Genomic DNA, 225,316 nt, shown 5'->3' with positions numbered 1-225,316 from the left:
GATCGGGCTGGACCTGCCGATCTACTGGGGCAACCGCAACTGGGCGCCGTACCTGACCGACACGATGCGCGAGATGGCCGCCGACGGCATCCGGCGTGCTGTGGTGATCGTCACCTCCGCCTACCCGTCGTACTCCGGCTGCCGGCAGTACCGGGAGAACCTCGAGGACGCCGCCCGCGAGGTCCCGGACGCGCCGCGGATCGACAAACTGCGGCACTACGCGAACCACCCCGGCTTCGTCGACGCGTTCGTCGAGTCGACCGCCGACGCGCTGGGCAAGCTCCCGGACGGCGCCGCGATCGCGTACGTCACGCACTCGATCCCGACCGCGATGAACGCGACCAGCGGCCCGGACGGCAACGGGTACGTCGACTGGCACCTGGACGTCGCCGCGTCGATCACCGCGGAGCTCGAGCGCCGCACCGGGCAGACCCGGCGGACCGATCTCGTCTACTGCTCGCGGTCCGGGCCGCCGCAGGTGCCGTGGCTGGAGCCGGACGTGAACGACCACCTGGAGGTGCTGGCGGCCGACGGTGTGCCCGGCGTGGCCGTCGTACCGATCGGGTTCGTCAGCGACCACATGGAGGTCATCTACGACCTCGACACCGAGGCCGCGGAGACCGCCGAGAAGCTCCGGCTGCCGATGGCGCGGGCCGCGACGCCGGGGACCGACGCGAGGTTCGTGACCATGCTCCGCGACCTCGTGCTCGAGCGGGCGGCCGCCGAGCGCGGCGAGGAACCGGCCCGGCCCTGCGTCGGCAAGCTCGGCCCGGGCTGGGACGACTGCCGCCACGACTGCTGTCCACCGCTCCGCCGACCTACCCCAGCGAAGGAAGCCGTATGACCTCCTCGGAAGAGCTGTTGAAGCTTGCGGTCGACGTGGCGGAGGAGGCGGCGCACCTGATCGTCGAACGCCGCCGCGGCACGATCACCGTCGCCGACACCAAGAGCACGGTGACCGACGTGGTCACCGCGGTCGACCGCGAGTCCGAGGAGCTGATCAGGGCCCGCATCCTGCAGGCGCGGCCGGACGACTCGTTCCTCGGCGAGGAGGGCGACGACGTGGTCGGCACCAGCGGGGTGCGCTGGGTGGTCGACCCGATCGACGGCACCGTCAACTACCTCTACGACCTCCCGACGTACGCCGTCTCGATCGCGGTGGAGTACGGCGGGGAGACCGTCGCCGGGGTGGTCGTGGACGCGCCGAAGGGTGAGGTGTTCACCGCGACGAAGGGCGGCGGGGCGTTCGCGGACGGCCGGCCGATCCGGGCGTCCGGCGCGACCGAGCTGAGCCAGGCACTGGTCGGGACCGGATTCGGGTACGACCCGGCCCGCCGGCAGGTGCAGGCCGAGGTGATCCAGCACCTGATCACCAAGGTCCGCGACATCCGCCGGATCGGGGTCGGCGCGATCGACCTGTGCTACGTCGCCTGCGGCCGGCTGGACGTGGTGTACGAGCGCGGCCTGAACCCGTGGGACTACGGCGCCGGGGCGCTGATCGCGGCCGAGGCCGGCGCCCGGATCGGCGGGCTGAACGGCGCGCCGGTATCGCCGGAGATGTCGATCGCGGCCACGCCGGCGCTGTTCGAGCCGTTCCACGCGTTACTCGCCGCAGCCGACCCGTTGCGCGCGTAGATGCCGAAGAATGCTCGTTTCTGCGCAGTAGTGCGCACTAACGAGCATTCTGCTGTTCGGTCCTGACATTTGTGGCGACACGCGGGCCACAGCATGGACCCAGTCGTGCATTGCGGACCTTTATAAGGCACAATCCCGTCCTCGGGAACGGTGTTTGCCGGTCCCGGCCTGGCTGTCAAGGGTTTCGGGGGACGAAAGTTCGGCGCGGTGCTCCGACGCGGAATTTCTCGGCCGCTCCACCCGTTCAAGGGCTCAGCAGGCAACACCACGGGTACGAAGAGGGCAGGGAAACACCATGGCGACTGATTACGACGCCCCGCGCAAGACGGACGAGGACGCTTCCGAAGAGTCGATCGAGGAGCTCAAGACTCGCCGCCACGACAAGAACTCCGGCAAGGTCGACGAGGACGAGGCCGAGGCCGCGGAGAGCTTCGAGCTGCCCGGCGCGGACCTGAGTCACGAGGAGCTGGCGGTCCGGGTCCTCCCGCGCCAGGCCGACGAGTTCACCTGTTCGAGCTGCTTCCTGGTTCACCACCGCAGCCAGCTCGCCGAAACGAAGAACGGGCAGCTGATCTGCCGCGACTGCGCAGCCTGACGCCGGCGCCCTACTTCGTCAACAACGCAGAACGGGACCGTCCACTTCGGTGGAACGGTCCCGTTGGCGTACCTGCTTCAGTCCTCTTTCTTGACCAGCCCGGTGTCGGTGCCCCTGATCAGGCGGCCGGCGACCGAGTCCTGGACGTACCCGGGCGGCGCGTGGCCCGTGCTCTTCAGGTAGTACGCGGCGGCGCGGCGCTCCGCGAACAGCTTCGCCGCTGCGGCGGCCGCGGCACTCGCGGCGGCCCAGCTCATGACCTCCAGGTACTCGCCCTGGCCGTCCTTCGGCGGCTTGCCGCCGGACCCCAGCTTCCAGGCCGTGCTGACCGCCTTGCTCGCGGCCAGGCCCACCACGATCGTGAAGGCGGCCTGCACCAGCTTCCAGCCGATCTTCGCTCCGACCACTGCATCCTCCTAGGGCAACTGCTGACAGTCAGGATCTTCCCACGCTGTGCCCGCTCAGGGCGGCAGCCAATCGGTCGGGGTGGCGGGTGCCGACCAGCCAGTACGGCGCCGGGTCGCCCGGATCGGTGATCTGCACCCGGACGGCGCCGCGAAGGTAGCTGCGCAGCACGAGGAACGCCTGCGGGTCGCAGTCCCGCCCGAACGCGTGCCGTGCGTCGTCGCCGGTCAGTGCCTCGACGGTGCCCAGGTACGCGCGGTCGATCTCGGCGCGCCCGGCCCGGAACCGCGTCTCGTCGACCTCGACGCGCGCCCCGCCGTACCGCAGGAACAGCGCCAGCAGCAGGATCGCGGCGAGCCCGCCGACGACGGCGCCGGCCGGCGTCCCGACGGGCACGGCGACGATGACGAACAGGGTGACCACGGCGGCCGCGGCGATGATCCACCACGACACCGGCACCCGCAGACTCTCGCGATACGTGCTTTGTTCCAGGCCCACAGGACCAGCCTGGCACGTGGACCGTCCGGCCCGCTCGATAGGGTCGCCTCTCGTGACCGAGGTACTGATCCAGCGACTCGACCCCGACCTGCCGCTCCCGTCGTACGCGCATCCCGGCGACGCCGGCGCGGACCTGGTGGCGGCCGCCGACCTCACCCTGAAGCCGGGGGAGCGCGGCCTGGTCGGCACCGGGATCGCCATCGCCCTGCAGGACGGGTACGCGGCGTTCGTGCATCCGCGCTCCGGACTGGCCGCCAAGCACGGCGTCTCGATCGTGAACGCGCCCGGCACCGTCGACGCCGGGTACCGCGGCGAGATCAAGATCAACCTGATCAACCTCGACCCTGCCGAAGAGGTGACGATCCGGCGCGGCGACCGGATCGCGCAGCTGGTGATCCAGCAGGTGGAGAAGGCGCGTTTCGTCGAGGTGAGCTCGCTGCCCGGCTCCGCGCGGGGTGACGGGGGACACGGGTCGACGGGCGGTTTCGGTGATGTGACACGCTGAGCAGGTGCATCCGTTGACCTGTCGGATGCGCGAGACTACGGCGGCCGTAAACAAACCAAGGAAGTAGGCAGCAGCGTGATCTTCCGCCGCAAGGGCAAGAACGACGAGCCCGAGACGAGCGAGACCCTCGAGGAGGCCGGTTCGGCGGACCCCCGCGCCGAGGGCCCGTTCGACTCGAGCGAGGTCGACGCCGCCGATCTGGAGGCGGAGGACCGGATCGACCTGGGTGCGCTGGTCGTCACCGGCATGCCCGGCATGGAGCTCGGCCTGCAGGTCGACGAGCAGAGCGGTGTCGTCCAGGCCGTGCTGCTGATGCTCGACGATTCCGCGCTGGAGCTGCGCGCGTTCGCCGCGCCGAAGACCACCGGCATCTGGGACGAGGTCCGCCAGGAGATCGCCGCCGAGGCCGCCCGGATGGGTGGTACGGCGACCGAGACCGACGGCCCGTTCGGCACCGAACTCGTGCTGGTCGTGCCGGTCGAGGACCCGGAAGGACAGGTGTTCAGCCAGACCTCCCGGGTGATCGGCGTGGACGGCCCGCGCTGGCTGCTCCGCGGCACGGTGCTCGGCCGCGCCGCCGTCGAGCCGGACGCCGCCGAGCCGATGGAGGCGACGCTGCGCAACGTCGTCGTGGTCCGCGGGAACGAGCCGATGGCGGTCCGCGAGTCGCTGCCGCTGCAGCTGCCGCCGGGTGCCCAGGCGAACGCGCCCGAAGAGGCCTGAGCGGACTACACTCGACGACATGGGTAGCAACAAACCCGCGGGGCTGTGGAAGCGCGCGTTCCGTGGGCTGGCCGGAGACCGCGACCAGCAGGACGCCGAGGTCCTCCAGGACTTCGCGCAGGACTGTGGCGCGCGGTCCATCACCGGCTGCCACGACCGTGAACTGGTCACGCTGTACGGCACGCTGCGCACCATCACGTTCAGCCCGCGCGGCGGCGTCCCGGCACTGGAGGGTGAGTTGTACGACGGCACCGGCACGGTGAAGCTGATCTGGCTCGGCCGCCGCAAGATCGGCGGCATCCACGCCGGCTCGGAGCTGATCGCCTCCGGCCGGATCGGCGTCGTCGACGGCGACCGGGTGATGTTCAACCCGCGCTACGAGCTGCGCCCTACGGCTGCTCATGGCTGAGCCGACGTCCCGCCGGGACCAGGTCGAGGACGATCTGCAGGAGAAGATGGTCGAGATCCTGAAGCCCGAGGTCGAGGCGGCCGCCACACAGGCCGCGCACGAGCAGCAGCCGCCGAAGTCCACCGACAAGGACTTCTTCCATGCGCTCGGTGGCTGGGGCGCGTTGCTCGACATCGGCCTGCCGTGGATCGCGTTCCTGGTCGCGTATGCGGCGACCGACCACAAGCTGCAGCTCTCGCTGATCATCGCGGTCGGCCTGGCCGCCGTGCTCGCGGTGGTGCGGCTGATCCGCCGGCAACCGCTGCGGAACGTGTTCGGCGGGTTCATCGGCGTACTGATCTCGGCCTGGGTCGCGAACCGGACCGGCAACGCGAAGGACTTCTATGTCCCGGGCCTGCTCACCAACCTCGGCTACGGCCTGCTGTACCTGATCACGGTCCTGATCCGCTGGCCGCTGTTCGGCGTCCTGTACGGCGTGATCACCCAGACCGGCACCGCCTGGCGCCGCGACCCCGACCTGCTCAAGGGCTTCTCCCGCGCCACGCTGGTCTTCGTGGGCCTGTTCGCGATCCGGCTGATCGTCCAGGTCCCGCTGTACTTCACCGGCAGCCTGAACGCCCTCGGCATCGCGAAGATCGGCCTCGGCCTGCCGTTCTACGCCCTGGCGATCTGGCTCGCGTACGCCGTACTCCGCGGCTCCATGCCCCCCGAGAAGTGGGCCGAGGCCCGCGACAGCATCACCCATCTGCTGCGGGGCAACAAGAAGTAGCCCGCTCCGAGAGGACCGCGGCAGCTGTCTGTTTGACGGCCTGCGGCCGGGGGCGAGTCAGCGGGTCTGGACGAACTTGAGTTGGTGGGACTCGGGGTCGCGGACCCAGGCGAACAGCAGGCGGCCGTCCGGGGAGTCGGTGGGTGGGACGACGGCGGTCGCACCGGCGGTGAGTGCCTCGGCGTACAGGGCGTGCACGTCGTCACACCAGAACACGATCTCCGTGGCGGGACGGTCGGCCGGTTCGACGCCGAGGTTGACGAGGTCGTTGGCGACCCGCGCCGACGTCAGCCCGATGCGGATGCCGGCCGCCTCGACCTCGACGTGCTGGACCGGGCCGGAGGCCGGTGCCCGGAAGGCTTCGTCCAGGCCGAGGTCGTTGTAGAAGGCAAGGCACCTGTCCACGTCGTCGCAGAACAGGTTGACCTGGAACTGCTGGATCCGCGGCAACTCGTCGGACTCCTTGTGGTGGTGGGGCGAGAGCACATCATCACCCATCTGCTGCGGGGGCAACAAGAAGTAGCCGCGGTGTCACAAGGATGACGTGGCGAGAACTGGCCACGGTTATCCGCTGAACGCTCCGCGTCCGGGTGCCTACGATTTCGCGACTTTGTCCGCATGAATCCTGTGAGGCACTCGTGACTCCACGCCTTGGCCGTGGGTCCGGACCGCTGGCTGCTTGCTTGGCAGCCGTCGTCCTGGCCACGACCTTGACCGGCGGCCCCGCCGCCGCTGCCCAGCCCGGCACCACTACAGCGCCAACCGAGCCCGCACCTGCCGGCAAGCCGGTGGCGGGAAGCGTCACCCTGGTCACCGGTGACAAGGTGACGCTGTCCGTCGGAGCCGACGGCAAGCAGAACGTGACCGTGACCGGCCCGGACGGGCGGCTCGCGGACAACGACGTCCACGTCGACGGCGGCGACACGTACGTGTATCCGCGCTCCGCCGCCCGCTACCTCGCCGCGAAGCTCCTCGACAACGACCTGTTCAACGTGACCAGGCTGGTGGCCGACGGGTACGGCGACCAGGTGCCGTTGATCGTCACCTACACCGACGCCGCCGCGGGTTCGCGGACCCAGCAGGTGCCGTCCGGTGCCCGCCGGCAGCGCACGCTGGACAGCATCCACGGCGCCGCGGTGGTCACCGACGGAACGGCCGGCTTCTGGCACTCGCTGACCGCGGGCCCGACCGCGCGGTCGCAGACGCCCGCGCTCGCCGGCGGTATCGCCAAGGTCTGGCTGGACGGCAAGGTCAACGCCGACCTCGCCGAGAGCACCGCGCAGATCGGCGCGCCCGAAGTCTGGCAGGGCGGCAACACCGGCCAGGGGGTCGACGTCGCGGTCCTGGACACCGGGGTCGACCTCGAGCATCCGGACCTGGACGATCGCGTCGCCGCCTCGGCCAGCTTCGTCCCCGGCGAGGACGTCACCGACCGGCAGGGCCACGGTACGCATGTTGCCTCGACCATCGCCGGCACCGGCGACGCCTCCGGCGGCGTGGAGCGCGGCGTCGCGCCCGGGGCCCGGTTGCACGTCGGCAAGGTGCTGAACAACGAGGGCGGCGGCCAGGAGTCCTGGATCATCGCCGGCATGGAGTGGGCCGCCCGCGACCAGCACGCCAAGGTGATCAGCATGAGCCTGGGTGGCAGTCCGACCGACGGCACGGACCCCATGAGCCAGGCGCTGAACACGCTCTCGGCCGAGACCGGCGCCCTCTTCACCGTTGCCGCCGGCAACGCCGGACCCGGGTTCTACACCGTCGGATCGCCGGGCGCCGCGGACGCCGCGCTGACGGTCGGTGCGGTCGACGGCGCCGACAGCCTGGCCGACTTCTCCAGTTGGGGGCCGCGTCTGGGTGACGGCGGACTGAAGCCCGAGATCACCGCGCCCGGCGTCGACGTGCTGGCGGCCCGCTCGCAGTACGCGGCCGAAGGCTCCGGGTACTACCAGGAGCTCAGCGGCACGTCGATGGCGACGCCGCACGTGGCGGGAGCCGCGGCCCTGCTGGCTGCACAGCACCCGGACTGGTCGGGTGTGCAGCTGAAGGACGCTCTGGTGAGCAACGCCAAGCCCACGCCGCAATACCTGCCGTACAAGGCCGGCAACGGTCGCCTCGACATTGCGGCGGCCACCAAGTCGCCCCTCTCCGCGACAGCCTCGGCCTACGCCGGGTACCACACCTGGCCGGTGCCGGCGGGAGACAAGGTGGTCAAGGAGGTCACCTACACGAACAACGGTGACACCGACGCCACCCTCGACCTCTCGACCCAGGTCGACGAGGCTCCGGCGGGCCTGTTCACGCTCTCGGCGTCGACGGTGACCGTGCCGGCGCACGGCCAGGCGAGCGTGACGCTCACCGCAACGGTCGACCTGCTACCGGTCGACAAGCAGCTGTCCGGCCGGCTCGTCGCGGTCGATGCCGTGAACCACCGCCAGCTCGGCACACTGATCGGGATCGGCCGGGAGGGCGAGCGCCATGAACTCACGCTGAACGCCAAGGACCGCTCCGGGCGCCCGCTCGCCGGCGACGCGATCCTGATCGGCCGGGGCAGCTACGGCCAGTTCACGGTCGGCGAGGAGGGTGTGCGGCTGCGACTCCCGGCCGGCGAGTACACGACCTGGCTGACCACCGACGTCGAAGGTACGCACGGGCCGAGCAGCAAGGGCCTCGCCGTCCTCAGCCTGGTCGACATCCACCTCGACCAGGACCGCACGGCGACGTACGACGCGCGCCAGGCTCGCGAACTGAAGAGCACAGCGCCGCAGGCCACCACACTCGGAGAGGTGCGGGTCAACGCGTACCGGGACTTCGGCCGGGACTTCTCGGTGGGTTCGTCGCGCTGGCCGGATGCGAGCTACGACAGCGCGTGGGTGCTGCCGACGCCGAAGGTGACCGACGGCGCGTTCGTGGCCGGCGCACGCTGGCGGCTCGAACAGCCCGCGCTGACACTCGGCTCGTACGACGACGTGCGGGTACGGCGACCTGCCACGCCGCTGCCGAAGGGCCGCCACGACCTGGAGGCTGTGTACGCCGGAGACGGGTCCGCGGCCGCGGCGCGTGGGGTGGACCGCCGGGGCAAGGCCGTGGTGGTTCGGCGCAACGACGCCGTCTCGTTGACGGACCAGGCGGCGGCAGCGGCCGCGGCCGGGGCGAAGCTGCTCGTGGTGGTGAACGACGGGGTCGGCAAGCTCGACCCGTGGGTGGACTCGATCTGGGCGCCGGCGCCGCCGCCGCTCACGATCGCGACGCTGACCCGGGACGAGGGGGAGCGCCTGATCACCGCGTTGCAGCAGGGCCGGCAGCACACGCTCACCGCCGACTCGAATCCGGTGACGGCCTACCAGTACGACCTGTCGCACTTCGCCGATCACGTCCCGGCAGATCCGGCGTACCGGCCGGGTCCGCGGGACCTCGCCCGCCTGGACGTTGCCTACCGCAACTTCCGCCCGGGCGACGGTGTCGAGAACCGGTACGACGTGTGGAACGGCGACTGGGAATCGAGTATGAACAGCTCGGGGATGCCGGTGGCCGCGGTACGGACCGACTGGGTGACCGCCGGGGTGAAGTACCAGGCCATGGCGCAGATCCTGCGCGAGGTCCAGCAGGTCGAGCCGGGCTGGACCAGTTATGGGGCGGGGAGCCGGACGCAGATCGAGTGGTTCGGGCCGATCCAGCGACCGTGGCTGGCGAAGGGCTATTCACCGGTCCGCAACGGTGACCAATTGACCGCGGTGTCGCCCGGCTGGGGCACCGGGCCGGTCATCGGCACCGCGCAGGGCAACTGGGACCTCACCCAGCAGCTCAGCCTGTACCAGGGCGGCCAGCTGGTGAAGCAGGAGCAGCGGGATCAGCTGACCGCGACGGGCCTGAGCCCCGACCGGCTGCCGTACCGGCTGGTCGCCGAGAACACCCGGGGTGCCTACCCGAACCCGTTCTCGACCTCGACCCGGACCGAGTGGGGATTCACCTCGGCCGCGTCCGGCGAGGCGGTCAGCGAGTCGCTGATCCAGCTGCACTACGCCGTCGACGTGGACGCCGACGGCCGGGCACGCCGTACGGCGGAACTCGGCGTCACACCACGGTGGTCCGAGTCGTCCTCGGTTCTCGGTGTGCGAAGGCCGACGGTCGACGTGTCGTACGACGACGGCAAGACCTGGCGGCACGCCGAGGTACGGCGTACCGGGGCCGGCTGGAGCACCCGGCTGGACGCGCCGCGGTCCGCACAGTTCGTGACGTTGCGGACGCGGGCCGATGACGGAGCGGGCCACACTGTCGACCAGGAGATCGTGCGGGCCTTCGGTTTGCGGTGATACGGGACGGGAGCCGGGCTCTGGCCCGGCTCCCGTTACTCCGCTTTGAGGTGGTGGTGGGGCGAGAGCATCGCCTCGAGCTGTTCCTCGGTTTCGTCGGCGGCGACGAAGAGGAGCTCGTCGTTGAGTTCGAGGGTGCCCTCGGGGTCGGGACGCAGCACGCGGCCCTCGCGGAGGATCACGACCAGCGCCGTGTCCAGCGGCCAGTCGACGTCGCCGACGCGCTGCCCGATCATCGGGGAGTCCTCGGGCAGGGTGAGCTCGACCAGGTTCGCGTCGCCCTGGCGGAAGGTGAACAGCCGGACCAGGTCGCCGACCGACACCGCCTCCTCGACCAGCGCGGACATGATCCGCGGCGTCGACACCGAGACGTCCACGCCCCAGGCCTCGTTGAACATCCACTCGTTCCGCGGGTGGTTGACCCGGGCAACGGTCCGCGGGACGCCGAACTCGGTCTTGGCGAGCAGCGAGACAACCAGGTTGACCTTGTCGTCACCGGTGCTGGCGATCGCCACCTGGCACCGCTGCAGCGCGGCCTCCTCGAGCGAGGACAGTTCGCAGGCGTCGGCGAGCAGCCACTCGGCGCGCGGCACGGACTCGGCCTTGATCGCGCGGGGGTCCTTGTCGATCAGCAGGACCTCGTGACCGTTCTCCAGCAGTTCGCCGGCGATCGAACGACCGACGTTGCCGGCACCGGCGATGGCTACCCGCATCACAGCTCCTCAGGCTTGGTGCCGAGTTGGGACTCGATCGCGGCGGCGTCCCGCTCGAGCATCACCACGTGGACCAGATCACCCTCCTGGATGACCGTGTCGGCCCGGGGCAGGAGTCCCTCGCCGAGCCGGGTCAGGAACGCGACCCGGGCGCCGGTGGCCTTCTCGATGTCGAAGGCGGCGCGGCCGATCCAGTCCGCGTGCACGTGGACCTCGGCCAGCCGGACGGTCCCGGACGGGTCCCGCCACTCCGGCTCGGAGCCCTCGGGCAGCAGCCGGCGCATCATCTGGTCGACGGTCCAGCGGACCGTGCCGACCGTGGGGATGCCGAGCCGCTGGTAGACCTCGGCGCGACCCGGGTCGTAGATGCGGGCCACCACGTTGCTGATCCCGAACGTCTCGCGGGCCACCCGGGCGGCCAGGATGTTCGAGTTGTCACCGTTCGAGACGGCCGCGAACGCCTCCGCGTCCTCGATCCCGGCCTCGATCAGGATCTCGCGGTCGAACCCCATGCCGACGATCGTCCGGCCGGTGAAGTTGGGGCTCAGCCGGCGGAACGCGTCGGCCGACTGGTCGATGATCGCGACCGTGTGGCTGCGCTTCTCCAGGCCGCGCGCGAGCGTCGACCCGACGCGGCCGCAGCCCATGATGACGACGTGCACTCGCTGATCACTCCTCGGCCACTGCGGGCCCCACTGGCTCGTTCGGCAGGGATAGACGCTACACCGGACCGGGCCTGCCTCTAACATCACCGGTGTGACTCCCGCTCTAGGCGATATCGGCAAACGGCTGCTGCTCGGTCGCAAACTGCGCAGCACCCAGCTGGGTGAGACCCTGCTGCCGAAGCGCATCGCCCTGCCCGTTTTCGCGAGCGACGCGTTGTCGTCGGTCGCGTACGCGCCGGATGAGATCTTCCTGACGCTGTCGATCGCCGGCCTGGCCGCGCTGACGATCTCGTGGAAGATCTCGCTCGCCGTCGCGGTGGTGCTGGTGGTGGTCGTGCTGTCCTACCGCCAGAACGTGCACGCCTACCCGTCCGGCGGCGGTGACTACGAGGTCGCCAACGTGAACCTCGGCCCGACCGCGGGCCTGACGGTCGCGAGCGCCCTGATGGTGGACTACGTCCTGACTGTGGCGGTGTCGATCTCGTCCGCCGCGCAGTACGCCGCCTCGGCGATCCCGGGGCTCGAGGGTCACCAGGCGACGGCGGCGGTGATCGCGGTGCTGTTCCTCACCACGATGAACCTGCGCGGGGTCCGCGAGTCGGGGGCGGCGTTCGCGATCCCGACGTACATCTTCATGTTCACCATTCTCGGGATGGCCGCCTGGGGCTTCGGCCGGCTGCTGTTCGGGACCCTGCCCGACGCGAGCAGTTCGACGCTCGACATCGCCGCCGAGAACCAGTTCGCGCACGGCGCCAGCGGCCTGGCGATGGCGTTCCTGATCCTGCGGGCGTTCTCGTCCGGGTGCGCGGCGCTGACCGGCGTCGAGGCGATCAGCAACGGCGTGCCGGCGTTCAAGAAGCCGAAGAGCCGGAACGCGGCGACCACGCTGGCCCTGCTCGGGTCGATCTCGATCGCGATGGTCGTCAGCGTGGTCGCGCTGGCCAACGTGATGAAGGTGCGGTTCGCCGAGGACCCGGCCACCCAGCTGGTGCGCGACGGCGTCCCGGTCGGGGAGGGCTACCACCAGGACCCGGTGATCGGCCAGCTCGCGAAGGGCATCTTCGACCACTTCTCACCCGGCTTCTACCTGGTCGCCGCGGCCACCGGCGTGATCCTGGTGCTGGCCGCGAACACCGCCTTCAACGGTTTCCCGGTGCTGGGCTCGATCCTGGCCCGCGACGGGTACCTGCCGCGGCAGCTGCACACCCGCGGCGACCGGCTGGCGTTCAGCAACGGCATCATCATCCTGGCGGGCTTCGCGATCGTGCTGATCGTCGCCTTCAACGCCGAGGTCACCCGGTTGATCCAGCTGTACATCGTCGGCGTGTTCGTATCCTTCACGGTCAGCCAGACCGGCATGGTCCGGCACTGGACCCGGCTGCTGCGCACCGAGCAGGACCCGGGCAAGCGGGCCCGGATGAAGCGGTCGCGGGTGATCAACGCGATCGGCCTGACCCTGACCGGCATCGTGCTGATCATCGTGCTGATCACGAAGTTCCTGCTCGGCGCGTACATCGCGATCATCGCGATGGCGGTGCTGTTCGTGCTGATGAAGGGCATCCACCGGCACTACGAGACGGTCCGCAAGCAGATGGCCGCCGAGGGCGACGAGCCGCTGATGCTGCCGTCGCGGGTGCACTCGATCGTGCTGGTCTCCAAGCTGCACAAGCCGACCCTGCGGGCGCTGGCGTTCGCGAAGGCGGCCCGGCCGTACCAGCTCGAGGCGGTCACCGTCGACGTCGACCGGGACGAGGCGGACGCGCTGCAGGCCGAGTGGGAGGCCCGCGGCATCCCGATCCCGCTGAAGCGGCTGGCCTCGCCGTACCGGGAGATCACCCGGCCGATCCTGCAGTACGTCCGCGACATCCGGCGGCAGTCGCCGCGGGACGTGGTGATGGTCTACATCCCGGAGTACGTCGTGGGGCACTGGTGGGAGCACATCCTGCACAACCAGAGCGCACTGCGGCTCAAGGGGCGGCTCTTGTTCACACCTGGTGTCATGGTTACGTCCGTTCCTTACCAGTTGCTCTCGTCGCAGGGGGCCGAGGAGCGGCAGGACCGGGTGGAACGGGTGGCCGGCCAGGTACGGCGCGGTGCCCGAAAGACGTCAGGAGATCGGTGACAGACGAGAACAGTCTGGTCGGGGCGGTAGTCGAGCTGGAGGTAGGGCCAGTCGCGCACGGGGGACACTGCGTCGCCCGGCACGAGGGGCAGGTGGTGTTCGTCCGGCACGCGCTGCCGGGGGAGCTGGTGCACGCCCGGATCACCGAGCAGACCGCGAAGTACCTGCGGGCCGACGCGGTCCAGGTGCTCACACCGTCCCCGCAGCGGATCGAGCCGCCCTGCCCCTACGCCGGGCCCGGGCGCTGCGGCGGCTGTGACTTCCAGCACGCCAACATCGTCGAGCAGCGCCGGCTGAAGGCCACGGTCGTGTCGGACACCCTGCGCCGGATCGGCGGGATCGACCGGACCGTGGTGATGGAGTCGCCGGGCGACGACGGGCTCGGATGGCGGACACGGATGCGGTACGCCGTGGTGGACGGGCGCCCCGGCATGTACGCGCACCGCTCGCACGACCTGGTGCCCATCGACCGGTGCCTGATCGCGCATCCGGGGACGCCGGACGTGCTGGGCTCGCGGTGGCCGGGCGTGTCGTCGGTCCAGGCGGTGGTGTCGTCCGAGGGGAAGACCGCCGTACTGACCGACCAGGACCCGGGGGAGCGGCTGGTCGAGGTGGTGCGCGGCCGGCGGTTCCTGGTGGAGGCCGGTGGCTTCTGGCAGGTCCACCCGGCGGCGCCGGAGACGCTGCTGGACGCCGTACTGAGCGGACTGGAGCCTGTCACCGGAGAGACCGCGCTGGACCTGTACTCGGGTGCTGGGCTGTTCGCGGCGTTCCTGGCCGAGGCCGGATGCCCGGTGCTCGCGATCGAGGGCGACAAGGACGCGGTCCGCAACGCCCGGCGGAACCTGCACGACCTCGACGGCGTGACGCTGGAGAACGGCGACGTCGACCGGGTCCTGAACGCGGCCGCCGGTCAGGGCCTCGAACACGTCGACCTGGTCGTCCTCGATCCGCCCCGCACCGGCGCCGGCAAGGACGTCGTACGGCGGATCGCGGCGCTCGGGCCCCGCCGGGTGGCGTACGTCGCGTGCGACCCCGCGGCGCTGGCCCGGGACCTGAAGACGTTCGGGCGGCTCGGGTACGGGATCGCGTCGCTGCGCGCCTTCGACCTGTTCGGGATGACCCACCACATCGAGTGCGTCGCCATCCTCGAGCCTGTGGACAGTGAAGTGGTCAGCTCGGGAGGGCTCGGGTAGCGTCAGGGCCTGGATTCCACCTGCGCTTGGAGACCTGATGCCGCTCGTTGACCTGGACGACCCGGAGGAGTTGCGCGCCCGCTGGTCCGCGCTCGCCGCGGTCGCCCACGCCACGGGCTTCGACCGCCGGTGGTATGCGGACGCCGACGGGTATCACCACCAGGACGAGAGCGCGTCGGAGCTGCGGATGGTGCGGCTCGAGGACGGGCGGGCGGTGCTGTGGGGATTCCACACGCAGCACAGCCGGACCGCCGGCGAGGACCTGCTGGCCGGGTCCCCGGACTGGATCGGGCAGCCCGAGGTGCGGCAGCGGCAGACCGCGGGCGAGCTCGGATTCGTGTACGGCGCTTTCAACGGGAGCTGGGCCCGCGCGTCGTACCCGGGCGATCCGTGGGAGCCGGTCGAGGACGGGTTCGCGCCGATCGGGCAGTGGATCACCTCCGACGAGGCCACCGCCGACATGATGGCCGAGTGGGTCGCGGAGTGGTCCGACTACCTCGGCGGCCTCGACGAGCTGCGTCCGTTCGGCATGGAGCTGATCCGGACCGCGGCCGGCCCGGGGATCTCGGCGCCCGCGCTCGCGGCGTACTTCAGCCATTTCAAGATCGACCCGCGGTCGCCGCTCCAGCCCGACCTGCCCGCCGGCGTCGCCGCCGCGCAGGACTTCACCGGGAACGTTGCAGAACAGGCAATTTTCACCGCGGACCCTGACACGGCCGAGGTCTCGGTCGTTGAAGATGCCGTGATCGGAGACAACCCGCAGGCCGACGACGAGGAGTCGTTCGTCGTCCCGCCCGGCATCAGCCCCTTCACCGGCCAGCCGATCGCCGACCCCCCGCCGTACCAGCCCTCGGCCGACCTCGGCGAGCCCGACGACACCGGCGGCTCGAGAAAACAAGGCTGGCTGCGACGCCGCAAGCAGGACGTGGCCGAGGACGAGCCCGCGTACGAGCAGCCGGCGCCCGGGACGTACCTGCCCGAGAACGTGTCCGGCCCCGGCCTACCGACACCGGCCTACAACCCGACCCTTCCGTCCTCCGAGCCGCCACGCGTCGGCGGCGGGGTGTACGAAGGCGACGACTTCTACAACAGCCTCTTCGCCGACGCCCCCTCGGGCGCCGCCGCCACTGCCGCGGACCAGGACTGGGAAACCGCCGAACAACAATCCTGGTCCGACCAAGAGGCAACCAGCGAATACCAGCCCTTCCCCGACCCCGAACCCGCCTGGACCGGCCCCGCCTGGATCAACGGCCAATGGGTCGAAGACCCCACCGCCGCGGCACCGCCCGCTGTGGCGGACTCCCCGTTCGCCCCTAACGCCACTGACGTCGAAGACGACGACGCCCCCACGGCCGAAATAGAAGCCGTACTCGACCCGGCCGACGCCACAGCCGAGTCCCGCGCCGACGACGCCGAAGCCCACAACTCGGCCCTGCCACAGGCCCGCACGCCGGCGTACGAGAACCCCCAGCCCCACGAACCCACGTCGGCCGGGGAATCGACCCGCGACCCTAACGGCGCTCCGGCTGCCGATGCAGCCCGGACCCCCACCGCCGCCCCGGCCCACGACACGGCTGGAAACGCCGCCCCGGCTCACGGTGCAGCAGGGAGCGCTGCCTCGGCCCACGACATGGCTGGGCACACCGCCCCGGCTCACGACGCAGGAGGGGGTGCTGCCTCGGCCAACTACGTGCCTGGGGACGCTGCCTCGGCCAACTACGCGGCTGGGGACGCTGCCTCGGCCAACCCTGTGCCTGGGGGCGCCGCCTCGGCCAACTACACGGCTGGCGACGCCGCCTCGGCTCACGATGCCGGCTGGGCTCGCAACGCCGCGGCTGCCCACGACGCTCCGGTCCACAACACGGTCTGGGGCAACGACGCCGGCGCTGACGACGAGGAGGAGTTGGCCTCCTTCACGGGCCCATCTCCCTTCGCCCCGGTCGCGCACAGCGAGCCCGGCCCCACGCCCCAGCCGACAACTCTCGCCGACGCCGACGACCAGACCGCCGAAATCCCCGCAATCCTGGACGACGCCGAACCAAGCACCCCGTCTGCCCCCGCCCAAGCGTCCGACCTCCGCACCCCAGCCCAGCCCGACGGCGCACCAAGCGGGCCTCCGCACCCCGCCGACGCACAGGCTTCCGCGCCGGGGGAGGCGCCCGAGGTCTCCGGGCACCACGACGTACGAGCGTCTGCGCCGGCCAGCCGCCTACCCGACGATGTCCCGCAGAGCTCCGACGTACGCCGCCCCGCACCGATCGGCGACGTACGACGTGAGGCCGCCCGGCCCGCCGACGAGGCACCAGGTGAAGCTTCCCGGACCGCTGACGTACAGGCGTCGGCACCGACGGGCAACGTACTGGGCGGCGCTGCGCGGACCGAGGACGTACAAGCGTCTGCCCCTGTCGAGGAGCGACCAGGTGAGGCTCCGCCAGCCTCCGCCGCACGGGCATCTGCGCCGACTGACGACGTACTGGGCGGGGCTGGGCGGGCCGAGGACACACGGGCGTCTGCGCCCGCCGAGGAGCCACCGGGTGAGGCTGCGCGAGCCTCCGACGTACGGGCGTCGGCGCCGACCGGCGACGTACTGGACGGGGTGGCGCGGACCGAGGACGTACGGGCGTCTGCGCCTGCCGAGAAGCCACCGGGTGAGGCTCCGCGAGCCACCGACCTTCGCACGCCGACCGGTGACGTACCGGGCCGGGCTGCGCGGACCGGCGACGTGCGGGCGTCTGCGCCTGTTGGGGACGCACCGGGAGAGGTTGAGCGAGCCTCTGACCTTCGCACGCCGACCGGCGACGTACCGGGCCGGGCTGCGCGGACCGGCGACGTACTGGGCCGGGCTGGGCGGACCGAGGACGGGCGGGCATCCGCGCCTGCCAAGGACGCATCGGGAGAGGTTGAGCGAGCCTCTGACCTTCGCACGCCGACCGGCGGCGTACCGGATGAGGTTGGCCGGGCCGCCGACGCACGGCGTGCCGCGGCGAGCTCCGACGTACCCGAGGAGCGGTCGGCTGCCGACGAATGGGCGTCTCATCCGGGTCATGAGGTTGAGGAGCCTGCTCGTCGCGACGAGCAGTCGCGGTACGAGGAGTTCGACGGCGCAGACGAGGTCTTCGGGAGGTCTGATGCCTCGGAGGTTGAAGCTCAAGTAGAGCCTCACCCTCAACCGCAGCCCTGGCCGCAACCACAACCCGAGCCGTGGCCGCAGCCCGAACCACACCCCGCCCCCTGGCCCCAGCCCTCCCCACCCGCACCAGAACCAGGCCCGATCCCCGGCCCGTCACCAGAACCAACCCCCGGCCCCGGGCCGTACCCGGGTCCCACGCCCACCCCAGGCCCCACGCCCGAGCCGACCCCACGCCCGGGCCCTTCGCCGTACCCCGGCCCGTCTCCCGAGCCGACGCCGATCCCGGACCCGGAGCCCGAACCCGCCCCGGAGCCCCTGCCCGAGCCGGAGCCACAGCCGTTCCCCCAGCCATACCCCCAGCCGGATCCGGAACCCATGCCGGAACCCGAGCCCGAACCACAACCCGAGCCGGAGCCGGAGCCCGCCCCCGAGCCGGAAGCGGCACCCGAGCAGGCTCCCGAGCGCCACGTGGCTCGCGGACCGGCCCCACAGTCCTGGCTCGAGCCACACGCCGACCCGACCCACGTCCCAAGCCCACAGCCGAGCTCGACTCCCGAGCGGCCGGCTGCTGAGGCAGGGTCCGTTGGCGGGCATGACCGGCAGTCCTGGGGTCAGCCGCACACTGACCCGGAGCAGTTCCCCGGCTCGCAGGCCCAGTCGGCGTCCGCGCGGCCGGCTGCTGAGGCACGTCCCGTTCGTGGGTCTGAGCTGCAGGCTTGGCCGGGGGCGGATGTCGACGCTGCGCAGGGCTCGCCGCCAGGGACGCACGGTGAGGCGGGGCCTTGGGCGGTCGGTGGTGGGGCGGGGGCCTGGGCGGTCGGCGGCGACCTCGACGATGACACGCCTACGGGGGCTGTGCCGGTCGTGGAGGATGACGAGCCGACCGGTGTGATGGCTGCGGTCGGGTTCGTCGATGAGCTGGACTTGCCCGAGGACCCCAAAGATCGTCCGAGCAGCGCGGCAGCCGCCATGGTCGTGCCTGGGCTGGGGTTGATCGGAGGCGGCGGACCCCGAGTGGTGCCTCCCGCGGGGTCGATCGAGGAGGCTATGCGGGCCGAAGTCGAACGCCCCCGGCCTCGGCCCGAGGAGTCGGCGGCAGTGCAGGCATTGCATGACTGGTGCCGGGCGCGGACGGCGATCGTGCCGTCGGGGTTCACCATTCAGGTGCAGGTGCTGGATCCGGGCGCCCCGTCGTACCGGTTCGACCTGGAGCCACCGGAGGTCGACGACCCGGAGTTCGCGGCGGACAAGCTCAGCGGGCTCCTCGGCGATCTGTGGCTGACCGAGGCACAGAGCGAGCAGGGCGGCTGGTTGTTCGCACGGATCGACGCGGCCGGCCGGACGCTGCGGATCGACCGGTGGTACGACCAGGTGCCCGACTGGTGGGACAACCCGGTGGAGGAGCGGCTCGACGTCGACGGGCTGGTCCGCCGGCTGTACGACCGCGGCCCCGAGTGGCAGCCGTCGTACCTGGAGAAGCTGTACACGAGCGCGAGATAGCGTTGGCGCCATGCTTCTCAGGATCTTCACCGAACCTCAGCAGGGCGCCTCGTACGACGACCTTCTCGCGGTCGCCCGCAAGACGGAGGAGAACGGCTTCGACGCGTTCTTCCGCTCCGACCACTACCTCGTCATGGGCGACAACGACGGCCTCCCGGGCCCGACCGACTCGTGGATCACGCTGGCCGGCCTGGCCCGTGAGACGCAGCGGATCAAGCTCGGCACGCTGGTCAGCTCGGCCACCTTCCGCAACCCCGGCGTGCTCGCGATCTCGGTCGCGCAGGTCGACCAGATGAGCGGCGGCCGCGCCGAGCTCGGCCTCGGCGCGGGCTGGTACGAAGCCGAGCACAAGGCGTACGGCCTCGACTTCCCGGACACCCCCGGCCGCTTCGACCTCCTGACCGAGCAGCTCGAGCTGATCACCGGTCTGTGGGACACGCCCGTGGGGGAGAAGTACGACTTCCAGGGCGAGCACTACCAGATCAGCGACTCCCCAGCGCTGCCGAAGCCGGTGCAGCAGCCGCACCCGCCGATCATCGTCGGTGGCGCGGGCAAGAAGCGAACGCCGGAGCTCGCCGCGAAGTACGCCGCCGAGTTCAACGCCGGCTTCCGCAGCGTCGAGGAGACCGCAACGCTGTTCAAGCGCGTCCAGGCCGTCTGTACTGCGATCGGCCGCGACCCGAAGACGCTCGCCCTCTCCACGGCCCACACGGTCATCGTCGGCAAGGACGACGCCGAGGTGAAGCAGCGCGCTGAGGCGATCGGCCGCGAGCCGCACCCCGAGAAGGACATCGCCGGTACGCCGGCCCAGGTGGTGGACCGTCTCGGTCAGTACGCCGCCGCGGGATCGGACCGTCAGTACGTCCAGATCCTGGATCTGCAGGACCTAGACCACCTCGACCTGATCGCTTCGGACGTGCTCCCGCAGGTCTCCTGAGCCGAAGCTGAGGCCGGAAGCAGCTACCTGGGACCTGCTGTGTCAGGTCCCAGGTTCCCAATTCAGGTCCCAGGTTCCCAATTCAGGTCCCAGGTCTTCCGGCGCGGGGCAAGGGCGCGCAGGGGCCGGGGCGGTGGAAGTTGGCTCGATGGCGTGTATCTTGATGTCGAGAGAGTTTGCGGCGCGAGGTTAGGTGAACCTGACCTCGCGGCCGGGCAACGCGCTCGGCAGGATGGGGCGCAGCGGACACGGAGCGGACAAGAGGAGCGGGTTGATGGCGAGCGTCGACAGCTTCGGTGCCAAAGGTGCACTCGAGGTCAACGGACAGTCGTACGAGATCTTCAGGTTGGCGGGCATCGAGGGTGCGGACACGCTGCCGTACTCGCTGAAGGTCCTGCTGGAGAACCTGCTGCGCACCGAGGACGGCGCGAACATCACCGCCGAGCACATCAACAAGCTCGGCAACTGGGACCAGAACGCGGCCCCGGACACCGAGATCCAGTTCACCCCGGCGCGGGTGATCATGCAGGACTTCACCGGCGTCCCGTGTGTGGTCGACCTGGCCACGATGCGCGAGGCGGTCGGCGAGCTCGGCGGTGACCCGACCAAGATCAACCCGCTGGCGCCGGCCGAGCTGGTCATCGACCACTCGGTCATCATCGACGTGTTCGGTACGCCGGACGCGTTCGAGCGCAACGTCGAGTTCGAGTACGGGCGGAACCGCGAGCGGTACCAGTTCCTGCGCTGGGGCCAGACCGCGTTCGACGAGTTCAAGGTCGTCCCGCCGGGCACCGGCATCGTGCACCAGGTGAACATCGAGCACCTGGCCCGCACGGTGATGGTCCGCAACGGCCAGGCGTACCCGGACACCTGCGTCGGCACCGACAGCCACACCACGATGGTGAACGGCCTCGGTGTCCTCGGCTGGGGCGTCGGCGGTATCGAGGCCGAGGCCGCGATGCTCGGCCAGCCGGTGTCGATGCTGATCCCGAAGGTGGTCGGCTTCAAGCTCACCGGCGCGGTCCCGGCCGGCGCGACCGCGACCGACGTCGTGCTGACGATCACCCAGATGCTGCGCAAGCACGGCGTGGTCGGCAAGTTCGTCGAGTTCTACGGCGACGGTGTCGCGGCGGTCCCGCTGGCGAACCGCGCCACGATCGGCAACATGAGCCCGGAGTTCGGCTCCACCTGCGCGATCTTCCCGATCGACGATGTCACGCTGGACTACCTGCGGCTGACCGGTCGCTCCGACGACGACGTCGCGCTCGTCGAGGCGTATGCGAAGGAGCAGGGCCTCTGGCACAACCCGGCTGTCGAGCCGCGGTTCTCCGAGTACCTCGAGCTCGACCTGTCGACCGTCGTACCGTCGATCGCCGGGCCGAAGCGGCCGCAGGACCGGATCGAGCTGAGCAAGGCCAAGGAGGCGTTCCGCGGCGTGCTGCCGGACTACGCCGCCGAGGAGAAGGACGTCGACCCGTCCGAGACCGGCAGCTTCCCGGCCAGCGACGCGCCGAACGGCCACGGCAACGTCGACGACAGCCCGCACGAGGTGCACGCCTCCAAGGACCGTCCGTCGAAGAAGACGACGGTCTCGCTGGAGGGCCAGGAGATCGAGCTCGACCACGGCCACGTCGTGATCGCCTCCATCACCTCCTGCACCAACACGTCGAACCCGTCGGTCATGCTCGCCGCCGCGCTGCTCGCGAAGAACGCGGTCGACAAGGGCCTCGCGTCCAAGCCGTGGGTGAAGACCTCGCTCGCGCCCGGCTCGAAGGTCGTCACCGACTATTACGAGAAGGCCGGCGTGACGCCGTACCTGGAGAAGCTCGGCTTCCACCTGGTCGGCTACGGCTGCACCACCTGCATCGGCAACTCCGGCCCGCTGCCCGAGGCGATCTCGGCCGGCGTCCAGGAGGCCGACCTGGCCGTCGTCTCGGTGCTGTCCGGCAACCGGAACTTCGAGGGCCGGATCAACCCGGACGTGAAGATGAACTACCTGGCCAGCCCGCCGCTGGTGATCGCCTACGCGCTCGCCGGCACCATGGACTTCGACTTCGAGACCGATGCCCTGGGCAAGGACACCGACGGCAACGACGTCTTCCTGAAGGACATCTGGCCGAGCGCCGACGAGGTCGAGGCCACCATCGCGAACTCGATCAACAAGGAGATGTTCGCGAAGGACTACGCCGACGTGTTCGCCGGTGACGAGCGCTGGCAGTCGCTGCCGACGCCGGAGGGCAAGACGTTCGCGTGGGACGCCGAGTCGACCTACGTGCGCAAGCCTCCGTACTTCGAGGGCATGGCGAAGGAGCCGGCGCCGGTCACCGACATCGCCGGCGCCCGCGTGCTGGCCAAGCTGGGCGACTCGGTCACCACCGACCACATCTCGCCGGCCGGCTCGATCAAGGCCGACAGCCCGGCCGGCAAGTACCTGGCCGAGCACGGTGTGGACCGCAAGGACTTCAACTCGTACGGTTCCCGCCGGGGCAACCACGAGGTGATGATCCGCGGCACGTTCGCGAACATCCGGCTGCGCAACCAGATCGCACCGGGCACGGAGGGCGGCTTCACCCGCGACTTCACCAAGGACGACGCGCCGGTCACCACGATCTACGACGCCGCGCAGGCGTACGCCGAGACCGGCACCCCGCTGGTGATCCTGGCCGGCAAGGAGTACGGCTCGGGCTCGTCCCGCGACTGGGCCGCGAAGGGTACGGCGCTGCTCGGCGCGAAGGCGGTCATCACCGAGTCGTTCGAGCGCATCCACCGGTCGAACCTGATCGGCATGGGCGTCCTCCCGCTGCAGTACCCGGAGGGCGAGACCGCGGAGTCCCTCGGCCTGACCGGCGAGGAAACCTTCGACATCACCGGCGTCACCGCCCTGAACGACGGCGCGATCCCGCGCACGGTCCACGTCAAGGCCACGTCGCCCGACGGCGCAGTCAAGGAGTTCGACGCGGTAGTCCGCATCGACACCCCCGGCGAAGCCGACTACTACCGCAACGGCGGCATCCTCCAGTACGTCCTGCGCTCCCTGATCGCAGGCTGACCCCCAGAGCCGGGGCGGCCCCCACAACCGCCCCGGCCACCGGTTGGTCCTCGTGACCGTCCGGCCGTCGGTTGATTCTCGTGACCGCCGTGGCCACCGTTCGGCCCTCGCGACCGCCTGGCCGTCGGTTGGTTCTCGTCACTGCCTTGGCCACTGCCCGGTCCTCGTGACCACCCCGGTGATCGGTCGGTTCTCATGCCTGCCTCGGCCGTCGGCTGGTTCTCGTGACCACCCTGCCCACCGCCCGGCCCTCGTGACCCCACCTGCTACCGGTCGAGCTGGGCGCCTTTTGTGCTGCGGTTCTGTGCCGCGGCCGCGCCGACGTCCGAGCGCTGCGTGCCGCCGGGCGGTGCCTGAGCAGCAAGCACCTCAGCCGGATTCAGCTCCCGAGAGCGCCCAGGCCCCTCGACAAGGCTGCCCCCGTCCTGCCCGCCTCCCGCCTTCCCACCCACGTCCGTCCCGGCCCGGGGTTGCCTGGCCTGATCCTGCCGCGCTCGGTCCTGCGTGGTTCGGTTGGGCGCGGTCTCGTACTTGCCGGCTATTTCCTTTCCGGCGGCGACCACTCGGGTGGCTGTGTCTCGGCCGATGGCGTGGCCCCAGTGTGTCGCTGCGTCGACGGTGCTGATCGTTGCCGCTCGTAGGCTCGTCAGGCGCGACCACTCGTGTGCCGCATCGCGGCTGAGTGCGCCGTACACCGCGACGGCGCGTTCCGTGTCGAGCTCCGACGTCGCCCCGGGGTGCTGGTGCTCCGCCACCAGCGCGGCGGCGAGGCTCCAGCGGGAGCCCTTGGGCTGGGTCACCAGCATGTCGACCAGCTCGTCGCGCCCGCCGCCACAGTGCGCGTGCACCTCGTCGACGAAGCCCCTGACCGCGGCCGTAGCCGTCACCGACGTCGGCGTCAGCCGGAACGGCGTCACCATGCCCGCCGACAGACCATGCCCGCCCAGGGCGGCAGCCTCGGGCGGGTCCTCGACGTACACATGTCCCAGTCCGTTCTCAGCCAGCACCTGCTCGGCGATCTCGTAGGTGCGTTGCTCGCACAGCGCCTGGTCGAGCCCTCGCGCGCTGGGCGCCAGTACGTCGTTCAACGCCTGACCCGGCTTGGCCTCGACCGGGCGCAGCGCGGGTTCGCTGCTCTGACGCAACGCCTCGTAGATGACGTTGTACGCCGCATCGCGCGCGGCCCGCGGGTACCACCAGCGCGCGTCCGCCCCGCCGGACGCCCGGACGAGCGGCGCGATGACGTTCCGGGTGTGCAGCCGGATCGTCCCGTCGAGATCCGAGCGGCTGCGTTGCCGGGAGAGCGTCGGCAGGACGCCGATCGCACCGTTCCAGCGCTGCGACGCGGTGCCGCCGACCCGCCGGTGCGCGGCCTGGATCAGCCCCGCGATCGTGCGGTACTCGTCGGAGGACGGATCGAGCAGACCGTCGGGCATGCGGCCACCTTTCGGAGCGGGACGAACTCCAGAGCCTAGTAACGGGCGAGCTCACCGGAACTGTCGGCGGTTCGCGGTTAACTGTCCTCATGGCCGAGAGGGAGTCGCCGCGGGACGTCGTACGGGCGGCGTGCGCGACGTACGGCGAGGACACCGTGATCGACTGGTGCGTCGCGTTCCTCACCGGGGAGATCCCGGGGGAGGCGGCGTACGGCGAGGAGCTGCCGAAGCTCGTCGCGATCACCGGGGCGGACAACCCGGGTGGGTGGAAGGCGCCGGTCGATCCGGTGAACTACTACTGGATCCGGGTCTGGGCGGCGCGGGCGTTCCTGTATGTGTGGCGGGACGACGTGGTCGACGCGCTGCGGACGGCGGCGAACGATCCCGCGTGGCGGGTCCGCGAGCACGTCGCCAGAATCACCGCACAACGCGAACTCGGCCAGCTCGTCGACGCACTGCTGCCAATGCTCGACCACGAACTGCCCCGAGTGCGCGCGGCCGCCGTACGGGCAGTCGGCGCTGCGGGGGAGTTCGAACATGCCGACGCGATCCGCCCACTCGCAGACGACCCCGACCAAACCGTCCGCGCCGCCGTCGAGCGCGCACTCACCAACCTGGAGGAGCGCCTTGACCGGCCAGTCCACTGACCACGCCAACCAGAAGGCTGGTCTTCGGCCGGCCGGAGCGCTGTCCGCACACACTTGGGAGACTTGGAGGAGCGCCTTGACCGACCAGTTCACCGACCAACGCGGCCCGAAGGCTGGTCCTCGGCCGGCCGCAGCGCTGTCCGCGCGCGCTTGCGAGACTGGAGGAGCGCCTTGACCGATCGGTCTACTGACCAAGCCGGCCTGGAGGGTGGGCCTCGGTCGGGAGGGTTGTCCGCTCGGCGTGCGACGGTGGGTGACGGGGAGGCTGTCGGTGAGATCCATGCCGCGTCGTGGGGTGCGGCGTATGCGCCGCTCTTCGCCGAGGATGTAGCGCGGGAAGGGATCGAGAGCCGGCTGACGAGGTGGCACGCCCGGCTCGCGGCCGGGGATGGGCTCGTCATGCTCGGGTTCGTCGGCGACCGGCCGCTGGCCATGTCCTGGTCGGGCCCGTCCCACAGCCGTCCCGGCCTGGCGGAGATCCACAGCTTCTACACACACCCTGACGCGTGGGGGAGTGGTGTGTCGGCTGCCCTGATGGACGCCACCCTGCGAGAGCTAACCGGCCACGAGGGTGTTCACCTCTGGACGCTTCGCGACACCCCGCAGTCCCGCCGCTTCTACACCAAGTGCGGCTTCGCCGAGACCGGCGCCACCCAGTCCCGGGACTTCGGCGACGGCAACCCGCTCCCACAGGTCGAGTACGAGCTAGTCCTCCAGAGCGGCCCGTAGCTTCCCGGCGTACTCCTCGGCCTCGGCGGTGTCGGCGTATTTCGTGCGTGGCCAGAAGAAGCCGCGCAGGCCGTCGCCCTTGGTGCGCGGTACGACGTGGACGTGCAGGTGCGGCACCGACTGTGACACCACGTTGTTCACGGCAACGAACGATCCCTGCGCGTCGAACGCGGTCCGGACGGCGGTCGCGACCGAGCGGGCCGCGCCGAAGAGCGGGACCATCACCTCGTCGGACATCTCCACCATCGTCGGCACATGGGTCCGCGGCACGATCAGCGTGTGCCCCTTGAACACCGGCCGGATGTCGAGGAACCCCACGACATCCGGTGTGTCGAGCACGATCTGCGCGGGTGTCGTCCCGGCGATGATGGAGCAGAAAAGACAGTCCGCCATCTCGTCAACCTAGCTTCTCGTCGACGAAACACCAGCGCCAGGTCTCGCCCGGCTCGAAGCTGCGCATCACCGGGTGCCGGGTCTCCTCGTGGTGCTTGGCGGCGTGCTTCATCACCGACGAGTCACAGCACCCGACGTGACCGCAGCCCAGGCACAGCCGCAGGTGGACCCACGAGCCGCCGTCGGCCAGGCACTCCTCGCAACCCTCCGGGGTGTTCGGTGTGACCACGACCGGCGCCTGCTCGAGGTGCTCGCACGCCCCGCCCGGCGACGTCTTCGGCTTCAGGTCCTCCGACCTCCCGCCGACGTCGTCGTCCTCGTCGCGATCCAGGATCGACTCCTCGATGTCGAGCACGTTCTGGGCCCGCTGCAGCACCTCGTCCGCGACCAGCCCGGCGTCGCGGACCTTCAGGATGTGTGCGCGCTCGGCCTCCAGCATCGCGATCCGCAGCCGCCGGTACGCCTCGCTCGGCGTCTCGTACTCGGTCTCGGGCCGCCCGAGCCGCTCCCACGCGGCCTGCGCCCGAGCCTCGCCCCGCTGGCGCAGTACGTCGAGCACCGACGGCGGGTCCGACGGCGTCGAGATCTCGTCGAGCTTCTCGATCGCGGCCCGATGAGCCCCCTGCAGTACGGCGGCCTCCTGCAGCGCGTCCTCCGCCGGGTCCGGGCCCGGCAGGCGCAGGCGGCGGACCAGCCAGGGCAGCGTCGAGCCCTGGACGAGCAGCGTGCCGGCGGTGACGGCCAGGGCGATGAACACGAGCACCTCCCGGTGCGGCGTGCTCTCGGGCAGCGTGAAGACCGCGGCCAGCGTGACCACGCCGCGCATCCCCGCCCACGACACCACGATCAGCGCGTTGCGCGACACCGGTCCGGGACGGGACGGCCCCAGGAAGCGCCGGGACAGCAGCGTCGTCGGGATGATCCAGATCGGCCGCAGCAGCACCACCGCGACGAAGACCGCGACCGTCGTGGTCGCGATCAGCCACGTCGGCAGCGGGCTTTCGGTCAGGTCGTCGAGGATCCACCGGGTCTGCAGCCCGATCAGCAGGAACACCGTGTTCTCGAGCAGGAACTGGAAGGTGCGCCAGTTGGTCCGCTCCGACATCCGGGACTTCGCCGACTGGATGATCGGCGCCTTGTGGCCGAGCAGCAGGCCGGTGACGACGACCGCGAGCACACCGGACGCGTGCACGTAGTGGTTCTCGGCCGCGATGTAGGCGATGAACGGCGCGGTCAGGCTGAGCGTGGTGTCCAGCACCGGATCGGTGAACCGCCGCCGGATCTTGGCCAGCACGAACGCCACCGCGACGCCGATCACCACACCGCCGCCGGCCGCGCGCAGGAAGTCCAGGCTGACGTCCCACACGGTCGGCGCCACCAGGGCGGCCGCGATCGCGGTGCGCAGGCACACCAGCGCGGTGGCGTCGTTCATCAGGCTCTCGCCCTCGAGGATCGTCACGACCCGGCGGGGGAGGCCGACGCGCTTGGCGATCGCGGTCGCGGCGACCGCGTCCGGCGGGGCCACGACGGCGCCGATCGCGAACGCTGCCCAGAACGGCAACGGCTCCTGGCCGATCGACTCCGCGACCACGCCGAGCAGCCACCAGGCGACCACGCCGACGCCGAGCGCGGTGAACGCGACCAGCCCGACGGACAGCAGCCCGATCGAGCGCCGGTGCTTGGTGAAGTCGACCAGGCTGGTCTTGATCGCGGCCGAGTAGAGCAACGGCGGCAGGAATCCCACCAGGACGACCTCGGGCTCGAGCTCGACGCGGGGGATGAACGGCAGGTACGACGCGGCGATCCCGACGACCACCAGCAGCAGGGGAGCCGAGATCCCTATCCGTCGCGCCAGTGCGGCACCGGCCGCGACGACGGCGACGAGGGCCACGACCTCGATCGCGATATGCACGCGCACAGTGTCGCAGCGCGCGCCGGATTCCACCCAGTTTCCACCCGGTTTCGACCCGACGGTTCGCCCACGGCTGACACCCGGGACTGGTCAGCTCCCGCCCGGTCCTCTAGCGTGTGCGAAGCGGGATTCACCGATCACTGGGAGTGACTGATGCGTCGGGTGCCTTGGCTGGTCGGTGTGGTCGTCGCTCTGCTGTGCACCTCGATCGTTCCCGCCGCGGCGGCGAGCACGGTCACCAACGGCTGCGTCGCGTCGGTGCCGGAGCCCGGCACGACGACGCCCGTACGGATCTGTTACTCGCTGTTCAGACCGGCGACCGCCTCGAAGCAGCACACCGTGCCGCTGATCTTCCACAGCCATGGCTGGGGCGGCAGCCGCGCCACGGACCCGAACGCGTTCAAGGCGTGGCTCGACGCAGGGTTCGGTGTGCTCAGCTTCGACCAGCGCAGCTTCGGCCAGAGCAGCGGCGTCGCGCATGTGATGAACCCGGACTACGAGGGCCGCGACGTGGTGAAGCTCGTCGACCTGGTCGCGGGGCTGGACTGGGTGACGCAGCAGCGTCCCGGTGACCCGCTGATCGGCGCCATCGGCGGGTCGTACGGCGGCGGGTACCAGTTCGCGGGCGCCTTCACCGAGCTGCGCGACCGCGGCCGGACCCGGTTCGACGCGCTCGCACCGGAGATCACCTGGTGGGACCTCAAGCAGAGCCTCGCGCCGCTGGAGGCTGCCCGGACGATGTGGCTGTCGATCCTGTTCGCGGGCGGCGGGACGCATCTGCCGCCGGCGGTGTCGAAGGCGTTCGTCGCGTTGATCGCCACCGGCGCGTGGCCCGCGGGCCAGGCCGGGCGTGATCTCGACGCGTTCTTCGCGCACAACGGACCGGCCTGGCATGTTCAGCAGGGACGCAGGCTCGACATCCCGGTGCTGTTCGGCCAGGGCATCTCCGACAACCTGTTCAACCTCAACCAGGGCCTCGCGAACTTCGACCGCGCGCTGACGGCTCGCGCCCGGGCCGAGTCGATCTTCGTCGGGTACAACGGCGGCCACACGCTGCCCAGCGTCGTGCCGCCCGGCTACGCGACCGCCGGCGACCCGTGCTCGGTCGCGCTCGGATCGCCGACGTTCTCCAGCCTCTCGATCCGCTTCATGCGGCTGCGGCTCCTGCACCAGGCGACCGGGCTGACCGGCTTCGGCACCTACCACCTGTCGACCGCCGCCGGACGTTGCCTCACGCAACGGAACCTGACGGTGAACAAGCGCTACCCGCTCGGCAAGATCGTCGCGCCGACCGGCGCCGGGCTCCCCGTCAGCCTGCCGATCGCGAAGGGCCCGATCACGATCGCCGGCACGCCCACGCTGACCGCCGACGTGTACACGGTGATCCCGCGATCGGTGGCGTACTTCGCCCTCAGCGTCGGCACGAGCCCGCTCACCGCGAAGGTCGTGCAGAACAACACCATGCCGCTCCGCGAGCAGACCACCGCCCGCGGCGTACGGCGCACGATCGAACTCCCCGCCGTCGCCGTCGACGTCCCGCCCGGCCAGAACCTGTACCTCACCGTCGCCCCGATCGCCGACATGTACGCCGGCCAACGCGGCCCGCTCCCCGGTGTGATGATGCTCAAGAACGGCACGCTGAAGGTTCATGTAGCCCGGTAGCTCTGACGCGGTGGCGGCACCGCGTCAGAGTCGTGGCGGGTCCGTGTCAGGGCGCCCGGCGAATCTTCTCGGCATGAACGAAACCACGCTCACCAAGCCCCGTCCGAAGTTCGTCGAGACCCTGCTCGCCGACAAGCACTCGATCCCTCTGTCCATCGCCTTGCATCTGGTGCCTGGCGCCCTGATCGTCGCGGTCTACGCCTTCGTCGCGGCGCCGCTCGTCCGGGCGATCGAGTACCCGCCGTTCCTCGCCTGGGCGATCGCCTTGGCGGTAGTGCTCTTCCCGGTCCTGCTGGGCCTGTCCTGGCTCGGCAAGCAGGTCACCGGCCGCTACTGCCTGCGGGGCGGCGCACTGAGATACCTCGACCGCCCCGTCCCGCGCGGCAAGGTCACCGCGTTGATCATCTTCTGCCTACTGTGGATGACCGTCGTGTCGCTCTCGCTGACGCCACTCGACAATGTCCTGTACGACCACGTGTTCTCGTGGATCAACTACGCCGGCACCGGCGACAGCGCCACGTCGTACCTGAACGGATACTCGCAGCAGAAGCTGCTGACCACCCTGCTGATCTGCGGCCCGTTCACCGGCTGGTTCCTGCCGCTCATCGAGGAGTACTACTTCCGCGGATTCCTGCTGCCCCGCCTGTCGCAGCTGCGCGGCTGGGCCCCGATCTTCAACGTGTTCTTCTTCTCGGTGTACCACTTCTGGGCCCCGTGGACGGTGCTGTCCAAGCTCGTCTTCCTCTATCCGGGCGTCCACCTGGCCTGGAAGAAGCGCGACATCCGCATCTCGATCGGTATGCACCCCGGCTCGGCACTGCTGCTGACCGTCATCGGCGTCATCGCGGTGGCAATGGGCCGCACCTCGCTCTAACGCGGCAGCGCGACGACCCCGGCTATCTGATCTTGTCGAGGTGGGACTTGTAGACGGTGAGGAACGGCTCGTCGGTGGCTACGGCCTGCACCAGCCAGTCGCAGGTCTGGCGGGCGGTGGCGATGACGTCCGGCGGGTACGCGTACTTGATCTGGTGTTCGGCGAACTCGTCCTCGTCGTCGATGAAGACCGTTCCGTCGCGGCGCTTGATGACGTCCAGGTCGAGGTCGATCATCGTCACCAGGTCGTCGGAGAACTCGACCGGTGTGGTGATGTCGGCGTAGATCTCGGTGTAGCGCGGCTCGTCGTTGAAGATCGCGGTGAACCACTGGTCCCGCGGGAACAGCTGCACGTGGGCCTGTTCCTGCGTCACCGTCAGCTCGTCGCCGCGCTGCGACACCGACCCCGCCGGCGCGCCGAGCCACACGCCGTACTCGTCCTCGCCCAGATAGCGCATCCACTGATGCCAGTGCAGCTTCTCGTCGTACTTGCGATAGACCACCCGAACATCACGCATAACTCACAACCTATCGGCCGCGGGGTCAGCGGCGGTTGATCTGGGCGGTGATCGTGGGGTCGGTGATCGCGGTGTCGTTCGCGAGCAGGAAAGCCTTGCTGAGCACCAGGCTGAGGACGGGATCGTCGTCGAAGGGCAGGAACAGCTTCTGCGCCTGGCCGTCGCGGGCGGCCACGATGCACAGGTACTGGTCGTTCGGCGCCATCAGGATGTTGCCGCTGCCCAGGTGGATCCGGTACGTGCGAAGGTCGCCGCGCACGATCAGATACCGGTCCTCGAACCAGCACCGGTCGGCGATCGCGAGCCGCGGGACGAGCTGCTCCAGCACCTCGCGGCGGATCTCGCCGGCCGCGGACAGCTCACCGAAGCCGTACGTGTGCCAGTACGTGTCGAACCGGCGCTCGGTCCCGCGGTCGAGCCACTCCGGATCGGCGCCGATCGAGGTCACCCCGACGAACAGGTCCACGTCGCGCAGCGCCTCGGTGAGGACCAGCGGTGGAACCGAGGCCAGCTCGACCGACTCGTCACTGCGTACGTCGACGAACCGCACCTGGTCGCTCGTGCAGTACGGATAGAGGTCGGTCGCGCCCGGCTGCAGGTCGTGGATCGGGTCGAAGTAGAACTCGGCGCGGATCCCGGCCGCGTCGAACGTCCGCCGCGCGACGCCGTTGTCGATACCGTCGTCCCACCACGCGACCGCGACCGGGGCCCATCCGCGCCCCTTCATCAGCGCCCGGGCCTGGACCTGCCCGAAGACGTGGCCGGCGAAGCGGTTCGAGTACACGCGGGTCTGTTCCTCCGCGGGCGTGAGCACGTACAGCTCCCGGAACGCCTGCTTGAACGGCTGGACGACCTGCTGCTCGAGCAACTGCCGCCGCCACGCCCGTACGTCGTCCGCGGCAGCGTGGATCGGATGCCAGAGGCGTACTTCGGCGTCCGGCGGGATCTCGACCTGCTGACCCGAGTTGGTGACCGCGGTCGCGCCGTCGAGCGGGATGCCGACGATGCTCGATCCTTGCGGCGTGCTGAAGACCCAGACCAGCGTGCGGGTCAGGCGCCCGGTGATCGGGTGGTCCAGGTACCAGGTGCGCCAGTCGTCGAGTGGCCAGGCGCGGTCGGCGGCCATCAGGCCGTCCAGCCGCACGCGTTCGCCGGCGATCGTCTTCCGGATCGCCTTGAGCTGGTCCCGGAGCGTGGCGAGCTTGTCGGCATCGGCCAGCTTCACGTCCGGCGGTACGGACTTCCGTGGTTTGTCGTTCTCGTCGACGTAGACGAGTGACGCCGTTCGTCCGTCGACGACGATCTCGGCGGATCCCCGCGACAACGGCGTCCGGCGCTCGCCGTCGAGATCGTGGGTCTCGACAGCGCGTTCGAGCAGCTGGTCGCGGGTCATTCCCTGCGCGGAGGCCAGCGCGTCGACGGCCTTGCGGATCTGCTTCAGCAGTGTCCCGTGCCGTACGGAACGCTCCAGCGCGAGCAGCTCGGTGATCGACGCCGGGGCGCCGATGTCGGCCATCGCCTGCGCCGAGGCGTTGGCGAGCCGGAGGCTGCGGGGATGGCCGAACTGCCCTCCGATGACAGTCACCGTCTTGAGCGCGAGCCGCCGCAGTCGCGGTAGAAGCGCCGGATCGCCCAGCAGCCCCGCGAGCGCGACAGCCCCGCAGAGGAAGGACTCGTTGCCGTTGTTGACATACCTGTAATGCTCGGCGTCGTCCGCGTCGAGCGCCGCATCGAGGAGCGCGCCGACAAGACTCGCGGGCCCGCCCAGCCGGCCGATCACGCGCGCGGCCTCGGTGAGCCACTTCTTGGACGGGCGTCCGCTGTCGGGATAGGCCGCGAGGAGGTCGATCGCCGCGTCCAGCGCTTCGAGCGGCCCGTCAGCCGTTTCGAACGCGACGCGCAGCCGAGGACCGGCGTCGTCGGCATCGTCGATCAGATCGACGCGGAGCCCCTCGTCAGGTCCCGCGAGCTTCCTCAACCTGGTCGCGGTCGGGGCGTCCTGGACCTCGTCGGCCGCGAGCGCGAGCAGCGGCTTCAACCGCTCCTGCTCCGCGCCGGACAGCTCGGCGTACGCCTGCTCGATCTGACGGCTCACCCCGCGCAGCGCCCAGCTGCTCCACCAGGCTTCGGGCTGCTCGCGCTCGCCGGGCCGCAGGTCCAGCAACCGCTCGATGTGCTCCGCCGACAACCGGACGCGCTTGCGTGCGATCACCGACATGAGCTGGGCGCAGTGATGACTGTCGATGCGGTCCGGGATGGTCAGGATGCACTCCCGCCGCAGTGTCTCCGGGGCCTGCAGGATCGTCTGGACCTGCGGCAGCGCGCGGGCGTCGCCGTCGCTCGTCCATGACCGGCTGCCCAGCGCCCGCAGCGCAGCGGCCACGAGCGCAGCGGCCTCGGTCTCGCCCGCCACGCTCAGCCACCGACCAGTTGAACCAGGCGGACGAAGCGGATGTCCGAGTCCGCGGTCAGCTCGAGCTCCTCGTCGAGCTCGGTCACCTGCCGGTCGTCGACGAGGACGAAGAACCCGTTGCGCCCGAACGCCTCGATCGCCCGATCGGCCTGCCGCTCCCAGTCGAGCTGCCGCTGCCGAGGCACCCGGAACCCGTCCTCCGCCGGCGACCCGCCCTCGGGCATCACCAGCCCTCTGAAGATCGGCTGCGGCGCGGCGTTGAACCGCGCCACCTCGTCCCGGACCCGCGTCCGGACGAGATCGCGCAGCGTCGACCTGCTCGAGACCCCCTCCAGCAGGGTTGTCGCCCCGACCCGTCCCGCCCCCGACACGTCAATGATCGTCACCGTGATCCCCACCGCCGCAGCATATTCATCCACCGGCTCCCCACCGCCCCGAGCAGCACTGCAACTTCCTGCAATTTCGCGGTCAGCAGTGGACCGGTCGCCGACCGCGACGGAGCATGGGGTGATGCCGGCCCCAGGCCGACATCGTGATCGGCCTTCGAGGGCTCAGGGGGGCTCCTAGCCCCCGAGGGCCGATCACCTTCACCGGCCCGGCCGCCTCAGCCACCTCAGCCTGCCGACAGGGCGCGGACCTGCTCCAGGTACGGCTTGTAGGCCGTCAGGAAGGGTTCGGTGGTGGTGATGGTGGCGGCGAGGTGGGTGCAGGTGGCCTGGGCGGTGGCGATGATCTGGGGTGGATAGTTGTAGCGGATCTGGTGTTCGTGGAACTCGTCCTCGTCCATCACGTGCACGGTGCCGTCGCGGAGCAGGCGGATGTCGAGGTCCAGGTCGACGGCGGTGACCGAGTCGACGCCGAACTCGGCGGGCATGGTGATGTCGCAGTAGATCGCGGTCCGGTGCGGGGTGTCGTTGAACAGGGCGCTCCACCATTCGCCGTGCGGGAACAGGCGGACGCGGTGGTGGTCGATCGTCTGCCAGCGGCCGTCCGCGCGCTGGCCCTGCGTCCCGGGGACGGAGCCGACCCAGAGGCCGTGCTCGTCCTCGCCGAGCCGGATGGCCTCGACCAGACGATGCGGCTGCCCGTCGTACTTCCGGAACAACGTCGTCACCATCTCCACCCGATCACCCTAGGTGAGACGGGCCGCACCTCCGAACCAGGCACACCCGGGCGGCGTCCTGAAGTGTGAGATTGCCCGGGACCGGGGAACGGTGGCGTGGAACGCGGTTGCCGAGTTCGGATTCCGGGCGCGGGGTGCATAGACTCAAGCATTCGAGGACGACCTGCGGGAGGAGCTCGATGCGCGTGCTGGAGACGCTGGGAGGGCCGGCCGACCTGAAGAAGCTGACCGGACAGCAGTTGACTGATCTGGCGGCGGAGATCCGGGACGTGCTGGTCGAGACCGTGTCCCGGACCGGCGGTCACCTCGGCCCGAACCTCGGCATGGTCGAGATCACGCTGGCGATGCACCGCGTGTTCGACTCGCCGCGGGACCGCCTGGTCTACGACACCGGCCACCAGACGTATGTGCACAAGCTGCTCACCGGCCGCGCCGGCGAGTTCGGCACGCTGCGTCAGCAGGGCGGCCTGTCCGGGTATCCGAGCCACGCCGAGTCCGAGCACGACGTGGTCGAGAACAGCCACGCCTCGACCGCCCTCTCGTACGCCGACGGCCTCGCCAAGGCGTACCGCCTGCGCAAGGAGGACCGGTACGTCGTGGCGCTGATCGGCGACGGCGGCCTGACCGGCGGGATGGCCTGGGAGGCGCTGAACAACATCGCCGCCGCCAAGGACCTGAAGCTCGTCATCATCGTCAACGACAACGGCCGGTCGTACAGCCCGACCGTCGGCGGCCTGGCGACGCACCTGACCAGCCTGCGCACTAACCCGCGGTACGAGAAGGTCCTCGACCTGATCAAGAAGAACCTCGGCCGCACGCCGTACGTCGGCCCTCCCATGTACGAGGTGCTGCACGGCGTCAAGAAGGGCCTGAAGGACCTGCTGGCCCCGCAGGGCATGTTCGAGGACCTCGGCCTGAAGTACGTCGGCCCCGTCGACGGGCACGACCGGCAGGCGCTCGAGGACGCGCTGCGCAACGCCAAGTCCTTCGGCGGCCCGGTGATCGTGCACGCGGTCACCAAGAAGGGCTACGGGTACGCCGCCGCCGAGCAGGACGAGGAGGACAACTTCCACCAGATCCGCCCGGCGAACAAGCCGCGCGGCTGGACCGACGTGTTCTCCGACGAGCTGGTGAAGATCGGCCACCGCCGCCCGGACGTGGTCGCGATCACCGCCGCGATGCTGCACCCGACCGGTCTGGCGGCGTTCGCCGACGAGTTCCCGGACCGCACGTTCGACGTCGGCATCGCCGAGCAGCACGCGGTGACCAGCGCGGCCGGCCTGGCGATGGGCGGCCTGCACCCGGTCGTCGGTCTGTACGCGACCTTCCTGAACCGGGCGTTCGACCAGCTGCTGCTCGACGTCGCGCTGCACAAGTGCGGTGTCACGTTCGTGCTCGACCGGGCCGGTGTCACCGGTGACGACGGCGCGAGCCACAACGGCATGTGGGACATGTCGATCCTGCAGGTCGTCCCCGGCCTGCGGCTGGCCGCGCCGCGTGACGGCAAGCGCGTCCAGGAGCTCCTCAACGAGGCCGTCGACGTCGACGACGCCCCGACCGTCCTGCGGTACGCGAAGGGCGAGGTGTTCCCGGACATCGAGGCGATCGACAAGATCGGGCAGCTCGACGTCCTGAGCCGCACCGGCCGCAACACCGCCAAGGACGTGCTGCTGGTCGGGATCGGCGCCATGGCCGCGACCGCGATGGACGTGGCGCAGCGGCTCGAGGCGCACGGCTTCGGGGTGACCGTGGTCGACCCGCGCTGGGTGAAGCCGGTGCCGCCGGAGCTGGTCGAGCTGGCCGAGGACTTCGAGCTGGTCGCCACGATCGAGGACAACGGCCGCGCCGGCGGCTGCGGGACGATGATCGCCCAGGCGCTGCGCGACGGGGGAGTCCAGACCCCGCTGCGTGACTTCGGCATCCCGCAGCAGTTCCTCGACCACGCCAAGCGGGCCGCCGTACTGCAGGAGATCGGGCTCACCGGCCAGGAAGTGGCCCGGGAGATCACCGAGCAGCTCACGCGGCAGCACGGCCACGCGCTCAACGAGCCGGATCCGGCCGGCGGCCGTCCGGGTAACGCCTAACGGACCATGGCCGAGCCAGGGCGGCACAGCAGACACGCCGCCACGCGCCGCCGATCGCGGGCCTGGCCGCTGTTGCTGTCGCTCGTCCTGGTGGCGGTCGCGGTGGCCGGCGGCCTTGCCTTGCACCGATCGAGCCAGGACGGCGACGGCACCGCGGACTCGGCCACCAGCACGCCCACGGTCGACCAGGCCGCGCGGGCAGCGGCCGTCGACGCGGTCCTGAAGCGCCGTTCGCAGGCCGTGCTGACCGGCAACGAGCAGGCGTTCGTCGCCGACGTCGATCCCGGCGACAAGCGCCTCGTGGCGAGCCAGCGCACACTGTTCGCGAACCTTCGCGAGTTCGGCTTCGCGAAGCTCACGTACCAGCAGCTCGCCCAGCAGTACGACGACAGCATCGCGCAGAAGTACGGCCCGTCGACGTACCTGGTCGCCGTCGCGATGACCTACCAGATCCGCGCCATCGACCTGGTCCCGGTGCGCGCGATGCTCGGCTACACGTTCACCCAGCGGGCGAACGGCGCTTGGGTGCTCGTCTCGGACTCCGACCTGGACCAGCGCCTGCCCCGCGGCTCGCACCAGGAGGCGTGGGACTTCGGCCCGATCCTGGTCAAGCGTGCGGCCCGCGTCCTCGTGGTCGTCGAGAAGGGCCAGCAGGCCCTCGCGGACAAGCTGGTCGCGATGTCGGGCAGCGCCGTGCAGGCCGTCTCGAAGAACTGGCCCGGCGGCTGGAACGGCTCGGGCGTGGTGATCGCGCTCGACGACAAGATCGTCCGGGGCGCCGACTACACGCAGCCGAAGAACGCCGAGGACGCGCTGGCGATGGCCACCTGGGTGTACCGCACGCTGCCCGGCGAGGTGACCGGCGAGGGGCAGCGCGCCGACTCGTACGTCGTGGTGAACCCGCACAACCGCGCCAAGGTGGACGCCCGCACGCTGGCCCACGAGTTCACCCACGTCGCCACCGCGCCGTACGGCCCGTATGCGCCGCGCTGGATGGTCGAGGGCGCCGCGACGTACGTCGAGTTCCTGCCGATGGACGGGCAGAAGAACCTGGCGATCCCGGAGTACAAGCAGGACGTGCGGACGAAGTACCTCGCGAAGGCGAAGAGCCTGCCGACCGACGACACGTTCTTCGCCCGGGCCGACAGCTCGTACCCGTTGTCTTGGCTGGCGCTGGACTATCTGTTCACCCGGTTCGGCGGCGTCGAGGTCGGCACGCTGTACCGCGAACTGGCCGCGCTCGGGTCGACCCAGAAGGACCGCGACCGGATCATGCTGGAGCACGTCGGGATGACCGAGGCGGGACTTTTCCGCGCCTTGAAGGCTGCCGCGGCAGCGTAACCGGCGGCGGTCGAGTAGGGTAGCCCGGCTGCGACCACCCGGGTACTCGGAGGGAACGACCCGAAGTGAGTGCGACGACGCCCAAGTCCGGTCCGCCAGGACCCCGCCGCTGGCTGGGTCTGCTGGTGGCGGTTGCCCTGGTGTCGGGCGGCGTCGTGTACACCGTTGAACAGCGCGAGCAGGACGCCCGCGACCGGGTCACCGCCACCCGCATCGCGACCCCGGCGCCGCCGAAGTCCACCAAGCCGTCCCGGGTCGCCGCAGCGGTCGCCGCCCGCCGGGTCGCCGTCGACACCATCCTGCTGCGCCGCGCGCAAGCTGTGCAGGCCGGCAACGAGGCCCTGTTCCTGGCCGATGTCGACCCGGCCAACAAGAAGCTCCGCGCCGAGCAGAAGATCCTGTTCGCGAACCTGGTCGAGATGGGCTTCACCGAGATCGGCTACAGCCAGGCGGAGGAGCGGTTCAACCCGTCGGTGCTCAAGGCCCACGGCAGTACGACGTACCTGGTCCGGATCCTGATGCGCTACCAGATCCCCAAGGTCGACTTCACGCCGGTCACGACCGAGCTCGGCTACACGTTCGTCGCCCGCGGCGGCCGCTGGCTGATCACCGCCGACGACGAGCTCGACGCCGACCTCGGGCCGGGCGCGCACCGGGAGGCCTGGGACCTCGGCCGGATCGAGGTCCAGCGCGGGGCACGCGTCCTGGTGGTCGTCGAGAAGGGCGACACGGAGCGCGGCCGGGCGATCGTCGCCGAGGCGACCGAGGGCCTCGGCGAGGTGGCGGCGTACTGGCCGCTGCGGTGGAGCGGCTCGGTGTTCGTGATCGCGCTCGACGAGACCGAGGTCCGCGACGCCAGGTTCGCCGACGAGGACATCGAGTCCGCGGCCAGCACCGGTACGACGTTCTCGTCGCTGCCCGGCCAGGAGACCGCCGACGGTACGGTCGCCGGCGGGTACATCGTGATCAACCCGAACGAACGCGACCGCGTCGACGAGATCCTGCTGTCGCACGAGATCACCCACGTCGCGACCGCGGATCTCGGCGGGTACGAACCGCTGTGGCTGGCCGAGGGCGCAGCGGAGTACGTCTCCTGGAGCGGTATCGAGGCGGTCAGCGGCGCCGGCGAGGTCGGCAAGTGGGAGCAGGAGGTCGTCGACGAGGCGCTGCCGCAGCTGAGCTCGCTGCCCAGCGACGCCGGCTTCTACCAGAACTCCGCCGACGTGTACGGCGTGAGCTGGCTGGCGGTCCGCTACCTGGTCGGGCGGATCGGTCTAGCCAAGGTCGAGGAACTGTACGAGGACATGGCGCGCAACGGCACCGACCAGGCCGCCCGCGACCGCATCCTGCTGAGCCGCACCGGACTCACCGAGGCGACGCTGTGGACGTCGCTGACAACATACGAGCCACAACGCTGAGTGGCGGTTTGACCTCGCGGTGTCAGAGGAGCAGTCTCGGATGGTTCCGTCCATCTCGAGGAGGCGCAGATGAGTCTTGTCCGGAAGAAGACGATCGAGCAGTCGATCGCCGATACCGACGAGCCGGAGTACCAGCTCAAGAAACGCCTCACCGCGGTCGACCTGACCGTCTTCGGCATCGGTGTCATCATCGGCGCCGGCATCTTCACCCTGACCGGCCGCGCGGCCAAACTGTACGCCGGACCGGGCATCGCACTGTCCTTCGTGCTGGCCGCGGTCTGCTGCGCGCTGGCCGCGCTGTGCTACGCGGAGTTCTCGTCCACCGTGCCGGTGTCGGGATCGGCGTACACGTTCTCGTACTTCTCCCTCGGTGAGATCTTCGCCTGGATCATCGGCTGGGACCTGCTGCTCGAGTTGATGCTCGGGGCAAGCGTCGTGGCGCAGGGCTGGTCGACGTACGCCGCCTTGTTCCTCGACCAGATCGGGTTGGGCTGGCCGTCGTCGATCGGGCCGGACAGCAACGTCAACGTGCTGGCGATCTTGCTGGTCCTGGTGCTGGCGACACTCGCGACGATCGGCATCAAGGAATCACTGCGGGTCAACCTGGTGCTGGTCGCGATCAAGCTGTTCGTGGTGCTGTTCGTGATCGTCGCCGGACTGTTCTACATCAAGGGCTCGAACCTGTCGCCGTTCATCCCGCCGAGCGTGCCGGCCGAGAGCGGCGAGGTCACGATCACCACGCCGCTGTTCCAGGCGCTGTTCGGGTTCACGCCGTCGACGTTCGGTGTGATGGGTCTGGTGTCGGGCGCGTCGCTGGTGTTCTTCGCATTCATCGGGTTCGACGTGGTCGCGACCACCGCCGAGGAGGCGCGGAACCCGCAGCGCGACCTGCCCCGCGGCATCATCGGGTCGCTGGCCATCTGCACGGTGCTGTACGTGCTGGTCTGCATCGTGATCACCGGCATGGTGAAGTACACCGACATCAGCGGTGAGGCCGCGCTCGCCGAGGCGTTCCGGGCCGTCGGCCGGGGCGGTTTCGCGACGCTGATCTCGGCCGGTGCGGTGGCCGGTCTGACCACCGTCGTCCTGACGCTGATGATCGGCGCCGCCCGCGTCGTGTTCGCGATGAGCCGCGACCACCTGATGCCCCGGCAGCTCGGCAAGACGCACGCCAAGTGGGGTACGCCGTACCGCCTGACGATCGGCATCGGCGTCGTCGTCGCGATCGTGGCCGGGGTGACCCCGATCGGCAAGCTCGAGGAGATGGTGAACATCGGCACGCTGGCCGCGTTCACCCTGGTGTCGATCGCGGTGCCGCTGCTGCGCCGGAGCCGCCCCGACATCCAGCGCTCGTTCCGGGTCCCGGGCAGCCCGGTGATCCCGATCCTCGCGGCGCTGATCTGCCTCTACCTGATGCTGAACCTGTCGCTGGAGACCTGGCTGCGGTTCGCGATCTGGATGGTGCTCGGCTTCGTGGTCTACGCCGCCTACGGCTACCGCAAGAGCCGGGTCGGGCTGGAGCAGCGCACCGGTGAGGTGCAGAAAGCCTGAACAACTCCCTCGGACAGTCGGCTAGGATCAGCCGACTGTCCGAGGGGGGCACCGATGAAACACCCGAAACGCCTGTTCGCGGGCGTTGCCGCGCTGGCGCTGACCGCGTCCGGCGCGGTCGTCGCCGTCCGGGCGCTGGACGGCGACGTCCCGGCCGGCGCGGTCCTGGCGAAGGCCGGCACTCCGAGCAAGACGCCCGGCGAGCTCAGCTCGACCCAGGAGGCCGCGCGGAAAAAGGCGGTCGACGCGGTACTCACCCGACGCGCCACGGCCGTGCGGACAGGCGATCTGAAGGGCTTCCTGGCCGCGGTCGACCCGAAACAGGCCGAGCTGGTCGCGCGCCAGCGGTTGCTGTTCACGAACCTGCGGAAGTTCGGGTTCGCGACGCTGGCGTACTTCACCGCCGACACGCTCCCGGACGCGCCCGCGCTGGTCGAGAAGTTCGGACCGACGGCGTTCTCGACGCGGGTGATCATGCGCTACCAGATCGGCGGGCTGGACCCGCGGCCGGTGCAGACCGACCTCGGGTACACGTTCGTGCCGCGCGGCGGGGCCTGGGTGCTGGTCGACGACAGCGGGTACGACGAGAACCTGACCGAGGCCGGGCACCGGCAGCCGTGGGACTTCGAGGAGGTCCAGCTCGTCCGCCGCGGCAAGGTCGTCGTGGTCGTGGACAAACGTGAGGCGGCGCTCGGCAAGAAGGTCGCGCAGGCCGCGGACCAGGCCGTGAAGTCGGTGCGCAGGCACTGGAAGCGACCGTGGAACGGCGCCGTGCTGGTCGTCGCGATGCCGCAGGTGCGGGTGATGTCGACGCTCTGGACAGCCGGTAGCGGCGACGGCTGGACGATCGCCGCGAAGGCCGTGACGCTGTTCGAGGGGGAGCAGATGGGCAAGCCCGTCGGGCGGCCGATCGGCAGCCGGATCGTGGTCAACCCGGCGTTGCGCAAGCGGCTCGACAAGGACCTGCTCGTGCACGAGATGACGCACGTGGCGACGGCGACTCTCGGGATGAAGACGCCGATCTGGGCGGTGGAAGGGCTGGCGGAGTACGTCCGCTGCCGCTCGATCGAGGACGACCCGCACTGGTCGGTCGACCCGTACCGCAAGCGGGTGCGGACGAAGTACCTGCCGAAGCTGAAGACCCTCCCCAACGAGGCGACCTTCGACGGCGACGCGGACCTGGCCTACGGCAGCAGCTGGTGGATCGTCGAATACCTCGCCGACAAACTGGGCGAGAAGAAGCTCGCCACCCTGTACGCCGACCTCTCCACCCAAGGCGAGCCAGCCCTCCAGAAAGACACCGGCATGACCCCCGCCCAACTAACAGCCGCAGCCAAGAAATTCAAAGGCTGACCCGCCGGTGCCGGCAAGAGAGGAAAGATGCGGGGAGTAAGAACGAGAAACAAAAGAACGACATAAGAGCAAGACAGAACAAAGAGAAAACGAGAGTGGGAGTTGGGTGCGCGGCCGGGTTCGGTGGGCCGCTGACAGTCTGCGCGTAGGAGTAGGCCACCTCCCAGACTCCTGCGCGAGGCGGTAGAGCGTGGCGTCCACGGGGCGGGCCAACACGCGGTAGCGGAACACCGCCGCGAGGGCGACGAACAACAGCAGGAGGACGATCCCGCCGAAGACGTCGGCCCAGCTCGCGGAGGCGGCGTACATCCCGGGCGCGACGACGACTGTCACGAACGCTGTCCCCAAGACGATCTCCCGTCCCGAGCCCCAGCGCACCAGGGAGTGGAGCAGGATCACCATCATGGAGTAGAGACCGAGGTCTCCGGCATGCGCAGTCAGCTGGAAGACCGAGAGCAGCCCGGCGACGCTCCACTCGATCAGGGCAGGTATCACCGCCACGGCGAGCACCGTCACAAGGGGTCGCCGGGCCAAGTCCGGCCGAATGATGCCCTCGACCAAGGCGGCGGCCGCGAACACGCCCACGAGCAGCCAGTCGAGACGACCGATGGGTGGGCGTCAGCCGGGCGCGGCTCATGCCAGATGGAGCGCCGGACAGTGTCCACGGCTCCAGCCTGGAGATCGGCGCCCTGCGGCGTACCCACCGAAAGGACGAGAGACGGACCATGCCATCGGCCGGGTGACCTCCGGCCTCCGGGCCGATGTGCCCGCGGCAGGGCTCAGCGATCGTGGGACGCACCGATCCTCACCACATACGGAGCCCACGATGAGCACACGCCAACCCACCACAACCCTGGAAGACCAGCCGATCCCAGTGCGGGCCAAGCTCGCCGCAGCGTGGACAAGCTTCATGTTCCTGTACGCCTACGTGGACATTCTCAACTTCTTCACGCCCGGCGTCATCGAAGACATCCTCGACGGCAGGGTCTTCGAGTTCGACCTCTCGCAGACCTTCTCGACCACGGCGCTGACCCTGGTGGCCATCCCGATCCTCATGGTCGTCCTGTCGATGACGCTGCCCGCCAGGGTGAACCGCATCGCGAACCTCGTCGTGGCCTCGCTCTACGTCCCCGTCACGGCGTTCAACATGGTGGGCGAGTCCTGGCGGTTCTTCTACGGCCTCGGCGTCGCGCTGGAACTGATCCTTCTCGCCCTCATCCTGCGGTACGCCTGGACCTGGCCCCGCACCGCACCGTCGGCGACCATGGCGACCAGCCCGGACCGTGGAACCGTTCGCGCCCAGCAGCAAGCGTGAACCGACGAGCAGGCCCGTTCTGTTCTTGCTCTTGTGCCGATTGTTTGGTGCTGCTGGGGGACGGAGCGGGCTTCCGGCTCCGTACCGCCCCCCAGCAGGTCGGGTTAGGACAGGCCGGCGACGCCGCGGGGGAGGAAGCGGGTGCCGTTGACCTTCTCGGCGATGCCGGTGCGGTCCAGGCACGGCGTGATGCCGCCGAGGTGGAAGGGCCAGCCGGCGCCGAGGAGCAGGCACAGGTCGATGTCCTGGGCCTCGGCGACCACGCCCTCGTCGAGCATGATCCTGATCTCCTCGGCGAGCGCGGTCAGCACCCGGGTGCGCAGCTCGTCGGGCGTGGACGGCTTGTCGCCGACGGTCACCAGCGCCTCGACCTCTGGGTCGACGACCGGCTTGCCCTCGGGCCACACGTAGAACGAGCTCTTGCCGGCGGCAACGACCTTGGCCAGGTTCGTCGATACCGCGAACCGCTCCGGGTACGCCCGGTTCATCGTCTCCGCGACGTGCAGCGCGACCGGCAGCCCGACCAGCTGCAGCAGGACGAACGGCGGCATCGGCAGCCCGAGCGACCCCAGCGCCTTGTCGGCCTCGAGGATCGGCGTCCCTTCGTCGACCGCCGCGCTGACCTCACCGAGGAACCGCGTCAGCAGCCGGTTCACCACGAACGCCGGCGCGTCCTTCACCAGCACACAGGACTTCTTCAGCTGCTTGCCGACCGCGAACGCCGTCGCCAGCGACGCGTCGTCGGTCTTGTCCGCGCGGATGATCTCCAGCAGCGGCAGGACCGCCACCGGGTTGAAGAAGTGGAACCCGACGACCCGCTCCGGGTGCTCCAGGTCCGCGGCCATCTCGGTCACCGGCAACGACGACGTGTTGGTCGCCAGGATCGCGTCCGGCCGGACGATCTTCTCCAGGTCGGCGAAGATCGTCTTCTTCAGCTGCAGCTCCTCGAACACGGCCTCGATGACGAAGTCGGCGTCCGCGAACACGCTCCGGTCGACCGACCCGGTGACCAGTGCCTTCAGCTGGTTCGCCTTGTCCGGGCGCACCCGGCCCTTCGCGAGCAGCTTGTCGATCTCACCGTGCACGTACCCGACGCCGCGGTCCACCCGCTCCTGGTCGAGGTCGGTCAGTACGACGGGAACCTCGAGCCGTCGCGCGAACAGCAGCGCCAGCTGACCCGCCATCAGACCCGCGCCGACCACGCCGACCTTCGTCACCGGACGGGCCAGCGACTTGTCCGGCGCCCCGGCCGGCCGCTTGGCCCGCTTGTTCACCAGGTCGAACGCGTACAGCCCGCTGCGCAGCTCCTCGCTCATGATCAGGTCGGCGAGCGCCTCGTCCTCGGCCGCGAACCCACGGTCCCGGTCGTTGTCGCGAGCGGCCGCGATCAGCTCGAGCGCCCGGTACGGCGCCGGCGCCGCACCACTGACCTTGACGTCGGCGAAGGCCTTGCCCCGGGCGACGGCAGCGTCCCACGCGTCGCCCCGGTCGACCGCGGGCCGCTCGACGGCAACAGCGCCGGTGAGGACGTTCGACGCCCACAGCAGCGACTGCTCGAGGAAGTCCGCCGACTCCAGCAGGACGTCGCCGATACCGAGCTTCACCGCCTCCGGCCCGCTGAGCATCTTGTTCTGGTTGAGGGCGTTCTCGACGACGACCTTCACCGCGTTGTCCGCGCCGATCAGGTTCGGCAGCAGGAAGTTGCCGCCCCAGCCCGGGATCAGCCCGAGGAAGACCTCCGGCGTGGACAGCATCCCGGCGGCCGTCGAAACGGTCCGGTACGTGGCGTGCAGTGCGACCTCGAGCCCGCCGCCGAGTGCGACGCCGTTCACGAACGCGAACGACGGCTTGCCGCCGTCGACCAGCTTCCGCATCACGCCGTGCCCGATCCTGCCGAGCGCGAGCGCCTGCTCCCGGTCGGTCAGCTTCGGTACGCCGGTCAGGTCGGCGCCCGCGGCCAGGATGAACGGCTTGCCGGTGACACCGATCGCGACGATCTCGTCCCGCGCCAGCGCCGCGTCCAGGGCAGCGTTCAACGACCCCAGGCCCTTGGGCCCGAAGGTGTTCGGCTTGGTGTGGTCGTGCCCGTTGTCCAGCGTGATGAGCGCCATCGTGCCGGCCTTGTTCGGCAGTACGACGTCCCGCGAGTGCGCCAGCGTGACGACCTCGTCGGTGGACAGCGCCGACGCGCTGTCGATCAGTTCCTGCAAGCTCATGCCGCAGCACCTTCCCAGTTCGGGTTCTCCCAGATGACCGTGCCGCCCATGCCGAGGCCGACGCACATGGTGGTGAGGCCGTAGCGGACCTCGGGGCGCTGCTCGAACTGCTTGGCCAGCTGGTTCATCAGCCGGACCCCGGACGACGCCAGCGGGTGCCCGAAGGCGATCGCGCCGCCGTACGGGTTGACCCGCGGGTCGTCGTCGGCGATGCCGTAGTGCTCCAGGAACGCCAGCACCTGGACCGCGAACGCCTCGTTGACCTCGAAGGCCTGGATGTCGTCGATGGTCAGTCCGGCGAGCCGGAGCGCCTTCTCGGTGGCCGGGATCGGGCCCTCGCCCATCACCTCGGGCTCGACACCCGCGAACGCGTACGAGACCAGCTTCATCTTCGGGGTCAGCCCGAGCTCCGCGGCCGCCTCGGCCGACGTCAGCACACACGCGGTCGCGCCGTCGTTGATACCGGCGGAGTTGCCCGCGGTCACCCGGCCGTGCGGGCGGAACGGGGTCTTCAGCCCGGCGAGGTCCTCGGCGGTCGTGCCCGGCCGCATCGGCTCGTCGGTGGTGGCGTAGCCCCAGCCCTGCTCGGCGGACCGGGTCGCGACCGGCACCAGGTCCGGCTGGATCAGGTCGTTCGCGTAGGCCTTGGCGGCCTTCTCCTGCGACGCCACGGCGTACGCGTCGGCGCGCTCCTTGGAGATCCCCGGGTACCGGTCGTGCAGGTTCTCGGCGGTGGAGCCCATCACCAGCGCGGAAGTGTCGACGAGCTTCTCGGCGATGATCCGCGGGTTCGGGTCGACGCCCTCGCCCATCGGGTGCCGGCCCATGTGCTCGACACCGCCGGCCACGACCACGTCGTACGCACCGAACGCGATGCCGGCGGCGGTGGTGGTGACGGCGGTCATCGCGCCGGCGCACATCCGGTCGATGGCGTAGCCGGGGGTGGTGTTCGGCAGGCCGGCCAGCAGCGCGGCGGTCCGGCCGATGGTCAGGCCCTGGTCGCCGATCTGGGTGGTGGCCGCGATCGCGACCTCGTCCACCCGCTCCGGGGGGAGACCCGGGTTGCGCCGCAGCAGCTCCCGGATGCACTTGATCACCAGGTCGTCGGCGCGGGTCTCGGCGTACTGGCCCTTGGCCTTGCCGAACGGGGTGCGAACGCCGTCGACGTACACGACATCGCGGATCTCACGGGGCACGAGGGCCCTCCTCTGGGGGTCGGGAAAGCTACCCCGATGCTACCCATGAGTAACAGAACCGCCAAAGTAGCCGCGCGTGTGGGCCCGCTCACAGAGCCGTGACCCGTGGAAATGCGGCGCGAATGAGCGCATGCTGGTGGTCAAGGTCCGCGTTACTGGAGTTGTTCCATGAACAATCTTGATCTGTCCGTGCCGGTCCTGAGCCGGGGGAAACATCGCAACCCACGCAAGGGTGCCTGCTTCATGGAGTTCGCGTCCTACCTGGCCGGTGAGCCGTGGTCGGACCACCCGTCGTGCACACATCCGCTGCTGGCGGGTGTGGCACGCGACGTCAACGACTGCACCACGGACGCCGGGCGGTCCCGCCTGGCGCCGCTGATCCCGTCGGTGATCGGGCTGACACCGGACGACCCGCATGTCGTGGCGCGGGTGACCGCACGCTGCATCCAGCACGCGCTGCCGGTCGTCTCGCAGGAGCGGCAGTACATCCTGGCCGTCGCGCTGCTGGTGGGGGAGAAGCAACTCGCCGCACTCGACGGCAGGCCGCTCGACGACGTCGAGCCGGACTCGCGCGCCGTCCTGGAGGCGGTGCCGTCGGCGACCAAGTGGGCCCGGTCCTTCACGGCCCGCGCGCGCCGTGCGACACCGGACTTCGCCCGCCGGACGGCGCCCCGCGCGGTCTCGTGCGCGGTCGAGGGCATCTCCCAGGCCTGCGTGCAGGATCCGGACGACCGGCTCTACAAGCTGCTCGTCGACGCGATCGCGGAGACGAAGGCGTGGATGCCGGCACCCGCACCGAAGCCGGTTACTCCTGAGGTCGTACGCTTCACAGTGTGACGTCGGAGATACCGGTCCACGAGTGGGGATCCGCCGATTCCGAAGCACCTGGGGTCCTGCTGCTGCAGGAGATCTTCGGCGTTTCGGACTACATCAAGCACCGTGCGGCGGATCTGCACGCCCTCGGGTACTACGTGCTGGCGCCCGAGGTCTACTGGCGCCTTGACGACACCGACCTGGACGAGTCCTCGCCGGACCTGCTGCCGCGGGCGATGGGTATCGTCGGTCGGCTCGACTGGGACCAGGCGGTCGAGGACTCGGTCGCGGTGCTGGAGCGCCTGCGGGCGCGCGGCCGGGGTACGGCGGTCGTCGGCTTCTGCTTCGGGGGCGGGCTGGGCTTCAACGTGGCCGCCGTGTCGTCGCCGGACGTGCTGGTCAGCTACTACGGCTCGGCCCTGCCCGGCTTGCTCGACCTGGTGCCAAAGGTGCGCGCCGCGAGCCTGCACCACTTCGGCAACGCCGACGCGTACCTGGACGTCGACGCGGTCGTGCCCGCGCTGGGCGACGTCGAGATCCACCGGTACGACGGTGCCGGTCACGCGTTCGACAACCCACTGCCGATGTTCCACCACGCCGGAGCGTCCGCGCTGGCCTGGCGCCGTACCGAAGACTTTCTTGCCCGTCACCTCCCAACCTCCCAAGGATGAGCATGAGCCTGTACGACATTCCGCTGACCACCCTGTCCGGTGCGCCGACCTCGCTCGGCGACTACAAGGGCAAGGCCGTGCTGGTCGTGAACGTGGCGTCGAAGTGCGGCCTGACGCCGCAGTACGAGGGCCTGGAGAACCTGCAGAAGAAGTACGCGTCCCGCGGCTTCACCGTGCTCGGGGCTCCGTGCAACCAGTTCGGCGGGCAGGAGCCCGGGTCGGCCGAGGAGATCGAGACCTTCTGCTCGACGACGTACGGCGTCACGTTCCCGCTGCTGGACAAGCTCGAGGTGAACGGCGAGCACCGGCACCCGCTCTACACCGAACTCACCCAGACCCCCGACGCCGACGGCGAAGCCGGCGACATCCAGTGGAACTTCGAGAAGTTCCTCCTCACCCCCGAGGGCACCGTAGCCGCCCGCTTCCGCCCCCGCACCGAGCCGGAGTCCGACGAGATCACCACCGCCATCGAGGCACAACTCCCGGCCTGAACCCCATCAGCATCCCCGCCGCGCGGCCGCGGCGGGGATTTCTGTTTCGGCCGGGTGGCTAGTCGAGGGTTGCGGCTTCGGAGGCCATTGCGTCGGTGAGGACCTCCGCGGTCAGGGCGATCTGCCAGGCGCGGGCGTGGTGGTCGCGGAGGAAGGTCGTGACGACGTCGAGGTTCACGTCCTTGGGCGGGGACCAGGCCAGGCGGCGGATCGTGTCCGGGGCGAGCAGGTTCTCGGTGGGGAGGCGGTGCGCCTCGGCGATCTCGGCGACCGCGGCGCGGGCCGCCGACAACCGCGCTGCCGCATCGGGGTCGCGGTCGGCCCAGGCGCGGGCCGGCGGCGGGCCGTCGTACCGCGGGCCCTGCTTGGGGAGCTCGGAGTCGGGGAGCCGGCGGGCGTGGTCGACCGCCTCCCACCAGGTCCGCATGTGACGATGCGCGCCGCGGCCCTTGAAGGCGGTCAGCCGCTGGAGCGTGTCCCGGTCGGTCGGCATCGCGGACGCCGCCTCGACGATCGCCGCGTCCGGCAGCACCCGGCCGGGGGAGATGTCGGCGGACTCGGCGATCTGGTCCCGGGCCTCCCACAGCGCCCGCACCACGGCCAGGCTGCGGCGGTTCCGGACCCGGTGCATCCCGGACGTACGGCGCCACGGGTCCGGCTTCGGCTCCCGCGGCGGGGCGTCGAGGATCGCGGCGAACTCCTGCGCCGCCCAATCCCACTTGCCCTCCCGGTGCAGCTCCTGCTCGATCGCGTTCCGCAGCTCGATCAGCATCTCGACATCCAGCGCGGCGTACACCAGCCAGGGCGCCGGCAGTGGCCGCGTCGACCAGTCGGCGGCCGAGTGCTCCTTGCGCATCCGGTAGCCGAGCACCTCGCTCACGAGCGAGGCGAGCCCGACCTTCGGGTACCCGAGCAGCCGGCCGGCCAGCTCGGTGTCGAACACCTTGCGCGGCACCATCCCGACCTCGGCCAGGCAGGCGAGGTCCTGGTTCGCGGCGTGGATGATCCACTCGGCGTCGACGATCGCGTCGCCGAGCGCCGACAGGTCCCCGAACGGGATCGGGTCGACGAGCGCGGAGCCGGCGCCCTCACGGCGCAGCTGGACGAGGTACGCACGGTGCGAGTACCGGTAGCCGGAGGCGCGCTCGGCGTCGACGGCGACCGGGCCGCTGCCGGACCGGAACGCCTCGATGGTCCCGGTCAGCGCGGAATCGGTGTCGACGACGTCGGAGAGCCCGTCCCTCAGCTCCAGGAGGGGCAGATGTGCGGTCGGGTCGTCCGGGACGGACGGCTGTCGGGTCTCGGCTGGGCTCATCGGCCCCGCTGTCCGCGCCGGGTCGGCATCGCGACCACGCCCGGCGGAACGGGCGGCAGTCCGGCCGCCGTACACAGCACCTCGCCCCACGCCTCGGCGTGCCGGGTCACGTCCACGAGTCCACCGGGGCCGGGCACGGGGCTCCAGGACGCGCGGATCTCGATCTCCGCCGTCGCGTCGTCGTCGGCCATGCCGCCGAAGCTTTCCGATACCACCCTGGTGACGGTACCGCTCGGGGCGAGGAAGTCGGCACCCCGGTCCGCCAGAGCCTCCATCAGCCAGGTCCAGCCCACGCCGCCGAGCAGCGCGTCGGTCACCATTTCCGGTTCGACGGCGGCGCGCACGTACGCGACACAGCGGAAGGTCGACTGCCAGGCGTCGTTCCCGGCCGGGTCGTAGAGGATGACCAGACGGCCGGTGGCGACATCGTCACCGTCGACCGTCACGTCGGCGCTGACCGCCGCCGCATGCGGTGCGATCCGCTGCGGTGCGGGCATCTCCTCGACGAAAACCTCGGGCCGGAACCGGGCACCTCGTAACTGCGAGACTGCCTCGGTGAACTCCGCGGGTGGCGCGTCGACCTGCTTGCGGGCACCCATATCGGCAGCCTACGACCGATTACTCACCGCCGCGCGTCAAGACGCGCCGGTAACGCGCTGTCAGGGCGGTCGGGAGCGCGTGGGATCATCGCTGTGTGACGCGACCCTCCGCTCTGGACGATTCCGCCTATCTGCTCGCTGCCCGGGGTGAGCGGGTGCCGCACACGCCGGTGTGGTTCATGCGGCAGGCCGGCCGGGCGCTGCCCGAGTACCGCGCGGTGCGGGAGGGCATCTCGATGCTCGAGTCCTGCCTGCGGCCCGACCTCGTCGTCGAGATAACGCTGCAGCCGGTCCGCCGTTACGGCGTCGACGCGGCGATCTTCTACTCCGACATCGTCGCCCCGCTGAAGTTCGCCGGGTACGACATCGAGATCAAGCCCGGTATCGGCCCGGTGGTGGCGGACCCGATCCGGGACGCCGCCGGTGTCGCCGCGGTCCGCCCGGTCACCCCGGCCGACGTGCCGTTCACCACCGAGGCCATCCAGCAGCTCGTCTCCGAGCTCGGCGGCACGCCGCTGATCGGGTTCGCCGGCGCCCCGTTCACGGTCGCGTCGTACCTGGTCGAGGGCGGGCCGAGCAAGGACTTCGCGAAGACCAAGGCGATGATGCACGGCGACCCGGAGCTGTGGCACACGCTGGCCGACCGGCTCGCCGACGTCGCGATCGCGTACCTGTCGGTCCAGGTGGAGGCGGGCGCGTCGGCGGTCCAGCTGTTCGACTCCTGGGCCGGCGGGTTGTCGCCGCGGGACTACGAGCGGTTCGTGCTGCCGCATTCGGCGAAGGTGTTCGACGCGATCGCGGCGTACGGCGTCCCGCGGGTGCATTTCGGCGTGAACACCGGCGAGTTGCTCGGTCTGATGAGCAACGCCGGCGCGGATGTCGTCGGCGTCGACTGGCGGGTCCCGCTGGACGAGGCGGTCCGCCGGGTCACCGCGGCCGGTGGCGCCCCGAAGCCGGTCCAGGGCAACCTCGACCCGGCCCTGCTGTTCGCCGGCTGGGACGCGATCCAGCCCGAGATCGACCGGATCCTCGCCGAGGGCAAGGCCGCGCCCGGCCACATCTTCAACCTCGGCCACGGCGTCCCGCCGGACGCGGATCCCGAGGTGCTGCGCCGGATCACCGAGTACGTGCAGACCGTGTCGGCCCATGTACCTGCCTGACCACGGGGTCACCGTGGAGCCGCTGCGTGCGGACCACGCGGACGCCGTCCTCGCCTTCGAGCGGGAGAACCGGGCGTACTTCGCCGCGTGGATCTGGGACCGCGGCGACGAGTTCTTCGCCGAGTTCGAGACCCGCCTCGCCGCGCTGCTCGCCGAGCAGGAGGCCGGGATCTGCCGCTTCCACGTGCTGGTCGACGGCGACGGCGCCGTGGTCGGCCGGGTGAATCTGATCGACCTGGAGAACGGATCGGCCGAGCTGGGCTACCGGATCGCGGAGAAGTGGGCGGGCAAGGGGCTGGCGACGGCCGCCGTGCGGGCGGTGATCGAGCTCGCACCGGCCTACGGGCTGACCGCGCTGCGGGCCGGGGCGTCGAACCACAACGCCGCCTCGCAGGCGGTGCTGACGCGTACGGGCTTCCGGGCGGTCGGGAGCAGCAGCACCGATCTCGGGCCGGGAACGACGTACGAATTGAGCTTGGAGGGCGTGTGAGCCGGGTTGTCGTGGTGGGCGGCGGGATCAGTGGGCTCGCGGCGGCGCACGCGCTGGCGACCGGGCCGAACCCGCCGCGGATCACGGTGCTCGAAGGCTCGCCCCGGCTCGGCGGGAAGCTGGCCGGCGACGCGATCGAAGGCGTCCCGGTCGACCTCGGCGCCGAATCCGTGCTGGCGCGGCGCCCGGAGGCGGTCGACCTGATCCGGGCCGTCGGCCTCGGGGACGACCTCGTACATCCGGCGACGACCTCGGCCGGGTTGTGGGTCGGCGACCGGATCCGGGCGATCCCGCCGACCGTGATGGGTGTCCCGGTGGACCCGGCGGCGACCGCCGACGTCCTCGGGGCCGCGGCCGCCGAGCAGGTCGCGCACGAGGCCGAGCTGCCGGCTCCCGCGCTGACCGAGGACGTGGCGATCGGGCGGTTCGTCGCCGAGCGGATGGGCTCCGCGGTGACCGACAAGCTGATCGACCCGCTGCTCGGCGGGGTGTACGCCGGGAAGGCCGAGGAGATCTCGCTCGCCGCCGCCGTCCCGGACCTGTACGCGAGGCTGCGGACCGCGCCGAGCCTGCTCGCCGCCACGGCCGAGCTGCGCGCACTGGGCCAGCAGCGGGCCGGCCAGCCGGTGTTCGCGGGCCTCGTCGGCGGCGTCAACCGCCTGATCGGCGCCCTCGAGCAGGACCTGCTCGCCCGCGGCGTCGAGATCCGCACCAAGCTCGCCGTCCGCCGGATCTCGCGGATCGCCGACGGGTTCGAGCTGGAGGCGGGGCCGGTGCCCGCGCCGACGCTGCTCACCGCGGACGCGGTCGTGATCGCCGTACCGGCTGCTCCCGCCTGGCGGATGCTGGCGGCGCTGGCGCCCGCGGCGTCGGCCGAGCTGGCGACGATCGAGTACGCGAGCATGGCGATCGTCACGCTCGCCGTGCGCAAGCGCGACTGGCCGGCCGGCGCGACCGGGTCCGGGTTCCTCGTCCCGTCCGTGGAGGACCGGACGATCAAGGCCTCGACGTACTCGCACGCCAAGTGGGCCTGGTCGGCGGAGGCCGGGGGAGAGCTCGCCGTACTGCGCGCCTCGGTCGGCCGCCTCGGCGAGGAGTACGTGCTGCAGCGCTCCGACGAGGAGCTGGTCCAGCTCGCGGCGTCCGACCTGAAGCAGGCGATCGGGCTCGACGCGCCCGTCGTCGGCGCGCTGGTGACACGCTGGGGCGGCGGCCTCCCGCAGTACGCCGTGGGGCACCTGGAGCGGGTCGACCGCGTCGAGGCCGCGGTGGCCGGCGTCCCGGGGCTGGCGGTGTGTGGGGCGGCGTACCGAGGGGTCGGCATCGCCGCGTGTGTGGCATCGGGTGGCAAGGCGGCCACCCGGGTGCGGGAGCACCTGGACGCATTGGAGACAATGACATCGTGGAAACCGTGACTGGTAAGCCGAAAGCCCGCGAGCTCAACAACGTCATCCGCTACACGCTGTGGTCGGTGTTCAAGGTCGAGACACCGCTCGGTGACGCCGACCGCGACGAGCTGACCGCCGAGCTCGACGACCTGATCGGGAAGCTGGCGGCCGACGACGTGGTGATCCGCGGGATCTACGACGTCGAGGGCTTCCGGGCGGACGCGGACTTCATGGTCTGGTGGCACGCGCCGTCGTCCGACGCGCTGCAGCAGGCGTACCACGCGCTGCGCCGGTCGCGGCTCGGGCGGCACCTGGTCCCGGTCTGGTCGCAGTTCGCGCTGCACCGGCCGGCCGAGTTCAACAAGAGCCACATCCCGGCCTTCCTCGCCGACGAGGAGCCCCGGCCGTACGTCTGCGTGTACCCGTTCGTGCGGTCCTACGAGTGGTACCTGCTGCCCGACGAGGAGCGCCGCGCGATGCTCGCCGAGCACGGCAAGATGGCGCGCGGCTACCCGGACGTGCGGGCCAACACCGTGGCGTCGTTCGCGCTCGGCGACTACGAGTGGATGCTGGCCTTCGAGGCCGACGAGCTGCACCGCATCGTCGACCTGATGCGCGACCTGCGGGCGTCGACGGCACGCCGGCACGTCCGCGAGGAGGTCCCGTTCTTCACCGGCAAGCGGACCGAGCTCGGCGACCTGGTCGCCAACCTGGTCTAGGCGTGCACCGCAAGGCGTTCCCGGTGCTCTACGTCACCGACGTACGCCGGGCCGTCGCGTTCTACACGCTTCTCGGCTACGAGCCGACGTACCAGTTCCCGCTCGAGGGCGACCCGCACTACGTCGGCCTCGAGCGCGGCGACTCGTCGCTCGGCCTGTCCGACGCCAACTGGCCCGAGGCCCAGCTCGGCATCACGGTCGGGACGGCGCCGCGCTTCGAGCTGTTCGTGTACGTCGACGACGTCGAGGCCGAGGTGGAACGCTTCCGGGAGGCCGGCCACCCGGTCCTGCAGGAGCCGGCCACGATGCCGTGGGGCGAGCGCCAGGCGTACCTCGCCGACCCGGACGGCAACCCGGTCGCACTCGCGATGCCGATCTGAGGCCGATCTGAGGCCGATCTGAGGCCGGTCTAGGTGCCCGGCTTCTGCAGCAGGTAGTCCTCGGCGCGCATCGACGTGGGCGGCCGGACGTCGGACGGGATCAGCTCGCGCAGGTCCCGCTCGGTGAGCTTGTCGGGGTCGCTCGCGGACAGCCGGGTCGCCTGGTTGGAGACGGCCTCCTCGAGCACGTTCCGGATGAAACGGCCGTTACCGAAGCTGTGGCCGCGCGGCGCCGGCGGGATGACGGTGCGGACCTTGTCCAGCACCTCCTCGCCGTAGATCATGCCCTTCTGCCGCGCCTGCAGCTCGAAGATCGCGACCAGCTGGTCGGTGTCGTACTCGCTGAACGACAGCAGCTTCGGGAACCGCGACTGCAGACCGGTGTTCGACTCCATGAACCGCTGCATCTCGCGGTGGTACCCGGCGACGATCACGATGCAGTCGTTGCGGTGGTCCTCCATCATCTTCAGGATCGTCGAGACCGCTTCCAGGCCGTAGTCGCCGGGCGTGTTCTCCGGCGTCAGGCTGTACGCCTCGTCGATGAACAGCACGCCGCCGAGCGCCTCACGGAACTTGGCCGCGGTCATCGGCGCCGTCGAACCGACCGCCGCGCCGACCAGGTCGGAGCGGTCGACCTCGATCACGTGGCCCTTCTCCAGCACGCCGAGCTGGTGGTAGATCCGGCTCAGCAGCCGGGCGATCGTCGTCTTCGCCGTACCGGGCTTCCCGACGAACACCATGTGCCGGGCCCGCTCGTGACTCGGCAGGCCGAGCTCGGTGCGGCGCAGGTTCGTCTTCACCTCGGCGACCATCCGGCGCACCGCGTCCTTGACCGACTCCAGCCCGATCAGCGAGTCGAGCTCGGCCAGCGGGTCGTCGCTGAAGTCGACGACCTCGGGCAGCGGGTCGTCGAGGGTGCCGTCGCCGCCCGTGCGGGCCTTCGGCTCCTCCTCGTCGTCCTTGACCGTCTTCCAGGCGGCCGACAGCGACGCCTCCTGATCGGCGGCGGCCGCGTTCTCGATGATGCTCCAGCGCTCGCGGTCGAGCATCCGGAACAGCGTGGTCAGGTCGGGAACCTCGGTCTCGGGCCACGGGCCCTTGCCCAGCACGCCGGACAGGTGGACGCCGACGCGCGCGGCGGCAGCGCCCCAGGACCGGGCCAGCACCGACTGCCCGCTGCGGATCGCGCGGGACATCCACTGGTTCACATGGCCGTGCCAGGTCGTCAGCGTGAAGGCCGAGTGGATCTCCTCGAGCGACTTGTGCACGTCGATCGCGGCGTCGCCGAGGATGTTCGCGACCGACTGCGGGATCCCGCGCAGGCCGCTGGCCAGGATCAGCTCGGCCAGCACCTGGGCGAAGTCGCCGGCGTACTCGTCCGGGCTCACCATCAGCATCCGGGCGTGCGTGTCGCGCACCGAGTTCAGCGAGTACCGCAGGGCGGCGGTGGGGCCGGCCAGCTCCGGGAGGACCGCGCGCTCGGAGTCCTTCAGCGCTTCGGTCCGCCAGTACTTCGCGATCTCGTCGTACTCACCGGTGACGTGCAGTTCGGTCAGCTCGCGGTCGGCCAGGACCCGGTCGAACGCCGCGGTCAGGGCCGTGGCGCGGGCCGCCATCGGGGGAGCGTCGACGAACAGCGCGGCGACGTTGCGGGACAGCTGGAGGGCGTGTTTGCGGCCGTTCTCGCGGAAGCCGCGGGCGCCGGCGATCGCCTGCAGGTGCCAGTCCGTCGGCGCCACGTAGATGACGTGGCCGTTGCCGCCCAGCCGCGACGACGGCCGGTAGAACTCGCGGGTCAGCTCGGTCGGCAGGTCGGCGTACTCACCGTGCAGGACCGGGATCCAGCCGGTCAGCAGCGGCGCCGCCTGGTGGGTGAACCAGACCGCCGCCGGCGTGCCCTTCACGAAGTCCGGGAACGCCTCCGGCCGCAACGGCCGCAACGCCTCGGGATCGTCGGCCCAGGCCTTCAGCTGCGCCCGCACCTGGGCCAGCCACGCGCCCGGCACCTCCCACGGCTCCTCCGCCGCCAGCACATCGAGAACCCGCGGTCTACGGACGTCGTCAGCCACCGATTTCCTTCCCCAGCCTCCACCAGCCGACCCAGTCTAGGACCCGACCGGCCGAACGGAGCGCAGGTCAGGCCGGGGTGAGGGTCAGGCTGATGCTGTTGATGCAGTAGCGCAGGTCGGTCGGTGTGCCGTAGCCCTCGCCCTCGAAGACGTGGCCGAGGTGGGAGCCGCAGTTGGCGCAGCGGACCTCGACGCGCTTCATGCCGAGGGTGCTGTCCTCGATGTACTCGACGCGGTCCTCGGCCAGCGGGGCGAAGAACGACGGCCAGCCGCAGTGCGAGTCGAACTTGGTCTCGCTCCGGAAGAGCTCGGCGTCACAGGCGCGGCACTTGTAGACGCCGACCGTCTTGGTGTCGGTGTACTCGCCCACGAACGGCCGCTCGGTGCCGGCCTTGCGCAGCACGTGGAACTCGGCGGGGGACAGCTGCGCCTTCCACTCCGCGTCGGACTTCTGTACGGCGTACTGCTTGGTCGAATCAGTCACACCTCAAGTATCGGCGCCCGGGCAAGGAAAACCCCGCCCGGGCCCCGACACGTAAGACGCCCGAAATCACCGCACCCAGGACGGCAGCGGGATCAGTTTCACCACCTGCGGGTCGTGGTCGGAGATCTGGTCCGGGAACTCCGCGTTCATGTGCACGACGTCGTACGCCGCGGCCGGGCGCAGGTTCTGCGAGATCAGGATCTGGTCCAGGATCTGGCTGTTGCCCTCGAACACGTAGCTGTACCGCTCCGGCAGCGGCAGGGTCCGCGGCAGGTCGATCAGCGCGGTCCTGCCCGAGCCGACCAGGATGTCCGCGGTCTCGGACCAGTCGAAGTCGTTCAGGTCACCGAGGACGACGACGTTCGCGCCCTTGTCCGCGGCCAGGATCTGGTCCACGAACCCGCGGACCGCCGCGGCCTGCTGGTGGCGCTTGTCCGCGGTCACCTGGACCGGCGGCTGGAACCGGCCCCACAGCGGGTTGTCGCCGCCCTTGGAGCTGAAGTGGTTCACGACCACGAACACGGTCTGCCCGTGCCACTTGAACTCGCCCGCGAGCGGCACCCGGGTGGCGGCCCAGGCCGGGTTCGCCGGGTCGACGCGGCCCGGCGACGAGCTCAGGTGCGGCCGCCCGGCGGCGTCGGTGACGATCGTGGTGGCGACCGTCGAGCCGCCGCCCGGCCGGTCCACGAACTTCAGCGGCTTGTCCGTCCGGTAGAGGAAGGCGACCCGGATGTTGCCGCCCGGCTCACCGCCCTCGGCGTTGTTCACCGGGTCGATCTGCTTCCACGCGTACTGCGGGCCGCCCGCCTTCACGATCGCCGCGGCCAGCAGGCCGAGCGTCTTGTCGGCGCTCGTCGTGCCGGAGTTCACCGCACCGTCGTCGTCCTGCACCTCCTCGAGGCCGAGGATGTCCGGCGAGGCGAGGTTGTGGACGACGGCCTGCGCGAGCCCGTCGAACTTGGCGTCACCGTCGGACGGGTCCAGGTTCTCGACATTGAACGTCGCCACCGACAGCTGCACCGGCGAGGAGGCCTTCGTCGTCTCCCGCTTCACCCCGCCGTCGACCACGGTCGGGGTCGTGGTCGGCAGCAGCTTGAAGTTGCCGAACGAGTAGTCCAGGACACCCGTCACCACGCCGGCCAGCGTGTCGCCGGTCTTGGCGTCCGGGATCGGCGTGAGTACGTCGTCCAGCAACACCCGCTCCGGGTTGCTGTCGGTCTTCTGCAGCAGGATGCCGCCGCGCACCGTGCGCACGCCCGCACCGGCCGGTACGACGGACAGCTCGCGGAACGAGCTGGTCGGCCCGGTGACCTGCGGCTGGTTGATGCCCAGCCACATGCCCTCCAGCGACTCCCAGAAGTCCAGACCGTCGGTGGCCGGGTCGAAGGCGGTGCTCGTCGTCTCGACGTCGCCGGACGCGTCGTCCTCGATCACGGTCGACGGCGGCACCCTGCCACCCTGGCCGACGATCGTCGGCGCCGGGACCGCGGCGGTGCCCGTCACGGTGACCTTCGCGTTGGTCAGCTCGGTGGTCGTCAGGTTCGTCGTACCGCCGGAGCCGCCCGGGCGGAACTCGGCGACCGAGCCCTCGACCGTGACCGCGTCGCCCACGGAGACCGTCGGCGCGGAGCTGGTGAACACGAACAGGCCCTCGCTGGTGGCCGGGTCGGCGTCCGGCTGCGGGTCCTGGAACCAGAACCCGTTGCTGCCCTTCACCGTCACCACACCGGTGACGTCGGCGACCTTCTTGCCCTCCAGCGGGGAGCGGTGCGCGGCGCCCTGGATGTCGTGGATCTTGGCGTCGACCGGCGGCTCGGCGGGACCACCGGTGAGCGTGCCCGGCGACGGGTTGCCCGCGGCGAAGTCGGCGCTGTTGTTGTCGGTGTCGACCTTCGGGTCGACCCGGGCGGCCGAGGTGGTGTTCGACAGGCCCGGCGCCGGCGCGGTCTCGGAGTCGGTCGCGGTGCCGTAGCCGACGTAGTCCTTGACGCCAGGGTCCGCGTGGCAGGTGCTGCCGCAGGCCAGCGCGGTCTGGTTGGTGACCAGCGCGATCTTGCCGGTGGAAGCGGACATCGGGATCGTGCCCGTGACGTTCGGGGTCGGCATGGGCGCCCCGTTGGTGCCGCCGCCCTCCTGGACGAGGTAGGCGGCGCCCGGCGCGATGCTGCCGGTCAGCTTGGTGACCTGCCACGACGAGCCGGCCGAGGACGCGTACTGGATCGACCAGCCGCTCACGTCGACCGGGGCCGAGCTGTTGTTGGTCAGCTCCACGAAGTCGTTCGTGTACGGCGCACCGCTGTTACCGCCACCGCCGTACACCTCGGTGACGACCACATCGGTCGAAGCGGCCTGCGCGGGCGCGGCGAGGATCGCCACCGCCACCCCGGAGGCAAGAAGACTGGTCGTGACCACGAGGGCGCCCAGGCGGCGCCGTGGTCGGTACAGGGCAGACATGGCCCGGATTCTCACACCGGGACGCGGTCGTTCCAAGGTCCAACACGTGAACACGTGCCGAAGGCAGGGGTGATCATGCACCTGATCATGTCCGCAGCCCCAGCAGCCGGAACACCTCCACCGGCTCCTCCTTGCCTTTCAGCGTCACCAGTCCGAGGGACTCGGTGCGGGCCTGCGGCAGGAGTGCCTTCGTCGCCGCCCCGATCGCGACGGCCCCGCCCGGTGCCTTGCCCTCGATCCGCGAGGCGACGTTGACCGTGTCGCCGATGACCGTGTGGGTCCGGCCGCCCTCCGTGCCGAGCAGGCTGACGGAGGCGATCCCGGTGTTGACGCCCACCCGGAACTGTGGCCAGTTCGGGTGCGACGCCCGGACGGCGGTGGCCGCCTCCTGCAGCGCCAGGCCGGCCTCGGCCGCCCGCTGTGCGTGGTCCGGCTGGTCGCCGCGCTTGTTGAAGGTGACCATCAGCGCGTCCCCGATGATCCGGTCCACGTCGCCGCCGTGCCGCCGGACCACCTCCGGTACGACGACCTCGAAGTACGTGTTGAGCATCGCGGTGACCTCGGCCGGCTGGTGCCGCTCGGAGAACGCGGTGAACCCCTGGAGGTCGGCGAACAACACGCTCAGTTCGCGCTGACCGGACACGGTGTCCGCCTGGTAGAGGTCGGCGAACCGCTCCTCGTACCACTGGATCCGGACGCCGGCGACGACCAGCAGGAACGCGCTGAGCAGCAGCACGTGCCACTCCCACCACGACAGCGCCCAGTTGCGCGCGAACACCAGCGCGACCATCGCCTCGGCGAGCAGCACGAACGCGGAGATCATCGACAGCAGCATCAACGAGGGCCGCGCCCACCACGTCCGCAGGTACCGGGCCGCGGCGACGCCGTACAGCACGATGGTGGGCACCGCGAGCACCGCGAGGATGCCGTCGGCAACCTCAGGAACGGCCCTCGCGTCCAGCGGCCACAACCGCAGCACCGAGGCCAACGCCCACAACGCCATCAGCACGAGCAGAGCGGCCCGCAGCCTTCGCCCCCACACGATGCCGGAAACCGTCAGGCTCGACAGGAACGCGAACACCGACGCGATCGCCACGCCCACGGGTGTGGCGAGCGTGAAGCCGGCGTTCGGTGTTTCCAGCAGCACCTTCGGCGTCGCGAGTGCATGCAGTCCGAGGAACCCGGCGGCCGACAGGAACGCCAGCGACACGAACAGCACCCGCGCGTCACCCCGCCGGATGGCGGCCGCACCGGTCGTGTAGGCGAGCACGGCGCTGAGCGCGGCGGTCAGCAGCACCAGCCAGAAGTGCGCGGGGTGATGCTCGAAGTGCACGTCGAGTCGAGGCTTCTGCAGCAGCAGCACCAGACCCGCGAGCGGAATCAGCAGGACCAGCGCGGTCACGCCGACCATGGCCGGCGTGTAGACGAACCGACGTTCAGGCATCCGAGCGAACCTTGAGATGGGTGTGGATCTGCGAGACCACCACCGATCCCTCACCGACCGCGGACGCCACCCGCTTCACCGACGCGGCCCGCACGTCCCCGACCGCGAACAGGCCGGGCAGCGTCGTCTCGTAGGGCTGCGGCGGCCGGTCCTCGCGCCACCGCGGATCCGCCGCGGCGTCGGACCCGGTCAGCACGAAGCCGTGCGGATCCCGGCCCACGTCCTCCGGCAGCCACTCGGTCCCGGGGACCGCGCCGATCATCACGAACAGCCCGTCGACCGGGACCGTTTCCTCGTCACCGGTCTGCCGGTCCCGCAGGACGACCTCCTGCAGCCGGCCCTCGCCACCGCCGCCCGTCACCTCGCTCGATGCCCGCACGGTGACGTTGTCCGCGGCGTCGATCGCGTCGATGAGGTACTGCGACATGCTCGCGGACAGGTCCTTGCCACGGATCACCAGCAGCACCCGGCGGCAGTACCGAGCCAGGTGCAGGACCGCCTGCCCGGCCGAGTTCCCACCGCCCACCACGCACGCGTCCCGGTCCTTCAACCCGTGCGCCTCCGAGACGCTCGCGCCGTAGTACACCCCGGCTCCGACCAGCTTCTCCAGCGACGGTACGCCGAGGCGCCGGTAGGACACGCCGCTGGCCAGGACCACGGCCCGCGCCGTGACCTCGCCCACTTCGCCGATGGTGGCGACGAACACGTCACCGCGCTTCTCCAGCCGCTCCACCGTGCGCATCAGCAGGAAGTGCGCCCCGAACACCCACGCCTGCTGGTAGCCGCGCTGGGCCAGCTCCGAGCCGCGGATGCCCCGCGAGAATCCCAGGTAGTTGCGGATCAGCGAACTGGTGCCGGCCTGCCCGCCGATCGACTCACGCTCGACCACCAGCGTCCGCAGCCCCTCCGACGACCCGTAGACGGCCGCCGCCAACCCACCCGGTCCGGCCCCGACGACCAGCAGGTCGAACGACCGCTCCTCGTCCGGCGCGAGCGTGGTCGGGACGCCCCACGCCTCGGCGATCTCCACGTCGGTCGGATCGTGCAGCACCGGACCGCCCACCGCCGGCATCCACACCAGCACACCGTCGCCGGGATCCGGCTCGCCGATGAACTCCAGCGCGTCGTTCGCGAGCGCCGAGCCGCTCTCCCGGAACGCGCTCGGGATCCCGTTGCGGGCCAGCAGGCTGCGGATCGCCTGACCGCGGACCGAGTTCGCGGCCGCGATCACGACCACCTCGCGCCAGTTGGCGACCTCGTACCGCGACCATTCCTGGACGAACTCCGCCACCGTCCGGTGGAACAGCTCGTCGTGCGCGATCCACGGCTTCAGCACGTAGTAGTTGATGTCGCCGACCGACATCGCGGACAGGATCGCCGACGCCGTCGTCCGCTCCGCCCAGGCGCCCCACTCGATCAGCAGCGCCCGGCGGGCGTCGGGGTGCAGCGTCCGCGAGGCCGCGAGGATCTCGGCCCGCTCGTCGTCGGGCAGCGCATGGTCGACCATCACGACGGCGACCCGCTGCTCCCAGTCGTGCGCCCGTCGCAGACAGTCGAGCGCGGCGGCCGTCGTCACCTCGCCGCGGACCCGGAAGTCCGCGCCGAACCCACGATCCAGCTCTGTCTCGCACCGCTCCAGACGCTCCGGGTCAGCGTCGACGACGAGCAGTACCGGCCGCGCGGTCCGAAGCCGCGGCCCCTCCCCGGGGTCCCCACCCATGGTTGTGACGGTAGGTCCGCACAAACCGGGTCGCAATAGACAAAGCGTTTGTTCGCCGGGTCCTGTCCGCCCCAGTGGGACAGGACCCGGCGAAACCTTCAGTACCTCAGTTGACGCTGACGCCGGACCAGGCGGCGGCGACGGCGGCCCGCTCCGGGCTGCTGGCGCCATACAGGTCCGTGGCCGCGTTCAGCGTCGCGGTCCGGGCCTGGGCGTACGTCGTACCGCTGGTCATGTACGTCGACAGCGCGCGGTACCAGATCTTGCCGAGCTTGTCCCGGCCGATACCGGTCAGCGTGCTGCCGTTGCAGGTCGACGCGTTGTGCGGCAGCCCGCCGATCGTCTTCGCGCCGGTGCCCTCCGCGAGCAGGTAGGCGAAGTGGTTCGCCACGCCCGAGGAGTAATGCACGTCGAGGTTGCCGACACCCGACGACCAGCAGTCGGCGGAGTTGCCGTCCTTGCTCGGCTTGTCCATGAACCGCAGCGCCGGGCGGTCCTTCATGATCTCCTCGCCGATGTAGTAGTCACCGGGGTCGGAGGCGTTGTTGGAGTAGAACTCGACCAGGGTGCCGAAGATGTCGCTGGTGGCCTCGTTCAGGCCGCCGGACTCGCCGGAGTAGGTCAGGTTCGCGGTGTGCTCGGTGACGCCGTGGGACATCTCGTGGCCGGCCACATCGATCGACACCAGCGGACCCGCGACGACGTTGTCGCCGTCGCCGTACGTCATCTGCTTGCCGTCCCAGAACGCGTTCACGTAGTTCGAGCCGTAGTGCACGCGGCTCGGGACGCCCTTGCCGTCGCCGAAGATGCCGTTGCGGCCGTGGACGTTCTTGTAGTAGTCGAACGTCGTCGCGGCGCCGTAGTGCGCGTCGACCGCCGCCGTGGCGCGGTCGGAGTTGACCCCGGTGCCCCAGTGGTTGTCGGCGTCGGTGAACCGGGTCGGGGCCGTGCAGCCGAACCCGAACAGCTGGCACAGCAGCGAGTCGGTCTTGTTGTTCGCGTCGGCGGTGTAGCCGCCGCCGCGGGTGGCGTCGGTCAGCGTGTAGCCGCCGGTCGCCGTCGACGTCTGCAGCGGCACGGTCCCGCTGTAGAGGCTCTTGCCGTCACCGGTCGCGGTCTCGATGTGCTGCTCGCTCACGAGCTTCGCGCCGGTCAAGGCGTCGACGGTCGTGGTGACCCGGCTCGGCGTACCGTCGGCCTGGGTGCCGACCGCCGTGACCAGGTAGGCCAGCCGTGGCGCACCCTTGCGGGCCTCGATCACCAGACTCGGTTTGCCGTCGGCCTTGAGGCCCTTGGTGACGGCCTTCGCGGTCGCGGTCGCGCTGCCGAGCTTCGGCGTCCGGGCGACGTTCGCGCTCCTGCTCAGCGACAGGCTGGCGCCCTCGAAGGCGCCGTCCTTCGACTGGTGGACGACGACGTCGCCGCCGAGCACCGGAAGGCCGCCGATCGTGCGGTCCATCCGGACGTGGCTGGAGCCGTCCTTGTCGACGATCACGTCCTTGACCACGAACGCGTCGGCCGGGGTGGCCCGCAGCGCGGTCAGGTTGCCGCTGATCGCCTCCTTGGCCTTGGCGACGGCCGCGGCAGGGCTGGGGACAGGGGATGCCGTCGGCGCTCCGGTTGCTGTGGTGGCGCTGGTCAGTCCGAGGGCGGTGGTGGTCGCCACTGCAGTCGCAGCGGCGAACAGGGCGGATCTGTTCATCCTCGCGCTCCTTGTCAGGTGTCCCGGAGGCCTCACGCCCCAGGAACGAGGTGCAGGAACGTTACCGCCCGGTCACCTACCGTGGCCAGAGGTCGAGAAAAGTTGCCTTTCCCGTGCGCCCCACGGAAATCCCGGCCGATTTGTCCGGCCGGGGCGATACGGTCGCGGCATGGCGAAGAGCACACCGGTGATGCTCACCGTGGGGGGCCGCGAGGTCCGGGTGTCCAGTCCCGAGCGGGTGGTCTACGAGGCGACCGAGTGGGCGCCGGAGGTCACCAAGCTCCAGGTCTGTGAGTACTTCATCAGCGTCGCTCCCGCGTTCATGCACGCGTCGGGCGACCGCCCCGTCGCGCTCGAGCGCTGGCCCGGTGGCTGGCGCGAGGGCATGAAGCTGTCGGTGGACACGACCGGCCGGCAGACGGGTGACGGCTTCTACTCCAAGCGCCTCCCGAAGGGCGCGCCGGACTGGCTCGAGACCTGCAGGGTCCTGACGCCGAACGGGCGCCCGATCGACGAGCTGTGCCTGAGCGAGCCCGCCGCGGCCGTCTGGGCGGCGCAGATGGGCACGCTGACCTTCCACCCGTGGGCCGTCCGCAGCCGCGACCTGGAGCACCCCGACGAGCTGCGCATCGACCTCGATCCGCAGCCGGGCGCGACCTTCGCCGACGCCCGCCGGGTGGCCGGCGTCGCCCGGGAGCTGCTGGAGGAGCTGGGGCTGCGCGGGTACGCGAAGACCAGCGGCAACCGCGGTATCCACATCTACGTGCGGATCCGGCCGGAGTGGAGCTTCGACGAGGTCCGGCACGCCGCGATCGGTCTCGGACGCGAGCTCGAGCGCCGCGACGACGGCGTCACCACCGCCTGGTGGAAGGAGGAGCGCGGCGAGGCCTCGATCTTCCTGGACTTCAACCAGAACCTCCGCGACCGCACCGTCGCGGGCGCCTGGTCGCTCCGGCCGCGCCCGGGCGCCCCGGTCAGTACGCCGATGACGTGGGAGCGGCTCGCCGAGACCGACGATCCGCGCGCGTTCAACCTGCACACCGTCCCGGACTACCTCGCCGACGGCGACCCGTGGGCCGGTATGGACGAGACGGCCTACCCGCTGGACGCGCTGCTGCGGCTGTGGGAGGAGCTCCCCGGCGGTGAGCTGAACTTCCCGCCCGACTACCCGAAGATGCCGGGGGAGCCGCCGCGGGTCCAGCCGAGCAAGAAGGTCGCCGAGCACTGGGACGAGCAGGGCAACCGCATCGTCGCGGACTGACACTTCGCGGGGCCGTCTCGTCGGGTGGGTGTCAACATGCTCATTCACGAGGAGAAACCCGTTATGGATGCTCGTCTGGACCTGTTCACCAACCCGGTCCTCGGCAAGTTCATCAAGCACCTCAACACCGCGGCCCGCGGCGCGCTGGACGCCGGCGTACCGCTGGCCACGCTCGAGCTGGTCGAGCTGCGGGTCAGTCAGATCAACGGCTGCGCGTACTGCGTCGACATGCACTCGAAGGATCTCGCGCACCACGGCGAGACCACGGTCCGGATCAACCTGGTCGCGACGTGGCGCGAGGCCACCGTCTACACCGAGGCCGAACGCGCCGCGCTGGCCCTGGCCGAGGCCGGCACCCGGATCGCCGACGCCGCCGGCGGAGTGCCCGACGACGTGTGGCTGAACGCCGCCAAGCACTACGACGAGGAGCAGCTGGGCGCGCTGGTCGCGGCGATCGCCGGGATCAACACCTGGAACCGCCTCAACGTCATCACCCAGCAACCCGCGGGCGACTACGTCCCGGGCCAGTGGGGCTGACCCGGGCTGAGCTCAGATCGTGCGGAGGGCGCCGCCGTCGATCGGGATGATGGCGCCCGTCACGTACGACGCGGCGGGGGACAGGACGAACGCGGCGACCCGGCCGAACTCGTCGGGGGAGCCGTAGCGGCGCAGCGGGATGGTCTTCTCCGAGGCGCGCCGGGCGGCGTCGGGGTCGCCGGACTTGCCGTCCAGCTCCTTCAGCCGGTCGGTGGCGATCCGGCCCGGCATCAGCCCGTTCACCCGGATCCCGTTCGGCCCGAGCTCGTCGGCGAGTGTCTTCGCCACCATGGCGAGCCCGGGCCGCAGGCCGTTCGAGATCGCCAGCCCGTTGATCGGGGACTTCACCGACGACGACAGCACGAACGCGATCGAGGTGTCCTCCGCGCCGGCCCGGGCGACCGCGCGAGCGATCCGCAGCCCGCCGAGGAACACGCTGTCGAACGCCGCCCGCCAGTCCTCCTCGTCGGTGTCCAGCGCCGTCCCGGCGCGCGGACCGCCGACGCTGATCAGCGCACCGTGCAGCGCGCCCCACTTGGCGATCGCGGTCGCGGCCAGCCGCTCCGCGCTCTCCGGGTCCGCGTTGTCGACGGGGATCCCGACGACGTTCTCGCCGAGCTCGGCGGCAGCCCGGGCGATCGATTCCTCGTTGCGGCTGGAGATCACCAGCCGGGCGCCCTCGGCGGCCAGCGCCTTCGCGGTGGCGAAGCCGAGCCCGGCGCTGGCGCCGGTGACGATGTAGGTGCGGTCGCGCAGTCCAAGGTCCACAGCACCATCCTGCCGCACCGCCCCGGGCCGCGCACCTCGACCGTTCGGGGCCGACAGCAAACAGCGCGCTAGTCGCCGTGCTTCACGGGTTCCGGGGTTTCGTTGCGCACAGCAACGACGGGCTCCGCGGGCCCGGGACCGCGGACCTGCTGCCGGGAGAAGTACACCAGTCCGCCGATCGCCAGCATCGCGAAGAAGAACCATTGCAACGCGTAGAAGAAGTGCGGCCCGTCGTCGATCTCCGGGCCCGGGAACCCGCTGAACGCCGGATCGTTGGCCGGCTGCTGCTTATCGATCGTCAGGTACCCGTCGTACAGGTCGATCCCGAGCACCTTCGCGTAGTCGGGCCCGTTGATCAGTCGCGCCGTCCCGTCGTCGGGGGTGCCGCCGTTCGTGCGGCCGCCGCGCTCGCTGCGCTGCAGGCGGCCGGTGACGGTCACCTCACCGGCCGGTACGGCGGGAACGTGCAGCGGCATCAGCTCCGAGCTCTGCCGGGCCAGGAACCCGCGGTCGACCAGCACCGCCTTGCCGTCGGCGAGGACCAGCGGCGTGACGATCTCGAAACCGGGCTTGTCCTGCACGTTGCGGTACTTCAGCACGACCTGCTTCGACGCGTCGTAGCGCCCGGTGACGACCGCGGTCCGCCACGCGTGCTGGTCGCCGACGACTCCCGGCGGCCCGAGGATCTGGTCGATCGGCGCCGCGGGCGCGGCCAGGTTGGTGCGGGTCACCTCGTTGCGCGCCTTGCGTTCGTCGAGGCGGTGCAGCTGCCAGCGACCGAGCTGCACACACACGCCGGCGAGGACGAGCACGCCGAGTGCGGCGGCGATCCAGCGGACGTTCATCAAGCGACCCACGTCTCGAACTTAAGCCATGCCCTGAAACGATCGGCGCCCGGCACGTACGCTGGGGGCGTGACAGCGACCCAGGAAGTGACGCGAACAGGTCTGGCGGACCGGTACGGCCGGGTCGCGACCGACCTGCGCGTCTCCCTCACGGACCGGTGCAACCTGCGCTGCACGTACTGCATGCCGGAAGAGGGCCTGGACTGGCTCGCGAAACCCGAGCTGCTCACCGACGACGAGATCGTCCGCCTGGTGTCGATCGCGGTCACCCACCTGGGCGTGCACGAGATCCGCTTCACCGGCGGCGAGCCGCTGCTGCGCCGCGGCCTGGTGGACATCGTCGCCCGGACGACGCAGCTCAGCCCGCGTCCCGAGGTGTCGCTGACCACGAACGGGATCGGCCTCGCCCGCCAGGCGACGGCGTTGAAGGAAGCCGGTCTGGACCGGGTGAACGTGAGCCTCGACACGGTCGACGCGGAGACGTTCAGGAAGCTGACCCGGCGCGACCGGTTGAAGGACGTCCTCGCCGGGCTGCAGGCCGCGCACGACGCCGGCCTGACGCCGGTGAAGGTGAATGCGGTCCTCATGCGCGGCGTGAACGACGCAGATGCGCCGCAATTGCTGGAGTTCTGCCTCGAACGCGGCTACGAACTGCGCTTCATCGAGCAGATGCCGCTGGACGCCCAGCACGGCTGGGACCGGACGACGATGATCACCGCGGACGAGATCCTCGGCATGCTCACCGAGCGGTTCCACCTGACGCCGGTCGACGCGTCGAAGCGCGGCAGTGCGCCGGCCGAGACGTTCCTGGTCGAGGGCGGGCCGCGGACCGTCGGCATCATCGCCTCGGTGACGCGCCCGTTCTGCGGCGACTGCGACCGGGTCCGGCTGACCGCCGACGGCCAGGTCCGGGACTGTTTGTTCGCGCGCACCGAGTCCGACCTGCGGACCGCGTTGCGGGCCGGCGCCGACGACGCGGAACTGGCCGATCGCTGGCGGCGTGCGATGCTCGGCAAACTGCCGGGTCACGGCATCAACGACCCGAGCTTCCTGCAACCCGCGCGGCCGATGTCCGCGATCGGCGGTTGACGGTCATACCGGCCCAATCCGGAAATGTGCTTTTTCGGTACCACGCATTCACGCGGTGAATGGCTCGACCTCGCGCAGGAATGACCGGCGCCCGAGGAAGTCGGACAAGCTGTCCTTGTGTTCGTCACACGCCAGCCAGGTCTTGCGCCGGTCGGGAGTGTGGATCTTCGGGTTGTTCCACAGCAAGGCCCAGGTGGCCGGCTTGCCGCAGCCCTTGGCGGAGCAGACCGCAGGTGTGCCTTCTTCAGTCATCCGCGGGTGCCATTCCTCTGCATTCCTGATGTCTCAATAATCAATAGCCTGGGCAAAATGAAGCGACGTCGGACAGCCACGGGGGGAGCCGTCCGACGCCGCATCAAGTCCCTGAATTTCACTGCTGAACTTCAGAGCACGCGGGAGATTCTGACACGGATCACTCCAAGTTTTCCAGTCCCGGCCGAGATCACTTTTCGGTGTCGGCCGGACGGTCCCCGGAAGGGTCGCTGCGGGGGTCGGAGGAAGGGTCGTCGTCGGCCGGTACGACGACTGTCGGACGCTCCCCGATCGCGGGTCTGGCGGGCGCCACGTACGGGTCGGCGCCGGCCTGGGTCGCGGACCGATGGGCGTTGGCCAGCACCACCGCGAAGTACGGCAGCGCGATCGCGCCGACGACGAACAGCCACCGCCACGGCGACGGCGTGACGACGGCCAGCACGAAGCAGACGATGCGGATCGACATCATCCACGCGTAGCGCACGATCCGGCTGTCCAGGTCCTCGGACCGGCCGGGCTGCGCACTGGTCACCGAGATGACGGTCGCGTCGCTCCGCTCATGGCGTTTCGACATCTATCCTCCTCACAAACAACGGTACGCCGCGCCGGCCGCCCGGGCGCAGCCAGGCTGGAGAGAGGTTCGTCATGACCGATCGCACCTACCGGGTCACCGAGATCGTCGGCACCTCGAAAGAGGGCCTCAACCAGGCGATCACCAACGGGATCACGCGCGCCGGAGAGACGCTGCGGCACCTCGACTGGTTCGAGGTGACCGACATCCGCGGCCACCTCGCCGACAACCGCATCGACCACTACCAGGTGACGATGAAGGTCGGCTTCCGGCTCGAAGGCTCCTGACAGGTCCGGCAGAGTCGGGAGCACCCGCCCCGGTGGGATAGCGTTCCTCCGTCCGGCGATGTGAGGAGGGCTTGTGGGTAGGTCAGTGTTGGTGACCGGCGGTAGCCGAGGGATCGGGCTGGCGATCGCGACCGCGTTCAAGGACGCGGGCGACCAGGTCGCTGTCACGTACAACACCAGCCCGCCGCCGGAGGGTTTCCTCGGGGTCAAGTGCGACATCACCGACCAGGAGCAGGTCGACGCCGCGTTCGACACGATCGCGGAGCAGCACGGGCCGGTCGAGGTGCTGGTGGCCAACGCCGGCATCACCCGCGACACGCTGCTGCTGCGGATGTCCGACGACGACTGGGACGCGGTCCTGCAGACCAACCTGACCGGCTCGTTCCGGGTGGCCCGCCGGGCCGCGAAGGGCATGCTGCGGCTGCGCAAGGGCCGGATCGTGTTCATCTCCTCGGTGGTCGGCCTGCTCGGCTCGCCCGGCCAGGTGAACTACGCGGCCAGCAAGTCCGGCCTGATCGGCATGGCCCGCTCGATCGCCCGCGAGCTGGGCAGCCGCGGCATCACCGCGAACGTGGTCGCCCCCGGCTTCGTCGAGACCGACATGACCGCGGTCCTGCCGGAGGAGACCCAGAAGCAGTACCTGGGCCAGATCCCGCTCGGCCGGTTCGGCCTGACCGAAGAGATCGCGAACGCGGTCCGCTGGCTGGCGTCGGAGGAGGCCGGCTACATCACCGGCGCGGTGATCCCGGTCGACGGCGGCATCGGGATGGGCAACTGATGGGCATCCTGGACGGCAAGCGGATCCTGGTCGCCGGCGTCACCCTCGACTCGTCGATCGGTTTCGCCACGGCCAAGGTGGCCCAGGAGCAGGGCGCCACCGTCCTGATCTCGAACTTCGGCCGCGCCCTGAGCATCACCAAGCGGATCGCGAAACGGCTGCCGACCGAGCCGCCGGTGCTGGAGCTCGACGTCACGAACGCGGAGCATCTGGCCGCGCTGCCGGACGCCGTCCGCGAGCACGTCGACGGGCTCGACGGTGTCGTGCACTCGATCGCGTACGGCAACCCGGAGACGATCCTCGGCGGGAAGTTCCTGGACGGCCCGTGGGATGACGTGGCGCAGGCCGTGCACGTCTCGGCGTACAGCCTGAAGGCGCTCGCGGTCACCTGCGCGCCGTTGATGAGCCGCGGCGGCAGCGTGGTCGGGATGACCTTCGACGCGACCGTGGCCTGGCCCGGGTACGACTGGATGGGCGTGGCCAAGGCCGCCCTCGAGTCCACCAACCGCTACCTGGCCCGCGACCTCGGCGCCCAGGGCATCCGCTGCAACCTGGTCTCGGCCGGTCCGCTCAAGACCCTGGCCGCGAAGGCGATCCCCGGCTTCGAGAAGTTCGAGGAGCCGTGGCTGGACCGGGCCCCGCTGGGCTGGGACCCGTCCGATCTCGAGCCCACCGGGCGGACCATCGTCGCCCTGCTCAGTGACTTCTTCCCCGCGACGACCGGCGAGATCGTGCACGTCGACGGCGGCTACCACGCGATGGGAGCGTAGTGGCGACTTCCCTGGTGGAGCTCCGCGTTCTCGACGGCGCCAACCTCTACTTCAGCCGGGCCGCGGTCAAGCTCACGCTCGACGTGTCGGCGATCGCGGACGCCCCGGCGCCTGCGGCCAAGGCGTACGCGCAGGCGATCGGGCTCGGCGCCACCCGTCCGGGCCGGATCGGCTCCGGCTTCCGGCAGCGGTTCGCGATCCGGGTCGCCGGTCACATCGTCCGGCGGATCGCCCGCGAGGCCGGGATCGGCCGGATCGGTGTCCGGGTCCGCCCCGAGGCCGACGTACGGCGGCTCGTGGTGGCCTTCCCGTGGGCGCACGAGGGTCGCGCCCGGGCGCTCGGCGCGGCGATCGTCGAGGTGCTGGACGCGTTCGGCTCTGATCACACCGACGACTTGGCCGAGCTGATCGCTACCGTCGGTGAGCGGGTCCGGGACGAGCCGCCGGGCAACCCGCCGCCGACCCTGCGGCCGAAGGTGCCGGTCGTCGCGGTGACCGGGACGAACGGCAAGACCACGACGTCGCGGATGATCGCGCACATCGGGCGGGCCGCCGGGCTGCACGTCGGCTGGTCGAGCACCGACGGCGTGTACTTCGACGGCGAGCTGGTGAAGTACGGCGACTTCTCCGGGCCGAGCGGTGCGGGCCAGGTGCTGTCGCAGCCGGGGATCCAGCTCGCGGTCACCGAGACGGCCCGCGGCGGGATCCTGCGCCGCGGTATCGGCGTCGCGTACAACGACGTGTCGGTGGTGACCAACGTCACGGCGGACCACCTCGGCCTGGGCGGGATCGACACCGTCGACCAGCTCGCCGAGGTGAAGGCCGTGATCACCCAGATCACCCGGCCGCGCGGCTGGTGCGTGGTGAACGGCGACGACCCGCGGACGTTCGCGATGCGGCTCGGCTCGCCGGCCAAGTGCTGGGTCTTCTCCCGGGACCCCGACTCGCCGTCGATCCGGACGGTGCTCGACGAGGGCGGCCGGGCGACGACCGTGCTGGACGGGTTCGTCACGGTGCTCGACAACGCCCGCGACCCGGAGCCGCTGCTCAAGGTCGTCGACGTACCGATGACGCTGTCCGGGCTGTCGCACTACAACGTGGAGAACACGCTGGCCGCGGCATCGGCGGCGCTCGGACTCGGACTGCCGCGGGCGGCGGTGATCGAGGGGCTGAGCACCTTCGCCCCGAACGAGAACAACCCGGGCCGGATGAACATGTACTCGCTGCGCGGCTTCACCGTCGTCATCGACCTGGCGCACAACGAGGCCGGCCTGGAGGCCCTGCTCGAGATCATGAACGGCGTCCGGCCGCCGGGTGGTCGGCTGATGCTCGCGCTCGGCTCGCCCGGGGACCGGGCCGACGACATGGTCGCCGCGCTCGGCGCGATGGGTGCGCGGGCCACCGACCGGGTCGCGATCGGCCACAAGAGCGACTACCTGCGCGGACGGCCGCCGGAAGAGCTCGAGGCGGTGTTCCGGGAGGGGGCGGCCTCGGTCGGCGTGACCGACGTGCCGGCGTTCCCGACCGAGCTGGCGGCGGCGCAGGCGCTGGTCGCCGAGGCGGGTCCGGGCGACGTGGTCGCGGTGATGTCTCTGCAGCATCGGGCGAGTCTTGACGACTGGTTGCGGTCCGAGGGGGCTACTGTCGACACACCGGAGACCTTGAAGAGCAAGGTCGAAAGAGCCCAGCACTAAGCCCCGCCACCGCCCGTGCCGGGGTGGAAACGGGGTTGTGATGCGCTACCTGTGGTCGATCCCGGCCGCGGTGGTCGCCTGGTTCGTGGGCGGCTTCTCCGCGACCTACCTGAAAGGCCTGCCGGAGGGTACGACGTCGTTCGTGCCGCCGCGGATCGACCTGGTGGTGCTCGGCGGCTTCGCCGGCGGGGTGCTGGCCGGGTTGCTGATCGGGCGGATCCGGATCACCGTGCCGGTGGTGCTGGTCGTTGCCGCGGGCCTGTGGTGGCTGACCGGGAACTCGTCCGGCGACCGCGACCTGCTGATCACGTTGCTGGTGGCAAGCGCTCTCGGCGGGTTCTTCGGGGCCGTCGGCGCCCGGAGCTCGGTGGTGGCGGCGTTCGCGCTGGCGCTGCCGGTGGCGTGGAGCGCGCTGCGCCCGGCCGAGCAGCTGACCGAATGGCAGTGGCAATGGCAGCTGAACGGGCTGCTGGTCGGCGCCGGGCTCGCCGTCCTGCTCTACATCGCGTGCTGGAAACGCGGCTGGCGGTCGGTGGGGTCCTGGATCCCGCTGACCGGGTTCTACCTGGTGTGCTTCGGCATCGTGGCGTCGGTCCGGCTGATCAGCCGGTCGACCGGGAAGCCGATGGACGCGGTCGGTGACGCGTCGACCGAGACGTTCTTCCAGTCGTTCGAGCCGCTGCTGCGTGAGTACTGGCCGTGGCTGGGGGTCGGCGTGCTGCTCGCGATCCCGATGGTGGCGCTCAAACTCCGCGCCCTGCCGCCGCCACCACCGCCTCCGGACCCGTACGCCGACCGGTCCAACGACGCCATCCTGTCCGACGACCTCGACTGGATCGACCAGGAAGAGCCACGGCGCCGCCTGCTCGCCCGCCGGCGGGCCGCGGTCGAGGGGTCTCTGGACGAGAGCTCGACCGTCGGCTGACGGCGGGCTAGGCAGTGAGCGGGGTGACCTCGGTGACCTCGGATGCGGCCGCGTCGACGACCAGCGCGAAGAAGCGGAGTCGGTTGCTGTTCGGCGTACCGACCGCGTCGGTGTCGTAGGTCTTGCCGCCGGCCGTGATCCGGACCTTGCGTGCGTCGGCGGGGACCGCGCCCATGACCAGCGTCAGCCGCAGCGGGGACGAGAGGTTCGGGATCACCGCCGGGATCGCCCGGTACTGCGCGCGCTGCTGCCCGTTCGGGTCGAAGCACACGTCGGCACCGCCGAAGCTCTTCGCCGGTCCTTCGTCGGTGACGACGAGACAGCCGGACCTCGCGTACGACGCGACCGCCCAGCTCTCGTTCGGGACGCTGCCCCGGGCGACGTAGAAGGCCGGCGCGTACTTGAGCGAGTCCGGCTGGGTGGTGAACGCCGGCTCTTCGGACCAGGGCGTCGGCAGCGGGGTGTACCTGAAGTCGAGATGCTGGGTCTGCATCGCCCGCGTGGGGACCGGCGATGTCGTAGTAGCGACGCCCGGCTCCGCGGACCTGAAGGACCCGAGCGTCGCGCTCGCCACCACGACGACCGCGGCCACCGCCGCCGCGGAGATCGCCGCGGCGGCCGTACGGCGACGTACCTGGCGGCGCTTGATCCGCAGCCGCACCGGCGAGGCCGGGTCGGTGGGTTCGGGGTGCTCGGCCGTGAGCAGGGCCAGCTTGGCGCCCAGGTCCTCGGGCCGCCGGTTCGGGTCGTCGGTCATGGGTTCGCCTTTCCGGCCAGGTCGGCCAGCTCGTCCGGGGTGACGAACGTGATGTCGACGCGGAGCGTCTCCAGGCCCCGCCTGGTGTGCTGTTTGACGGCTCCGACCGAGCATCCAAGCAGGTCGGCGACAACGCGCTCGGGGAGGTCCTCGGCGTACCGGAGATAGACCGCGGCGCGTTGGCGCGGGCTGAGGCGTGCCATGGCCTGGCGGAGGGCGAGGCGTTCCTCGACCTGCGTGGTGCCGGCCTCGACGGTGGCTTCCGGTGGCGTGTCGGTCGGGTGTTCGCCGAGCCAGCGGCGGCGCCGTCCGGACAGGAAAGTGCTGGTGACGATCTTGCGCAGGTAGGCCTCGGGACTGCCCTTCCGCAGCTTCCGCCAGTGGAACCAGAGCTTGGTGAACGCCTCCTGCGCCAGGTCCTCGGCCTTCTGGTGGTCGAGGGTGAGGGCGTACGCGAGCCGCGCGGTCGCGCTCCACCGCGCGCGCACGAACTCGTCGAAGTCGTCCTCGGATGTCATCCCCACACCCCTACAACGCTCTGAGCAGCGTCGCAGGGTGACAGGTCAGCTGAGAAGTTTCTGGCCGAGCCATTCGCCGGGCTGGAAACCGGGTGGGAGGGCGAAGACGGCGGAGCCGACGGTCGTGGTCCACTCGTTGAGGGCGTCGACGGCGTCCAGCCGGCTCAGGAGGGGGAGGAACTGGCCGGCGATGTCGGCCTGGTGGCTGAGGAAGATCAGGCCGGACTCGCGGGTCGCGCCGGTGTCGTGGACGTAGTTGAGGCCCTTGCGGAAGATGCGGCGGCCGTCGTTCTCGGAGTGGTGGGAGAGCCGGGCGTGCGCGTTCTGCGCGATCACCGGGCGGCCGTCGGCGTCGCGGGCCTCGAGGTCGAGTTCGTCGTGCTCGGCGGTGCCGGTGAGCGGTGCGCCGGTGGAGAGTTTGCGGCCGACGGCGCGTTCCTGCTCGGAGCGGGTCAGCTCGTCCCAGGTGTCGAGGTTCATCCGGATGCGCCGTACGACGAGCGTCGTGCCCCCGCGGAACCAGTCGGGGCCGTCGGCCGACCAGACGGTCCGGTCGAACTCCGGCGTACCGAAGGCGGGGTTGCCGGTGCCGTCGACCTGGCCGAAGAGGTTGCGGCCGGTCACTGGCTCGCCGTCCGGGCCGGTGCCGTCCCAGAAGCCGGTCTGCCGCCAGAGCGGGGTCGCGAACGGCTTCGCGTCGGCGATCAACCGCCGTACGGCGTGCACCACGCTGACCGTGTCGTCCGCGCCGACCATCACCAGCAGGTCACCGCCCGACCAGCCGGCTTCCAGCCGGTCGTGCCGCATGACCGGAAGATCGTCCAGCCCCGGCGGCCGCCGGCCGGTCACGTCGAACATCCGCGGCCCGAAGCCGACCGTGACCGTCAGCCGCTTGTTCGCCACGGCCAACTCCGGCGCCGTGTCACCGGGCGCCGGCCGCCCGTCCGCCAGCGCGACGACATCGCTCGTCCACAGCCGCATCAACCGCCCCAGCCCGGACCGATCCGTGGCCAGCTTGAATGCCACCAGCTCGGCCGAGGCCGGCGCGGCCATCGCGATCCCGGCCTGATGCACGCCGTACGGCGAGACACTCCGCACCGGAGGTCCAACCGACGTCTCCTTGCCAAAGGCAACGGCGGTAACGGTTCCTGCGACCGCAGCACCAGCGGCCGCCGCACCTGCCAAGCCGAACATCTGCCGACGTGTCGGCCGCCGCCCGGCCTCCGGAGGTGCGCCCAGCGGGCGGGCGTCTTCGGTCGTCACTTGCTACTGGGGGTCGGGTGGTAGTGCTCTTCTTCCTCGGTGAAGGCCTTCACCGGGACCTTGAGGTCGTGGGTCGTGTTGTCCGAGAACTTCAGCGTCAGCGGGACCTCGTCGCCGGGCTTCAGGGGCTGCTTGAGTGCCATCAGCATGATGTGGTCGCCGCCGGGGGAGAGGTGCGCGTGGGAGCCGGCCGGGACGGTGACGCCGCCGGTCTTCGCGCGCATCACCATCTTGCCGTCCTGCGTCGCCATCTCGTGCAGCTGCACGACCCCGGCCACCGGAGAAGTTGCCGAGGTCAACTTCACGTCGGTGCTGCCGGGATTGGTCAGCGCCATGAACGCGGCCGTCATCGTGGTGTCCTTCGCGCCCGTCGTCGCCCGCACCCACGCGTCCTCGACGAGCACGCCCGGCGCACCGACCGCGGCCTCCGGCGTCGCCGTCGATCCGCAACCGCTCAGCAGGAAAGGCACCAGCAACAGCAGCAACTTCGTCTTCACGCAACAGCCAACGAGACTTGCCCTAGGCAAGTTCCCGGGCCGGGTCCTCGGTGATCTCCTCGTCGGGCTGGACGAAGTCGGGGTCACCGCCCTCGTCACCGGACCGGGCCCCGGCCTGGGCGAGGTGTGACACCGATTCGAGCTCCGCCAGGACCGACTGGTGCTGATCGACGCACAGCACCACGAGATCACCCGGGTTCGACCGCTCGAGCGCGAACCGCACCGCCTCGAGCTCGTCCAGTACGACGTCGACCCGCCGGCACCGCGCGCCGTTGTCCATCGCGGCCCGCACGCCGGCCGTCACCAGCTCCGCCGACTCGCCGCGCTTGCGGCCGCGCAGCCGGGCGTCCTCGCGGACCACGACCACGTCGAAGTGCTGGGCGGCGACCTCGCCGAGCTCGCGGATGTCGTCGTCGCGACGGTCGCCCGCGGTCGCGATCACACCGATCCGCGACGGCCGCCCGACCTCGGACGACGCACTCAGGCTCTCGCCGAGCCGGTCGACGAAGTCACCGAGCATCCGCATCGCCGGCGCGTTGTGGCAGTAGTCGACGATCACGCTGCGCCCGTCGACGTCGATCTCGTTCAGCCGGCCCGGCGACAGGTAGTACGACGTGTTGAACGTCCGCAGGCCCTGCCGGATGTCGTGCAACGGCGCACCCGCCGCGAACGCCGCCGCCGCGGCTGCCATCGCGTTCTGCACGTTCATCATCGCCCGCCCGCCGAACGTTGCCGGCAGCAAATGGGTCCAGGCGAGCTGCATCGACCGGCGGCCGTGCTTGACCACGATCATGTCGCCGAGGTCCGACCGCTCCAGCACCACGGCGCGCCCGCCCCGGCGGCAGTGCCCCTCGATGTAGTCGCGGATCTCGCTGCCCTGCTCGGCCATGCTGAACCACACGACCTGCCCCGAGCACTTGCGCCGCATCTTCCGCACCAGTGGGTCGTCGGCGTTCAGGACGGCGTACCCGGTCCGCGGCACCGCCTCGACCAGCACGGCCTTCACGTCGGCCAGCTGCTCGAGCGTCTCGATGCCGCGCAGCCCGAGGTGGTCGGGCTGGACGTTCAGCACGACGGCCACGTCGTTGCGCTCGTACCCCAGTCCCTCGCGCAGGATCCCGCCGCGCGCCACCTCGAAGACCGCGAAGTCGACCCGCGGGTTCTGCAGCACCATCCGCGCGGACTTCGGGCCGGACGCGTCCTGCCGGATCACCAGCCGCTCGTCGATCACGATGCCGTCGGTCGAGGTCATCCCGACCTTGCGGCCCATGCCCTTGAAGACGTGGCTGATCATCCGCGACGTGGTGGTCTTCCCGTTCGTCCCGGTGACCGCGACGATCGGGATCCGGCTGACCGCGCCGGGCGGGAACAGCATGTCCACCACCGGCTTGGCGATGTACTGCGGCTCGCCGACCGTCGGGTTGGTGTGCATCCGGAACCCGGGCGCCGCGTTCACCTCGCAGATCGCGCCGCCGGTCTCGCGGACCGGCTGGGTGATGTCGGGGCAGATGAAGTCGATCCCGGCGATGTCGAGCCCGATCATCCGGGCCGCCTCCTCGGCGATCTCGACGTTCTCCGGGTGCGCCTCCCAGGTCCGGTCGATCGAGATCCCACCGGTGGACATGTTGCCGGTGAGCGTCAGCTTCACCATCGCGTCCTCGGGCGGTACGTCGTCCAGCTCGAAGCCCTGGTCGCGGACCAGCTGGCGGGCGGCGTTGTTGATCGTGATCCGGGTGAGGATCTTCTCGTGCCCGACACCGCGCCGCGGGTCGGCGTTGGTGATGTCGACCAGCTCGGCCACGGTGTGGATACCGTCGCCGACGACGTGCGCGGGCACGCGTTCGGCGATCGCCTCCATCCGGCCGTTGATGATCAGACAGCGGTAGTCCTTGCCGGTGACGAAGTTCTCCACGATCACGTACCCGCGCCGGGACTGCTCGGCCGCGATCGGGAACGCCTCGCGGAGCGCGTCCGCGTCCTGCAGGTTCAGGCAGACGCCGCGGCCGTGGTTGCCGTCGAGCGGCTTGCACACCACCGGGTACCCGATCTTGTGCGCGACCGAGACCGCTTCCTCGACCGTGCGCACCGACTCCGACCGCGGCACCGGCAGACCGGCCGAGGCGAGCAGCCGGGTGGTCAGGTCCTTGTCGCCGGCGACGTCGACCGCGATCGAGCCGGTCTCGGACGTCATCGTGGCCCGGATCCGCTTCGCGTGCACGCCCTGCCCGAGCTGCACCAGGCTCGCCTTGTTGAGCCGGATCCACGGGATGTCCCGGGACACCGCCTCGTCCACGATCGCCTGCGTGGACGGGCCGAACGCGGTCCGCTCGGCCTGCTTGATGAACTTCTCCAGCTCGGTCGTGAAGTCGAACGCCGGGTCCGGCTGGACCAGGTTGTTCACGAACCGTACGGCGAGTTCACCCGCGGCGAGCCCGACCGCTTCGTCGGCGTACGCGTAGGTGATGTTGTAGATGCCGGGGGAGCCCTTCACCTGCCGGGTCTTGCCGCGGCGCATGTCGTGGCCGGCTTCCTGCTGGAGCTGGAGCGAGACGTGCTCGGCGATGTGGCCGAGCCAGGTGCCCTCGTACAGCCGCTCGATGAAGCCGCCCTTGCGGCCGCGCGAGCAGTGGTGCTGGTCGAGCCGGGGCAGGTCGGCGAGCAGCCGCTCGGTGAAGCCGGGGATGGTGTTCGACGGGAAGTTCTCCAGCGAGCCCAGGTCCACGACCAGGTGGATCGCGGGGTCGTAGCTCCAGACGTTGGGGCCGCGGTACACGCGGGTCTCGATGATCTTCAGGTCAGGGGCGGGCGTGCCGTGCGTCTCGGTCATTCGGGGGTCACTGTTCTGGGAGCGTGCGGTCGGGGGACTCGGAGTCGGCGCCTGCCGTGATCGGCTCGGTCGCCTCCGGTCTGGATTCCCCGGCCGCGGCAGATTTATTCGCCCGGCGGCCCGCGCGCCGCTTCCGCTCCGCGTAGTACGCCGGTGACACCCCCTCCGCGGCGATCTCCTTCGCGAGCTTGCGCAGGTCGGCCTCGGCGGCCGCGAGTTCGGCGTACTCCGACGCGGCCGGCTGCGGACCGTACGACAGCAGGACCCGGTTCTGCAGGTCGAACGTCGCGGTCGCCGGCAGCACGTGCAGGACCACGCCGGACGCCAGGATCGGCTCGGACCGCTTGGCGTTGTGGGCGTTGGAGGTGATCCGGGTGCCGTCGAAGATCGTCACCGCGCCGCGGCCGACGACCTCCAGGTGGCTGCCGCGGACGACCGCCGCGGTGTCCTCGTCGACGCCGATCCCGAGCAGGCCGGGGGACTGCGCGACGAGCGACAGCAGCCGGCCGTACCGGTTGCGCTGCGCGAAGTGCTGGTCGACGATCGCGCCCTGGACCAGGCCGAGACCGCCGGACAGCTGGCTCATCCGCTGCCGCGGGGTGGCGCCGGAGCGGCCGAACGCGATCATGTGCTCGGCCAGGATGCTCGCGCCCGCCGACGTCCCGCCGACGGCCGCGCCGCGCGCGTGGGCGGCGGTCACCGCGCGGCCGAACGCCGTACCGGTGACGACGCCCGCGAGCTTGAGCTGGTTGCCGCCGGTCATGAAGATGCCGGTCGCGTCGTTCAGCGGGGCGATGAAGGCCGGGTCGTCGGCGTCCTCCCGGTTCTCCGGGCGGACGCCGACCACGCTCTCGGCGCCGAGGGCCGCGAACAGCGCGCGGTACACGTCGACGACGTCGGGCCCCAGTGCGGACGCGGTGGGCACCACCACGATCCGCGCCGTGGACCCGCCCGCCGCGTCGACGAACTCCTGCAGCACCGTCCGCTTCTTCAGCTTGTCCTCGGCGCCGCCGATGGCGAACAGGGCACCCGGCCCACCCTGCAGTTCTGACATAAGCCGAAGAATAGGTGCTAGATCCCTCAGTGGCCGAACGTGAACCAGTTGAGGTTGACGTAGTCGGCCGGCTGGCCGCTGGTGAAGGTGATGTAGACGTCGTGTGTGCCGGTCACGGACGCCATGTTGGCGGGGACGGTTCGCCACGACTGCCAGCCGCCGGTGTTGGCGATCGCGAAGCTGCCGATCGGCGCGTTGCTGCGGCTGTCCAGCCGGACCTCGACGAGCCCGCTGACGCCGCCCGCGGCGCCGGACGCGACCCGCGCCACGAACTGTGTCGCCGCCGTGCTGCCGAAGTTGATCCCGCGGTACAGCGCCCAGTCGCCGTTGCCGATCTGCTTCAGGTTCTGGCCGCCGCCGGTGTCGGTCGTGGTCTCCAGGCCCATGCCCGACTGCTGCGTGTACGACTCGGCCTGCAGGGTGCTGTACGCCGAGGAGCCGCCCGGCGGCGTCGTCGGGGGAGTCGTCGGGGGAGTCGTCGTGCCGCCGCCCTTCGCGGTCACCGCGACGTAGTCGACGACCATCGGCCGGTCCGGGACGGTCGAGGCGCGCGGCGTCGGCCCGTTCAGCGCGTCCGGGAACGCGCCGCCGATCGCGACGTTCAGCAGCACGAAGTAGCCGGCGTGCGAGGTCATGTTCGACCAGGTGTCGGCCGGGAACTGGCTCTGGCTGAGCGAGTGGAACTGCTGGCCGTCGACGGACCAGCGCAACTGGTTCGGCGAGACCGACGTGTCCCATTCGAACCGGTACGTGTGGAACGCGGACTGGCAGGTGGAGCCCGGGCAGGCGCGGCTGGCGCCGAGGCCGGTGGTCTCGTTGCACGGGCCGCCGGGGTTCACGCCGCAGTGCAGCACGCCCCAGACCGAGTTGATCCCGTTGACGTTCTCCATGATGTCGAACTCGCCGATGCCCGGCCAGTTCCAGTAGTTCCCGCGGTACGGCGACCCGAGCGCCCAGAACGCCGGCCAGTACCCGAGCGCGGCGTCGCCGGTGACGTTCGGCATCTGGATCCGGCTCTCGATCGCGAGGATCCCGCCGGACGGCGGCTTGAAGTCGCCGCGCTGGGACTCGATCCGCGCCGACGTCCAGTTGCCGGCCGCGTCCCGGCGCGGCGTGATCCGCAGGTTGCCGGCGCCGTCCAGCGAGACGTTGTTCGGGCTGTTGGTGTAGTTCTGGATCTCGCCGGTACCCCAGTTCCCGGGGCCGCCCGGGTAGCCGTGGCCGGTGTCGATGATCCAGTTGGAGCCCGACGGCAGACTGCCGCTGGGCCCGTTGAAGTCGTCACTCCACACCGTGCTCCAGCCGGCGGGCGGAGTCGGGACGTCGGCCTCCGCGGCGCCGCCGATCGCGAGCACGGCGATCAGCGGGGCGAGCAGTGGGACGGCCAGGGCGAGTGCGAGGGGGCGGATACGCATGTCGACCTCCAGGGGCGGTGGATGAGGTCAATGTGAGCGCTCTCACGGTGGTGTGTCAACAGCTCGGAGCGCCGTACGGCAAACCGTCGTGCTGCGGCGGACGGACATGCCGAGGCGCTGGTACATCGCCAGGGCCCCGGTCCCGGAGTGTGTCCAGAGCGTCAGCGTCTGCTTGCCCTGCTGCCCGGCGCCCAGTGCGGCGTACGTGAGCAGCGCCCGGGCGAGGCCTTGGCCGCGGAAGTCCCGCCGTACGGCGACCTGGTCGACGTAGCCGTCGGGGGAGTCCGGGAGTTCGAGGCTGATGACGGCCCCGACGATCTCGTCGCCGGCGACCGCGACCGGTGACAGCTCGGGGTCGAAGCTGGAGCGCTCGATGCTTGTCCCGGCCCACTCGTCGTACTCGTGCCGCCGCGGCTGCCACTCGTCGAACGCGTCCTGGACGACCTGGTGAACCACGCGCGCGTCACCCGGCGCGAACGGCCGCAGCGTGACGCCTTCGGGAAGGACCGGTGCGTCGCCGGTCACGGGCCGTTCGAGTAGCCAGTTGGTCGCGAGGACCTCGTACCCGCGGGCCCGGAGCAGGCCGGTGCCGGCCTTGTCCGCGTCGTCGACCGTCTGCGCCAGCCAGTCGCTGCCGTGTTCGCGGGCGCGGCCCTCCGCCCAGTCGAGCAGCTCGGTCCCGAGGCCACGACCGACGTACGACGGATGCACGTCGATCTGCGCTCGGCGCCCGCCGTGGACCCAGGCCCAGCCGGCGAGTTCCCCGTCCGGTGCCTCGATCACCCGGGTGTCGAGATCGAGGTCGATGAGCGGGCGCCGCAGGTCGGCGGCGATCGCGTCCGGGACCCGATCGGTCTGTCCGTGCCAGAGCTGCTCGGCGGCGGCGATCAGCCGGTGGATCGCATCTGCGTCGTCAAGGGTGGCGGGTCGGCGGGTGAGGTCCATACCGCCGATCCTGCCGTATCGGCGCGGTCAGGCCGGGGTGTCGGCGTCCGCCGCCTCGACCTCTTCGCGGGTGATGCCGAGCAGGTAGAGGATCGTGTCCAGGTACGGAACGCTCAGGTGCGTGTCGGCGGCCGCGCGGACCACCGGCTTGGCGTTGAACGCGACGCCGAGACCGGCAGCGGCCAGCATGTCGAGGTCGTTGGCGCCGTCGCCGATCGCGACCGTCTGCGTCAGCGGCGTACCGGACCGCTCGGCGAACCGGCGCAGCGCGGTGGCCTTGCCGGGCCGGTCGACGATCTCGCCGACGACACGGCCGGTCAGCCTGCCGTCGACGATCTCCAGCTCGTTGGCCATCGCGTAGTCGATGCCGAGCTCGGCGGCCAGCTTGTCGGTGATCTGGCTGAACCCGCCGCTGACGATCGCGAACTGGTACCCGAGCCGCTTCAGCGTCCGGACCAGCGTGCGCGCGCCGGGAGCCAGCTCGATCGCGGCGTACACCTCGTCGAGGGCGCTCGCGGGCAGCCCTTCGAGCGCCGCGACCCGGTGCCGCAACGAGTCGGCGAAGTCCAGCTCGCCACGCATCGCCTGCTCGGTGACGGCGGCGACCTCGGCGAGCCGCCCGGCGTGCGCGGCGAGCATCTCGATGACCTCGCCCTGGATCAGGGTCGAGTCGACGTCCATCACGATCAGCCGCTTGGCCCGCCGGTACAGCCCGCCGTCCTGGACGGCGATGTCGAGCCCCTGCCGGACGCCTTCCTGGGCGAGCACGGTCCGCAGCGCGTCCGGATCGGCGCCGGAGACGGCGAACTCCATCGCGGTCACCGGGTAGCGCGCCATCCGGCTGATCCGGTCGATGTTCGCGCCGGTGTCGGCGATCCGGCCGGCGACCGCGGCCAGCCCGGCGGCCGACAGCGGATGGCCGATCACGGTCACCTGGCTGCGGCCCTGGCGCCGCGGCTCGTTGTCGCCGACGCCCTTCTTCACCGAGATGTCGACGTCGAGGACGTTCGCGAGCGCCTTCAGCTCGTCCTTCAGGTCCTTGTGGTCACGCGGCGCGGTGAGCAGCACACCGAGGATCAGCCGGCCGCGGAGGACGACCTGCTCGGCGTCGATCACGTCCAGCCCGCGGGTCGCGAGCGTGGCCAGCACGGCGGACGTCAGCCCCGGCCGGTCGGTCCCCGTCAACGTCACCAGCAACGTCGGCCGGTCGGCCGCCGCCTTCTCAACCTCACCCAGATCAGTCATCTCACCCGAACGCTACCCACATGAGATGACCGTCCGGTGTCCGGTCCACATCCCAGGCGCGAACGGGGAACGCCCTCAGGCGTGCACGGGTGGTGCGCAGGCGGCCACCAACGCCCGCCGGGCCGCGGCCGCCAGCTCGAGCAGCGCCCGCCGCCGGGCGTCGGCCTCGGCGCCCGTCACCGCCGCGCCGTCGTCCTCGAGCGCCGCGTCCGCGATCGCGAGGCAGCGCCGCGCCGTCGCGGCCGCCTTCACCGCACGCGGTTCGTAGCCCGGAGCAAGGTCGTCGCCCTTCCCGCGCCCGATCTTGCGGATGTCGATCAGCGCGTCCGCGACCTCCGGCTTCCACCGCGCCACGTCCAGCGCGGCCAGCGACTCGGCCGCGTCGATCAGCGCCATCCGCAGACCGCGATCCGCCTCACCGAAGTCCGCGGGCAGCGGCGATGCCGCCGGCAGCACGGTCCACTGCACCGCGGGCCCGACGTACGACGGCACCAGCCCGAGCTCCGGCCCGGTGAGGACGACGGCCTCGCCGGTCTCCAGCGCGGCCTCGTTGAAGGGCGGCGGCCCGGCCAGGCCGATCGGGTCACCGGGGATCGGCAGGGCGAGATGCGCCTGCGTCGTCCCCGCGGCGCGCAACAGGTTCAGCGCGACCGGCAGCGTGGCCGGCTCGGGGTGGCCGGCGAGGCCGGCCACGTGGTGACCGACGTCGTCACCGAGGATCTTCTGCGCGGCGGTGTCGGGATCGCAGGCACCGGTCAGCATCGCGTTCGTCCACACGGTGAACCGAACCGAGGCGGAGGTCGTCAGCACGCCCGCAAGTCTCGCACCACCCGGCAACCGATCGGCAAGGGCGACCCCTTAGGTTTTGAGCATGACTGCAGTGGTGGAGCTGGCCGGGGTGACGATCGTCCGCGGTGACTCGCGGCTGGTCGACGGGATCGACTGGACGATCGACGAGGCCGACCGGTGGGTGGTGATCGGGCCGAACGGCGCCGGTAAGACGACCCTGCTGCAGGTGCTGGCCGCACAGCTGCACCCGACGTCCGGTGTGGCCGGCCTGCTCGGTGAGGTGCTGGGCGCGGTCGACGTCTTCGAGCTGCGGCCGCGGATCGGCCTGACCAGCGCCGCGCTCGCGGACCGGTTGCCGAAGGGCGAGCGGGTGTCCGACGTCGTGGTCTCGGCGTCGTACGCCGTGCTCGGCCGCTGGATCGAGGAGTACGACGAGCTGGATCACGAGCGGGCCGCGGCGCTGCTGACCGAGCTGGGGATCGGGCACCTCGCCGACCGGACGTTCGGCACGCTGTCCGAGGGGGAGCGGAAGCGGGTGCAGATCGCCCGGGCGCTGATGACCGACCCCGAGCTGATGCTGATGGACGAGCCCGCGGCCGGTCTCGACCTGACCGGGCGCGAGCAGCTGGTCCGCTCGCTGAGTGCGATCGCGACCGCGGTCGGCGCGCCCGCGATGGTGCTGGTCACCCACCACGTCGAGGAGATCCCGCCCGGCTTCACCCACGCCCTGCTGCTCAAGCAGGGCCGCATCGTCGCCGCCGGCCCGATGGACGAGGCCCTCACCGCCGAGAACCTCAGCGAGACCTTCGACCTCGCCCTGACCCTCAAGCAGGAGGACGGCCGCTACACCGCCCGCGCCCTCTGACGCCGGATCCCGGCGGGCCGGTGACGCGTCGAAACACCTGCTGGGTGCCCCCGACGTGGATAGGCTTGGGAAATGATGGATTGGCTGCGGGACAACATGTGGGCGGCGTGGCTGACGATCGCCGCCGTCCTCGGTCTGGCCGAGCTGGCCTCGCTCGACTTCACGCTGCTGATGCTGGCCGCCGGTGCGCTCACCGCGGCCGGCGTGGCGGCGTTCTTCCCGGGCCTGCTCTGGCTGCAGATCGTCGTCGGCCTGATCACCGCGGCCGCGATGCTCGCCGCGATCCGGCCGATGATCGTCCGGAAGATCCATCACGGCCAGGAACTGAAGACCGGCTCGGCGCACGTGATCGGCCGCACCGGGACCGTGGTCAAGGAGATCCACCCCGACGGCGGCGGTTCGATCCGGCTCGGCGGCGAGCTCTGGACGGCCCGGCCGTACGACGAGGTGTCGACGATCGCGCCGGGGACCCGCGTCGAGGTGATGTCGATCGACGGCGCGACCGCGGTCGTCTACCCGGTCGGCGAACCGCTGCACCACCAGCTCGACAGCACCGAGCCGCCGACGCCGAACGATCCGCCGCAGACCTGACGTGGAGTGGTCCGCTGCGCGCAGTACTGTCGGAGACAGGCGGCAGTACCTCCCGACGCGCCGGGAACCGGCACGCCGGATGGCCCGTCCATACGGAAGACTGTCCGTCCTGAGCGTTCTGTCGAGTGGAGGGTCGAGTGACCGCGTTCCTCGTAGTGCTGGCATTGGTCGCCTTGTTGGTGATCGTCACACTCATCAAGTCCGTCCGGGTGGTGCAGCAGCAGACCGTCGGCATCGTCGAACGGTTCGGTAAGTTCAAGACCGGCCTGCAGCCGGGTCTGAACCTGCTGACCCCGTTCGTCGACAAGGTCCGCTACACCATCGACATGCGCGAGCAGGTGGTCGCGTTCCCGCCGCAGGGCGTCATCACCGAGGACAACCTGATGGTGTCGATCGACTCCGTCATCTACTTCCAGGTCAACGACCCGGTGCGGGCGACGTACGAGATCTCCAACTACATCCAGGCGATCGAGCAGCTGACCATGACGACGCTGCGCAACATCATCGGCGGCATGGACCTGGAGCAGACGCTGACGTCGCGCGAGGAGATCAACGAGAAGCTGCGCTACGTGCTGGACGAGGCGACCGGCAAGTGGGGTATCCGGGTCAACCGGGTCGAGCTGCGCTCGATCGACCCGCCGCCGTCGATCCAGGACTCGATGGAGAAGCAGATGCGCGCCGACCGCGACAAGCGCGCCGCGATCCTCACCGCGGAAGGTATGCGGCAGTCGGCCGTGCTGTCCGCCGAGGGTCAGAAGCAGTCCGCGATCCTCACCGCCGAAGGTGACAAGCAGTCCCGCATCCTGCGCGCCGAGGCCGAGCGGCAGGCCCGGATCCTGAAGGCACAGGGTGAGGCGCAGGCCATCACCACGGTCTTCAACGCGATCCACGCGGGCAAGCCGGACCAGGGTCTGCTCGCGTACCAGTACCTGCAGATGCTGCCGTCGATCGCCCAGGGCGACGCGAACAAGCTGTGGATCGTGCCGAGCGAGATCGGCGACGCGCTCAAGGGTCTCGGCAGCGCGGTCGGCCAGGTGGCCGGTATCGCGCAGCAGGCCGAGGGCAACTGGGAGGCGCCGCAGCTGCAGAACGGCGAGGTGCCCGAGCTCGACGCCGCCGGTGTCGGCAACGGCAGCGGAGGATCCGCGGTGGCGGAGGCCGACAACGCCGTCCGCGAGGCGATCGCGGCCGCCGAGTCCGCGGCGGTGAGCAGCCGCACCCAGGCCGCGCCGTCGACCCCGGCCGTCCCGCCGCCGGCTCCCACCCAGGACCTGCCGCCGCAGGCTCCGCCGGCCGCCGAGCCGCCGCAGCGCTGAACCACCACGAAGCCCTCCCGGACACAGTGATCCGGGAGGGCTTCGTGCTGCTCAACGGCTGGACAGATCTGCACCTGAGCGGTCAGGTGCGTAGAGTTCTTCAGCGATGACATGGTTCGAGGCGGTGTTCGTCCTGCTGGCGGGGATGGGCGCGGGAACGATCAACGCCGTGGTGGGGTCGGGCACGCTGCTCACCTTCCCCGCGTTGCTTGCCGTCGGCATCCCTCCGGTGCTGGCGAACGTCAGCAACACGGTCGGCCTGGCGCCCGGTACGGCGGCGGGCGCGATCGGCTATCGCCGTGAGCTCCAAGGGCAGCGCGGGCGGATGCTCCGGCTGGTGCCGGCCTCGCTCGCGGGCGGCATCGTCGGGGCAGTGCTGTTGCTCACCCTGCCCGACTCCGCGTTCCACGCCGTCGTGCCGGTGCTGATCCTGCTCGGCTGCCTGCTGGTCGCGTTCCAGCCGTGGCTGTCGAAGTGGATCAGCGCGCCGTCGCACCTGCACCGCGGCGCGTGGTGGGTGATCCCGGCGGTCTTCGCGACCGGCGTGTACGGCGGGTACTTCGGCGCCGCGCAAGGCGTGCTGCTGATGGCGATCCTGGGCCTCGGCCTGGACTCGAACCTGCAGCGGATGAACGGCCTGAAGAACGTCCTGGCCACGGTCGTGAACACCGTCGCCGCGATCCTGTTCGTGATCGTCTCCGACGTCGACTGGCTCGCCGCCGCCCTGATCGCGGGCGGGTCCACCGTCGGCGGCTTCATCGGCGCCCGCTACGGCCGCCGGCTGCCGCCGATCGCGCTGCGGGCGCTGATCGTCTGCATCGGCGTCCTCGCCATCGTCACGATGGTGTTCTGAGCCCCGCCAGCAGCAGGTCGAGGCCGTAGTCGAACTGCTCGTCACCGCCCGTGGTGCGCGCCAGCTCGGGGGCGAGCTCGACGACCGAGGGGAAGTCGCGCGCCGAGAGAGACTCCATGGTCGCTCGCAGCCGGCGCCACGCCTCGGGGTCCCGGCGCTCGGCGGCCATCTGGATCTCCCAGCTGGTGGCGCCCAGGACGTAGGTGAAGAGGGTGGTGTGCGTGCGGGCGGCCGTCTCCGCGTCGAAACCGGCGGAGCGCAGGACGCCGAGCAGCCCCTCGGCGACCCGGGCCGTCTCGTGCCCGCTCAACGGCCGGCTCGCGAGTAGTTGCGCGAGGCAAGGATGCTGCAGCATCAGCAGCCGCAGCGACCGGCACACCGCCCGCACCTGGTCCGGCCACGCGACCTCCGGCGGCACGTCGGGCAGCAGCCCCATCAGGTGATCGCGGACCGCGTCGTACAGATCGTCCTTGTTCCGGAAGTAGGTGTAGAGCGCCATCGGGCCGACGCCCAGCTCGGCGGCGACTCCGCGCAGGCTGAACGCGTCGGTGCCCTTGGCCTCCATCAGCTCGAGCGCGGTCCGCACGATCAGGTCGGCGCTCAGGGTGTTGCGTGGCGTCCGCGCCATGTGACCCATCTCCCTCCGATGCTCCTAACGTACAGTGTATAGTACGGTGTATGCGAGCCATTCAGATCACCGAGTTCGGCGGGCCAGAGGTCCTGAAGGTCAGCGATGTCGCGGAGCCGGTCGCCGGCGACGGGCAGGTCCTGATCACGGTCGACCGCGCCGGCATCAACTACGCGGACACCCACCAGGTCGAGAACAGCTACCTGTCGAAGACCGAGTTGCCGCTGATCCCGGGCGGTGAGGTCGTCGGGCACACGGCCGACGGTCGCCGGGTGGTCGCGCTGGTCGGTTCCGGTGGGTACGCCGAGAAGGCGGTGGCGCACGCGCCGTACGCGTGGGACGTGCCGGAGGGCGTGACCGACGGTCAGGCACTCGCCCTCGTCCTACAGGGCACGACTGCGTGGCACCTGCTGAAGACGTCCACGCACCTGCAGCCGGGGGAGTCCGTCCTCGTGCACGCCGGTGCCGGTGGCGTCGGCTCACTCGCCGTCCAGCTCGCGAAGCTGTGGGGCGCCGGCCGGGTGATCGCGACCGCCTCGACCGAGGAGAAGCGCAAGCAGGTCCTCGAGCTCGGCGCCGACGCCGCGATCGACGGCACGCCGGAAGGGCTGAAGGACCGTGTCCTCGAGGCGAACGGCGGCAAGCCCGTCGACATCGTGCTCGAGATGGTCGGCGGCCCGACCTTCGACGAGTCGTTCGCCGCGCTGGCCCGCTTCGGCCGCCTGGTCACCTTCGGTGCCGCGTCCCGGCAGCCGGCCGCGCAGATCGACCCGAGCCGGCTGATGAAGGGCTCGAAGACGATCGCCGGTTTCTGGCTGGCGGACTGCTTCGCGAAGCCGCAGCTGCTCGGCGGCCCGCTGACCGAGTTGTTCGACCTGACCGCGGCCGGTGAGCTGCGCCCGATCGTCGGCGGCGAGTACGCGCTGTCCGACGTCGCCACCGCCCATGAAGACATGCGAGCTCGCCGGACCGTCGGCAAGCTCCTGCTCGACCCCACCCGCTGAATCCGATACGGAGATCACCAGCTATGACAATCGCTGTCGAGAAGGTTCTGTACACCGCCCGCGCCACCGCCGACGGCGGCCGTGACGGCAAGGTCGCCACCGACGACGGCAAGCTCGACGTCGTGGTCGCGCCGCCGGCCGAGATGGGTGGCACCGGCAACGGCACCAACCCCGAGCAGTTGTTCGCGGCCGGCTACGCGGCCTGCTTCCACAGCGCGCTGAAGGTCGTCGCGCGCAAGGCCCGTCTGGACGTTGACGGCTCGACCGTCACCGCCGAGGTCGGCATCGGCCCGATCAACGGCGGCGCCGGCTACGGCCTCGAGGTCGCGCTGGTCGTCGGCCTGCCCGGGCTCGACACCGCGGCCGCCGAGGACCTGGTCGCGAAGGCACACCAGGTCTGCCCGTACTCCAATGCCACCCGCGGCAACATCAAGGTCGACCTGAAGGTCGCCTGAGCTACATCCGCGCGAGGGCCTGCAGCAGCAGGCCCTCCGTGGAGGACACCGGGGCCGCGGAGATCGTCAGCCCTTCCATGATCGCGACGTACTCGTCGACCTCTTCGATCTTGTCCAGGTACATCGCGCTGGCCGCGTGCTCGATGTAGACGATGTCCGGCAGGTCGCCGTCCGCGAACCGCAGCAGGCTGAACGCGCCGCCGGCGCCGGGGTACCCGACGCTGCTGAACGGCATCACCTGCAGGGTGATGTTCGGCTGCTGCGACCACTTCAGCAGATGCTCGATCTGGGCCCGCATGACGTCCTCGCCGCCGACCGGCCGGTGCAGCACCGACTCGTCGATGACGACCCAGATCCGGGCCGGGTTCGGCCGGGTCAGGATCTGTTGCCGGGTCACCCGCAGCTCGACCCGCTGGTCGACCTCCTGGTGCGGCAGGAACGACTTGCCCATCTGGACGACGGCGCGCGCGTACTCCTCGGTCTGCAGCAGGCCCGGGACGAACATCACCTCGTACGTCCGGATCAGCGTCGCGGCGACCTCGAGCCCGACGTAGTTCGCGAACCAGCTCGGCATCACGTCGCCGTACCGGGACCACCAGCCCGGGTTGTTCGCCGCCCGGGCCAGCTCCATCAACCGGAACCGCTCCTGCTCGTCGGCCATCCCGTACAGCTCGAGCAGGTCGCTGACGTCGCGCTCCTTGAAGCCGACGCGGCCGAGTTCCATCCGGCTGACCTTGGACTCCGAGGCCCGGATCTGCCAGCCCGCGTCGGCGCGACTGATCCCGGCGGACTCACGCATCCGCCGCAACTGCCCGCCGAGCATGATCCGGAGTGCCGTCGGCCCACCGTCGCCGCCACTCACCGTCTGCTCACTCACCCTGACCCACGCCCAGCCACGCACCCATTCCAGCGGGTGATGCTACCGGCTGTCCACAGGTATCGCCCGGGCGACTTTCCGGCGGCCGAGATCTTTGACCAGGAAACGGGCGTCCCGGTCCACGCCCTGGATGGCCGCGGACGCGATCGCGTACTGGAAGTCGAGCCCGAGGAAGTACAGCCCGGGCACGTCGGTGGACACGCCGCGCTCGTGCCGCGGCCGGCCGGCGTCGTCGAACACCGGCAGGTCGATCCACCCGTGGTCCGGATCCGACCCGGTGGACCAGACCACTGTGCGGACGTCGTCGAGGACGTCGCCGTCGGCGGTCACCGGCTTGCCGTCGCGGACCCCCGCGATGCGAGCGATCCGCTCGATCCCGGCCGCGTCGAGGTGCTCGAGCTTGTTGCGGGTCAGCGGCAGCCCGTTGTGCAGCGCGTTCGCGATCGCCTTGCGGCCCATCGGCGTACCGCGGGTGAGCACGTACTTGAACAGGAACATCACGATCGGCGTGAAGAAGTGGCCCGCCGCGGAGTCGATGTCGACCGGCACTTGGCCCGGGTGCCGCCCGGCGAGCAGCGTGCGGTGCGTCTTCACGGCCTCCAGCGCGATATCGGTCCCGGAGTTGGCCGCACCAACGACCAGTACGGTTCCGTCCGCGAGCTGCGACGGATTCCGGTACTCCAGCGAGTGCAGCTGCTCGATCGACGGGTCGAGCTGATCCGCGAACGACGGCCACCGCGGCACACTGTGCATCCCGGCTGCCACCACGACGTTGTCCGCCCGCCAGTCGCCGGCCGTCGTCTCGACCAGGAAGCCCTCGGCGTCCCGAGACACGCGCGTCACCCGTACGCCGGTCCGCACGGGCAGCTTGTGATGGACGGCGTACTGCTCGAGGTAGTCGGCCATCTCGTCGCGGCTCGGGCAGTCCCGCGTCCCGATCCGCAGCCCCGGGAGGCTCGCGTACCGCGGCAGGCTGAAGAGCCGCAGCGAGTCGTACCGTTCCCGCCAGCAGTCGCCGACGCGTTCGTGGCCGTCGAGCACGACGAAGTCCTCGCGGTCCTTGTGCAGGTAGTACCCGATCGCCAGCCCGGCCTGTCCCGCGCCGATCACCACTGTTCCGACCCTGTCCATAACCCTCAAGTTAGGGCGGCGGGGCGGACCCGTACATCAACCGACCACGCCAATCCCGCGGACGGCGAGTGGTCATTTCTACCCAACCAGCCCGTGCTCGTAGGCGTACGCCGTCGCCGCGGCCCGGCTGTTCACACCGAGCTTGGCGAAGATGTTGCTGACGTGACGGGCGACCGTTCGCTCGCTGAGGAACAGCTGATCGGCGACGGCCCGGTTGGTGGCGCCGGTCGCCAGCAGACGCAGTACTTCGAGCTCGCGGGGACTGAGCCCGCTGCTGCGGCCGGGCTCCAGCGCGGCGAGCTCGACCGTCGCACCGAGCCGCTCGAACACGGCTCGCGCGCTGTCGATCTCCATCTGCTCCGCGTCGAGGTCGCCGAGTGCTCGGCACGCCTGGGCGACGAGGAGCCGGGTCTGCGCACCCTGGTACGGCATCTCGAGCCGCTGCCACAACGACCAAGCCCGCCGCAACGACGGGATCGCGCCTTTCGGGTCGCCGCACGCGACCCGCACCGCGCCCTCGGAGTACGCCGCGAGCGCCTGCAGGTACGGCGAGTCCGCGCGGGCCAGCTCGTTCAGCTCGGCGGCCGACTTGCGCGCCGTCTCACGGTCCCCGCAGGTGATGGCCAGCTCGGTCCGCGCGGCGAGCAGCATCGGACGGGCCGCCGAGAAGGCGTCCTCGGCCAGCGCGCGCTCGAGCCCGGCGACGGCCACGTCGAGCCGGCCCTGGGCGGCCCGCAGCCGCGCCAGCCCCGGTTGCACGTCCGTCCCGTCCGCGGCCGCGGCGACGTACGCGCGCTCGGCGGCGGCGTACTGCCCGCGCTGCCGCTCCACCTCGGCCAGCTGGTACCAGGCGGAGCCGACCGCGCCGGCCGGCAACCGACGGCAGGCGTCCGCGGCGGCGTCGGCCGCATCGGACCAGGCCCCGCGGTACTGCAGGATCTGCGCGCGGTGCACCAGGCAGGTCCCGCGGTACGGCACGAGGCCTGGCTGCTGATCGCACCAGCCGGTGAGTGCCTGCGTCCACTCCTGGGCGCGACGGATGTCGTAGAGGCTCATGCACAGCGCGATCACCGAGCAGTAGGCCATTCCGGCGACCTCGGGGCGGACCTGACTGGCGGTGACGTGCACCATCGCCTCGTCCAGCGCCTTGAGCGCCTCGGCGCCGCGGCCGAGCATGGTCAGGCAGTTCCCGCGGCCGAGGGCGGCCAGCACGATCGCGTCCGGCTCGGTCGCCCAGCCCATGTTCTGCTCGAACAGGGGAAGGGCCGCGGCCGCGTCACCGGAGTTCATCCGCAGCGCCGCGTCGGCCATGGCGACCAGCCCGGCGAGCTGCGGGTCGTCCTCGGGTACCAGCCGCTCGATCCGCGCCTGCCATCCCGCCGCCCGGGCGAGTTCGCCGTGCTGCTGCAGGTGGAACCCGAGCCAGAACCCGCTCCGGATCGCGGCCACCACGTCGCCGCGGGCCAGGTGTTCCTCGTAGGCCCGCTCCCGGTACGCCGCGACCTCGGCGTCGCGGCCGAGCACGAAGGCGGCGACCGCGAGCCGGTCGAGGTCCGCGGGCGGCAGCGGCGCATGCCGGCCGGCCGCCGTCAGTTCGGCGTACTCGGCGGGCCAGTCGTGCTGCTGCATCCGCGCTCCGGATCAGTGCTGCGCGAGGTCCAGCACCGCCGCGGTCGGCAGCGTGGCCAGCTCCGCGCCGTCGACGAGGATCTTCGAGCCGCGGATCCCGCTGCCGATCACCACCGGCCCGGCCTTGACGACCGCCTCGTCGACGAGCACCGGCCAGTCCGCGGGCAGCCCGATCGGCGTGATGCCGCCGTGCTCCATGCCGGTGCGGCCGACCGCGTCGTCCTGCGTGGCGAACGAGATCTTCCGGACGCCGAGGTGCTTGCGGATCACGCCGTTCACGTCGGCGCGGTCCGTGGCCAGCACCAGCACCGCGGCGTACGACTCCTCGCCGGCCCGCTTGCCGAGCACGACCACACAGTTCGCCGAGGCGGCCATCGGTACGTCGTACTCCGCGCAGAAGGCCGCGGTGTCGGCGAGGCCGGGGTCGATCGCGGCCGCGTAGGCCGGCAGGTCACCGAGCGCGTCGCGCACCGGGGCCGCCAGCAGCTCCGGCACGTCGGCCGCGGGCTGCCACTCCAGCTTGCCCATCACCGGTGCGGTCATTCCTGCGCCGCCTTCACCAGGTCGGCGTACTCGGTGTGCTCGGCGAGGAAGTCCTGGTAGAAGGGGCAGGCGGGCTTCACCTGGAGCCCGAGCGCGCGGGCGTCGTCGAGGGACTTGGTGGCGATCGTGCCGGCCACGCCGCGGCCGCGGAACTCCGGCAGCGTCTCGGCGTGGATGAAGGTGATGCTGCCCGGGTGCAACCGGTAGTCGACGAAGCCCATCAGCGTGCCTTCGGCGTCGTGTGCCTCGTAGCGGCTGCGGTCTTTGGCGTCCACCACCGTGATGTCGTTCTCCATGCCCGCAACTCTAGGCCCTGTGCGGTGATGGTCACCCAGCGTTTGAGGATCGTGACTCCCGGGGTACCGGCCCGTGGGCTTTCGTCAACCACGGGCCGGGAGGAGCTGGGATGAGCGAGCACGCGTTGGAGCACGGGAAGGCGATACCTAGTCTGGTGCCGGCCCGGATGGACCGGCTGCCCTGGACCCGGTTCCACTGGATGATCGTCGTCGGCCTGGGCGTCTCCTGGATCCTCGACGGCCTCGAGATCCAGCTCGTCTCCCTGGTCGGGAACGTGCTGAAGGAGCCCGAGACGCTGCATCTGACCACCTCCGAGGTCGGTCTGATGGCGTCGGTCTACCTGGGCGGTGAGGTGGTCGGCGCGCTGTTGTTCGGCCGGTTGACCGACCGGCTGGGCCGCCGCAGCCTGTTCATCGTCACGCTGCTCGTCTACCTGATCGCCTCCGGCGCGGCCGGCCTGTCCTGGAACCTCGGGTCGCTGCTGGTCTTCCGGTTCATCGCCGGCATGGGCATCGGCGGTGAGTACGCCGCGATCAACTCCGCGATCGACGAGCTGATCCCGTCGCGCTACCGCGGCCGCGTCGACATCGGCGTGAACGGCACCTACTGGGCCGGCGCGCTGATCGGGTCGGCGGTCGGCCTGGTGTTCCTGAACACCGACATCATTCCGGTCGAGTGGGGCTGGCGGCTGTGCTTCCTGATCGGCCCGGTGATGGGGCTCGTCATCATCTACCTGCGCCGGCACATCCCGGAGAGCCCGCGCTGGCTGATGACGCACGGCCGGGTCGAGGAGGCCGAGCGAACCGTCGACGGCATCGAGGCGAAGGTCCGGGAGCAGGGTGGTGAGCTGCGCGAGGTCCGCGACGACGAGGCGATCGAGGTCGTCGACTACCCGCCGGTGACGTACCGCGAGATCGCCCGGGTGATGCTGCGCGACTACCGCAGCCGCTCGTTCCTCGGCTTCTCGATGATGGTCACCCAGGCGTTCCTCTACAACGCGATCTTCTTCACCTACGCGCTGGTGCTGAAGTCGTACTTCGGCCTGAACGACTCCAGCGTCGCGCTGTACTTCTTCCCGTTCGCGATCGGCAACCTGGCCGGGCCGCTGCTGCTCGGGCGCCTGTTCGACACCATCGGCCGCCGGAAGATGATTCTCGGCACCTACACGCTGTCGGCCGTCGTGCTGTTCTTCACCGCGCTGCTGTTCAACGCCGGTGCCCTGAACGCCGCGTCGCTGACCGGGCTGTGGTGTGTGGTGTTCTTCTTCGCGTCGGCCGGCGCGTCGTCGGCGTACCTGACGGTCAGCGAGATCTTCCCGATCGAGCTGCGCGGCCAGGCGATCTCGTTCTTCTTCGCGATCTCGCAGCTGACCGGCGGTGTGATCGCGCCGTTCCTGTTCGCCTCGCTGATCGGTGAGGGCGACCACCCGGCGCGCGGCCCGCTGACCGTCGGCTACATCATCGGCGCGGCCGTGATGCTGATCGGCGGCCTGATCGCCTGGTTCTTCGGCGTGGACGCGGAGGGCAAGTCGCTCGAGAACATCGCCACGCCGCTCTCGTCGAGGACCGGAGCCACCCGCTTCCAGGGCACGACGCCCCGAATCCCGAGCACCGACCGGCGGTCAGAACCCGAACCCTAAGATGACGTCGTGGGTTCGCTGCTGATCGCCGGGACGACGTCCGACGCCGGGAAGACGACCGTCGTCACAGGGCTGTGCCGGTGGCTGGCGCGCCAGGGCGTGCGGGTCGCGCCGTACAAGGCGCAGAACATGTCGAACAACTCGATGGTCTGCGGCGACGGCACCGAGATCGGCCGCGCGCAGTGGATCCAGGCCGTCGCCGCCGGCGCCGAACCCGAGGCGGCGATGAACCCGGTGCTGCTCAAGCCGGGCAGCGACCGGCGCAGCCATGTGGTCCTGATGGGTCAGCCGTGGGGCGAGCTGTCCGCGCGCGGGTTCCTGACCGAGCGGGCGGAGCTGGCGAAGGCGGCGTTCGCGGCGTACGACGACCTGGCGTCGCGCTACGACGTGGTGATCAGCGAGGGTGCGGGCAGCCCGGCCGAGATCAACCTGCGGCAGTCCGACTACGTGAACATGGGGCTCGCGCAGCACACGCGCGCGCCGGTCGTCGTGGTCGGCGACATCGACCGCGGGGGAGTGTTCGCGTCGATGTTCGGCACGGTCGCGTTGCTCGACGCGGCCGACCAGGCGCTGATCAGCGGGTTCCTGGTGAACAAGTTCCGCGGCGACGTGTCGCTCCTGCAGCCGGGCATCGACATGCTGACCTCCGTCACCGGCCGCCCGACGTACGGCGTGCTGCCGTGGCTGCCCGAGCTGTGGCTGGACTCCGAGGACGCGCTGGACATCCCGGTCCGGCGGACCTCGCCGGGCGACCTGCTGACGATCGCGGTGGTGCGGTTCCCGCGGATCAGCAACTTCACCGACCTCGACGCGCTGGCGGTGGAGCCGACCAACAGCGTGTTCTTCACCACGAGTCCCGCCGAGGTCCGCGACGCCGATCTGGTCGTCCTCCCGGGCTCACGCGCCACGGTCGCCGACCTTGCCTGGCTCCGCGCACAGGGCCTGGCCGACGCGATCACGGCCCGGGCCGGCGCGGGTCGCCCGGTCCTGGGGATCTGTGGCGGGTACCAACTGCTCGGGGCCTCCGTGTCCGATCCGTACGCGGTCGAGACCGGTGGTGATCACCCCGGTCTGGGGTTGTTGCCGGTCGCAACCGTGTTCGGGCGGGAGAAGGTGCTGGCGCGACCGGCGCCGACGGCGTACGAGATCCACCACGGCGTGGTGACGGTGACGGGGGAGGCCGGCGAGTTCCCGGGCGGCTGCCGGTCCGGGAACGTGTGGGGCACGATCTGGCACGGGCTGCTCGACGACGACACCGCGCGGCATGCCTTCCTGCGGGAGGTCGCGGAGCAGACCGGCAAGCCCGCGCCGGACGGCTCGGTGTCGTTCGCCGGGCTGCGCGAGGAGCGGCTGGACCGGCTGGCCGACATGATCGACGAGTACGCCGACACCGCCGCCTTGCTGCGCCTGATCGAGAACGGCGCGCCCGCTGTCCCCTTCGTCCCACCAGGAGCGCCATGAAGTCCCACCTGCAGCAGTACCTCCAGGAGACCCGCGCGCTGCTGCTCGCGAAGCTCGACGGGATCAGCGAGTACGACCGCCGCCGCCCGCTCGTCCCGTCCGGGACGAACCTGCTCGGTCTGGTCAAGCATCTGGTCGGGATCGAGTACGTCTACCTCGGCACCAGCGTCGGCCGCCCACCGGCCGAAGCGCTGCCCTGGGAGGCCGACGGGTCGGTGTGGGAGGGCGCCGACATGTGGGCGAAGCCGGACGAGTCGACGGAGTACATCACCGGCCTGTACCGCGAGGCCTGCGCGCACAGCGACCGGTCGATCGCCGAGCTCGACCTGGACCACCCCGCCGAGGTGCCGCACTGGGCCGAGGGCCAACGCGGTACGACGTTCGGCGCGCTGCTGGTCCGGGTCGTCGACGAGACGGCGCACCACGCCGGGCACGCCGACATCGTCCGCGAACTGATCGACGGACAGGGCGGCAAGGATGCCGGCCTGCTCGACGAGGCGGCCTGGTCGGAGTTCTACGCGAAGATCCAGCGCGCGGCGGAGACGTTCCTGCGTGGATGACTTCGAGCGCGTGCGCGGGCGGTTGTTCGGGATCGCGTACCGGATGACCGGTACCGCGACCGACGCGGAGGAGATCCTCCAGGACGCCTGGCTGCGCTGGCAGGACGTCGACCGTTCCTCGGTGCGGGACCCGGACGCGTACCTGGCCAAGGTCGTCACCAACCTGTCCATCCGGCAGCTGACGTCGGCACGCGCACGGCGGGAGACGTACGTCGGGGAGTGGTTGCCGGAGCCGGTGCTGACCGGGCGGACCGAGTTCGACGCGCTCGGACCGCTGGACGTCGTCGCGGAGCGCGAATCGGTGTCGTTCGCCTTGTTGTTGCTGCTCGAACGGCTGACGCCGGCCGAGCGGGCGGCGTACGTGCTGCACGAGGCGTTCGCGTACGGGTACCGCGACGTGGCCGAGCTGATCGGGACGTCCGAGGCGAACGCACGGCAGTTGGCGTCGCGGGCCGGCAAGAAGCTGGCCGCCGACAGGCCGCGGGAGCAGCCGGTCGACCGGGCGGGGTGGCGGAAGCTGGTCGAGCGGTTCATCGCGGCCGCCCGGCTGGGCGAGATCGAGGAACTCGAGCAGCTGCTCGCCGCGGATGTGGTGTCCCGCGCCGACAGCGGCGGCAAGGTCTCCGCGGCCCGTAACGTCGTCGTCGGCCGCAACCGGGTCGCCCGGTACGTGGCGGGGGCACTGCAACGCTTCGGCGCCGGCATCGAGGCGTACCTGGCGGAGGCGAACGGCGAGCCGGCACTGGTTGCCGTCGGCCCCGACGGCGTGATGGCGATCTGCTTCGTCGGCACCGGTCCGGACGGGCTGACGAGCCTCGAATTCGTGATGAACCCCGACAAGCTCGCTTTCGCCGCCGCGCAGTTGTCACAGATCGGGAGCCTGCCGGATCAGAGCTGGTGAACGAAAGGAAACCAGCGCTATGAGCTCACTTCTTGTCACCGGCGGGACCGGCACCCTGGGCCGGCCCACCGTGACCCGGCTGGTCGCGGACGGCCACGAGGTTCGCGTGCTCAGCCGGAAACCCGGCCCCGACCGCGTCGTCGCCGACCTCACCACCGGTGCCGGCGTCGCCGCGGCGGTCGAGGGATCCGACGTCGTCGTCCACCTCGCCACCAGCCAGGGCCGCCGCGACGTCGAGCAGATCCGCAACCTCCTGGACGCTGCCAAGGGCGTCCAGCACCTGATCTTCGTATCGATCGCCGGGATCGACCGCATCCCGCTCGCGTACTACCGGTACAAGCTCGAATCCGAGCGTCTGGTCGCCGCGTCGGGCGTGCCGTACACCGTCCTGCGGGCGACCCAGTTCCACAACCTCGTCGACCGGGTCTTCAGCGCGCAGCGCTTCTCGCCGGTGCTTTTGGCCCCGACCATCACCCTGCAGCCGATCTCGGTCGACGAAGTCGCCGTCCGGCTCGCCGAACTCGTGGCCGCGCCGCCGGTCGACGGTCACGCCGCCGACATCGCCGGCCCGGAACGGCTGCCGGCGCGAGAACTGGCCCGGCAATGGAAGCAGGCTCGCCCGTCTCGGCGTCCCGTGCTGCCGGTGCGGGTTCCGGGGAAGACGTTCCGCGCGTTCGCCGCCGGCGCTGCCACGGTCGACGGCCCGGCGTACGGGCGGATCACGTTCGCGGAGTACCTGCGATGAGGGCGTACGTCCGCGCGGTGCTGATCACCTTCGCCGCGGTCCAGCTGGTCCTCGGGGTGTGGCTGACGCTCGTGCCGAAGACGTTCTACGACCATGTCCCGACGGTCGACTGGGACCCGCCGTACGCCGAACACGCGTTCCGCGACTTCGGCGCCGCGTCGCTCGGCCTGGCTGTCGTCCTGATCGCCGCGGCGGTCCGCCTGGACAGATTCCTCGCGACGCTGGCGCTGGTGGCCTACCTCGCGTTCTCGATCCCGCACACGGTCTTCCACCTCGGCCACCTCGAACCCGACCACCTCGGCTGGTCGATCGTGCTCGCGGTGTCGGTAGGGCTGATGGTCGTGCTGCCCCTGACCGCGCTGGCCGGGACGCGCAGGATGACTTGACGACTGTGACAGTGGGACTGTCACAATAGCCCGCATGGGTCCACTCGAGGGCGTGAAAGTGGTCGAACTGGCCGGTCTCGGCCCGGCGCCGTTCGCGTGCATGATGCTCGCCGAGCTCGGCGCCGAGGTGCTCCGCATCGACCGGCCCGGCGGCGGGCCGTCGATGGGACCGCCGGAGCTGGACCTGGTCAACCGCGGCCGTCGCAGCGCGGCGCTGGACCTGAAGCAGCCGGCCGCGGTCGACGTCGTCCGGCGGCTGGTCGCGCAGGCCGACGTACTGGTCGAGGGGTTTCGGCCTGGAGTCGCCGAGCGGCTCGGGCTGGGGCCGGCGGACTGTCACGCGATCAACCCCAGGCTGGTCTACGGGCGGATGACCGGGTGGGGCCAGGACGGCCCGCTGGCGCAGACGGCGGGGCACGACATCGACTACCTCGCGGTCTCCGGCGCGCTGCACCTGATCGGTCGCGCCGGTGGACCGCCGCAGGTCCCGGCGAACCTGCTCGGCGACTTCGCGGGCGGTTCGCTGTACCTGGTGATCGGCGTCCTCGCGGCGCTGCACAGCGGACAGGGGCAGGTCGTCGACGCGGCGATCGTGGACGGCTCGGCGCACCTGACCACGATGATGCTGGGGGCGCTCGCGGCCGGTTCCTGGCAGCAGGAGCGGGGGACGAACCTGCTCGACACCGGTGCGCCGTTCTACGACGTGTACGAGACCGCCGACGGCAAGCATGTCGCGGTCGGGGCGCTGGAGCCGCAGTTCTACGCCGAACTCGTCGGCAAGCTCGGCCTCGACGCGCCGGACCGCAACGACCCGGCGCAGTGGCCGGAGCTGCGCAAGGTCCTCGCCGAGACGTTCCGGCAGCGGACCCAGGCGGAATGGACCGCGGTCTTCGACGGCTCCGACGCGTGCGTCGCGCCGGTCCTCCCGCTCGGCGGCGACCATCCGCATCTGGTTGCCCGCGGCACCTTTGTGGACCACGACGGCGTCCGGCAGGCGGCTCCCGCGCCGCGCTTCGACCGGACGCCGACCAGCCTCGGCCGGCCGCCCGCGCGGCCGGGGGAGCACACCCGGGAGGCGCTGGCCGACTGGGGCATCACCGACCTCGACGACCTGCTGGAGTCCGGCGCCGCCGTCCAGTCCTGAAAGGAACCCGCCCGTGGAACGTCAGCTCTTCGACGCCGATCACGATGCCTTCCGCGAGACCGTCCGGTCGTTCTGCGACAAGGAGATCGTGCCGCACCACGACAGCTGGGAGGAGGCCGGGATCGTGCCGCGCGAGCTCTGGGCCGCGGCCGGTGACGCCGGGCTGCTCGGCTTCATGATGCCCGAGGAGTACGGCGGGGGCGGGGTGCGGGACTTCCGGTTCAACGCCGTGCTGATCGAGGAGCTGACCAGGGTCCGCGCGAGCGGGGTCGGGTTCACGATCCACACCGACATCAACTCGGCGTACCTGCTGGACTATGCGACCGACGAGCAGAAGGCGCGCTGGCTACCGGCGTTCTGCTCGGGGGAGACGATCACCGCGATCGCGATGACCGAGCCCGGCGCAGGCAGCGACCTGCAGGGCATCGGCACCACTGCGCGGCGCGACGGCGACCACTACGTGCTGAACGGGCAGAAGACCTTCATCTCGAACGGCATCCTCGCCGACCTGGTGATCGTGGTCGCCAAGACCGACCCGGACGCCGGGGCGCAGGGGATCTCGCTGATCGTCGCCGAGCGCGGGATGGCGGGGTTCTCGCGGGGCCGGAACCTGGACAAGATCGGCCTGAAGGCGCAGGACACCGCCGAACTGTTCTTCGACAACGTCCGGGTGCCGGCCGCGAACCTGCTCGGCGAGGAGGGCAAAGGCTTCGTCTACCTGATGGAGAAGCTGCCGCAGGAGCGGCTCACCATCGCCGTCGTCGCCGCCGCGGCCTGCGAGAACATGCTCGACGAGACACTGCGCTACGTCAAAGACCGCAAGGCCTTCGGCCGCCCGATCGGCTCCTTCCAGAACAGCCGCTTCGTCCTGGCCGAACTAGCCACCGAGACGAAGATCGCCCGGGTATTCGTCGACCGCTGCATCCAGGAACTCAACGCCGGCACCCTCACCGTGGCCGAGGCCGCGATGGCCAAGTGGTGGACCACCGAACTCCAGAAGAAAGTCGTCGACCGCTGCCTCCAACTCCACGGCGGCTACGGCTTCATGACCGAATACCCCATCGCCAAGGCCTACCTGGACACCCGAATCCAAACCATCTACGGCGGCACCACAGAAATAATGAAAGAAATCATCGGCCGAACCATGGGAATATGAGAGACGAGGAAGGAAAGAGAACAAAGAACAGAGAAATGAAAAGATATAGAATGGCTGAGTGCGTGGTTGGGTGAGCCTGTAGCTGCGGTCCGGCATGTTCGAGGCACTCGGAGAGCGAAGTGAGGTCATACCGCTCGGCAGTTGAAGGCGGTGCTGGGCGAGTGCGCACTCCGGAATCACCTTGTCTGGCTTGAGTTCGTGATCCGAACAGGCTCCCGGTGACAGAAGGTGGCTTATGGGGAGAGGGTGATTCTGCCTTCTACGACGTCGTTGGCTACCTCGGTGAGGCGGCGGTTGGTGGAGCGGGCGTGGGTGCGGAGGAGGGCGAAGGCTCGGTCGACGGTGACCGAGAGGCTGTGGCTGAGGAAACCTTTGGCCTGTTCGATCAGGATTCTGCTGTTGAGGGCCGTCTGCAATTGTTCGGTGATGATTTCCTGGCGGGCGAGAGCGCGCTGGTGCACGATGCCGATGGTTGCCGCGTCGGCCAGTGCCTGGCCCAGGAGGATGGTGTCCGGGGTCAGCGGGCCGGGCTGTCTGCTGAGCAGGTTGACCGCGCCCAGCGTCGTGTCGCGCAGCCGCATCGGCAGCGCCTGGACCGACACATAGCCGGCGTCGACGGCCGCCGCCGTGAACTCGGGCCACGGGCTGGAGCCGTCGCGCAGGTCGGCGTACTGCGCCGGTTGCCCGGTCGTGAACGCGTCGAGGCAGGGCCCCTCGAGGTTCTGCAGCTGGCCGAGCTCGATCAGCCGCGCTTCCTCGCTGGACGCGGCCACCAGGTTCAGGGCGCCGAAGTGGTCGACGAGCAGGATGCCGCACGCCGACACGTCCAGCAGTTCGCTGCACCGGTCCGCGAGCCGGTCGAGGAACTCGATGATGTCGAAGTCGGCGACGAGGGTGTCGGACAGCTCGATGAATACGTCGCGCACTCTCCTGTCAGTTGCGCTCATGAGTCCTCCTGCTGGTCCGCATGCTGTGAATCCGTCTCCTTCGTTCCAGGCGTGGTGTGATCGATCTCGAAGCGCAGCTCGCCCGCCATGACCGCGCCGGCGACTTCTTGTAAGGACAGGCCGGTGCTGTACGCGTGAGCGCGCAGCCGCGCGAGCGCGTCGGTGACGCTGATGCCGAGCTGCGCCGCGACCGCGCCGGTCGCCTGATGCACCTCGGCACGCCGGGCGCTGAAGGCCGCCGAGACGACCTGCTCCAGGTCGGTACCGGCCCCGACCCGGTCGTCGAGGGCCAGGACCAGTACGGCGTCGGCGTACACCAACGCGTCCTGGAGCAGTTCCCCGGGCAGCGGACCGCGCTCGCGACGGTACACCGTGAGGACCCCGATCCGGGCCGCGCCGACGCCGATCGGGAACGCGAAGGCCGCGCCGATGCCGCGCTCGGTGGCGGCTGCGGTGAACGCGGGCCAGCGTCGCCCGGCGCCGAGGCCGGCGAGGTCGGAGGCGAGCACCGGCACTCCGCGGCGCAATGCCTCGCTGCTCGGGCCCTCGCCCAGCGTGAACTGCACCTCGTCGAGCTCGGTCGCCTCCGGGCCGCTCGCCAGCAGCGGTTCCCAGGTGCCGCCGTCGCGCGTCATCGCGAACCCCGCGCCGACGGCCGACAGCGCCTCGGCGCACGCGCGGACGGCGTGCCGCAGCGTCGGCGGCGTGCTCTCGGCGCGCGCGGAGGACCTGATCGACCCCCACACCCTCGCGCTGCGATCCAGATCCACGCATCCCGTCCAAGTTCGCGCCGCCGCCGGGCGGATGCTCCACTCTAGCGGCCGGATGATGATCTGGTGACTCATAGCGACACCGGCCCTGAAGGGCTGTGTGGAGTGCACCGGTACCCACTCCGGTGCCTGTCACTCGTCTGCCGGGCCGACGCCGTACGATGCGCTCATCAGTGTGTTCCCGAGCGGTGGCTCCAGTGGCGCACCGAGGGAGGGGATCGGCATGGACATCGTGTCACCAGGTTTCACCGGTCGGCGCGGGGGCGGGACGGATCTACCGCCGGGGCAGTACCTGACACGGGACTTCCCGGTGCTGTCGGCCGGCCCGACGCCGCACATCCTGACCGAGCACTGGGAGTTCACGGTCACCACGGAGAGCGGCGAGAAGTACAAGTGGGACTGGGCGGCGCTGATGGCGTTGCCGGCCGAGGAGATCACCAAGGACATCCACTGTGTGACCCGGTGGTCCAAGTTGCAGACGACCTGGAAGGGCGTCTCGCTCGACACGCTGCTCGCGGACGTCGAGACCGGCGCGGACTTCGCGATGGCGCACAGCTACGGCGGCTACACCACGAACGTGCCACTCGACGACCTGCTCGACGGGCAGTCCTGGATCGCGTACGAGTACGACGGGGAGCCGCTCGACCCCGAGCACGGCGGCCCCGCGCGACTGCTCGTCCCGCACCTGTACTTCTGGAAGAGTGCCAAGTGGGTCCGCGGCCTGGTGCTGTCCGACACCGAGGACCTCGGCTTCTGGGAGACCGCCGGCTATCACGAGTACGGAGACCCATGGAAAGAACAGCGATACGCCGGCGACTGATGTGGCAGATCGCCACGGTCGCCGAGGTGCGGCGTGAGACCGAGACCGCTCGTACGATCGTGCTGGACGTGCCGGACTGGCCCGGGCACCTCGCGGGGCAGCACCTCGACGTCCGGCTGACCGCGCCGGACGGGTACCGCGCCTCCCGGTCGTACTCGATCGCGTCGGCGTGGGACTCCTCGACGATCGAGTTGACCGTCGAGCAGGTGCCCGACGGCGAGGTGTCGCCCTACCTGGTCGAGGTCCTGAAGGCCGGGGACCCGCTGGAGATCCGCGGCCCGGTCGGCGGGTGGTTCGTGTGGAAGCCCGAGCAGGAAGGGCCGGTGCAGCTGATCGGCGGGGGATCGGGCGTCGTGCCGTTGCGGGCGATGCTGCGCGCGTCGGCAGGCTCCGGGACCCCGATGCGGCTGCTGTACTCCGTACGGCGGCCGGAGTCGGTGATCTACGTGCAGGACCTGAAGGAGCTGGCCGCGTCGGACGACGTCGACGTCCGGCTGGTGTACACCCGCGAGGCGCCGGCGGGGGAGCCGCGGGTCGGGCGGATCGACGCGGAGCTGATCGAGCAGTACGCGTTCGCGCCCACCGACGGTGCGACGACGTACGTGTGCGGCCCGACGCCGTTCGTGGAGACGGTGGCGGATCTGCTGGTGGCGGCCGGTCACGACCCGGCCCGAGTCAGAACGGAGCGTTTCGGATGAGTCAAGCCAACTACCTGGACGGCAACGCGGCCGCCGGGGCCCTCAGTGAAGTGTTCGCCGTGGACCTGACCGCCGCGACCGGCCGGTGCAACGGCTGCGGCCAGGTCGCCGTCTTCGCCGAGTCCCGGCTGTACGTCGACGCGCCCGGCATGGTTGCCCGCTGCAACGGCTGCGAGTCCGTCCTGCTCCGCGTCGTCACGACTCCCGACAACACCTACCTGGACCTCCGGGGTCTGACTTACCTTCGCGTCCCGAACTCGTGATCGCCCGCCGCGTCGTGGTCCACGGCCAGGTCCAGGGCGTGTTCTTCCGCGCCAGTTGCCGTCACGCGGCGCAGGAGGCGGGCGTGGCCGGATGGGTGCGCAACCGTCCGGACGGCTCGGTCGAGGCGCTCTTCGAAGGCCCCGACGACAGCGTCCGGCGGATGGTGGAGTGGGCCCACCACGGTCCGCCGCACGCGGCGGTGGACCGGGTCGACGTGAGCGACGACGTACCGACCGGGACGGCCGGTTTCGCGATCACCTACTAGCGCGCTTGTGCTGGGTGCGGCGGATGGTGTCGCGCTGGGTTTCGCCGACGGCGCGTTCGTAGGCGAGGACCAGGCCCTGGATCGTGACGGGCTTGAACCGCTCGACGAGTTGCTGGATGTGCTCCGGCGGGCCGCCGGAGTCGCGGTAGTGCGGCCAGACCTTGGTGCGGAACACCTCGGTCAGTTCCTCCGCGATCGCGCGGCCGTGCTCGGTGAAGATCCGGCCGGCGGCCAGCACCGCGTCGACCGGCAGGTCCAGGTCGAGCAGCTCGACGCCGAGGCTCAGGTGCGCGGTCGCGACCTGGAACACGTCCTCGTCCGGGGTCGGCTCGACCACCCCGAGCGCGACCAGCATCTCGATGTCGTCGTCGCTCAGCTCCCGTCCGGTCCGCCGGACCAGCGCCGCGCGGTCGAGCGTTTCCGGCAGGTCCCGCATCCACGGCGTCAGCAGTGTGCGGTGCAGGGCGATGTCCTGCGGGGTCGCGTCGGACGGGATCCGGTCCAGGTAGCCCTCGATCGCCTGCAGGGTGAACCCGTGCGCCTGCAGCTCACGCACCAGGTCGAGCCGCGCGATGTGCTCCGGGCCGTAGTACCCCACCCGCCCGCGCCGGATCGGCGGCGGGATCAGCCCCCGCCCCGCGTAGAACCGCAACGTGCGCACCGTCATCCCGACCCGCGACGACAACTCGTCGACCGTCAGGGTCGCGCCTTCGAATGATGCAGCCCCCGCCACTTCCGACATGGCGGAGATCATAACGAGTCGCCCTTGACCATCGTGACAGCGCTACTGTCACAATCAGTTGTATGACCAGCGAAGCCTTCCTGTACGACGCGATCCGGACACCGCGCGGCAAGGGCAAGCCCACCGGCGCGCTGCACGAGGTCAAGCCGATCCAGCTGATCACGGGACTGCTGACCGAGCTGCGCAGCCGGCATCCCGGCCTGGATCCGGCCGCAATCGACGACGTCGTGCTCGGCGTCGTCACCCCGATCGGCGACCAGGGCATGGACATCGCGCGGACCGCCGTCCTGATGGCCGGCTACCCCGAGACGACCGGTGGCGTGCAGCTGAACCGCTTCTGCGCCTCCGGCCTGGAAGCCGTCAACCAGGCCGCGCAGCGGGTCCGGTCGGGGTGGGAGGACTTCATCCTGGCCGGCGGCGTCGAGTCGATGTCGCGGGTGAAGATGGGCTCCGACGGCGGCGCCTGGGCGATGGACCCGGAGACTGCGCTCGAGACCGGCTTCATCCCGCAGGGCATCAGCGCGGACCTGATCGCCACCATCGACGGCTTCTCGCGCACCGACGTCGACACGTACGCCGCGGAGTCGCACGCGCGGGCCGCCAAGGCGTGGGCCAACGGGTACTTCGCGCGCTCCGTCGTACCGGTGGTGGATCGCAACGGACTGCGGATCCTCGACCACGACCAGCTGGTCCGGCCCGGGACGTCGGTCGAGACACTGGCCGGCCTGCCGCTGTCGTTCGCGGCGATCGGGGAGCACGGCGGGTTCGACTCCGTCGCGCTGGAGAAGTACCTGGCCGTCGAGCGGATCTCCCATGTGCACCATGCGGGCAACTCGTCCGGCATCGTCGACGGTGCGGCCCTGGTTGCTGTTGGCAACGAGAAGGCCGGCGAGGCGCTCGGTCGGGCGCCGCGCGGCCGGGTGGTCGCGACCGGCGTCAGCGGTGCGGATCCGACCATCATGCTGACCGGCCCGGCGCCGGCCGCGCGGAAGGCGCTGGCCCGCGCCGGTCTGGACGTGAGCGACATCGACCTGTTCGAGATGAACGAGGCGTTCGCGGCCGCGGTCATGCACTTCATGAAGGATCTCGGCGTACCGCACGAGAAGGTGAACGTGAACGGCGGTGCGATCGCGCTCGGCCACCCGCTCGGTGCCACCGGCGCGATGCTGATCGGAACCCTGCTGGACGAGCTGGAGCGGCGCGAGCTCCGCTACGGTCTGGCCACCCTGTGCGTCGGCGGCGGGATGGGCGTCGCGACGATCATCGAAAGGATCGCCGCATGATCGAGTGGAAGAACGACGCCGGGGTGGTCACGCTCACGCTGAACGATCCCGCCGCGTCCGCGAACACCATGAACGACGCGTACGTCGAGGCGATGGGCCGGACCGTCGAGCGACTGGTGGCCGAGAAGGCGCTGCTCAAGGGCGTGATCGTCACCTCGGCGAAGTCGACGTTCTTCGCCGGCGGCAACCTGCAGATGCTGTCGCGGATCCAGCCGTCGGACGCTGCCCAGGTCTTCGAGACCGTCGAGCTGGTCAAGCAGCAGCTGCGCACCCTCGAGACCCTGGGCGTCCCGGTCGTTGCTGCGATCAACGGGTCCGCGCTCGGCGGCGGTCTGGAGATCGCGCTCGCCTGCCACCACCGGATCGTTGCCGACGACAACCGGATCGAGCTCGGCGTCCCCGAGGTGACACTCGGCCTGCTGCCCGGCGGCGGGGGAGTGACCCGTACCGTCCGGATGCTGGGTCTCCAGGACGCGCTGATGAAGGTGCTGCTGCAGGGGCAGCGGATGAAGCCCGCGCACGCGCTGTCGGTCGGCATCGTCGACGAGGTCGTACCGGCCGGCGACCTGCTCGACGCGGCCCGCCGCTGGATCACGACGTACTCGCATGAGTTGCAGGGCGACGCGAAGCAGCCCTGGGACCGCGACGGGTACAAGATCCCGGGCGGGACGCCGTCGTCGCCGAAGCTGGCCGCGTTCCTGCCGGCGTTCCCGGCGAACCTGCGCAAGCAGCTCAAGGGTGCGCCGTACCCGGCGCCGCGGGCGATCATGAGCGCCGCGGTCGAGGGCAGCCAGGTCGATTTCGGGACCGCCTCGCGGATCGAGTCGCGGTACTTCGTGTCGCTGGCGACCGGGCAGATCGCCAAGAACATGATCCAGGCGTTCTTCTTCGACCTGCAGGCGATCAACGCCGGCGGGTCGCGGCCTGCCGACGTTCCGAAGTATTCCGCGCGCAAGGTCGGGGTGCTCGGCGCCGGGATGATGGGCGCGGGAATCGCTTATGTGTGCGCGAAGGCCGGAATCGATGTCGTGCTCAAAGATGTTTCGTTGGAGGCTGCTGCGCGCGGAAAAGAGTATTCCGAGAAGTTGCTCGCGAAACAGGTCGCCAAGGGCCGGACGACCGCCGCCGACGTGGAGGCGTTCCTGGGCCGGATCACGCCGACCGGCGACCCGAACGACCTGGCCGGGTGCGACCTGGTGATCGAGGCCGTGTTCGAGGACGGCGGGCTCAAGCAGAAGGTGTTCGCGGAGATCGCCGGCGTGGTCGAGCCCGACGCGCTGCTCTGCTCGAACACCTCCACGCTGCCGATCACCGCGCTCGCCGACGGCGTCGACCGGCCGGACGACTTCATCGGCATGCACTTCTTCTCGCCGGTCGACCGGATGCCGCTGGTCGAGCTGATCGTGGGCGCGAAGACGTCCGACCGGGCGATCGCGCGGGCCTACGACGTCGTCCGGCAGATCCGGAAGACGCCGATCGTGGTCAACGACAGCCGTGGGTTCTTCACCTCGCGGGTCTTCGGCACGCTGGTGATGGAAGGCGCCGCGATGGTCGCCGAGGGTGTCGACCCGGTCACGATCGAGCGCGCCGCGACCCTGGCCGGGTTCCCGGCGCCGCCGCTGGCCATGCTCGACGAGGTCACGCTGACCCTGCCGCAGAAGATCCGGGACGCCGCGCGGGCGGCCGGTGACAGCGCCGGGGCGTTCGACGACCACCCCGGGATGGCGGTTGCCGACCGGCTCGTCAACGAGTTCGGCCGCAAGGGCAAGGCGGCCGGTGCCGGGTTCTACGACTACCCGGCCGACGGCCCCAAGCGGTTGTGGCCCGGGTTGTGGGAGCACTTCGCCCGGCCTGCCGACGTACCGCTGGTCGATCTCCAGGAGCGGATGCTGTTCGCGATGGCGCTGGAGACCGTCAAATGCCTGGACGAGGGCGTGCTGCGGTCCGTGCCGGACGCCAACATCGGGTCGATCTTCGGGATCGGGTTCCCGCCGCTGCACGGCGGCGCGCTGCAGTACGTGAACGCCTACGGCCTGTCCGCCTTCGCGGAGCGGGCCCGCGAGCTCGCGGCGACGTACGGCGCTCGCTTCGAGCCGCCGGCCCGGCTGGTTCGGATGTCCGCCGCCGGTGAGATGTTTACGTGATCACGGCCTGACAACATTCCACAGTTTCGAACAATCGAGAGCGCGTCCGGTCTTGCGCCGGGCGCGCTTTTGAGACATTGTGCTGGCACTTCTACAACGATTGACCTGTAGTACGGTGTGCGAAAATCGGAGATGCTTAACATCGTTAAGTAACTCGGAACCGCTGGCGTCGTACCCCTGCGACGTCGCTCCCGGGAAGGTGGAATTCATGCCTGCTCATGTTCCGAACGCCGGTCTGACCCGGCGGGATCTGCTCAAGCGGACCGGCGGTCTGGCCGCCCTCGCCGCACTGACCGCTGCCTGTGGCGGGAATACCGGCCGGCCGTCCTCCTCCGGTGGCGGGGACGGCGGCGCCAAGGTGAACCTGTCGCAGTGGTACCACCAGTACGGCGAGACCGGGACGCAGCAGGCGGCGCTGAAGTACGCCAAGGCCTACACCGACGCGAACGTCGCCGTGCAGTGGACCCCGGGCGACTACGCCGCCAAGCTGTCCTCCGGGCTGCTGTCCAGCAAGGGCCCGGACGTGTTCGAGAGCCAGTTCAACATCGGCATGGTGAAGAGCAACCAGGTCGTGGCGCTCGACGACATCATGGCCGACGTCAAGGACGACTTCCTGCCCGGTGACCTGGCCACGAACACCATCGACGGCAAGATCTACGGCGTCCGGATGATCATCGACCCGCAGGTCATCTACTACCGCAAGTCGATGCTCGACAAGGCCGGCATCAAGCCGCCGGAGACGATCGACGACCTGATCGCCGCGTCCAAGGAACTGACCACGAACAAGGTCAAGGGCATCTTCGTCGGCAACGACGGCGGTAACGCCATGGGCGGTCCGGCGCTCTGGTCGTCCGGTGGCGAGTACCTGACCGACGACAACAAGCCGGGCTTCACCAACGACCGCGCGGCCCAGGCGTTCGGCAAGCTGCACGAGCTCTACGCGAGCAAGAGCATCCTGCTCGGCGCGCCCACGGACTGGTGGGACCCGACCGCGATCAACCAGGGCCTGGTCGCCATGCAGTGGATCGGCATGTGGGCCGTGCCGGGCATGCAGAAGGCACTCGGCGACGACCTCGGCGTGATCCCGTTCCCGAAGCTCGACGCGGAGAGCAAGCCGGCCGTGTACTCCGGCGGCTGGACCCAGTTCGTGTCCGCCAAGAGCGCCAACGTCGACGCGGCGAAGAAGTTCGTCAAGTGGCTGTGGCTCGACAAGTCGGAGTACCAGGAGGACTGGTCGCTCAACTACGGCTTCCACATCCCGCCGCGCAAGAGCCTGGCCGCCAAGGCGTCCAAGCTGCAGAGCGGTGTCGCGGCCGACACGGTCAAGCTGAACCAGGACTACGGCCACACCGACAACCCGGCGTGGACCCCGAAGATGGGTACGGCGTTCACCGACCTGCTCACCAACGTGATCAAGAAGGGAGCCGACCCAGCTGCGGAGATCGCCAAAGCCGAGAAGACCGTCAACGCCGAGCTGCAGCGGTTGTTCGGATGAGCGCTCCGGCCAAGACGTCCGCGGATCCCGCTGTTTCTGGTGAGCAGCGGGAAACGCGCAAGCGCCGGCACAAGGGCATCGCCGGGAACACCCTCTGGTTCTGGTTGTTCGTCGGCCCGTTCGTGATCGGGCTGCTGATCTTCTCGTACCTGCCGATCCTCTGGAGCCTGGTCCTCAGCTTCTTCGAGGCGTACAACACCGCGACCCCGTCGAAGTTCGTCGGGCTGCGCAACTACGTCGACATGCTGACCGACCACAACTTCCTGTCCAGCCTGGGCACGTTCACGATCTTCGCGGTGTTCATCGTGCCGCTGACGTTCGCGCTCTCGCTGGCGCTGGCGTTGCTGGTCAACCAGGTGAAGATCGCGCGGGCGTTCTTCCGGTCGGTGTTCTTCCTGCCGACCGCGTGCTCGTACGTCGTCGCGTCGCTGATCTGGAAGCTGTCGATCTTCAACGGCGTCCGGTTCGGCCTCGCGAACACCGTGCTGGGCTGGTTCGGCATCGACAACATCGCCTGGCTGTCGACCGTCGACCCGCCCTGGTACTGGATCCCGCTGGTGACGGTGCGGCTGTGGCTGCAGCTCGGCTTCTACATGATCCTGTTCATCGCCGGCCTGCAGCGGATCTCGCCGACGCTGTACGAGGCGGCGTACGTCGACGGGGCGAAGCCCGGGTGGCAGGTGTTCCGCTACATCACGCTGCCGCAGCTGCGGGCGACGTCGGTCGCCGTACTGATCCTGAACCTGATCGCGGCGTACCAGGCGTTCGACGAGTTCTACAACCTGGTCGGCAACGTGAACTACGCGCGGCCGCCGCTGGTCTACCTGTACGGCATCTCGCTCGGGTCCATCCAGGACCTCGGGCACGGATCGGCCGGCGCGCTGATCCTGGCGGTGATCATCATGCTCGTGACGCTGCTGCAGAACCGGATCTTCGGCTTCGGAAAGGCGGGCGACTGATGGCGGTCTCCGAACGTACGACGGGCACCCCGCAGCCGATCGGGTTCAGCCGCAGCGGCATGGGCATCGTCGGGATGGTGCTGCGCTGGATGGCGCTGTTCATCGCGGTCGTGCTGTTCCTGATCCCGTTCTACCTGATCCTGCGCAACGCGCTGTCCACCGAACAGGACATCACCGCGCCCGACTGGACGTTGTTCCCCTCGCACCTGCAGTGGAGCAACATCAGTGAGCTGTTCAACGACACCACGGTGCCGATGGCGCGGGCGCTGTACAACTCCGCCGTGGTCGCGATCCTCGGCACCGGCGGACAGTTGCTGCTGGCATCGATGGCGGGCTACGGGCTGGCGCGGATCCCGTACCGGCACGCGGACAAGGTCTTCTACGCGATCGTCGCCACGCTGATGATCCCGGGCGCGGTGACGTTCATCCCGTCGTTCATCGTGGTGTCGTCGCTCGGGTGGGTCTCGTCGCTGCGCGGCCTGATCATCCCGACGCTGTTCAGCGGGTTCGCGGCATTCCTTTTCCGGCAGTATTTCCTCGGATTTCCGCGAGAGCTCGAGGAGGCGGCCCGGGTCGACGGGGCCGGGTACTTCGGGGTGTTCTGGCGGATCGTCGTACCGAACTCGCTGCCGTTCTTCGCGGCGATCGCGGCGATCACGTTCATCGGCAACTGGAACTCGTTCTTGTGGCCGCTGGTGATCGGCCAGGACTCCTCGTCGTGGACCATCCAGGTGGCGATGTCGACGTTCATCACCGCCCAGACGATCAACATCCACGAGCTGTTCATGGCCGTCGCCGTCTCCATCCTCCCGCTGGTCCTGATCTTCGCCTTCCTCCAGCGCTACCTCATCCAGGGCGTAACCCAGTCCGGCATCAAGGACTGACCCCAATCCGGCGGGGAGTCCACCAGGCTCCCCGCCACCCCTCCCACCCCAGCCGCAACAAACACCGCCCAACGGACACCGCTTCGCGGCGACTGTCCTATTGCCGCCTTCGGCGGGCGCGTGGTTTGTGGCTCGGCTGGATGCGGCGGGCGGAGCAGTTGTCGCTGGCTGTGCCGGGTGAGCCGATCGGTCGCGGCTTGGCAGCTGAGTTGCAGCCGCCTCCGGCGGCCTCTGGTGTGGGTGGGTTGGTCGACCCCAATCGGTCACCGCTTCGCGGCGACTGTGTTGTTGCCGCTTCGGCGGGTGCGTGCTTGTGGCTCGGCTGGACTTGGTTGGTGCAGCGGCCGTCGCTTGCTGCGCCGGTGAGGCGGATTGGTGACGGCTCGGCGGCTGAGTTGAAGCCGCCTCGGGCGGGCTGTGGTGTGGGTGGGTTGGTCCGCCCCGAGCAGTCACCGCTTCGCGGCGGCTGTCTTATCGCGCCTTCGGCGGGCGCGTGATCTGTGGGCGTGGTGGATTGGTTGGTGCAGCAGGTGTCGCTGGCCGTGCCGGGTGGCGCAAGTCGATCACCGCCCGGCGGCTGAGCGGTAGCCGCCTTCGGCGGGCTGTGGTGTGGGTGGGCTGGCCGGCCGTGATCGGTCACCGCTTCGCGATGGCTGTCTTATCGCGCCTTCGGCGGGCGCGTGATCTGTGGGCGTGGTGGATTGGTTGGTGTAGCAGGTGTCGCTGGCCGTGCCGGGTGGCGCAAGTCGATCACCGCCCGGCGGCTGAGCGGTAGCCGCCTTCGGCGGGCTGTGGTGTGGGTGGGTTGGCCGGCCGTGATCGGTCACCGCTTCGTGGTGGCTGTCTTAGCGCGCCTTCGGCGGGCCTGATCTGTGGGCGTGGGGGGATTGGTTGGTGCGGCAGGTGTCGTTGGTTGTGTCGGGTGACGCAAGTCGGTCATCGCCCGGTGGCTGAGCGGTAGAGGCCGGCTGGCGTCTGCAGTTCGACAGTACGTATACGCCCACGGCGTGGTCGCCGGGCGGGTGCGCACGCTGGACGGGTGCGTCGGTCGGTGGACACCTCCTGTCGAGCTGCCGTGCTAGCGGCGTGTGCGGGGGAGCGTCAGATGACTGATCTGAGCGAGGTTGGTGGGTGAACCGGCGGTTTGGGTGCCGATCCGTCGGATCGCCGCGACGCTGGACCAAAGCTCTGTGCGAGATCTTCGCACCTGAATTTCGAGCGCCTCGAAGGCGCTCCTCGGACGGAGAGGTGAGCGATCGGACCCGCCTATGGTCGGGTGGTTGTGGGGGAGCGGTCGGCCAGTTTTAGCCAGATGACTCCGGTGATGATGACCGCTAGCCAGAGGGCTTTGCGAGCGGTGAGGGATTCGTCGAAGAAGACTGGGCCTAGGAGGGCGGCTCCGGCGGCTCCGATGCCGGCCCAGATGGCGTAGCCGATGCTGACCTCGATGGTGCGTAAGGCTCGGCTCAGGGCCCAGAGGGTGAGTAGGAAGAAGACGACTGCTACGGCCGACCAAGACCAGATGGTGAAGCCTTGGCTGCCGGCGACCGAGAGGGCGTAGCCGATTTCGAAGGCTCCGGCCAGTAGCAGTGTGAGCCAAGCGCGGGATGAATGTGACACGGGAGTGCTCCTCAGGCCGTGAGTTGGAGGCCGGCTACTCCGGCGATGACGAGTGCGATGCCGATGGCTTTGCGCCAGGTGAGGCGCTGGCCGAAGACCAGCGCGCCGAGCAGGGTGATGCCGACCCCGGCCAGGGACGTCCACAGCGCGTACCCGACGCCGACGTCGAAGGTGAGCAGCGCGCGGCTGAGGAAGTACGTCCCCAGACCGCCGGTGACGAGCGTCGCGGCGGTCCAGCCGCGGTGGGTGAAGCCTTGTGCCTTGCCGGCGGAGATCGCCACGGCGATCTCGAAGACGACGGCGATGGCGAGGTAGAGCCAGTGCATGAAGGTTCCTTCCGGGAGAGTCCGACCTCCCGAGGGTGAAACTTCACATTGGTGTCAGGTGCAACACTGGGTCCATGCGGATCGGAGAACTCGCGCAGGCCAGCGGCGTGAGCACGCGCTCGTTGAGGTACTACGAGGAGCAGGGCCTGATCCGCTCGAGCCGCACACCCGGCGGCTGGCGCGACTTCGACGGCTCGATGGTCGAGCGTGTCGTGATGATCCAGCACCTGTACGCGGCCGGCCTGAGCAGCGCAATCATCGGCGAGCTCCTGCCGTGCCTGGAGGCGCCGCCCGAGGAGCGCACCGGCGTGCTGGAGGAGTTGCTGGCCCAGGAGGTTCGGCGGCTCGAGTCCAAGCGCCGCGAGATCGACCGCGAACTCGACGTACTCGAAACCCTGCGCCACGAGACCGCGGCGCCGACCACATCCCACTGAGTCTGCAGCTCAGACAGGTCGGCGGGTCCAGAAAAGCGCGTGACCCGAGCTCCCCTCGGGCACGAACGTTTCGCTGTCGATGGTGAAACCCGCGTCCGTGAGCCAGTCGCGATAGGTGGCGGCGTCGGCGTGGCTCCACCACATAGCTGCCCCACCGTCGAGCCAGTTGTCGTCGGTACCGGTCCAGGCCGTGTGGCCAGTCGTGCAGACGAACCTGCCGCCGGGCCGGAGCCAGTTCGCGACCCGTGCGAGAAGCTGTGGCTGCTCGTCGAGCGGCATGTGGATCAGCGCGTAGAGCGAAACGACGGCGTCGAACGATTCGGGTGGGAACTCGACCGCCATCACGTCGGCGTTGACGAATTCGCCGTCGGGGACGAGGTCGCGGGCGCGGCTGATCTGGACTTCGCTGATGTCGACGCCGACGACGTGGTGCCCTGCGGCGGTGAGCGCCCGGGCGAACGGAACGCCGCTGCCGCACCCCAGGTCCAGGATCCGGCTGCCGGGCTCTAGCTGAGCGATCAGTGGCTGGATCCATTCGCCGTACTTCGAGTCGGCGCCGGTCGCTTCGTCGTACCTGCGTGACAGCGCGTCGTACCCGCGCCGCACCACCTGCTTCGGGTCGTCCACCCCGGCCAAGCTACTTGCCGAGCAGGTCCTGGCGGGTGGCGCGCTGCCCAAGGATTGCGGCGCGGTTGGTGGCAGAGGCGCTGAGGGTTCGGTTGCGTGAGGCCGGAGAGAGATGGTCGACGTAGACCGTGCCGGCGAGGTGCTGGGTTTCGTGGATGAGGCAGCGGGCGAAGTAGCCGGCGGACTCCAGCGTGAACGGGCGGCCCTCGATGTCGTACGCGTGCAGCGTCGCGCGGGCCGGGCGGTCCAGGGCGGCGTTGGCGCCGGGGACGGACAAACAGCCTTCGGTGCCGGACTGCGTGCCGACCAGGGCGGCTAAGGTTTCGATCCGCGGGTTGAACGCGTGCCCGACGTGGCGGTCGCCGTACTCGTCGGTGAGGTCGTAGACGAACAGTTGCGCGTCGACGTCGACCTGGTTCGCGGCGAGGCCGCAGCCCTCCGCGATCCACATGGTCGTGAACAGGTCGTCGATCAGCGCACGCCAGCGCGCGGCGCCGTACTCGGTCACCGGGCGGCACGGGCGGTGCAGGATCTCCTCGCCGTACTCCGTGATGCGCAGCGGCGTGCCGCGCCGTACTTCGTCGGTGAGCTCGGGCAGGCGACGGCTCGGGCGGCCCAGGACGTACGTCGGCATGCAAAGACCCTACTCTGCAAAGTCCAGGCTTTGCAAAGCCCAACGCTAGGATGCGGAAATGGAACGCAGTACGCCGAACCGCCGCGCCGTCGTCCGCGCCCATCCGCTGCGGGAGGCGCTGCTGACGCTGATCGACCGGGACGGGACGACCACCTCGACGATCGCCGCTCGCGAGCTGGGGGAGAGCACCGGCTCCTGCTCGTTCCACCTGCGCCGGCTGGAGGCGCTCGGGGTGATCGAGCCGGAGCCGGGCGCGGCGGGCCGGGTGAAGCCGTGGCGGCGGGTGCGGACCGAGCCGGCGGCGCTCAACCGCGAGCTCGAGGACACCGCGTACGCGAGCTGGTTGGCCGCGAAGACCTCCGACGACGAGGACTTCGCGTTCAGCGAGGTCGTCACCCTGGCCGACGGCGAACTCGCCGAGCTCCGCGCCCGCCTGCACCGCGTCCTCCGCGACTTCACCACCGCCGAGCCGACCACCGAACCCACCACCGAACCCGCCACCGAACCCACCGCAGGCACCCCCACCGCGGTCATCATCCGCGCGTTCCCCCTCCACGAGGGGCCCTAACGACAGTACGTATACGTGTAGTAGACCCACCGACCACGCTCAAACGCACCGGCACGGGGCGCCGAATCGGCCACACCTCCTGTCGTCAAGGCCGAACCGGCCCCGAGACCGTCAGCCGGTGACCCTCGGGCAGGACGAGGGTGAAGGTACGCCGGTACCACGGCGTGTCCTCGGGCGGCGTCGAATCGACGAGGCCCGCGGCCCGCGCGGCGTCGTGGATCGGATCGACCAGTACGCCGACGTCGACGGTCACCGTGGCCGGGGAGACGCCTCCGCTCGCCCGCCGTATCTCGAGACCGCTCTGCCCGTTCCACTCGGTGAATCCGAGCTGCACGAAATCATCGAGCTCGAACCGGACCTGCACTCCGAGCAGCTCGCACAGAAGCCGAGCTGTGCCAGGAACGTCGTTCACGAACAGCACCGGTGCCACGCCGAACGTCACCAGATCCGTCAGCTCGGCGGCACGCGCCATCACGACCGACTGAGCGATCTCGCCGTAGTGCGTGCGCGGCAACCGGCCGACCAGGTCGAGACCGGCGTGCCGCGCGACGGCGATCGAGCGCAGGTTGCGCGAGTCGATCCACGCCTCGATCCCGGTGATCGACGGCTGCCGCAACAAATGGTCGACGACGACACGCGCGGCCTCGGTCATCAGGCCGGCGCCCCAGTGCTCCCGCCTCAGGTACCAGCTGATGCCCCGGATCGAGCTGCCCTGGTCCGAGAACACCCCGATCAGACCCGCGGCGTCCTCGTCCGGGCGCACCCGCAGCACCCACGTCCACCCGCCGTTGTCCCCGAACTCCTGCGTCAGCCGCTCCCGCGACTGCTCCACCGACCCGGTCGGGGCCATGTACCCGCCGCGCGCCCACGCCGGATCCGAGAACATCGCGTGCAGGGCGCCGAGGTCGCGCTCGAGGTCGAACGCCACCAGGTCGAGTCGGGCCGTCTTCAGCATGGCGCTCCGGAGAAGTAGGTCATCGGCTGGCGTGTTTTGTGTCTACGGTCGGGTCTATGCGGATTGTGACGCGGGAGCGGGCCATCGCCTACCGGCTGCACGTCAATCACCTCGTCGATCGGCTGCCGCCCGGATCCCACGCGGAGGCGGCGTACATCGGGTTGCAGGACACCGCGCCGCGCGACGCGTTGCTGGGGCTGCACGCCCGGATGGCGGGGTGTGCCACGGCGGATTGGGAGCATCCGTCGTTGATCCAGACGTACAGCCCGCGGGCGGCCGTGTATGTCCTGCCGACACGGGACTTCGGCGTGTTCACGCTCGGACGGATGCCGCTGGATTCGCGGCGGATCGACGGCGTCGCGGAGCAGGTGTGCCGGACGTTGGGTGGGCGGGAACGGCGCGGGGCAGGGATCGCTGGACTGCGCGAGGCGTGTGCGAGTGGACGGATCGCGGTCAGGTGGGACACGTCGTCGCTGTGGGCCCGAGAAGTGCCGCGACCGGAGATCGACGTCGCCGAGGCGCGGCTGGAGCTGTGCCGGCGGCATGTTCAGTGCTTCGGGCCCACGTCGTCGAAGGTGTTCGCGTGGTGGTCCGGGTTGTCGCCGGCCGACGCGCGGGTGGTGTGGGACCAGCTGGCCGGCGAGCTCGTCGAGGTGAACTTCGACGGCGTATCGGGGTGGGTGCTCCGGGCCGACGAGGATCGTTTGTGGTCGGCGGAGGCGCCGCGGGGCGTGCGGCTGCTGGTGGCGCCCGATCTGCGACTGTTCGGCCGGGACCGTGACGGCAGGTTCATCGCGCCTGGTCTGCGGGCGTTGACGGCCGCTGCTGATTCCTTCCACCCGAACGGGCTGCTCGTGGACGGGCGGATCGTCGGCGCGTGGGGCCGCAAGGGCGGTCACGTCGAGGTGGTCTTGTCGGAGAAGCTCAGCAGGCCGCAGTACGACGCCTTGTGCGCGGAGGTCGAAACCCTGCCGCTGCAGGAGCCCCGGCTCTCAGTCAAGTGAGTCGAGAGGTTTCCGGTCGTTGCGGAACGTGGTGCGGAGGCGGTCGACGTCGACCTCGGGCAGGTGGCGTTCGACGAGGTCGTACGTTTCCTCGACGAGGTCGCGAAGGATCTGCGCGCCGATCGGGGCGGGCTCGGTGAAGACCGCACGGACGCGCGCGGCGAGCGACGGCGGCGCCAGCGGCAGGTCGCGTTCCATCGTGTCGAGGCGTTTGAACGCCAGGATGTGACCGCTGTACCGGCCGTTCACCGCGTGCAGCACGGTCAGGAACTGGCCCGTGATCCGGACGAACTCGCGGGAGATCAGCAGCGGGTTCTCGCGCTCGATCAGCATCTGCAGGCGCCAGAACTTCTCGATGTTCCCGTCGTGCCGCACGACGGCGACCGCCAGCTCGCGTGGGTACGTCGCCACGCGTGCCTTCCAGCGGGCCACGAGCTCCGGCCGCGCGCCGATCACCTCGGAGGCGTCGACGACCCCTTGTGCCAGCTGCATCGTCGCGCCGTCCGGCCGGCCGGAGACCAGCAGCTCGTCCAGGGCGCTGTCGACCGACTCCGACAATGTGTGCGAGACCTCGAGCATCAGACCGTCGAGGTCGACCTGGTCGTCCCAGGGAGGCGGGCCCGCGACGTTGAGCAACCGGATCTCAGCGCCGGGGACCGCTCGACGCTCGGCGGTGGTGGGTTGCCGTTGCCAGAACACGCCGATCTCGACATCCGACCAGCGATCCGCGTCGCCGCGGGCGGTCGACCCGCCCAGCATGACGGCGTCGACGCCGTCGATCGCGGCGTACCGGTCGAGGACCGGCCGCACCACTTTCCTGCGCCAGCGTGCCGCGTCGGTCACCATCACCGCAGTGAATCACGCGAGCGGGTGACGCGATCGGCAACAATCGGCACATGCCAGTTCCCACCTGCCCCTGCGGACAAGACCTGTTGTACGACGCCTGCTGCGGCCGGCTCCATCGCGGCGAGGCGACGGCGACCACGGCGGAGGAGCTGATGAGGTCCAGGTACGCCGCCTTCGTGATGCACGACGCGGCGTACCTGCGGAAGACCTGGTCCCTCACCACCCGCCCGGCCCGCATCGACTTCACCCCCGGCCAGAAGTGGACCGGCCTGGAGATCGTGACCACGACCGGCGGCAGCCCCTTCCACACCGAAGGCACCGTCGAGTTCCGCGCCCACTACACCAGGAACGGCCGTCCCGGCGTCCAGCAGGAGAACAGCACCTTCACCCGCGAAGCCGGCCAGTGGGTGTACGTCGAGGCGCTCTGAGCGCTACTCCGCGATCTGGTAGGTCGGGGTGAGGACGGCGCGGGCCAGGGTGTGGAAGGCGAGGTTGAAGGCGACGAAGGCGGGGGTGGCCTCGGGGTCGACGTCGAGGGCTTCCACGTCGATGGCGTGGACGACAAAGTAGTAGCGGTGCACCTGGTCGCCGGCCGGCGGAGCGGCGCCGCCGAAGTTCTTGGTGCCGAAGTCGTTGCGGACGTGGAAGGCGCCGTTGTCCAGGCGCTCGGTCGTGCCCGCGCCGGTCGGCAGCTCGGTGACGGTCGCCGGGAGGTTGACCAGGGTCCAGTGCCAGAAACCGGAGACGATCGGCGCGTCGGGGTCGAAGCAGGTCACCACGAACGCCTTGGTCTCGGCCGGGAACCCGGACCAGCTGAGCTGCGGCGACGTGTTGCCGCCCGCGAACGCCTGGTCGTCGGACAGCGGCTTGCCGTCGGCGACATCGGTGCTGGTGACGGTGAACGACCCGACCTCCGGGAGGAGTTTGTACGGGTCCGGTGCGACGGGGCGATCTAGCGACATCTGTAAACCCTCCAGCAGCTCGCGATGTGTGGTGATTCCGACACTACTGTCCACATCCCGCCGGTCCGCCCCGGGGCACACACTCGGAGATGCGAAGATCGGGAGCGGTGCACAAGGAACGGCACACGGGAACGGACGGAGGACCTGGTGGACGAGTACCTGGAGCGGATCGCTCCGGCTGATCAGGCGGCGATGCGGGCGGCCGCGGAGCGGCACGCGCGGCTGACCAAACCGGCCGGCTCCCTCGGCGTCCTCGAGGACCTGTCCGTGAAGGTGGCCGGAATGACCGGCGCGCAGACACTGCCGGCCCCGGCCGTCGTCACGGTGTTCGCCGCCGACCACGGCGTCCATGCGCAGAACGTCTCTCCGTGGCCACAGGAAGTGACCGCCGCGATGCTGGCCAACTTCGCCGCCGGCGGAGCCGCGGTGAACGCGTTCGCCAAGAACAACGGCGTCGACGTCCGCGTGGTCGACGTCGGCGTCGCCACCCCGGTCGAGCAGCTGGACATCGTGCACGCGAAGGTCCGCCCGGGCACCCGCGATCTCGCGCGCACGGACGCGCTGACCGAGGACGAGGCGCGCGCGGCGGTCGCCGTCGGGTTCGACCTGGCCGACCAGCTGGTCCGGGAGGGGTACCGCTGCCTGCTCACCGGTGACATGGGCATCGCCAACACCACCGCGTCCGCCGCGCTGATCGCGACCTTCACCGGCGCGACCGCCGACGCCGTCACGGGCCGCGGCACCGGTATCGACGACGCGGCGCTCGCGCACAAGACGACGGTCGTGCGGGACGCGCTCGCGCTGCACGCCGTGCCGGCGACCGAGCCCCTCAAGGCGCTGCAGGCGTACGGCGGCCTGGAGCACGCCGCTCTCGCCGGGTACATCCTCGGCGCGGCGGCCAACAAGGTCCCGGTGATCCTGGACGGCGTGATCGCCGGTGCGGCCGCGCTGGTGGCGCAGGCGTTCCACCCGGCGGTGATCGACTACTGCGTCGCCGGGCACCGGTCGGCGGAGCCCGGCCACGCGGTCGCGCTCAAGCAGCTCGGGCTGCAGCCGCTGGTCGACCTGGACCTGCGGCTCGGCGAGGGGACCGGCGCGGTGCTCGCGTACCCGATCTTGACGTGCGCCGTGCGGGCGCTCGCCGAGATGGCCACGTTCGAGGACGCGGGGATCACTTCGTGACGAACCAGTACCTGTCCGGGCTCGTCCTCGAGGGGCGGCGCGTGGTCGTCGTCGGCGGCGGCGGTGTCGCCCAGCGGCGGCTGCCGCGGCTGCTCGAGTCCGGGGCGCGGATCGACCTCATCTCGCCGGCCATCACGCCGACGATCGAGGGGCTGCTCGGCAACCCGTCACTGTCCTGGATCGAGCGCGGGTACGCCGCGGGCGACCTGGACGGGGCCTGGTACGTCGTGGTCGCGACCGACGACGCCGCGGTCAACGACCAGGTGTCCGCGGAGGCGGAGGAACGACGGGTCTTCTGCGTGCGGTCCGACGACCGGTCCCGCGCGACGGCGTGGACGCCCGCGTCCGGGCAGCACGACAACGTGACGATCGGCGTGCTCGGCGGCGGCGATCACCGCCGGTCGGCCGCCGTACGGGACGCGATCCTGGAGGGGCTGCGGATCGGTGAGCTGGCGGCGCGGGACGTCGACCGGCGGCCGGGTGTGTACCTCGTCGGCGGCGGACCGGGCGACCCGGATCTGATCACCGTGCGCGGACGGCGGCTGCTGGCCGAGGCGGACGTGGTCGTCGCGGACCGGCTGGCGCCGCAGCAGTTGCTGGACGAGCTGCACCCCGACGTCGAGCTGTTCGACGCGGCGAAGCTGCCGCGCGGGCGCGCCGCGGGGCAGGAGGAGATCAACCGGATCCTGGTCGACCGCGGGCTGCAGGGCAAGGTGGTCGTCCGGCTGAAGGGCGGGGACCCGTATGTCTTCGGCCGCGGCTTCGAGGAGGCGCTCGCGTGCGCGGCGGCCGGGGTGCCGTGGACCGTGGTGCCGGGGATCACGAGCTCGATCTCGGTGCCGGCGGTGTCGGGGATCCCGGTCACGCACCGCGGGGTGACACATGAGTTCACGGTCGTGTCGGGGCACATTCCGCCGTCGCACCCGGACTCGCTGGTCAACTGGGACGCGCTCGCCCAGCTGCACGGCACGCTCGTCCTGCTGATGGCAGTCGAGAACCTGCCCGCCATCGCCGCCCGGCTGATCGAGGCCGGCCGCCCGGCCGGCACCCCTGCGGCGGCAATTGCCGACGGCACCCTTCCTGGCCAGCGAATGGTCACGTCCGACCTGGCCGGCATCGCCCGGGCGATGGCGGACGAGGGCGTCGGCGCCCCCGCGATCGTTGTCATCGGCAACGTAGTGGACGTCGCAGCCCAAGGCCGAGACGTGCCGAGCGCGGCGCGCCCTGCCGGCGGCGCCGAGCAGGAACCAACCAGTGGTGAGGGTGCTGGGGTGGTGGGGTAGGGGTGACGCTGGTCCCGGTTGAGGATGCGGCGGATGGGCGGCTGGCGGATTACGTCAAGTTGCGGGAGGTGAGTCTGCGGCGGCTGCTCGAGGAGGAGCACGGGCTGTTCATCGCCGAGGGGGACAAGGTCATCCGACGCGCCGCCGACGCCGGGTACGAGCCGCGGTCGTTCCTGCTCGCGCCGCGCTGGCTGGATTCGTTGCGGGACGTGCTGGAGCAATGGCCGGACACGCCGGTGTACGTCGTCTCGGAGGAACTGGCCGAGCAGGTCACCGGGTTCCACGTGCATCGCGGCGCGCTGGCGTCGTACAAGCGGCGGGCCGCCGTACCGCTGGCCGAGCTGCTGACCGGGGACGTACGGCGGATCGCGATCTTCGACGACATTGTTGACCACACCAACGTCGGCGCCGGGTTCAGGGCCGCGGCGGCGCTCGGTGTCGGGCTGGTGCTGGTGACGCCGACCTGCGCCGACCCGCTGTACCGGCGCTCGATCAAGGTGTCGATGGGCACGGTCTTCCAGGTCCCGTGGACCCGGCTGCAGAGCTGGCCGGGCGACCTGCACGAGTTGCAGGACCACGGGTACGTCGCCGCGGCGATGGCGCTCACCGACGACTCGATCACCCTCGACGAGCTCGCCGACCGCAAGGACGACAAGCTCGCCCTCATCTTCGGCACCGAGGGCCACGGCCTCAAACCGCACGTCCTGCGCCAGGCCGACCTCACCGTCAGGATCCCGATGGCCGGCGGCGTCGACTCCCTCAACGTCGCCTCCTCGGCCGCAGTCGCGTTCTACGCAACCCGTCGCTGACCAGGAGCCGCATCGTAGGCTGACCCCATGAAGGCGGTCGGTGAGCTCGGGGCGTTCCTTCGCGCCGAGCGGGCCCGGGTCGATCCGTCGGCCGTCGGGCTACCTGCGGGCGGTGATCGGCGCGTCGCCGGGTTGCGGCGCGAGGAGGTCGCCGTACTGGCTGTCGTCAGCGCCGACTACTACACGCGGCTCGAGCAAGGACGTGAGCGCAATCCGTCCGCGCAGGTCCTCAACGGGATCGCCGACGCGCTGCGGCTCGAATCCGATGCGCGCGCCTACTTGTTCCGGCTCGCCGGGATGGCGCCGACGCCGGCACTCGGCACCGCACGGGACCAGGTTCATCCGGCGCTGCTGCAGGTGCTGGACAACTTCCCGCGCGCGGCGGCCTACGTCCTGAATCCGGCGTACGACGTCCTCGCGACGAACACGGTCGCGCACGGTCTGCTGGCCCCGTTCGGGATGACGAACATGCTGCGGATGATGTTCGAGCATCCCAAGGCACGAGAGATCTTCGGCGACTGGGAGACGGTCGTACGCCGGGCCGTGTATGCCGTCCGGTTCAACGCGGCGACGTACCCGGACGACCCGCGGATCAAGGCCCTGGTGGCGGACCTGCTCCCGCGTTCGCCCGAGTTCCGCGCGCTCTGGGAGGACCGGACGGCGCGGGGATTCAGTCGCGCGTACAAGATCTTCCACCACCCGGAGGCCGGTCGGATCGAGCTCACGTACCAGACCTTCGACGTCCGCGCGGCGCCGGGACAGCAGTTGCTTGTCGGTACGGCGGAGCCCGGCAGCGGGAGTGCGGAGGCGCTGGCCCGGCTGGGCTGAGCTGCCTGGGTGCGGCGCACCCAGGAAGACGCGACCTTCCCGGCCACGGGCGTCCCGATCGACGCTGTCCGTATGACAACCTTGAAGTACTCGACGTACGTCGCACCTTCCAAGCCGGCCGTCTCCGACGATCTACCGCCGGGGGAGGTGCAGCGGATGTGGTCGCCGACCGCGGCCACGCTGATCTCCGGCGACCACGACGCCGTCCTGGTCGACCCGTTGATGACGCAGGCCGAAGGCGAGGACCTGGCCGGTTGGATCACCGCCACCGGGAAGAACCTCACGGCGATCTTCGTGACGCACAGCCACGGCGACCACTTCTTCGGCGCCGCGCCGGTTCTCGACCGCTTCCCGGAGGCTCGGCTCGTTGCGCTGCCTGCCGTCGTCGAGGGGATGCGCCAGCAGCTCACGCCGCCGTGGCTGGACGGATTCTGGCGGGCGCGGTTCCCAGGTCAGCTGCCCGAGCGCCTGATCGTCGCCGAGCCGCTGGACGGTGCCTTCACGCTGGAAGGCGAGGAGCTGACCGCCATGGATCTCGGTCACACGGACACCGACGGCAGTTCGGCGCTGTACGTCCCGTCGATCGGGCTGGTTGTCGCGGGCGACGCCGTGTACGACGAAGTCCAGCTCTACCTGGCGGAATCAGCCGACGGCGGCCTCGACCACTGGCTGACCGCGCTCGACAGGCTCGAGGCCCTGCAGCCGGTCGCCGTCGTCTCCGGACACCGCCAGGCCGACGCCTCCGACGATCCGCGGTACATCGACGAAACGCGCCGCTACCTCAACACCTTCGCCCGCGCCGCGGCCGGAACCAGCACGGCGCTCGACCTCTACAACGCGGTACTCGAAAGCTACCCCGACCGGCTCAACCGCGGTGTGCTGTGGAATTCCGCGCGTGCTCTCAAAAGCAGTTGACCGCGGTGATGACATGGTCCTGTGCCGAAAGTAGTGCTGATCACCGGGATGCAGGCCGCCGGGAAGTCCACGGTTGCGCCGTTGCTCGCTGCGCGGATGGGGCCGCCGGCCGCGACGCTCGATGGTGATGTGTTCTATCGCGGCGTGGTCGCCGGGGCCGAGGTGATGACGCCCGAGCCGTCGGCGGAGGCCTTGCGGCAGCTCCAGGTGCGGTACGACGCCAGCGCGCTGGTGGCGCAGCACTACGCGGACAACGGCTTCGACTTCGTCTGCAGCGACATCATCCTGGGCGAGGACGTCGCGCGGTGGTTCGCCAGGCTGCACGACGTGGAGAAGTACCTCGTCGTCCTGGTCCCGTCGGTCGAGTCGATCGTGCGGCGTGAGCTCGGCCGCGGCGGCGGGAACTCGTACCGCGACTGGCAGGGGCCGGGCGACGCGCTGGAGGACGCCGTACGGGCGCTCCAGGCCGACCTCGACCTCATCCCGCGCCGGGGCCTGTGGCTGGATACCACCGACCAGACGCCGGCCGAAACCGTGGACGCGATCGACCTGGAGAAGGCCCGCTGGTAGCTCAGGTGGCGGGAGTGTCCTCGTGGTCGTGGTCGACCATCGGGGAGATGGGCCAGTCCGACGGGTAGTCGGGGGCGAACTCCTCGGCCTCGGCGAACAGGCGCTTGCGGTACTTGCGGGACAGCCGGTCGCCGAAGACGGTGCCCTGGGTGTGGTCGGTCTCGTGCTGCAGGCAGCGGGCGAGCAGGCCGGTGCCTTCGTAGGTGACCGGCTGATTGTTCTGGTCGACACCGGTGACCCGGGCGAAGTCGGGGCGGGCGCACTTGGTGAACGCGCCCGGCAGGGACAGACAGCCCTCGTCGCCCTCGTCGAGGTTGCGGTCCTTGCCCTCCGGAAGCTCCAGCGTCGGGTTGCACACGACGCCCTGCAGATACTTGCCGTCCTTGTCCGGGCAGTCGAAGACGAACAGCTGCAGGTCCACGCCGACCTGGTTCGCGGCGAGGCCGACTCCCTCGGCGGCGCGCATCGTCGCGACCATGTCGGCGACCAGCGTCTGCAGCTCGTCCCCGAAATCGGTGACCGGCTGATTGACCCGGTGCATGACGTCCTCACCCCAGCGGGTGATGGGCCGCACCGAACCGTTCCCAGGCAACGTAGACATGCGGGAAAGTCTAGACAGCCGGGTAGCCGCGATCGCGGCCACCCGGCTCAGGTGTTACTTGGCGTTGACCTCGTCGCGCCACGAGACCCACTCGCGGAGCAGGCCGAGGTCGTAGTCGGGGCCGGACGACGAGACCGTGAACAGCCGGGTGCCGACGTCGAGCAGCGACTTGCCGATGTCCTCGGGGGACTTGTCGCCGACGCCCGCAGAGCGCTCGATCTCGCCCGGGTCGCGGCCGATCGTGCGGCAGTGCTCGTCCAGCACGGCGTGCTTGTGCGCGAGCGTCTCGGCATCGCCGAAGCCGTGCCAGATGTTCGCGTGCTTGGCGACCAGCTTCAGCGTCTTCTTCTCGCCGCCGCCGCCGATCAGTACCGGGATGTCCCGGGTCGGCTTCGGGTTGAGCTTCTCCCAGCGCTGCTCGATCCGCGGCAGCGCCTCGCCGAGGGCGTCCAGCCGGCCGCCCGCGGTCCCGAACTCGTAGCCGTACTCGTCGTAGTCCTTCTCGAACCAGCCGGAGCCGATGCCGAAGATCAGCCGGCCGTCGCTGATGTGGTCGACCGTGCGCGCCATGTCGGCGAGCAGGTCGGGGTTGCGGTAGGAGTTGCAGGTCACCAGCGCACCGAACTCGACCCGCTCGGTCGCCTCGGCCCAGGCGGCCAGCATGGTCCAGCACTCGAAGTGCAGGCCCTCGGGCTCACCGCTGAGCGGGTAGAAGTGGTCCCAGTTGAACACCACGTCGACGCCGATCTCCTCGGCCGCCGCCACGGTGCGCCGGATGTCGGCGTACTGGGCGTGCTGGGGCTGGACCTGCAGACCGATCCGGGCGGGGAAGGCGCCGTACGGACGGTCGGTGGAATCGGAAGCAGTCATACCCGAATCCTATCCCGCTTTGCGGAGGACCCTCCGGATAGGTGTCACCGGCTGAAGTACGCCGCCAGGTGGCCGAGCATCGTCGCGACGCCGGGCCGGATCGGAACCTGCTGCTCGTCGGTCAGGCCGACGCTGCGGTAGTCGAGGCGGGTGCGGCCGTCGGGAAGTGCGCTGAGGTCGACGGTGATCTCTTCGGCCGGGTCGTCGAAGTGCAGGACCAGGTGGTGCGGGAGGTCCAGTTCGCCGAAGCGGAGCGTGAACGGGACCTCGGCCTCCGGTCCGACGAACACGGCCGAGATCAGCCCGCCGGGACGGACGTCGAGCGTGACCCGGTCGGACGGGGTGCTGAAGCCTTCGGCGACGAACCAGGCGGCGAACGGCTCGGGCTCGGTGAACGCGCGGACGACCTCGGCGGGCGGGGCGTCGACGACCTGCTGCAGGGTGAACATGACGGGAACCTCCATCGGGATCGGGCTGACTCCAGCACTGTCCCGCGGGGCGCTTACGGTTTGTTTTCGGTCGGCAGCCGGTCGGCGTAAACGGCGGCCCAGTCGCCCAGCGCGCGGATCGGCACCAGCAGGTCGGTGCCGGCGGCGGTCAGCGAGTACTCGACCCGCGGCGGCGCCTCGGCGTACCGGCGGCGCTCGACGAGACCGTTGTGCTCGAGGCGGCGGAGGGTCTCGGTGAGGACCTTCTGACTGATGCCGCCGATCTGCTCACGAAGCTTGCCGGGACGTGCGGGGCCGTCGGCGAGCGAGTACAGCACGACCATCGGCCAGCGTCCGCTGATCAGGTCGGCGGCGACGCGCGCCTGGCAGTCGGCGAAGAATCTCACGCCTCCATTGTGCGCGGGTCGATGGACACCACCAGGTGCGTATCGAACTGTCTACCGTCGGCGGCATGCGAATAGGAACACTGGGCAACGGATTGATGGCCGAGGCGCTCGCCTCTGGCTGGGTCGCGGCCGGGCACGACGTGATGGTCGGTGGCCGCTCTGCCGAGCGGGCCGCGGCGGTGGCCGGGCGGGTCGGTGCTGCCGCCGGGTCGTTCGCGGAGGCGGCGGTGTACGGCGAGGTGGTGCTGCTGGCTGTGCCGGCGGAGGTGGCGGTTTCGGTCGCCGGTGTGGTTCCGGAGGGGAAGACGCTGATCGATTGCAGCAATGCCCTGGATCACCGGGATTTCACGTTGGCGCAGGACTCGGTCGCCGAGTCGATCGGCGCCGCGGTGGCGCCGGGGGTGCGGGTCGTGAAGGCATTCAACCTGGCGGCCGACGCGGTGTGGCGGAACCCGCCCGCCGGGCTCGGGGTGCCGCTGTGCGGCGACGACGGCGTGGAACAGGTGGCGGAGCTGGTACGGGATCTGGGGTGTACGCCGGTGGCCGCGGGCGGGCTGCGGCACGCCAAGTTGCTGGAGGCAACGGCGGCGCTGGCGATCGGGATCTGGGTGCGCGGGGGAGACGTGCGCGGCATGTTCCCGCCGCTAGCGGACGCTTTCGGTACGGTCCTGCCTGGCGAGTCGTAGGCTCCAGGCGGGGAACAGCAGGTACGTGCCGGCCCAGCTGAGCCCGGCGACGAAGGTCCAGGCCGGGGCGGTGCTCATGTCGTCGATCCCCAGCAGGATGCCTGGTACGCCGACCAGGCCGAGCATCATCACCGCACCGGCGATCACGCCCGCGCGCCGCAGCCGTCCACGCAGGAGGCGGCTGGTGGCGACCAGCCAGACCCCGATCAGGCCGAACCCGAAACCCGACCACAGACCGGCCAGGTAGAACCCGGTCACATCGCTCACGACGAGCACCGTGCCGACAACCGTCAGAACCGCGCCCACGGCGACAACTCCAAGCAACAGCCGACGCCTGCCCAAGCGCCACGCCAGGGCGAAGCTCAGCAGGCCGAAGAGTGCGTTGCCGAGGTCGTTGAGGAGGCCGAAGGGGGCTGCGCCGGCGTAGAGCAGGATCAGGCAGGCGCAGGTGGTGAGGCCCACGATGCCGTGGAGCCTCGCCAGCGCCGGCAGGCTCGGATCAGTGCTCACCCTTGGATGATCGCGCGAAAAGCTCGTTCAGGTCAGCCTGCGGGATCTGGCCGGCGGCGAAGGTGATGGTGCCGTGGGTGGCCAGTTCCTCGGCGCTGCGCCGGATGAAGCCGAGGGCGGCGCGCGCGATGCTGCCGCCGAGGCTGATCCGGGTGACGCCGGCCGACTGCAGGTCGGGGACCGTCAAGGCCGACGTCCCCAGGCCGAGCACGACGTTCAGCGGGCCGTCGATCTCGGTGACCAGCGTGCGGATCGCGTCGAGGTCGTTGACCCCCGGGACGTACAGGCAGTCGGCGCCGGCCGCGTGGAAGCGGTTCGCGCGGTCGATCGAATCGGCCAGCGACGTCGGCGTCCGCAGCAGTTGCCCGTCGGTCCGCGCGGTGAGCACGAAGTCCGGCCCGGCCGCCTCGCGCGCCGCGACGATGCGCTCGACGGCGAGCCCGGCGTCGTACAGCTCGCGCCCGTCGTAGTCCTCGATGTTCCCGCCGGCCAGCCCGGCCTCCCGGGCCAGCGTGATCGTCTCCGCGACCCGCGCCGGCTCCGCGCCGTACCCGTCCTCGAGGTCCCCGTTCACCGGAACGGCGCTCGCGGCCGTGATCTCGCGGACCCGCTCGAACATCTGCTCCCGCGACACCGCCGGCGCGCCGTCCGGCAGCGTGTGGTCGCCCTTCGCCAGCGAGAACGCGATCCCCGCGCTGGTGGTCGCGATCGCCGGGAACCCGGCGGCCGTGAGCAGCACCGCGCTGCCCGCGTCCCAGGCGTTCGGCATCACGAACTTCCCGGTGTGCAACTCACGGAACGTCGTCATGGCCCCGAGTCTGTCACTTCGACGCTTCGGCGCCTGCCGAACTCAGCCCAGCGTCTTGACCATCCGGGCGACCGCGGCCCGCGCCTTCGGTCCGTTGACCAGATCGGGATCGCCCTCGGTGCCCTTGGTGTTCCAGTACAGGTAGAAGGCCGGCCGGGAGCCCGCGGGCAGATCGTCGAGGTACGTGCTTTCGCGGTCGATCTCGTTCGCGCGTGCCTGGTCGCTCTTCGTCCGCTTGAACCCGCGCTCGGTCAGTCCCCACTTGGACGCCGCGCCGGGTGTCTTCTGCACGACCTCGCGATACCACCGCACATGCCCGTCCCACTGGAAGGCCATCGCCGAGTAGCCGACCTTCACCTGCGGGTTGGCCGCCTTCATCACGTCCCGGACGCGCTTGAAGGCCTTCGCGAACGTCGGCCCGTCCATGTCGTTCTCCGGCTCGTGGTACCAGATGAAGTACGTGTCGGGCCGGTCCTTCAGCCACACCGCGAGGTCCCGCAGGCGGCCGTCGTACTGGCCGGCGCCGGTGGCCTTCGGCGCGGTCTTGATGCTCACGAACGGGATCAGCCCGGCGTCTGACGTGGCAACAAAAACGGTGGCGGCGAGCAGGATGCTCGCCGCCACCGCGATGGCCACCCGTGAGCCGATCACGCGTTCGGGATCTTCCCGGCCGCGGCCTCGTCGAGCAGCCACAGCGTGCGGTTGCGGCCCTTCGGGCGGGCCGCCGGGACGTCACCCTCGCTCAGCGCCTTCGCGACCGCCTCGGCCTTGTCCTCGCCGGAGACGACGAACCAGACCTCACGGGCGTTGTTCAGCTGCGGCAAGGTCAGCGACACCCTGGTCGGCGGCGGCTTCGGCGAGTCGTGGACCGCGACCGCGGCCACGTCCGTCACCCCCAGCTGCGGATACCCCGGGAACAGCGACGCCACATGCCCGTCAGGGCCGACGCCCAGCATCAGTACGTCGAACGTCGGCGAACCGGCCGCGGCCAGCTCCTCGGCGTACGCCGCAGCTGCCGCCTCGGCACCCTGCCCGCTGTCGGCCGGCATCGGATGAACCCGCGCCGGATCGACGTCCAGCGCCGACAGGAAGGCGTCCCGCGCCTGTGTCTCGTTCCGCTCGGGATCGCCGGACGGCAGGAACCGCTCGTCACCCCACCAGAACTCGACCCGTCGCCAGTCGACCTCGACCCGCGCCGGCGACTCCGCGACCGCCTGGTACACCGCCGCGGCGACCCGGCCGCCGGTGAGCACGACCTGCGCGACCGCACCGGTGCTCTGGGCGTCCACGAGCGCCGTGAGGAAGCGGGAGGCCACCGAGAACGCCAGGTCCCCGGCGTCGGAGTGGATCAGCAGTTCCGGATCGACAGTCATCGCTTCGCCGCCTTCTTGGCAACCGCCTTCTTGGCAACCGTCTTCTTCGCAACGGTCTTCTTCGCGGCCGACTTCTGCGCGGCGGTCTTCTTCACCAGCTCCGGCTTCTTGGCGGCCACGACCTTCTTGCCGGCCGCGGTGACCTTCGCCGCGGTGGACTTCCGCGCCGTGTCCCCGACCTTCTTCGCGTCGTCCGGCAGCGCGTCCCGCTCGACCATGGTCGCGAGCGTCCTGGCGTAGACGTCGTCGGGATCGAGCCGGCGCAGTTCCTCGCTCAGCAGCTCCGACGTCGTACGCCGCTTCAGCGCCACCGGGCGGTCCGGCTGCCCCGGCACGCTGAACGTCGCGATCGCACCGTCCGGCCGGGTCAGCGCGATCGGCCCGGACGGCGTGAACAGCCGCACGGCGGTCACGCCCGGTCCGCGCGAGTTGCGCTGCTCCACCGGCACCTTCAGCCGCGACTGCAGCCACGCGGCCATCAGGTCCGCGCTGGGGTTGCCCTTGGCCGCAGCGACCTCGGCCCCGGTCACCTTCGTCGGGTACTGGTCGAGGGCGGCCGCCATCAGCGCACGCCACGGCGTCAGCCGCGTCCACGCGAAGTCGGTGTCGCCCGGTGCGTATCCCTCGGCGCGCGCGTTGTAGTCCACGGACGCCCGGCGGGTCGCCGCCGCGTCGGTCACCCGGCGCCGGCCCAGCCGGCCCAGCGGGTCCTCCGCGGGGACCCGCGGCCCGCCGCCCGGCCACCAGACGATGACGGGGGAGTCGGGCAGCAGCAGCGGCGTGATCACGGACTCCGGCACCTTCGCCAGCTCACCATGCAGCCGGAGCAGCACTGCCTCGCCGGGGATGCCCTCGCCGACCCGCACCTCCGCGTCCAGCCCGGACGCGCCGCGCCCGGGCCGCAGGATCGCGACCAGGACCCGGGACGGGTGTTCGCGGCCGGCCTCGTTCGCGGCCTTCATCGCGTCGTGGTGGGACGCCTCGTCGACGACCACCACGATCGTGCCGACCATGCCCATGGCCGGCGAGCCGGCGTTCCGCCGGGCCTTCAGCAGCGCCGACGCGATCTCGCTCGACGTGGTGTCGGTCAGGTCGATGATCATGGCCGCCTCCAGGCACGTCCGTCGCGGGCGAGCATCTCGTGCGCCGAGTCCGGGCCCCAGCCGCCGGACGCGTACTGCTCCGGCTTGCCGTGCCGCTCCCAGTAGCCGAGCACCGGGTCGAGGATCTTCCAGCCCAGCTCGACCTCGGTGTGCTGCGGGAACAGCGGCGGATCACCGAGCAGGACGTCGAGGATCAGCCGCTCGTACGCCTCCGGCGAGGACTCGGTGAACGAACCGCCGTACGCGAAGTCCATGTTCACGTCGCGGATCTCCATCGACGTGCCGGGCACCTTGGCGCCGAAGCGGACCGTGATGCCCTCGTCCGGCTGGATCCGCAGGACCAGCGCGTTCTGGCCGAGCTCCTCGGTCTCGGTCTTGGTGAAGGGCAGGTGCGGCGCGCGCTTGAACATCACCGCGACCTCGGTGACCCGCCGGCCGAGCCGCTTGCCGGTCCGCAGGTAGAACGGGACGCCGGCCCAGCGGCGGGTGTCGACGTCGACCCGGAGCGCGGCGAACGTCTCGGTCGCCGACGATGCGGGGATGCCGTCCTCCTGCAGGTAGCCCTTGACCTTCGAGCCGCCGGCCCAGCCCGCCGCGTACTGCCCGCGGGCGCTGTGCAGGTCCAGCCGCTCGGGCAGCTGGACGGCGTTCAGGACCTTCTTCTTCTCCTGGCGCAGCGACCAGGCGTCGAAGCTGACCGGCTCCTCCATCGCGACCAGCGCGAGCAGCTGGAGCAGGTGGTTCTGGATCACGTCCCGCGCGGCGCCGATGCCGTCGTAGTACCCGGCGCGGCCGCCGATGCCGATGTCCTCGGCCATCGTGATCTGGACGTGGTCGACGTAGTTGCTGTTCCAGATCGGCTCGAACATCGCGTTCGCGAACCGCAGCGCGAGGATGTTCTGGACCGTCTCCTTGCCCAGGTAGTGGTCGATCCGGAACACCGCCTCGGGCGGGAACACCGACTCGACCACGCGGTTCAGCTCGCGGGCGCTCTGCAGGTCGTGACCGAACGGCTTCTCGATCACCACCCGCCGCCACGAGCCGGGGTGCTCGTCGGTCAGCCCGTGCTCGGACAGCTGCCGGACCACCTCCGGGAACAGCCCCGGCGGGATCGACAGGTAGAACGCGTGGTTGCCGCCGGTCCCGCGGGTGACGTCGAGCTCGTCGACGGTCTCCCGCAGCCGCTTGAACGCCTCGTCGTCGGTCAGGTCACCCGGCACGAACCGGAAGCCCTCGGAGAGCTGCTGCCAGACCTCCTCGCGGAAGGGGGTCCGGGCGTGTTCCTTCACCGAGTCGTGCACGATCTGGGCGAAGTCCTGGTTCGTGTAGTCCCGGCGGGCGAACCCGACCAGGGCGAAACCCGGGGGCAGCAGCCCCCGGTTCGCCAGGTCGTAGACCGCCGGCATCAGCTTCTTGCGGGCCAGGTCGCCGGTGACGCCGAAGATCACCAGGCTGCACGGCCCGGCGATCCTCGGCAGCCGCCGGTCCTGCGGTTCGCGTAGCGGGTTCACCGGACCTGTCGGCTCTTCGTCGAGCTCAGCGGTCATGACCGCGTTCCTCCGAGGTGTCGTCGTGCGAGAACGGGTTACTTGAACAGGGACAACAGTTGCTGGATGCCGGCCGCCACGTCCGTGAGCTGCAGCCGCAGCACCGGACGCCCGCGCTCCGCCAGGACGTTCGCGTCACCGGCGGCCTGCGCCGAGATCAGCGTGCCGAAGGTGAACGGACGGTCCGGGATCTCGACGTCGGTCGGGTGTGCCCCGCTGATCTGCAGGTACACGCCTTCCGGGTGGCCGCCCTTGTGGTACTGACCGGTCGAGTGCAGGAACCGCGGACCCCAGCCGAAGGTCACCGGCCGGCCCGTTCTGGTCGCCAGCGCCGGCCGGACCGCGAGCAGATCGGCGTCCCGCTCGGAGTCCAGGTACGCCATAACGGCGACGTAGCCCTTGTCGTCGAGCTTGCCGAGCAGCGCGTCCACCGCACCCTGCAGCGAGTCGACGCCGTCCAGCAGGCCCTCGGAACCGCGGACCTCGACAGCGCCCTCGGTGAAGGCCGCCGCCTCCGGCTCGGGCTGCGCGTCCAGGAGGCCGCGGGCCGCCTTCTTCGCGCTCTCGACGTCCGGCTGGTCGAACGGGTTGATGCCGAGCAGGTAGCCGGCCACCGCCGTCGCCATCTCCCAGAGCAGGAACTGGCCGCCGAGCGAGCCCGACGTCAGCGCCGTCGGCACACCGCTCGTCGCCTTCTCCGCCAGCAAGGCGTTGGTCAGGTCGGCAGCCTCGCTGGTCAGCTCGGGCGCGGTCACCTCGACCGCGACCGGGAGGACGCCGGTGCCGTTCTTGCCGGTGCTCTCCGCGATCAGCTGCTCGGCCCAGTCCGGGAACCCGACGATCTCGGAGCCGTCGGCCGTGATGATCGCCTTGTCCCGCCCGGCGCTGGCCGCGAGCACGGCACCCAGCCACAGGGCCGGGTTGTCCGTGGAGTCGGCCTGCAGCGCCGGCGCGGCCTCGGCGGCCTGGTCCAGCAGCTCGGCGATGTCCGCACCGGCCAGACCGGACGGCACCAGGCCGAACGCCGTCAGCGCGCTGTACCGGCCGCCGACGTTCGGGTCGGCGAGGAACGTCTTGCGGTAGCCCTCGTCCGCCGACAGCTTCTCGAACGGCGAGCCGGGGTCGGTGACGACGACGATCCGCGACGCCGCGTCGATCCCGGCGTCGGCGAACGCCTTGGCGAACGTCCGCCGGTGGCTGTCGGTCTCGACCGTGCCGCCGGACTTGCTGGACACCACGATCACGGTCTTCGACAGGTCGCCGTCCAGCGCGCGCTTGACCACGCTCGGGTCGGTGGAGTCGAGGACGACGAGCTCCACGCCCGCCGTCCGGGTGATGACCTCCGGCGCCAGCGACGAGCCGCCCATACCGGACAGCACGATCCGGTCCAGGCCCTCGGACCGCAGGTCGGCCTGCAGCGCCTCGATCTCGGCGAGCAGCGGGCGCGACGTGTCGTGCAGGTCGACCCAGCCGAGCCGGATCGAGGCCTCGGACTCGGCCTCCGGGCCCCAGATCGTCGCGTCCTTCGCGGCGATCCGGGAGGCGATCTTCTCGGCCACGAGCTTGTCGACGACCTCGGCCCAGTCGCCGTTCTGCGTCGTCACCTTGGGAGTGGTCACTTGGCGGCCGCCTTCAGCGCCGCCGCGACGGTGTCCTGCAGCTCCGACCAGGACGCGTCGAACTTCGCGACACCCTCGTCCTCGAGCAGCTGCACGACCTCGTCGTACGAGATGCCCAGCCGCTCCAGGTCGTCGATCACCTTGCGGTCGCCCGCGTAGTCGCCACGGACCGTGTCACCGGAGAACTCGCTGTGCTCCTCGACCGCCTTGATCGTTGCCTCGGGCATCGTGTTCACGACACCGCGGGTGACCAGGTTGTCGACGTACAGCGTGGGGGAGTACGACGGGTCCTTGGTGCCCGTCGACGCCCACAGCGGCCGCTGCGGCTTCGCGCCGGCGGTCTCCAGCTCGCGCCAGCGGTCGGTGTCGAAGATCTCCTCGTACGCCTCGAAGGCGAGCCGGGCGTTGGCGATCGCGGCCTTGCCCTTCAGTGCCTTCGCCTCGTCCGTGCCGATGGCCTCGAGCCGCTTGTCGACCTCGGTGTCCACGCGGCTGACGAAGAACGACGCGACGCTGGCCATCTTGGTGACGTCGACACCGTTCTCGACGGCCTGCTCGAGGCCGCTCAGGAACGCGTCGGCGACGGCCTTGTAGCGCTCGAGCGAGAAGATCAGCGTCACGTTCACGCTGATCCCGGCGGCCAGCGCCTGGGTGATCGCCGGCAGGCCGGCCTTGGTCGCCGGGATCTTCACGAAGACGTTCTCGCGGCCGACGATGTCCCACAGCTGCTTGGCCTGCTCGACGGTCTTCGCGGTGTCGTGGGCGAGCGTCGGCTCGACCTCGATCGACACCCGGCCGTCCTGGCCCTCGGTGTCGTCGTACAGCGGCTTGAACAGGTCGGCGGCGTCCCGGACGTCGTCGGTGGTGATCACCCGGATCGCCTCGTCGACCGAGATCCCCTGCGCGGCCAGCCGCTCGACCGTCGCGGCGTACGCGTCGGCGTCGGAGATGGCCTTGGCGAAGATCGTCGGGTTCGTGGTCACGCCGACCACGTGCTTGTCCTCGATCAGCGCCTGCAGGCTGCCGCTGGCCAGCCGCTCACGGGACAGGTCGTCGAGCCAGATGGAGACACCCGCGTCGGCGAGTGCTTTCAAGCGATCGTTCATGGTTCCGATGCCTTCTTCCGGAATGTTCTGTTGTGGGTGTCTTCAGTTGGCTTCGCTCGTGTCGGCCGGCCCGACCGGACCGGCGGCCGCGCGCCCGGGCGGTACCCCCGGGCCGCTGACCTTCGAGGCCGCGGCGATGCTGTCCCGGGCGGCCTGGACGACGGCGTCGGTGGTGATGCCGAACTCGTCGTACAGCGTCTGGTACGCCGCCGACGCGCCGTAGTGCTCCAGGCTCACGCACCGGCCGGAGTCGCCGACGATGTCGTGCCAGCTCTGCGCGATCCCGGCCTCGACCGAGACCCGGGCCCGGACGTCGGCCGGGATGACGGACTCGCGGTAGGCGTCGTCCTGCTCGTCGAACCACTCGCGGGACACCATCGAGACCACGCGGGCCTTGACGCCCTCCTCGGCCAGGACCTTGCGGGCCTCGACCGCGATCTGCAGCTCCGAGCCGGTGCCGATCAGCACCACGTCCGGCGTGCCTTCGGTGTCGAGCAGCACGTACCCGCCCCTGTGCACGTTCTCGGTGGTGGCGAAGCCGTCGGTGCCGCGCGGGAACGTCGGGACGTTCTGCCGGGTCAGCGCCAGGCCGGCCGGGCGGTCGGTGTGCTCGAGGATGGTCGCCCACGCGGCGGCCGTCTCGTTCGCGTCACCGGGCCGGACGACGTCCAGGCCGGGGATCGCGCGCAGCGCCGACAGGTGCTCGATCGGCTGGTGCGTCGGGCCGTCCTCGCCGAGACCGATCGAGTCGTGCGTCCACACGTACGTGACCGGGAGCTGCATCAGCGCGGCCAGCCGCACCGACGGGCGCATGTAGTCGGAGAAGACCAGGAACGTCCCGCCGTACGGACGGGTCAGGCCGTGCAGCGCGATGCCGTTCAGCACCGAGCCCATGGCGTGCTCGCGGATGCCGAAGTGCAGGACCCGGCCATACTCGTCGCCGGAGAACTCCTTGGTCGAGTACTCCGCCGGGATGAAGGAGGGCTGGCCCTTCGGGGTGGTGTTGTTCGAGCCCGCCAGGTCGGCCGAACCGCCCCACAGCTCGGGCAGCTCCGGCGCGAGCTTGGTCAGCACGTCACCGGAGGCGGCGCGGGTCGCGACACCCTTGGCGTCGGCGTCCCAGCTCGGCAGCGCGTCCTTCCAGCCGGCCGGTAGCTCCCGCTTCGAGAGCCGGTCGAGCAGCGCGGCGCGCTCGGCGTTCGCGGCCTTCCACTCGTCGAACTTCGCGGTCCACTCGGCCTCCAGGGCCTTGCCGCGCTCCTGCGCCTGGCGGGTGTGCGCGAGCACGTCGTCGGCGACCTGGAACGTCTGCTCCGGGTCCCAGCCGAGGACCTTCTTGGTCGCGGCCACCTCGTCGGCGCCCAGCGCCGAGCCGTGGATCTTGCCGGTGTTCTGCTTGTTCGGGGCTGGCCAGCCGATGATCGTGTGCAACCGGATGAAGCTCGGCTTGTCGGTGACCGCCTTGGCCGCCTCCAGCGCGTCGTACAGCGCCTGGACGTCCTCCTCGTATCCCGTCCCGCCCTGGGTCCAGTCGACGTCCTGGACGTGCCAGCCGTACGCCGCGTAGCGGGCCGCGACGTCCTCGGACAGCGCGATGTCGGTGTTGTCCTCGATGGAGATCTTGTTCGCGTCGTAGATCACCGTCAGGTTGCCGAGCTTCTGCGTGCCGGCCAGCGACGACGCCTCGGACGCGACACCTTCCTCGATGTCACCGTCGGACGCGATCACGTACACCTGGTGGTCGAACAGGCCTTCGCCCTTCGGGGCGTCCGGCTCGAGCAGACCGCGCTCCCGGCGGGCCGCCATCGCCATGCCGACCGCGTTGCCGATGCCCTGGCCGAGCGGTCCGGTGGTCGTCTCCACACCGGGGGTGTGCCGGTACTCAGGGTGGCCGGGTGTCCTGCTGCCCCAGGTCCGCAGCGACTTCAGGTCGTCCAGCTCGAGGCCGAACCCGGCCAGGTAGAGCTGGATGTACAGGGTCAGGCTGGAGTGCCCCGCGGACAGCACGAACCGGTCGCGGCCGGCCCAGTGGGGGTCGGCCGGGTTGTGCCGCATGACCTTCTGGAACAGCAGGTACGCCGCCGGCGCCAGGCTCATCGCCGTACCGGGATGTCCGTTCCCTACCTTCTCGACCGCGTCCATCGCGAGCACCCGCACGGTGTCGACCGCGCGCTGGTCGAGCTCGGTCCATTCAAGCTTCGGGCTGGTCTTCTCCGTCACGCCGGCGGCGCTCCTCTCGATGGAAACCTTCTGAGTACAGGATGAGCCTACTGTGATGAACTCCTGCCCCTGCACACTGCTCAACTGAGTGTCAACTGTCCGGCAACTCTTCCTGTTCCCCGACCGGTCACGCCGGATCGGAGGGGGGTGCGAGGACCCTCCTACGGGGCGTCGTAGACTGCTGAATCGTCAGCGCCGGAGTTCCGGCGTCAACCCAGATTGTTCGAGGTGTTCGTGACGGCCGTCGACCCGCGTCCCGCCGCGACGACGTCGTACCCGACGCCGCTGCCGGACGCTACCGCTGTATCAGCTGCAACGGTGCGTCCGTCGGTGCGCGACGTGGTGAAGGCGTACGTCGGTCTGACCAAGCCGCGCATCATCGAGCTGCTGCTGATCACCACCGTGCCGGTGATGTTCCTGGCGGCCGGCGGTGTGCCCGGTCTGCAGGTGGTGGTCGCCACCCTGATCGGCGGCATCCTCGCCTCCGGCAGCGCGAACACCATCAACTGCGTGCTGGACCGCGACATCGACGAGCAGATGCGCCGCACCCGGCGCCGCCCGCTGCCGCGGCACGCCGTCAGCCCGCGCTCGGCGACCACCTTCGGCGTCGTGCTCGGCGTGCTGGCCACCCTCGAGCTCGGCTTCTTCGTGAACTGGCTCTCGTCCGGCCTGGCGCTGGCGGCGAACCTGTTCTACGTCTTCGGCTACACCATGGTGCTGAAGCGCCGCACCGTGCAGAACATCGTCTGGGGCGGGATCGCCGGCTGCTTCCCGACCCTGATCGGCTGGACCGCGGTCACCGGCGAGCTGGCCTGGACCCCGGTCGTGCTGTTCCTGGTGGTGTTCTTCTGGACACCGCCGCACACCTGGTCGCTCGCGATGCGTTACCGCGAGGACTACGCGTCGGTGGACGTGCCGATGCTGCCCGTGGTCGCCACCCCGATCGCCACCGCGCGGCAGATCATGGCCTACTCGGTCGTCATGGTGATCACGTCGCTCGCGCTCTGGCCGATCGCCGACACCGGCTTCGTGTATCCGCTGGCCGCGGTCGTGCTCGGTTTCGTGTTCCTCCGCGAGGCGCGCCGGTTGTTGCTCCGGGCCCACACCGGCGCGGACGGCGCCGCGCTGCGGCCGATGCGGCTGTTCCACTTCTCGAACATCTACCTGGCGCTGCTGTTCATCGCCGCGGCGATCGATCCGCTTCTGCACTGATCCGTGGACTGATCGGTGCACTGAGCGTCGTCCCGCGGCTGCGGGGAGTTTTCCCCGTTGACCTGATCGTGATCTGATGTTGCGATGGGGTCCTGCCTGTGGAGGGGGATCCACGCCTGGGGAGGCGCTGCAGCAGGGGGATCTATGGGGGTACGAGCACGTATTGCCGCACTCGCGGCACTCGCGCTGGCAGGATCGGTTCTGGTCGCGGGGCAGGCGGAGGCCGGGGGCAACCACTCCTCGAGCCTGAAGCCGGTGGCAACAGGTCTGGACGGGCCGCGCGGCGTGTCGACGTACAAGGACCTGGTCATCTACAGCGTGACCGACGGTTCGGTGTACGCGACGAACGGCAAGAAGACCTGGAAGCTCGGCCAGGTTCCGGGTGGGTTCGCCCCGGCGATCGACACCGACCGGTGGGGCCGGACGTACGCGCTGACGGGCGGCGGCGGTCCGGAGGGCGCCATCCCGCCAGGCGGCGCGACGCTGTACCGCCTCCGGCCGGGCAAGTCGCCGGTCGTCGTGGCCGACATCGGGAAGTACCAGATGCACGATCCGGACCCGTACAACCTGGCCGACCCACCGACGGAGTCGAACCCGTTCGGCGTCGCGGCGCTGCGGGACGGCACGGTTCTGGTGGCCGATGCGGCCGGCAACGACCTTCTCCGGGTGTGGCCGAACGGCCACATCAAGACCGTCGCCCGGCTGAAGCCGCGCGTCGTGAAGACGCCGGCCGGCCTCGGACCGGACGCGCCGCCGGCCGGCACGCTGCTCCCGGCCGAGGCCGTCGCCACGTCGGTGACCGTCGGCTCGGACGGCTACTGGTACGTCGGCGAGCTCCGCGGCTTCCCGGCGACGCCGGGGACGTCGGAGATCTGGCGGATCAAGCCGGGCTCGGTGGGTGCGGTCTGTGACCCGGCCAAGCCGAACAAGGGCAACTGCAAGCGGTACGCCGACGGTTACACGTCGATCGTCGACCTGGCCGGCGGTCCGCACGGCACGCTGGCGGTCGTCCAGTTGGCCCGGGAGAGCTGGCTCAAGTTCGAGATGGGCGGCTCGACCATCGGTTCGCTGTACCTGCAGTACCCGGGTAAGGGGCATCGCGCCGGCTTCAAGCGGGAACTGGTGCGTGGTCAGCTCAACCTGCCGGGTGGCACGGCCTTCAACCGGTGGGGCGGTCTGTACGTCGCCGGACCGGTCTTCGGGCCGGGTGCGGTGTACAGGGTCAAGTACTGAGTCAAGTACTGACTGAGGCTGTGAGACGCGCGGGACGCCCGTCAGGTGGCGGGTGTCCCGCGTTCGCCGTACACGGCGGTGACGAGGGCGATCAGCAGCCCGGCCAGGAACATGTGGACGAGTACGACGGGCCAGGGCAGGCCGGTGAAGTACTGCGTGAAGCCGACAGCGCCCTGGAGCAGTTCGACGGCCAGCAGCCACGCGGCCAGCTTGCGGAGCGTGCGCGAGGTCGCCGTCACCCGGGTCGCGATCACCAGCGCGACCGAGATCCCGAGCAGGCCGAAGACGACGTCGGCGTGCAGCTGGCTGACCAGCTCCGGGTCGAACCCGTTGCGGCCGGTCTCCGGGTCGCCCGAGTGCGGACCGGCGCCGGTGACAATGGTGCCGAGAGCAACGGACAGCCAGACCGCTACCACACAGGCGGTGGCGAGCGCGCGGACCACCGGGGGAGTGTGCGGGTACGGACTGGTCCGCGACCGGCGCACCATCGAGACCGTCAACGTGATGATGATCGGCGAGACCAGGAAGTGCGCCGAGACGATCCACGGGTTCAGGCCGGTCAGCACGCTGATGCCGCCGATCACGCCCTGCAGCGGGACCCCGAGGGCGGCCGCGGTCGCCAGCCGGCGCAGGTCCCGCCGGACCGGGCGGTAGCGCATCACGACCAGCCAGGTGAGGATCGCGACGATCGCGACGACGAAGCCGAGCATCCGGTTGGTGAACTCGATCGCGCCGTGCACACCCAGTGCCGCGTGCGGGACGTACGAGTCATCGGTGCAGGACGGCCAGGTCGGGCAGCCGAGCCCCGAACCGGTGAGCCGGACCAGTCCGCCGGTGACCACGATGCCGATGTTCACCACCACCGACGCCCAGCCCCAGCGCCGGACCACGTCCAGGCTCGGCTCGGGCACCAGGCGCCAGAATCCGCGCACTGGCTCGGTCTCTCGGGGCGGGGTCTCCGTCGTCATCACCGGCACACTCTAAAGGTCAGTCCCATTTGAAGGTTTTCGAGACCAGGTATCCGAGGACGGCGGCCCACAGCGCCAGCGACAGCGCGGCCGCCCACGGGATGACGCCCTCGACGGTCGAGTTCGCGATGCCGTTGGCCAGCGCGGCGCTCGGCAGCAGCCGGACGATGCCCTGCATGCCTTCGGGGTACTCGCTGACCGGCGTCATGATCGCGCCACCGACCAGCAACAGCAGGTAGAGCAGGTTCGCCGCGGCGAGCGTGGCTTCGGCCCGCAGGACGCCGGCCATCAGCAGACCGAGGGACGCGAACGCCGCCGTACCGCACAGGATGGTGAGGATCACACCGAAGACGGCCGCGAACCCGCCGACGGGTTTCCAGCCGAGCGCGAACCCGGCACCGATCAGGACGGCGAGCTGGATCAGCTGGACGATCAGGACCGCGCCGATCTTCCCGGCCAGCAGCCCGGTGCGGGACAGCGGAGAGGCGCCGAGGCGTTTGATCACGCCGTACCGGCGCTCGAAGCCGGTCGCGATCGCCAGCGAGGTGAACGACGACGACAGGACCGCGAGCGCGAGGACGCGCGGGACGGCCTCGTCGATCGGGCGGCCGCTGCCGAGCGGCAGCCGCTCGCCCAGCCCGGTGCCGCCGAGCAGCAGGAGCAGGCCGAGCGGGATCACCAGGGCGAGGAGCAGTTGCTCCCCGTTGCGGACGAGCAGCTTGAACTCCATCCGCGTGTGCGCGACCACTTTCCGTGGCCAGGGCGCGCTCCCGGGCATCGGGGCATAGGTGGTGGTCATCGGCGGTCCGGCTTGGTGAGCTCGAGGAAGACGTCCTCGAGGGATTTGGTGTGGTGCTGGGTGAGTGAGTCCGGGGTGCCGGAGGCGATCACCTTGCCGGCCGACACCACGTGCACCTGGTCGGACAGCTGCTCGGCCTCGTCCATCGCGTGCGTGGTCAGCACCACCGTGACGCCGTCGTCGCGCAGGTCGCGGATCAGCTGCCAGATCTCCCGGCGGCCGTGCGGGTCCAGCCCGGTGGTCGGCTCGTCGAGGAACGCGATCTCCGGCCGCCCCACGATCGCCAGCGCGAACGACAGCCGCTGCTTCTGCCCGCCCGAGAGCCGGCGGTACGGCGTGCGCCCGCAGCTGCCCAGGTCCAGGCGCTCCACGAGCGCGGGGATGTCGAGCGGGTGCGTGTGCAGCGTCGCGACGTACCTGAGCATCTCGACGGCGCGGACGCCCGACCAGGCGCCGCCCTCCTGGAGCATCACGCCGATCTTCGGCATCAGCTCGTCATGGTCGGCGAGCGGGTCCAGGCCGAGGACCCGGACGCTGCCCGAGTCCGGGCGCCGGAAGCCCTCGCACGTCTCCACGGTCGTGGTCTTGCCGGCACCGTTCGGGCCGAGCACGGCCGTCACCGCGCCGGCGGCTACGGTGAGACTGAGGCCGTCGACCGCGGTCTTCTCGCCGTACCGCACGACGAGGTTGTCGATCTCTACCGCGACTGGCACAAACGGCAGCATAGAGAACGGGCCGACGTGACCTCGCTCACGCCTACCCCCGGTGCCCCGCGTGAGCGCGGGAAACGGTTAGGTGAACCTTATTTGAAGGCCCCGGGGAATTACGCGACACTGATGTTGTGAAAAATCCTGCGACCACCGGAGCCGTCAGCGGCGCCGCGCGGGACGAGTCCACCCGGGACCGGGTCGCACGCTCGATCCTGACCAACGGCCCGTCCAGCGCCGCGGTGCTGGCCGAGCGGCTCGAACTCACCCCGGCGGCGGTCCGCCGGCACCTGGACCACCTGCTCGACGAGGGCCTGGTGGAATCCCGCGAGGAGCGGGTCTACGGCCCGCGCGGCCGCGGCCGCCCCGCGAAGGTGTTCGTGCTGACCGACACCGGCAGGCATGCCTTCCACCAGGCGTACGACGACCTGGCGGCCACCGCGATGCGGTTCATCGCCGACGCGGGCGGTGACGACGCGATCACGGAGTTCGCCCGGCGCCGCGTCGCCGAGGTGGAGGAGCGGTACCGGGAGCTGCTCGCGCAGGCTCCCGAGAACAAGAAGGCGGAGGTGCTCGCCCAGGCCCTGACGGCCGACGGGTACGCCGCCTCCACGGCGGAGGCGGGCCACGGCGCCCAGCTCTGCCAGCACCACTGCCCGGTCGCGCACGTGGCCGAGCAGTTCCCCCAGCTGTGCGAGGCCGAGACCGAGGTGTTCTCGAGACTCCTCGGCAAGCACGTGCAGCGCCTGGCCACCATCGCCCACGGCGACGGTGTCTGTACGACTCATATACCAGCAGGGCATATCCCGGGTCCTGCCCCTGTGACCCCTGGCAAGCTAACCGACGGCGAATCTGCGAGGACTACGCGATGACGCAAACCGCTCACCCCGAACTGGAAGGCCTCGGCAACTACCAGTACGGCTGGTCCGACTCCGACGCCGCCGGCGCGGTCGCTCAGCGCGGCTTGAGCGAGGACGTGGTGAGAGGCATCTCCACCCTCAAGAACGAGCCGGACTGGATGCTCGACCTGCGCCTGAAGGGCCTGAAGCTCTTCGGCCGCAAGCCGATGCCGTCCTGGGGTGCCGACCTGTCGGGAATCGACTTCGACAACATCAAGTACTTCGTCCGGTCCACCGAGAAGCAGGCCACCAGCTGGGAGGACCTGCCGCCGGACATCAAGAACACCTACGACAAGCTCGGCATCCCGGAGGCGGAGAAGCAGCGCCTGGTCGCCGGTGTCGCGGCGCAGTACGAGTCCGAGGTCGTCTACCACCAGATCCGTGAGGACCTGGAGGAGCAGGGTGTCATCTTCCTGGACACCGACACCGGCCTGAAGGAGCACCCGGAGCTCTTCAAGGAGTACTTCGGCTCGGTGATCCCGGTCGGCGACAACAAGTTCGCGTCGCTGAACACCGCGGTCTGGTCCGGCGGCTCGTTCATCTACGTCCCCAAGGGCGTCAAGGTGGACATCCCGCTGCAGGCCTACTTCCGGATCAACACCGAGAACATGGGCCAGTTCGAGCGGACGCTGATCATCGTCGACGAGGGTGCCTACGTGCACTACGTCGAGGGCTGCACGGCGCCGATCTACAAGTCCGACTCGCTGCACTCGGCGGTCGTCGAGATCATCGTGAAGAAGGGCGCCCGCTGCCGCTACACGACGATCCAGAACTGGTCGAACAACGTCTACAACCTGGTCACCAAGCGCGCCACCTGCGAGGAGGGCGCGACCATGGAGTGGATCGACGGCAACATCGGCTCCAAGGTGACGATGAAGTACCCGGCCGTTTACCTGATGGGCGAGCACGCCAAGGGCGAGACCCTGTCGGTCGCGTTCGCCGGCGAGGGCCAGCACCAGGACGCCGGCTCCAAGATGGTGCACAACGCGCCGTACACCTCCAGCTCGATCGTCTCGAAGTCGGTGGCCCGCGGCGGCGGCCGGACGTCGTACCGCGGTCTGGTCGAGGTGGCGCCGGGCTCGCACCACAGCAAGTCCACGGTGCGCTGTGACGCGCTGCTGGTCGACACCATCAGCCGTTCGGACACCTACCCGTACGTCGACGTCCGCGAGGACGACGTGGCGATGGGGCACGAGGCGACCGTGTCCAAGGTCAGCGACGACCAGCTCTTCTACCTGATGAGCCGGGGCATGGCCGAGGACGAGGCGATGGCGATGATCGTCCGCGGCTTCATCGAGCCGATCGCCCGCGAGCTCCCGATGGAGTACGCGCTGGAACTGAACCGACTGATCGAGCTGCAGATGGAAGGGGCCGTCGGCTGATGTCGACCTCTGAAACGCTTGTTGCTACCGGCAACAAGGCACACTCGCACGGGCCGGGTTCGCCGGTCCCGCTCCAGGCGCGCAGCGAGCGGCCGACGTCGTACGACGTGGCCGACTTCGCGGTGCCGAACGGGCGCGAGGAGGAGTGGCGCTTCACCCCGGTCAAGCAGCTGAAGGCCCTGTTCGAGGACGCGGCCGGCACCGAGACCCCGAAGATCGACGCCTCCGGTCCGGAGGGCGTGGTGATCGAGACGGTCGCCGCCGACGCGGTGCAGGTCGGTACGCCGCAGGACCGGTCCGCCGCGGTCGCCTGGAACCAGGCGCCCGGGGCGCTGGCGGTCCGGATCCCGGTCGAGGCCGAGCTGACCGAGCCGGTGCACGTGAACGTCGCGAGCCTCGGCGGCCGCGGCTTCAGCCACCTGATCGTCGAGGCCGGCCGGCACAGCAAGTCGATCGTGATCATCGACCACACCGGCGCCGGCGAGCTGAGCGGGAACGTCGAGATCAAGGTCGGCGACGGCGCGGACCTGCGGGTCGTCTCGATCCAGCAGGGCGACCACGAGTCGATCCACCTCGGCCAGCACGACGCGCTGGTCGGCCGGGACGCGCGGCTGCACCACGTCGCGGTCACCCTGGGCGGCAAGATCGTCCGGATCGGCACCAACGTCCGGTACGCCGGACCGGGTGGCGACGCCGAACTCGTCGGCGTGTACTTCGCCGAGTCCGGGCAGCACCACGAGCACCGGCTGTTCGTCGACCACGAGGCCACGCACTGCAAGAGCAACGTGCTCTACAAGGGCGCGCTGGCCGGCGACAACGCCCGGTCGGTGTGGATCGGCGATGTGCTGATCCGGGCCGCGGCCGAGGGCACCGACACCTTCGAGCTGAACCGGAACCTGGTGCTCACCGACGGCGCCCGCGCCGACTCGGTGCCGAACCTGGAGATCGAGACCGGCGAGATCGAGGGCGCCGGGCACGCGTCCGCGACCGGCCGCTTCGACGACGAGCAGCTGTTCTACCTGCAGGCTCGCGGCATCCCCGAGGACGCGGCGCGGCGGCTGGTGGTGGCCGGCTTCTTCAACGACATCATCGGCAAGATCGGCGTCGGTGAGGTCAGCGACCACCTGCACGACGTGATCGAGGAGAAGCTCGCGCGCACCGCGGAGCTGAGCGAGACGGCCAAGGCGGCCATCGGCCAATGAGCGACACGTTCGAGCGCGCCTGCGCCGTTGCCGACGTCCCCGACGAGGGTGTGATCCCGGTCGAGGTCGGCGGAGTCGAGGTGGCGGTCGTGAAGAGCGAAGGACAGTACTTCGCGGTGCGGGACGAGTGCTCGCACGCGCAGATCCAGCTGTCCGAGGGTGACGTCGGCGAGTGCGAGATCGAGTGCTGGCTGCACGGGTCCCGCTTCGACCTGCGCACCGGCGAGCCGACCAGCCTGCCGGCCTACGACCCGGTGCCGATCTACCCCGTGCGCCTCGACGGCGACGACGTGCTCGTCGACGTGAAGAACCCCCTGAACCAGGCATCCCTGTAAAGCAACGGAGACAGAGACTAACCATGGCGACACTCGAGATTCGCGACCTGCAGGTGTCGGTCGACACCGAGGCCGGCCCGAAGCAGATCCTGCGCGGCGTCGACCTGACCATCGCCGGCGGCCAGACGCACGCGATCATGGGCCCGAACGGCTCCGGCAAGTCGACGCTGGCGTACTCGATCGCCGGGCACCCGAAGTACAACATCACCGGCGGCACCGTGACGCTGGACGGCGAGGACGTGCTGGACATGTCCGTCGACGAGCGCGCCCGGGCCGGCCTGTTCCTGGCGATGCAGTACCCGGTCGAGGTGCCGGGGGTGTCGGTGGCGAACTTCCTGCGCACCGCGAAGACCGCGATCGACGGCGAGGCGCCGAAGCTGCGCACCTGGGTCAAGGACGTGAACACCGCGCTCGGCGACCTGCAGATGGACCCCGAGTTCGCGCAGCGCAACGTCAACGAGGGCTTCTCCGGCGGTGAGAAGAAGCGGCACGAGATCGTCCAGCTGGAGCTGCTGAACCCGAAGATCGCGATCCTCGACGAGACCGACTCCGGCCTCGACATCGACGCGCTGAAGATCGTCTCCGAGGGCGTCAACCGGTTCGCCGGCCAGGGCGACAAGGGCATCCTGCTGATCACCCACTACACGCGGATCCTGCGCTACATCAAGCCGGACTTCGTGCACGTCTTCGTCGACGGCCGCGTCGCCGAGGAGGGCGGCCCGGAGCTGGCCGAGGAGCTGGAAGCCAACGGGTACGAGCGCTTCGTGAAGGCAGGCGCGTCCAAGTGACCGACGCCCGGACGTTCAGCAGTCCCTTGGACCTGCAATCGGTCCGGGCGGACTTCCCTATCCTGTCGCGGGAGCTCGCCGGCGGGTTCCCGCTGGTCTACCTCGACTCGGCGAACTCCTCGCAGAAGCCGCGCCAGGTCGTGCAGGCTCTTGAGGATCACTATCTCGAGCACAACGCCAACGTCGCCCGCGCCATGCACCAGCTCGGTGCCGAGGCGACCGCGGCGTACGAGGGCGGCCGGGACAAGGTGGCCGCGTTCATCGGCGCGCCGAACCGGGACGAGATCGTCTTCACCAAGAACGCCTCCGAGGCGCTCAACCTGGCCGCGCACACGCTCGGCGCGTCGCTGAAGCCGGGCGATGTCGTGGTGATCTCAGAGATGGAGCACCACAGCAACATCGTCCCGTGGCAGCTCGCCTGCGAGCGCACCGGCGCGACGCTGAAGTGGTTCGGCGTGACCGAGGACGGCCGGCTCGACCTCAGCAACATCGAGGAGCTGCTGACCGAGAACACCAAGGTCGTCTCGCTGACCTGGGTGTCGAACGCGCTCGGCACGATCAACCCGATCACCGAGATCGCGGCCAAGGCGCACGCGGTCGGCGCGACAGTGGTCGTCGACGCCTCGCAGGCCGTCCCGCAGTTCCCGGTCGACGTCTCCACGCTGGGCGCGGACATCCTGGTCTTCACCGGTCACAAGGTGGTCGGCCCGACCGGGATCGGCGTGCTCTGGGGGCGGTACGAACTGCTCGCCGAGCTGCCGCCGTTCCTCGGCGGGGGCGAGATGATCGAGGTCGTCCGGATGACCGGCTCGACGTACGCTCCGCCGCCGGCCCGGTTCGAGGCCGGTACGCCGCCGATCGCGCAGGCCGTCGGCCTCGGTGCGGCCGTCGACTACCTGTCCGGGATCGGCATGGACAAGATCGCCGCGCACGAGCACGCGATCGTCGAGTACGCGCTGGAGGGGCTGAAGACGGTCCCTGGCCTGACGCTGCTCGGGCCGACCGACGCGAAGGACCACGGCGGCGCGATCAGCTTCGCGCTGGACGGCGTGCACCCGCACGACGTGTCGACCGTCCTGGACACCCGGGGCATCGCGGTCCGGGCCGGGCACCACTGCGCACGGCCGGTGCACGAGCGGTTCGGAATGCAATCGTCGACCAGAGCGTCTTTCTACCTGTACACGACTCCCGAGGAGATCGACGCGCTCGTCGACGGCCTCGGATTCGTCCGAAAATTCTTCAAGGTGGACTGATATGCAGCTCGACAGCCTCTACCAGGAGATCATCCTGGACCACTACCGCAGCCCGCACCACGCGGGCCTCGCGGACCCGTACGACGTGGAGGTGCACCACGTGAACCCGTCCTGCGGGGACGAGGTCACGCTCCGGGTCGAGCTCGACGGCGAGACCGTGAAGGGCGTCACGCACGACAGCGTCGGCTGCTCGATCAGCCAGGCCGCGACCTCGGTGATGACCGACCTGGTGATCGGCAAGCCGGTGTCGGAGGGCATGGCGACGTACGACAAGTTCCTCGAGCTGATGCAGGGCCGCGGGAACGTCGATCCGGACGAAGAGGTTCTGGAGGACGGCGTCGCGTTCGCGGGCGTCGCGCAGTTCCCGGCCCGGGTGAAGTGTGCACTGCTGGGCTGGTCGGCGTGGCGCGACGCCACCGCCCAGGCCCTGGCCAACAGTGGGGCAGCCAACCAAGGAGTGAGCAATGCCTGACCAGACCGACGAGAAGATCGAGCTGCCCGAGGTCGACCTGGAGGCGGCGCAGGCTGCGCAGGCTGCACAGTCGGGGGAGGTCGGCACGACCCCGGCGAAGGTCGAGGACGTGACCGAGGCGCTCAAGGATGTCGTCGACCCCGAGCTCGGCATCAACGTGGTGGACCTGGGCCTGATCTACGGCATCACCGTGGACGACACCAGTACGGCGACCATCGACATGACGCTGACGTCCGCGGCCTGCCCGCTGACGGACGTCATCGAGGACCAGACCCGGATGGCGCTCGACGGTCTCGTCAACGACTTCCGGATCAACTGGGTCTGGATGCCGCCGTGGGGCCCGGAGAAGATCACCGACGACGGCCGCGACCAGCTGCGCGCCCTCGGCTTCAACGTGTGATCCGGACCGTCCAGGTCGCACCGGACCGGTTGGACAGGTGGCTGACCGGCTTCGGTGAACGGCACGGCGCGGTCACGTACGACGTGACGCCGCAGAGCGTCACGCTGACGGCCGAGGACGGCTCGTCCGCCGTCGTCACCGTGCCTTTCGAGCCCCTCGCGGCGTTGTCCCGCGAGGGGCTCGTCGCGCACGTGCTGGCCGAGCGGCGGATCGGTGTCCTGCTGGTCCGGCGCGGCGGGTACGGCGTGGGCGTGTTCGCCGGCGGCAAGCTGCTCGACTCGAAGGTCGGGTCGCGGCACGTGCAGGGGACGACCAAGGCGGGCGGCTGGTCACAGCAGCGGTACGCGCGCCGGCGGGACAACCAGGCCCGGGAGGCGTTCGCGGCGGCGACCGAGGTCGCGGTGCGGATCCTGGCGCCCGCGCGCCTCGACGTGCTGGTGTGCGGGGGAGACCGGCGCGCGGTCGACACCGTGCTCGACGACCCGCGCCTGAAGGAGCTCGGCGCGCTGGTGCGGCCGCCGTTCCTCGGCGTACCGGATCCGAAGCAGAAGGTCCTCGAGCAGGCCGGGGCCGACGCGCGGGCGATCCGGATCGAGGTCGATCAGCCGGAGTAGCTGTCCCGGACGGCCAGCAGCCGGTTGACCCGGAAGCGTCCCGGGTCGCGCTCCCGCTCGGCCCGCCCGGCGTCCGTCCAGAAGGCTTCGTCGGGCACCGTTTCGCCGTTCGGTCCGACGAACTTCAGGACCTCTCGCACGGCCTCGTGGGCGTAGGCCATCGCCCTCCGCGCCGCGTCGGACTCGTCGACGGCCGCCACCTCCGCGGCGATCGAGTCGGCGACCGCCAGCCACTGCCCGGCGTCGATCAGCTCCGACGGCGCCGGCCCGCCGAAGGTCGCGACGCCGTCGAGGAGTCCGTCGCAGGGCGGCGAGAACAGGTACTCGCGCCCGGCGCCGCAATGCCCGCACACACCGGCGTACCGCAGCGCGGCCCCGGCGACATCGTGCCGCCAGGACGCCTCGTCCGAGCCGCAGCCCGCGCACGCGGTGAGGTCCAGGTAGAGCATCACCTCGGTGGTCGTCCGGGCGATGGCGTACGGCGGGTCGTAGTCGGTCATTCGATCGTCATCCCGGTGGCGGGGTTGGTGGTGTGGCTCCTGCGCAGCTGTGGCTTCGACGTCCGGGTCCGGCTTGTCCGGGAGTCGGTTTCGGCGAGGGCCGCCGCCGGGATGCCGTGCTGGTGCAGGGCTTCGACGACGGTGCTGGTGAACCGGCGCGGCGCGTCCGGCGTGTGCAGGGCCCGCAGATCGACCCGGCCCTCGGCGAGGAGGGCCAGTCGGGGATGCAGGGTGGCGAAGGCCGCCGCGAACCCGCCGTCGCCGCGGCCGGTCATCGTGCCGTCCGGATGGGCGACGTACACGGTCCGCCGGCCGTTCGCCTCGCGGACCGTCAGCCGGACGTCGACGTCGTCGCGCCGGGCCTGGTCGAGGGCGTCGACGAGAGGCCGGTACGGATGCTGCTCGTCGGCCTCCACCCGGACCTGGACGGTCCGCACCCGGGCCGGCTTGGTGCCGGCGCGTTCACCGGCCTCCATCCGCGCCCGCATCGCGTCGTACTCGTGCCGGTACATCGTCAGATAGGCCTCGCCGGACGCGGCCCGCCGTACCGTGCCGGAGCGCTCGACCTTCGGTGGCCTGCGCCGGCCGAGCCGGAGCCGCTCGAAGTCCAGGTGGTAGTCGACGCGCACCCGGACCGTGACGACCTGCCCGGACTCGTAGACGCCGGTCTCGTGGCGCGCGCCGACCGTACCGGTGTCCTGCTCGCTGACCCGGCGGCCGCTGGTCGCACTCACACTGATCTCGCCGCCCGGTGTACTGCCGCCGATCGTCCGGGAACCGGGCAGCATCCGGTTGCTGCGTGCCGTCAGCTGGCTGACCCGGAGATCGCGGGAGTTCTCACCGAGCTGCGTGCTCGACTCGTCGTCCGGATCCGACACCAGCTCCAGGCCCGACAGCTCGGCGCGGACCCGGACCGTGACCACCCGGGCGCTGTCGCCGGGGACCGCGAGCGGGACGAGCTCATGCCCCGTGGGGCCGGCCATCTCGCGGAACTCGACCATCCGGTTCGCGGCGCCGAGCCGCGACTCCAGCGTGGTGGCATGCCGCCGGACGCCTTCGGGCCGGAGCATGTCCGGCGCTTCGAGACGGGCGCACGCCGCCTCGAACAAGGTGTTGTCCTCCTCCGCGCCGGGCAGGTACGGCACGGTGCCCTCGGGCAGATAGCGGTCGGGCAGGACCACGGCCCGGTGGTCCGGCGGCCCGAGCTGTGGCGGAGCGGAATCGAGCACCGACGCGGGCACGGCCAGGGTCATTCGTCCGGACGCTCGGCGGCGGGTGGTTGAGGCGGCCTTCCCACCCGGCTCCGCCGAGTCCTCGATCTCGAGGAAGAGCTCGAAGTCGCGCTCGATCCGTGCTGTCTCGATCGCGAGCCCCGTGTTGATACTGGTGTTCGCCTCGCTCGCGGCCGCAGTGGTCGAGGTGCTCAGCTCCGCACCGGCACCGGCCGACAGCGGCGTCCCGTCGGAGCCGGCCGCCTCGACGGACCCGCCGTACGACGTGCCCGCGGAGGTGCTGCGGCCGCGGTCGCGGAGGCTCCACAACTGGACGAGGCCGAACCCGTTGCCGGTCTGCCCCTGCGTCCCGCCCACCTCGGTGCTCGGGTCGCCGACGAACCGCAGCCGGGCGCGGATCCGGAGGTTCCGGGTGTGCGCGCCGACGCGGACCGGGAGTTCGCGGACGGCGCCGCGCGGGTCGAGCATGTCGTCCAGCTGGTTGCGCCACCGGGTGCCGGCGAACTCGCCGCGCAGCGCGTTCACCAGCACCGGGTCGTCCATGGCCCGCGGCGAATGCTCCGCGACCGCCGCGCAGACCTCGCGGAACGGGTCGGTGTCGTTGCCGTCGCGGTCCTGGAACGCGGCCCGGTCGACCTGCGCCGCGCCCATCATCCGCTCGTAGTGGCGCGGGAGTTGCGGCACGATCCGCAGCCGCGCCAGCTCCTCGGCCCGGCGCAGTACGGCGTCGAGTCGCTGGTCGGGCCGCGGGTCGAGACCGGCCGCCTTGCGGACCGCGGCCGCCAGCACGTCCTCGGTGTGCCCGGCGGCGAGGCCGTCGGTGACGTCCCGCTTGTCGATCCGGTAGCGCCGCAGCAGCGCGATCGCAGTCCGGCGGGGGAGACGCAGGTTGCCGTTCAGCACCCGCTCGACCGCGTCGGAGACCTGGTGCAGCGGAAGATCCAGCTCGCCCCGCCCGTACGTCAGCAGCGCGTCGCGCTCTGGCAGCGTGAGCAGGACCGCGCCGGTCTCGAGCGGGATCGTCCGCGGCGCGGCTCCGCCGGCGCGGAGCCGGGCCTCGAGGACGAGATCGCCCCAGAACTGGTAGTGCTGTCCGTCCCGCATCAACGTCCGCTCGACGCCGGTGGTGGCCGACTCGGACGCGCTCGACGAGGTGGTGGTCGTCCGGTTCAGCCCGGCCGAGCCGCCGTACGACGACCCGTCGGCCGCGACCGTACCGCTGCCGGCGCTGATCCCGGCGGTGCCGGCCGCGAAGTCGCCGGCCGTACTGCCGGTGGTCGCGAGCGTCACGTTGAGCTCGGCGAGGATGGGCTGCCCGGTGCCGACGTACCTGAGGTTCTCGACCCGCGTGCTGATGCTCAGCGCGGCCGGTCTGGGAGTGAGACCGCGCTGCCGGATCACGTCCAGCGGGTCGGACGGGACCGAGCCGACGGCCAGTCCGGTGCGGTACTCCGTGGTGAGCAGTTCCGGCCGGGCGACGAGGTTGCGTGGCGCGAGGAACCCGCTGAGGTGATGCAGGGCGGAGCTGTCCGCGCGGGCCAGGGCAGGTACGGCCTCGGTCAGCCGGGCGATCGGGTCGCGGGCGTCGACGTGGTGGATGGTCGCCGTCTCCAGCAGGTTCGGTTCGACCTTGCCCGCGACGGAGAGCGCGGGCTCGCCGGACCCGCGGCAGAACTCGCTGTCGAGCCAGACGCGGGCGCTGCCCTCGGACGATGTCAGCGGCACGGCCCCGCTGTCGGTGACCTCGCTGATCGTGATGGTGTGCAGTACGTCGAACACCGCGACCTGCGAGCCCGACTCGGCCACCGTCATCCGGTACGCGCCGCGGCTCGACGACGAACTGAGCGAGCGGCCCCGTGACGTCCGCCCGACCGACGCGCCGGCCGTCGGTGTGGCCCCGGCCCGTCCGGCGGCCGGAGCGTTGCCGAGGCCCAGCCGGGCGGACCACGGCACGCTCTGCGTCCGTGTCTCGGTGCGTCCCGACGTACTGACTCCGATGTCGACGTTGACGACCATGTCGTTGTCGGCGACACCGATCGGCGTCACGCGGTCGAAGTGCTGCTCGAGCGCGATCCGGTAGGACCGGACCCGCGGCGGGTGACCGGTGCGGTGTTCGGTGAGCTGGAAGAGCAGCCGATCCTGCGCGGCGTGGTCGTACCCCGTCTCCAGCCGGTGCTTGGCGATCTGCTGGCAGGCGCGTTCCCAGTTCTCCGCCTGGCTGAGGACGAGCGCGGCGTCCTGACCGGCAAGGGCCGAGGGCAACGGTTGGCCGTGTTCGTCGAGCGGCGGGATCATCCCCTGCTGCGACAGGTGTGCCAGGAAGCCGCGCAGTGCGTCGTCGGCACCGGTGAGCTCGCGGATCATCGCCGGTCCGGCGCCGCGCAGTTGCCCGGGCTCGTTACCGAGCCACGTCGGGAGTCGCAGGGGAGCGTCGGTCGGCTGCGGGTCCCCGCGCAGGAGCAGCCTGCCGTCGGCACCACGCCGTACGGCGCCGGTGTCGTCGCGGAGCACAGCCGCTGCCGGGACCGGGAGGCCGTAGCGGAACGCGTCCCGTTCCGCCATCCGCAGGTAGGCGTCGCCCGCACCGTCGACCGTGAACGACTCGTCGCGGTCGAGACGGTGGACCGTGACCTTGTGCCGCAGGCGCACCTTCACGCCGACGGTCGGCGCGATCCGCTGGGTACTCCATCGGCTGCCCAGGTCGGCAGTGGACGCGACGTCGTCGTAGCTGGTGTTCCGTCCCGCGTGCAGTCCCGGGGTGAGGTCCGCGCTCGTCGAGCCGACGTCGAGGATCGGGCTGCTGGCGGTGACACCGGTCGTGCGCGAGGAGCTGAACGACTGGCTTCCGGACGCGCCCGAGTTGCCGACGCGCCACAGCTCCAGTTTGTGGTCCGGCGAGCTGTCGCTGGTCAGCTCGGCGGTGTCGAGTTCGACGACCGTCTCCAACTGCGCCCAGGCCACCGGCCGGCCGCCGTCGGTGATCAGGCGCCGGACGCCGCCGGGCCTGGTCGCCTCGTCCAGCCGGAGCATCCCGTCCTCGGCGATCAAGCTGCGGAGCCGGTCGTAGCCGACGCGGTCGAGAGCGCCCAACCGCTGCCGCAGCTCCGCCATCGTCCGGTCGCAGAGATCGTTGAGGCCGTCGACGCGGGTGGCCATGTGCTCCGGCATCGCCGTCCGGCGTTCCGCGGCGAGCCCGAGCGTCCGCAGGTCGGTGGTCTCGGTCGGCGGCGGAACGGTGTAGGTGTGGATGAACCCGAGGTCGAGCGTGGTCGCGTCCCGGCCGGCGGTGTCCGAGCGGTCGACGACGTTGGGCGCCGACCAGTCGGCGGTGGCCGACTCCCGGATCCGCCAGATCCAGCGCGGCCGCTCCGCGCGGTACCGCAGGAACTCACCGCGGAGCGCCTCGACCGCGCCGGTTTGGGCGTATTCGGTCGCGCCGCCGCCGACCGTCCGGCCGCGGCCCTGGCTCAGCTCGATGCCGGGTGAGACGAGCGTGGCCGCTGCCTTCACCTTGCTCGTGTCCGGGAGCGCGTCGGTGAGCGTCCGCAGGCCGGCGCCGGCCGTCACACTCGCGGTCCGGGCCGCGGCAGTGGCGACGCTGAAGCCGCCCTGGACCACCTGACCGACCTGGGCCTCGTCGATGGTCAGCGGGCTGTCCAGCACTTCCTGGAGCTCGCCGGGATCGAGCTGCAGGTGGATCTGCAGCAGCCGGTCGACGTCGGCCCGCGGGTCGTTGTGGACCGTCAGGACGAAGCCGTCGGGCGAGAGGATCCGGCGACTCTCGCCACGCAGCGTCCGGTGCAGGACGTCGGGTGTGAAGCGGTTGGGTTCGCCGATGGCCTCGTTGAGCTCCGCGCACAACTTGGTCAGGTGGGGGAGACGGCCGGACGGCAGGCCGTTGTGCTGCACATCCTTGGCCGGGAGAGTGGCCGCGGTCGCCCGCTCGTACGCCTCGACCTCACGGACGGCGGCCTCGGCATCGCCTCCCGTCGCCAGACCACGGCACGCTCCGGCCGCGGCGCGGGCCTGATCGGCGGCGGCCGTGCAGGCGTTCGCGATCTCGGTATGGCGCTCGGCGACGCGGATCCGCGCGACCCCACGGACGCGGAGCCGGCGAGCGCGCTCAGCCGCCGACGCGTCCCGTGCGGTGGCCTCCTCGTCGGCCGCCGCGAACAACTCGGCGGCCTGCTCGCGGGCCGCCGCCGCGCTCGCTGTCCGTACGTCGGCGCGATGTGCGTGATCCGCCGCGGCTGCCTCTAGGTCGGCGACCTGCCGCCGTACCCGTGCCTCGAAGCGTTCCCGCAGGGTCGTCGCGGGCGAAGACTGCGTAGCGGGTGCGACGACCTGCATGCCGGTCCACGGGACGCTCGGAGCGGGATGCCCGGCCCGGCGGATGGCGGCGGACAGGTTCGTCAACTCGTCCTCGACCTCGGCGAGCGGGCGTCCGCCCAGACCGGCCCGGGTGTCCCGCCACTCGGCACCGAGCCGCCGGAACTCCTCGTACTGCGCCTGCGCCCGGCGGTCCCGCTCCGCACGGTTCGCCCGGGCTCCCGTCCGTACGCCGTCCACGAACCGGCGGATCGCGCCGCCGAACCCGGTAGCGCCAGTTGACAGGTGCCGGCCGCCGACCTCCGGACGTGCACGCCCCGGTGCCCGCAACGTTCCGGCTGCCGGCGCGTCCAGGCGCTCGGCGTCACGAGCGAGCAGGCGGGCACCGGCGACCAGATCCGCCGCGAACGGCCGCTCCGAACCTTCCTGCCGGGCTCGTGAGTTGGTCAGCCGCCGGAGATCGGCATCGGACTCCAAGCGATTGCCGTCGAGCACGTCCCGCAGCAGAGCCCGGGCCTCGCGCTGCTGCCTCGCCGGCAGACCCGGCAGGTCCAGCAGGGCGTCGAGACCGGCGGTCGCACCGTCCGCGGCCCGGCCGCCGCGCACCCGGTCGAGTTCGGCCCCGACGAACGCCACCGCCTCGGCGACCAGCCGGTCGTCGCCGACCACCGCCGCTCGCCTGGCCAGCCGGCGTTCCAGCCGGCGAAGTGCCTTACGGGCCAGGCGTTCCCGCGAGTGCCGCAACCGCAGCGTGCCGTCCCGCAGGGCCACTGCCTCGGGCGCCGCCACGCCGACCGCTAGGCCGAGCGCCTGGCGCGCGCGAGCCCGCAGGCCCGCCTCCGTGCTCGCAGCAGACGTCAACGCCAATCTCCCCGTTCAGATCAGTGGACGGGGAGATTAGCAATCAACTGTTCAATTTCTCGCTCGATATCCCACCAGCCGGGTTAACAATCGCCGGTGGGGTTTGTCACATCATGAATCGCTGTACAACGCGCGGAAGTCGGCGAGTGTGCCGCGGTAGGTCTCCAGGTCGTCCTCCAGCCGGGCACGGGTGACGACGTTCGGGTCGTCGGCCAGGATGTCGGCGCCGTACTTCGTCCAGATCGCCGAGTCCGGCACCCGGTCGGCGCCGTCCGGCAGGAACTTGATCGCCTCGGCGATCGCTTCGGCGGCGAGCTCGAAGTTCAGCTCGATGTAGTAGCGCTCCTGACCCGGCTCGCCGTCGTAGGCCATGTCGGCCTCGGTGCCCCGGTCCCAGTGCAGCTGTCCGACCCTGGTCCACTCGGCCGCGTCGACGAGCTGCGACTGGCCCAGTCCCCAGTGCGCGCCGCTCGTGGTGGCCGAGCGCTCCGACGAGTACGGGATGGTGATCTCGCCGACGGGGGAGGCGTAGGTCCAGGCGTCCGGGCCCTCGGCCAGGTTCACGCCGACCTCGAAAACGGGCGCCGGCCCGAGCTCGATGCCGGGCTCCGGCTCGGCCTGCGCGCGGGTCAGGGCCACGTAGATGTCGGCCTCCCGCAGGGTTCTCGCGATCAGCATCGGTTATCTCGCTCCTGTTTCCCTGATCTCGTTGCCCAACCGCCGGTGCAGGTCGGCGTACGCGTCCCTTGCCACCAGCAACCTGTCCAGCCGGAAGCGGCCCGGTTCGGCGGCGCGGACCGCTTGGCCCTCCGGCGTCCAGAACTCGTCCTCCGGCACGGCGTCCGCGCCCGCCGGGACGAACTTGATCACCTCGGCGACAGCGGCTCGCGCGACGGCCAGCACCTTACCGGCCTCGGCAGGATCCGTGGGGACGGCGGCCGCGGCGGTGTCGGCGACGTCCAGCCACTGGCCCGCGTCGAGGATCTCCGACGGCTCCGGGCCGCCGAACGTCGGCCAGCCCCGCACCGGTGTCTCCCGCGCGGGCAGGCCGAACAGGTACTCGCGGGCGGCGGAGCATCCCGGGCAGGTCGCGGCGTAGCTGGCCGCGAGCTCACCGTCGATCTGGACCAGTGCTTGTTCCCAGGGCGCCTCGCTCGAGCCGCAGTCCGGGCACGGATGCAACTCCAGGTACAACTGCGCCTCGTCCCAGGTCCGCGCCACCGCGAATGCCATGAAACCCCCCTCGGTCTGTCGGAGTATCGGTCATCGGCGTCACGGACCGCCCAGCGCCGGCCCGTGCCCGGTCGGAGCGATCGTCCGCCCCGCGGCGCCGCCCTGCGACGCCCGCGCACCGTGGCTCGGAGCCGGCGCGATCGTCCGCGCGGCCGTCTGGTAGTCCAGCGCCTTCAGCACGTCCCGCGGTACGCCGGCCTTCTCCAGCTCACCGGCGACCTTCGCGCTGAAGCTGCCGTCCGGCGACGACGTGTTGTACAGCTCCCGCAGGTCCACGCGCCCCTCGGCCATCAGCGCGAGGTTCGGGTGCAGGGTGGCGAACGCCGAAGCGAAACCGCCGTCGTGCTGGCCGAGCATGGTGCCGTTCGGCAGGGCCTGGTACGTCCGCTCGGTGCCGTCGGCCTCCTGGACCAGCAGCACGATCGACTTCCGCTCTGCTTTGGCTTGCTCGAGCGCGTTCAGCAGCGGCCGGTACGGCTGGTACACCGCCCCGGACTTGCCCTGGCCGTACTCGGTCGCCCTGATGTCGGGCGGCCCGAGCTCCGTCGGCACGGCCTCGAGTCGCGCATTCGCCAGGACGGCGTCGAGCGACGCGCCCGCCTCCATCTGCCGGAGTCCCTCGAGGTACTGGTGCAGGTGCATCCGGACGAAGAACTCACCACGGGCCAGCTCCGGCAGGCTGGTGGTCTTCTTCGTCACCGGTTCGCCGCGGCCGTTGTCGGTGGTCATCCGGACGGTCGCGTTGTAGACGACCGGGATCCGGACCGTGACCATCTGGCCCTCGGTGAACCGGCTGGTCTCCAGCCGGGTGCCGTTGGCCTCCGACGACTGCTCCCTGACCTGCTCGCCGATCGAGCCGCTGACCGACACGAACCCGCCGTCGAAACCGCCGGTGGCGGTGACCGGGGTCATCCGGTTGCTGCTGCTGGACGAGCGGTACGCCTGCTGGCGGCGCCAGACGCTGCCTTCCTGTCCTTCGAGTTCCGGACCGTGCAGGTGCCAGCCGACCCCGGTCGCCTCGATCTCGACGTTCACCGTCGTCCGCCCGTTGCCCGGCCGCGTCATCGGCTGCAGCGCGATGCCTTCGTCGAGCAACCGGGCCGCCTTGGCCTTGAGCGCGGTCGGCTTGAGGTTCGACCTGATCAGGTGCCGGTACTCCGCGGCGCCCCGGCGGCCGAGGACGTCGGGCTGCTCGAGGTAGGCGGTCAGGTTCTCGACCAGCTCGTTGCGCCGGGCACCTCCCCGGCCGTGCAACACCGCGCGGATCGGGACGGCGCCTTCCGGCAGGCGGATCGGGCGGTGCTCCGTACGCTCCTCCAGCGCCGGCTGCGCCTCGACCCGCGGTCCGTCCATCAGGTCGCCGCGCGGAATCAGCAGGGTCAGGTCCGCGCGGACCTGACGGCGTGGCGACACGCTGGTGACGTCGGCCGGGTCCACCCGGCCCAGCTTCCAACGGGCACTGGCCATCGCCGCGGCGCCGGCGTTGCGGACCCGCACGACCTCCGTCTCGAAGACCACGGTCCGGTGTGCCCGGACCAGGTCGAAGTGACCGAGCCGGGACAGCGTGGTGTTCTGCTCGCCGGTCCCGGCCGTGTTCGTCTTGGTCTGGTCGATCGAGAGACCGCCGGACGCGTCCCCGTCGAGCGCGGTGCTGGTCTTGCCGTCGATACCCCCGCTGACGGTCACGGTGTGACCGGTCGAGCGGTCGATCATGTCGTAGTCGTAGTTCTGCCCGACGCCGCCCGCGTCCTCCTTCTCCAGCTCGGGCGTGCCGTCCCGCTTGACCGGGACGCCGTCGACGGTGAGCTCGCCCTCGTACCTCGCCCAGACCCGGACGAACAGCACATCCGGGCGTTCCTGGCCCTCGATCGGCACCTCGATCGGCACCTCGAACCCGTCCGCGCCGAGCATGTCCTCCAGGTGACCCTGGTAGCTGTCCGCGCTGAGGTCGACGTCCAAGGCGTTCTGCAGCAGGAGGCTGGCGTTCCGCAGGCCGGGAGCGAGCTCGTCCACCTGCGGCTCCACCAGTTGCCGCAGGTCGACCCGCTCGTCGGTGCCCTCGACGGTGACCGACTCGATCTGGGCCGCGGCCAGGCTCTCGTCGTACGCCTCGGAGGTGTGCACGACGCGACGCTGGTCGGCCTTCGCCTCCACCCGGCGGGCGGTGGTCTCGAACGCCGTGTCGGCGTTCGCGGCCCGCGAGGCGCGGACCCGGCTCTTCGACCGCAGCTTCGCCGTCAGGAGTTCGGCCGTGTGCTCGGCCGGCAGGCCGGTGGTCACGCCCTCCTTCTCCCGCCGGTACCGGGTCAGGAAGCGGCCCGCGACGCGCTGGCTGACCGGCAGCTTGTCGTTCAGGTACCGCTCGGCGGCGTCGGCGACCACCCACAGCGGCAGGTCGAGCTTCCCGGAGCCGTACAGGTCCAGCGCCCGGCGCTCGGCCATCGCCTTCTGTGCCAGCGCGTCCGGCAGCGGGATGGACCGGATCACCTGACCGTTGTGCACGATGTCCGCGGTCATCTTCTGGCGCTCGATGAACTCGTGGTGCGTGCCCGGGTTGATCAGCAGCCGCTCGTCACCGGACGTCTCGCTGGTCGTCGTGGACTGCGACCTGCCGCCGGTCCGGCCCGCCGACAACCCGCCGGACTGAGCGTTGCCGTCGGCCCCCTTCACGCCGCCGCCGATGTCGCCGCTGACGCCGCCGGAGGCCGACGTGCCGGACGTCGAGCCGACGTCGGTCATCGTGAAGTTGATGTCGACGGTGTTCTCTTGGCTCATCGCGACGTGCGTCAGGCTGACCGCCTCGCCCCGGATGACGATCTGGTACTCGTCGGGGAGCAGCGTGCCGTCGGCGAACGCGTGCGCCGGGCTGCCGGGCGCGCGGACCACGACGAACGGCAGCCGGTACTCGCCGTTCATCCACTCGCGGTTCGCGACCAGGCTGGTGGGCGCGAGCGCGTCGTGCAGCGCCGGCAGGGCGGTCGAGTCGGACCGGATCGCCGGGATCGCGTTGCACAGCTCGTCGGCCGCGTTGCCCGCGTCGACCGCGACCGGGAAGGCCTGCTCCACCGCGACGCGGTGCGGCGGCTTCGGGTTCTTCTCGTACACCGGGGCGTCGGCCCGCGTCATCGAGCTGTCGTACGCGACCTCCATACTGCCCCGGACATCGGCGATCGGCTCGGCGTCGCCGCGGTCGGTGATCTCCGCGAACGTGATCCGGATGCCCTGCTTGAGCCGGTCGAGCGGCTCGGTGCTCTCGCTGAGCGTGACCCGGTTGACGCGGCGCCCGGCCGTCCAGCTGAAGGCGCGGCCGAGCGCGTTCCGGGTGCCCTTCAGCCCGATCCGTCCGGTCCAGCCGCGAATCCCTTCCGCCGGGCCGTGCGACCCGCCCACGCCCGCCGACAGCGGCACCGAGCGGGACCGCCCGGAGGTCCGGCCGGTGGCGCGCGAGCTGATCCCGAGCAGGACGACGTTCTCGTTCGTGCTGGTGCCGGCGCCCTCGACCTCGAACTGCTCGGTCGCCTCGTCGTAGTCCTGCGTGACCGACAGCCGGAACGGCCGCCAGCGCGGCGTACCGAGCGCGCCGCGGTCCTCGAGCATGACGATCAGGCCGCCCTGACAGGCCTGGTTGATGCCGGCCTCGAGCCGGGTCGTGTCGATCTGCGCCACGACGCGATCGCGGTTGCGCCGCTGCTCGGGCGTCGGCTCCTCGCCGTCCGCCGCGACCAGCCCCATCGCGCGCAGGTTCTCCAGCGCCTGCTCCCTGGCCGCGTCCGCGCCCTCGAGCTTCTGCGGCAGGGCCTTGCCGACACCGCGCATCTGGTTCTTGCCGCGGCCCATCCACGGCGGCATCGTTTGCGGACCCGTCGACGGCTCCGCGTCGCCTCGCAGCCGCAGTCGCTGGTTCTCGTCCAGCTTGACGTCGCCGTTCGCCTCCAGCGGTACGGCGTTCTTGTCCGCCGGGCCGCCTGCCCGCAGCAGGTCGTTCTCCGGGACCCGCAGCAACGCACGGGACTTGCCGGTCTCGACGATCGCCTTGGACTCCGGGTCGCCGACCTTGCGCAGCGTGGCGCGCACCTCGAAGCCGACCAGCACCCCCTGCGTCGGGCCCTGGTTGCGGTGCACGGCCGGGGTGATCGTGGTCATGCTGACGCTCTGACCGCCCGATCGGGACACGTTGCGCCCGGCCGACACGTTCGGCGACACGTCCACGCCGGACCCGCCGACGTTGGTGAGCGCCGTCGCCGCGGCGACCGGGTTCAGGTCGGAGGGCTTGCCCGGGAACGACACCGAGGCCGTGCCCGTGGCCGATGTGCCGTACGTCTGGCTCGCGCTGACGCCGGCGAAGTCGACGAGGACCTCTTCCTGCCACATCTCCGAGCTGGACTCGCCGACGAGCTCGGCGCTGCGCCAGACCGGCTGGACCTCCCAGGTGAGCTCGTACTCGGTCTCGCCGCCGGACGGGATCTGCCGGGTGATACCGCCCGGCTGGCTCAGCTCGCGCAGCAGGCGGTGCGAGTCGTTCACCATCAGGCCGGCGATGTGCTGGTATGAGACCCGGTCGAGGCCGCCGCCGTACTGCTTCTGGGCCTTGCGCACCAGGCGGTCGGTGACGTCCTGCAGCCCGGTGATGCTGGTGACCGCGTGCCGCGGGAACTCGCCGGTGACGTCCTGCCCGCGGCCGACCTGGTCCAGCGTGACGGTCTCCGCCGGCGGCTGCACGGTGTAGGCGCTCGACACCCACGTCTGCTGCCTGCCCGCGTCGACCGTCTCGACCGCCGACCAGGGCTCGGTGGGGGAGTCCCGGACCTCGATCTGCCACTTGCCGGACCACTCGTAGAGGATCGACTCGCCGCGGTTGTCGTCGACCCAGGCGGACCTGGGGCTGTCGGCGCGCCGCTCGGACCTGTTGGCCAGGGTCCGGCCGCGCGACGCCTCGACCTTCGGGGTGACGAGCTGACCCGCGACGGGGGCGGCCATGGCCAGGATCGGCTGCAGGTTCACGCCGACGTTGAGGCTGGTGGCGTGGGTGTTCGTGGTCGAGACCGCCGTGCCGCTCTCACCGATCGTGCCGGACATCTGCTCGGCCATCTCGTAGTCGATGTCGTCGCGCTCGGTGATGTCGTCCGGGATCAGCCGCAGCCGCACCTCGCGCACCTTGCCGACCGGTGTGTCGGGGTGGTTCTCGAGGGCGAAGACCATCCCGTCCTCGGACAGGACCCGGCGGTACTCGGCGGCGGCCATCGGCATCGGCCCGCGCGTCGGCATCCGCTCGCGCAGGTTGTTGGCGGCCAGGACCCGGTTGATGTCGTCGACGGGCACGTCGACCTCGCCGCCCGGCACCCCGGTCATCAGCAGGTTCTTGACCGGGATCGCCCGGTCACGGCTGCGCTCGTACGTCCCCACCTGCTGCTTCGCGGCACCGGCGAGCTCGATGATCCGGGCCTGCGGGGCGCCGCCTTCGAGCTCGGTCAGCAGCGTCCGGTAGCCGGCCAGCGCCTTCCGGGCCTCGTCGGCGGCCTGTGCGTAGGCGCCGGCGATCTCGGTGTGCCGCCCGGCCTTGTTGCGCGCGGTGCCGGCCGCGACGCGGAGCTTGCGCGCGCGCTCGGGTGCACCGCGGTCGCGTCCCTTGTCCTCGTCGTCGGCGTCCTTGTCGTTCTTGGTGGCTTCGTCGGTCGCGGTCTGCGCGGTGTTCCGCTTGGTCGCGGCCTTCGCGTCGAGGTCCCTGGCCGCGGCCTCGAGGGTCGCGATCTGGGTGCGGACCTCGCCGCTCAAGTGGGCGTACGAGTGCCTGGCAGGCCTCGCCTTCGCGTCGGCCCGGGCCGCGGCCAGACCGGCGGCGGTCGCGTCGGGCGTCGGGACAGCCCCGGCGGTCCAGGGGAGTGCGGGCTCGGAGCCGCCGTGCCGGCGGATCGTCCGGGCGAGACCCTCCAGGTCGCGCTCGAGGTCGGCGACGGACCGCGGGCCGCTCGGACGCCCGTTCGCGAGCGTCTCGGCGCGGGCCTCGTGCCAGTCCCGGACCAGACCCTGGAACGCCGCATGGTCCGCGTGCAGGCGGCGGTCGCGGCGCTCGTGACTGAAGACGGACCTCAGCCGGCCGAGGACGCCGCGGGACTGCCCGGCTTGGGCCGCGCCGATCTCCTGCGTCATCAGGGCCAGCTGGTGCGTCCAGACATACCGGACCTGCTCATCGCTGAGCCCACCGGAGATCCGCAGTACGTGCGGGTCGTTCGCCGTACCGGCCCGGATGACGCCCTGTCCCAGTGCGCCGAGCGTGGTGTCGCCGACCTCGACCCGGACGTGTTGCGGTACGTCGGAGACCGCGGTGCGCAGGACGGCCTGGCCGGATTGCGCGTCGACGGCGGGCCGGTCGGTGACCGAGGCGGCCAGGGACTGGCGGTCCATCGTCCCGAGCACGCTCAGCGCATGTGTCCCGGTCAGCGGCGGCTGCGAGCTCGGACGCCCGCCGATCGTCAGGCCGGTGCCGCGGATCTGCGACGTCCACACCCGCCGTCCCTCGGCCCGGCGGTGGCCGCTGCCGACCTGGGCGCGGTGCCGGCCGGTGCGCTGCGGTGCTGGCGCCGTACCCAGGCCGAGCAGCTCGGCCTCGCGGGTGATGGCGGCCGAGGCCGCCACGATGGCCGACGTCGCGACCGCGTGCGGCGGCGTGGTCAGCCGGGCGAGGCGGGCAGCTGCTTCCGGGTCGTCCGGTGCCGCGCTGCTGAGCGCGACACGGAGCATCGCGTCGGCCTCGGTACGGCGGGACTGCTCGAGCCCCGGCAGCTGGAGGTACCGGTCGAGGGCGTCGGTCGCACCGCGCGCGGGGAGTTCGCCGCGGGCCCGGGCGACCTCCATGCCGATCACGGCCACGGCCTCGGCCAGCAGCCGGTCGTCGCGCGCCCGGTCCGTCGCCCGGCGGACGAGCAGGTCCTCGATCCCGCGCATCGCGGTCGCGGAGAGCATGTCGTCCCGGCTGGTCAGCCAGACCCGGCCGTCACGCAGCGGCACCGCCGACGGGTGCAGGATTCCGAGAGCGGTCCCGGCCGCCCACTGAGCCCGAGCCGCCGGATCTGCGGCAGACAACGTCGGTGTAGTCAGCCGAATCACCCCTCCCGTCAGTGCCCGGGTGCTCACCAGTTGTCACCCGGACCCTCTGGTTCCGGAATTTAGCAAACAAACGGTTACTCGCCAGCTACTCGAACCACCCGAACTGTTAACGATTTACGCCCGTCGACCCACCTAGGATCAAGCCCATGTGGGAGAAGTTCGGTGAATCCGATTGGAACATCCCCCAGGCTCGCAGCACGGTCGCGCAGCTGCGGCACCACGCCGGTGACGGCCGGGAGTACGACGGCATCGAGCTGTTCCTCGCCCTGTGCGAGTACCTCGACCTCCTGCACGGCCGGCACGGGTTCGACTACTTCCGCACCGGCGCCGAGCAGGCAGCGCTGGCCGCGACCGTGCAGGAGATCCGCGGGCCGCGGATCGAACCTGACCCGGACTCGGACCGGCTCGTGCAGCCGGTGAACGCGGCCGTCACGCTCGCCGAGGGGCGGGACCTCGTGGTCTGGCTGGAGGGACGGCCCGGCTGGGAGCGTCAGGTCGGGCTCTGCCTGCGCGCGATGTATGCCTATCTAGACCAGTTGTACGGCGGGCCGGGCACCTTCAACCAGCTGCTCCGGCCCGACGAGCTGGAGCGGATCGCGGCCCGGTAACGGCGGTGGCCTGCTGGCACGAATGGCACCTCGCTGCCATTACGGTAGGCGCGTGAGTCTCTCGTCCTCCACGCGTACCTCCTCCCAAGGCGCCCGGGCAGCGGGCCGATCGACGGGTGGCGCGGCGACCCGCCTCCCCGGTAGCCGGGAACGGCGTCCCGCCCTGGCCGCGCTCGCGGTGATCCTGATCCTGCTCGGCGCCGCCGGCTCCGCGCTGATCGCGCTGAACAGCGGCAACCGCTCCGACTTCGTCGCGGTCGCCGACACCCTCCCGCCGGGCCACAAACTCGAGCCGAAGGACTTCTCCCGCGGCGACCTGGCCGGTGCCACCGGCGGGCTGATCCCGTGGTCGGAGGCGAACAAGTACGTCGGTCGCTACACGAAGACCTGGCTGTACAAGGACCAGTTCGTCACGCCGGAGAGCCTCACCAAGGAGGGCGAGCAGCCGATCCCGGCCAGCGGCGCGCTGGTCGGCGTCAGCCTCGAGGCCGGGCGCGCGCCGTCCGACGGACTCCTCGTCGGCGATGTCGTCAAGGTCATCCGGGTCCCGTCGGCCAACCAGGAGGGCGCCGCGGTCCCGCTGGTCAACGCGGCCAAGGTGACCTCGGCGGCCGGTGCGATCATCGACAGCAAGACGAGCGCGAACAGCTCCCTGAACGTGACGATCCTGATCCCGGCGGACGACGTCACGACGGTCGCCGCCGCGGCGGCCGCCAAGACCCTGGTCCTGGTGAAGCTCGCACCGGGCACCACGCCGGACGCGGAACGCAGCGGGGCCAACTGATGGCACTGGTGGCACTGGCGAGCGCGAAGGGCTCGCCCGGCGTAACCACGGCCAGTCTGGTCTTCGGTGCGCTCTGGCCGCGGCAGGTGCTGCTGGCCGAGTGCGACCCGGCCGGCAGCGACGTGGCGATCCGGATGACCGGCCCGGCCGGCGCCGCGCTCAACTCCGACCGCGGCCTGGTCAGCCTGGCCGCGGCGAGCCGCAAGGGGCTGGGCGACGAGGTGATCCTCGCTCACAGCCAGCAGCTCGACGGCGGTCTCGACGTACTGCTCGGTGTGCGCTCGCCCGAACAGGTGGGCGGCATGGGCGGTCTGTGGCACCCGCTCGGCATCTCGTTCAACCAGATGCAGCACGGCGACGTCCTGGCCGACTGCGGGCGGATCGGTGCGTCGTCCCCGCAGCTGCCGGTCATCCAGTCCGCTCGTCTCGTCGTCATGGTGTGCAGCGCGACCGGCTCGTCGGTGGCGCACCTGCGGGAGCGGCTGTCGACGCTGGTGCACCACGTCGACGCCCAGCTCGGTGTGGTCGTCGTGGCCGACCCGAAGCAGCGCGACGGCGTGAAGCAGGTGTGGTCCGTGCTGGACGCCATGTCGCTGCCGGTCCGGCACCGGTGGCACCTGGCGTACGACCCGGCCGGTGCGGCGTTCTTCGACGGGCGCGGCCACGGCCGGCTCGACAAGACCCAGCTGATCCGGTCCGCGACCGCGATCACCGCCGAGATGGCCTCGCTGGTCGCCGCGCCGCCGCCGCAGGACTTCGACATGGCCAACGCCGCGTTCCCGCCGGGTGATTACCGGTGAGCGCGGACCAGGAGCTGGTCCGCAAGCTGCGCGTGCAGGTCGCCGAGCGACTGAACGAGCAGCGCCGTCGCGACCAGGTGAACGGCGTCCCGCCGATGAGCGCGGAGGACGAGCGGGAGTACGCGCGGTCCCTGATCGTGCAGGTGCTCGAGGACCACGCGCGGTACGAGCTGGCCGAGGGCCGGACGCCGCCGACCCCCGACGACGACGCGCAGATCGCCGGCGCGATCCACTCCGCGCTGTTCGGCGTCGGCCGGCTGCAGCCGCTGATCGACGACCCCGAGGTCGAGAACATCGACATCAACGGCTGTGACCAGGTCTTCGTGCAGTACGGCGACGGCCGCGAGGAGACGCCGGGGCCGGTGGCCGAGAGCGACGAGGAACTGGTCGAGCTGATCCAGGTGCTGGCGGCCCACGCCGGCCTGACCAGCCGCCCGTTCGACTCGGCGAACCCGCAGCTGGACCTGCGGCTCCCGGACGGTTCCCGCCTGTCCGCGGTGATGGGCGTGACGTCGCGGCCCGCGGTCTCGATCCGGCGCGCCCGGCTCGGCAAGGTGTTCCTGAAGGACCTGGTGGCCAACGGCACCATGACCGACGACGTCGGCTCGTTCCTGCGCGCGGCGGTCGCGGCGCGCAAGAACATCATGATCGCCGGCGCCACGAACTCCGGGAAGACGACGCTGCTGCGCGCGCTGGCCAACGAGATCCAGCCGCACGAGCGGCTGATCACCGTCGAGCGCTCGCTCGAGCTCGGCCTCGGCGAGTTCAAGGACCTGCACCCGAACGTGGTCGCGTTCGAGGAGCGGCTGCCGAACTCCGAGGGCGTCGGCATGGTCAGCATGGCCGACCTGGTCCGCCGGTCGCTGCGGATGAACCCGTCCCGCGTCATCGTCGGTGAGGTGCTCGGCGACGAGATCGTCACGATGCTGAACGCGATGAGCCAGGGCAACGACGGCTCGCTGTCGACGATCCACTCGAACAGCTCGATGGAGGTGTTCAACCGGATCAGCACGTACGCGATCCAGGCGATGGAGCGGCTGCCGATGGACGCCACCCAGATGCTGATCGCCGGCGCGCTCGACTTCGTCGTGTTCGTCCGCAAGCACAACGACTACTCCCGCGGCGGCGGCCTGAGCCGGTACGTCGAGAGCATCCGGGAGGTCACCGGCTGGGACGGCCGGGTGCTGTCCGGCGAGGTCTTCGCCCCCGGACCGGACGGCCGCGCCGCGGCGCACGCGCCGATCGCCTGCATGGACGAACTCGAGCACTTCGGCTACCAGCCCCTCGTGCACGGAACGTGGGCGTGACGCGATGAGCGATCGGACACTGGGGGCGCTGCTGTGCGGCGCGGTGGTCGGCGGCGCGGTGATGCTGCTGATCGTCGCGATCCGCGGCACCGAGCCGAAGGACGAGACCCCGTCGCTGTTCCGCAACCGCGGCGCGGACCACCGCAAGAACATGATCCGGCTCGGCGCCGCGCTCGCGGTCGGCCTGCTCGTCCTGGTCGTCACCCGCTGGCTCGTGCTCGCGGTCGCGCTCGGCCTGCTGGCCGGGATGGCGGACCGGTTCTTCGGCGGCACCGGTGAGGAGCGCCGGGCGATCGACCGCTTGGACGCGCTCGCCACCTGGACCGAGGCGCTGCGCGACACCATCGCCGGCGCGGTCGGCCTGGAGCAGGCGATCCCGGCCACCGCGGTGAACGCCGCACCCGCGATCAAGCCCAGCCTGAACCTGCTCGTCGACCGGCTGCGGATCCGCGAACCGTTGCCCTCGGCCCTGATGCGGTTCGCCGACGATCTCAACGACCCGTCGGCCGACCTGATCGTCGCCGCCCTGGTGCTGAACGCCCGGCTGCGCGGTCCCGGTCTGCGCGAGGTGCTGAGCGCGCTGGCGGACTCGGCCCGCGAGGAGCTCGACGTCCGGCGGAAGGTGGCGGCCGAGCGCCGCTCGACCCGGCGCAGTGTGCAGGTCGTCGTCGCGATCACGCTGGCCATGGCCGCGGGCCTGGTGCTGTTCAACCCGACGTACATGGCGCCGTACCGGAGCTTCGTCGGTCAGGTCGTGCTCGCGGTGGTGATCGGGCTGTACGCGCTCGGCCTGCTGTGGCTGCGGCGGCTGGCGAAGATCGAGGTGCCGGAGCGGTTCCTGATCGGCATGGTCGACGACCGGACGAACCGTCCGGGCGGCGAGCGGATGGAAACGGTGAGCGGATGACCTGGGCCTTCATCACCGGCGGCATCGCCGGGCTCGGCGTGTACGTGCTGGTCCGAATGTTCATCAAGCCGCGGGCCAACGTGCTGTCCACGATCGCCCGGATCGACGCGGGCCGCGGCGGCTATGCCGGCGGAGCCACCACCAGCGCCGCCGGCGAGCGGGTGCTCGGCGGTGTGGACCGGGCGCGCGAGACCCTTGGCCGCAGGCTCGAGGCGGAGGCGAACGCGCGCGGCTGGGCGTTCGGCAAGCTCCGCCGCGACCTCGCGGTGATGAACCGCCCGTTCGCCGCGATGCTCGCCACCAAGGTGTTCTTCGCGCTCGGCGCGATGATCTTCATCCCGATCGTGCTGTTCCTGTTCTCCGCGATCGGGATCTCGGCGCCCGGGGCGGCGCCGGCGATCGTGACGCTCGCGTTCATGGCGCTCGCGTTCTTCCTGCCCGACCTGGCGCTGCGCCAGGAGGCCGAGACCCGGCGCCGCGACTTCCGGCACGTGGTCGGCAGCTTCCTGGACCTGGTCGCGATGAATCTCGCCGGCGGCCGCGGCCTGCCCGAGGCGCTGATGACCGCGTCCACGATCGGCGAGCACTGGGCGATGGCCCGGATCCGGCAGGCTCTCGCGAACGCCCGGCTGATCGGCATCACGCCGTGGGACGCGATGGCCCGGCTGGGCGAGGACCTCGGCGTCGAGGAACTGCGCGACCTGGCCTCGGCGCTGGCGCTGGCCGGTGACGAGGGCGCGAAGATCCGCTCCTCGCTGCTCGCCCGGGCGGCGTCGCTGCGGCGCAAGGAGCTGGCCGACGTGGAGGGCAAGGCGGGTGAGCGCTCGCAGTCGATGCTGGTCGCGCAGCTCGTCATGATCGCGGCGTTCTTCCTGTTCCTGGCCTTCCCGGCCGGCGTGGCCATTCTCGGAAGTTAGGCCGAACAGTGATCTGGACAAAGGATCCGTTGGAAGGGTTTGTCCGTCGAACCCGGCATACTGAGGCCTGCTTCGGCCTCACGATCTGGAAGGCATGCGAATGACCTCGGAGTTGATGTTCTGGCGGGCGATGGCCGGCTACGCGGTGGCGCGGGCGAAGACCCAGCGCGCCCGGGCGAAGCAGGGGCAGACCGAGTTGGGCGCGTCCGCGCTGGAGTGGGCGATCATCTCGGGCATCCTGGTCGTCGCCGCGCTGGCGATCGGTGTCGTGGTGAAGCGCGTCATCGACAAGCACACCGCCGATATCGACAAGGGCTGACGCGGACCGATGCGGCCGGGGCGGAAGCGGGTTCGGCGGAGACGGTCGGAGCGGGGGGTCAGCACGCTCGAGCTGGCCATTCTCGCGCCGGCGATCCTCGCGCTGATCTTCGTCTCCATCCAGACCGCCCTGTGGCTGTACGGGCGGTCCGTCGCGCTGAACGCCGCGCAGGAAGGCGTGTCCCGCCTGCGGCTGGTGCAGCCGCCGGTCTACACCACGGCCGTGGGGGAGAAGGTCCGGGCGGACATCCAGTCCTACGCCCAGCAGCTCGGCGGCACGACGTTGCAGCACGCCACCGTCCCGTTCCCGGCGTACAACAACCCGGAAGGCACGGTCTCGTTCACGGTCACCGGCGACACCGTCTCGCTGGTGCCGGGCCTGACGCTGAAAGTGAGCCGGACCGCCACCGGCCCGATCGAGCAGTTCGACGCCGACAAGTGAGGATGCGGATGCTGGGGGTCAGGTCCTGCCGACGGCGCCGTGAGCGCGGCACGATGGCGCTGGAGATGGTGATCCTGGCGCCCGTGCTGCTCGCGCTGTTCATGTTCCTGCTCGCCTGCGGGCGGTACTTCCAGACGTCCTCGCTGCTGGAGAGCGCGGCCCGCGACGGCGCCCGCGGCGCCAGCCAGGCCCGGTCCCTGCAGGAGGCCCAGGGCCGTGTCGACCAGGCCGTCACCGCCGCGATGAGCCAGGCGGTGGAGTCCTGCAAGCAGACCGCCTCGGGCTCGATCACGACCGGGTTCACCGCCGGTTCGCCGCTGTCGGTCGAGGTCACCTGCACGATCAACTACCGCGACCTCGGGCTGCTCGGCCTCGGCGGCGACACCAAGATCACCAAGCGCTTCACGTCCTCGCTCGATCCGTACCGGGGGGTGCGCGGTGACGGCTCGTAGGCTCGTCGACTTCTTCCGGATCGATGCCCGGCGCAACGACCCGGGCAACGACCGGCGGCGGATCCCGCGCGGTGCGCTGAGCCCCGCGGTCGCGATCCTCGCGGTGATGATCTTCACCCTGGCCGGACTCGTCATCGACGGCGGCCGGCAACTCGGCGCCCGCTCCCGCGCGATCGGCTACGCCCAGGAAGCCGCCCGGGTCGGCGCCGCCGCCATCCAGCTGAACGTCGCCGAGGCCAAGATCGACACCGCCAAGGCAGCCGCCGCGATCACCGAGTTCTGCGGCCAGGTCCGCTCCAACGACCCCGGCGTCACCGCCTGCGGCCCGACCACCCTCACCGACAAAGAGGTCGACATCCAGGTCGACATCGCCAACAAGACCACGTTCCTCGGCCTCGTTGGCAAACAATCCCTCAAAGCCACCGGCACCGGCCAGGCCCACGCCGAACAAGGCATCGAAAAGGCCGACGACAGCCCGACCATCCCCCCGATCGTCGTGAACTCGACACCCGACGACCCCGGTGCGCCGATCACCACGGCGCGCCCGCCGACGATCGACCTGCCGTGCCCCACCTGGACGGTCGGGTCGCCGACCCCGACCTGGACGCTGTCCCCGTTCCCGTTCCCGGCGACCTGTACGCCGAATGTGACGCCGACGCCGGATCCCTCCGGGACGCCGCCGACCGACAGTCCGTCAGGCCCGACGAGCCCGCCGACGAGCGGGCGCTAGACCCCGGAGGATTCTCTTCGTGCGTAGGTTTGCCCTCCCGGCCCTCACCCTGACGGCGATCCTGCTGGTCAGTGCCTGCGGCAAGGACTCCAATGACGGCGGCCGTCCGGTCCCGGTCGGCGGTGACGCCGGTACGACGACCTCGGCGACCCCGTCCACGGCGCCGTCGTCGGAGCCGAGCACGACGACCAGCGCCCCGCCCAAGCCGGCCACCAGCAGCCGGCCGACCGCCAAGCAGGTCATCGTCCAGCCAGGGAACTTCGCGTCCAACCCCGCCGTCCAAGGCCTCGTGACCAGCTACCCGCTGTACTTCCAGGCCCTGGTGTCGAAGGACGACACGATCCTGAAGAAGCGCTTCCCGTCGTTCTTCTACGCCGACGTGTCGCAGGGCATCCAGGATGCCAAGCGCAACGGCTGGGTGATGAAGCCGCCGGGCAGCGTCGTCGTGGTCGGGGTCAAGAGCACGCCGGACAACACCGTCGCAGTGCAGACCTGCCGCTCGCAAACCACGCAGTACTGGGATCCCGCGACGCGGAACTGGACCGTGGTGACCCCGAAGGGATCTCCCGAGGTGATCGAGATGATCAAGACGGGCATCGGCTGGATGCCTTACCGCCTCGCGACCAGCAAAGGCGTCAACTGCGCCGCGGTGCACTATCCGGCATAGACCATAAATCGATCTTGAGGTTGCGAAGAGGTGACGGGGTACTCGGTACCGGGCATGATGCCCCTGGTCGAAGATAATCTGCCGGAAGACGAGTCTGGGGAGTGAGGATGCACAACCGAGTAGGTCGCGGGCTGGTGGTCCTGAGTGCCGTACTCGCACTACTCATGGCTGGGCCCGCGCTGACTGCGGGCGCGGAGACGATCCACACCGGCACGTCGGTCTGCAGTATGTACGTCAACTCCGTCGGCTTCGGCGCGTACTGCAGCAACGGTGCGCCCTACCTCGGCCCCGACAGCGGCGACCCGCCACCTACCTGGCGCCAGCGGCTGAACGGCAGGCCCTTCGTTCCGTGCCGAGACTTCGCCATCCCGGACGGCATCCGGCTGCCCAAGGCGCCGGAGGGCAAGAAGTGGGTCCTCCGGATCACCATTACCGATTACGACCTCGACACGTACGACGGTGGTGACAACGCCCACCTGGAGCGTGCGTACGTGCCGGTCGGCCCGGTCGAGGAGGCGCAGTGCCCGTTCCCGACCTACATGGTGCCGTTCTGGTATCCGTTCAAGAGTAACTATCCGCCTCCAGCCTTGGTGGTCATGCCGACGTTCACGCCGAGGGTCAATGTGCCGGCTTTCTTCAACCTGACCCCGCAGAGCTCGAAGGCGGGGGCTGACAAGGACAATCCGGGAAGCCTGAGCGGCTACATCGACCCGAAGCACAACCTGACGATGCGCGGCCAGGTATCCGAGATGACCGTGGATCCGGGTGACGGGACCAAGCCGTTCAAGTGCTTGATGGGCGTCACCCCGGAAGGCGATCCGGACGGGTATGACGAAACCCAGGATCCGTTCCACCAGATGAACACGTGCAAGCACATCTACAAGAGGTCAAGTGCGAGTCAGCCCGACGGCATGTACACGGTGAAGCTCACGCTGACATGGGAAGTCTTCTACTGGGTCGGCAAGGACCAAGGCGGCTGGCACTCGATCGGTACGGCGAATGTGAATGCTGTGCAGCGGCTGCCTGTGCAGGAAGTTCAGGCGATTGGTGGCTGATGGTGGGGGTATGGAGGCGTGATGGTTAGGACGAACGAGCCTGTGCAGGCGGCGCGGTTGCCGCAGCGGCGGTCGGGGAGTCCGGGTGCGGACCGGCTGAAGGGGTTCGTCGCGCTGCTCGCGATCCTGGCGATCGTCGGTGGCGTGCCGTACGTGCTGCTGCGCTTCTTCGGTACGCCGTGGCCGGACACGATGCCCAGCAAGAGCATGCTGTTCAGCGAGCTGAGCGTCGAGACCGTGCTGGGCATCATCGCGTTCTTCATCTGGATCGCGTGGCTGCACTTCGTGGTCTGCCTGGTCGCGGAGGCGGTCGCGGAGATCCGCGGTCACGGCCTCTCGCCGCGGGTCCCGCTCGGCGGCGGCTCGCAGGCGCTGGCCCGGCGGTTGATCGGCACCGTGGTGCTGATCGCGGCGGGCGCGGGCGTCAGCCTGCCGGTCGCGAGCGCGGTCACCACGAGCGGACCGGCCGCCCCGACGTCCGTGAGCGTGCAGCACGAGTCCTCGGCGTCGCAGTTCCGCCAGACCGAGGCGGCGAGCACCGTGCTCAGCGGCAGCCACCAGCAGTCGAAGACGAGCGTCGGCGTCCGGACGAACAACGACCACAAGGGTCAGGTCGTCAAGTACACCGAGGTCCGCCCGCCGCAGGGCCGGAACTACGACTGCCTGTGGGACATCGCCGAGCGGTATCTGGGCGAGGGCCGCCGGTACAAGGAGATCTACGACCTCAACAAGAACAAGCTGCAGCCCGACGGCCGCCGGCTGACCAACCCTGACCTGATCCTGCCGGGCTGGCAGGTGCGGCTGCCGGCCGATGCCAAGGGCCCGGGGGTGCACACGGTCCGCGTGAGCATCGGCGACCACACCAAGTCGACGGTCAGCACGAAGACGACCAAGTCGACGACCGAGACCAGGACGGCGGTCAAGCCGAAGGTCACGGTCGAGAACAAGACCGAGACCAGGACGACGCCCGAGACGAAGACGACCGGTCCGGGACGTTTCTCCGAGCAAGGAATGGAGAAGCCGTCGTCGATCGGGATCGGCAGCGCGAAGAACGACCCGGGCGCGAAGAACGTCAAGCCGGGGGAGCCGAGCGTCACCGTCGAGCCGCATGCTCCGGGGGCCGGCCAGTCCGAGCACGGCGAACCGGCCGCCGGCGGCACCCGCGTCCCGGAGGCGACTCCGGTCGCGGCCGACGACGGCATCAGCCTGCAGGAAGCCGGGATGTACGGGTTCGGCGCGACGCTGCTCGCGGCCGGTCTGGCACTCGCGCTGAAGCGCCGCCGCGGCTGGGCGCAGGGCCCCGGCCCGAAGGCCGCCGGCCACCGGCAGACCGAGGTCGGCCTGCGGCTGGCGTCGGACGTGCCGACCGCCCAGTTCGTCGACAACTCGCTGCGCAAGCTGGGTGCGGACATGACCCAGCTCCAGCGGCCGATGCCGAAGGTCGTTGCCGCGCTGGTGACCGACCGGGCGCTCACGCTCGTCCTCGACCCGTACGGCGCCCAGCCCGAGCCGCCCGGCCCGTGGCAGGCGATCGCCGACGGCACGCGGTGGACGTTGCGCCGCGGCTACGGTCCGAGCGGCGAGGTGAACGCGCCGGCGCCGTACCCGACGCTGGTGACGGTCGGGCAGAACGCGGACGGTGCCACGGTGCTGATCGACCTCGACACGGCGAACGGGATCGTCGCGTTCGGCGGCGTGAACAACGCCTCCCGCGACGTGGTCGGTTCGCTCGCCGTCGAGCTCGCGACGAACCTGTGGTCCGAGGGCGCGCACATCAGCATGGTCGGGTTCGGCGACGACCTGTCGTCGCTGGCGCCGACGCGGCTCAGCTACTGGGTCCGCCTCGACGACGCGATGGGCGAGGTCGCCCGGCGGACCGAGGCGCAGGTGCAGGCCTGCCAGCGGCGGAACGCCGGTTCGGTCGCGGAGGCCCGGATGACGCATCCGGACGCGGCGCTGTGGGGACCGGAGGTCATCTTCCTGTCCGCGCCGCCGTCGCCGGAGGAGCAGGAGCAGCTGAACCGGCTGGCCGCGGACACCCAGCGCAGCATCGCGGTGGTCGTGGTCGGTGACGTGCTGAACTCGCCGTGGCGGTTCGTCGTGGACGAGAAGAACCAGGCCGTCTGCCGGCTGCTCGGCCTCGAGGTGGACGCGCACAGCGTCAACCCGGAGCAGTTCGCCGACCTGGTCGCGCTGTTCGACGCGGCCGAGACGGACGCGCGGGACAAGCGCCGCTCGGAGCAGGACATGCCGGCGTACGAGTTCTCCGCGATGGATCTGAGCCAGCCGGCTCCGGTCGAGGTGGACCTGCTCGGCCCGGTCGAGGTGGATGCCCGCGGGACCATCGACGACGGCCGGATCGCGCTGTCGACGGAGATCATCGCGTTCCTGGCCAGCCAGGACTACGGCGTCCACCCGAACGTGCTCGCCGGTGCGATCTGGCCGCGCGGCATCAGCCAGGAGCTGCGGGACGCGGCGCTGGACCACACCCGGCGCTGGGTCGGTGTGGACGCGATGTACGCCGACGAGTCCGGCCGCTGGATGCTCAACCGCAGCGTCGTGCGGGTCGACTGGGACGTGTTCCGGACGCTCGCGAAGCAGGCGTCGATGATCGACGACCCGCGCGGCCCGCTGTCGACGGCGCTCAGCCTGGTGCACGGTCCGGCGTGGTCGAACCTGCCCGGCGGCCGTTACTCGTGGCTCGCGGCGTCCGGGATCGAGCGCCGGATGGCGGAGGCTGTCGTCGACGCCGCCCTGCGGCTCGCCGAGGCGTCCCTCAGCCACAACGACGGCAACCTGGCCCGCACGGCCCTCCAGACCGGCCTCAGCTTCTCGCCGGCCTCGGAGGAACTGTGGCGAGCCACCCTCCGCCTGGCCGCCCACTTCGGCACCACCGCCGACGTCACCAACGTGGCCGGCCAGATGTACGCCGCCCTCACCCGCCACGGCGGCCCCCGCGGCCCCGAGGCCGAGACCGACGCCCTGGTGGACGAACTCCTCCCCGGCTACCACCGCCCGGCCCAGGTCGCCTGACTCTGGCTGCCACAACCCTCCATCTCAGCGGGCAGCCCCTGAGATGGAGGGTTGCCCATTGAGAATCTCAGGGGGCAACCCTCCAGCTGAGGAGGTAAGCCCTCAGAGGGTGCTGGCGGACCAGGTGTCGCAGGCGGTCATGTCGCCGGAGTCCATGCCCTTGGTGAACCAGCGCATGCGTTGCTCGGCGGTGCCGTGGCTGAAGCTTTCCGGGGTGACCTGGCCCTGGGTCTTCTGCTGGATGCGGTCGTCGCCGACCGAGGCGGCGGCATCCAGGCCGCGGGCGATGTCGTCCTCGCTCAGCTCGGTGATGAGCGGCTGGCCGCTGCTGTTCGGGACCGTCGTCGCGTGGTTGGTCCAGATACCGGCCAGGCAGTCCGCCTGCAGCTCGGAGCGGACCGAGTCGGACGTCGGCCCGTTGCGGGACTTGATCCGGTCGAGGATGCCGTACAGGTTCTGGATGTGGTGGCCGTACTCGTGCGCCACGACGTACGCCTCGGCGAACTCGCCGCCGCGCGCGCCCAGGTCCTCCTGCAGCGTCTGGAAGAATCCGATGTCCAGGTAGACCCGCTTGTCCGGCGGGCAGTAGAACGGGCCGACCGCGCTGGTCGCCGGGCCGCAGCCGGTGTTCACCGAGCCCTCGAAGACCCGCATCGGCGCCCGCGTGTACTTCTTGCCGCGGCGCGGGAGCTCCGCGGCCCAGAAGCTCTCGATCGAGTTCTGGTAGAAGACGAACCGGCAGTCCGAGTTCGACTGCAGGTCGGTGCCCTTCTTGCACGAGTCGAGGTTGCCCGCCGCCGTGTTCCGTGCCGCCGGCTCGTCGCTGCCACCTCCGCCTGGCAGCCCGCCGGACAGGAGCAGGATCACGATCAGGAGGATGATGCCGCCGATACCGCCGCCGACCGGGATCATCCCGCCCGGCAGCCCGCTGCGGCCGCCGCCACCACTACCGCGGGTGTCCTCGACACCGCTGGTGTCGAGATCCGCGTCCGGATTGAATTTCACCCCACATACACTAGACCTGAGAACGGGGGATTCCGGCGTGCCGTGGCGCCGCCGTGCCGCCCGAGAGTTCAGCCCGTAGCCCAGCGTAAGGACGCCTGCGAACCCCGATGATCACTGTTTCCCAGCTCGAGGTTCGCGTCGGTGCCCGCCAGCTGCTCGCGCCCGCCTCGTTCCGGGTCGGTCCCGGCGACAAGGTCGGGCTGGTCGGCCGCAACGGCGCCGGGAAGACCACGCTGACCAAGATCCTGGCCGGCGAGGGCCTGCCGGCCAGCGGCACCGTGACGTCCTCGGGCGAGATCGGCTACCTGCCGCAGGACCCGCGCACCGGTGACCTCGACGTCCTGGCCCGGGACCGGATCCTGTCCGCGCGCGGCCTGGACGAGGTCGTCCGGCGGATGCGCTCCGCGGAGAAGTCGATGGCCAGCGCGGACGAGAAGACCCGCGCCAAGGGCATGCGGCGGTACGAGCGCGCCGAGGCGGACCTGCACGCCGCCGGTGGGTACGCCGCCGAGTCCGAGGCGGCCCGGATCGCGGCGAACCTCGGGCTGCCGGACCGGGTGCTCGGCCAGCCGCTGTCGACGTTGTCCGGCGGTCAGCGCCGCCGCGTCGAGCTGGCCCGGATCCTGTTCGCGCAGGCCGAGACGCTGCTGCTCGACGAGCCGACCAACCACCTGGACGCCGACTCGATCATCTGGCTGCGCGACTTCCTGAAGTCGTACGCCGGTGGCGTGATCATGATCAGCCACGACGTGAACCTGCTCGAGGAGACCGTCACCCGGGTGTTCCACCTGGACGCGAACCGCGCCGAGATCGACGTCTACAACGTCGGCTGGAAGGCGTACCTGAGCCAGCGCGAGACCGACGAGCGCCGCCGCAAGCGCGAGCGCGCGAACGCCGAGAAGAAGGCCGACCAACTGGTCAGCCAGGCGAACAAGATGCGCGCCAAGGCCACCAAGGCGACCGCCGCGCAGCAGATGCTGCGGCGCGCCGAGCAGTTGATGTCCTCGCTCGACGAGGTGCGGGCCCAGGACCGGGTCGCGAAGATCGCGTTCCCGACGCCGGCGCCGTGCGGCAAGACGCCGCTGATGGCGCGCGAGCTGTCGAAGTCGTACGGCTCGCTGGAGATCTTCACCGACGTCGACCTGGCGATCGACAAGGGCTCGCGGGTCGTCGTGCTCGGCCTCAACGGCGCCGGCAAGACCACGCTGCTGCGGATCCTCGGCGGGATCGAGAAGGCCGACACCGGTGAGGTGATCGACGGCCACGGCCTCAAGCTCGGGTACTACGCCCAGGAGCACGAGACCCTGGACGTGAACCGCACGGTGCTGGAGAACATGAAGACCGCCGCCCCGGACCTGAACGAGACCCAGGCGCGCAGCGTGCTCGGCTCGTTCCTGTTCACCGGCGACGACGCGGACAAGCCGGCCAGGGTGCTGTCCGGCGGCGAGAAGACCCGCCTCGCGCTCGCCACGCTGGTCGTGTCCGCGGCGAACGTCCTGCTCCTCGACGAGCCGACCAACAACCTCGACCCGGCCTCGCGCGCCGAGGTGCTGAACGCGATCCGCTCGTACACGGGCGCGATCGTCCTGGTCACCCACGACGAAGGGGCCGTCGAGGCGCTCGAACCCGAGCGCGTCGTCCTGCTGCCGGACGGCGTCGAGGACCTCTGGTCGAACGAGTACGCGGACCTGATCTCGCTCGCCTGATTACTTCCGAGTAATATCCGTCCCATGACTGGTCTGCGACTGAGTGTGGACGGGCCCGTGGCTCGGGTGGTGCTGGATCGTCCCGAGGTGCGCAACGCGCAGACTCCGGCGATGTGGAGTGCGCTGGCCGAGTTCGGTGCGGCGCTGCCGCCCGAGGTGCGGGTCGTCGTCGTGTCGGGGGAGGGGCCGTCGTTCTCGGCGGGGCTCGACCGGCGGCTGATCATGGGCGACAACGACCTGGGTCAGGAGCCGCTGCTGACGCTCGGCGCCAAGCCGACCGACGAGGTCCTGGAGCTGATCGCGCACTTCCAGTCCGGCTTCTCCTGGTTGCGGCGTCCCGAGATCGTCAGCATCGCCGCGGTGCAGGGCCATGCGGTCGGCGCCGGCTTCCAGCTCGCCCTGGCCTGTGACCTCCGGGTCGTCACGCCCGACGCGCGCTTCAGCATGCGCGAGCCGTCGCTCGGCCTGGTCCCGGACCTCGGCGGCACGAAGCCGCTCGTCGAGCTGATCGGCTACTCCCGGGCGCTGGAGATCTGCGCCACCAGCCGCTGGGTCGAGGCCGCGGAGGCCAAGGAGCTCGGCCTCGCGAACATCGTCGTCCCGGCGGACGAGCTGGAGGGGACCGTGAAGGACCTGTCCGACGCGTTGCTCGGCCCGTTGCCGGGAGCGATCCGCGAGACCAAGGCTCTGTTGCTCGGTGCCGCGGACCACTCGTACGACGATCAGCTCAAGGCCGAGCGGGAAGCGCAGGAGCGCCGCCTGAAGGAGCTCCTGGCCGCGTTCGGCTAGTGCCAGTTGCTCACCAGGACGTCGTTCGGCGCAGGGTCGCCCTTGCCCGTCTCGACGTACTGCTTGAGGCTCATCAGGAACGTCGCCCACTTCGTGCTGCAGTGGTACATGAATTCGACCGGCTCCCGCCAGCCCTCGTGCTTGAACAGCACGATCGCGTACTCGTCGGCCTGCGACAGCGTGAAGCTGACGTGCGTGCCGATCCACTCCTCGGGCCCGCCGACGACCTCCCAGCGGACCAGCTCCGGCGAGGTCTCCAGCACCTTCATGTCGAACCCGTCGCCGCCCGCGCTGGCGAAGCGGAACTCGATCACGCCGTCGGGGTCGCCCTTGGTGTCCTCGGTCCACCAGCCGGCCAGACCGTCGATGGTGGTGAGGGCAGTGTGTACGTCGTTCAGCGGCGCGATGACGCCGACCCTGTGCAGGATGTCGCTCATGACTTTTCTCCCTTGCGTTGTTCGATCGCCTCGGCGATGCGCTTGATGCGCTGGAGCCGCCGGTCCCACGTCGCGGTGACGTCGGTCAGCTGGCCGATCGCGCGGGCGAGTTGCTGGTCGTCCACGGTGTAGCGGCGTTCGCGCCCGGACGGCGCGGAGTGCACGAGTCCGGCCCGGTCGAGGACGCCGAGGTGTTTCGCGACCGCCTGCCGGGTGACCGGCAGTTGGTCGCTGAGGCTGGTCGCCGTACCGCCGCCGTCGGCCAGCAGCAGGTCGAGCATCCGCCGTCGGGTCGGGTCGCCGATCGCGGACCAGAGCTCGTCGTCGATCACGACCGCTGCGCCAGCCCTCCGGCGTACGGCGCGATGCGGGGCAGGAAGTAGTCCCAGCCGCTGGTGTGGTCCTCGAGCACGGCGTCGGACTTGGCGGCCTCGTCGTACCCGGTCTCGGCGAACCGGAGCAGGGTGCCGCCGTCGACCGGTTCGAGCTCGAACGTCACGAGCAGCGAGTTCTCCGGGGTCGCCGACGCCGCGTCGTAGTCCCAGCGGAACGCGAACCGGCGCGGCGGCTCGGCCTCGATCACGGTCACCGGCATGACCGCCGTGCCCTCGTCCTGCCGGAATCCCACGGTCCCGGTCGCGCCCACGACGGGTTTGAGGTCGGCCTCGTCCGGCCACCACTCGGTCAGGTGCTCGGGCGAGCTGACCACCTCGTACACCACCTCCGGCGCCGCCTCGATCCGGATCTCGCGCTCGATGCTCCTGGTCATGCCCCTCATCCTTTCGCAACCTTTGGTTGCTTATGACTGTAGGGCATCGCGCCCCGGATGTGCAACCAAAAGTTGCGGGAAGTGTCCCGGGGCACCGGATGTTGAGAAGATCAGGCGAAAGGGAGGCCGGATGTCGGGAATGATGCGCCCCGGAATGGGTGCGATGGGCTGGCGGCGCCAGGACACGTCGGTGCTGGAGCAGAAGCTGGCCAAGGGCACGCTGCGGCGGATCCTGCGGTTCGCGAAACCGTTCCGCTGGCACATCACGGCGTTCCTGCTGCTGGTGGTCGTCTCGGCGTTCCTGGTGATCGCGTCGCCGCTGCTGTTCAAGAGGATCGTCGACGACGGGATCTCCAAGGGGAACGCCGGCCTGGTCACCGCGCTCGCGCTGGTGGTCGCCTTGCTCGCGGTCGTCGAGGCTGTGCTCGGGCTCGTGCAGCGCTGGTTCTCGGCCCGGATCGGTGAGGGGCTGATCTACGACCTGCGGACCAAGGTGTTCGGGCACGTCCAGCGGATGCCGGTCGCGTTCTTCACCCGGACCCAGACCGGCGCGCTGGTCTCACGCCTGAACAACGACGTGATCGGCGCCCAGCAGGCCTTCACCTCCACACTGTCCGGCGTCGTCTCGAACGTCATCAGCCTGATCCTGGTCGTCGGCGCGATGCTGGCGCTGAGCTGGCAGCTGACCGTCGTCGCGATCCTGATGCTGCCGATCTTCTTGATCCCGGCCCGCGTCCTGGGTCGTCGGCTGGCCGCGATGACCCGGGAGCAGATGCAGCTGAACGCCGAGATGTCGACCGCGATGACCGAGCGGTTCAGCGTCGGCGGCGCGCTGCTGGTCACGCTGTTCGGCCGGCCGTCGATCGAGAACGCCGACTTCGGCGAGCGGGCCGGGCGGGTCCGGGACCTGGGCATCCGGATCGCGATGCTCGGCCGTGTCTTCTTCACCGCACTGACGCTGGTCGCCGCGCTGGCGACTGCCCTGGTGTACGGCGTGGGCGGCAACCTGGCCGTCCGCGAGACGTTGACGATCGGCACGCTGCTCGCGCTCGTCGCGCTGCTCGGCCGGCTGTACGGTCCGCTGACCGCGCTCTCCAACGTTCGCGTCGACGTGATGACCGCGCTGGTGTCGTTCGAGCGGGTCTTCGAGGTGCTGGACCTGGAGCCGATGATCAAGGACGCGCCGGACGCGAAGGATCTGCCCGGTGACGCGGCGAGTGTCGAGTTCGAGCATGTCGCGTTCGCGTACCCGACGGCAGAGCAGGTCTCACTGGCCAGCCTGGAGTCGGTCGCGGTCCTCGACAAGCGCGTGTCCTCGCAGGTTCTCGACGACGTCAGCTTCGTGGTCCAGCCCGGCCAGATGGTCGCCCTCGTGGGCCCGTCGGGTGCCGGCAAGACGACGATCACCAACCTGGTCGCCCGGCTGTACGACGTGGCCGGGGGAGTGGTCAGGGTCGGCGGTCACGACGTCCGGGACGTGACGCTGCAGTCCCTGCACGACACGATCGGGTACGTGACGCAGGACGCGCACATGTTCCACGACACGATCCGCGCCAACCTGGTCTACGCGAAGCCGGAGGCGACCGAGGACCAGATGATCGCCGCGCTGCGGTCCGCGCAGATCTGGGACCTGGTGTCGGCGCTGCCGGACGGGCTGGACACCGTCGTCGGCGACCGCGGGCACCGGTTGTCCGGTGGCGAGCGGCAACGACTCGCGATCGCCCGGTTGTTGCTGAAGGCGCCGAAGATCGTCGTCCTCGACGAGGCGACCGCGCACCTGGACTCCGAGTCCGAGGTCGCCGTCCAGCGGGCGCTGGACACCGCGCTGGAAGGCCGTACGTCGCTGGTGATCGCGCACCGGCTCTCGACTGTGCGGAACGCCGACCTGATCCTGGTGGTTGACCACGGCAACATCATCGAGCGCGGCACGCACGAGCAACTGCTCGCGGCCGGCGGCGAGTACGCTGATCTCTACCACACGCAGTTCAGGGAATCCGGCACAGCGGCAGGTGTCTGATGATCAAGCTAGGGCTCGTCCTCGCGGCCGGGTACGCCGGGTTCAAGCTCGCGTACCACTCCGAGGACGGCCGGCACTACGGGCGGACCGGTGAGCGCGCGGTCCGCACCACGCTGGCGCTCCTGATCGCCGCTCTGGCCGGCGGGATCACTTACGCTGCTCTGCTCCCGCATTAGCCGGCCGTGAGTCGTGCTCCAGCAGGTGGAGCACCGGGACGCCGAGGTGCCGGCGGGCCGAGTTGGTCCAGTCGAGGTGGAAGAACTCCGCCACGATGTGCGGGCGGGTCAGGATGATGACCTCGCGGCCCTGGACGTGCTGCACGGTCGCGACCAGGGCGTCGATCGGCCGGTCGTGCGAGATACCGCCCTCGGCGCTCCGGCCGAGGTCGCGGAGCCGCTGGACGCTGCGCCCGCTGCACCCCTTGGCCTCGGTGTCGATCGCCTCCTGTGCCTCCGCGAGGTCCTCGCGCTGACCGGCCAGACCCGGCCCGTAGAGGTCCGCGGTCCCGAGGGCGCTGATCGACGCCTCGACGCCGGCCTCCGCGTTGTGGCAGGGCACCAGCACGTGGTACCTGACCGGCTCGGGCATGTCCTGATGGAGTTCGACGACGCGTTTCGCGTCGGGTTCGGACAGTTCCTGTTCGACGAGCAGTACGACGTCGTACATCGTGCCACCTCCGCTGCTTACCAGTCGGTACACCTCCATAGTGCCCCCGCCGGACCCGAAAGTATTCAACTGGATCGTTGCAGTCTTCGCCGTCCGTAGGTGCGCAGCGCCCGGAGCAGGTCGACCTCGCGGAACGCGGGCCAGTACAGGTCGCAGAACTCGATCTCCGAGCCCGTCGCCTGCCACAGCAGGAAGTCCGACATCCGCAGCTCGCCGCTGGTCCGGATCACCAGTTCGGGGTCCGGCAGGCCCGGGACGTACAGGTGCCGGCTGATGTCGTCCTCGCTCAGCGCGTCCGCGACGTCCTCGATCGACTGCCCGTCCGCGGCCGCCTCGTCGAGCACCGACCGCACGGCGTCCAGCACCTCGAGGCGTCCGGAGTACCCGATCGCGAGCGTCAGATCGCCGGCGTCCCGGTCGCGGCTCAGCTCGACCGCTTCCTTCAGCGCGCGGGCGGTTGAGTCGGGCAACAAGTCCAGCTGGCCCGCGACATGCAGCCGCCAGCGGTGGTCGCGGCGGATGTGGTCGGCGAGCACGCTCTCGGTGAGCTCCATCAGGTAGTCGACCTCGGCCGAGTCGCGCTTGCGCAGGTTGTCGGCCGACGCGACCCAGGCGGTGACGCAGGTGATCCCGGCGTCCGCGCTCCAGTGCAGGAACTGCTCGAGATGCCTGGCGCCGAAGCGATGACCGACGCGGACGTCGTCGTACCCGGCGCCGCGGGCCCAGCGGCGGTTGCCGTCCATGGCGATCGCGACGTGCGCCGGCTTCGGCAGACCGCGCAGCTGACGGCGGAGGCGCCGCGCGTACAAGTCGTACAGCATCAGCGTTGGGCGCTGGAGAGGACATCGGCCAGGTCGAACTTGACCGGCTCCTCCAACTGCTCGTACGTGCAGGACTCCGGTGTGCGGTCCGGGCGCCAGCGGACGAACTGGGCGGTGTGGCGGAAGCGGATGCCTTCCATATGGTCGTACCGCACCTCGACGACGAGTTCGGGGCGCAGCGGCACGAACGAGAGGTCCTTGCCGGCCTGCCAGCGGCTGCCCTCGGCGTTGCGCGGCGTCCGGACACCCTCCTCCTGCTTCGCCCACGCCCACGGGTGGTCGTCGAACGTGGTGACGAGCGGCTGCATCTCCTGGAAGAGCTCCTTGCGGCGCTCGAGCGGGAACGCGCCGATCACGCCGACGCTCGCCAGCGTGCCGTCGTCGTTGTAGAGGCCGAGCAGCAGCGAGCCGATCCGGTCCGGGCCGCTCTTGTGCAGCCGGTAGCCGGCGACGACGCAGTCCGCCGTCCGCTCCGGCTTGACCTTGAACATCACCCGCTTGTCGGGCTGGTACGTGCCGTCGAGCGGCTTCGCGATCAGGCCGTCCAGGCCGGCGCCCTCGAACTGCTCGAACCACTGCGCCGCGGTGTCGTGGTCGGCCGTCGCGGGAGTGACGTGGATCGGCTCCTTGACGTTCGCGAGCGCGTCCAGGAGCGCCGCGCGGCGCTCGCTGAAGGGCCGCTCGGTGTAGTCGTCGTCACCGAGCGCCAGCAGGTCGAACGCGACGAACCGGGCCGGGGTCTTCTCCGACAGCATGTTCACCCGGCTCGCCGCCGGATGGATGCGCTGCTGCAGCACCTCGAAGTCGAGCCGGTCGCCGGACGCGCCGATAACGATGATCTCGCCGTCGATCGCGCACCGCTCCGGGAGGTTCGCCTTGACCGCCTCGACCAGCTCGGGGAAGTACCGCGTCATCGGCTTCTCGTTCCGGCTGCCGATCTCCACCTCGTCGCCGTCGCGGAAGATGATCGACCGGAAGCCGTCCCACTTCGGCTCGTAGGACATCTCCCCGCGCGGGATCTCCTTCACCGGCTTGGCGAGCATCGGCTTGACCGGCGGCATCACAGGCAGTCGCATCCCGTCATTCTGTCCCACCGCACGGACAGTCTCCAGGAACCCGCTGTCACGGTGCCGTGGTGGACAGTGAACCGGGAGCCACGGACAATGCCGTCATGAGCTCGGTTCCGCTGGGGTGGACGCGTCCGTCGGACGCCGATCGGGACCAGGCGCTGGCGATCCTCCGCGACGGCGCCGGCACGGGCCGCCTGTCGCACGACACCTTCATCCGGCGCATGAACGTCGTCCTCCGCGCCCAGAGCCGCGGCGAACTCGCCGACGCCGTCCGCGACCTGCCACGCGGCGAATCGGGCTTCGTCACCTGGATCCGCGAGTTGCGCGATAAGCTCCCACGCTTCCGTCTCTCGCATCCCACTCGGTCGCTGCCTCGTCTCGCCCTGGTCCGTCGTACGGATGCCGCTCCTCTGCCCGCTCTTGCGCTGCCGGCCCCGGGCTCACCGACGGTGCGGATCGGCCGCGGCCCCGGCGCGACGCTCCGGCTGCCCGACGAGTCGGTCTCGCGGGCCCACGCGGAGCTCCGGCACGTCGACGACGGCTGGCTGCTCCGCGACCTCGGCTCCATGAACGGCACCTGCGTCAACGACCTCCGCATCACAACCACCGTGCGGGTCCGGCCGGGGGACCGGGTCGCGTTCGGCGCGGTCCAGTTCACGCTGACCTGGCTCCAGTAGTTGCATCCTGTACTTGGGTACAGGATTACCGTCGATCCATGGACGAAATCTTCCGCTCATGAGATCCAGCGAGGTGGCAGCCGCCGCCGGGGTGAACCTGCAAACCTTGCGGTACTACGAACGCCGCGGCCTGCTGGACGAACCGTCACGCACCCTCGGCGGCCATCGAATGTACGGGCCGGAGGCGGTCACGACGCTGCGCACGATCAAGGCCGCCCAGCGCCTGGGCTTCACCCTTGCCGAGGTCTCCGACCTCCTCGACGCCACCCGCCACCGCCACCGCCACGGCGAGGGAGCCGACCTCCAGACCCGAGCCCGCCAGAAACTGACCGACGTGGAAGCCAAACTCGCCGACCTGACCATCATCGCCGAAACCCTCCGCGCCGCCATCGCCGCCGGCTGCGAAGACCTCGAAACCTGCGCCGGCAACCCCACCTGCCCGATCCCGTTCCCGTAGGAGTGTGCGGGTGAGGAGCTGTTGACCCGGCCGCCGGACCTGAAGGACGAGCTGGAGCCGACGGACTTCGACCTGGAGGGTGGGGGGACTACCTACCCAAGCCTGGGTAGAAAGGGCGAAGGATCCGGCGGCTTGCGCTTCGAGTAGCCGGCCACCAATCCTTCTTTCTTCTTCGTGGGTGGTCAGGTGAGCAGTACGACCTTGCCGGTGGTGGCTCGGGTTTCCAAGGCGCGATGGGCGGCGGCTGCTTCTGACAGGGGGAAGGTTGTGGTGAGGGCCTTCCAGCGGCCGGTGCTGGTCTCTTCCAGGGCGGCGGACTCGAGGGCTCGGAGTTGGCGGGTGAGTTTGGCGCCTATGGCCCAGCCGGCGGTCAGGCCTCGGGACATGAGGTCTTCGTGGGTGAACTCGATGGGGCCGCCGCCGGACCAGCCGAACATCAGGGCTCGGCCGCCGGTGCCCAGGAGGTCGAAGGCCTGTTGGCCGTTGGGGCCTCCGACGCCGTCGAAGAGAACCGTGATCTCCTGGTCGGCCAGCTCGGACTTGAGGAGCGTGGGCCAGTCCGGGTCGCGGTAGTCGATCGCGTGCTGCGCGCCCAACGAGCGGACCAGTTCGACCTTTTCCGGACCGCCTGCGAGGCCGATCGCCACGGCGCCGGCGTTGCGGGCCGCCTGGATCAGGTAGCTGCCGATGCCACCGGCGGCCGCGGTCACCAGTACGACGTCGTCGGCGGTGACGTGCGCCTGCCGGAGGATCCCGGCGGTGGTCCGGCCGGTGCCGATCGCGGCTACTGCCTGGGCGGCGTCGACGTGGTCGGCCAACTCGTACAGCGACTCGGCCTTCGCCACCGCGCGTTCGGCGTACCCGCCTGGCACCATGCCCAGATGGACCACGACCCGCTTGCCGATCCACGACGGGTCGACGTCCGGGCCGACCGCGCTGACCCGGCCCGCGACCTCGCGCCCGGGGATCGTCGGCAGCTCCGGCACCGGGATCGGGCTGCCGGCGTTCGTGCCGGCGCGGATCATCGTGTCGACGAGATGGACCCCGGCCGCTTCCACGTCGACGAGTACCGTGCCGCTGCCCGCGACGGGATCCGGCACCTCCTCGTACACCAGGTTCTCCGCCGGGCCGAACGCGTGCAATCTGATCGCTTTCACATCCGTCACGCTAGAACCTCAACAATCATTGAGGTCAACCACTGCCACTTCCTTACGTTGTGTACTAAAGTTCGCTCCGAGGGAGGGTGACGTGGCGAAGATTCTGAGAGGTGCGACCGCACAGGAGACGCACAGCGCGATCCTCGACCTGATCCGCTCCAGCGGCACGGTCACCCGCGTGGACCTCGCCGAGCGCTCCGGGCTCACCGGCGCGTCGATCTCCCGGGTGGTCAAACGGCTGCTCGCCGACGGCCTCATCATCGAGACCGGGTACGGCGACCCGACCGGCGGCAAACGGGCCACGCTGCTGCAGTTCAACCCCCGCGCGCGGCACGCGGTCGGCATCGCGATCGACACCCCGAGCACGACGTACGTCGTGACCGACATGAGCGGCCGCGTGATCGAACAGGTGGCGTCGCGCGGGATCGGGAAGGAGCCGCCGGCGACCGCGGTCCAGCGGATCACGGCCGAGCTCGAGGACCTGATCGTGAAGGCGGGGATCGAGCCGTCCACGCTGGTCGGGGTCGGCGTGGCGCTGGCCGGCCGGCAGGGCCGGGGCGGGACGCGGCTGCTCCGGACGGACTCGCAGAAGTACGCGTGGGAGCCGTTCGCGGTGCGGGACACGCTGAAGGCGGCGATCGACCACCCGGTCGTGGTGGAGAACGACTCGACCTGCGCGGCGATCGGCGAGTTCTGGGCGGGCAAGATCCCGTCGGTGAACGACTTCGCCACCGTGTATCTGGCGGCCGGTTTCGGGCTAGGCCTGGTGACGAACGGCGATGTGTACCGCGGCTCGTCGTCCAACGTCGGCGAGATCGGCCACATGGTGCTCGACGTGAACGGGCCGATGTGCTGGTGCGGCGGGCAGGGGTGCCTGGAGAGCCTGGCGGCGCCGGCGGCGGTGGTGGCGCGCGCCGGTGAGGACCCGGCGCTGGCCGACAAGCTCGGTCTGCGCGGCCGTCAGTTGTCGGTCCGCTCCGACTTCGCCAAGATCGCACGCCTCGCCGCCGGCGGAGACGCGCGCTGCCTGGAGCTGATCGAGGAGTCCGCGACGTACCTGGCGAAGGCGTTGCTCTCGATCACCAACCTGCTCGACCTCGACCAGATCATCCTGGCCGGCCCCGGCTTCAGCGAGGCCGGCGACATCTACGCCCGTGTCGCGGCGCAGGAGATCAACCGCCTCTCCTTCGTCCGGGCCATGCACCCGACCCGCGTGGAACTCTCCAAACTGGGCCCGAGCGCCGCAGCCCTAGGCGCAGCGTCCCTAGTACTCCACAGCCAGTTGACGCCGCATCAGAACGCCCGCGCCTGAGCCCACCTGCCCAACCTGAGACCTCTTATGGCAAGCGGGGACCTGAAATAGCAGGTCCCCGGATGCAACAACTCGTCTCAGGTTCGTGAGGTCACTCGAGGAAGGCCGCGAGCCAGCGGCCACTCTTCTTGACGATGCGTTGCTGGGTCTCGTAGTCGACGTACACGATGCCGAAGCGGCGGCTGTAGCCCCAGGCCCATTCGAAGTTGTCCATCAGCGACCAGGCGAAGTACCCCTTCAGCGGGAAGCCTTCGCTGACGAGGTCCTGGCAGACGGCGACGTGCTGCTGGAGGTAGTCGAGCCGCTCGTCGTCCTCGACCGTGCCGTCCGCGGACACGAGATCCGGGTACGCCGACCCGTTCTCGGTCACGTACAACGGCAGATCGGGCGCCATCTTGTTGATCGTGACCAGGATGTCGCGCAGCCCGGTCGCCTCGATCGGCCAGCCCATCTGGGTCTGTGGCAGACCGGTGTCGACCGCGACGACGTTCTCGCTGCCGGGCTGCGTGGACACGACCGGTGACGAGATCGGCCCGTCCGGCGCCGCCACCGTGGTCGGGCAGTAGTAGTTGACGCCGATGAAGTCGAGCGGCGCCCCGATCAGCGGCAGGTCCGCCTCCTGCTCGGCGAACCACGAGGCCGTCCCGGTGTCCTCGAGGACGTCGGCCGGGTACACACCGGCCAGCAGCGGCTCCAGGAAGAGACGGTTCCGCAGGCCGTCGATGCGGCGCGCGGCGTCGCGGTCGGCGGGGGAGTCGGACGCGGCGTGGATCGGCGCCGGGTTCAGTGCGATCCCGTACGTGCCGCCGTCCGAGCGGATCGCGTCGAGCGCCAGCCCGTGACCGAGCAGCAGGTGGTGCACCGCCTTCAGTGCGCCGGCGCCCTCGGTCCGGCCGGGCGCGTGCTCTCCGTTGCCATACCCGAGGAAGGCCGAGCACCACGGCTCGTTCAGCGTCATCCAGTGCTTGACCACGTCCGCCAGCGCCTCGTGCGTGGCGGCGGCGTAGTCGCGGAACCGCTCGGCCGTGTCGCGCACCAGCCAGCCGCCGGCGTCCTCCAGCGGCTGCGGCAGGTCCCAGTGGTAGAGCGTCGCGTACGGCGTGACGCCGTTCTCCAGGCAGGTCTCGGCAAGCCGGCGGTAGAAGTCCAGACCGGACGCGTTCACCGCACCCGAGCCGGTGGGCACGATGCGCGGCCAGGCGATCGAGAACCGGTACGCGGTCAGCCCGAGGTCCGCCAGCAGCCGGATGTCGTCAGCGAACCGGTGGTAGTGGTCGTCGGCCACGTCACCGTTGGTGCCGTCCGCGATCCGGCCCGGAGTATGGGCGAAGGTGTCCCAGATGCTCGGACCGCGCCCGTCCGCGGAGACCGCGCCCTCGACCTGGTACGACGCGGTCGCCGCGCCCCAGGTGAACCCGCTCGGGAAGCCGTTCGTCACGTCGTCTCCTTCTCCACCCAGTATTGCTTGTCCGGAAGCAGGCTACCTAACCGGTTAAGCAACTCCTGGGGCAGGTCCGCATCGCGGGCGGTGAGGAGCGCGTCGACGCGCGCCGGCTTGCTGATGCCGACGACGGTGCCGGCGATCCCCGGGTCGTCGATCGAGTGCCGGAGCGCGGCCGTCGCCAGGTCGGTGCCGTGGTCGCGGCACGCCTTGTCCATCTCCGCCACCGCCTCCAGCAGCGCCGGCGGGGCCTCGCGGTAGGCGTACTTCGTCGCGCCGGCCGGGTTCGCCAGGATGCCGCCGCCGTAGATCGCGGCGTTCACCACCGCGATGCCGTCGGCCCGGGCGCGCTGGAAGATCGCGCCGGCCGAGTGGTCGACGAGGCTCCACCGGTTGTGCACGAGCAGGACCTCGAACCCGCCGAGGTCGAGGTAGCGGGACAGCTCCCGGGTGTCGCCGCCCGCGAGTCCGACGTGCCCGATCTCGCCGTCGGCGCGCAGCTGCATGAGGGTGTCGACGGCGTCCCGCATCGAGTCGAAGTCGTGGGCCTCGGGGTCGTGCAGGTGCACCAGCGGGAGCTCGTCCAGCCCGAGCCGCTCCTTGCTCTCGGCGACGCTCGCCCGGACGCGCGCGCCGGAGTAGTCGCCGTCCTTCGCGTCCACCTTCGTCACGACCAGGAAGCCTTCGGGCAGTCCGCCGTACTCGCGGATCGCCTGGCCGATCCGGGTCTCGCTGGAGCCGTCGCCGTACCCGTTGGAGGTGTCGATCCAGGTCAGCGGGCTGTCGAACACCCGCAGTACCAGGTCGATCGCTTCGCGCGGCGTGACGTCGTACCCGAAGACGGCGGGCATCCCCGCGATCCCGCTGCCGCCGGCGCCGACGGCGGAGACGGTCAGACCGGTGGAGCCGAGCGGGCGCAGCCAGTTTCCCTGCTTGTCTTCAGTCATGCGCCGGAGCCTACGGCGTACGCGAACCCGTCGGGGTCGACGTAGACCTTCGTCCCGTCCGGCGAGATCGCGACCGGCAGGTCCGGAGGGTCGCCCGCGAGTTCGGCGTACGCGAACCCGGCGACGTCCAGTTGCGGGTCGCGCGCCTGTGTGGGTACGTCGTAGGTGAACACCTCGAGGACGGTGTCGCCGCCCTTGAGGTAGCCGATGTGGAAACCGCGACTGTCGTGCGGCTGCTCGATCGTGCCGATGAAGTCGAAGCCGTGGTGCTGGTGGTAGAACGCGCTGGTCGCGTCCCGGTCCTCGATGGTGACCGCGACGTGGTCGAAGCGCGGCCGCGCGGGTACGCCGAGGGCCCGCTCGCGCGCCACTCCGTCGGCGTCCAGGACCTCGGCGTACTGCAGGTCGCCCTGGATCATCTCCAGCAGCGTGCCGTCCGGGTCGTAGAAGAAGCAGATCCGGACGTTGCCCTCGGCATCGAGCGGGTCGAGCTTGAACTCGACGCCGCCGGCCTGCAGCGTGGCGGCCCGCTCGTCCAGGCGGTCGACCTTGAAGCCGATGTGCCGGAAGCCCTTCTGCAGGTCGTCCGGCGACCAGGTGCTCTGCTCGCGGCCGCGCCGTACGGCGCGCAGCTCGATCGTCGCGGTCATCGCGTCGAGGACGGCGCGCTCCGGTGTGACCTCCCCGATCACGTCCAGCTCGAGCCACCGCGTGTAGTACTCGACCGAGCGCCGGACATCCGTGCAGTTGACGACAATGTTCTTGATCGGCATACGACCTCTCTCAGTTCTTGACGGCGCCGAGCATCATCCCGGCGACGAACTGCCGCTGCATCCGGACGTACACGATCACCACCGGGACGACGGACAGCGTGAGACCGGCGGTCAGCGCCGGCCAGTTCGTGGAGTACTGACCCATCAGCGTGAACAGCACGGGCTGCAGCGGGAGCGAGTCGGTGTTCCGCAGCACCGTGTTGGCGATCAGGAACTCGTTCCAGGTGGACAGGAACTGGAAGATCACCACGGTCGCGATCCCGGGCCGGGTGAGCGGCAGGATGACGCGGCGGAAGATCGTCAGCTCGCTGCCGCCGTCCACCCGCGCGGCCTCGATCAGCTCGTCCGGCAGCGTCTGGAAGAACGCCCGCATCAGGAACATCGCGAACGGCGCCGATCCGGAGATGTAGAGCACCAGCAGCCCGGTCTGGCTGTCGAGCAGGCCGAACGACTTGAGCTCGAGGTAGAGCGGGATGATCAGCGCCGTCGACGGCATCATCAGCGTGGTCAGCAGGAGTACGAAAAGCGTGTTCCGGAACGGGAAATCGAGCTTCGCGAACGCGTACCCGCTGAGCGTCGCGAACACCAGCACGCCGATCACCGTGACCGTCGTGATCCACACGCTGTTCCAGAAATGCAGCGGGAACTCGATCGACGTCCACGCCTCGCGGTACGCCGTACCGGTGAACTTCCGGGGGATGACCGGACCGTTGAAGATCGTGTTCTGCTCCCGCAGCGAGGTCAGCAGCATCCAGAGGAACGGAAACGCCATCAGGACGCAGAACGGAAACAGTACGAAAGTCGCGACCGACTTTCCGAACCACGTTTTCCTCATCGGTCCGCCCTCCGGGTCAGCCAGAGCTGGGCGACCACGGCGAGCGTGCAGAGCACCATCGTCACGACGCTGAACGCGCTGGCGTACCCGAGCTGCGGGATCGAGCCGGACGTCGACCCGAAGGCCAGCGAGTACAGGTAGGTGCCGAGCACCTCACTGGCGTGATTGGGCCCGCCGCCGGTCATCACGAAGATCACGTCGAACGCCTTGAACCCGTTGAGCAGCCCGAGGCTGACGATCAGCCCGGTGACGACCCGCAGGCTCGGCACGGTGATGTGCCGGAACTGCTGGACCGTGTTGGCGCCGTCCATCGCGGCAGCCTCGTACAGGTTCGGGTCGATGCTCTGCAGACCGGCGAAGTAGATCAGCATCGTGAAGCCGATGCCGCCCCATACCGTCACCACGACGATCGCCGGCAGCACGGTCTTGTGATCGGCCAGCCACGGGTGCTGCAGGCTGTCCAGGCCGACGGCTCCGAGCAGCCGGTTGAGCGTGCCGATGTTCGGGTCGTAGATCAGCTTCCACAGCACCGCCGAGACCACGAACGAGACGATGCCGGGGATGAACAGGACCGTCCGGACCACGACGCCGACCTTCGGCCAGATCACGTTCACCAGGACCGCCGTGACGAGTCCGAGGAACGTCAGCAGCGCGGTCGTCACGCCGGTCAGCACCAGCGTGACGATCAGCGCCCGGCGCGCCACCGGGTCGTGCAGCATCCGGCTGTAGTTGTCGAGGTTCACGAACCGCGGCGCCCCGAACCCGCCCCACGAGGTCAGGCTCAGGTACGCCGTGTAGAGGATCGGCCACAGCACGAACGCCAGGAACAGGACGAACGTCGGCGCGACGAACAGATAGCCTGCGACTCTCTGGGATTTCCTGAGTGGAGTTCCGAAGACCTGACCGGCACTCATCCAGTCAGCCGCCCTTGGCGTTCTGCACCGCCTGCTGCATCGCCTTCGCGACCGCGGCCGGTTCGCCGCTGCCGTCGAAGATCTTCGCCAGCGGATCGCCCGCCGCCACCGAGCCGGGGCCGAACGGGATGTGCGGGCAGCCGTCGCCGTCCAGCAGCCACGACGTCATCTGCTTCATGATCGGCAGCTCGATCCGCTGTGCGGCGCTCTTGGTGGCCGGCATCGAGTTCGAGTCGTTCATGGTGGGGGAGTACTGCTCGGCGGAGTACATGAACTTCAGGAACTCCAGCGCCGCGTCCTTGTTCTTGCTGGTCGCCGACACCGCCCAGCCGGCGCCCGCCTGGTTCGCCGTCCAGTGCCGCTTGCCGGGCGCGATCGCCGGCGTCTTCATCACCTTGTAGAGCTTGTTGAAGGCCGGCGACGCGTCCTTGGTCAGGCCCTGCGGGGTCCAGCTGCCGTTGAACAGCATCGCGGACTTCCCGGTGTAGAAGATCTGCGGCGCCTGGTCGCCGCTGGTGCCGGTCGTGCCGGGCTGGAAGACGCCGGCCTTGACGATCTTCTGCTGCAGTTCGATCGCCTGGACCACCTTCGGGTCCTCGTACGTGGCGCCGTCCTTCAACTGATCGAGCTTCAGGTAGTACGTCGGGTCGTCGGCGACCTGCGTGATCAGCGGCAGGAAGAAGTCCAGCGAGCTGGTGGTGGGGTTGCAGCTCAGCGCCACCGGGTGCTTGCCGGTCTTCCGGATCTTCGCGGCCGCCGCGATCAGGTCGTCCCAGGTCTCGATCTCGTCCTCGCCGACACCGGCCGCCTTCAGCAGGTCGGGGTTGTAGAACAGCCCGAACGTCTGCGCCATCCAGCCGACCGCGTACTGCTTGCCGTCCAGGGTGTACTCCTGGTTGGCCGAGTCGAAGAAGTCCTTCAGGAAGTCGTCGCCGAGCTCCTGTTTCAGGTCGGCGGAGATCCCGCCGGTGCCATAGGTCAGCGCCCTGGTGTGCGGCGCGAAGATCTCCGGGACGTCGCCACCGGCGACCGCGGCCTGCAGGGCGGGCAGGTACTGGTCGGGGGTGCCGAAGATCCGGTTCTCGATCTTGATGTTGCTGTGCGCGGCCTCGAACGCGCTGATCAGCTTGGGGAACTGGTCCTCCTGGTCGTTGTACCAGGACCACATCCGGACCACGGCCTTCCCGCCGCTCGTGGTGCCGCCACCGCTGTCACTGCCGCCGCAGGCCGCCAGCGCCGGCCCGAGGCCCAGCGCGCCCACCGCTGTCTTGAGAACTGTCCGCCGCCGCACGTGCTGTTCGCCCATCGGAGACTCCTCGTCGTTCGCCTCACGAACTCACACCCAACTTCCTAACTGAAAGTAAGAAAGTGGTCAAGGCCACAGCAGGCTTTCCACACTTTTCCCTGGCTTAGGGTTGGGCGCATGGTCGTGCGGCTGAGTGAGCGGACGCCGGTCGTGAGTTCCGACCGGCTGCTGTCCGAGTGCGTCCCGCCGCCGCGGTTCGCCGACGTCCGGTTCAGCACGTACCGGCCCGACCCGGACGAGCCGTCCCAGTCCGAGGCACTGGCCGTCCTCACCGCCCGGGCCGCGAAGCTGGCCACACCCCGGCAGGCGCCGTCGCTCTGGTCCCGGCTCCGCCCGCAACGCGCGGTCGAGGGCAAGCCGGGGATCTACCTCGACGGCGGATTCGGAGTAGGCAAGACACATCTCCTGGCGTCGCTCTGGCACGAAGCGGCCGCCCCGAAGATGTACTGCACGTTCGTCGAGCTCACCAACCTCGTCGGCGCGCTCGGCCTGCGCACCGCGGTCGAGGCGCTGTCGTCGTACCGCCTGATCTGTGTCGACGAGTTCGAGCTGGACGATCCCGGCGATACGATGCTGATCTCGCGGCTGCTCGGCCAGCTGGTCGAGGCGGGGGTCGAGTTCGCGGCGACCTCGAACACGTTGCCCGACAAGCTCGGCGAGGGCCGGTTCCAGGCGGTCGACTTCCTCCGCGAGATCCAGGGGCTCGCCGCCCGGTTCGACGTCCGGCGGGTGGACGGGCCGGACTACCGGCATCGCGGGCTCCCGGTGGCGCCGGACCCGTGGCCGGACGAGAAGGTCGAGCAGGAGGCGGCCGTCCGGGCGAACGCGTCCTGCGACCATTTCGTCGACCTGCACCGGCATCTGGCCGAGCTGCATCCGAGCAAGTACGGCGCACTGCTCGACGGGGTCGGGACCGTCGCGATCACCGACATCCGGCCGCTGACCGACGAGAACGTGGCGCTGCGGATGGTCGTCCTCGCCGACCGGATGTACGACCGCAACCTCCCGTTGCTCGCCGGCGGCGTCCCGCTCGACCGGCTGTTCTCGCCCGAGATGCTGAAGGGCGGCTACCGCAAGAAGTACCTGCGCGCCCTGTCGAGATTGATCGCGTTGGCCCGCGCGGCGTGATTCCCTGAGCACATGCGGAAAGTCCGGCTCGGCGCTGCCGTCGTACTGGCGGTCTTCTTCGCCTGGCTGGTCTGGCGGGCGTCGACGGACGACGGCTTCCACTTCATCTGGAACCGCGACGAAGCCGAGTTCGTCGTGTTCGTCGGCGCGGTCGGCCTGGCGTCCCTGGTGTTGTCCGCGACCGGCTCGCAGCCGCGTGGCGTTGCCCGGGCCGGTGGCCGGTGGATCGTCCGCGCGGTCGCGTACATCTGCGGCGCGGTAGCGGTGATGCTGGTCGCGCTGGGCGCCGGTACGGCGTACTACGAGGCCACCGACTGCCCGGCCGGCGACGGCGACTGCCTCTCGCTGCTCGGCGGCATGGTGTGGAGTCTCGTCTCGCTCGCGGTCAGCGCCATCGCGGTCGTCGTGATCGAACTGGTGTTGTGGCGGCGCCGTCGCAATACCGCGGCGATCCAGGACCGATGAGGCAGGATGAGTGAATGGCGAAGCAGAAGAAGGGTCAGAAGGCCGCCGGTGGGGGATTGCGGGAGCAGCTGCGGGTGCCGGCCGGTGCGGTGGATCTGACGACCTACGACACCCGTGCGACCGCGGGGTTCAGCGGCACCAAGGACGACGGCAAGCTCGCGCTGGCGAATCTCGGTGACGAGGTCTCGGACTGGCAGGAGCGGCTGTTCGCCGAGGGACGCACGGGTGGCGGGCGGAGCATCCTGCTGGTCCTGCAGGGGATGGACACCTCCGGCAAGGGCGGGGTGATCCGGCACGGCGCGGGGCTGATGGACCCGCAGGGCCTGAAGATCACCTCGTTCAAGGCGCCGACGCCGGCCGAGAAGCGCCGCGGGTTCCTGTGGCGGATCCGGCAGGCGGTGCCGGGCCACGGGATGATCGGGATCTTCGACCGGTCGCACTACGAGGACGTGCTGATCGCCCGGGTGCGCGAGCTGGTCACGCCGAACGTGTGGACCCGGCGATACGACCAGATCAACGAGTTCGAGGCCGAGCTGACCGCGAGCGGCGTGACGATCGTGAAGTGCTATCTGCACATCTCGCCCGAGGAGCAGCGGGTCCGGCTGCAGGCGCGGCTCGACGACCCGACCAAGCACTGGAAGTACAACCCGGGCGACGTCGACGAGCGGCAGCTGTGGCCGGACTACATGGACGCCTACCACGCCGCGATCGAGCGCTGTAACACGCCGGACGCGCCCTGGTACGTGATCCCGAGCGACCGCAAGTGGTACCGCAACTGGGCGGTCACCACGATCCTGCTGGAGACGCTGAGGGAGCTGAACCCGGAGTGGCCGGCGGCCGACTTCGACGTCGAGACGGAGAAGAAGCGCCTCGCCGCGACCTGAGCTCAGCTGTCCGGGTCGATGTGGTGGCGCCGCAGCAGCTCGCGAAGCGCGGCGACCTGCTCGTGGAGACGTTCGTTCTCGTCCAGGACGGCGTTGAGTTCGGCGAGCAGGTGATGCCGCCGGCCGTACGTCGTCCAGGTGGTGCCGGGGTCCTCGGCGAGCATGCCGGTGACGAGTGACTCCGACCGCTGCCGCCAGTTCATCCGCTTCTCGAGCTTGCGGCGCACCTCGTCGGTGCTCTCGGCGAGCTTGGTGACGATCTGCCCGCCGACCCCGTCGCCGTCGTGGAGTACGCCGAGCAGCAGGTGCTCCGGGCCGACCTGTTCCGCGCCGCGGGCCCGGGCCTCGCCCCAGGCGAACTCGAACGTGCTCTTGGCGCGCGGCGTGAACGGGATCGTCCCGGCCGCCGCGCCGCTGCGGCCGCGGCCGATGATCTCCACCACCAGGTCCCGCACCGCCGGCGCCGTGATCCCCAGGTCGGCGAGCACGTGCGCCGCGACGCCCTGCCCCGAGGTGATCAGGCCGAGCAGCAGGTGCTCGGTGCCGACGTACACGTGGTCGAGGCTGCGGGCCTCCTCCTGCGCCAGCACGATCACGTGCCGCGCCGGTTCGCTGAACTGCTCGTACATCGGATCTCCCCTCCACCAGTCCTGCAACAGGTCGCCGAGGCCGTCGAGCAGCTCGATGTGCAAGTGCTCCTGCAGGTCCTCGGGTGTGACCGGGTGATGCTCCAGCCGGCTCCGGACGAACGCCGCGGCCTCGTCGCGGCCGGCCTCATCGGCCGCGATCCGGTCGAGCAACTCGTCCACGTCGGTCACCGGTTCGAGCTGCAGATCGGCCCGGTTCAGCGACACGAACTGCAGCACGACGGCGACCGCCACGACCCGGTTGGCCCCGTCGAACGGCCGCGCCCGCACCAGCCCGGCGAGCAGCGCACCCGCAGCCTCGGCCAGGCCACTTGTCGCCCGTACGTCGTCCAGCACCCGGTCGATCGCGTCGAGGTCGGACCGCCGCACGACGTCGTCGGACGCGCAGCGCAGCACGCGCGCGGCGACCGCGAGAACGTCGTACCGCCCGAGGTAGCGCATCAGTCGTCCCCGCGCAGCCGGCGTAACGACTCCTCGTGCCGCACGAGGTTCTCCTCGAGCAGCCGGCTGAACCGGTCGTCCTGCCGCCGCTGGTCCACCAGCGCCGCGATCGCCTCCCGCGCCACGTCCGACACCGACCGTCCCTCCACCGCCGCCACAGTCTGCAGCCGCTCGGCCAGCTCCGGGTCGAGCCGCAGCAGGATGTTCTTGGTCGCGTCCTTCGCCATAGCTAGCAAGATATCACGCTATCGCCGGGAGGCACTGGCAGTACCTGGAACGAGAGGGACTCCCTGCCGACGGCCTGCACTCCTACGGTGAGGTCAAGAGCATCGAGCCGGAGGAGACACCATGCATGTGCGTACGCTCGGTCAGGGTCTGCAGGTGTCCGCGGTCGGTCTCGGCTGCATGGGCATGTCGCAGAGCTACGGCCCCAACCCCGGTGACCGCGACGACATGATCGGCGTGATCAGGTACGCCGTCGAGCAGGCCGGCGTCACCTTCTTCGACACCGCCGAGGTGTACGGGCCGTACGTCAACGAGGAACTGGTCGGCGAGGCGCTGGCGCCGGTGCGCGACCAGGTGGTGATCGCGACGAAGTTCGGGTGGGACATCCAGGACGGCAAGATGCTCGGGACGAACTCACGCCCGGAGCAGATCCGGCGGGTCGCGGACGCATCGCTGCGGCGACTCGGGATCGACGTCATCGATCTCTTCTACCAGCACCGGGTGGACCCCGACGTGCCGATCGAGGACGTCGCCGGGGCGGTCGGCGAGCTGGTGCGGGCCGGGAAGGTGCGCCACTTCGGGCTGTCCGAGGCCGGCGCCGGCACGATCCGCCGGGCACACGCCGTTCATCCGGTCACCGCGGTGCAGAGCGAGTACTCGCTGTGGACCCGGGATCCCGAGCCGGAGGTGCTGCCGGCCTGCGCCGAGCTCGGCATCGGCTTCGTGCCGTTCAGCCCGCTGGGCAAGGGCTTCCTCACCGGCACGGTCGGCACGTCGACCGAGTTCACCGCCGGCGACATCCGCACCAGGGTTCCGCGGTTCGAGGCGGGCAACCTCGGCGCCAACGAGGAACTGGTGAGCTACGTCCGCTCCATCGCGGAGCCGAAGGGCTGCAGCCCGGGGCAGGTGGCGATCGCGTGGCTGCTCGCCCAGCAGCCGTGGATCGTTCCGATCCCCGGCACCCGGCGCCGCGAACGGATCGACGAGAACACCGGCGCCACCCAGGTCGCGCTGTCGGCCGACGAGATCGCCGGCCTCGACGCGCTCGCCGCGCGCGTCGGAGTCGGGGGCGACCGCTACAACCCTGCCGGGATGGCGATGGTCGGCCTCTGAACCCGCCATAGGCTGACCGCATGACTGATGTCGTGGTGGTCGGGCTGGGAGCGTTCGGATCGGCGGCGTTGTGGCGGCTGGCCGCGCGCGGCGTCGATGTGGTCGGGATCGAGCGGCAAGGGATCGGGCACGCGTTCGGGTCGTCGCACGGGACGACGCGGCTGTTCCGGGTGGCGTGTATGGAGCATCCGGGTCTGACCGAGATCGCGCGGAAGTCGTTGAACTTGTGGACCGAGCTGGGCGCGCGCAACGACGCGACGTACGTCCGGCAGACCGGTTCCCTGAACGTCGGTGCTCCTGACAGCCGGCCGGTGCAGGGTGCGCGCCTCGCGGCGGCCACGGCAAGCGCTCCGACGACCGACCTGACACACGACGAGCTGCGCGAGCGGTTCCCGCAGTACAACCTGGCGGCCGATGACGTGGCGGTCTGGGATCCCGGCGCCGGGATCTGCTACGCCGAGCCGGCCGTGCGGGCCCATGTCGCGGAGGCGCAGCGGTTGGGCGCCACGGTCTATCCGCACACGATGGTGACGGCGGTCGACGTCCGGCCGGACGGTGTGACCGTGCGGACGCCGACGACCACGATCACCGCGGAGCAGGTCGTGATCAGCACCGGCGCGTGGTTGAGCAAGCTCGTCCCGGGCCTGACGCTGTCACCCCGTCGTACGCCGTTGTTCTGGTTCCAGCCGAAGGATCCCGCGTCGGACGCGTTCCGGCTGGAGAACTTCCCGTCGTTCATCTGGGAGTTCGCGGACGGCCGGGGACTGTGGGGGCACGGCTCCGGCGACGACTTCCTCGTCAAGGTCGGCCTCGACGGCGCGGAGCGGGACCGGGACGTCGACCCCGACGAACTGGACCGCTACATCCACCCGCGCAAGGACATCGCCGAGCTGTCCGCGGCGATCGCGGACCACTTCCCGGCGCTCGACCCCGAGCCGGTGAAGCTGATGCCGTGCATGGTCACCGACTCGCCCGACGGTCAGTTCCTGGCCGGGCGGTACGACGAGCGCGTGGTGATCGCGGGCGGCGACAGCGGGCACGGCTTCAAGCACTGCGCCGGCCTCGGTGAGCTCCTGGCCCAGATCACGACGAAGGAGACGCCCTTCACGGACGTCTCCTTCGTCGATCCGCACAGGTTCTAGGCGGTCCGGACCAGCTCCGGGCGGGCGATGACCGGGCGCGGAGCCGGCTCGAGGGTGAGCAGGTCCAGGCCGGCCACGCCGTAGCGGAGCAGGACCAGGCGGGCCACCTCGGCGCTGACGCCCAGCGGCGCCGAGACCGCGACGGCGCCGGCCCGGCGGGAGGTGGTTTCGGCCTGGTCGGGCAGGACGCCGGGCGCGAGGAAGAGCGAGCCGACCGCCACATGGCGGCGACCCTCCAGACGCCACTGGAGCACGGCCTCGGCGGGCGACGGCGACGCGGCGCAGACGAACGCGGCGGTCACCGGCAGCTTGTGACGCTGGCCCCAGAGCCGCGCCAGACGGGTCACGCTCGCGTTCGCGTGCGAGTCGCTGGAACCGGCGCAGGCGAGCACCAGCGCGTCCAGCTCACGCACGCGGCCGTCCTTCAGCTCCGCGCGCATCCGGCGGTCCAGGACGTCGAGCAGCGTGTCGTCGTACCCGAGCACGTCGGACGCGATGATCCGCAGGTTCGGGAACCGGGTCCGGGCCTCGTCGACGACGGCCGGTACGTCGATCCTCGCGTGGTAGGCCGACGACAGCAGCAGCGGGAGCACGACGACCTCTTCGACGCCTTCGGCGGCGAGCTTGCCGATCACCTGGTACGGCGTGGGCGGGCAGTGGTCGAGGAAGGAGGCTTCGATCCGCAGGTCGTCCCGCATCCCGCGCAGGCACGTGACGAGCGAGTGGACGGTGGCGGCCGAACGCGGGTCGCGGCTGCCGTGGGCGAGGATCACGAGCGCTGGAGCAGTCACAGCAGTTCCCCTTCTTCGTCGTCGATCATGCCGGCCGCGAGCGTCCACCCGTCGTGGGCGTCGATCAGCAGGAACGATCCGGTGATGGCGTTGCTGGAGTACGGATCGGCGGCCAGCGGTGCGGCGACCTTGAGCTGCACCTTGCCGATGTCGTTGAGGCCCAGCTCGGTGGCATCGATGACGCCGAGCGTGTCGAGGTCCAGCGCCCCGGTGATCTTGGTGACGATCGCCTGCGCGGTCGTCGTGGTGTGCTTGATCAGCACCCGGGCCCCGACCGTCAGCGGCCGGTCGGACAGCCAGCTGACGGTGGCGGCCAGTTCCCGGCGGGTGCCGGGGGAGGCCTCGGCGGCGACGATCACCGAGCCGCGGGCGACGTCGATGTCGTCGGCGAGCCGGACGGTGACGGCCTCGCCCGCGACCGCGGACGGCCGCTCGACCACGGCGGTGGTGGTCGGGGTGACGACCGGGCGGTCGATGCCGGCGATCGACGTACGGCGCCCCGCGGGCAGCACGATGACCGGGTCGCCGACCGTAACGGTGCCGGAGGCAACGGTGCCGGTGTAGCCGCGGTAGTCGCGGTACTCGTCGTCGGTCTGCGGCCGGATCACGTACTGGACCGGGAACCGCAACGGCTGCGCCGAGGTGTCGGTGCGGCCGTTCGCGTTCTCCAGGAGCTCGAGCAGCGTCGGCCCGTCGTACCAGGCGGTCTCGGGGGAGCGGGCGACGACGTTGTCGCCGACGAGCGCGGACACCGGGATGGCCTGCAGGTCGGCGATGCCGAGCTGGTCGGCGACCTCGCCGACGTCTTCGGCGATCTTGGTGAACACGGCCTCGTCGTAGCCGACCAGGTCGATCTTGTTGACCGCGAGGACGACGTGCGGGACCCGGAGCAGGCCGGCCACCGCGAGGTGCCGGCGGGTCTGCTCGAGAACGCCGTGACGGGCGTCGACCAGGATGATGACGACGTCGGCGGTGGAGGCGCCGGTCACGGTGTTGCGGGTGTACTGCACGTGTCCGGGGCAGTCGGCCAGGATGAACGAGCGCTTGTCGGTCGCGAAGTAGCGGTAGGCGACGTCGATCGTGATGCCCTGCTCCCGCTCGGCGCGCAGGCCGTCGGTGAGCAGCGCGAAGTCGAAGTCGCCGCCGCGAGCTTCGGAGACCGTCTTCACGTGCGCGATCTGGTCGGCGAGGATCGCCTTGCAGTCGTGCAGCAGCCGGCCGACCAGGGTCGACTTGCCGTCGTCCACGGAGCCGGCGGTGGCGAGCCGCAGCAGGGTGCTCATCAGAAGTACCCCTCTCGTTTCCGGTCTTCCATCGCGGCCTCGCTGGCCCGGTCGTCGGCGCGGGTGGCGCCGCGTTCGGTGATCTCGCTGGCCGCGACCTCGATCACGACATCGGCGGCCGACGTCGCGGTGGAGGCGACGGCACCGGTGCAGGACATGTCGCCGACCGTGCGGTACCGGACGGTGCGCTGGGCAACGGTCTCGCCGTCGCGCGGCCGCGAGTACGGGCCGACGGCCAGCAGCATGCCGTCGCGCTCGAACACGTCCCGCTCGTGCGCGTAGTAGATGCTCGGCAGCGGGATCTGCTCGCGCTCGATGTAGTGCCAGACGTCCAGCTCGGTCCAGTTCGACAGCGGGAACACCCGGACGTGCTCACCCGGGCGGTGCTTGCCGTTGTACAGCGACCACAGCTCCGGGCGCTGGTTGCGCGGGTCCCACTGGCCGAACTCGTCGCGCAGGCTGAAGATCCGCTCCTTGGCCCGGGCCCGCTCCTCGTCGCGCCGGCCGCCACCGAACACGGCGTCGAACCGGTGCGCGTTGATCGCGTCCAGCAACGGAATCGTCTGCAGCTGGTTCCGGGTGCCGTCGGTACGCTCCCGCAACCGGCCGTCGGCGATGTAGTCCTCGACGCGCGCGACCTCGAGCCGCAGCCCGAGTTCCTCGACGACCGCGTCGCGGTAGGCCAGCACCTCGGGGAAGTTGTGCCCGGTGTCGACGTGCAGCAACGTGAACGGCACACCCGCCGGCGCGAACGCCTTCCGGGCCAGGTGCAGCATCACGATCGAGTCCTTGCCACCGGAGAACAGGATCACCGGCCGCTCGAACTCCGCCGCCACCTCGCGGAACACGAAGATCGATTCGCTTTCGAGAGCATCGAGCTCTGTGACTGTGACGGTCATGTGTGCAACCCGCATTCCACCTTGCCGGTGCCCGCCCAGCGGCCGCTGCGCGGGTCCTCACCGGGCGCGACCCGCTGCGTGCACGGCTCGCAGCCGATCGACGGGTAACCGTCGTACTGCAGCAGGTTGACCAGTACGCCGTTGTCCTGGATGTAGCTGTCCAGGTCCTCCTGCGTCCACGGCGCGATCGGGTTGAGCTTCACCATGTCCCGCTTCTCGTCGTACTCGACGACCGGGGTGTTTGCGCGGGTCGGCGCCTCCTCGCGGCGGATCCCGGTGACCCAGGCCTTGTAGCCCGACAGGTACCGGTTCAGCGGCTCGACCTTGCGCATCGCGCAGCACTTGTTCGGGTCGCGGTCGTGCAGCTTCTCGCCGAACTCGGCGTCCTGCTCGGCGACCGTCTGCTTCGGCGTCGCGTTGATCAGGTGGATCGGCAGCGTCGCCGCCACCGCGTCCCGGGTCCCGATCGTCTCGGCGAAGTGGTAGCCGGTGTCGAGGAACAGCACGTCGACGCCGGGCGCCGCGGCGGCCGCGAGATGGGGGAGTGCGCCGTCGGCCATCGAGGCGGTCACCACCAGCTCGTCGCCGAAGGTCTCCCGCGCCCAGGCGAGCACCTCCACGGCCGACGCGTCGGCCAGTCGAGCGTTGGCCTCCTCGGCGATCGTCTTCAGATCCGTACTCATTCCACCGTCACCCGCAACCCGATCATCTTCAGCTGGAACACCCGTGCACACGGCCGGCACTCCCACGCGCCATGACCGTCCTCGGCAGGACGAAGGTCCTCGTCCCCGCAGTAGGGGCAGTAGAGAGGTGCCGCACGCTCACTCATGTCAGTGCCTCCTCGTCCGCTCGGGTGACCCACTGGGCGAAGCGCTCGCCCTCGTTGCGCTCCTTCAGGTAGTTCTGGGTGACGCGCTCGACGTAGTCGGTGAGACCGTCGGCGGTGACCTTGTGACCGCGGAGCTTCCGGCCGAAGCCGGCGTCCAGGCCGAGGCCGCCGCCGAGGTGCACCTGGTAGCCCGGCACCTGCTTGCCATCGGCATCCATCACCAGCTGACCCTTGAGGCCGATGTCGGCGACCTGGATCCGGGCGCAGGAGTTCGGGCAGCCGTTCACGTTCACGGTGATCGGCACGTCCAGCTCGGGGATCCGCTCCTCGAGCTCGTCGATCAGCTGCGCGGCCTTCGCCTTGGTCTCGACGATCGCCAGCTTGCAGAACTCGATCCCGGTGCAGGCCATCGTGTTCCGCCGCCAGGCCGAGGGCCGCGCCTGGAACCCGAGCCCGGCCAGCTCGGCGATCAGCGGCTCGACCTGCGCCTCCTCGACGTCCAGCACGAGCAGCTTCTGCTGCGCGGTCGTCCGGATCCGGTTCGACCCGTGCCGCGCGACCACGTCCGCGACCTTCGCGAGCGTCGTACCGGAGACCCGGCCGACGACCGGCGCGACGCCGACGTAGTACTTGCCGTCCTTCTGCTGGTGGACACCGACGTGGTCGCCCTGGACCGCGGGCACCTCGGGCGCCGGGCCGTCGATCAGCTTCCGCTTCAGGTACTTCTCCTCGAGCACCTCACGGAACTTCTCGACGCCCCAGTCGGCGACCAGGAACTTCAGCCGGGCCCGTGTCCGCAGCCGGCGGTAGCCGTAGTCGCGGAAGATGCTGGTGACCCCCCACCAGGCTTCGTGGACCTCGTCCAGCGGGATCCAGGTCCCCAGCCGCTGCGCGAGCATCGGGTTCGTCGACAGGCCGCCGCCGACCCACAGGTCGAAGCCCGGACCGTGCTCGGGGTGCACGACGCCGACGAACGCGATGTCGTTGACCTCCGGTACCACGTCGTGCGACGGGTGACCGGTCAGCGCGGTCTTGAACTTCCGCGGCAGGTTGGAGAACTCGTTGCTGCCGATGTAGCGCTCGACGATCTCGTCGATGGCCGGCGTCGGGTCGATGATCTCGTCCGCGGCGATGCCGGCGACCGGGCTGGCGATCACGACGCGCGGCACGTCACCACAGGCCTCGGTGGTGTACAGGCCGACGGCTTCCAGCCGCTGCCAGATCGCCGGTACGTCCTCGATCCGGATCCAGTGCAGCTGGATGTTCTGCCGGTCGGTGATGTCCGCGGTGTCGCGCGCGTAGGTCGTGGAGATCTCGGCGATCACCTTGAGCTGCTCGGTGCTCAGCTGGCCGCCCTCGACCCGGACCCGCAGCATGAAGTAGCGGTCGTCCAGCTCCTCCGGCTCGAGCGTCGCGGTCTTGCCGCCGTCGATCCCGGGCTTGCGCTGGGTGTACAGACCCCACCAGCGGAACCGGCCGCGCAGGTCGGCGGGGTCGATCGAGTCGAAGCCGCGGTGCGCGTAGACGTTCTCGATCCGGGCCCGGACGTTCAGGCCGTCGTCGTTCTTCTTGTTCTCTTCGTTCTTGTTGAGCGGCTCGCGGTATCCGAGTGCCCACTGGCCTTCGCCCTTGCCCTTGCGGGGGCGGGCCGGTTTGCGGGCAGCAGAGGTGACGCCGGCAGTCATCGGGGCGTGTCCTTGTCCTCATGACAGGTGCTCACCGAGGGCGGCAGGATCGAAGCGTCGTCGGTTCGATACGTTCCGCGCGGTGCGCACCCAGCGGTGATCGGGGGTGATCAGGGGGCCGTCATTGGCCCGGCAGGGTGGCTGTCAGAACATCGAAGGACAACAGATGGCGCTGCGCATCCGCCCGAGGTCGACATGAATGCGACCTACGAGGTGGGTGGAGAGGGCAGCGAGCATGTCCACAAGCGTCAGCGTCAGAGCCTGACAAATCAACTCCCATTCCTACATCGTGAGACCCGATCTCACGATGTGGCTATGTCTACCAGTCTGCTGGAGATTGATTCTGCTACCTGGCGTATTCCACAAGAGATCTTGTGCAAGAGCTCTTGTGGAACCTATTCTGCTCTCCATGACGCCCGCCAACCGCCGGACCGTGACGCCGTCCGTGCTCGCCGCCATCCACCATCCGCTGCGCCGCCGGCTGCTGGACCTGCTATACGTCGACGGTCCCGCGACCGCCTCCCGGCTGGCCGGCGCCACCGGAGAACTTGTCGGCAACATCAGCCATCACCTGAAGGTTCTCGCGTCCGCGGGCGTGATCACCGAAGCTCCCGAGCTGGCCCGGAACCGCCGGGAACGGTGGTGGAAGCTCGGCGACACCTCGGAGTACTCCTGGTCGATCGCGGACGCGCAAGGGGACCCGGCGGGTGAGCTCGTGGCGGCCACCGCCGAGGACGCGAACCTCGCCCATCACGTCGGCAAAGTGCGGCAGTGGTTCGACATGCGGCACGAGTTCGACGAGCCGTGGGTGCGGGCGGCGTACGCGACCGAGAGATGGCTCACATTGACGCCCGAGCAGCTCACCGAGCTGAGCGAGCGCGTCGAGGACCTGGTCCGCGAGTACTACGACCACCCCGCCGAGGGCGACGACGCCCACCGCGTGTTCTTCTTCGCCCACGCCGTACCGGCCCGGCCGTGAGCACGACGGTCTTCCCGCCGCTCCGGAGAGACCGTCGGGTGCACGGATGGATCGCGTCGGCCGCGGTCTCGCAGGCCGGCGACATGGCCTGGTACGTCGGCCTCGCCTGGAGCGCCGCCCAGGTCACCACTCCGGCGGGTGCCGGGCTGGTGATGGGCATCGGCGCGCTGCCCAAGGCCCTCGTCCTGCTGTACGGCGGGGCGCTGGCGGACCGTTTCGACGGCCGCCGGACGATGATCCTGGCCAACCTCGCGCGGATCGTCGTCCTCATCGTCGCCGCTACGGCGCTCGCGGTCTGGGGACTCTCGCTCGCCTTGCTGCTGACAGTGGCTGTCGTGTTCGGCGCCGTCGACGCGCTCTACACGCCGGCCTCCGGCACGCTGCCGCGGCGGATGGTCCGCTCCGACGACCTGGTGAAGCTGTCGGCCGGTTCGCAGCTGGCGCAGCGGCTCGCGGTCTTCGCCGGTGCCCCGCTCGGCGGGTTGCTGGTCGCACACGGCGGGCTGATCACGGTGATGATCGCCGACGCGGCGTCGTTCGTGGTGATCGCGCTGACCCTCGCGTTCCTGGTGAAGCCGCGGCTCCCGCAGCCGGTGTCCGCGGGGCGGTCGATCCGCGCGGACCTCCGCGAGGGCTTCGCCTACCTGAAGCGTGACGTCCGGGCGCGCACGCTGGTGATCGCGTTCTCCGGGCTGAACCTGTGCGTCGGTCCGATCCTCGCGGTCGGTCTGGTGCAGCGCACGCACTCGGCGGGCTGGGGCTCGGCCTGGTTCGGCTGGTTCGAGGCGTGCTCCGGGGTCGCGGCCGCGGCCGGCGCGCTGGTGGCGATGCGGTGGAAGCCGGCCGACCTGGCGCGGTCGGGCCTGCTCGCCCTCGTCGTCCAGGCGGCCGGTTGCGCGATGATCGGGCTGATGCCGAAGCTCGGCGTCTTCGTCGCGATGGCGATGATCGGCTGCACCGCCGGGATCGCGTCGGCGCAGCTGTCGGCGGCGTTCCAGCAGTCGGTCGATCCGGCGTACCTCGGGCGCAGCTTCAGCATCGTGAACCTGTCGGACGAGGCGCTGATGCCCGTCGCGATGACCGGCTTCGGCGCCCTGATCAGCTTCTCGAGCATTCCGGTCGCCTGCGTGCTGGTCGCCGCATTGTTCGCCGCGCTGGTGCTGTGGGCGGCGGCCCGCGTCGATCGCTGACGTAAACTCGCGCGGGTGTCCGGCTGGGAGAGCGTCCGTGAGTTCACCGTCGGCACGGTCGAGCTGCCGGCCACCCGCAAGCGCAAGAAGATCGGGTGGGGACCGAAGGCGATCCGGGTCCCGCAGGGTGGCAAGGACGAGCGGGTGCTCGCGGCGTGCGCGTACGTCGGGCCGGATCACTCGCTGTTCCTCGACGCCGGGCTGACGCAGCTGCTCTGCATGGCGGTCCCGTCGGGCGACAACACCTGGACCGTTCAGGACGCCGGGGCGGCCCCTCTTGGAACCGTCACCCGGATCCCGTCGACCCGGCCGCTGCTTCGCCCGAACTGGCGGATCGAGCAGCCCGGTCAGGTCGAGGTGATCGGGCGGACCGAGTGGCTGAGCGGCGACGCGAAGCAACTCGCGGAGAAGGCCGCCGGGCGGCTGTTCACCGGTGTACTCGACGCGCTCACCGGCTTCGGCGCCGAGGGCGGTGACCAGCCGACCAAGGAACGCGTGCTGGAGTGGCGCGCCGGCGACGACGTCGTCATGTTGTCCGAAGCAACCAAGTCGATCACGATCAAGGCCGCCTGGCTGGACCGCCGTCTCGCCTTCGCCTACACGCTCGTTGCCGGATGAACCACCTACCCCGGCGGGCTCGGGAGATCGCGGCGTCGGTGCGGTCCGGGGACGTCAGCGCGGTGGAGGTTGTGGAGCGGGCTCTCGAGGCGGCTCGGCGGCTCGATCCGGTGTTGCACTTCCTCGAGGCGCTTGACGCGGACGGGGCGCGGCGTGCCGCGGAGCGGTTGGAGCCGACCGGATTGCTGGCGGGCGTACCGTTCCTGATCAAGGCGCGGACACCGCCCGAGTCGCCGATCCTGGAGCGCCTGATCGCGACGGGAGCGATCCCGATCGGGTGGTCGACGCGGGCCCGGCCGGGCGCCGTCTCGCTGACGTTCGGGTGGAACGGGCAGGAGTACACGCGGAATCCTTGGGATCCGGCGCGATCACCCGGTGGCTCGACCGCCGGGGGAGCGGCGGCGGTCGCGGCAGGCGTCGTACCGATCGCGACCGGTGGGGACAGCGGCGGATCCTTGCGGATCCCGGCATCGTTCTGCGGGATCGTCGGGTTCAAGGGCACATACGGCCGGGTCCCACGGCCGGGTGGGCGTGGGTCGGGTGGGCGTGGGTCGGGCGGTCGCGGGTCGGGCGGTCGCGGGTCGGGCGGGCTGACGACGGCCGGCGTGGTCGGCGCGGATCTCGACGACGTCATCCTCGCGACGAGCATCGCCAGCGGCCCGCACCATCTCGATCCGTCTGCCCTGCCGCACTGGCCCGTACCAATTGAGCCCGCGCGGCGGTGGCGGGTCGCGTACTTCTCCACACTCGGCGCCTGTCCCGCAGACGAAGGCGTCGACCACGTGCTCCGTGAACGCCTGGCCGCGGCGGACGTCGAGGTCGTCGCCGTACCGCTGGAGCTCGCGCCCACGGACGAGGCATGGCCGGTCCTGTCAGCGCTCGACAACGGCCGCGGCGTGGAGGCCGCCGCTGCCGACCGTGCTCGTGAGATCCGTGACCACAACAACGCTGCGCTCGGCCGCCTGTTCGCCGAGGTCGACGTACTGATCACACCGACGACGCTGACCGTTGCCCACGGCTACGACCAGCACGAGGAGAGCATCGTCACCGGCGATCCGTGCTGGGTGTTCAACGTGACCGGCCACCCCGCGGTGAGCGTCCCGGCCGGTCTGTCGAGCGGGCTCCCGGTCGGGATGCAGGTCGTCGCGCCCCACGGCGCCGACGCCGTCGCGCTCGCCGCGGCCAGGCACCTGCAGGCAAGCCTCCCGCCGCCCCCGATCTGCGCGGCGCACTGATTCAGCGTGGGTGCTCCGAGCGCCAGTTCTTGATCATCTGGTCCATGTCGGCGTGGATGAAGGCGAAGAAGTCGGCCGCCTCGGTCAGGCGGCGGCCGACGGGGGAGTCCTCGCCGAACAGGGACGCGCCGGAGCGGCTGGTCGACTCCCACTCGCTGAGGGCCAGGTTGCGCCGCTCGAGGATCGCCGCGAAGACGTCCTCGCGGATCCGGTAGTGGTCCTTGCGGGATCCCGGCAGCCGCTCGCGGGAGATGAACGACACCTGCAGCAACTGCCGTACGGCGCCGGACACCGCCGGCTGGCTGATCTTCAGCGACTCGGCGAGCTCGGCCGCCGTCATCGTCCCGGTCGGGCTCACCAGCATCGCGCCCATCACCCGCGCCGACATCGTCGGTACGCCGCTGTTCGCCAGCACGCCCGCGAACCGCTCGACGAACTGACTGACTGCCTCCCGACTGGGTTCCTCCACCATGGTTGAAGCTTACAGTAATTTGATCTATCGCAACTATCACAGACTTCTGATATTTTGAATTTCATGACCTCGACCATCGGCACCTCTCAGCCGGCCCTCACCGGCGCCCGGCGTTTCGGTGTCCTCATCGCACTGTGTCTCGCCGTCCTCGTGCTCGGCCTGGACACCACCGTGCTCAACGTCGCCCTGCCGACGCTCGCCCAGGACCTGGACGCGTCCACCAGCCAGCTGCAGTGGATGGCGAACAGCTACAACCTGGTGCTGGCCGCGCTGCTGCTGCCGGCCGGCCTGCTCGGCGACCGGTACGGGCGGCGCAGGATCATCGCGATCGCGCTGTCGCTGTTCGGGCTGGCGTCCGTGGCCTGCGCGCTGTCGGACTCGGCCGGCCGGCTGATCGCCGCCCGCGCCTTCCTCGGGATCGGCGCGGCCATGATCGTCCCGGTCGCGCTGTCGCTGATCACCGTGCTGTTCCGCACCGCCGAGGAGCGGAAGAAGGCGATCGGGTTCTTCGTCGTCGCCAACAGCATCGGCATGCCGCTCGGCCCGATCGTCGGCGGCCTGCTGCTCGACCACGCCGGCTGGCAGTGGATCTTCGTCATCAACGTGCCGATCGCGTTCCTCGCCGCGCTCGCCGTCACGCTGCTCGTCCCGGAGAGCCGCAGCGCGAACAGTCCGGCCATCGACTGGCCCGGCATCGTCTTGTCCAGTGCGGGTCTGGCCGCTCTGGTGTACGGCGTGACCAAGGCCGGCGAGACGTCCTGGGGTGACAGCGTGACCGTCGTCTTCCTCGGGCTGGCCGTCGTGCTGATCGCCGGATTCCTGCTCTGGCAGCGGCGGGCGACCGGGCCGCTGATCGAGCTGCGGCTGTTCAGCGAGCGGGTCTTCACCGGCGGCGCCGTGCTGCTGACGGTGTCGGTGTTCGCGATCTTCGGGTTGCTGTTCACGATGCCGCAGTACTTCCAGGGCATCAACGGGTCCGACGCGCTGCACACCGGGCTGAAGCTGCTGCCGTTCATCGGCGGTATGACGGTCGGCGCCAAGCTGGCCGAACCGGTCGAGGCCCGCGCCGGCACGCGGCTCGTGGTGATGACCGGTTTCGCGGTCATGGCCGTCGGCTTCGTGCTCGGCGCCTTCACCGACCTCGGCACCGGGTACGGCTACACCGCGATCTGGTTCGCCGTGGTCGGGTTCGGCCTCGGGTGCTCGATGCCGCAGGCAATGAACGCGGCGCTCGGCGTCCTCGACCCGGAGCGGGCCGGCACCGGATCGGGCCTGCTGCAGGCGTTCCGCCAGGTCGGCGGCACGGTCGGGGTCGCCGTACTGGGCACAGTCCTGAACTCGGTCTACCGGAACAACGTGGACACGACGGGTCTCCCGGCGCAGGCCGCGGACGCGGTCGAGAAGAGCCTCGGCGGCGGACTCGCGGTGGCCGCGAAGACCGGGTCAGCCGACCTCGCGAACACCGTGCGGGACGCCTTCCTCACCAGCCTGAACACCACGATGTGGGTCTCCGCCGCCATCGCCGTCGCCGGCGCCGTCCTCGCGGCCGTCCTGATGCCGAAGCGCGCCGCAAAGCCCTCGCAGGACGTGCTGATGGGAGTGCAGGACTCCTGACCACAAGACACAGCGCCCGCTCCTTCGGGGGAGCGGGCGCTGCTTCGTGTGTCAGCTGAGCTCGAGGCCCGGGTACAGCGGGAACTTGTCGAGCATCTCGGCCGAGGCGGCCTTGGTCTTGTCGGCGACGCCGTCGGCCAGGACGTACTTCGCCTTGGACGGCGCGCCCGCGGACGTGGTCGTCGGCGTCGTCGCGGACAGCACGTCGACGATCAGCTCGGCGACCCGGTCGAACTCGTCGGCGCCGAAGCCGCGGGTGGTCAGCGCCGGCGTACCGATCCGGACGCCGGAGGTGTACCAGGCGCCGTTCGGGTCGCGCGGGACCGCGTTGCGGTTGGTGACGATACCCGCGTCGAGCAGCGCCGACTCGGCCTGCCGGCCGGTGATGCCGTACGACGAGACGTCGAGGAGGACCAGGTGGTTCTCGGTGCCGTCGGTGACCAGCTTCACGCCGCGCTTCATCAGACCCTCGGCGAGCGTGACCGCGTTGTCGGCGACGGCCTGCGCGTACTGCTGGAACGAGGGCTGCCGCGCCTCGGCCAGCGCCACGGCCTTCGCGGCCATCGTCTGGCTGAGCGGACCGCCGAGGACCATCGGGCAGCCGCGGTCGACCGAATCGGCGTACTCCGGCTGGCACAGGACCATGCCGCCGCGCGGACCGCGCAGCGACTTGTGGGTCGTGGTCGTCGTGACGTGCGCGTGCGGGACCGGGTCGAAGTCGCCGGTGAACACCTTGCCCGCGACCAGGCCGGCGAAGTGCGCCATGTCGACCATCAGGGTCGCGCCGACCTCGTCGGCGATCTCGCGCATCTTCGCGAAGTTCACCTTCCGCGGGTACGCCGAGTAGCCGGCGATCAGGATCAGCGGCTTGAACTCGCGGGCCTTGCGGGCCACCTCGTCGTAGTCCAGCAGCCCGGTCTCCGGGTCGGTGCCGTAGGAGTGCTGGTTGAACATCTTGCCGGAGATGTTCGGCCGGAAGCCGTGCGTCAGGTGACCGCCCGCGTCCAGCGACATGCCGAGCATCTTCTGGTCGCCGAGCGCCTTGCGGAGCTTGGTCCAGTCGTCCTCGGTCAGGTCGTTGACGTGCTTCGCGCCCGCCTCGGCCAGCGCCGGGGACTCGATCCGCTGGGCCAGGATCGCCCAGAACGCGACCAGGTTCGCGTCGATGCCGGAGTGCGGCTGGACGTAGGCGTGCGGGGCGCCGAACAGGGCCCGGGCGTGGTCGGCCGCGGTCTGCTCGACGGTGTCGACGTTCTGGCAGCCGGCGTAGAAGCGGTGCCCGATGGTGCCCTCGGCGTACTTGTCCGACAGCCAGTTGCCCATCGTGAGCAAGGTGGCGGGGGAGGCGTAGTTCTCACTCGCGATCAGCTTCAGCGAGGACCGCTGGTCGGCCAGCTCGGCCCTGATGGCGCCGGCGATGGTGGGCTCCACCGCGGCGATCACCTGCAGCGCGTTGTTGTACGCGGCCGACGCGGCGGCGGCGTCGAAAGGTTGAGTCATCGTTGTCTCTCCTGCGGTTGCAGTGGGTCGCCGGCACCCAGGCGCACGGTGCCCGCGTTCTTCGCTCCCCGGTGGTTCTCCACCTAGCGCGCCAGTCGCGACTGCCCTAAAGAAAAGGCATAGTCACCCTATCGCGCGGTCGACGATCTGCTGGAACGGCGTCGTCCTCGGCAGCGTGCCGAACACCCCACCCCAGTCCTTGGCCAGCCGGGACGCCACGAACGCGTCCGCGACCTCGGGCGTCGAGTGCCGGATCAGCAGGGAGGCTTGCAGGCACAGGGCCATCAGCGCGGCCAGCCGCCGCGCGCCGGCTTCGGCGTTCTCGATGTCAGCAAGCGCTTGCAGTACGTCGTTCACCGCCGCGTCCAGCCGCTGGTCCGCACCCTGTACGGCGGCCATCTCGGTCAGCCACGCGTCGAGCGACTCGGGCCTGCGCAGCGCCCGCAGGACGTCGAGGGCGTTCACGTTCCCCGACCCCTCCCAGATCGAGTTCAGCGGCGACTCCCGGTAGAGCAGCGGCAAGCCCGACTCCTCGACGTACCCGTTCCCGCCGAGACACTCGAGCGCCTCCGCCACCATGAACGGCGTCCGCTTACACACCCAGAACTTCGCGAGCGGCAGAGCGATCCGCCGAAAGGCCGCCTGCTGTGCGGCGCCGCCGGTCGCAGCGTCCACGGCCGCCGCCAACCGCATTCCCAGGGCCGTTGCTGCCTCGCTCTCGATGGCGAGATCCGCGAGCACGTTCTGCATCGCGGGCTTGTCCGCCAGCAACCCACCGAACGCCGACCGATGCCGCGTGTGCCAGACGGCCTCCACGAGCGCCCGCCGCTGCAGCGCGGCCGACCCCAGCACACAGTCCAGCCGCGTCGCCGCCACCATCTCGATGATCGTCCGCACCCCGGCGCCCTCGTCACCCAGCCGGTACCCGATGGTGCCGTGGAACTCGACCTCCGACGACGCGTTCGAGCGGTTCCCGAGCTTGTCCTTCAACCGCTGCAGCGCGAACGGGTTCCGGTTGCCATCGGCAAGAACCCGCGGTACGACGAAGCAGCTCAGCCCGTCCGGCGCCTGCGCCAGGACCAGGAACACGTCCACCTGCGGCGCCGAGCAGAACCACTTGTGCCCGTTCAGCTGGTACACGTCCCCGGCCGGCGTCGCGGTGGTGAGGTTCGCCCGGACGTCGGAGCCGCCCTGCTTCTCGGTCATGCCCATCCCGGCCAGCACACCGCGCTTCGCCCCGACCGGCAGCCGCCGGACGTCGTACTCGGTCGACGCGAGCTGCGGGATCCACTCCTTGGCGAGCTGCTCGTCCGCCCTGAGCGCCGGCACCGCGGCGTACGTCATCGAGATCGGGCAGCCGTGCCCCGGCTCGACCTGCGACCACAGGTAGAACCCGGCGGCGCGGGTCAGGTGCGGCGCCGGGCGGTCGCCCGGCTCGGCCGTCCAGGGCGCGGCCTGCAGCCCGAACCCGACGGCCTGCTCCATCAGCCAGTGCCAGGACGGGTGGAAGTCGACCTCGTCGATCCGGTTCCCGTAGCGGTCGTGGGTGCGCAGGACCGGCGGGTTCTGGTTCGCCGGGAGTGCGTGCGCGCGGGCCTCCTCGGAGCCGGCGAGTCCGCCGATCCGGCTCAGGCCGGGATCCGCCGTCAGGTCGGCGTACGGACGCAGAGCGTCACCGAGGGGCTGATCGTGGGTGAAGAAGTTCACGCCCCGCAGTGGGGGAGCCTGATTCGTTACCGCGAATGGGTCCGCCATGTCAGTACGGTAAGCGGTATGGCACGTTCTGGGGCAGGACCCACTGGTGGGAGCTCCCTCTCATTGGCATGGGTTCGCAAGGTCCCCGCGACGACCTGGAAGCTGCTCACCCAGACGGTCGGGGTCTGTCTGCGCTACCGGGTCACCGGACTCGCGGCCGAGGGGGCGTTCTTCGCGATCCTCTCGCTGCCGCCGCTGATCTTCGGGCTGGCCGGCTCGCTCGGTTACATCGCGAGCAAGTGGTTCGAGGTCGAGACGATCAACGACATCAAGCAGCAGATCGTCGACCTGGCCGCCCGCGCGCTGACCGACGACTCGATCAAGAACGTGATCGCGCCGACGCTCGACCAGGTGCTGAACGGCGGCCGCCCGGACGTCATCTCGATCGGTTTCGTGCTGGCGCTGTGGTCCGGCAGCCGCGCGCTGAACGTGTTCGTCGACACCATCACGATCATGTACGGGATGGGCGGCAAGCGCGGCATCGTCCGCACCCGCGCGCTGTCGTTCTCGCTGTACTGCGCGGCGCTGGTCATCGGCGTCATCGTCCTGCCGCTGGTGCTGGCCGGACCGGACGCGGTCGACGCGCTGCTGCCGCACCGGCTGGACTTCCTGAACCAGCTGTACTGGCCGGTGGTCACGATCCTGTCCGCGGGCTTCCTGAACACCCTGTACCACCTCTCGGTGCCGATCCGGACGCCGTGGGTCTCGGACCTGCCCGGCTCGTTCCTGGCGCTGTCGATCTGGATCCTGGGCAGCTTCGTGCTCCGCTGGATCCTGCAGAGCACGGTCGGCGGCACGTCGATCTACGGGCCGCTGGCCGCGCCGATCGCGGTCCTGATGTGGCTCTACATGACCGCGATCGCCGTACTGATCGGCGCCGCGCTGAACGCGGTCGTGGACCGGCTGTGGCCGCACAAGGCCCAGGTCGCCGAGGTCAAGCAGGCCGCTGCCGAGGAAACCGCTCCCGAACAGACCGGCGACGAGGTCGAGCCGGTGATGAAGGCGGAGCCGGACCCCCACCACGAGCACACGCTCACGCCGGTGGTGGAGGACGAGCGGCCGGAGGCGGCGGTCGGGCGGAAGATCGAGAAGCTGTCCGAGCGGCCGCCCAAGGCGGCGGCCCGACCCGCACCCGAACCTCAACCTGACGGTGAGCGCGAGACCGCGCGGAAGCCCGCGTCGGTCGGAAAATCCGGTGCGCAGGGCGACCCCGACGACCTAGGCTGACGGCATCGCGACACACGGTCCCCGGCTCGGGACCGCTGGAACCCGGAAGGAGGCAACCGCCATGAGCTTGCGAGAGGCCCGTCGGGCCGTTGTCTCCTACACCGTCCGTCCGCTGACCTGATCCCGCGGCCGGACCCTCGGAAAGGTTCGCCGCATGTCAGCCACACTTCAGGCCCTGGGACTCGACAGTTCCACGGCCGAGTTTCTGCAGTCCGTCCCGGAGGACCTCGTGCCGGGACGCGTCGCCCGGGTCGACAAGGGCCTGGCGACGGTTGTCACCGAGGACGGCCCGGTCCGTGCCAGCTGGTCCGGCGCGCTGCTCGCCGAGCTGGCCTCCGATGCCCAGGCCGGCCCCTGCACGGGGGACTGGGTCGTCCTGCGGTTCTGGCCGGACGACCGGATCACGCTCGAGTCGGTGCTGCCGCGCCGGACCACGATCGTGCGCGCCGAGGTCGGCGGCTCGTCGCGCGGGCAGGTGCTCGCGTCCAACGTCGACGTGATCGCCATCGTCGTCGGGCTGGTCCCGGAGCCGAACATCGTCCGCATCGAGCGGTTCCTGGCGCTGGCCTGGGAGAGCGGCGCGCGGCCTGTCGTCGTACTGACCAAGTCCGACCTTGTCGGCGACGCCGAGTCCGTGGCCGAGGACGTGGCGAGTGCCGCGCCCGGGGCCGACGTACTGGTGTGCAGTGCGACCACGGGCGCGGGCATGGACGACGTACGGGCATTGCTCGACGGGAACGCCACCCTGGCGCTGCTGGGCTCCAGTGGCGCCGGCAAGTCCTCGCTGGTGAATGCGCTGGCCGGTGTGGAGCTGCTGGACGTGCAGGACATCCGTGAGGACGGGAAGGGCCGCCATACCTCGGTACGGCGCGAGCTGATCGTGCTGCCCGCCGGCGGCGTCGTCATCGACACGCCGGGGCTGCGGGGGATCGGTCTGCAGGAGAGCGGGGAGGGGCTGGCCGCGGCGTTCCCGGACATCACGACGCTGGCGGAGCAGTGCAAGTTCAAGGACTGCTCGCATGTGATGGAGCCCGGGTGCGCGGTGCAGGCGGCGCTGGAGGACGGGTCGTTGCCGTACCGGCGCTACGACAGCTGGGTGAAGCTGCAGCGCGAGGCGGCGTACATGGCCCGCCGTACCGACGCGCGGCTGCGGGCGCAGGCGAAGAAGGACTGGGTGCGGGCCAGCAAGTCGTACCGGCGGGACATCAAGCCACGCTCGTGATGAAAGGATCGGTTCCATGAATCGATCGGTGCTGGTGACGGGGGCTTCGCGGGGGATCGGGGCGGCGACGGCGCGTGCGTTCGCGGCGGCGGGTGATCGGGTGGCGGTGCACTACAGCGCCTCACCGGACGCCGCGGCCCAGGTCCTCAAGGAGCTTCCGGGGACCGGGCACGTGATGGTCCAGGCCGATCTCGCGGACCCGGAGGCGATCCGGGCCGCGGTCGACGACGCCGCCCGGACGCTCGGCGGGATCGACATCCTCGTGAACAACGCCGGCGTCTACCACCCGCACCGGATCCGCGAGTCGACGTACGCCGAGTGGCAGCAGGCGTGGGCGGACACGCTCGCGGTGAATCTCGTTGGCCCGTCCAACGTCACCTGGTGCGCGGTGCGGCACATGACGCGCGGCGGCCGGATCGTGAACGTGTCGTCCCGCGGCGCCTTCCGCGGCGAGCCGAACCAGCCGGCGTACGGCGCGTCGAAGGCGGCGATCGTCTCGTTCACGCAGTCGCTGGCGCGGGCGCTCGGGCCGGAGGGGATCGCGGTCACCGCGATCGCGCCGGGGTGGACGGTGACCGACATGGCCGCGGTGAACCTGACCGGCGACGGCTACGACCGGCGCCGCCTGGAGAGCCCGCTCGAACGCGTGGCCGACCCGTCCGAGGTCGCGGCCGCCATCATGTACCTGGCGTCCCCCGAGGCCGAGTTCG

General features: G+C 70.4%; 215 protein-coding genes, 1 pseudogene and 1 riboswitch (2 of these 217 cut by a window edge). Of the genes and pseudogenes, 117 read left to right on the top strand and 99 right to left on the bottom strand.

From position 1 onward, the window contains the following. From ABZW60_RS22000 to ABZW60_RS21990, 3 genes are all read left to right on the top strand, one after another. A protein-coding gene (locus ABZW60_RS22000; RefSeq protein WP_355479541.1) for a ferrochelatase crosses the window boundary here: on the top strand, positions 1-844 show its 3' portion. 227 nt of this gene lie to the left of the window's left edge; 844 of the gene's 1,071 nt are visible here — the last part of the coding sequence; its start codon lies beyond the left edge, outside the window; its stop codon occupies positions 842-844. Continuing rightward, the gene (locus ABZW60_RS21995; protein ID WP_355479540.1) at positions 841-1,635 is read left to right on the top strand and encodes an inositol monophosphatase family protein; all 795 of its coding nucleotides are present in this window, start codon (positions 841-843) and stop codon (positions 1,633-1,635) included. The genes ABZW60_RS22000 and ABZW60_RS21995 overlap by 4 nt, the downstream gene beginning before the upstream one ends. Positions 1,636-1,930: 295 nt before the next feature. Next, on the top strand, positions 1,931-2,230 hold the full coding sequence (locus ABZW60_RS21990; protein WP_130379292.1) for a DUF4193 domain-containing protein: 300 nt from the start codon (positions 1,931-1,933) through the stop codon (positions 2,228-2,230). A 77-nt stretch (positions 2,231-2,307) separates the two neighbouring features. On the opposite strand, the gene ABZW60_RS21985 is transcribed toward ABZW60_RS21990, so the two are convergent. Then, positions 2,308-2,637: a DUF4235 domain-containing protein gene (locus tag ABZW60_RS21985; RefSeq protein ID WP_355479538.1), complete on the bottom strand. Its 330-nt coding sequence runs from the start codon at positions 2,635-2,637 to the stop codon at positions 2,308-2,310. A gap of 28 nt (positions 2,638-2,665) precedes the next feature. Then, positions 2,666-3,133 carry a DUF3093 domain-containing protein gene (locus ABZW60_RS21980; protein WP_355479536.1) on the bottom strand — a complete coding sequence of 156 codons (468 nt, stop codon included), beginning with the start codon at positions 3,131-3,133 and terminating at the stop codon, positions 2,666-2,668. A gap of 52 nt (positions 3,134-3,185) precedes the next feature. On the opposite strand from ABZW60_RS21980, the gene dut reads away from it, so the two are divergent. The 4 genes from dut to ABZW60_RS21960 all read left to right on the top strand — a co-directional run bounded on the left by dut (position 3,186) and on the right by ABZW60_RS21960 (position 5,539). Further along, complete coding sequence (gene dut / locus ABZW60_RS21975) at positions 3,186-3,638, top strand: dUTP diphosphatase (RefSeq protein ID WP_355479534.1); 453 nt, start codon at positions 3,186-3,188, stop codon at positions 3,636-3,638. 75 nt (positions 3,639-3,713) lie between these two features. Further along, on the top strand, positions 3,714-4,361 hold the full coding sequence (locus ABZW60_RS21970) for a DUF3710 domain-containing protein (protein WP_355479533.1): 648 nt from the start codon (positions 3,714-3,716) through the stop codon (positions 4,359-4,361). A gap of 19 nt (positions 4,362-4,380) precedes the next feature. Beyond that, positions 4,381-4,770, top strand: coding sequence for an OB-fold nucleic acid binding domain-containing protein (locus ABZW60_RS21965; RefSeq protein ID WP_355479532.1), 390 nt, complete (start codon positions 4,381-4,383; stop codon positions 4,768-4,770). Continuing rightward, on the top strand, positions 4,763-5,539 hold the full coding sequence (locus tag ABZW60_RS21960) for a DUF3159 domain-containing protein (RefSeq protein WP_355479531.1): 777 nt from the start codon (positions 4,763-4,765) through the stop codon (positions 5,537-5,539). The genes ABZW60_RS21965 and ABZW60_RS21960 overlap by 8 nt, the downstream gene beginning before the upstream one ends. 57 nt (positions 5,540-5,596) lie before the next feature. Here the strand turns inward: ABZW60_RS21960 and ABZW60_RS21955 are convergent, their stop codons facing one another. Beyond that, positions 5,597-6,037, bottom strand: a complete 441-nt coding sequence (locus tag ABZW60_RS21955; RefSeq protein ID WP_355479529.1) for a VOC family protein — start codon at positions 6,035-6,037, stop codon at positions 5,597-5,599. Between the two features lie 185 nt (positions 6,038-6,222). Here ABZW60_RS21955 and ABZW60_RS21950 point away from each other — a divergent pair, with 185 nt between their 5' ends. After that, positions 6,223-9,849: a S8 family serine peptidase gene (locus ABZW60_RS21950; protein ID WP_355479527.1), complete on the top strand. Its 3,627-nt coding sequence runs from the start codon at positions 6,223-6,225 to the stop codon at positions 9,847-9,849. Positions 9,850-9,884: 35 nt separating this feature from the next. Here ABZW60_RS21950 and ABZW60_RS21945 read toward each other — a convergent pair whose 3' ends face one another. Both ABZW60_RS21945 and ABZW60_RS21940 read right to left on the bottom strand, forming a co-directional pair. Further along, positions 9,885-10,562 (bottom strand): TrkA family potassium uptake protein, encoded by a 678-nt coding sequence (locus ABZW60_RS21945; RefSeq protein WP_355479525.1) that lies wholly within the window; start codon positions 10,560-10,562, stop codon positions 9,885-9,887. After that, the gene (locus ABZW60_RS21940) at positions 10,562-11,224 is read right to left on the bottom strand and encodes a TrkA family potassium uptake protein (protein WP_355479523.1); all 663 of its coding nucleotides are present in this window, start codon (positions 11,222-11,224) and stop codon (positions 10,562-10,564) included. The genes ABZW60_RS21945 and ABZW60_RS21940 overlap by 1 nt, the downstream gene beginning before the upstream one ends. 94 nt (positions 11,225-11,318) lie before the next feature. On the opposite strand from ABZW60_RS21940, the gene ABZW60_RS21935 reads away from it, so the two are divergent. From ABZW60_RS21935 to acnA, 5 genes are all read left to right on the top strand, one after another. Further along, entirely contained in the window at positions 11,319-13,349 is a 2,031-nt protein-coding gene (locus ABZW60_RS21935; RefSeq protein ID WP_355479521.1) for an APC family permease, read from the top strand. Next, positions 13,346-14,545 (top strand): class I SAM-dependent RNA methyltransferase, encoded by a 1,200-nt coding sequence (locus tag ABZW60_RS21930; protein WP_355479519.1) that lies wholly within the window; start codon positions 13,346-13,348, stop codon positions 14,543-14,545. Before ABZW60_RS21935 ends, ABZW60_RS21930 begins: the two co-directional genes overlap by 4 nt. A gap of 37 nt (positions 14,546-14,582) precedes the next feature. Next, positions 14,583-19,175, top strand: coding sequence for a hypothetical protein (locus ABZW60_RS21925; protein WP_355479517.1), 4,593 nt, complete (start codon positions 14,583-14,585; stop codon positions 19,173-19,175). Positions 19,176-19,185: 10 nt separating this feature from the next. Further along, positions 19,186-20,112: an LLM class F420-dependent oxidoreductase gene (locus tag ABZW60_RS21920; protein WP_355479515.1), complete on the top strand. Its 927-nt coding sequence runs from the start codon at positions 19,186-19,188 to the stop codon at positions 20,110-20,112. A gap of 274 nt (positions 20,113-20,386) precedes the next feature. Next, positions 20,387-23,161 (top strand): aconitate hydratase AcnA, encoded by a 2,775-nt coding sequence (gene acnA / locus ABZW60_RS21915; RefSeq protein WP_355479513.1) that lies wholly within the window; start codon positions 20,387-20,389, stop codon positions 23,159-23,161. A gap of 266 nt (positions 23,162-23,427) precedes the next feature. Here the strand turns inward: acnA and ABZW60_RS21910 are convergent, their stop codons facing one another. Further along, entirely contained in the window at positions 23,428-24,597 is a 1,170-nt protein-coding gene (locus tag ABZW60_RS21910; protein WP_355479511.1) for a hypothetical protein, read from the bottom strand. Positions 24,598-24,686: 89 nt separating this feature from the next. Between ABZW60_RS21910 and ABZW60_RS21905 the strand changes: the two genes are divergently transcribed. Together ABZW60_RS21905 and ABZW60_RS21900 are read left to right on the top strand one after the other, a co-directional pair. Beyond that, entirely contained in the window at positions 24,687-25,244 is a 558-nt protein-coding gene (locus ABZW60_RS21905) for a HEAT repeat domain-containing protein (RefSeq protein WP_355479509.1), read from the top strand. 249 nt (positions 25,245-25,493) lie between these two features. Further along, a complete protein-coding gene (locus ABZW60_RS21900) occupies positions 25,494-25,973 on the top strand; it encodes a GNAT family N-acetyltransferase (protein ID WP_355479507.1) in 480 nt (159 codons plus the stop codon). On the opposite strand, the gene ABZW60_RS21895 is transcribed toward ABZW60_RS21900, so the two are convergent. Both ABZW60_RS21895 and ABZW60_RS21890 read right to left on the bottom strand, forming a co-directional pair. After that, positions 25,950-26,366 (bottom strand): HIT family protein, encoded by a 417-nt coding sequence (locus tag ABZW60_RS21895; RefSeq protein ID WP_355479505.1) that lies wholly within the window; start codon positions 26,364-26,366, stop codon positions 25,950-25,952. The genes ABZW60_RS21900 and ABZW60_RS21895 overlap by 24 nt on opposite strands. A 4-nt stretch (positions 26,367-26,370) precedes the next feature. Continuing rightward, positions 26,371-28,278 (bottom strand): Na+/H+ antiporter, encoded by a 1,908-nt coding sequence (locus tag ABZW60_RS21890; RefSeq protein ID WP_355479503.1) that lies wholly within the window; start codon positions 28,276-28,278, stop codon positions 26,371-26,373. Between the two features lie 153 nt (positions 28,279-28,431). Between ABZW60_RS21890 and ABZW60_RS21885 the strand changes: the two genes are divergently transcribed. Both ABZW60_RS21885 and ABZW60_RS21880 read left to right on the top strand, forming a co-directional pair. Beyond that, positions 28,432-29,940, top strand: coding sequence for a CocE/NonD family hydrolase (locus ABZW60_RS21885; RefSeq protein WP_355479501.1), 1,509 nt, complete (start codon positions 28,432-28,434; stop codon positions 29,938-29,940). Positions 29,941-30,013: 73 nt separating this feature from the next. Beyond that, positions 30,014-30,814 (top strand): CPBP family intramembrane glutamic endopeptidase, encoded by an 801-nt coding sequence (locus tag ABZW60_RS21880; protein WP_355479499.1) that lies wholly within the window; start codon positions 30,014-30,016, stop codon positions 30,812-30,814. A 22-nt stretch (positions 30,815-30,836) separates the two neighbouring features. Here ABZW60_RS21880 and ABZW60_RS21875 read toward each other — a convergent pair whose 3' ends face one another. The 4 genes from ABZW60_RS21875 to ABZW60_RS21860 form a co-directional block, all read right to left on the bottom strand. Beyond that, a complete protein-coding gene (locus tag ABZW60_RS21875; protein ID WP_355479498.1) occupies positions 30,837-31,331 on the bottom strand; it encodes a DUF402 domain-containing protein in 495 nt (164 codons plus the stop codon). 25 nt (positions 31,332-31,356) lie between these two features. Further along, positions 31,357-33,744 (bottom strand): DUF4132 domain-containing protein, encoded by a 2,388-nt coding sequence (locus tag ABZW60_RS21870; protein ID WP_355479496.1) that lies wholly within the window; start codon positions 33,742-33,744, stop codon positions 31,357-31,359. A 2-nt stretch (positions 33,745-33,746) separates the two neighbouring features. After that, entirely contained in the window at positions 33,747-34,142 is a 396-nt protein-coding gene (locus ABZW60_RS21865; protein ID WP_355479494.1) for a hypothetical protein, read from the bottom strand. Between the two features lie 215 nt (positions 34,143-34,357). Further along, the gene (locus tag ABZW60_RS21860) at positions 34,358-34,861 is read right to left on the bottom strand and encodes a DUF402 domain-containing protein (protein ID WP_355480490.1); all 504 of its coding nucleotides are present in this window, start codon (positions 34,859-34,861) and stop codon (positions 34,358-34,360) included. 185 nt (positions 34,862-35,046) lie between these two features. On the opposite strand from ABZW60_RS21860, the gene dxs reads away from it, so the two are divergent. The 5 genes from dxs to ABZW60_RS21835 all read left to right on the top strand — a co-directional run bounded on the left by dxs (position 35,047) and on the right by ABZW60_RS21835 (position 42,614). Beyond that, on the top strand, positions 35,047-36,951 hold the full coding sequence (dxs, locus tag ABZW60_RS21855) for a 1-deoxy-D-xylulose-5-phosphate synthase (protein ID WP_355479492.1): 1,905 nt from the start codon (positions 35,047-35,049) through the stop codon (positions 36,949-36,951). Positions 36,952-36,957: 6 nt separating this feature from the next. Continuing rightward, a complete protein-coding gene (locus ABZW60_RS21850) occupies positions 36,958-38,292 on the top strand; it encodes a hypothetical protein (protein ID WP_355479490.1) in 1,335 nt (444 codons plus the stop codon). Between the two features lie 65 nt (positions 38,293-38,357). Next, positions 38,358-39,710: a hypothetical protein gene (locus tag ABZW60_RS21845; protein WP_355479488.1), complete on the top strand. Its 1,353-nt coding sequence runs from the start codon at positions 38,358-38,360 to the stop codon at positions 39,708-39,710. Positions 39,711-39,779: 69 nt separating this feature from the next. Beyond that, positions 39,780-41,261 (top strand): amino acid permease, encoded by a 1,482-nt coding sequence (locus ABZW60_RS21840; RefSeq protein WP_355479486.1) that lies wholly within the window; start codon positions 39,780-39,782, stop codon positions 41,259-41,261. A gap of 54 nt (positions 41,262-41,315) precedes the next feature. Continuing rightward, on the top strand, positions 41,316-42,614 hold the full coding sequence (locus ABZW60_RS21835) for a hypothetical protein (protein ID WP_355479485.1): 1,299 nt from the start codon (positions 41,316-41,318) through the stop codon (positions 42,612-42,614). Here ABZW60_RS21835 and ABZW60_RS21830 read toward each other — a convergent pair. Then, on the bottom strand, positions 42,582-43,199 hold the full coding sequence (locus ABZW60_RS21830) for a hypothetical protein (RefSeq protein WP_355479483.1): 618 nt from the start codon (positions 43,197-43,199) through the stop codon (positions 42,582-42,584). The genes ABZW60_RS21835 and ABZW60_RS21830 overlap by 33 nt on opposite strands. 241 nt (positions 43,200-43,440) lie before the next feature. Here ABZW60_RS21830 and ABZW60_RS21825 point away from each other — a divergent pair, with 241 nt between their 5' ends. Continuing rightward, complete coding sequence (locus ABZW60_RS21825) at positions 43,441-43,929, top strand: DUF6326 family protein (RefSeq protein WP_355479482.1); 489 nt, start codon at positions 43,441-43,443, stop codon at positions 43,927-43,929. A gap of 104 nt (positions 43,930-44,033) precedes the next feature. Here the strand turns inward: ABZW60_RS21825 and ABZW60_RS21820 are convergent, their stop codons facing one another. Together ABZW60_RS21820 and ABZW60_RS21815 are read right to left on the bottom strand one after the other, a co-directional pair. After that, positions 44,034-46,145, bottom strand: coding sequence for a 3-hydroxyacyl-CoA dehydrogenase NAD-binding domain-containing protein (locus ABZW60_RS21820; RefSeq protein ID WP_355479481.1), 2,112 nt, complete (start codon positions 46,143-46,145; stop codon positions 44,034-44,036). Then, complete coding sequence (locus tag ABZW60_RS21815; protein ID WP_355479479.1) at positions 46,142-47,341, bottom strand: acetyl-CoA C-acyltransferase; 1,200 nt, start codon at positions 47,339-47,341, stop codon at positions 46,142-46,144. Before ABZW60_RS21815 ends, ABZW60_RS21820 begins: the two co-directional genes overlap by 4 nt. Positions 47,342-47,584: 243 nt before the next feature. Here ABZW60_RS21815 and ABZW60_RS21810 point away from each other — a divergent pair, with 243 nt between their 5' ends. From ABZW60_RS21810 to ABZW60_RS21800, 3 genes are read left to right on the top strand one after another with little or no spacing between them, the layout of a single operon-like run. Further along, positions 47,585-48,178 (top strand): hypothetical protein, encoded by a 594-nt coding sequence (locus ABZW60_RS21810; protein ID WP_355479478.1) that lies wholly within the window; start codon positions 47,585-47,587, stop codon positions 48,176-48,178. Further along, positions 48,175-48,825, top strand: coding sequence for a dienelactone hydrolase family protein (locus ABZW60_RS21805; protein WP_355479477.1), 651 nt, complete (start codon positions 48,175-48,177; stop codon positions 48,823-48,825). Before ABZW60_RS21810 ends, ABZW60_RS21805 begins: the two co-directional genes overlap by 4 nt. A 2-nt stretch (positions 48,826-48,827) precedes the next feature. Beyond that, positions 48,828-49,316: a glutathione peroxidase gene (locus tag ABZW60_RS21800; RefSeq protein ID WP_355480488.1), complete on the top strand. Its 489-nt coding sequence runs from the start codon at positions 48,828-48,830 to the stop codon at positions 49,314-49,316. 58 nt (positions 49,317-49,374) lie between these two features. Here ABZW60_RS21800 and ABZW60_RS21795 read toward each other — a convergent pair whose 3' ends face one another. Together ABZW60_RS21795 and ABZW60_RS21790 are read right to left on the bottom strand one after the other, a co-directional pair. Continuing rightward, on the bottom strand, positions 49,375-50,631 hold the full coding sequence (locus tag ABZW60_RS21795) for an HRDC domain-containing protein (protein ID WP_355479476.1): 1,257 nt from the start codon (positions 50,629-50,631) through the stop codon (positions 49,375-49,377). Further along, positions 50,628-51,230 (bottom strand): DUF3000 domain-containing protein, encoded by a 603-nt coding sequence (locus tag ABZW60_RS21790; RefSeq protein ID WP_355479474.1) that lies wholly within the window; start codon positions 51,228-51,230, stop codon positions 50,628-50,630. The genes ABZW60_RS21795 and ABZW60_RS21790 overlap by 4 nt, the downstream gene beginning before the upstream one ends. 95 nt (positions 51,231-51,325) lie before the next feature. Between ABZW60_RS21790 and hemE the strand changes: the two genes are divergently transcribed. The 5 genes from hemE to ABZW60_RS21765 are packed head-to-tail and all read left to right on the top strand — an operon-like array spanning position 51,326 to position 55,367. Continuing rightward, the gene (gene hemE / locus ABZW60_RS21785) at positions 51,326-52,390 is read left to right on the top strand and encodes a uroporphyrinogen decarboxylase (RefSeq protein WP_355479472.1); all 1,065 of its coding nucleotides are present in this window, start codon (positions 51,326-51,328) and stop codon (positions 52,388-52,390) included. After that, the gene (locus tag ABZW60_RS21780; RefSeq protein ID WP_355479470.1) at positions 52,377-52,880 is read left to right on the top strand and encodes a GNAT family N-acetyltransferase; all 504 of its coding nucleotides are present in this window, start codon (positions 52,377-52,379) and stop codon (positions 52,878-52,880) included. The genes hemE and ABZW60_RS21780 overlap by 14 nt, the downstream gene beginning before the upstream one ends. Next, on the top strand, positions 52,877-54,295 hold the full coding sequence (gene hemG / locus ABZW60_RS21775; protein WP_355479468.1) for a protoporphyrinogen oxidase: 1,419 nt from the start codon (positions 52,877-52,879) through the stop codon (positions 54,293-54,295). Before ABZW60_RS21780 ends, hemG begins: the two co-directional genes overlap by 4 nt. Next, the gene (gene hemQ, locus ABZW60_RS21770; protein ID WP_355479466.1) at positions 54,283-54,987 is read left to right on the top strand and encodes a hydrogen peroxide-dependent heme synthase; all 705 of its coding nucleotides are present in this window, start codon (positions 54,283-54,285) and stop codon (positions 54,985-54,987) included. Before hemG ends, hemQ begins: the two co-directional genes overlap by 13 nt. Before the next feature lie 2 nt (positions 54,988-54,989). Then, positions 54,990-55,367: a VOC family protein gene (locus ABZW60_RS21765; protein WP_355479464.1), complete on the top strand. Its 378-nt coding sequence runs from the start codon at positions 54,990-54,992 to the stop codon at positions 55,365-55,367. A gap of 29 nt (positions 55,368-55,396) precedes the next feature. Here the strand turns inward: ABZW60_RS21765 and ABZW60_RS21760 are convergent, their stop codons facing one another. The 6 genes from ABZW60_RS21760 to ABZW60_RS21735 all read right to left on the bottom strand — a co-directional run bounded on the left by ABZW60_RS21760 (position 55,397) and on the right by ABZW60_RS21735 (position 65,240). Next, on the bottom strand, positions 55,397-57,436 hold the full coding sequence (locus tag ABZW60_RS21760) for an AAA family ATPase (protein WP_355479462.1): 2,040 nt from the start codon (positions 57,434-57,436) through the stop codon (positions 55,397-55,399). A 67-nt stretch (positions 57,437-57,503) separates the two neighbouring features. Beyond that, positions 57,504-57,920, bottom strand: a complete 417-nt coding sequence (gene msrB / locus ABZW60_RS21755) for a peptide-methionine (R)-S-oxide reductase MsrB (protein ID WP_355479460.1) — start codon at positions 57,918-57,920, stop codon at positions 57,504-57,506. A gap of 66 nt (positions 57,921-57,986) precedes the next feature. Continuing rightward, positions 57,987-60,374: a lamin tail domain-containing protein gene (locus ABZW60_RS21750; RefSeq protein ID WP_355479458.1), complete on the bottom strand. Its 2,388-nt coding sequence runs from the start codon at positions 60,372-60,374 to the stop codon at positions 57,987-57,989. An 85-nt stretch (positions 60,375-60,459) separates the two neighbouring features. After that, positions 60,460-61,818 (bottom strand): adenylate/guanylate cyclase domain-containing protein, encoded by a 1,359-nt coding sequence (locus ABZW60_RS21745; RefSeq protein ID WP_355479456.1) that lies wholly within the window; start codon positions 61,816-61,818, stop codon positions 60,460-60,462. After that, positions 61,811-63,538 carry an FAD-dependent oxidoreductase gene (locus ABZW60_RS21740; protein ID WP_355479454.1) on the bottom strand — a complete coding sequence of 576 codons (1,728 nt, stop codon included), beginning with the start codon at positions 63,536-63,538 and terminating at the stop codon, positions 61,811-61,813. The genes ABZW60_RS21745 and ABZW60_RS21740 overlap by 8 nt, the downstream gene beginning before the upstream one ends. A 106-nt stretch (positions 63,539-63,644) precedes the next feature. Continuing rightward, positions 63,645-65,240 carry a M4 family metallopeptidase gene (locus ABZW60_RS21735; protein ID WP_355479452.1) on the bottom strand — a complete coding sequence of 532 codons (1,596 nt, stop codon included), beginning with the start codon at positions 65,238-65,240 and terminating at the stop codon, positions 63,645-63,647. A 169-nt stretch (positions 65,241-65,409) separates the two neighbouring features. Here ABZW60_RS21735 and ABZW60_RS21730 point away from each other — a divergent pair, with 169 nt between their 5' ends. Both ABZW60_RS21730 and ABZW60_RS21725 read left to right on the top strand, forming a co-directional pair. Beyond that, positions 65,410-66,501: a DNA primase small subunit domain-containing protein gene (locus ABZW60_RS21730; protein WP_355479450.1), complete on the top strand. Its 1,092-nt coding sequence runs from the start codon at positions 65,410-65,412 to the stop codon at positions 66,499-66,501. A gap of 63 nt (positions 66,502-66,564) precedes the next feature. Beyond that, entirely contained in the window at positions 66,565-67,038 is a 474-nt protein-coding gene (locus ABZW60_RS21725) for a carboxymuconolactone decarboxylase family protein (RefSeq protein ID WP_355479449.1), read from the top strand. Between the two features lie 12 nt (positions 67,039-67,050). Here ABZW60_RS21725 and ABZW60_RS21720 read toward each other — a convergent pair whose 3' ends face one another. Continuing rightward, complete coding sequence (locus ABZW60_RS21720; RefSeq protein ID WP_355479447.1) at positions 67,051-67,806, bottom strand: SDR family oxidoreductase; 756 nt, start codon at positions 67,804-67,806, stop codon at positions 67,051-67,053. Positions 67,807-67,874: 68 nt separating this feature from the next. After that, the gene (locus ABZW60_RS21715) at positions 67,875-68,663 is read right to left on the bottom strand and encodes an SURF1 family protein (RefSeq protein ID WP_355479446.1); all 789 of its coding nucleotides are present in this window, start codon (positions 68,661-68,663) and stop codon (positions 67,875-67,877) included. A 57-nt stretch (positions 68,664-68,720) separates the two neighbouring features. Here ABZW60_RS21715 and moaA point away from each other — a divergent pair, with 57 nt between their 5' ends. Continuing rightward, complete coding sequence (moaA, locus tag ABZW60_RS21710) at positions 68,721-69,740, top strand: GTP 3',8-cyclase MoaA (RefSeq protein WP_355479444.1); 1,020 nt, start codon at positions 68,721-68,723, stop codon at positions 69,738-69,740. A 48-nt stretch (positions 69,741-69,788) separates the two neighbouring features. Here moaA and ABZW60_RS21705 read toward each other — a convergent pair whose 3' ends face one another. Further along, on the bottom strand, positions 69,789-69,992 hold the full coding sequence (locus ABZW60_RS21705; RefSeq protein ID WP_355479441.1) for a hypothetical protein: 204 nt from the start codon (positions 69,990-69,992) through the stop codon (positions 69,789-69,791). 190 nt (positions 69,993-70,182) lie between these two features. Then, on the bottom strand, positions 70,183-70,566 hold the full coding sequence (locus ABZW60_RS21700) for a DUF3099 domain-containing protein (RefSeq protein WP_355479439.1): 384 nt from the start codon (positions 70,564-70,566) through the stop codon (positions 70,183-70,185). A gap of 71 nt (positions 70,567-70,637) precedes the next feature. Between ABZW60_RS21700 and ABZW60_RS21695 the strand changes: the two genes are divergently transcribed. The 5 genes from ABZW60_RS21695 (at position 70,638) to ABZW60_RS21675 (ending at position 75,017) form a co-directional block, all read left to right on the top strand. Further along, complete coding sequence (locus ABZW60_RS21695) at positions 70,638-70,850, top strand: dodecin (protein ID WP_355479437.1); 213 nt, start codon at positions 70,638-70,640, stop codon at positions 70,848-70,850. A gap of 73 nt (positions 70,851-70,923) precedes the next feature. Further along, complete coding sequence (fabG, locus tag ABZW60_RS21690; protein WP_355479436.1) at positions 70,924-71,628, top strand: 3-oxoacyl-[acyl-carrier-protein] reductase; 705 nt, start codon at positions 70,924-70,926, stop codon at positions 71,626-71,628. Further along, entirely contained in the window at positions 71,628-72,398 is a 771-nt protein-coding gene (fabI, locus tag ABZW60_RS21685; RefSeq protein ID WP_355479434.1) for an enoyl-ACP reductase FabI, read from the top strand. Before fabG ends, fabI begins: the two co-directional genes overlap by 1 nt. Further along, a complete protein-coding gene (locus ABZW60_RS21680; RefSeq protein ID WP_355479432.1) occupies positions 72,398-74,092 on the top strand; it encodes a Mur ligase family protein in 1,695 nt (564 codons plus the stop codon). The genes fabI and ABZW60_RS21680 overlap by 1 nt, the downstream gene beginning before the upstream one ends. A 40-nt stretch (positions 74,093-74,132) precedes the next feature. Further along, positions 74,133-75,017 carry a hypothetical protein gene (locus tag ABZW60_RS21675; RefSeq protein ID WP_355479431.1) on the top strand — a complete coding sequence of 295 codons (885 nt, stop codon included), beginning with the start codon at positions 74,133-74,135 and terminating at the stop codon, positions 75,015-75,017. Positions 75,018-75,024: 7 nt separating this feature from the next. Here ABZW60_RS21675 and ABZW60_RS21670 read toward each other — a convergent pair whose 3' ends face one another. The 10 genes from ABZW60_RS21670 to ABZW60_RS21625 all read right to left on the bottom strand — a co-directional run bounded on the left by ABZW60_RS21670 (position 75,025) and on the right by ABZW60_RS21625 (position 86,348). Beyond that, complete coding sequence (locus ABZW60_RS21670; RefSeq protein ID WP_355479429.1) at positions 75,025-75,774, bottom strand: hypothetical protein; 750 nt, start codon at positions 75,772-75,774, stop codon at positions 75,025-75,027. Continuing rightward, positions 75,771-76,292 (bottom strand): SigE family RNA polymerase sigma factor, encoded by a 522-nt coding sequence (locus ABZW60_RS21665; protein ID WP_355479427.1) that lies wholly within the window; start codon positions 76,290-76,292, stop codon positions 75,771-75,773. The genes ABZW60_RS21670 and ABZW60_RS21665 overlap by 4 nt, the downstream gene beginning before the upstream one ends. A 45-nt stretch (positions 76,293-76,337) precedes the next feature. After that, positions 76,338-77,390, bottom strand: coding sequence for a Dyp-type peroxidase (locus ABZW60_RS21660; protein WP_355479425.1), 1,053 nt, complete (start codon positions 77,388-77,390; stop codon positions 76,338-76,340). A gap of 161 nt (positions 77,391-77,551) precedes the next feature. Then, positions 77,552-78,052 carry a copper chaperone PCu(A)C gene (locus ABZW60_RS21655; protein ID WP_355479424.1) on the bottom strand — a complete coding sequence of 167 codons (501 nt, stop codon included), beginning with the start codon at positions 78,050-78,052 and terminating at the stop codon, positions 77,552-77,554. 22 nt (positions 78,053-78,074) lie between these two features. Continuing rightward, positions 78,075-80,879: a cyanophycin synthetase gene (gene cphA / locus ABZW60_RS21650; RefSeq protein WP_355479423.1), complete on the bottom strand. Its 2,805-nt coding sequence runs from the start codon at positions 80,877-80,879 to the stop codon at positions 78,075-78,077. Positions 80,880-80,886: 7 nt separating this feature from the next. Beyond that, positions 80,887-81,933, bottom strand: coding sequence for a cyanophycinase (locus ABZW60_RS21645; protein ID WP_355479421.1), 1,047 nt, complete (start codon positions 81,931-81,933; stop codon positions 80,887-80,889). Positions 81,934-81,959: 26 nt separating this feature from the next. Continuing rightward, positions 81,960-83,348, bottom strand: coding sequence for a glycoside hydrolase family 16 protein (locus ABZW60_RS21640; RefSeq protein WP_355479419.1), 1,389 nt, complete (start codon positions 83,346-83,348; stop codon positions 81,960-81,962). A gap of 42 nt (positions 83,349-83,390) precedes the next feature. Continuing rightward, positions 83,391-84,293: a GNAT family N-acetyltransferase gene (locus ABZW60_RS21635; protein ID WP_355479417.1), complete on the bottom strand. Its 903-nt coding sequence runs from the start codon at positions 84,291-84,293 to the stop codon at positions 83,391-83,393. Between the two features lie 27 nt (positions 84,294-84,320). Then, positions 84,321-85,538 (bottom strand): phosphoserine phosphatase SerB, encoded by a 1,218-nt coding sequence (serB, locus tag ABZW60_RS21630; RefSeq protein ID WP_355479415.1) that lies wholly within the window; start codon positions 85,536-85,538, stop codon positions 84,321-84,323. Positions 85,539-85,613: 75 nt separating this feature from the next. Next, positions 85,614-86,348 (bottom strand): hypothetical protein, encoded by a 735-nt coding sequence (locus ABZW60_RS21625; RefSeq protein ID WP_355479413.1) that lies wholly within the window; start codon positions 86,346-86,348, stop codon positions 85,614-85,616. Between the two features lie 61 nt (positions 86,349-86,409). Here ABZW60_RS21625 and ABZW60_RS21620 point away from each other — a divergent pair, with 61 nt between their 5' ends. From ABZW60_RS21620 to ABZW60_RS21605, 4 genes are all read left to right on the top strand, one after another. Continuing rightward, entirely contained in the window at positions 86,410-87,192 is a 783-nt protein-coding gene (locus ABZW60_RS21620; RefSeq protein ID WP_355479411.1) for an ABC transporter ATP-binding protein, read from the top strand. Between the two features lie 72 nt (positions 87,193-87,264). Beyond that, on the top strand, positions 87,265-87,783 hold the full coding sequence (locus ABZW60_RS21615) for an NfeD family protein (RefSeq protein WP_355479409.1): 519 nt from the start codon (positions 87,265-87,267) through the stop codon (positions 87,781-87,783). A gap of 137 nt (positions 87,784-87,920) precedes the next feature. Further along, positions 87,921-89,099, top strand: a complete 1,179-nt coding sequence (locus tag ABZW60_RS21610; RefSeq protein ID WP_355479407.1) for an SPFH domain-containing protein — start codon at positions 87,921-87,923, stop codon at positions 89,097-89,099. A 106-nt stretch (positions 89,100-89,205) separates the two neighbouring features. Then, positions 89,206-89,952: a sulfite exporter TauE/SafE family protein gene (locus ABZW60_RS21605; RefSeq protein ID WP_355479405.1), complete on the top strand. Its 747-nt coding sequence runs from the start codon at positions 89,206-89,208 to the stop codon at positions 89,950-89,952. Here ABZW60_RS21605 and ABZW60_RS21600 read toward each other — a convergent pair. Next, positions 89,936-90,580 (bottom strand): TetR/AcrR family transcriptional regulator, encoded by a 645-nt coding sequence (locus ABZW60_RS21600; RefSeq protein WP_355479403.1) that lies wholly within the window; start codon positions 90,578-90,580, stop codon positions 89,936-89,938. The two genes, ABZW60_RS21605 and ABZW60_RS21600, sit on opposite strands and share 17 nt — an antisense overlap. 50 nt (positions 90,581-90,630) lie before the next feature. Between ABZW60_RS21600 and ABZW60_RS21595 the strand changes: the two genes are divergently transcribed. Together ABZW60_RS21595 and ABZW60_RS21590 are read left to right on the top strand one after the other, a co-directional pair. Beyond that, entirely contained in the window at positions 90,631-91,584 is a 954-nt protein-coding gene (locus ABZW60_RS21595; protein WP_355479401.1) for a zinc-binding dehydrogenase, read from the top strand. A 23-nt stretch (positions 91,585-91,607) separates the two neighbouring features. Then, on the top strand, positions 91,608-92,039 hold the full coding sequence (locus tag ABZW60_RS21590) for an organic hydroperoxide resistance protein (RefSeq protein ID WP_355479399.1): 432 nt from the start codon (positions 91,608-91,610) through the stop codon (positions 92,037-92,039). Between the two features lies 1 nt (position 92,040). On the opposite strand, the gene ABZW60_RS21585 is transcribed toward ABZW60_RS21590, so the two are convergent. The 5 genes from ABZW60_RS21585 to ABZW60_RS21565 all read right to left on the bottom strand — a co-directional run bounded on the left by ABZW60_RS21585 (position 92,041) and on the right by ABZW60_RS21565 (position 96,515). Continuing rightward, positions 92,041-92,862 carry a helix-turn-helix transcriptional regulator gene (locus tag ABZW60_RS21585; RefSeq protein ID WP_355480486.1) on the bottom strand — a complete coding sequence of 274 codons (822 nt, stop codon included), beginning with the start codon at positions 92,860-92,862 and terminating at the stop codon, positions 92,041-92,043. Between the two features lie 96 nt (positions 92,863-92,958). Continuing rightward, the gene (locus ABZW60_RS21580) at positions 92,959-94,047 is read right to left on the bottom strand and encodes an NAD(P)/FAD-dependent oxidoreductase (RefSeq protein WP_355479397.1); all 1,089 of its coding nucleotides are present in this window, start codon (positions 94,045-94,047) and stop codon (positions 92,959-92,961) included. A gap of 78 nt (positions 94,048-94,125) precedes the next feature. After that, the gene (locus ABZW60_RS21575; RefSeq protein ID WP_355479395.1) at positions 94,126-95,676 is read right to left on the bottom strand and encodes a response regulator transcription factor; all 1,551 of its coding nucleotides are present in this window, start codon (positions 95,674-95,676) and stop codon (positions 94,126-94,128) included. 12 nt (positions 95,677-95,688) lie between these two features. Then, a complete protein-coding gene (locus ABZW60_RS21570) occupies positions 95,689-96,219 on the bottom strand; it encodes a YbaK/EbsC family protein (protein WP_355479393.1) in 531 nt (176 codons plus the stop codon). After that, positions 96,216-96,515, bottom strand: a complete 300-nt coding sequence (locus ABZW60_RS21565; RefSeq protein ID WP_355479392.1) for a GNAT family N-acetyltransferase — start codon at positions 96,513-96,515, stop codon at positions 96,216-96,218. Before ABZW60_RS21565 ends, ABZW60_RS21570 begins: the two co-directional genes overlap by 4 nt. Before the next feature lie 110 nt (positions 96,516-96,625). Here ABZW60_RS21565 and ABZW60_RS21560 point away from each other — a divergent pair, with 110 nt between their 5' ends. From ABZW60_RS21560 to ABZW60_RS21525, 8 genes are read left to right on the top strand one after another with little or no spacing between them, the layout of a single operon-like run. Beyond that, positions 96,626-98,155 carry an MFS transporter gene (locus tag ABZW60_RS21560; protein WP_355479390.1) on the top strand — a complete coding sequence of 510 codons (1,530 nt, stop codon included), beginning with the start codon at positions 96,626-96,628 and terminating at the stop codon, positions 98,153-98,155. Between the two features lie 9 nt (positions 98,156-98,164). Then, the gene (locus ABZW60_RS21555; protein ID WP_355479389.1) at positions 98,165-99,616 is read left to right on the top strand and encodes a cobyric acid synthase; all 1,452 of its coding nucleotides are present in this window, start codon (positions 98,165-98,167) and stop codon (positions 99,614-99,616) included. After that, on the top strand, positions 99,613-100,176 hold the full coding sequence (locus tag ABZW60_RS21550; RefSeq protein ID WP_355479387.1) for a DinB family protein: 564 nt from the start codon (positions 99,613-99,615) through the stop codon (positions 100,174-100,176). The genes ABZW60_RS21555 and ABZW60_RS21550 overlap by 4 nt, the downstream gene beginning before the upstream one ends. Beyond that, positions 100,169-101,077 carry an RNA polymerase sigma factor SigJ gene (gene sigJ, locus ABZW60_RS21545; RefSeq protein WP_355479385.1) on the top strand — a complete coding sequence of 303 codons (909 nt, stop codon included), beginning with the start codon at positions 100,169-100,171 and terminating at the stop codon, positions 101,075-101,077. Before ABZW60_RS21550 ends, sigJ begins: the two co-directional genes overlap by 8 nt. Positions 101,078-101,096: 19 nt before the next feature. Then, the gene (locus ABZW60_RS21540) at positions 101,097-101,822 is read left to right on the top strand and encodes an NAD(P)H-binding protein (RefSeq protein WP_355479383.1); all 726 of its coding nucleotides are present in this window, start codon (positions 101,097-101,099) and stop codon (positions 101,820-101,822) included. Further along, on the top strand, positions 101,819-102,208 hold the full coding sequence (locus tag ABZW60_RS21535; RefSeq protein WP_355479382.1) for a hypothetical protein: 390 nt from the start codon (positions 101,819-101,821) through the stop codon (positions 102,206-102,208). The genes ABZW60_RS21540 and ABZW60_RS21535 overlap by 4 nt, the downstream gene beginning before the upstream one ends. 34 nt (positions 102,209-102,242) lie before the next feature. Next, positions 102,243-103,352, top strand: a complete 1,110-nt coding sequence (locus tag ABZW60_RS21530) for a CaiB/BaiF CoA-transferase family protein (RefSeq protein WP_355479380.1) — start codon at positions 102,243-102,245, stop codon at positions 103,350-103,352. A 13-nt stretch (positions 103,353-103,365) separates the two neighbouring features. Continuing rightward, on the top strand, positions 103,366-104,508 hold the full coding sequence (locus ABZW60_RS21525; RefSeq protein WP_355479378.1) for an acyl-CoA dehydrogenase family protein: 1,143 nt from the start codon (positions 103,366-103,368) through the stop codon (positions 104,506-104,508). Positions 104,509-104,741: 233 nt separating this feature from the next. On the opposite strand, the gene ABZW60_RS21520 is transcribed toward ABZW60_RS21525, so the two are convergent. Then, positions 104,742-105,455, bottom strand: coding sequence for a GAF and ANTAR domain-containing protein (locus tag ABZW60_RS21520; protein WP_355479377.1), 714 nt, complete (start codon positions 105,453-105,455; stop codon positions 104,742-104,744). After that, a complete protein-coding gene (locus ABZW60_RS21515; protein WP_355479375.1) occupies positions 105,452-106,225 on the bottom strand; it encodes a GAF and ANTAR domain-containing protein in 774 nt (257 codons plus the stop codon). The genes ABZW60_RS21520 and ABZW60_RS21515 overlap by 4 nt, the downstream gene beginning before the upstream one ends. Before the next feature lie 223 nt (positions 106,226-106,448). Here ABZW60_RS21515 and ABZW60_RS21510 point away from each other — a divergent pair, with 223 nt between their 5' ends. The 4 genes from ABZW60_RS21510 to ABZW60_RS21495 are packed head-to-tail and all read left to right on the top strand — an operon-like array spanning position 106,449 to position 108,272. Continuing rightward, entirely contained in the window at positions 106,449-107,045 is a 597-nt protein-coding gene (locus tag ABZW60_RS21510) for a sulfite oxidase-like oxidoreductase (RefSeq protein ID WP_355479374.1), read from the top strand. Continuing rightward, the gene (locus tag ABZW60_RS21505) at positions 107,015-107,743 is read left to right on the top strand and encodes a ferredoxin reductase (protein ID WP_355479372.1); all 729 of its coding nucleotides are present in this window, start codon (positions 107,015-107,017) and stop codon (positions 107,741-107,743) included. Before ABZW60_RS21510 ends, ABZW60_RS21505 begins: the two co-directional genes overlap by 31 nt. After that, positions 107,740-108,006, top strand: coding sequence for a DUF6510 family protein (locus tag ABZW60_RS21500; RefSeq protein WP_355479370.1), 267 nt, complete (start codon positions 107,740-107,742; stop codon positions 108,004-108,006). The genes ABZW60_RS21505 and ABZW60_RS21500 overlap by 4 nt, the downstream gene beginning before the upstream one ends. Further along, positions 108,003-108,272, top strand: a complete 270-nt coding sequence (locus ABZW60_RS21495) for an acylphosphatase (protein WP_355479369.1) — start codon at positions 108,003-108,005, stop codon at positions 108,270-108,272. The genes ABZW60_RS21500 and ABZW60_RS21495 overlap by 4 nt, the downstream gene beginning before the upstream one ends. Here the strand turns inward: ABZW60_RS21495 and ABZW60_RS21490 are convergent. Continuing rightward, positions 108,262-109,014 (bottom strand): MerR family transcriptional regulator, encoded by a 753-nt coding sequence (locus tag ABZW60_RS21490; RefSeq protein WP_355479367.1) that lies wholly within the window; start codon positions 109,012-109,014, stop codon positions 108,262-108,264. The two genes, ABZW60_RS21495 and ABZW60_RS21490, sit on opposite strands and share 11 nt — an antisense overlap. A gap of 62 nt (positions 109,015-109,076) precedes the next feature. Between ABZW60_RS21490 and ABZW60_RS21485 the strand changes: the two genes are divergently transcribed. From ABZW60_RS21485 to ABZW60_RS21465, 5 genes are all read left to right on the top strand, one after another. Further along, the gene (locus tag ABZW60_RS21485; protein ID WP_355479365.1) at positions 109,077-110,297 is read left to right on the top strand and encodes an acetyl-CoA C-acetyltransferase; all 1,221 of its coding nucleotides are present in this window, start codon (positions 109,077-109,079) and stop codon (positions 110,295-110,297) included. Continuing rightward, positions 110,294-112,441, top strand: coding sequence for a 3-hydroxyacyl-CoA dehydrogenase NAD-binding domain-containing protein (locus ABZW60_RS21480; RefSeq protein WP_355479363.1), 2,148 nt, complete (start codon positions 110,294-110,296; stop codon positions 112,439-112,441). Before ABZW60_RS21485 ends, ABZW60_RS21480 begins: the two co-directional genes overlap by 4 nt. Positions 112,442-112,649: 208 nt before the next feature. Beyond that, positions 112,650-113,936: a sugar ABC transporter substrate-binding protein gene (locus ABZW60_RS21475; protein WP_355479361.1), complete on the top strand. Its 1,287-nt coding sequence runs from the start codon at positions 112,650-112,652 to the stop codon at positions 113,934-113,936. Further along, the gene (locus tag ABZW60_RS21470; protein ID WP_355479359.1) at positions 113,933-114,895 is read left to right on the top strand and encodes a sugar ABC transporter permease; all 963 of its coding nucleotides are present in this window, start codon (positions 113,933-113,935) and stop codon (positions 114,893-114,895) included. The genes ABZW60_RS21475 and ABZW60_RS21470 overlap by 4 nt, the downstream gene beginning before the upstream one ends. Beyond that, complete coding sequence (locus ABZW60_RS21465; protein ID WP_355479358.1) at positions 114,895-115,779, top strand: carbohydrate ABC transporter permease; 885 nt, start codon at positions 114,895-114,897, stop codon at positions 115,777-115,779. The genes ABZW60_RS21470 and ABZW60_RS21465 overlap by 1 nt, the downstream gene beginning before the upstream one ends. A gap of 1,266 nt (positions 115,780-117,045) precedes the next feature. Here ABZW60_RS21465 and ABZW60_RS21460 read toward each other — a convergent pair. Continuing rightward, positions 117,046-117,399 carry an SMR family transporter gene (locus ABZW60_RS21460; protein WP_355479356.1) on the bottom strand — a complete coding sequence of 118 codons (354 nt, stop codon included), beginning with the start codon at positions 117,397-117,399 and terminating at the stop codon, positions 117,046-117,048. Positions 117,400-117,410: 11 nt separating this feature from the next. Beyond that, positions 117,411-117,737 (bottom strand): annotated as a pseudogene (locus ABZW60_RS21455) (multidrug efflux SMR transporter); the annotation flags it as partial. A gap of 62 nt (positions 117,738-117,799) precedes the next feature. On the opposite strand from ABZW60_RS21455, the gene ABZW60_RS21450 reads away from it, so the two are divergent. Further along, the gene (locus tag ABZW60_RS21450; RefSeq protein WP_355479354.1) at positions 117,800-118,159 is read left to right on the top strand and encodes a MerR family transcriptional regulator; all 360 of its coding nucleotides are present in this window, start codon (positions 117,800-117,802) and stop codon (positions 118,157-118,159) included. A 9-nt stretch (positions 118,160-118,168) separates the two neighbouring features. Here the strand turns inward: ABZW60_RS21450 and ABZW60_RS21445 are convergent, their stop codons facing one another. Both ABZW60_RS21445 and def (ABZW60_RS21440) read right to left on the bottom strand, forming a co-directional pair. Further along, positions 118,169-118,786: a class I SAM-dependent methyltransferase gene (locus tag ABZW60_RS21445; protein ID WP_355479352.1), complete on the bottom strand. Its 618-nt coding sequence runs from the start codon at positions 118,784-118,786 to the stop codon at positions 118,169-118,171. A 10-nt stretch (positions 118,787-118,796) separates the two neighbouring features. Then, positions 118,797-119,420, bottom strand: coding sequence for a peptide deformylase (def, locus tag ABZW60_RS21440; RefSeq protein ID WP_355479350.1), 624 nt, complete (start codon positions 119,418-119,420; stop codon positions 118,797-118,799). A gap of 58 nt (positions 119,421-119,478) precedes the next feature. On the opposite strand from def (ABZW60_RS21440), the gene ABZW60_RS21435 reads away from it, so the two are divergent. Then, complete coding sequence (locus tag ABZW60_RS21435; protein WP_355479348.1) at positions 119,479-119,988, top strand: winged helix-turn-helix domain-containing protein; 510 nt, start codon at positions 119,479-119,481, stop codon at positions 119,986-119,988. An 85-nt stretch (positions 119,989-120,073) separates the two neighbouring features. Here ABZW60_RS21435 and ABZW60_RS21430 read toward each other — a convergent pair whose 3' ends face one another. Further along, a complete protein-coding gene (locus ABZW60_RS21430) occupies positions 120,074-120,943 on the bottom strand; it encodes a GNAT family N-acetyltransferase (protein WP_355479346.1) in 870 nt (289 codons plus the stop codon). 56 nt (positions 120,944-120,999) lie between these two features. Here ABZW60_RS21430 and ABZW60_RS21425 point away from each other — a divergent pair, with 56 nt between their 5' ends. Then, entirely contained in the window at positions 121,000-121,947 is a 948-nt protein-coding gene (locus tag ABZW60_RS21425; RefSeq protein WP_355479345.1) for a crosslink repair DNA glycosylase YcaQ family protein, read from the top strand. On the opposite strand, the gene ABZW60_RS21420 is transcribed toward ABZW60_RS21425, so the two are convergent. Then, entirely contained in the window at positions 121,936-122,793 is an 858-nt protein-coding gene (locus ABZW60_RS21420) for a hypothetical protein (protein ID WP_355479343.1), read from the bottom strand. The genes ABZW60_RS21425 and ABZW60_RS21420 overlap by 12 nt on opposite strands. Before the next feature lie 50 nt (positions 122,794-122,843). On the opposite strand from ABZW60_RS21420, the gene ABZW60_RS21415 reads away from it, so the two are divergent. Further along, positions 122,844-123,221 (top strand): YchJ family metal-binding protein, encoded by a 378-nt coding sequence (locus ABZW60_RS21415; protein WP_355479342.1) that lies wholly within the window; start codon positions 122,844-122,846, stop codon positions 123,219-123,221. Between the two features lie 3 nt (positions 123,222-123,224). Here the strand turns inward: ABZW60_RS21415 and ABZW60_RS21410 are convergent, their stop codons facing one another. Further along, positions 123,225-123,755, bottom strand: a complete 531-nt coding sequence (locus ABZW60_RS21410; RefSeq protein WP_355479340.1) for a YbhB/YbcL family Raf kinase inhibitor-like protein — start codon at positions 123,753-123,755, stop codon at positions 123,225-123,227. Between the two features lie 147 nt (positions 123,756-123,902). Here ABZW60_RS21410 and cobT point away from each other — a divergent pair, with 147 nt between their 5' ends. The 6 genes from cobT to ABZW60_RS21380 all read left to right on the top strand — a co-directional run bounded on the left by cobT (position 123,903) and on the right by ABZW60_RS21380 (position 129,342). Further along, positions 123,903-124,937, top strand: coding sequence for a nicotinate-nucleotide--dimethylbenzimidazole phosphoribosyltransferase (gene cobT / locus ABZW60_RS21405; RefSeq protein WP_355479338.1), 1,035 nt, complete (start codon positions 123,903-123,905; stop codon positions 124,935-124,937). Beyond that, positions 124,934-126,220, top strand: a complete 1,287-nt coding sequence (gene cobA / locus ABZW60_RS21400; RefSeq protein ID WP_355479337.1) for a uroporphyrinogen-III C-methyltransferase — start codon at positions 124,934-124,936, stop codon at positions 126,218-126,220. Before cobT ends, cobA begins: the two co-directional genes overlap by 4 nt. Before the next feature lie 2 nt (positions 126,221-126,222). After that, positions 126,223-127,029: an RNA methyltransferase gene (locus ABZW60_RS21395; RefSeq protein ID WP_355479336.1), complete on the top strand. Its 807-nt coding sequence runs from the start codon at positions 126,223-126,225 to the stop codon at positions 127,027-127,029. Positions 127,030-127,056: 27 nt separating this feature from the next. Then, entirely contained in the window at positions 127,057-127,857 is an 801-nt protein-coding gene (locus tag ABZW60_RS21390; protein WP_355479335.1) for a helix-turn-helix transcriptional regulator, read from the top strand. 72 nt (positions 127,858-127,929) lie between these two features. Beyond that, complete coding sequence (locus ABZW60_RS21385; protein ID WP_355479333.1) at positions 127,930-128,772, top strand: MBL fold metallo-hydrolase; 843 nt, start codon at positions 127,930-127,932, stop codon at positions 128,770-128,772. Between the two features lie 21 nt (positions 128,773-128,793). Continuing rightward, entirely contained in the window at positions 128,794-129,342 is a 549-nt protein-coding gene (locus tag ABZW60_RS21380; RefSeq protein ID WP_355479332.1) for an AAA family ATPase, read from the top strand. Between the two features lies 1 nt (position 129,343). Here ABZW60_RS21380 and def (ABZW60_RS21375) read toward each other — a convergent pair whose 3' ends face one another. Genes def (ABZW60_RS21375) through ABZW60_RS21360 form a run of 4 tightly spaced genes read right to left on the bottom strand, consistent with a single transcriptional unit; the run spans position 129,344 to position 131,648 of the window. Continuing rightward, positions 129,344-129,943, bottom strand: coding sequence for a peptide deformylase (gene def, locus ABZW60_RS21375; protein WP_355479330.1), 600 nt, complete (start codon positions 129,941-129,943; stop codon positions 129,344-129,346). Between the two features lie 54 nt (positions 129,944-129,997). Beyond that, a complete protein-coding gene (locus ABZW60_RS21370) occupies positions 129,998-130,813 on the bottom strand; it encodes an LLM class F420-dependent oxidoreductase (RefSeq protein WP_355479328.1) in 816 nt (271 codons plus the stop codon). A 44-nt stretch (positions 130,814-130,857) separates the two neighbouring features. Beyond that, positions 130,858-131,262 (bottom strand): SRPBCC domain-containing protein, encoded by a 405-nt coding sequence (locus ABZW60_RS21365; protein ID WP_355479326.1) that lies wholly within the window; start codon positions 131,260-131,262, stop codon positions 130,858-130,860. Between the two features lie 53 nt (positions 131,263-131,315). Next, entirely contained in the window at positions 131,316-131,648 is a 333-nt protein-coding gene (locus ABZW60_RS21360; RefSeq protein ID WP_355479324.1) for a helix-turn-helix domain-containing protein, read from the bottom strand. 65 nt (positions 131,649-131,713) lie between these two features. Between ABZW60_RS21360 and ABZW60_RS21355 the strand changes: the two genes are divergently transcribed. Further along, positions 131,714-132,334: an NAD(P)-binding domain-containing protein gene (locus tag ABZW60_RS21355; protein WP_355479322.1), complete on the top strand. Its 621-nt coding sequence runs from the start codon at positions 131,714-131,716 to the stop codon at positions 132,332-132,334. Here ABZW60_RS21355 and ABZW60_RS21350 read toward each other — a convergent pair. The 9 genes from ABZW60_RS21350 to tkt are packed head-to-tail and all read right to left on the bottom strand — an operon-like array spanning position 132,293 to position 142,620. Beyond that, positions 132,293-132,844, bottom strand: a complete 552-nt coding sequence (locus ABZW60_RS21350) for a hypothetical protein (protein ID WP_355479321.1) — start codon at positions 132,842-132,844, stop codon at positions 132,293-132,295. The two genes, ABZW60_RS21355 and ABZW60_RS21350, sit on opposite strands and share 42 nt — an antisense overlap. After that, positions 132,834-133,652: an isocitrate lyase/phosphoenolpyruvate mutase family protein gene (locus tag ABZW60_RS21345; protein ID WP_355479319.1), complete on the bottom strand. Its 819-nt coding sequence runs from the start codon at positions 133,650-133,652 to the stop codon at positions 132,834-132,836. Before ABZW60_RS21345 ends, ABZW60_RS21350 begins: the two co-directional genes overlap by 11 nt. 42 nt (positions 133,653-133,694) lie before the next feature. Further along, the gene (locus tag ABZW60_RS21340; RefSeq protein ID WP_355479317.1) at positions 133,695-134,303 is read right to left on the bottom strand and encodes a hypothetical protein; all 609 of its coding nucleotides are present in this window, start codon (positions 134,301-134,303) and stop codon (positions 133,695-133,697) included. After that, on the bottom strand, positions 134,300-135,025 hold the full coding sequence (gene pgl, locus ABZW60_RS21335) for a 6-phosphogluconolactonase (protein ID WP_355479315.1): 726 nt from the start codon (positions 135,023-135,025) through the stop codon (positions 134,300-134,302). The genes ABZW60_RS21340 and pgl overlap by 4 nt, the downstream gene beginning before the upstream one ends. Next, positions 135,022-136,128 (bottom strand): glucose-6-phosphate dehydrogenase assembly protein OpcA, encoded by a 1,107-nt coding sequence (locus tag ABZW60_RS21330; protein WP_355479313.1) that lies wholly within the window; start codon positions 136,126-136,128, stop codon positions 135,022-135,024. The genes pgl and ABZW60_RS21330 overlap by 4 nt, the downstream gene beginning before the upstream one ends. Further along, a complete protein-coding gene (zwf, locus tag ABZW60_RS21325) occupies positions 136,125-137,675 on the bottom strand; it encodes a glucose-6-phosphate dehydrogenase (protein ID WP_355479311.1) in 1,551 nt (516 codons plus the stop codon). The genes ABZW60_RS21330 and zwf overlap by 4 nt, the downstream gene beginning before the upstream one ends. A 38-nt stretch (positions 137,676-137,713) precedes the next feature. After that, positions 137,714-139,294: a glucose-6-phosphate isomerase gene (locus ABZW60_RS21320; RefSeq protein ID WP_355479309.1), complete on the bottom strand. Its 1,581-nt coding sequence runs from the start codon at positions 139,292-139,294 to the stop codon at positions 137,714-137,716. Then, positions 139,291-140,400 (bottom strand): transaldolase, encoded by a 1,110-nt coding sequence (gene tal, locus ABZW60_RS21315; RefSeq protein WP_355479308.1) that lies wholly within the window; start codon positions 140,398-140,400, stop codon positions 139,291-139,293. Before tal ends, ABZW60_RS21320 begins: the two co-directional genes overlap by 4 nt. A gap of 42 nt (positions 140,401-140,442) precedes the next feature. Beyond that, positions 140,443-142,620 (bottom strand): transketolase, encoded by a 2,178-nt coding sequence (gene tkt / locus ABZW60_RS21310; protein WP_355479306.1) that lies wholly within the window; start codon positions 142,618-142,620, stop codon positions 140,443-140,445. A 285-nt stretch (positions 142,621-142,905) separates the two neighbouring features. Here tkt and ABZW60_RS21305 point away from each other — a divergent pair, with 285 nt between their 5' ends. Together ABZW60_RS21305 and ABZW60_RS21300 are read left to right on the top strand one after the other, a co-directional pair. Next, positions 142,906-143,832: a heme o synthase gene (locus tag ABZW60_RS21305; RefSeq protein WP_355480484.1), complete on the top strand. Its 927-nt coding sequence runs from the start codon at positions 142,906-142,908 to the stop codon at positions 143,830-143,832. Positions 143,833-143,976: 144 nt separating this feature from the next. Further along, positions 143,977-145,065 carry a ScyD/ScyE family protein gene (locus ABZW60_RS21300; protein WP_355479304.1) on the top strand — a complete coding sequence of 363 codons (1,089 nt, stop codon included), beginning with the start codon at positions 143,977-143,979 and terminating at the stop codon, positions 145,063-145,065. Positions 145,066-145,106: 41 nt separating this feature from the next. Here ABZW60_RS21300 and ABZW60_RS21295 read toward each other — a convergent pair whose 3' ends face one another. The 3 genes from ABZW60_RS21295 to ABZW60_RS21285 are packed head-to-tail and all read right to left on the bottom strand — an operon-like array spanning position 145,107 to position 147,545. After that, the gene (locus ABZW60_RS21295) at positions 145,107-146,033 is read right to left on the bottom strand and encodes a COX15/CtaA family protein (RefSeq protein ID WP_355480482.1); all 927 of its coding nucleotides are present in this window, start codon (positions 146,031-146,033) and stop codon (positions 145,107-145,109) included. Between the two features lie 19 nt (positions 146,034-146,052). Next, positions 146,053-146,832, bottom strand: a complete 780-nt coding sequence (locus tag ABZW60_RS21290; RefSeq protein WP_355479302.1) for an ABC transporter permease — start codon at positions 146,830-146,832, stop codon at positions 146,053-146,055. Then, a complete protein-coding gene (locus ABZW60_RS21285; RefSeq protein ID WP_355479300.1) occupies positions 146,829-147,545 on the bottom strand; it encodes an ABC transporter ATP-binding protein in 717 nt (238 codons plus the stop codon). Before ABZW60_RS21285 ends, ABZW60_RS21290 begins: the two co-directional genes overlap by 4 nt. A gap of 128 nt (positions 147,546-147,673) precedes the next feature. Between ABZW60_RS21285 and ABZW60_RS21280 the strand changes: the two genes are divergently transcribed. Genes ABZW60_RS21280 through ABZW60_RS21240 form a run of 9 tightly spaced genes read left to right on the top strand, consistent with a single transcriptional unit; the run spans position 147,674 to position 154,884 of the window. Continuing rightward, entirely contained in the window at positions 147,674-148,411 is a 738-nt protein-coding gene (locus ABZW60_RS21280) for a metalloregulator ArsR/SmtB family transcription factor (protein WP_355479298.1), read from the top strand. Continuing rightward, on the top strand, positions 148,408-149,820 hold the full coding sequence (gene sufB, locus ABZW60_RS21275; RefSeq protein WP_355479296.1) for a Fe-S cluster assembly protein SufB: 1,413 nt from the start codon (positions 148,408-148,410) through the stop codon (positions 149,818-149,820). The genes ABZW60_RS21280 and sufB overlap by 4 nt, the downstream gene beginning before the upstream one ends. Continuing rightward, complete coding sequence (sufD, locus tag ABZW60_RS21270; RefSeq protein ID WP_355479294.1) at positions 149,820-151,022, top strand: Fe-S cluster assembly protein SufD; 1,203 nt, start codon at positions 149,820-149,822, stop codon at positions 151,020-151,022. Before sufB ends, sufD begins: the two co-directional genes overlap by 1 nt. Beyond that, a complete protein-coding gene (locus ABZW60_RS21265; protein WP_355479292.1) occupies positions 151,019-151,357 on the top strand; it encodes a non-heme iron oxygenase ferredoxin subunit in 339 nt (112 codons plus the stop codon). The genes sufD and ABZW60_RS21265 overlap by 4 nt, the downstream gene beginning before the upstream one ends. A 23-nt stretch (positions 151,358-151,380) precedes the next feature. Next, positions 151,381-152,145, top strand: a complete 765-nt coding sequence (gene sufC / locus ABZW60_RS21260; protein WP_355479290.1) for a Fe-S cluster assembly ATPase SufC — start codon at positions 151,381-151,383, stop codon at positions 152,143-152,145. Beyond that, complete coding sequence (locus tag ABZW60_RS21255; RefSeq protein WP_355479288.1) at positions 152,142-153,398, top strand: cysteine desulfurase; 1,257 nt, start codon at positions 152,142-152,144, stop codon at positions 153,396-153,398. Before sufC ends, ABZW60_RS21255 begins: the two co-directional genes overlap by 4 nt. Before the next feature lies 1 nt (position 153,399). Further along, on the top strand, positions 153,400-153,870 hold the full coding sequence (gene sufU / locus ABZW60_RS21250; protein ID WP_355479286.1) for a Fe-S cluster assembly sulfur transfer protein SufU: 471 nt from the start codon (positions 153,400-153,402) through the stop codon (positions 153,868-153,870). After that, positions 153,863-154,270, top strand: a complete 408-nt coding sequence (locus ABZW60_RS21245) for a metal-sulfur cluster assembly factor (protein WP_355479284.1) — start codon at positions 153,863-153,865, stop codon at positions 154,268-154,270. Before sufU ends, ABZW60_RS21245 begins: the two co-directional genes overlap by 8 nt. Further along, the gene (locus ABZW60_RS21240; RefSeq protein WP_355479282.1) at positions 154,267-154,884 is read left to right on the top strand and encodes an acVLRF1 family peptidyl-tRNA hydrolase; all 618 of its coding nucleotides are present in this window, start codon (positions 154,267-154,269) and stop codon (positions 154,882-154,884) included. The genes ABZW60_RS21245 and ABZW60_RS21240 overlap by 4 nt, the downstream gene beginning before the upstream one ends. On the opposite strand, the gene ABZW60_RS21235 is transcribed toward ABZW60_RS21240, so the two are convergent. The 5 genes from ABZW60_RS21235 to ABZW60_RS21215 all read right to left on the bottom strand — a co-directional run bounded on the left by ABZW60_RS21235 (position 154,872) and on the right by ABZW60_RS21215 (position 170,044). After that, on the bottom strand, positions 154,872-155,384 hold the full coding sequence (locus tag ABZW60_RS21235; RefSeq protein WP_355479280.1) for a hypothetical protein: 513 nt from the start codon (positions 155,382-155,384) through the stop codon (positions 154,872-154,874). The genes ABZW60_RS21240 and ABZW60_RS21235 overlap by 13 nt on opposite strands. After that, positions 155,381-161,806: a hypothetical protein gene (locus ABZW60_RS21230; RefSeq protein ID WP_355479278.1), complete on the bottom strand. Its 6,426-nt coding sequence runs from the start codon at positions 161,804-161,806 to the stop codon at positions 155,381-155,383. The genes ABZW60_RS21235 and ABZW60_RS21230 overlap by 4 nt, the downstream gene beginning before the upstream one ends. 111 nt (positions 161,807-161,917) lie before the next feature. Further along, positions 161,918-162,484, bottom strand: coding sequence for a hypothetical protein (locus ABZW60_RS21225; RefSeq protein WP_355479276.1), 567 nt, complete (start codon positions 162,482-162,484; stop codon positions 161,918-161,920). Positions 162,485-162,487: 3 nt separating this feature from the next. After that, a complete protein-coding gene (locus ABZW60_RS21220) occupies positions 162,488-163,039 on the bottom strand; it encodes a hypothetical protein (RefSeq protein WP_355479274.1) in 552 nt (183 codons plus the stop codon). A 39-nt stretch (positions 163,040-163,078) separates the two neighbouring features. Next, complete coding sequence (locus ABZW60_RS21215) at positions 163,079-170,044, bottom strand: hypothetical protein (protein ID WP_355479272.1); 6,966 nt, start codon at positions 170,042-170,044, stop codon at positions 163,079-163,081. Between the two features lie 245 nt (positions 170,045-170,289). On the opposite strand from ABZW60_RS21215, the gene ABZW60_RS21210 reads away from it, so the two are divergent. The 13 genes from ABZW60_RS21210 (at position 170,290) to ABZW60_RS21150 (ending at position 182,163) form a co-directional block, all read left to right on the top strand. Further along, a complete protein-coding gene (locus ABZW60_RS21210; RefSeq protein WP_355479270.1) occupies positions 170,290-170,751 on the top strand; it encodes a hypothetical protein in 462 nt (153 codons plus the stop codon). A gap of 52 nt (positions 170,752-170,803) precedes the next feature. Then, positions 170,804-171,535: a hypothetical protein gene (locus ABZW60_RS21205; protein ID WP_355479268.1), complete on the top strand. Its 732-nt coding sequence runs from the start codon at positions 170,804-170,806 to the stop codon at positions 171,533-171,535. Then, complete coding sequence (locus tag ABZW60_RS21200) at positions 171,535-172,335, top strand: hypothetical protein (protein ID WP_355479266.1); 801 nt, start codon at positions 171,535-171,537, stop codon at positions 172,333-172,335. The genes ABZW60_RS21205 and ABZW60_RS21200 overlap by 1 nt, the downstream gene beginning before the upstream one ends. Continuing rightward, positions 172,332-173,642, top strand: coding sequence for an ATPase, T2SS/T4P/T4SS family (locus ABZW60_RS21195; RefSeq protein ID WP_355479264.1), 1,311 nt, complete (start codon positions 172,332-172,334; stop codon positions 173,640-173,642). Before ABZW60_RS21200 ends, ABZW60_RS21195 begins: the two co-directional genes overlap by 4 nt. A gap of 4 nt (positions 173,643-173,646) precedes the next feature. Then, positions 173,647-174,549, top strand: a complete 903-nt coding sequence (locus ABZW60_RS21190; RefSeq protein WP_355479262.1) for a type II secretion system F family protein — start codon at positions 173,647-173,649, stop codon at positions 174,547-174,549. Next, positions 174,546-175,466 (top strand): type II secretion system F family protein, encoded by a 921-nt coding sequence (locus ABZW60_RS21185; protein WP_355479260.1) that lies wholly within the window; start codon positions 174,546-174,548, stop codon positions 175,464-175,466. The genes ABZW60_RS21190 and ABZW60_RS21185 overlap by 4 nt, the downstream gene beginning before the upstream one ends. Positions 175,467-175,566: 100 nt before the next feature. Continuing rightward, positions 175,567-175,785 carry a hypothetical protein gene (locus ABZW60_RS21180; RefSeq protein WP_355479258.1) on the top strand — a complete coding sequence of 73 codons (219 nt, stop codon included), beginning with the start codon at positions 175,567-175,569 and terminating at the stop codon, positions 175,783-175,785. A 9-nt stretch (positions 175,786-175,794) separates the two neighbouring features. Next, positions 175,795-176,226, top strand: a complete 432-nt coding sequence (locus ABZW60_RS21175; protein WP_355479256.1) for a TadE family protein — start codon at positions 175,795-175,797, stop codon at positions 176,224-176,226. 8 nt (positions 176,227-176,234) lie between these two features. Then, entirely contained in the window at positions 176,235-176,678 is a 444-nt protein-coding gene (locus ABZW60_RS21170) for a TadE family protein (RefSeq protein WP_355479254.1), read from the top strand. Then, on the top strand, positions 176,665-177,408 hold the full coding sequence (locus ABZW60_RS21165) for a hypothetical protein (protein WP_355479252.1): 744 nt from the start codon (positions 176,665-176,667) through the stop codon (positions 177,406-177,408). The genes ABZW60_RS21170 and ABZW60_RS21165 overlap by 14 nt, the downstream gene beginning before the upstream one ends. Positions 177,409-177,427: 19 nt before the next feature. After that, a complete protein-coding gene (locus tag ABZW60_RS21160) occupies positions 177,428-178,075 on the top strand; it encodes a hypothetical protein (RefSeq protein WP_355479250.1) in 648 nt (215 codons plus the stop codon). A 227-nt stretch (positions 178,076-178,302) separates the two neighbouring features. Then, complete coding sequence (locus tag ABZW60_RS21155) at positions 178,303-179,130, top strand: hypothetical protein (RefSeq protein WP_355479248.1); 828 nt, start codon at positions 178,303-178,305, stop codon at positions 179,128-179,130. A gap of 21 nt (positions 179,131-179,151) precedes the next feature. Further along, positions 179,152-182,163, top strand: coding sequence for a hypothetical protein (locus tag ABZW60_RS21150; RefSeq protein ID WP_355479246.1), 3,012 nt, complete (start codon positions 179,152-179,154; stop codon positions 182,161-182,163). 102 nt (positions 182,164-182,265) lie between these two features. On the opposite strand, the gene ABZW60_RS21145 is transcribed toward ABZW60_RS21150, so the two are convergent. Further along, positions 182,266-183,168, bottom strand: a complete 903-nt coding sequence (locus ABZW60_RS21145) for a neutral zinc metallopeptidase (protein WP_355479244.1) — start codon at positions 183,166-183,168, stop codon at positions 182,266-182,268. 107 nt (positions 183,169-183,275) lie between these two features. Between ABZW60_RS21145 and ABZW60_RS21140 the strand changes: the two genes are divergently transcribed. Next, positions 183,276-184,874: an ABC-F family ATP-binding cassette domain-containing protein gene (locus ABZW60_RS21140; RefSeq protein ID WP_355479242.1), complete on the top strand. Its 1,599-nt coding sequence runs from the start codon at positions 183,276-183,278 to the stop codon at positions 184,872-184,874. A gap of 24 nt (positions 184,875-184,898) precedes the next feature. Continuing rightward, positions 184,899-185,663, top strand: coding sequence for an enoyl-CoA hydratase/isomerase family protein (locus tag ABZW60_RS21135; protein WP_355479241.1), 765 nt, complete (start codon positions 184,899-184,901; stop codon positions 185,661-185,663). Here the strand turns inward: ABZW60_RS21135 and ABZW60_RS21130 are convergent. Genes ABZW60_RS21130 through ABZW60_RS21120 form a run of 3 tightly spaced genes read right to left on the bottom strand, consistent with a single transcriptional unit; the run spans position 185,660 to position 186,869 of the window. Next, positions 185,660-186,100 carry an SRPBCC domain-containing protein gene (locus tag ABZW60_RS21130; RefSeq protein ID WP_355479239.1) on the bottom strand — a complete coding sequence of 147 codons (441 nt, stop codon included), beginning with the start codon at positions 186,098-186,100 and terminating at the stop codon, positions 185,660-185,662. The genes ABZW60_RS21135 and ABZW60_RS21130 overlap by 4 nt on opposite strands. Next, a complete protein-coding gene (locus tag ABZW60_RS21125) occupies positions 186,097-186,432 on the bottom strand; it encodes a metalloregulator ArsR/SmtB family transcription factor (protein WP_355479237.1) in 336 nt (111 codons plus the stop codon). The genes ABZW60_RS21130 and ABZW60_RS21125 overlap by 4 nt, the downstream gene beginning before the upstream one ends. Then, positions 186,429-186,869 carry an SRPBCC domain-containing protein gene (locus ABZW60_RS21120; RefSeq protein ID WP_355479235.1) on the bottom strand — a complete coding sequence of 147 codons (441 nt, stop codon included), beginning with the start codon at positions 186,867-186,869 and terminating at the stop codon, positions 186,429-186,431. The genes ABZW60_RS21125 and ABZW60_RS21120 overlap by 4 nt, the downstream gene beginning before the upstream one ends. Positions 186,870-187,008: 139 nt before the next feature. Between ABZW60_RS21120 and ABZW60_RS21115 the strand changes: the two genes are divergently transcribed. Together ABZW60_RS21115 and ABZW60_RS21110 are read left to right on the top strand one after the other, a co-directional pair. Continuing rightward, positions 187,009-188,886: an ABC transporter ATP-binding protein gene (locus ABZW60_RS21115; protein ID WP_355480480.1), complete on the top strand. Its 1,878-nt coding sequence runs from the start codon at positions 187,009-187,011 to the stop codon at positions 188,884-188,886. Further along, positions 188,886-189,062 carry a hypothetical protein gene (locus ABZW60_RS21110; protein ID WP_355479233.1) on the top strand — a complete coding sequence of 59 codons (177 nt, stop codon included), beginning with the start codon at positions 188,886-188,888 and terminating at the stop codon, positions 189,060-189,062. Before ABZW60_RS21115 ends, ABZW60_RS21110 begins: the two co-directional genes overlap by 1 nt. Here the strand turns inward: ABZW60_RS21110 and ABZW60_RS21105 are convergent. From ABZW60_RS21105 to ABZW60_RS21095, 3 genes are all read right to left on the bottom strand, one after another. Next, positions 189,034-189,552, bottom strand: a complete 519-nt coding sequence (locus ABZW60_RS21105) for a hypothetical protein (RefSeq protein WP_355479231.1) — start codon at positions 189,550-189,552, stop codon at positions 189,034-189,036. The genes ABZW60_RS21110 and ABZW60_RS21105 overlap by 29 nt on opposite strands. Before the next feature lie 65 nt (positions 189,553-189,617). Next, positions 189,618-190,373 (bottom strand): polyprenyl diphosphate synthase, encoded by a 756-nt coding sequence (uppS, locus tag ABZW60_RS21100; protein ID WP_355479229.1) that lies wholly within the window; start codon positions 190,371-190,373, stop codon positions 189,618-189,620. Beyond that, positions 190,373-191,449 (bottom strand): ATP-dependent DNA ligase, encoded by a 1,077-nt coding sequence (locus ABZW60_RS21095; protein WP_355479227.1) that lies wholly within the window; start codon positions 191,447-191,449, stop codon positions 190,373-190,375. Before ABZW60_RS21095 ends, uppS begins: the two co-directional genes overlap by 1 nt. A 95-nt stretch (positions 191,450-191,544) precedes the next feature. On the opposite strand from ABZW60_RS21095, the gene ABZW60_RS21090 reads away from it, so the two are divergent. Both ABZW60_RS21090 and ABZW60_RS21085 read left to right on the top strand, forming a co-directional pair. Further along, entirely contained in the window at positions 191,545-192,120 is a 576-nt protein-coding gene (locus ABZW60_RS21090; protein WP_355479225.1) for a DUF1707 and FHA domain-containing protein, read from the top strand. A gap of 58 nt (positions 192,121-192,178) precedes the next feature. Beyond that, positions 192,179-192,577 carry a MerR family transcriptional regulator gene (locus ABZW60_RS21085; RefSeq protein ID WP_355479224.1) on the top strand — a complete coding sequence of 133 codons (399 nt, stop codon included), beginning with the start codon at positions 192,179-192,181 and terminating at the stop codon, positions 192,575-192,577. Positions 192,578-192,759: 182 nt separating this feature from the next. On the opposite strand, the gene ABZW60_RS21080 is transcribed toward ABZW60_RS21085, so the two are convergent. Further along, on the bottom strand, positions 192,760-193,743 hold the full coding sequence (locus ABZW60_RS21080; RefSeq protein ID WP_355479220.1) for a zinc-binding dehydrogenase: 984 nt from the start codon (positions 193,741-193,743) through the stop codon (positions 192,760-192,762). Between the two features lie 82 nt (positions 193,744-193,825). On the opposite strand from ABZW60_RS21080, the gene ABZW60_RS21075 reads away from it, so the two are divergent. Next, complete coding sequence (locus ABZW60_RS21075) at positions 193,826-195,046, top strand: ROK family transcriptional regulator (protein WP_355479218.1); 1,221 nt, start codon at positions 193,826-193,828, stop codon at positions 195,044-195,046. A gap of 91 nt (positions 195,047-195,137) precedes the next feature. Here ABZW60_RS21075 and ABZW60_RS21070 read toward each other — a convergent pair whose 3' ends face one another. Genes ABZW60_RS21070 through ABZW60_RS21045 form a run of 6 tightly spaced genes read right to left on the bottom strand, consistent with a single transcriptional unit; the run spans position 195,138 to position 201,262 of the window. Further along, positions 195,138-196,484, bottom strand: coding sequence for a GH1 family beta-glucosidase (locus tag ABZW60_RS21070; protein ID WP_355479216.1), 1,347 nt, complete (start codon positions 196,482-196,484; stop codon positions 195,138-195,140). After that, a complete protein-coding gene (locus ABZW60_RS21065) occupies positions 196,481-197,434 on the bottom strand; it encodes an aldo/keto reductase (protein ID WP_355479214.1) in 954 nt (317 codons plus the stop codon). Before ABZW60_RS21065 ends, ABZW60_RS21070 begins: the two co-directional genes overlap by 4 nt. Next, positions 197,431-198,207 carry a VOC family protein gene (locus ABZW60_RS21060; protein ID WP_355479212.1) on the bottom strand — a complete coding sequence of 259 codons (777 nt, stop codon included), beginning with the start codon at positions 198,205-198,207 and terminating at the stop codon, positions 197,431-197,433. The genes ABZW60_RS21065 and ABZW60_RS21060 overlap by 4 nt, the downstream gene beginning before the upstream one ends. Positions 198,208-198,217: 10 nt before the next feature. Further along, positions 198,218-199,042: a carbohydrate ABC transporter permease gene (locus ABZW60_RS21055; RefSeq protein ID WP_355479210.1), complete on the bottom strand. Its 825-nt coding sequence runs from the start codon at positions 199,040-199,042 to the stop codon at positions 198,218-198,220. After that, positions 199,039-199,956: a sugar ABC transporter permease gene (locus ABZW60_RS21050; RefSeq protein ID WP_355479208.1), complete on the bottom strand. Its 918-nt coding sequence runs from the start codon at positions 199,954-199,956 to the stop codon at positions 199,039-199,041. Before ABZW60_RS21050 ends, ABZW60_RS21055 begins: the two co-directional genes overlap by 4 nt. A gap of 4 nt (positions 199,957-199,960) precedes the next feature. Next, positions 199,961-201,262: a sugar ABC transporter substrate-binding protein gene (locus tag ABZW60_RS21045; RefSeq protein ID WP_355479206.1), complete on the bottom strand. Its 1,302-nt coding sequence runs from the start codon at positions 201,260-201,262 to the stop codon at positions 199,961-199,963. A gap of 117 nt (positions 201,263-201,379) precedes the next feature. On the opposite strand from ABZW60_RS21045, the gene zapE reads away from it, so the two are divergent. The 3 genes from zapE to ABZW60_RS21030 are packed head-to-tail and all read left to right on the top strand — an operon-like array spanning position 201,380 to position 203,739. Continuing rightward, a complete protein-coding gene (gene zapE / locus ABZW60_RS21040) occupies positions 201,380-202,390 on the top strand; it encodes a cell division protein ZapE (protein ID WP_355479204.1) in 1,011 nt (336 codons plus the stop codon). A gap of 12 nt (positions 202,391-202,402) precedes the next feature. Next, complete coding sequence (locus tag ABZW60_RS21035) at positions 202,403-202,855, top strand: hypothetical protein (RefSeq protein WP_355479203.1); 453 nt, start codon at positions 202,403-202,405, stop codon at positions 202,853-202,855. Between the two features lie 14 nt (positions 202,856-202,869). After that, positions 202,870-203,739, top strand: coding sequence for a polyphosphate kinase 2 family protein (locus ABZW60_RS21030; protein ID WP_355479201.1), 870 nt, complete (start codon positions 202,870-202,872; stop codon positions 203,737-203,739). A gap of 2 nt (positions 203,740-203,741) precedes the next feature. On the opposite strand, the gene ABZW60_RS21025 is transcribed toward ABZW60_RS21030, so the two are convergent. Then, complete coding sequence (locus ABZW60_RS21025; RefSeq protein WP_355479199.1) at positions 203,742-204,827, bottom strand: Clp protease N-terminal domain-containing protein; 1,086 nt, start codon at positions 204,825-204,827, stop codon at positions 203,742-203,744. Continuing rightward, positions 204,827-205,054: a ribbon-helix-helix protein, CopG family gene (locus ABZW60_RS21020; RefSeq protein ID WP_355479197.1), complete on the bottom strand. Its 228-nt coding sequence runs from the start codon at positions 205,052-205,054 to the stop codon at positions 204,827-204,829. Before ABZW60_RS21020 ends, ABZW60_RS21025 begins: the two co-directional genes overlap by 1 nt. Before the next feature lie 121 nt (positions 205,055-205,175). Here ABZW60_RS21020 and ABZW60_RS21015 point away from each other — a divergent pair, with 121 nt between their 5' ends. Both ABZW60_RS21015 and solA read left to right on the top strand, forming a co-directional pair. Then, entirely contained in the window at positions 205,176-206,165 is a 990-nt protein-coding gene (locus tag ABZW60_RS21015) for an aldo/keto reductase (RefSeq protein ID WP_355479196.1), read from the top strand. A 20-nt stretch (positions 206,166-206,185) separates the two neighbouring features. Continuing rightward, complete coding sequence (gene solA, locus ABZW60_RS21010) at positions 206,186-207,307, top strand: N-methyl-L-tryptophan oxidase (RefSeq protein WP_355479194.1); 1,122 nt, start codon at positions 206,186-206,188, stop codon at positions 207,305-207,307. On the opposite strand, the gene ABZW60_RS21005 is transcribed toward solA, so the two are convergent. The 6 genes from ABZW60_RS21005 to ABZW60_RS20980 are packed head-to-tail and all read right to left on the bottom strand — an operon-like array spanning position 207,304 to position 212,794. After that, positions 207,304-208,098 (bottom strand): sirohydrochlorin chelatase, encoded by a 795-nt coding sequence (locus ABZW60_RS21005; protein ID WP_355479192.1) that lies wholly within the window; start codon positions 208,096-208,098, stop codon positions 207,304-207,306. The two genes, solA and ABZW60_RS21005, sit on opposite strands and share 4 nt — an antisense overlap. Next, positions 208,095-209,381 carry a GTP-binding protein gene (locus ABZW60_RS21000; RefSeq protein ID WP_355479190.1) on the bottom strand — a complete coding sequence of 429 codons (1,287 nt, stop codon included), beginning with the start codon at positions 209,379-209,381 and terminating at the stop codon, positions 208,095-208,097. The genes ABZW60_RS21005 and ABZW60_RS21000 overlap by 4 nt, the downstream gene beginning before the upstream one ends. Then, positions 209,381-210,280: a sulfate adenylyltransferase subunit CysD gene (cysD, locus tag ABZW60_RS20995; RefSeq protein ID WP_355479188.1), complete on the bottom strand. Its 900-nt coding sequence runs from the start codon at positions 210,278-210,280 to the stop codon at positions 209,381-209,383. The genes ABZW60_RS21000 and cysD overlap by 1 nt, the downstream gene beginning before the upstream one ends. Beyond that, complete coding sequence (locus ABZW60_RS20990; RefSeq protein ID WP_355479186.1) at positions 210,277-210,963, bottom strand: phosphoadenylyl-sulfate reductase; 687 nt, start codon at positions 210,961-210,963, stop codon at positions 210,277-210,279. The genes cysD and ABZW60_RS20990 overlap by 4 nt, the downstream gene beginning before the upstream one ends. After that, positions 210,960-211,109, bottom strand: a complete 150-nt coding sequence (locus ABZW60_RS20985; protein ID WP_355479184.1) for a hypothetical protein — start codon at positions 211,107-211,109, stop codon at positions 210,960-210,962. The genes ABZW60_RS20990 and ABZW60_RS20985 overlap by 4 nt, the downstream gene beginning before the upstream one ends. Next, entirely contained in the window at positions 211,106-212,794 is a 1,689-nt protein-coding gene (locus tag ABZW60_RS20980; protein WP_355479182.1) for a nitrite/sulfite reductase, read from the bottom strand. Before ABZW60_RS20980 ends, ABZW60_RS20985 begins: the two co-directional genes overlap by 4 nt. Positions 212,795-213,203: 409 nt before the next feature. Here ABZW60_RS20980 and ABZW60_RS20975 point away from each other — a divergent pair, with 409 nt between their 5' ends. From ABZW60_RS20975 to ABZW60_RS20960, 4 genes are read left to right on the top strand one after another with little or no spacing between them, the layout of a single operon-like run. Then, positions 213,204-213,773, top strand: a complete 570-nt coding sequence (locus ABZW60_RS20975) for a winged helix-turn-helix domain-containing protein (RefSeq protein WP_355479180.1) — start codon at positions 213,204-213,206, stop codon at positions 213,771-213,773. Beyond that, positions 213,770-214,963: an MFS transporter gene (locus ABZW60_RS20970; protein WP_355479178.1), complete on the top strand. Its 1,194-nt coding sequence runs from the start codon at positions 213,770-213,772 to the stop codon at positions 214,961-214,963. Before ABZW60_RS20975 ends, ABZW60_RS20970 begins: the two co-directional genes overlap by 4 nt. 15 nt (positions 214,964-214,978) lie before the next feature. Continuing rightward, complete coding sequence (locus tag ABZW60_RS20965) at positions 214,979-215,581, top strand: hypothetical protein (RefSeq protein ID WP_355479176.1); 603 nt, start codon at positions 214,979-214,981, stop codon at positions 215,579-215,581. Next, positions 215,578-216,816, top strand: coding sequence for an amidase (locus tag ABZW60_RS20960; protein WP_355479174.1), 1,239 nt, complete (start codon positions 215,578-215,580; stop codon positions 216,814-216,816). The genes ABZW60_RS20965 and ABZW60_RS20960 overlap by 4 nt, the downstream gene beginning before the upstream one ends. A 1-nt stretch (position 216,817) precedes the next feature. Here ABZW60_RS20960 and ABZW60_RS20955 read toward each other — a convergent pair whose 3' ends face one another. After that, complete coding sequence (locus tag ABZW60_RS20955; protein ID WP_355479172.1) at positions 216,818-217,288, bottom strand: MarR family transcriptional regulator; 471 nt, start codon at positions 217,286-217,288, stop codon at positions 216,818-216,820. Positions 217,289-217,351: 63 nt separating this feature from the next. Between ABZW60_RS20955 and ABZW60_RS20950 the strand changes: the two genes are divergently transcribed. Beyond that, entirely contained in the window at positions 217,352-218,902 is a 1,551-nt protein-coding gene (locus ABZW60_RS20950) for a DHA2 family efflux MFS transporter permease subunit (RefSeq protein ID WP_355479170.1), read from the top strand. A 51-nt stretch (positions 218,903-218,953) separates the two neighbouring features. On the opposite strand, the gene ABZW60_RS20945 is transcribed toward ABZW60_RS20950, so the two are convergent. Beyond that, positions 218,954-220,402, bottom strand: coding sequence for a glycine hydroxymethyltransferase (locus ABZW60_RS20945; RefSeq protein ID WP_355479168.1), 1,449 nt, complete (start codon positions 220,400-220,402; stop codon positions 218,954-218,956). 28 nt (positions 220,403-220,430) lie between these two features. Continuing rightward, a riboswitch (ZMP/ZTP riboswitch) is annotated at positions 220,431-220,511 on the bottom strand. A 14-nt stretch (positions 220,512-220,525) separates the two neighbouring features. After that, the gene (locus ABZW60_RS20940) at positions 220,526-222,157 is read right to left on the bottom strand and encodes an acyl-CoA dehydrogenase family protein (protein ID WP_355479166.1); all 1,632 of its coding nucleotides are present in this window, start codon (positions 222,155-222,157) and stop codon (positions 220,526-220,528) included. Between the two features lie 63 nt (positions 222,158-222,220). Here ABZW60_RS20940 and ABZW60_RS20935 point away from each other — a divergent pair, with 63 nt between their 5' ends. The 3 genes from ABZW60_RS20935 to ABZW60_RS20925 all read left to right on the top strand — a co-directional run. After that, positions 222,221-223,384 (top strand): YihY/virulence factor BrkB family protein, encoded by a 1,164-nt coding sequence (locus ABZW60_RS20935; protein ID WP_355479164.1) that lies wholly within the window; start codon positions 222,221-222,223, stop codon positions 223,382-223,384. Between the two features lie 154 nt (positions 223,385-223,538). Next, positions 223,539-224,606, top strand: coding sequence for a ribosome small subunit-dependent GTPase A (rsgA, locus tag ABZW60_RS20930; RefSeq protein WP_355479162.1), 1,068 nt, complete (start codon positions 223,539-223,541; stop codon positions 224,604-224,606). Positions 224,607-224,622: 16 nt separating this feature from the next. Further along, positions 224,623-225,316, top strand: partial view of an SDR family oxidoreductase gene (locus ABZW60_RS20925; protein WP_355479160.1) — the 5' portion only. It continues 50 nt past the right edge of the window; 694 of the gene's 744 nt are visible here — the first part of the coding sequence; its start codon is at positions 224,623-224,625; its stop codon lies beyond the right edge, outside the window.

It is taken from the genome of Kribbella sp. NPDC003557 (assembly GCF_040610805.1).
In the GTDB taxonomy this organism is placed as follows: Bacteria; Actinomycetota; Actinomycetes; order Propionibacteriales; family Kribbellaceae; genus Kribbella.
This window is presented reverse-complemented; position numbering and strand designations above follow the sequence as displayed.

What these genes read in the sequence shown, in the direction of transcription:
- ABZW60_RS21895 (WP_355479505.1), bottom strand. Translation starts at nt 26,366, where the DNA reads ATGGCGGACTGTCTTTTCTGCTCCATCATCGCCGGGACGACACCCGCG.
- ABZW60_RS21015 (WP_355479196.1), top strand. Translation starts at nt 205,176, where the DNA reads ATGCATGTGCGTACGCTCGGTCAGGGTCTGCAGGTGTCCGCGGTCGGT.
- ABZW60_RS21885 (WP_355479501.1), top strand. Translation starts at nt 28,432, where the DNA reads ATGCGTCGGGTGCCTTGGCTGGTCGGTGTGGTCGTCGCTCTGCTGTGC.
- ABZW60_RS21425 (WP_355479345.1), top strand. Translation starts at nt 121,000, where the DNA reads ATGCGGATTGTGACGCGGGAGCGGGCCATCGCCTACCGGCTGCACGTC.
- ABZW60_RS21115 (WP_355480480.1), top strand. Translation starts at nt 187,009, where the DNA reads ATGATGCGCCCCGGAATGGGTGCGATGGGCTGGCGGCGCCAGGACACG.
- zapE (WP_355479204.1), top strand. Translation starts at nt 201,380, where the DNA reads ATGGTCGTGCGGCTGAGTGAGCGGACGCCGGTCGTGAGTTCCGACCGG.
- ABZW60_RS21025 (WP_355479199.1), bottom strand. Translation starts at nt 204,827, where the DNA reads ATGCGCTACCTCGGGCGGTACGACGTTCTCGCGGTCGCCGCGCGCGTG.
- ABZW60_RS20980 (WP_355479182.1), bottom strand. Translation starts at nt 212,794, where the DNA reads ATGACTGCCGGCGTCACCTCTGCTGCCCGCAAACCGGCCCGCCCCCGC.
- ABZW60_RS21990 (WP_130379292.1), top strand. Translation starts at nt 1,931, where the DNA reads ATGGCGACTGATTACGACGCCCCGCGCAAGACGGACGAGGACGCTTCC.
- ABZW60_RS21840 (WP_355479486.1), top strand. Translation starts at nt 39,780, where the DNA reads ATGAGTCTTGTCCGGAAGAAGACGATCGAGCAGTCGATCGCCGATACC.
- def (WP_355479350.1), bottom strand. Translation starts at nt 119,420, where the DNA reads ATGCCGACGTACGTCCTGGGCCGCCCGAGCCGTCGCCTGCCCGAGCTC.
- ABZW60_RS21060 (WP_355479212.1), bottom strand. Translation starts at nt 198,207, where the DNA reads ATGCCGATCAAGAACATTGTCGTCAACTGCACGGATGTCCGGCGCTCG.
- ABZW60_RS21995 (WP_355479540.1), top strand. Translation starts at nt 841, where the DNA reads ATGACCTCCTCGGAAGAGCTGTTGAAGCTTGCGGTCGACGTGGCGGAG.
- ABZW60_RS21370 (WP_355479328.1), bottom strand. Translation starts at nt 130,813, where the DNA reads ATGACTGCTTCCGATTCCACCGACCGTCCGTACGGCGCCTTCCCCGCC.
- ABZW60_RS21595 (WP_355479401.1), top strand. Translation starts at nt 90,631, where the DNA reads ATGCGAGCCATTCAGATCACCGAGTTCGGCGGGCCAGAGGTCCTGAAG.
- ABZW60_RS20940 (WP_355479166.1), bottom strand. Translation starts at nt 222,157, where the DNA reads ATGGCGGACCCATTCGCGGTAACGAATCAGGCTCCCCCACTGCGGGGC.
- ABZW60_RS21020 (WP_355479197.1), bottom strand. Translation starts at nt 205,054, where the DNA reads ATGGCGAAGGACGCGACCAAGAACATCCTGCTGCGGCTCGACCCGGAG.
- ABZW60_RS21180 (WP_355479258.1), top strand. Translation starts at nt 175,567, where the DNA reads ATGACCTCGGAGTTGATGTTCTGGCGGGCGATGGCCGGCTACGCGGTG.
- ABZW60_RS21575 (WP_355479395.1), bottom strand. Translation starts at nt 95,676, where the DNA reads ATGCAGCAGCACGACTGGCCCGCCGAGTACGCCGAACTGACGGCGGCC.
- ABZW60_RS21635 (WP_355479417.1), bottom strand. Translation starts at nt 84,293, where the DNA reads ATGGACCTCACCCGCCGACCCGCCACCCTTGACGACGCAGATGCGATC.
- ABZW60_RS21155 (WP_355479248.1), top strand. Translation starts at nt 178,303, where the DNA reads ATGTACGTCAACTCCGTCGGCTTCGGCGCGTACTGCAGCAACGGTGCG.
- ABZW60_RS21200 (WP_355479266.1), top strand. Translation starts at nt 171,535, where the DNA reads ATGGCACTGGTGGCACTGGCGAGCGCGAAGGGCTCGCCCGGCGTAACC.
- ABZW60_RS21225 (WP_355479276.1), bottom strand. Translation starts at nt 162,484, where the DNA reads ATGCTGATCGCGAGAACCCTGCGGGAGGCCGACATCTACGTGGCCCTG.
- tal (WP_355479308.1), bottom strand. Translation starts at nt 140,400, where the DNA reads ATGAACGATCGCTTGAAAGCACTCGCCGACGCGGGTGTCTCCATCTGG.
- ABZW60_RS21110 (WP_355479233.1), top strand. Translation starts at nt 188,886, where the DNA reads ATGATCAAGCTAGGGCTCGTCCTCGCGGCCGGGTACGCCGGGTTCAAG.
- ABZW60_RS21430 (WP_355479346.1), bottom strand. Translation starts at nt 120,943, where the DNA reads ATGCTGAAGACGGCCCGACTCGACCTGGTGGCGTTCGACCTCGAGCGC.
- ABZW60_RS20985 (WP_355479184.1), bottom strand. Translation starts at nt 211,109, where the DNA reads ATGAGTGAGCGTGCGGCACCTCTCTACTGCCCCTACTGCGGGGACGAG.
- ABZW60_RS21810 (WP_355479478.1), top strand. Translation starts at nt 47,585, where the DNA reads ATGGAGTTCGCGTCCTACCTGGCCGGTGAGCCGTGGTCGGACCACCCG.
- ABZW60_RS21030 (WP_355479201.1), top strand. Translation starts at nt 202,870, where the DNA reads ATGGCGAAGCAGAAGAAGGGTCAGAAGGCCGCCGGTGGGGGATTGCGG.
- ABZW60_RS20950 (WP_355479170.1), top strand. Translation starts at nt 217,352, where the DNA reads ATGACCTCGACCATCGGCACCTCTCAGCCGGCCCTCACCGGCGCCCGG.
- ABZW60_RS21905 (WP_355479509.1), top strand. Translation starts at nt 24,687, where the DNA reads ATGGCCGAGAGGGAGTCGCCGCGGGACGTCGTACGGGCGGCGTGCGCG.
- sufC (WP_355479290.1), top strand. Translation starts at nt 151,381, where the DNA reads ATGGCGACACTCGAGATTCGCGACCTGCAGGTGTCGGTCGACACCGAG.
- ABZW60_RS21235 (WP_355479280.1), bottom strand. Translation starts at nt 155,384, where the DNA reads ATGACCGACTACGACCCGCCGTACGCCATCGCCCGGACGACCACCGAG.
- ABZW60_RS21300 (WP_355479304.1), top strand. Translation starts at nt 143,977, where the DNA reads ATGGGGGTACGAGCACGTATTGCCGCACTCGCGGCACTCGCGCTGGCA.
- ABZW60_RS21725 (WP_355479449.1), top strand. Translation starts at nt 66,565, where the DNA reads ATGGATGCTCGTCTGGACCTGTTCACCAACCCGGTCCTCGGCAAGTTC.
- ABZW60_RS21780 (WP_355479470.1), top strand. Translation starts at nt 52,377, where the DNA reads ATGTACCTGCCTGACCACGGGGTCACCGTGGAGCCGCTGCGTGCGGAC.
- ABZW60_RS21210 (WP_355479270.1), top strand. Translation starts at nt 170,290, where the DNA reads ATGTGGGAGAAGTTCGGTGAATCCGATTGGAACATCCCCCAGGCTCGC.
- ABZW60_RS21190 (WP_355479262.1), top strand. Translation starts at nt 173,647, where the DNA reads ATGAGCGATCGGACACTGGGGGCGCTGCTGTGCGGCGCGGTGGTCGGC.
- ABZW60_RS21580 (WP_355479397.1), bottom strand. Translation starts at nt 94,047, where the DNA reads ATGGACAGGGTCGGAACAGTGGTGATCGGCGCGGGACAGGCCGGGCTG.
- ABZW60_RS21640 (WP_355479419.1), bottom strand. Translation starts at nt 83,348, where the DNA reads ATGCGTATCCGCCCCCTCGCACTCGCCCTGGCCGTCCCACTGCTCGCC.
- ABZW60_RS21065 (WP_355479214.1), bottom strand. Translation starts at nt 197,434, where the DNA reads ATGACTGAAGACAAGCAGGGAAACTGGCTGCGCCCGCTCGGCTCCACC.
- ABZW60_RS21535 (WP_355479382.1), top strand. Translation starts at nt 101,819, where the DNA reads ATGAGGGCGTACGTCCGCGCGGTGCTGATCACCTTCGCCGCGGTCCAG.
- ABZW60_RS21000 (WP_355479190.1), bottom strand. Translation starts at nt 209,381, where the DNA reads ATGAGCACCCTGCTGCGGCTCGCCACCGCCGGCTCCGTGGACGACGGC.
- sufD (WP_355479294.1), top strand. Translation starts at nt 149,820, where the DNA reads ATGTCGACCTCTGAAACGCTTGTTGCTACCGGCAACAAGGCACACTCG.
- ABZW60_RS21945 (WP_355479525.1), bottom strand. Translation starts at nt 10,562, where the DNA reads ATGCGGGTAGCCATCGCCGGTGCCGGCAACGTCGGTCGTTCGATCGCC.
- ABZW60_RS21955 (WP_355479529.1), bottom strand. Translation starts at nt 6,037, where the DNA reads ATGGGTGATGATGTGCTCTCGCCCCACCACCACAAGGAGTCCGACGAG.
- ABZW60_RS21175 (WP_355479256.1), top strand. Translation starts at nt 175,795, where the DNA reads ATGCGGCCGGGGCGGAAGCGGGTTCGGCGGAGACGGTCGGAGCGGGGG.
- ABZW60_RS21385 (WP_355479333.1), top strand. Translation starts at nt 127,930, where the DNA reads ATGACAACCTTGAAGTACTCGACGTACGTCGCACCTTCCAAGCCGGCC.
- ABZW60_RS21330 (WP_355479313.1), bottom strand. Translation starts at nt 136,128, where the DNA reads ATGATCATCGACCTGACCGACACCACGTCGAGCGAGATCGCGTCGGCG.
- ABZW60_RS21590 (WP_355479399.1), top strand. Translation starts at nt 91,608, where the DNA reads ATGACAATCGCTGTCGAGAAGGTTCTGTACACCGCCCGCGCCACCGCC.
- ABZW60_RS21705 (WP_355479441.1), bottom strand. Translation starts at nt 69,992, where the DNA reads ATGACTGAAGAAGGCACACCTGCGGTCTGCTCCGCCAAGGGCTGCGGC.
- ABZW60_RS21290 (WP_355479302.1), bottom strand. Translation starts at nt 146,832, where the DNA reads ATGACCACCACCTATGCCCCGATGCCCGGGAGCGCGCCCTGGCCACGG.
- ABZW60_RS21585 (WP_355480486.1), bottom strand. Translation starts at nt 92,862, where the DNA reads ATGCTCGGCGGGCAGTTGCGGCGGATGCGTGAGTCCGCCGGGATCAGT.
- ABZW60_RS21410 (WP_355479340.1), bottom strand. Translation starts at nt 123,755, where the DNA reads ATGTCGCTAGATCGCCCCGTCGCACCGGACCCGTACAAACTCCTCCCG.
- ABZW60_RS21035 (WP_355479203.1), top strand. Translation starts at nt 202,403, where the DNA reads ATGCGGAAAGTCCGGCTCGGCGCTGCCGTCGTACTGGCGGTCTTCTTC.
- ABZW60_RS21670 (WP_355479429.1), bottom strand. Translation starts at nt 75,774, where the DNA reads ATGACCGACGACCCGAACCGGCGGCCCGAGGACCTGGGCGCCAAGCTG.
- ABZW60_RS21605 (WP_355479405.1), top strand. Translation starts at nt 89,206, where the DNA reads ATGACATGGTTCGAGGCGGTGTTCGTCCTGCTGGCGGGGATGGGCGCG.
- uppS (WP_355479229.1), bottom strand. Translation starts at nt 190,373, where the DNA reads ATGCTGTACGACTTGTACGCGCGGCGCCTCCGCCGTCAGCTGCGCGGT.
- ABZW60_RS21645 (WP_355479421.1), bottom strand. Translation starts at nt 81,933, where the DNA reads ATGTCAGAACTGCAGGGTGGGCCGGGTGCCCTGTTCGCCATCGGCGGC.
- ABZW60_RS21245 (WP_355479284.1), top strand. Translation starts at nt 153,863, where the DNA reads ATGCCTGACCAGACCGACGAGAAGATCGAGCTGCCCGAGGTCGACCTG.
- ABZW60_RS21695 (WP_355479437.1), top strand. Translation starts at nt 70,638, where the DNA reads ATGACCGATCGCACCTACCGGGTCACCGAGATCGTCGGCACCTCGAAA.
- ABZW60_RS21570 (WP_355479393.1), bottom strand. Translation starts at nt 96,219, where the DNA reads ATGACCGCACCGGTGATGGGCAAGCTGGAGTGGCAGCCCGCGGCCGAC.
- ABZW60_RS21965 (WP_355479532.1), top strand. Translation starts at nt 4,381, where the DNA reads ATGGGTAGCAACAAACCCGCGGGGCTGTGGAAGCGCGCGTTCCGTGGG.
- ABZW60_RS21435 (WP_355479348.1), top strand. Translation starts at nt 119,479, where the DNA reads ATGGAACGCAGTACGCCGAACCGCCGCGCCGTCGTCCGCGCCCATCCG.
- ABZW60_RS20975 (WP_355479180.1), top strand. Translation starts at nt 213,204, where the DNA reads ATGACGCCCGCCAACCGCCGGACCGTGACGCCGTCCGTGCTCGCCGCC.
- ABZW60_RS21415 (WP_355479342.1), top strand. Translation starts at nt 122,844, where the DNA reads ATGCCAGTTCCCACCTGCCCCTGCGGACAAGACCTGTTGTACGACGCC.
- ABZW60_RS21135 (WP_355479241.1), top strand. Translation starts at nt 184,899, where the DNA reads ATGACTGGTCTGCGACTGAGTGTGGACGGGCCCGTGGCTCGGGTGGTG.
- ABZW60_RS20945 (WP_355479168.1), bottom strand. Translation starts at nt 220,402, where the DNA reads ATGACTCAACCTTTCGACGCCGCCGCCGCGTCGGCCGCGTACAACAAC.
- ABZW60_RS21550 (WP_355479387.1), top strand. Translation starts at nt 99,613, where the DNA reads ATGAAGTCCCACCTGCAGCAGTACCTCCAGGAGACCCGCGCGCTGCTG.
- ABZW60_RS21880 (WP_355479499.1), top strand. Translation starts at nt 30,014, where the DNA reads ATGAACGAAACCACGCTCACCAAGCCCCGTCCGAAGTTCGTCGAGACC.
- serB (WP_355479415.1), bottom strand. Translation starts at nt 85,538, where the DNA reads ATGACTGATCTGGGTGAGGTTGAGAAGGCGGCGGCCGACCGGCCGACG.
- ABZW60_RS21505 (WP_355479372.1), top strand. Translation starts at nt 107,015, where the DNA reads ATGGAAAGAACAGCGATACGCCGGCGACTGATGTGGCAGATCGCCACG.
- ABZW60_RS21850 (WP_355479490.1), top strand. Translation starts at nt 36,958, where the DNA reads ATGGCCGAGCCAGGGCGGCACAGCAGACACGCCGCCACGCGCCGCCGA.
- ABZW60_RS21265 (WP_355479292.1), top strand. Translation starts at nt 151,019, where the DNA reads ATGAGCGACACGTTCGAGCGCGCCTGCGCCGTTGCCGACGTCCCCGAC.
- ABZW60_RS21530 (WP_355479380.1), top strand. Translation starts at nt 102,243, where the DNA reads ATGGGTCCACTCGAGGGCGTGAAAGTGGTCGAACTGGCCGGTCTCGGC.
- ABZW60_RS21620 (WP_355479411.1), top strand. Translation starts at nt 86,410, where the DNA reads ATGACTGCAGTGGTGGAGCTGGCCGGGGTGACGATCGTCCGCGGTGAC.
- ABZW60_RS21835 (WP_355479485.1), top strand. Translation starts at nt 41,316, where the DNA reads ATGAAACACCCGAAACGCCTGTTCGCGGGCGTTGCCGCGCTGGCGCTG.
- ABZW60_RS21735 (WP_355479452.1), bottom strand. Translation starts at nt 65,240, where the DNA reads ATGAACAGATCCGCCCTGTTCGCCGCTGCGACTGCAGTGGCGACCACC.
- ABZW60_RS21910 (WP_355479511.1), bottom strand. Translation starts at nt 24,597, where the DNA reads ATGCCCGACGGTCTGCTCGATCCGTCCTCCGACGAGTACCGCACGATC.
- dxs (WP_355479492.1), top strand. Translation starts at nt 35,047, where the DNA reads ATGCGCGTGCTGGAGACGCTGGGAGGGCCGGCCGACCTGAAGAAGCTG.
- ABZW60_RS21490 (WP_355479367.1), bottom strand. Translation starts at nt 109,014, where the DNA reads ATGTCGGAAGTGGCGGGGGCTGCATCATTCGAAGGCGCGACCCTGACG.
- ABZW60_RS21960 (WP_355479531.1), top strand. Translation starts at nt 4,763, where the DNA reads ATGGCTGAGCCGACGTCCCGCCGGGACCAGGTCGAGGACGATCTGCAG.
- ABZW60_RS21085 (WP_355479224.1), top strand. Translation starts at nt 192,179, where the DNA reads ATGAGATCCAGCGAGGTGGCAGCCGCCGCCGGGGTGAACCTGCAAACC.
- ABZW60_RS21500 (WP_355479370.1), top strand. Translation starts at nt 107,740, where the DNA reads ATGAGTCAAGCCAACTACCTGGACGGCAACGCGGCCGCCGGGGCCCTC.
- ABZW60_RS21140 (WP_355479242.1), top strand. Translation starts at nt 183,276, where the DNA reads ATGATCACTGTTTCCCAGCTCGAGGTTCGCGTCGGTGCCCGCCAGCTG.
- ABZW60_RS21875 (WP_355479498.1), bottom strand. Translation starts at nt 31,331, where the DNA reads ATGCGTGATGTTCGGGTGGTCTATCGCAAGTACGACGAGAAGCTGCAC.
- ABZW60_RS21120 (WP_355479235.1), bottom strand. Translation starts at nt 186,869, where the DNA reads ATGACCAGGAGCATCGAGCGCGAGATCCGGATCGAGGCGGCGCCGGAG.
- ABZW60_RS21485 (WP_355479365.1), top strand. Translation starts at nt 109,077, where the DNA reads ATGACCAGCGAAGCCTTCCTGTACGACGCGATCCGGACACCGCGCGGC.
- ABZW60_RS21475 (WP_355479361.1), top strand. Translation starts at nt 112,650, where the DNA reads ATGCCTGCTCATGTTCCGAACGCCGGTCTGACCCGGCGGGATCTGCTC.
- ABZW60_RS20990 (WP_355479186.1), bottom strand. Translation starts at nt 210,963, where the DNA reads ATGAGTACGGATCTGAAGACGATCGCCGAGGAGGCCAACGCTCGACTG.
- ABZW60_RS21055 (WP_355479210.1), bottom strand. Translation starts at nt 199,042, where the DNA reads ATGAGGAAAACGTGGTTCGGAAAGTCGGTCGCGACTTTCGTACTGTTT.
- ABZW60_RS21465 (WP_355479358.1), top strand. Translation starts at nt 114,895, where the DNA reads ATGGCGGTCTCCGAACGTACGACGGGCACCCCGCAGCCGATCGGGTTC.
- ABZW60_RS21750 (WP_355479458.1), bottom strand. Translation starts at nt 60,374, where the DNA reads ATGTCTGCCCTGTACCGACCACGGCGCCGCCTGGGCGCCCTCGTGGTC.
- ABZW60_RS21420 (WP_355479343.1), bottom strand. Translation starts at nt 122,793, where the DNA reads ATGGTGACCGACGCGGCACGCTGGCGCAGGAAAGTGGTGCGGCCGGTC.
- ABZW60_RS21480 (WP_355479363.1), top strand. Translation starts at nt 110,294, where the DNA reads ATGATCGAGTGGAAGAACGACGCCGGGGTGGTCACGCTCACGCTGAAC.
- acnA (WP_355479513.1), top strand. Translation starts at nt 20,387, where the DNA reads ATGGCGAGCGTCGACAGCTTCGGTGCCAAAGGTGCACTCGAGGTCAAC.
- def (WP_355479330.1), bottom strand. Translation starts at nt 129,943, where the DNA reads ATGTCTACGTTGCCTGGGAACGGTTCGGTGCGGCCCATCACCCGCTGG.
- ABZW60_RS20955 (WP_355479172.1), bottom strand. Translation starts at nt 217,288, where the DNA reads ATGGTGGAGGAACCCAGTCGGGAGGCAGTCAGTCAGTTCGTCGAGCGG.
- ABZW60_RS21730 (WP_355479450.1), top strand. Translation starts at nt 65,410, where the DNA reads ATGGCGAAGAGCACACCGGTGATGCTCACCGTGGGGGGCCGCGAGGTC.
- ABZW60_RS21170 (WP_355479254.1), top strand. Translation starts at nt 176,235, where the DNA reads ATGCTGGGGGTCAGGTCCTGCCGACGGCGCCGTGAGCGCGGCACGATG.
- ABZW60_RS21355 (WP_355479322.1), top strand. Translation starts at nt 131,714, where the DNA reads ATGCGAATAGGAACACTGGGCAACGGATTGATGGCCGAGGCGCTCGCC.
- rsgA (WP_355479162.1), top strand. Translation starts at nt 223,539, where the DNA reads ATGTCAGCCACACTTCAGGCCCTGGGACTCGACAGTTCCACGGCCGAG.
- ABZW60_RS21050 (WP_355479208.1), bottom strand. Translation starts at nt 199,956, where the DNA reads ATGAGTGCCGGTCAGGTCTTCGGAACTCCACTCAGGAAATCCCAGAGA.
- ABZW60_RS21295 (WP_355480482.1), bottom strand. Translation starts at nt 146,033, where the DNA reads ATGACGACGGAGACCCCGCCCCGAGAGACCGAGCCAGTGCGCGGATTC.
- ABZW60_RS21185 (WP_355479260.1), top strand. Translation starts at nt 174,546, where the DNA reads ATGACCTGGGCCTTCATCACCGGCGGCATCGCCGGGCTCGGCGTGTAC.
- ABZW60_RS21105 (WP_355479231.1), bottom strand. Translation starts at nt 189,552, where the DNA reads ATGTACGACGTCGTACTGCTCGTCGAACAGGAACTGTCCGAACCCGAC.
- zwf (WP_355479311.1), bottom strand. Translation starts at nt 137,675, where the DNA reads ATGACCGCTGAGCTCGACGAAGAGCCGACAGGTCCGGTGAACCCGCTA.
- sufU (WP_355479286.1), top strand. Translation starts at nt 153,400, where the DNA reads ATGCAGCTCGACAGCCTCTACCAGGAGATCATCCTGGACCACTACCGC.
- ABZW60_RS21675 (WP_355479431.1), top strand. Translation starts at nt 74,133, where the DNA reads ATGCGCTACCTGTGGTCGATCCCGGCCGCGGTGGTCGCCTGGTTCGTG.
- ABZW60_RS21800 (WP_355480488.1), top strand. Translation starts at nt 48,828, where the DNA reads ATGAGCCTGTACGACATTCCGCTGACCACCCTGTCCGGTGCGCCGACC.
- fabI (WP_355479434.1), top strand. Translation starts at nt 71,628, where the DNA reads ATGGGCATCCTGGACGGCAAGCGGATCCTGGTCGCCGGCGTCACCCTC.
- ABZW60_RS21520 (WP_355479377.1), bottom strand. Translation starts at nt 105,455, where the DNA reads ATGAGCGCAACTGACAGGAGAGTGCGCGACGTATTCATCGAGCTGTCC.
- ABZW60_RS21450 (WP_355479354.1), top strand. Translation starts at nt 117,800, where the DNA reads ATGCGGATCGGAGAACTCGCGCAGGCCAGCGGCGTGAGCACGCGCTCG.
- ABZW60_RS21860 (WP_355480490.1), bottom strand. Translation starts at nt 34,861, where the DNA reads ATGGTGACGACGTTGTTCCGGAAGTACGACGGGCAGCCGCATCGTCTG.
- ABZW60_RS21560 (WP_355479390.1), top strand. Translation starts at nt 96,626, where the DNA reads ATGAGCGAGCACGCGTTGGAGCACGGGAAGGCGATACCTAGTCTGGTG.
- ABZW60_RS21740 (WP_355479454.1), bottom strand. Translation starts at nt 63,538, where the DNA reads ATGGGTGGGGACCCCGGGGAGGGGCCGCGGCTTCGGACCGCGCGGCCG.
- ABZW60_RS21045 (WP_355479206.1), bottom strand. Translation starts at nt 201,262, where the DNA reads ATGGGCGAACAGCACGTGCGGCGGCGGACAGTTCTCAAGACAGCGGTG.
- ABZW60_RS21540 (WP_355479383.1), top strand. Translation starts at nt 101,097, where the DNA reads ATGAGCTCACTTCTTGTCACCGGCGGGACCGGCACCCTGGGCCGGCCC.
- ABZW60_RS21365 (WP_355479326.1), bottom strand. Translation starts at nt 131,262, where the DNA reads ATGTTCACCCTGCAGCAGGTCGTCGACGCCCCGCCCGCCGAGGTCGTC.
- ABZW60_RS21665 (WP_355479427.1), bottom strand. Translation starts at nt 76,292, where the DNA reads ATGACATCCGAGGACGACTTCGACGAGTTCGTGCGCGCGCGGTGGAGC.
- ABZW60_RS21745 (WP_355479456.1), bottom strand. Translation starts at nt 61,818, where the DNA reads ATGCCTGAACGTCGGTTCGTCTACACGCCGGCCATGGTCGGCGTGACC.
- ABZW60_RS21510 (WP_355479374.1), top strand. Translation starts at nt 106,449, where the DNA reads ATGGACATCGTGTCACCAGGTTTCACCGGTCGGCGCGGGGGCGGGACG.
- cphA (WP_355479423.1), bottom strand. Translation starts at nt 80,879, where the DNA reads ATGACCGAGACGCACGGCACGCCCGCCCCTGACCTGAAGATCATCGAG.
- pgl (WP_355479315.1), bottom strand. Translation starts at nt 135,025, where the DNA reads ATGACTGTCGATCCGGAACTGCTGATCCACTCCGACGCCGGGGACCTG.
- solA (WP_355479194.1), top strand. Translation starts at nt 206,186, where the DNA reads ATGACTGATGTCGTGGTGGTCGGGCTGGGAGCGTTCGGATCGGCGGCG.
- ABZW60_RS21345 (WP_355479319.1), bottom strand. Translation starts at nt 133,652, where the DNA reads ATGACGACGTTCCGTGAGTTGCACACCGGGAAGTTCGTGATGCCGAAC.
- ABZW60_RS21220 (WP_355479274.1), bottom strand. Translation starts at nt 163,039, where the DNA reads ATGGCATTCGCGGTGGCGCGGACCTGGGACGAGGCGCAGTTGTACCTG.
- ABZW60_RS21795 (WP_355479476.1), bottom strand. Translation starts at nt 50,631, where the DNA reads ATGAGCCCAGCCGAGACCCGACAGCCGTCCGTCCCGGACGACCCGACC.
- ABZW60_RS21130 (WP_355479239.1), bottom strand. Translation starts at nt 186,100, where the DNA reads ATGAGCGACATCCTGCACAGGGTCGGCGTCATCGCGCCGCTGAACGAC.
- ABZW60_RS21925 (WP_355479517.1), top strand. Translation starts at nt 14,583, where the DNA reads ATGCCGCTCGTTGACCTGGACGACCCGGAGGAGTTGCGCGCCCGCTGG.
- ABZW60_RS20960 (WP_355479174.1), top strand. Translation starts at nt 215,578, where the DNA reads ATGAACCACCTACCCCGGCGGGCTCGGGAGATCGCGGCGTCGGTGCGG.
- ABZW60_RS21565 (WP_355479392.1), bottom strand. Translation starts at nt 96,515, where the DNA reads ATGGAGAACGACATCACGGTGGTGGACGCCAAAGACCGCAGCCGCTAC.
- ABZW60_RS21825 (WP_355479482.1), top strand. Translation starts at nt 43,441, where the DNA reads ATGAGCACACGCCAACCCACCACAACCCTGGAAGACCAGCCGATCCCA.
- ABZW60_RS21090 (WP_355479225.1), top strand. Translation starts at nt 191,545, where the DNA reads ATGAGCTCGGTTCCGCTGGGGTGGACGCGTCCGTCGGACGCCGATCGG.
- cysD (WP_355479188.1), bottom strand. Translation starts at nt 210,280, where the DNA reads ATGACCGTCACAGTCACAGAGCTCGATGCTCTCGAAAGCGAATCGATC.
- ABZW60_RS21470 (WP_355479359.1), top strand. Translation starts at nt 113,933, where the DNA reads ATGAGCGCTCCGGCCAAGACGTCCGCGGATCCCGCTGTTTCTGGTGAG.
- sufB (WP_355479296.1), top strand. Translation starts at nt 148,408, where the DNA reads ATGACGCAAACCGCTCACCCCGAACTGGAAGGCCTCGGCAACTACCAG.
- ABZW60_RS21820 (WP_355479481.1), bottom strand. Translation starts at nt 46,145, where the DNA reads ATGAGCTTGCAGGAACTGATCGACAGCGCGTCGGCGCTGTCCACCGAC.
- ABZW60_RS21920 (WP_355479515.1), top strand. Translation starts at nt 19,186, where the DNA reads ATGCTTCTCAGGATCTTCACCGAACCTCAGCAGGGCGCCTCGTACGAC.
- ABZW60_RS21390 (WP_355479335.1), top strand. Translation starts at nt 127,057, where the DNA reads ATGAAGGCGGTCGGTGAGCTCGGGGCGTTCCTTCGCGCCGAGCGGGCC.
- ABZW60_RS21150 (WP_355479246.1), top strand. Translation starts at nt 179,152, where the DNA reads ATGGTTAGGACGAACGAGCCTGTGCAGGCGGCGCGGTTGCCGCAGCGG.
- ABZW60_RS21600 (WP_355479403.1), bottom strand. Translation starts at nt 90,580, where the DNA reads ATGGCGCGGACGCCACGCAACACCCTGAGCGCCGACCTGATCGTGCGG.
- ABZW60_RS21095 (WP_355479227.1), bottom strand. Translation starts at nt 191,449, where the DNA reads ATGCGACTGCCTGTGATGCCGCCGGTCAAGCCGATGCTCGCCAAGCCG.
- ABZW60_RS21615 (WP_355479409.1), top strand. Translation starts at nt 87,265, where the DNA reads ATGATGGATTGGCTGCGGGACAACATGTGGGCGGCGTGGCTGACGATC.
- ABZW60_RS21700 (WP_355479439.1), bottom strand. Translation starts at nt 70,566, where the DNA reads ATGTCGAAACGCCATGAGCGGAGCGACGCGACCGTCATCTCGGTGACC.
- ABZW60_RS21790 (WP_355479474.1), bottom strand. Translation starts at nt 51,230, where the DNA reads ATGGGTGCCCGCAAGCAGGTCGACGCGCCACCCGCGGAGTTCACCGAG.